We start from the raw sequence: 230,686 nt of genomic DNA, 5'->3' as shown, positions 1-230,686 counted from the left end.
GACCTATAGCGCTCAAGATCGGAACCTTTGATGTGTTTCACCAACTCGTTTGCTCGTGCAGTTTTTTCAGGCGGCATGTTCGCACCATTATAGCCGTTAAGCCTTTCATCTATTTTGAACCTGATTTTCTCAGCTTCTTTTATTAGATTTTTCATAGGTTAAAGTTATTCATTTTTTCGCAATCAAAAAACCAGCGTATGAGCCATTAGACCGGAACGGCTCGAATCGCCAATTTGCAAATACCCCTAGAATAACGAATATCTCAGAAAGATCTGCGAAATGGAGCGAAATTGCCATTCTATACAAACGGGTACGTGCCGGCGTGTTACCTTCCAAAAAAAGCCACTGCGAAGGGTAACGCTCCGTAAAGAGTAACACGGCTTTTACTACCGTAGCGAGAATTTTATCACGGTCACCATTGTTCGTGACCCTCGAGTCATCAAGCGTTATCCCGTCTTCGAGCACGTCAACTAATCCGAGGTTGAAGATTGTTTCGTCAGACGTAGGACCGATCAATATTCTCTTTGCCACCGTTCCCCTGGGGCCAACGCTGGTAAAGTCAAAGCGCTTGCGATCGTCTGCCGCAAAAGCTTCGTAGCTTTCATGTTTCATGGACACGCGCTAGTTGTTTCCGACAATCGCCCTTAGCGGAGTATCTTCTCTCTTCGACTGCTCAGCCAGCACTGCGCGTAGAGCGCCCATATCCTGGCTAACTTTTTTCTCAACAACCTTCGCATAAATCTGCGTGGTGCGGATGCTGGCATGCCCTAGCATTTTCGATACTGTCTCGATGGGTACCCCATTGGTTAGCGTTACAGTAGTGGCGAAGGTGTGCCGGGCTAAGTGAAACGTCAGGTTCTTTTTTATACCGCACAGGTCGGCAATCTCCTTTAGGTAGGAGTTTAATTTCTGGTTTGACAACGCGGCAAACACAGTGCCGGTAAAGGCCGCCCGGGGATCGCCCTGGTACTTCTGGATGATGACCTGCGCCTTTGGCAACAATGGTATGCGTAGGGGCTGATTGGTTTTCTTCCGGGCCGTCATGATCCACTGGCCACGATCCATGCCCAGGGATATATGCTCGGGTTTTAGGTTCATTAGATCGCAGTACGCAAGACCGGTGTAGCAGCTAAAGACGAAAAGATCTCGGGCCCAGTTGAGGCGCGGAACCTGGAAGTCTTTCTGTTCGATGGCAGCGAGCTCGGCACTGTCGAGGCACTGGCGCTCTTTCCGTATGAAGCGGGCCTGGAATTTGGCGAAGGGGTCTTTCTCCATCCATTCGTTGCGGATGCCGACGGCGATCATCTTGCGGAGGCGCTCGATGTGTTTCAGGACTGTATTATGCCCGCACGGAATATGATAGTCAGTAGGCCGGTGATTGAGCATGAACACCTGAAAGTCGATAATGAACGGATAGGTAAGCTCATTCAGCGGTATGTCGGCTCGCTTTAGTTTCCTCTCCAGGAATAGCTTGACGTAGCTCTGGGTGGTAACATAGTTTTTCATGGTGCCCCATTCCAGTGTATGCTTCAGGCTGTTGTTGTGGTACTCCATCAGACCTAGGAGGGTGTGGCCCAAAGGGACGATACCGCAAAAGAGGTCTTTCACAGCTTCGAGTGTGACCGGCTTCCTTTGGAGTTTCAGCTCGGTGCAGCATTGGTTGAGCTCGGCGCGAACATTGTCGAGGTAGTCATTGACGATTCGGACGTCTTCGCGTTTGCCTTTGGCTCTGCCCAGGTCGGTGTCCCACTTTTCGATGTCGATACTGCGGCGCAACGATACGTCTAGCGACTGCCCGTGGAGGGTGATGCGGACGTACAAGGGGGCGAGGTTCTGACGGGCTTTGTCTTTTTTAATGAAGAAACGGGTACGGAGAATGTTTAAGACACTCATGGTTTTGTGGGTTTGAAATGATGCGTGTTGATCATTTTTCCTAGCTCGCCCCAAACATACCGCAAGCGGAGGAGGGCGAGAATAGGGCACGGAAACCTTGAGTTTGTAAGTGCTTCTTTGAGGGTATAAAAACGAAAAACCCCTTAAATCATACGATTTAAGGGGTTCCGATGGAGTTTGATCTCCTGTTCGTCGGGGTGGCCAGATTCGAACTGACGACCTCTTGGTCCCAAACCAAGCGCGATACCGGGCTACGCTACACCCCGAAACTTTGGCATTTACCGGTGTTGTCCGCCAAAGGGATGCAAATATAACCTTTTATTATGTAAAACCAAATTCTCGCCTTTTTGCCTGCGTTCTTTGTTCGTATTAATAGTGATATATTACAAACAACTTGAAATCCGGCTGAGCCATGCCTGACATTGAAATCGATTCACTGCTAAATGACATCAACAACGTACAGCAGATAGAGATTATCCCCTCGCTGCTCGAAGTCGTTTGCCGCACGACCGGTATGGGGTTTGCTGCCGTCGCCAGAGTTACAACGGACCGCTGGATTGCGTGCAGCGTACGGGATGAGATCGACTTTGGACTCAAGCCCGGTGGCGAGCTTCGGATTGAAACGACGATCTGTAATGAGATCCGTCAATCCGGAAACGTGGTCATCATCGACCATGTAGCCAATGATGAACTGTATCGCGACCATCATACGCCTAGAATCTATGGTTTCCAAAGTTACATATCGGTACCAATCGTCCTCAAAGACGGTGAATTCTTCGGTACATTGTGTGCCATTGATCCTGCCCCCGCTCGTTTGAATAATTCGCACACCATTGCCTTGTTTACCATGTTTGCTGACTTAATCAGCTTTCATTTGGAAACCATTGAGGTATTGCATGCCAGCAAACGGACCATCAATAGACTGAATACCCAGGCAACCGATATGATGGAAGAGAATCGACAATATCAATTCGTATCGGACCACAATTTAGCCGAGCCCCTGCGGAAGCTCTGTGTATTTTCCAATATGCTTATTGACGCCACAGAAAAAGAAGGCACCCCGAAGATCCGCCATTTAGCCCAAAAAATAAACTCATCGGCTGAGCAATTCAGCATGATGATGAAGGACATGTCAAAATATACCAGCTTAAGTGACAAAGGTCTAACGCACGAAAGGATTGATTTAAGTGGCGTTATCGCCGGCGTTCGTACACAACTTACGGATTTGATTATCCATAAAAATGCAACGGTTAAAAGTGAGCGCCTACATGAAGTACGCGGCGTTCGGTTTCATATTGAGCAGCTATTTTTTAATCTCATCGTGAACGCTCTGACATTCAACCGGGCGAACGTACCGCCAGAGGTTATCATATCATCCCATCATATTTTGGGAAGCGAATTAAACGAAATGCTTGGTGTTGATCCTGCTATACGGTACTTGCAAATCGATGTTCAGGATAATGGGCGTGGAATAGAAGCACCTGAACTGGAAAAGATCTTCTATATTTTTTCAAAGGTCTCTCATACTGAGTCCGTCGATGGATATGGTATCGGTCTCGCCTATTGTCGTAAAATAGCGAAGCTTCACGGCGGGTTCATATCCGTCAGCTCACAACCCGGTGTCGGCAGCATATTCAGTGTTACGTTGCCGTTGGCATGACAGCTTGATTAAGTAGTTTCTGGCTGACAAACCTGTTAAGCTGAATTTATTCCAAGGGCCTTTCAGCCCGCCACATACCCCTTCGAACAAGTAATAATACGCTCCGTCGTGGGCGGGCACAGATACCAGTCGTGTAAGATATACCCGCATCGTTGTCCGCCAGCGAACGATGGCCGTGTTCCGGTAAACCGCGTTTCATACATTAGCGCATATTCCATAACGCTCGAAACGTGAAATATAACCTGAGTTTAGTCCTGTTAGCCTCTTTGTTGCTTTTATCGTGTTCGTCCGATGACGGTACAGAAACCGTCGCCCCCGAATATCATGCTCCCACGTTCGATCTGACCGGTGCGAAAGCGGTGGTATACTTCGGACAGGTTAACGCCATGGCTAATGGGCGAGCAAGCGAGAGCAATAACCCCGGCAATCTTTTTAAACTGGATGCTGAGGGTCAAAGGAGCCCCGTATCGTGGGGTGCATCCTTTGCGGCGATCAGACCTTTGCGCAAAGGACTTTTTGTGACCCACTACAACAACGCATCCAAAAACTATGTATATCATGTCGTAGAGCTGAACAACTCGTCGTATCAACTGGACGGGTATGGGACCGACCTGATCGGCGAAAACGACGCTGGCGATCTGATCTTCGCCGACGGCCGGGTTTTTCGCCGGGCAACCAAAACGGTCGAAACGCTGAAAACGGATTTGCAGGTTTTTATGGTAGCGTCCGTTTCCGGCAACTTTGCCACCGTGCGTGCAGGAGCTGATTTCTACGCGATGAACACTGTTACCGGCAAAAAATACCCCATTCAAAATTGCCACGGCCCCTTAATCGCAGCATTGGACACCGACCAGGTATTCGTGGACGATTGCCAGGCCGAGAACTTGTTGACGTTTACCACCGGTGAACGCAGCACACCCGGTATACATCCGTTCGGTTTTTCCGCCCGTACTGCGATCGGCTTCGCCACGCTGGACAGCAAGCTTACCGAGTACAACACGAAGGGTCAGGCAACTTTTGAGGTACCCTACCCGATCGCCTCCCGCGTCTTGTCATTCACGAATAGTGGCGATTATTTTATCGTCCACGAGCGTACCGGCATTTCTGTTATTAAACGCGGCAATCCGGAAGTTCGGCCGATCCTTAGCGAAGTAAATGTCAGCCGGTTTTCCACCGCCGATGGCATCTTATATTACGCAGCCGAGCAAAAAAACGGGCGGCCCGTCATGGGTATGTTTGAGCTGGCATCGGGCGAGGATACGGTACTGCCCGGCAACGCGCCAGCATCGGTGGCGCTATACGCGTTTGAGTAAACGCTACTTCCGCTTTCCCCATCCAAAAATCCGCATGATCATCAAGAGCGGCCCGGCTAAAAGATCGACCTGATAACCGATGTTGCCGATCATTTGCAATAGTGGATTTTTAAATGGATTATCGTTCACCAGGTAGGTCCACGTGGAGGAAGGACGCTTTATCTTCAACTCCGAAACATCGATATTATTTGCGTTACTGAGCTTGTCTTCAAGATCTGCCATCAACTGGCGGAACATCTCATCTGAGCTTTTATGAAACTCGTGTAACGGATTTTTTCCCGCCATACGCTGCCAGTGAATTCCTTCCCGTAGGGCAGCAATATCGTTCATGTAATACGACCACAGGAAGTCATGCTGAAATAGACTATACTCCTTCCAGGGACTTTCCGCTGACAAGAAAATATCCTGCCTCCTGTCAAAAAGTATCGTGCGTTGCCGTTCCGTAAAGTGAGCGTATTGATGCAGGTTCAGGCGTATCTCGTACAGCTGCCCTTCAATGATACGCTGGGCCTGGGCGATGCTCCTGGCAATCGTAGCATGGTGTATCGGGCCCTCCTGATGCAGATCCCGGAGATGCGCTGGCAGCAGGCCCTTGAGTCCGTATTTAACCATCAGATCATCTTCCATGCTGATGATAAACTGTGAAGATCCGGGGTCGCCCTGTCTCCCGGCACGCCCTTTCAGCTGTTGATCAATGCGAACGCTTTCATGCCGGTTCGTGCCAATGATGTGTAAGCCACCGGACGCCACGACAGCTTCTTTTGAATATTGATCCTTGCCTCCCAACATAATGTCTGTACCACGCCCCGCCATATTCGTGGAAATCGTGACGGCTCCCGGCATGCCGGCCTGTTCGATGATAGCCGCTTCCGACTCATTGTTCCGGGCGTTGAGAACGATGCTGGAGATGCCATTTCGCTGTATTTCCGCCTGCAGCTCTTCCGATTCCTTTACGGTTAATGTGCCGATCAGGATGGGACGACCCGTTTGATGGATCTTCTGTATTTCGTCGATGATGGCCTTTACTTTAGCAGCTTTATGCGTAAAGATCCCGTCAGGGTGGTCGACGCGCCGGCCGGGTTTGTGGGATGGAATGACGCTGACACCAAGGCCGTAGAAACTGGCAAATTCCGCAGCGGCGTGCTGCGCCGTACCGGTCATGCCAGAAACCTTGGGATAGCAATTCATAAGATGCTGCAGCGAAATAGAATTCAGGATCCTTCCCTCCGACTGCACTGCCAATCCCTCCTTCGCCTCCACAGCTGCCTGCAAACCATTCTGCCATTTTCTATCTTCTACGACCCTTCCGGTAAATTCATCGACTAATTTTATTCGCCCATCATCAATGATATAATCAACATCTTTCCGAAGCATGGTCCGGGCTTGCAGCGCGAGGTTAACGGCAATGAGCCGGTCGTGATGGTTGTCATCATAGAGATTTTGTATACCAAAAAAATCCTCGGTTCTTTCAATACCATAGTCGGTCAGGAAGACGTTCCGGGCGTATTCATCCAGCATAAAATCGCGGTAGGGCGTGAGACTTGAAACGTACCGGGCAATTTGGTGGTGATCGACTGGCTGCCCCGCGATGTTCCCGGCAAAGACCAGAGGATTACGGGCTTCGTCTATCAGGATGGCGTCGGCCTCATCGACTATAGCATAGTTAAAATCGCGCAAAATAACCTCTTCCGGCGCATACGCCATGCAGGAACGGAGGTAGTCAAACCCTACTTCCTTGGCAGTGGCATACGTGATATCACAACGGTATGCCAATCGCTTCTCTGCAGCGGGCATGTTCTCCTGTATACATCCAACCGACAATCCGAGGAATTCATACACCGGCCGCATCCAGTTTGCATCCCGTTTGGCGAGGTAGTCATTAAAGGTGAGGATATGGACTCCTTTACCGGCCAGTGCGTTCAGGCATGCCGTGAATACGGCCACAAGGGTCTTGCCCTCTCCCGTCTGCATCTCAATGACATTTCGTTGATGGAGGGCGATCGCAGCCATTACCTGTACGCGGTAGGGAGTCATGTGCAAGGTTCGCTGGAATACTTCTCTGACAATGGCATAAAGCTGCGCCATGTGCGCATCCGGGGATTCGCCCGCATATACTTTCGCACGGATGACGTCTGCCATCTGTCGCAGTGCTGCATCGGTTTTGCTCGTCATGTCTCCAGCATACTCGAAAACTTGCTGGAGTAAATTTTCGTATGGCTGAACATCCTGGGTAACTGTGGTCTGTTTTAATTTATGGAGAAAGGTTTTGATCGTCTTAGTCGCGTTCATTTTACATTCAGTTGATAGTGAACATTGTCCGTTATAGGGGTCACGCGATGAGCGCAACAACAGCTGTAGCGGCAAAGATCCTATGCAAAGAGATGAAAAATGAGAGGAGCTTACGCTACATCAGGGGATAAACAAACGGGTCCTCTTCATCTGAATTTTGATGCGGAGTATTAAATGACGCGGTTTCAATATGTGAAGAATAAAATCCGCGGGTATTAACCCGACCGGTGTTTTGCAAAGAACATAAAACGGCACCACCGCGTCCTGCGTAAAAATGCACTGGACGGTCTTTTGCATCAGTATTTCCAGGTGTTCTTTCAGTTATAGATATAACAGGCGATTGTGCTTCCTGTCGCGCTGTCCGAAAAAGAACTTCTATAGGATGGAAGACCTTGTAATCCTGATAGCCTGAGTCGATGTCCATCACACCGGCAACCATCAACAGCAGCAGAAAGCTGCTGGCAAATGGAGCTGTAGTTGGCTGAGGGTGTGTCTGCATATTCATGACAACGATTGACCTTCAATGATCTTACCAGGTTTAGTGGTGACCTGGAAATTGGGGCAAATTGACAGTCGATATCCTGCTGCCGAATAAAGTACCTGTCAAAATGGAAGAAACCCTGGCCAAATAACGACACCAGCCGGCCGTAAGATTTAATACCCGATTAACGCTATCTTTATCCTGGCACGCTCTTGGCTGCCTTGAATCGTCATGAAAAAGTCCGCGTTTGTCGTACTGGTCGTAGTCCTGGGAATTATCGGTGTTGCGGGCTTTGCTTTTTTTGCAAGGAGCGCGAAGGCGCAAAAACCAAACACCACTATGGGGTCATCGCAAAGCTCCATATTACTGGACGGCGACATCATTTTCCAAAGCTCGAAATCCGGACAAAGTTATGCTGTACAGCTGGCCACACATTCTCCCTACAGCCACGTGGGGTTGGTCTATATCATTGATGGCTCGTACTGGGTGTACGAGGCCGTTCAGCCCGTGCGGCTTACACCCCTCAGCAACTGGATCCATCACGGCGATGGCGGGCATTACATTGTCAAGCGATTAAAGAACCGCGACCGGGTACTGACGTCAGAAAAAGTCCAGGAAATGAAAGCGATCGGCAAACGCTTCAACGGCCTTGACTATGATCTTCACTTTGGGTGGTCAGACGATCGTATGTATTGCTCCGAGCTGGTTTGGAAAATATACCATGAAGCGCTCGGCATAGACGTCGGTCAGCTGCAGGCCCTGCGGGACTTCGACCTGACACACCCGGTGGTAAAAGAGATCGTCGAAAGACGCTACGGCGATAACGTACCGCTGGACGAGACGGTGATCTCGCCAGCGGCCATCTTTGCGTCGGACAAGTTAGTCACAGTACAGGAAAAGTAAAAGCCTGCGAAACCGCCAACGCAGATCGCGCTCAGCCATCGTTTTTGATACGTCTACAGGTAGGTGACCGGTGATCGTCGTCCGTGCCGAAGAGGATATTTCAACAAAAACGCGTAACTTCAAGGTGTAGTCCTCGCATCATGAAGAACACCGGCTATATAGTAATCTCCCTCTTGATTTTGTCAACCCTGTTCTGGCAATTTAAAACCCAGGAAGACAATGTGATCCCTACACAGGAAATCACGCTGTGCGCATCGCCCGCCCGGGAAACCAAGCCAAGAAGCGACGGCAAGTTTATTACTGCACTGAAGGGTTGGGGCCATGTTCATTACGAGATCTCGACAACCGAGGACAGCGTACAATACTACTTCAACCAGGGCCTCAGCTTCTACTTTGGCTACCACTTTACAGAAGCCCTCGCCTCTTTCAAAGAGGCCAGTCGCTTGGACCCAGACTGTGCGATGACCTACTGGGGACAGGCACTGTCCATGGGCCCATTCTACAACACGTATGTCTACAAAATGAAAAGCGAGGTACCGGCAATCGTCGCCGCGATGTCAAAACGAATGGCCGGCGCCTCGGAAAGGGAACGGCTCCTGATGAAAACATTGCAGAAACGGTACTCCAATGACCTCACCAATGCCGATCGGCAACAGTTGGACAGAGCCTACGCGCTCGCCCTGGCCAACCTGGAAAAGAAATACCCGGCGGACGACAATATCGCCGCCCTGTATATAGACGCTGTAATGCTCGAACATAAATGGGACTACTGGGATCCGCAAGGAAACCCCAGGCCCTGGACACCCGAGCTGGTCGCGAAATGCGAACGCGTCCTCAAACACTCACAACACCCTGCCATTCTTCATTATTATATACACCTGACGGAAGCCTCGCGGCAGCCCGGCAAAGCACTGGCGGCAGCAGAAGAGCTCAAAGATCAGATCCCAGGTATCGGCCACATGGTACACATGGCATCGCACATGTATCAACGCAATGGTCTGTACGAAAAAGGCGTGCTCATAAACGAAGAAGCGAACACTGTCAATAATACGGTGGATGCAGCCGTGCCTGAATTGGGACTCGGACGCGATCGTTCTCCGCACTTCTTCGCTGTGCAGTCATATTGCGCAATGACCGCCGGCATGCATCGCGACGGCCAGCCACTTTATCAGCGCGCCCGCGACCGGCAAGTGGCATTAAGTGACAATCTCTCAAAAGACCTCTATGCACAATTTGTATACATGATGCCCGTCATGGCCAACGTAAGGTTAGGCCAGTGGGATGAGATCTTAAAATCCGCAGACGTGGACGAGAAATGGAAATACGCCACAGTGCTCGATAACTTTGCAAAAGGACTTGCTTCGCTCAGGAAAAACAACAGGGAGGCGGCAACCCAATACTTACAAAAAATCGAAACAGCTATGCAAGACGATAACCTCGCGAAGCGGTTATTGCCTTTTAACAGTCCGTTGCAGTCGTGCCGCATTGCCAAATTTATACTGGAAGGTGAAATCCATTTTGACACAAACGCGCACGACGCGGCCATCAAATCCTTTCAATCCGCCATCGAAATAGAAGACAACATGGTCTACCGGGAACCGCAAGATTGGCTGATCCCCACCCGGCAGTTTCTGGGAGCCCGATTGCTCGCCATACAAAGGCCCCGGGAAGCCGAAAAAACTTACCGGGAAGACCTCATGCTGCATCCCGGCAACGGTTGGTCACTCCTTGGATTATATCAAAGCCTCCAGGCCCAACAACATGCAGAAGCAGCCATCTATAAAGAGAAGTACGAGAAGGCGTTTGCATCATCAGACCTCACGATTCCCGCGTCTGTATTCTAACCCCGCCACCCATCTTCTAACGTACTCATAATCAGGCAACGATAATTTACTTAACAAACATAAAACTAATTCATTACTTTCACGTTTGTTAAACAAATAGATAATCCATGCCTCCGATACCTCCTCCTGAAAAAGCACTTGCCATTTTGCGCTGGTTTTGCCGGGAAGACTACCTCGAGGAAATCGAAGGCGACCTGATCGAAGTCTATCAGAAGGAGCATGAGCAGAGTCCACGCCTGGCGAGGTGGAAAAGCTATGCACGCGTGGTTCGATATTTCAGGCCTGGGTTTATCAAGCGATGGAAACGACAACCCAACATCACTGGCATGTATAAAAACTATCTCCTGATCGGCTGGCGCAACTTGCGACGTGACGCTGGTTATGCGTGGATCAACGTAGGCGGTCTCGCCATCGGCATGGCCTTCGCACTGCTCATTGGCCTATGGATACAATACGAATTCAGCTATGATACCTTTCACAAAAAGGGCGACCGTATTGCTCTTGTTCTCAAAAATACGCTCTTCAATAACGAAAAAAATACCCAGGACGCTACACCCTTTCCGCTCGCCGAAGAGCTAAAGAATAGTTATCCGGAAGTGATTCGTGCTTCCAAAGTCAGCTGGCTCAATGAGCTGAACTATACCGTTGGCAATAAAACCCTCAGTAAATATGGCATCTATGCCGACCCTGACTTTCTAAAGATGTTTTCATTCAAACTGTTAAAAGGTGATATCAATACGGCCCTGAATGAACCAAACGCCATCATCCTGACGGAGTCTTTTGCAAAGGCCATGTTTGGTGACGACGACCCGATCGGCAAAGCCATACGCATCGACCATGAGCATACCGTACAGGTCACTGGCGTCATTGAAAATGTACCCCCTAACTCCACGATCTTTTTCGACTGCATTCAACCCTACGAATTTCAAGTTCGCAATTCACCTTTTATCGCCAACAACCGGAGCAGCTGGAGCAATAACTTCCTGATGACGATGGTTGAATTGAAAGACGGCGTATCACCCGAAGCTTTTTCCAACAAGATCAGCAAGCTCAACATGGAAAAAGATGCCAACCTGAAAAATCAATATTTATTCCTCAACCCACTCCCCAAGTGGCACCTGGAAGGTGAATATAAAAGCTGGGAGAATGTCGGCGGTCGTATCAGGTACGTCCGGTTGTTCGGCGTGATTGGTATCTTTGTATTATTGATTGCGTGCGTCAATTTTATGAACCTCACTACGGCGCGCGCGCAGAAACGCGCCAAAGAAGTCGGTATCCGCAAAACCGTTGGCTCGTATCGCCGGCAGATCATCGGACAATTCCTCAGCGAGTCCCTCCTGACAACATGCGTAGCGTTTGTTTTATCGCTCCTCCTGATCGTCATCATACTTCCCTTTATTCTTGAATTTGGGTTTGAGCATATCCATATCAGCCTGAACAATAGCAGCCTGTTCATACTCGGCGGTATCATCTGCTTGGCAACGGGGCTACTGGCTGGGAGTTACCCAGCCTTCTATCTTTCATCCTTACGGCCCGTCAATATTCTAAAAGGCCTGACACACTCCGGTGGGGGCGCGAAGACATTTCGCAGGGTGTTAGTCACCGCGCAATTTGCCATCTCCATCGCCTTAATCGTGTGCACCATCGCTGTCTTTCAGCAGGTAGACCACGCCCGGCACCGGGCGATCGGCTATAATCCACAAAACCTGGTATCCATCACGCCCACAGCAGCGCTCACTAAAAATTTCCAGGCACTAAAGCAGTCGCTGCTGCAATCTGGATATGTAGAAGCTGTAGCCACGGCGTCAAGCCCTCTGACTGCGGTTTATAATAAATGGAGTGACTTCTCCTGGGACGGCAAAGAGCCTGGCACAGACATCGCCTTTGAGGCCCTTATGACCGAATGGGATTTTGAAAAAGTTGCACAGCTTACCTTCAAGCAAGGGCGGCCATTTTCCATCGAGCACGCCACAGACTCCAATGCCGTCATCCTGAACGAAACGGCATTAAAAGTCATCGGGTATAAAGATCCTATCGGTCGCACCATGAAATCGGGCAATCGCGAGGTGATCATCGTCGGCGTAGTCGAAGATATGCTTATGCTCGACCCATTCAAAAGTGTAGCGCCGGGTGTAATTCTCTTCAGCGCGCAATCTATCAATGCCATGCTCATCCGTATGAAGGACGGTGCCGACATACAAGACGTCATGGCTGGAATCGATCCCGTTGTCAGGCAGCACAACGACGCACAGCCCTATGTCTATAGCTTTGTTGCCGATGAGTATAACAAGAAGTTCAACCTGGAAAATCAAGTAGGCAAGTTGTCGGCGATTTTCGCCGGCCTGGCAATCTTCATCAGCTGCCTGGGACTGTTGGGACTTACCTCTTTCATGGCTGAGCAGCGCGTCAAGGAGATCGGCATCCGCAAGATCCTGGGGGCCTCCATGACCAGCCTGTGGGGCTTGCTCTCGAAGGAATTGATCATGCTGATCGGACTCTCGTTTGCCCTGGTCTCCCCTGTCGTATACTACTTCGTCGATCGCTGGTTGCAGAACTACGAATATCACATCACGTTGTCGTGGTGGACCTTCGTCTGCACGGGCGTGGGGGTATTACTGCTGGCCCTCAGTACTGTCTGTTACCAGTCGATCAAAGTTGTGCTTGCCAACCCCGTCAGAAGCCTTCGATCGGAATAGCAAGCATCATGGCGGTATCTAACTTTTTGCTATCTTTACGAAGTATGGCAATCACCGCTACTACATATCGCCCTTCCTACGCCGGAATGAGGGTAGCCTGACGGCAGGTCAACGTGTCATACGTTCCTACCGTCCTGTTCTACTATCCTTTGAATTTATTTTCTGGCAAGGTCATCTCTCCTTCGGCGAGGTGATCTAAAAAATCTTTATTCCCCATGACACTACTAGACCAGTATGGCTGGCTACGCTATAGCCACACATACGCTTCTCTCGAAATACCCCAGGACCTTACCGTAGGCCGCATCGTTAGCATAAAAGGTTTCAAGTACTACACCCGTACCGAACAAGGCGAGCTGGAGTGCGACCTGTCGGGGCGCCTGCTATACCTGCCGCCCACTGACCACCCAAAAGTCGGTGATTGGGTAACGCTCATGGTATACGATACCGCCGGCTATATCATCGGTGTATTACCGCGCCACAATGTACTGTCCCGTCGCAACCCCGGCACCACGGCAGAGCGTCAACTACTGGCCGCGAACGTAGACGCAGCACTCGTCGTACAGGGCCTGGACCGCGACTTCAACATCATGCGCCTGGAGCGCTACCTTGTACAACTGGCCGCGTGTGACGTCCCCGCCCTTGTGGTATTAAACAAGGCCGACCTGGTAGAGGATACACAGCCGTATATCGACGCGGTACAAAACCTCGGACGCCAGGTACCCGTCTTGTGCTGCAGCACACATACCGGTATGGGTATGCGTGCGTTGCAAGACGAGCTCCTGCAGCCGGGCCACACATACGTATTGATCGGATCGAGCGGTGTCGGTAAAAGCTCGTTGCTGAACGCACTGTTAGCCGATACCCGACAGGCTACGGGCACTACCAGCGACGCCAATCAAAAAGGCCGGCATACGACTACCACGCGCGATCTCTTTCGATTACCCAACGACAGCCTGTTGATCGATACCCCGGGCATGCGCGAGTTTGGTGTTACGGGCAGCAGTGAAACGTCATCCGAAGACTTATTTCCCGTCATCCATACGCTCGCCGCACACTGCCGGTTTACCGATTGTCAACACCTCGACGAGCAAGGTTGCGCCGTGCTGGCCGCCCTGCACGACGGTTCGCTATCCGACGCGGTATACGACAGCTATCTGAAACTAAAAAAAGAGATGCGCCGCTTCGAGATCGATGTATCGGATAAAAAACGTATCAACAAACAGTTTGGTAAAATCGCGCGCGAAGCTAAAAACCACCGCAAAAAGTATAAATTCTAAATGCCTATAGCGGGTTATCAAAAAAGCCCCGCTTTATAGCGGGGCTGCTTCCTCCTCTAAGGTATTGCACATGTAAGAAACCACCGGATTCTACAAGGTTCCAAACGGGCTCTGTAACGTATCTTTAGCCTTGCTTGTGCAATTCTATCTAACGTAACCACTACATGAACCGCCTCCGGCACTTCTTCCTGTTATCCCTTCTCAGCTTCTCGTTTTGTGCCTTTAGCCAGTCCGTAAGGCCTACCATCATCTTCCAGGATATGCAATCGGAGGACTACCCTTCCGCCCGGGACCGTGCAAAGGGTCTCCACGAGGCCACGCTCGACCTGCTGGTGAACGCCAACAAGGTCGCGATCGTAACCCGTAGTGGCGAGATGTGGAAAGCCATCGAGAACGAGCTGGCCATGAAAGACTTTGTCGACCCCAGGTCGGCCATCGACCTGGGCAAGATGTCGGGTGCTAAATACCTGCTTGTCGGCAACCTGACACGCGTACACCACGAAGAGAAAATCCGTACATCGGGCAGCACGTCCGAACGATATTTCAGCGCTACTGCCTTTGCCACGCTCAAGATCCTCAACCTGGAAACAGGCCAGTTCGAAAAGTCTTTTCAAGCCGAGGTCAACGCCACCGCTACAGACCGCGAAGAAGCCATCCGCTCGTCACTCAAGCTGGCGTCACAAAACCTCGCCGGCCAGGTGAACAAACACTTCCCGGTGGCAGCACGCATTGACAAACAAGTATCCTCTAACCAGGTATCCATCACCAAAGGCACGGCCGACGGTTTACACGAACAAGAATTTTACGAGGTGCTGTCCGACGACGGCCATACCGTCATTGGCCAGGTCAAGATCACCTTTGCCGCTGAACACGGCGCCACCGCCCGCGTACTGCAAGGCGATGTTAAAAACATGGCCGGCAAGCTGGCGCGCGAGCCGCAAGCGGGCAACGCCTCGGTAAACGTAGCGCGCGTGGAAAGGATCGACGGCAATCATGTCGTGATCGACGCCGGCAGAGACCTGAACATCCAGAAGGGCGACGCTTACAAATGCGTACGCACAGTTGACGAAAAGATCGGCGACCACGTCAACCAGAAAGAAGAAATCCTGGGTCGGATTTATATCACCGACGTATATCCCGACTACGCAGAAGGCAAATTATACCGCGGCGTCGGGCAGCTGGAGACCGGTGTTCAAATAACCGAGTCCAATGAAGACCGCGATGCGCGAAAGCGTTTTGTCCACGTTGGCTACAAGTCGGCACTCAGTACGACTATCGAAGCGACCAAGCCAACCGGTATCGTTACCGTACGTAACGAAAACGGCGAATATACCGTTGATACAAGCCCGTTGGGCACCTTCCAGGATATCGAAAGCATAGCTGTTTATACAGTAGGTTTTGGCGTCAAGAACCTGGTGAAAGATTTGAGCACCAGCCTGCTGTTCGACATCTATCGCATGGATCACCTCAACAACTGGATCGGTCGCCTGGAAGTACTGTACGAGCTGCCGCTGGTCCCCGAAAAGCTTCACGTCACCCTGGGTCCCTCCCTGGGTTATGGCGGCCTGAAGCAAGAAATACCCGCCAGCATCATCGACGAAATCAGTAAAGGCAAGGCCGACAAAGCGAATGCCTCGTCGATCTTCTTTTCCGGTCAGGCCGGCCTGAGCTGGACCCAAAAGCGCTTTGTGCTCTCGGCAGCAGTTTCCTACGATTACATGAAATTCAAAAAGTGGAAATACGATGTTGCCGTCGAAGACGAGACTAAAAACGCCACCGCACCCGCAACGATCCTTCCGTATAGCAACGTAGACCTCAGCGGTCTATACTATAATGTCGGCCTGAGCTACCTATACCACCGGTAACACATAAATAATAAAACAAATACGAACGGGTAGGGTGTTTTTCCCCTACCCGTTTTTGTGTTAGCCAACTATCAAAAGTACCGGCAATGCCGTAATATTGCCGCTCTAACACAACCAACCCCTCTCCTTATGAGCCTGATAACCATCAGCAGCAACAAACACTATGTGATTGAAATCGCGCCCGAAAAGAACCGCGCGTACCTTAAGATCATCGGCTTCTGGCGTAACGCCGAAGCTGTGCCGAACTACATCGCCGACTGGAAAAAAGCGCTGGACGGCCTCAAAAAAGATTTCACCTTGCTGACCGATGCCTCCGAAATGAAAACCCACCCACAAGAGCTTCGCAAGCTGCACGAAGAGGCCCAAACCCTGCTACTCAAAGGCCATGTGCGAAAAGTAGCGGAGATCATGCAGAACGACGTAACCGAAATGCAGCTCGACTCCGTGGCCAAAACCACGCAATTTCCAAAAAAGAACTTCCGCGACCGCGCCACCGCCGAATTGTGGCTGGATGAGGCCTAACAACGCCTTTGCCATTCGCCGTCTTTTTCCGACCTTCGTACCCACTGTCTAACCATTGTACCTGCATGAAAACTCCCCTGCTTGGCATTCTATTGGCATGTCTGGCTTTTACTGGCTACGCCCAGGAATCCGAAAAATATCAGAAAGCAAAAACGAAGTCGCACGAGGTCGCGTGGGACGAGGAAAAATCTGAGAAATACAATGACTGGAAAGCCAAGCCGGACTACCACGAAGGTTATGTGATCGACGCCGACAGCAATAAGATTGAAGGAATTGTTATCGACAAAGCTGCGCTTTCCGTCAAGATCATTTTGCCTTCCGGCGAGACCAGAAGATACTACGCGCAGAAAAGCAAGGGCTACGGTTTTGACCTCTATAAATTTGTCTCCATGGGCGATTTCTTCGTACAGGTAGTGTACGACCTGAAAACCATCGGCGTTTATAAGCGACCGATAATAACTGGCCACGGGATAGTCAGTGCAGCCAATGCGCCGTTCACAGTGAACGGTCAAAAAGGTGATGGTTTTTTGTATTATATACGAAAAAAGAGCGAACCGGACTTTGAACCGGTGAAGAGCATAAACTTTGCCAGCAAGTTCTCGAAGTATTTCTCCGATTGCCCCTACCTGAAAGAAAACATCAAAAATAAATCACTGGGGTCTGGCGAGAACGACCTTACCGCCATTGCTGCCATCTACGATCGCGAGTGCGCACCGGCGAGCAAATAATACCCACCAATAAATACCAACGTTCCAGCCTCGGCGCCGACGCGTGACAGCCACATGCCCGTCAGCCCGAGGCCGAACAGGGGCAACGCCCACACAAACGCCATCACGAGCACTATGCCTTCAACAAATTAACGGCAATGGACATGGTCGTCTTACCGGTGCTCTGAAAGTACGCCCCCAGTATATAATTAGGCCCGGCCGCCAGGAACAACAAGAAATACAACGACAATCCGTTCGCTGCCAGCGACTCAAACACCGCGGACGGCTCTGCCGAAAAGACACGCACTAACGTCCCCGGTACTAGCCATCCTATACCACAGACCACCACGCCAATCGCCACCGAAAACAGCATCGCAAATCGCAGCACGGCCAGTACCCGCTCCGGCTGCTTAGCCCCTACGTTAAATGACATGATGGGCAACGCCGCCAGCATCGCCGCCGTCAACAACCGAAGAAAGATAAAGCTGAGGTGATTAATCAGTCCGAACGCCGCTACCGCCAGCGCACCGTAGGACACCAGGCTACGATTGATAATCAGCAACCCCGCAGAGAACGAAAGCTCCGATAACAGCGAGGGTACCCCCGCTTGAAACAACGATTTCCACGCAGGAAAGTATAGCGTAAACCGAAAGTTACCAAAGTGCAAATGCCCGCGGCCCTGACGGATATACCAAAACAGATACCCCGCTGCAAAAGTATTACCCAACGCCGTAGCGATCGACGCGCCGGCGGTACCCCACCCCAGCCAGACAATAAAGACAAAATCCAATACAACGTTCAACGCCACGGCTATTAGCGAACCGTTTCGGGCTACACGTGGTCCACTGTCATTCACCACGAAGTGCCCCCAGACAATGCGCACGAACAGGGCCGGCATACCAACAAAGCCCCACAGCATAACATCACGGGTGTTCTGCACCAACGACGTATGATCAGCCCCCACGAGGAACTGCGCCAGCGGCGTAACCAGAAACGGCGCACTGACGGCTATGACCGAACCCGCCACCAGCGCCAGCGTCGTGCCAAACCGCAATACAGTTCGTGCCTGTGCACCGTCGCCCGCACCAATGCTCCGGGCAATCAGAATGCCCCCGCCAATCGTCAACGCCAGTACAAAGGATATAAAGACGGTTAAGACCGGCCCGTAAATACCTACCGCAGCAACGCCCTCCTTGCCAACGTACTGGCCCAGCAATAACCCGTTTACGACCATCTGCACCGTAACCGACATAATACTGGTCAGCGTCGGCACATAATAGCGAAAGAAAAGTGAGGGAATGGGATCTTTCCCAAGATCTGCAGATACGGCCATGACACACATCCCCTTGTGGTTAAGAAAAAAGGGGGAATCAATGTACTACATTTTCAGACAACCAGCATTACCGTGTTCAGTAAAAGCTCGTTCTCCTTGCCGCGCAGCTTGATATGCCCCAGGGGCTTCAGCACGAACTTGTCAAAAAGATCCAGGTTTCGGGCCACGTCGTGCGATACGATCAGGTCGGTATTAAACTCCTTACACATACCTTGAATGCGTGACGTGGTATTCAACACATCGCCCGAGTAGGTAATGTCACGTTTAATGATACCCACCTCACCGGCCACGACATTGCCGCAATGAATCCCCGCCTTAAACGAAGGCACCACACCAAACCGTGCCTGGTAATGTTCGCGCTTGTCGGCAATCGCCTGGCGAATGTCAAAGAAGCACTGCACACAGTTGTTATAGGCTGCTGCCTGATGCCCCCAGGCAATCACCACTTCGTCGCCTACATATTGATAGATGGAGCCGTTGTTGTGCAGAATGGGTTGTGTGATATCGGCAAAGAACTCGCGCAGCAGCAAGTGATATTGTTTATCCCCCATCTTTTCGGCCATCGCCGTAGAGGCGTTCAGATCGAGAAACATAAAGGTACGCGTCTCCTCGCGGGGTATCTGGTATTTGCCAGATACCAGGTTCCAGAAAGCGCCGCGCCCAAACTTCTGGCTCACCTGCACCAACATCTGTGTAACGGCCACAATAAATGACCACACCAGCAACGCCTTGACCGGCGCGGGATCTTGTATGAACTCCAGCAACGCCCGACGCGACGCTGCATCATACCAGGGCCGCCCCGTACGCATCGGCACAATGGTCATGCCCATGACAACCGTCACCAGCGCGATGATCAATACAAACGACACGCTCACCGCTACAATGGTATAACCGTACGGCTTGTCCTGATATTTTACATTGATGTAAAAAGTCATCAGGCTACCACCCAACACGCCACCGATCAGACCACCACCCATATTGCGCATGGCAGCGACCCAAAACGAATACTCGGCCGATGGACCGTTCGAGATATACGACAACAGCACCAGGTGGTCGTAGACCGTCAGCACAAAGCCAAAGAATATCCACAACCCGATAATGACCAATACCTGTCGAAGCTTGAATTGCAAATCACTTTTCATATCGCATGCTTTAGGAACTACCGGAAAACAAAGCCACGCGCGGTGTTGCCACCACGTGTGGTATAGTAGACCCGACCGGGTAAAGATACGTTGGAAAGTGTATAAGCGGTCCTCTTTTTCTATTTGTTATACGCGGCTTCCAGGTCGGCCACTATCAACTTCCGCATCTTCATCATCGTCTGCATCAACTGTCCCAGCCGCTTCGGCTCGCCATTATTGATCTTATCGATCATGAACGCTGGCACGATCTGCCAGGAGAATCCGAATTTGTCCTTTAACCATCCGCACTGGCTTTCCGCGCCACCGTCGCGGGTCAGGGCATTCCAGTACTTGTCTACCTCCTCCTGATCCTTGCAAGTGACGAAGAACGAAAACGACTCGTTGAATGTAAAGTCCGGGCCGGCATCGAACATGTTGACCCGCAGACCGTCAAGGACGATCGTTCCTACCATCACGCCATGAAAGCCACTGCCTTCGTCCCATTTCTTTAACGCCTCGATCTTCGAGTTTGCAAACAGCGATGTGTACAGTTTCATGGCTTCTTCTGCCTTGCCGTTAAACCACAGGAAAGGAACAATTTTCTGATTGGTTGCTACCGTGCTCATGTTGGAATTGTTTTAAGGAGTTGTTGTATCGTTTTAAATATTCATTTCCGGACCTGTACCGCATCGCGTATGTGTACGATGCCCGGCCCGACGATACAAAGGTGTATACCCGGCGTCGATTCCCGCGTCGGAGAAAAGGACTTCGAAAGGGGGATAAAATGACAAAAACGCAACCGAGCCACCCTACCGGCACTGCCTTGCTTCATGTTGAACAGCCTTCCTGATTTTGTTATCCCTGCTGCATACGCCGCGCAATCTCGCGCACGACTTCCAGCAGATCTTTTTGAGACGTCAGACTGGTGAGTTTGTTGATCTTAATACGTAACAACATATTTCGCTCGCGCACCAGGACAAGGTAAAAATTATCTCGGTCAGTGTGCTCCCAGGCCTCGCGACCAAGATTGGCCAGTGTATTTTGCCCAGGCATATGTACATTGGAAGCCACAATCTCCGCATATGTTTTATGTGCCGCTGCAGAGTCTGGGTACACCTCGAGCATATAATATAGATTACCTCTCTTACGTGTCCTGGGGTCTTCCGAAGTCGCCGTGAAAATACACGTAAACCGTTCTACACCTCCCTCTCGTTCAGCAACCGTGCTTTCCTTCCGCTCCGCCGGCTGCCCCAAAATACGGGAGGCTTCAGCCTCCGTAATACATGCATAAGGCTCGCCCGCACCCGGCCCGCCTATAGAGGGCGTTTCACCCATATATCCGGACAACACGACCGTCCAGAAGTAAACGATCCATACCATAACCATACATCAGCCATTTAAACAGACAGCGAAGATACAGAATTTGCACGGTCATAAAATACCTGACACCCATCTGGTGTCAGTTCTTCTGCGCCAGGTCGTGTAAGGTCAGGCAATTCCGGCGCCCGTAAAATGCCGTGGTCTCATATTGCTCATACTGACGGGCATATTCCACCTTTTCCTTTTTACTCTCACTTAAGTGAGCCAACATATAAATGATCTTCGCCCGCTTATCCCGGTCTTGTTCCACCTCCAACGCCTTTTTGAAATACTTACGGGAATTCATGTAGCCAATGGCGTACACGCCATCATCCGGCGTAGCCGAGCCATCGCCATAGCTCAGCATAAACCAGGCGTGCGTCGTGAACGTGAACCAGGCATTGCCCAGCATAAAATAGTGACGGGCTCTCTGATGGGGATCTTGCGCGGCAGCGGTGTCCAGCGCATACAGTTTTTCCACAATCTCCCGTTTGGTATACGTGATCATCGTCTGGCCCGCCAGCAGCTCCTCGTTCACCGTGAACGGATCGCGGTCTAAATAGTACTGGGCATTGGCAAAGGTCGACCAGAATCCATCGGGAATCCTGCGCAGTGTAGCCAGCGCGTTTACCACATCGCCCTTGCGCAGGTATTTGGTCGCCAGCAGATCCTGGAAGTAGTGTGGATGAGCATGTGGCTTGAGCAATATTTCCTCCAATGTATTTTTATCCGCACGATTATATACATTCAGTAACGCCTCCAGATCAGCCGTCGACGCATACCGGTCCAGGTACCGGATGAGCGTGTACTCGAACGTCCCATAGGTAACACAACTATAACAAAACTTATCAACGGCATAATGGTCGAACAAGCCTGCCAGCCCCACCAGCCCCGCCCGCGCAAAAGTATACCGTAGGTACGTGTTAAGCGAAAAGAGGATCTTCTGTGACTCGAACTGACCGACCCGGTCTGCCAGCAACGTTTTGTATAATGCCCCGAGTTTCTCTTGTACGGCGCGGTCGCGCACATCCTCTTGTAAAGTAATTTGCACAGTCCGAAACGCGGTTACCTGGTACGCCACGACTGGATCCGTGGTCGGAACAAGATCCAGATGCAGGGCTGCCGCCTGGCCGTTCCCCTGCATCAAGCTAAGGTTGGCGAGCACCAGGTTCATGTACGCCGGATAGCGCTTCGCCAGATCATCCATTGCCTGAAGAGCCTTGACAAACTCATCCAGGTACTGACGGTCGCGCTGCCAATTCCCCATCACCGCCCGTTCGCCCCAATAATCGCGCGGCGATACCGTTGCGTCGACATACCGCGTCGTGCCCAGCCAATCTTCAAACTTGTTCACCTCGCGCCCGATCAGCATCGGCAGGTGGGGATGATCCGGTGCTAATGTATATACCTGCCGGATGCCTTCCAGGCTACGCCCCGGGTTAATGGCTTCCTGAAGCACGTATACATCGGCCCGGGTGCTATTTTCTTTTGCCAACGCCAATACACCCGACATGTTGCGGCGTGAGAAAAATTGTCGCGACACCATCATCTTCGCCGTGGCATGCGAAAACACGCGTGCATGGAAATAGTTGGCCGAGTCTGTATAGCTCCCCTCCAATGTCATCGCTTTGTAATGCATGGCCCACCAATCCAATATCCCCGGCGTGGCGACGTTCTTAAAATACCGGTTGTAGGTCGCATTGAACAATACACGGTCCGGCGCGTAAAAGGCAAGCTTGGTCAGTAAAAAAGCGTACTTCTTTTGCAGAAATGGATTCTGCTCACGCGCCAGCAGCGTGGACACTCGCTGCAGCGCAACATCATATACTTCCGGCTCCGGTTTCTCGTCTGCATCAAACCAGGCCGGTTCAAATGCCGCCAGATCTTCATATTGCTTCAACGCCTGATAACACGCCAGCACAGCAGGCTTTTGTTTCAGTTTCTTATAAAATGCATTCACGGCCAGCGTCGAGTCGGATGGCGCGCCGAAGACACACGCCCAGGCCGCCGCGGTGTCGGCCGGTGAAGCGCCCACGGCTGCGATCCAATCGGCTATAAGCTGGTCCTCATCGCGCGTCGAATAATATTGACCATTAAATGCCTGGGCATGCGCCGAATAAAAAAAGCTCCACCATGCCCGGTCTTGCAACAGGTCGGGATTGAAGAGCATATACCGCAGCTCTTCGTTTTCCGCCCGATAATAACATGCCTGCAGACCGGTGCCGGTCGACCAAAAAGACAGGAGGCTAGAAAGCGCGATACATAGCTTCCAGTGCCTGGGAATATTTCGTAAGGTCATAGTGGTTCAGGTGATAGAACGTTAAGGCCGCATCGGCCGAATTTTTATGTTCATGAAGCCAGGCCGCAACGGTCTCCACGTCTTTCATATCAGGACGCTCAAATCGTATCTGGTCGCCCTTGCGCAGGTAAACGCCCTGATTGGTATAACCATATGTGAAATCCTCTGACACGGTGGCGCGTCGATCGCCCTGTGGTTCCAGGTAACGGTTATAATCATCCCGCAACATTCCCGCCGACAGAATCGCCTGAAACGTACCATCCCGGTATAGCACCGCCCACTCAAAAACCGGCAATGCATAGTCCAATGCCAGTGGATAGCGATGCTCGCCCTCCAGGTAGGACATAACTTCTTTCCGGTCAAAGATTGAATTGGCCGTCTCCGGGTCTTTGACGCTACCGGCATTGTAACACATCAACATACCACGCTCCACCGGCGGAACACCTGCCTTGCCGGGATACTTATATTGATATAGTCGCACCGTAGACGACACCAACTTGCCGGCAAAGAGTTTCTTTGTCTCACGCAGAAACGCAAAGTACTGTGCCCGGGTGCCGGCCGTCCAGTCACAATCAAACTGTACCTCTCGCAACCGGTGCAGCAGGGCGTCGTACAGCGAATCCCGCCGGTGCAACTCGTCAAAACGCTTCGATCGTTGCCGATACGGATCCGGATAGTACCCGTCCTCGTCGGTTGGGCCGTCCTGATACAACGCGTACGACTGCACGTCGGATATCCCATTTAGCTGCGCCATCACTTTGCGGTGGACTTGCCGCGCCAGCACGGCCGCCCCGGCCGTATCCAGATGCGTAAAGGTCTCGTTGGTGATAAACACCACCGGCACAACGTCTACGGTATCGGGCCACAGATGGGACCAATACCCCAACGGCTCCACGGGTATGGCCGCGTGGTCTGCTTCGCTCCAATCGACATCAAAAAAACGCACATACAACCGGTCGACGTCCAGCGCCAGATAGGTAGAGTCTTCCCAGTCAAAGCGCCCCGACCTCGTATGCCAGTAATAAAAACCACGCGTGGCGCCACCGCCAGGCGCGCGCTCGTTGTCGGAACATCCCAGCAACAGGCACAGCGCCGCCGCCAGGAAACAGATTCTTACCATACAATACCTGGGAGAAAAAAGTGTATGGCTAAAGGTATAAAAAACTAAAAACCGTGCTTCTCCCCAATACAAAATTATTTTTACAAAGCTTCCCACCACCAGCGGTTTGCATGCCCACCGCTGATGCCTCACCGCGTCCGGTGAACCATCAATATTTTTAGTACTTTTACCCTGCTACCCCCTGGGGCTATCCACACGCCTCAACAATGAACATGACATACAAAACGTTTAAGCTCTTTATATTCAGTGGGCTTATCCTGTTCGGAACAATTTTGACAGCAACCTTCTGGGAATTCCTCGGGCTTAGCGGTAATGAGGTGCTGCTGGCCGTGTCTACTACCATTGCATTTGGTATAAGTATCGGCGGAATTTTTACCGGACTCAACGAACTCAAAGGTCCCAGAACCAAAAAATTCTGGGTGGGCTTTGTAGGACATCTTGTAATAATTGTTTTTTTCTTGTCGCTCGTCACCTATGCAGTCATGGCCATGTAACGAAGAGGATTCTGCGGTCTCACAACCCACATCGTCCGTATCAGAAGATTCCATCGCCTGCGACGCTGGCACTGCCATGGCATACGTATAGACGCGCGTAATAGCATTGGCCGGAGCGGAAACATAGTTCACGCAATAACCATTGGCCACGAACGCTTCTTTGCTATCCCCAGCTGATTCCTTTTCAGGCGCCGACTCCCCGGGCGTATCGGGTTCCTCGTGCGTCGCCTCCACCGCTGGCAATACGAATGCATCCATGGCTGCCCAGTCAATTCCTGCAATGCCCAATATTTTCGCAGCGCCCGCGCGCTTGACCGGCGCTATAACATCATCCTCCATCGGCGAGCCAAATTGTACGCCTACGGTAAGCATCAGGCTATACGATTCATCCGGTGGCACCTGGTCCGCTGCGATGTTGAGGGTTGCCTCGGGCGAGCCCTTCAACGCCGCGTACCACGGAGAGTATACTATCTCTGCGTCATAGCGCGAGTCATACCATGCGGGCGGTTCGTACTTCCCTTTCACGGGATTAAACGTAAAATCCGGCACGATCCCCAAACAGACTACCATGCGGAACCGCGTATGCTTATTGTTCGGAAAGAAGTTGATATCGCGCAGCAGGCGCGGAATATTGACCTGCGCAGAGCGTTTTTCACGATCGATCGCATACGTTACGGGCGTACGCACGGCCGAGTCGAATGTAGTATATTTATTGAGCGAAAAGCCTGTGAGCAAGGAAGGATACTTCGACAGCGTAATTGCGCGCCGTCCCAGGTCACTGGTGCCGTCTAATTTCTGAACAGCTTTTAAGGCTTTATTGATAAAACCACTGAAATTATAGTCGGCCATGGCCTTCATGGGATGCAGCATAAAACGCACTTCCTTGCCCATCTTCGAGCAGCCGCCGAACTCACTCATATATAGACGAGGCGTGGCAAACGCGGGCGAATGACGGATGTGATCTTTCGACGCGCCGCCTTTTCGGCGAACCACGATCTTATCGACACCCTGCATGTGATAAAAGCTGAGGTCACCGAGACTACCGGTGATTTTTAGTTCTTCTAAGAACGCCATACTTTTTTACGTTGGTTAATGAATGGTTTACTTTTTTAACGACCGCGAGAGGTGTAACGGTTTCTACGGACAATATAACGAGTTCCTCTAAAAAGAAGATATATAGTCCTGATAATTTATTCTGCAACCAGGAGAAACCTAGTTTTATGTAATGGTGGATCAAGAGTAGTGTATAAGTAATCCAAAAATGCTTTATCAGTAGGTTATCTTATACTTTGGCAGATAGGCCCCGCTCCTTCCGAACACATTTTTATACCCTTGTGAATAAATTTGTGCGCAACGTGTGCGCTAAATGTTTACAACTTCGGGCTGCGCGTTCGGATTGGGGAAACTTTAGATAACGAGTCCCCGCGCGTTCACAGGCTCTGCGGGGGACTCGTCAAGATGGTGGGTTGGATAGACTATTACCACGTTCACACGAAACGTTGCCGACTGCAATCAGCAACGATCCGGTATACCGGGCAGGCTGTGGGCTCTCAGCGTGCACCTTACTTTTCCGGGGCCAGAAAATCGACCGTTCGGTGCGATGAGGCGCGCCGGCGGTGAAAGAACGCAGTCAGTGTGCAGTATAAAGTAATATCAAGCGCCATCGGCAAGCCGCATCAACGACAGGCCTTCGCGTGTAACACCACGTCGCCACCGGGCAATAGCTCATACTGGGTGTCCGGTAATGACTGGGTGATGGCGTCCAGCACACGCGTGAGTGTTACGTTGTCGTCCTCCACAAACACTGCCGCAATGTGGCATGTGCCGATGTCGCTACCCTCTACGGTAATCGTTCGCCCGAAGCGTTTCCCCAGGATGGCAGCCGCCGTCACCAGGTCCACACGATCGAGTATTATAAAGTCGCGGTTCCAGCCAATCGCTTCGGCCGCATCGACCGACTGCCGGGCTACGTGGCCCGACGCTACGTCGACGGCCAGTTCCTGGTCACGATGCAGCAACGTTTGGAAGTTGCCCGGCTTACGGACGTCCACCAGGCCGCGGGCCACTGTTACCCTCACCTCGGCCTGGCCCGTGTAGGCCTTGACGTTAAAGGCGGTGCCCAGCACTTTTATCGTTATACCATTGGCGTGTATGATAAACGGACGCGCCGGGTCATGTACTACATCAAAATATGCCTCCCCTTTCAGCGTCACCTCGCGTACCCGCGCATCCGGCGCACTGCTATACCGCAGCTCGCTACCGTGGTTTAATGTGACGGCCGTATTGTCGGCCAGGTGAAAGAACTGACGGCCCTGATAGACGGCTTCACGCTCGACAGCCGGACGCCGGGCGACCTGCTGCACTTCCGCGTGCGACTGCTGCACCAACCAGACCACCGCCAGGACCAGTACCACCAACACCGCCGCAACAGCCATCCACGATGACGGCAGCCCCAGGTGTATAGGGCGCGCGGTAACTCCTAAGATCGTTTCCAGCGATCGGCGCTTGATATGGGCAGACCGTTGGCGGTCTTCGTCGCGAATGGCCAGCCGACGCGGATTGTTTATGTAAAACAGCTGATGCTGGTATATCTGCTCCCCCAAGGCCTTGCTCAGCTGGCCGTCCGCCAGCAGGTGCATAACCTGTTCACGCTCCCGGGCGGTTGCCGTATTATTCAGAAACCGATCTATCAGGTCGTGAATCGCAGTACTCATGCTGTTATGAATGCAAAGATGATTGCACGCGGCCGACGACGCTTTCATGAAATACTTTATACGCTCTATACTCGGCGTTCAGAATTTCAAAAAGCTCGGCATTGTCCAGGTACTGCAACTGCCGTTCTTTCGCGTCCATCGGGGGGTCGTTTTCGCCCAAACCGGTCAGATTCCGGAACGGTTTCAGCGACGGAGGGAGTTGAAGATCTTCCAGCATAAAACAGAATTTACTTTGGCGAACCAGTTGTTACGTGAATTTTCTTTCGAAATACCACACAATTACAAATTTTTATATCATCTTTTGTCTACCTAAAAGAGCGGTAAAATTTGCGTTGGTATAAGAAGAAACACCATCTTTTTTAGGGACTTCAACCCCGTACTGTGATGCTGTTTAAAAAAGGCTTTTTGTATACTATACACCTTAAAAATACCGTTAAAAGTAATACCGGAGTAAACATTCGGGTACACGAAAGTTTATACTTTGCTCCACGCCTTTTATACTGTTCTATGCCTGTATATCCTGTCGTCAACGCCTCCCCTGTCCGGTTTATCGTATGGGCTACGCTTACACTAACGTTTTTTTTATTGCTTGTCCACGAAAAGGTGTCATGCCAGGAGAAACGTACGATCTCACACCCGGGCACCCTCTCTGTGCCTTTGTCTCCGAAAGCTGTGACACAACGTGCGATCGCCGAAATCAACTGCATTCGGAATGTGATGATTATTACCCAGGAAAAGGCGGGTCTACCTTATATGCGCAACGTGTTCCGAGAACCGTGGATCGCGCAAACGTTCATGTCTGTGAACCGCGCAGATACCATCCAGGGCGGCAGCTTCCAGCTATATATCCTAGAGGATACTTTTCGCTTACGGAAAGCCTACGACGGGAACCACCTGGTGGAGATCAATGACGAAGAGCCGGAAAGGGTATATGTAACGGACCTCCGAAAACATCCGGATGACGCCCGCAGAATCATGGGCTCCCTGCACCTGTCCATCCGAAACATCATGGAGCAGGCGCTAAAAAGAAACGCTACGCTCAACACCACCGAAGAAAACGATTCTCTAAAACTGGAAGTACTATTTCCCGATCTTTATATAGAATTAGAGGCCAATCATGTCGTCATAGCGAAGGACACTGCAGGTTTTGTTTCACGTTATGTTATATATCTGGACAAACATACGTTTCTTCCTATCAAGCTCCTGCGGGACATGCCGCACCAAACTTCAGTGGAGACTATTCTCTTTCAACGCATTAATTTTATAGATACGCTCGCAATCGACGCATTAAAAACGCCGGCGGGCAGTGTTACTACAACCTTTGCCTTACCCGACAGTCTTCCGGCTGCAAAACGACAAGCCGGTATAAGCGACCTGATCGGGAAGTCAGCCTATGAATGGAGACTGGCACAAGTCGATGGAGATACAGTATGCTTCATGACATTAAAAGGTAAAAAGAGTGTGATCGTTTTTAACTCCGTCGGTTGGAAGCCCTGTATGCAAGTGCTCCCATTTCTGACGCGACTGGCCGCCACACCAGGTGTAACGGTAGTGAGTATCGAACCCTTTGTCACCAATCGGGATGCATTAAAAAAACATCGGGAGACACAGGCGATCGGTTACCCCATCGTGATGACCAATCGTACGTTGAAGAAAACATATCCTGGTGTGCAGGTGCCGACCTTCCTCCTGGTGGACGCCGGGGGCATTGTTCGCGAAGTGATTGCAGGCTACACCGGTCCGACCACCGAAGCCGCTGTGCAACAGGCGTTACAGCGGCTACATTGATTTAAAGAAACATCCGGTTTGTCGCGCCAGACTTCAGTCCGATGCGACTATTTTCCCGCCTTTTATGACTATTTTAGGTCTATTGAATGGATCATCTTTGGTGAAACATTTAATTCCTACAGCATGAAAACGCTTTTTGCGCCGTACAATAAGCACGGCCTTTCGTTAAAAAACCATATGGTAATGGCCCCTATGACCCGCAGCCGCGCCCTCGGCAATATCCCCAACGACCTTATGGCTACCTATTACGGGCAGCGGGCCGGGGTGGGTTTGATCATTACCGAAGGCACCGCGCCCGCGCCGGAAGGCCTGGGCTATCCCCGCATTCCGGGCATCTTCTCGTCCGCACAAACGGAAGCCTGGAAGAAGGTAGCCGCTGCGATTCATGCCAACGGCACCAAGGTCTTTATGCAGTTGATGCACACGGGGCGCGTCGGCCACCCGGCCAACCTGCCGGCAGAGGTTGTGTTGCGTGGTGTGTCTTCACTGAAAGCGGCCGGACAAATCTGGACCGACGCTGAAGGCATGCAAGATTACGGTGTCCCCGTACCGTTTACTACGACCGAAGTAAAGGAAGTGGTGCAGCAGCATATCTTGGCTGCTAAAAACGCCGTAACCGCCGGCTTCGACGGTGTGGAGCTGCATGGTGCCAACGGGTACCTCATGGAACAGTTCTTACACCCCGTTGTAAACGACCGCACCGATGCATATGGCGGATCCATTGAAAAACGTGCTGCTTTCGTCCTGGAGGTGGTAAAGGGAATTGCCGATGCGATTGGTAAAGAGAAGGTCGGCCTCCGGATTTCGCCATACAATACTTATAATGACCTGAGCCTATACGATGCGGCCGAGGTACAACGTACGTATGAATACCTGGCCCAGAAGCTGAACGATATCGGCATTGCCTATATTCACATCAGCACGAACGCTGCCACGACACCGCAGACACTGCAGGCGATACGCGACGCTTTCCGGCATACCATCATTCTCTGTAACGAGCTTACGGCAGAATCGGCGGAAGCAGCCTTGCACGCCGGCATAGCAGACCTCGTGGCGTTCGGACGTCCGTTGCTGGCGAACCCCGACTTCGAGAAACGCATCGCCGCCGGTGCACCGCTGAACGAAGCCGATTTCAGCACGGCCTTTACGCCGGGCGAAAAGGGCTATCTAGACTATCCCCTGCTGCAACCCATTGCCCAGGTGTCCTGAACCTTTTAATCCCGCATCACGATGGCGCTAGAATTTGAATTTGTTGTTGGCCAGGAGTTTCACTTCACGAATCTCTTTGCACAACGCTTTGGCGCCACCGTGTCGGGTGACCAGCTGAACTTCCCGGAGTCGCTCGGGCACGGGTATATCCGCGAAGTATACCTTGACCACGGTGTCGCCTTGTGTATGCACCGCCATACGCTCGTACAACCCCTCACCTTGCGACGCCTGGAGGCGCCGGAGCCCGCCGATTTCTTAAGCATTAAATTTAGCGGCCGTCGCCCGCATCCGCGCGACAGCAATGCTTATTCGGTTGAGCTTACAACGTGCAATCTCTTCTCGACGATTACCCTCCCGGCCGGCATGCTCACCGATATGGTAGTCATCAACATTCCACGACAGCATTTATTAGCGCTATTAAATATCACCGGTGGCTGTGAGCCGCAGCATGCGACGGAGGAAGCGCATCGCTGTTTGCGGCAGATCCTGGCAGAAAGCCCTTCCTTTGTCTTGCACGAAGCCATGACGCCTGAGCTTGAGCGTGTACTGGAGCAGTTGGCAGAGATCGATGAGCACACGCCACTCGCTTCCCTGCTATACCAGACGCGTACGCTGGAGATGATTTACCTGTTGTTTGCCCGCATCCTTCGCCGCCCGACGCGTACGTCGCTGCCGGTGCACCAGCAGGATGCCGAAAAGATCTACGCGGTGCGCAGTGCTTTGTTAGCCGACCTGCGTGAACCACCAAGTCTGGCGCAGCTCGCCGAAGATGCCGGCATAAGCCTTACAAAAATGAAGCAGCTCTTTCGCCAGGTATTTGGCGACAGTATTTACAATTATTACCAGACAGCCCGCATGGAAGAAGCCGCACGCCTGCTCTCGCATCTCTCCGTGTCGGAAGCCGGATACGAGGTGGGCTTCACCAACCTGAGCCACTTTACGCGTTTGTTTGAGCGGCACCATCGCCTGAAGCCCAAGCGCTACCAGGAATCGTTGCGCAGCGCGCTGCCGGTATAAGTGTGCGACGCATCACTTCCGCAGAGGTGTGGACAATAATGCCCCAAACGTCCCTGCTGCCGGCAGATTTGCTGCGCCCGCTTTTTGCTGCGATAGTAAAAAAAGATCTCACTATGGCACTGCTCGGAATCCCCTCGCTGTCTTTGCTTTCCACTCGCAACCGCCTGCTGCTGGCCGGTGCTGCCGGCGCCGTGGGCCTGATGGCCTATGCCCGTTGGCGGCAGGAGCAAAATCGTTTTTCACTCGCCGGCAAGGTCGTGCTGATCACCGGCGGCTCGCGTGGTCTGGGCCTGGTGTTGGCCCGCATGCTGGCCGCGAAGGGCGCACGCCTGGCGATCTGCGCCCGTACAGCCGAAGCGCTGAACGAAGCCCGGCAAGAATTGGAAATGCTGGGCGCCCCCGTGCTGACGCTGTCCGTGGACCTGACAGATACCCAACAAGTAGACACTATGCTCCGCCAGATCGTAGACCACTACGGACGGTTGGATGTGCTCATCAACAATGCCGGCACCATCCAGGTAGGACCGCAGGAAGCGTTGAACATCGAAGATTATGAGAAAGCCATGAAGACCAACTTCTGGGCTGCATTATATACCATGCTCGGCACCATTCCCTACTTTCAGGCGCAAGGGGGCGGACGTATTGTCAACATCACCTCGATTGGCGGCAAAGTAGCGGTACCGCATCTCCTGCCCTACACGGCCAGCAAGTTTGCGCTGGTGGGCTTATCAGAAGGTATGCACACGGAGCTGAGGAAACACAACATACAAGTAACAACCATTGTACCCGGGCTCATGCGCACCGGCAGTACGGGCCACATCACCGTCAAAGGCGACCACGCCGCCGAGTACCGGTGGTTTAAAGTCTCCGCGTCGTCGGCACTGCTTTCGGTAAAAGCCGAGACCGCGGCGGCGAACATTATCGATGCCCTGGAGTATGGAAGGCCCGAGGCGATTGTGTCCATGAGCACACGCCTGGCGACGGTGTTGAAAGCCGTGGCCCCCGGCGTGATGACCGGTCTGCTCAACATTGCCGAGCGATTCCTGCCCGACAACGTGCCGGGTGGCGAGGTAGCGAGGCAAGGGTCGGAAAGCGAATCCCTGCTTTCGCGCATCCTGGGCAAAAGAAGTGAGACGGCGGCGCTGCAGAACAATGAATAATTTTTCCAATCTTGCCGCATCGCCCCGAGAGAATCGGGACGACTGACAGATGCCGCGCCTTGAACTCCCTTTCTTAAGAGCTTTTCAGAGCTACAACTACCGGCTCTACTTTGCAGGACAGTCCGTGTCACTCATCGGCACCTGGATGCAGCGCACTGCCGTGTACTGGCTCGTCTATGAGAAAACGCAGTCGTCGTTTATGCTCGGTGCTGCGGTCTTTGCTGCGCAGTTCCCGTCTTTTTTGTTCTCCATCATTGGCGGCGTGGTCTCTGACCGTTATAACCGCTATCGTGTGATGTTGCTCACACAGGTGGCGTCGCTCGTACAGGCGGTATTGTTGACGACACTGGTATTGCTTGGGTTGGATTCCGTCTGGAATATCCTCTCGCTGAGTGTTGTGCTGGGTATTGTCAATGCCTTTGACGTCCCTGCGCGACAGGCCATGGTCTACGACATGGTGAACAATAAAGAACATCTGCCCAATGCCATTGCCCTGAATTCTTCCATGGTCAACACCGCGCGTCTGATCGGCCCCGCCATGGCGGGTATTGTATTGGAAGAGTTTGGCGCCAATATTTGCTTTTCGATCAACGCCGCCAGCTTTATTGCCGTGCTGACGTCGTTATTTTGTATGCGCCTCCCGCGGTATGTACCGAAGCCCCGCACCAACGATGCGTTGACCGACTTGCGTGAAGGATTTCAGTACCTGCGTAAGACACCCAGTATCAGCACGGTCATGCTGATGCTCGCCTGTGTCAGTTTATTGTCGCTGCCCTATATCACTTTACTACCGGTCTATGCGCAGGAAATCTTCCAGGGGCGGGCGTCTACTTTTGGATACCTGAATAGTTTTGTAGGACTCGGTGCCGTGAGCGGCGCGATTTTCCTCGCATCACTCAAAGCCGGCAGCAATCTGAAGAAAGTATTATTCTTCAATACGCTCATATTTGGCATAGGGCTTATCTGCTTTTCGCATCTGACGAATTTCCCTGTAGCGTTAGCGTTTATAGCCATTACGGGCTTTGGCATGATGTCGCAGACCACGTTAAGTAATACATTGATTCAGACAGCGGTTACCCCTGCGATGCGTGGCCGGGTGCTAAGCTATTATGCGATGGCGTTCTTTGGCATGCAGCCCATCGGCAGTTTGTTGATCGGCGCCGTGTCCCATTACGCCGGCGCGCCCAATACCGTGTTATTACAGGGAGTCGCCACGCTCCTGATTGCTTTTATCTTCTTTCCTTTTCTGCGACGTGATGTATTGCGCCGTCGTCACCGGATGAAGATGGAGCAATTGGAGGAACGGTCGATCGAGACGACCTAGTTCCTGAGCTTGCACTTCTTGCGCAGGTACTTGTCCCGGTTGTATAGTTTCTTCTGTGGATTCTTGTTCACTTCCCAGGGAATATAATATTGGAGCGACACGTTCAGTAGGAAGTAGCCATCATTCGCATCGGGATTACCACGCCGGCCGCTGGTGGTGGGCGGCGCGTATTCGGCGCGACGGTCGGACAGCGCACGGGCCAGGTCACTCTTCAGGGAAGCCGGGTCGGGATAACGACGGATACTCACATCGTCCATATAGTCTGTAAAGGTGAAACGGTATCCGCCTTCGATCAACAGGTTGTAAAAGGGATTGAGCTTAATGCGGGCGCCCAGGCCAACCGGTATGACCGGCGTCACGCGGCTGTAGCTTACGCCTTCGGTTTCTATAGGCTGAAGTACGTATCGTTTGCCCAGGTATTCGGTGGTAGGATTAAAACGCATCACGCCCACACCGGCAAACGCATGTAGATTCACGCCGGGACGATCTTCGAACCGAAAACCTTGCGGCACCAGGTTGATTATACCAATGGCCGAAAATTCGAAGTTGCTGGAAGCAAAAGACAGGTTGCGCACGCGCCGCCCATCCTCCTCATTTCCCGGCGCGTCGGCATCGTCGCCCGAGGTGCGGAACCAGGCAAACTGTCCGCGCGCACTAAAGCGCTTGGTGAAATAATATTCTGCGCCCAGGATAACACTGGGGTTAAGTTTGCCCATGTCGCCCGAGCCGGTAATTTCTCCAAAATAAGTGGATGTGCCAATGCCCAGGTTTACCATCAGGTCACGATTCCAGCGAACAGAACGAAAGTCCTGCGCCTGGCTGAGGAACGGCATGAACAGGATCAACGCAACGACGTAAACTATATTTCTTTTCATGTAAGATTTGAAGGTCCAAAAATAAATACTTTAACCAACTGGCAGGCAAGGAATACATTTAAAAAAACGGACCAGCACGTTGCCGGGTTACGCAATGCGGCGCGTGTTTAGTGCTCTCACCCACTCTTCGTGCGCACATACCGGACAATGATGCCTGCCGGGGGTCAACATCTCGGTATGTCCGCAGAAAGTGCAGGCATATACGGCCGGGTGTTGAACCTCGGAGCTTTTTTTGCAAAACTCATCGGGCAACAATGGCAGCCCGGGACGCACCTCCTCATCCGGGTAGAATAGTACGCTAAAATCTCCGTTTGTTTCCAGAATAGCGCACTTCACCTGGCCCAGGTGCTCTACTTGACGCACGCGCAGCTCAGCAAAAAATTCATCCTGTGAAAGCGACTCTTTCTTAAAATCATCAAAGGCAAATTTTCCTTCGCGTATGAGATAGATCGCTTTTCCTTCTATCAGGTTTTCAAACCATATACTTTTGGCCATCAACCAGGTCACCAGGCGATAAACGCCAATGATCGCGACAAAGACCATGATCGCATGCATCATGCCGACGTCTTCATAGAACATTGGGTCGCCCGCGGCCGATCCTAACGATATAATAATGACGACTTCAAAGATCGATAGTTGCCGCACACCGCGCTTGCCTACCAATCGCAAGGCAATGAGCAGGACGATGAACATTATGACAGAGCGGAATAACACTTCCAACAGAAATACTTCCGGCAAGTCGTTCCACAATACACGGCTCCACTCAAAAATCTCTTTCATACTAGCGATATAATAGATTTAGAATATGATGCCGCCAATATTTTTTGGCGCCGGCGGGAGGTTTTCGTCGCCCCATTGTTCTTTGACGTTGGTCTCGATGGTGCGGCAGAGGCTCGTCAGCGGTACATCTTCCAGGCGATTCTCAAAAGGGTCTTCGCTACGCTCTCCAATCAGGTCGAGGGAATGAAAGATAAACGAGATCAACACGGAGATCGGGATCATGATCATGCCCATCTCGTCCACAAATGCAAAGGGCAACATGGTAGCATGCAGCACCACAAACACGCGGGAGAAGAAGCTATAGTGTCGGGGCAAGGGTGTATTTTTGATGCGCTCGCAGCCGCCCTGCACGTTGTTAAACTCTACCAATGTCTCTTCGAGCTTTACCAGCCGATAGTCGGATAACCAGCCTTGCGAAAAGGCATACCGTAGATCCTCTGCCTGCAGCTCGAGCAGGAAATTAGGGGGGTTATTCTTCTTGCTAAAGCTGACATATTCCGACGGTTGCAGGAAGGGTTCTGCATCGTGGTATTCATTTTCTGACTGGAACAGCTCCTCCTGTCCTGTTTCGTTGTATTTAAACTTCCGGCGCAGAAACACACGTAATGCATTGACATAGGCAATGTGCCGGTGCAGGAGCTTTTCTTTGAAGGCTGTGATCTCCTCGGGGCTGGTGGCATCGGGATCGTTGAGAAAGGTTATGACCTGGCGTGTCCAGGCGCGACTGTAGTTCACCAACGTGCCCCATAAGCGCCGTGCTTCCCACCAACGGTCGTAGGCACTGTTGTTCTTAAAACCCAGGAAAATCGCCAGGGCCGTACCAAAAGCGGTGATGGCATAAAAAGGTATGGCGAGATGAATACCCTGATGGTGTATCCAGTACACTAATATAGCCAACACGAGGTAATACAATAAACCTTTCCACGTGTAAAATAAGATAAGGCTCCACTTCAGGTTTCTCCGTAAAATCATAGGGCTTTTAAGATGAGTATTGAATAAGCTTAAATTTTTGCACCCATGCCGCGATTGCGGTTGAAAAATAGCCCTGGTGTCATTGGCACTATTTTTTGACGCTCTTTTCGAGGTGTTTGTGGAATATTCCTCCCAACGGCAGGGGTATTACAAAATATGTGTTTTCTTTTCCCCATTTCCTTGTTATTCATCGGACTGATGGTTCTAAAACCAAACAATTCAGGGGGGTACGGGGTTTTAGCAGGATGTTGTCGTTGCAAACTCAAACTTCATTGCACTTTGAAACTAAAACCGGAATTAAAAATCCTAGTACTGGATGATGACGTGGAAGACGTTGAGCTAATCGCCTGGGAATTGCAAAAAGGCGGCGTGAATTTCCAATTGAAACACGTCAGCACCAGAGAGTCCTTTGTCGCCGCACTAAAGGAGTATAATGCCGACGTGATCCTATCGGATCACTACTTACCGCAATTCGATTCATCAGAAGCGTTACAATTATGTTATGCCAACAAAGTAGACATCCCCTTTATATTAGTGTCTGGAGCGGTATCTGAAAACTTTGCCAACGATACGATCAAAGAGGGAGTCGATGACTACATCCTCAAAACAAGCTTAACACGTTTGCCCGCGGCGATAAACAAAGCATTAAAACAACATGCTTTGCACCGGGCCAAGCTCAATGCGGATGCAGAACTCAAGTTTAAGAACAATCAGTTGTTGCGTACCATTGAAGAGCTTAGCAAGATCAACAAAGAGCTTGACACCTTCGTCTATAGTGTTTCGCATAATCTGCGGGCGCCGCTGATGTCTGTGTTGGGCATTATCAATCTCGTGAAGTTGGAAGACCGGCACAACAACAACGGTTCGTTGTCCACGTATCATGCGATGATTGAAGAAAGTATTCTGAAGCTGGACGAAACCCTGAAAGACATTTTAGATTATTCCCGCAACGCGCGAAAAGACATTCGCATCGAGCGTGTGGACCTGAACCGCATCATCCATGACAACCTGGAGCGCATGCGGTTTATGGCCGGTTCGGAAAACATAACCCAGACCGTTACGATTCAAGAACCAGTACCGTTTTACTCGGACCAGTATCGTTTGTCGGTAGTTTTTAATAACCTGATCTCTAACGCTATTAAGTATAGCGATTTACAGAAGAAAAACTCGTTTATCGAAATTCAGGCTACGGTTTCGAAGGCCTCGGCACACATCGAGATCAAAGACAATGGCATCGGTATCAATTCCGACTATATTGCGAAGGTGACGGAGATGTTCTTTCGTGCGACCGACGAGAACGAGGGGTCAGGCCTGGGTCTATATATTGTAAAAGAGGCCGTGGAGAAACTTCATGGCACCATGACGATCGAATCGGAACTCGGTATAGGTACACGGTTTGTACTGGATTTGCCCAATTTTATACCGGCAACTGTAGCAGATCACATAGAAGATAATGTGGTCGTTAAGGGTCAGCAGCACACTTCCTAATCTGAGACCAAAACCCCGAAAATAGTCTATTACAAACGTTTGCATAAGGTTATAAATTGACATTTTTTTGCTGTTCAATTAATAACCCAAAGCATGCAGACGTCATATCAATTTACCATCGGCCTCAACGAGGTGGGTATGGAACACCTTGACCTTGTTGGAGGAAAGAACGCCTCCCTGGGCGAAATGATCCGCAACCTGACGCCACGAGGTATTGCCGTTCCGGACGGCTTTGCCATTACGGTTACAGCATACCGGGCGTATCTCCAACACAATAACCTGGACGCGAAGATCCACGAGATCATCTCTTCAATTGACATGAGTAATCTGATCTCCCTGCGCAAGGGCGGTACACAGTTGCGTCAGTTGATCCGTAACGGCCGTTTCCCGCAGGCGATGGAAGATGAGATCAAATTACGATATGCCGCGCTGTCGCGTCAATACGACCAGGATGCTACCGATGTGGCTGTACGCTCAAGCGCAACGGCCGAAGACCTGCCCGATACATCCTTTGCCGGTCAACAGGAAACCTACCTCAACGTGCGTGGGCCGGAGGGGTTGTTAGAATCTGTCCGCAACTGCTTTGCTTCGTTGTTTACCGACCGGGCGATCTCCTACCGTGTTGACTTTAACTTTGATGCCTTTGATATCGGGCTGTCCGTCTGTGTGCAAAAGATGGTACGCGCTGACCTGGCTTCATCCGGCGTCGCCTTCTCGCTGGATACAGAGTCCGGCTTCCGCGATGTGGTGGTCATCAACGGATCGTATGGTTTGGGTGAGCTGCTGGTGCAAGGCGCCGTGTCGCCCGATGAATATATAGTCTTTAAGCCGGCCCTGGAAAAAGACTTCGAGCCAATTATTGAAAAGAAGCTGGGCCGCAAGGATCAGAAGATGGTATACGGCGATGACCCCGGTCAGCTGACCAAGGTACTAAACGTTCAGCGTGAAGCACGCGATCGTTTCTGTCTGAACGACCGGCAGGTGTTGCGCCTGGCGGAATGGGTCTGCATTATTGAAAAATATTACTCGGAGAAGCGTGGGTCGTGGTGTCCCATGGACGTGGAGTGGGCTGTCGACGGTCTTTCAAACCGGCTTTTCATCGTACAGGCACGTCCGGAGACGATCCACTCCCAACGGGAGCGCGATAATTTTATAGAATACACGATCACAAAGCCCGCTCCTGCCGAACGCATCGTGCGCGGTATTGCTGTAGGCGACAAGATCGCTTCGGGCAAGGTGGTCATTATGTATTCGCTCGACGGCCGCGATGGCTCGCGCGACGGCATTGAATTCCAGGCAGGCGACGTTCTTGTGACGGACATGACCGACCCGGACTGGGAGCCGATCATGAAGAAGGCCGCCGCCATTGTCACCAACCGGGGCAGCCGTACATGTCACGCCGCCATTGTAGCCCGCGAGCTGGGTGTGCCGGCGATTGTGGGTTGCCTGGACGCAACCTCTATTCTACGTGACGGCATGACGGTAACAGTGTCGTGCTGTGAGGGCGATGTGGGATATGTGTACCGCGGCGAGCTACCGTTTGAGAAGACCGAGACCGACCTGAAAGACCTTCCGACCGTGTCGACGCCCATCATGCTAAACGTGGCTTCACCCGAACTGGCGTTTAAGTTTTCGAACATACCCAATGCCGGCGTGGGCCTGGCGCGGGAAGAGTTCATCATTAACAACTATATACAAGTACACCCGCTGGCGCTATTACAACACCGCGAGCTGAACGACGCGCCCCTCACGGAACGCATCAAAGAGCTGACGCGCGGGTATGAAAGCGAGGAGGCATTCTTCGTGCATAAGCTGTCCTACGGTGTTGCCAAGATCGCCGCAGCGTTTCACCCGAACCGCGTGATTGTACGGTTCTCGGATTTTAAGAGCAACGAGTATGAAAACCTGCTAGGAGGCAAATACTTTGAGCCGAAGGAAGAAAACCCGATGCTTGGTTGGCGTGGGGCCTCACGCTACTATTCCGAAGAGTACCAACGCGCCTTTGGGTTAGAATGCAAAGCCATTAAGCGTGTGCGCGAGCAGATGGGCTTGCAGAACGTGGTCGTGATGATTCCGTTCTGCCGCACGGTGGGTGAACTGTTGAAAGTTTATACGGTGATGGAGAATTATGGTTTGAAACGTGGTGAGAATGGTTTGGAAGTATATCTGATGGCCGAGATTCCTTCGAACATTCTAATGGCCGATGAGTTTTCACAGCATATCGATGGATTCTCGATTGGCTCGAATGACCTGACGCAACTTACGTTAGGACTGGACCGCGATTCGGCGTTGGTGGCTGAGCTCTACGACGAACGCAACGATGCCGTGAAGCGTATGATCTCGATGCTGATCAAGACGGCGAAGAAGCACGGTGTGAAGGTTGGTATTTGTGGACAAGGGCCTTCCGACTTCCCGGACTTTGCTGAGTTCCTGGTAAAGGAGGGTATTGATAGTATCTCGGTGACGCCCGATTCGGTGTTGAAGACGATGCGGGTGTTGGGTAAGAATTCGAAGAAGGAAGTACCGGAGACGGTATAGTTTAGTTACTGATCGGTTAGCATGACAGAAGCCACTTCACGTTGAAGTGGCTTCTGTTTTTTTTTGCAGGCATAAAAAAAGCCGGCGTATCAAGCCGGCCCAATCAATTAACCCATATCAAAAGTATAGTTCCTTCTACGGCGAACTAGTGATCGATAGATGCCGCCTATTTTAGGGCACAGGATCAAAGCGTTCCAGCGCCACTCCGGTCCCAGCAAGGTGTCGAGCACCTGACCGTTTAAGGTGACAACGGCACTTTCTACTATACTTGAGCCAACGCGTTTACTCATCATGGTAATCAGTACGGTATTAGGGCAGGTAAAAAACCTCGGGCAGTGGTTTACTTACCGGCGAATGATCCGGGTTGGTCTCCATGATATCGGCCATGTAGGTCCACCAGCGACGAATAGCTTCCTGGTTGCCCAGGGCTTGTGAGTCGGCAGCACCACCGACCTTCTGCACGGCAAACAGTGTGTCGGTATCTTCATCAAAGAATATAGCGTAATCGTGTACGCCCGCTTCCTGTAACAGGGTTTTTACTTCGGGCCACAAGGCGGCGTGGCGGCGGGTATATTCCTCGCGGCAGCCGGGGTTAAGCTTCATTTTAAAAGCAATGCGCTTCATCGGTATACGGGGGTAACAGTAAACGTTCTTTAAGCTAGGCACGACAGACGAGGGGATGCATCCTGTACCATCCCGGCAACGGACTACGACAGCTGCAACAGAAAGACAGTCATGCTTTTAGGGCCATGCGCGCCCAACACCAGCGACTGCTCGATGTCGGCGGTCTTGGAAGGACCGGCGATGAACGTTCCCAGTTCATACTGTTCCGAGCCAATGCGGGCATAGGCCTCTTGCATGGTCGGCACGAGGTCTTGCACCCGCAATACCAGGGCAATATGTTGCGCAATGAACGGCAGCGCCCGATCGGGCATGCGGCTGTCAGTCAACCAGGCTGCACCATTTTCGGCAACACCGAAGTACGGCTCCAATACAACCAGGTCTACATCTTCAAAGCTGTGCGGGTCAGCCGGTGTCACCGCGGCAGGAAGGTCAAGTGCCGGTACCGCGGAAATGATACGCTGTGCCGACGTGAAGGTGCCGCGGATATACTCCATAATCTCGTGCCAGGAGAACACCCGCACCACGTTGCCACCGATGCCGGTGAGCGTTGTCTCAAAACGTGTGGTGAGTTCGTCGACGGTAGCGGTATGCGGCGTCGACGGCAGCGCCTGCGACGTGGGGGTTGACCTCATGCCAGCCTTTAATGTTTGCAGTATTTTATCTCTGCTGTCCATGTTGTTGTCGGTTTTGGCGGTACCACTCCTGGAACGATTGCCGGGGCACTGCCGGCATTTCGCGTTGTTTGTACCACGGATTTAGTCTGTTGTTCACAAGGGCCGGCATATGTTTCATAAACCATCGCCCCAGGGCACCGCTCCACCGATAGATTCGCGGACGCGCCAACACGGCGGCCATACCCATCAAGCCCAACTTCTTCACGCCTCCTACATACCCCTGGCGCGCAAGCACTTGCCGCCAGTCATAGAGTTGTTCATGGATGTTGATCTTTACCGGGCACACGTGGGTACACGACCCGCACAACGTCGAGGCAAAGGGCAAGTCGGCATGTTGTTTCATGTCGAGTGCCGGCGCCAGGATCGCGCCGATGGGTCCGGCGATGGCGTAGTGATAGCTATGCCCACCGCTGCGCCGATATACCGGGCAGGTGTTCATACACGCGCCGCAGCGAATACACTTCAGCGCATTGCGGAAGCTTTCCTCCTGCAAACGTGCACTGCGACCGTTGTCAACCAACACGATATGCATGGTCTGCCCGACACGCGGCCGACGGAAGTGACTGGAGTACGTGGTGACCGGCTGGCCGGTAGCGCTTCGCGCCAGCAGCCGTAAGAAGATGCCCAGGTCTTTGCGTTCGGGAATGATCTTTTCAATGCCCATGCACGCAATGTGTACATCGGCCAGTTGCACGCCCAGGTCGGCGTTACCTTCGTTGGTACATACCACAACTTCGCCGGTTTCTGCCACGGCAAAGTTTACCCCCGTGATGGCGACGCGGCTGGTCATGAACCGCTGCCGCAGGTGCTCGCGGGCAGCACCCGTGAGAAACTTGGGGTCTGCATTGCCGGCCGGTGTGCCCAGGTGCTTATGAAATAATTCGCCGATCTCTTCTTTCTTCCAGTGAATGCAAGGCAACACGATGTGGCTAGGCGATTCACCCGCCAGTTGCACGATGCGCTCGCCAAGGTCTGTGTCGACGACGGTTATACCCTTCTCTTGTAAGTAATCATTCAAGTGGCATTCCTCCGTCAGCATCGACTTGCTCTTGACAATGTTGGTCACGCCGGCCTGTTGGATGATGCGGTGTACAATCTGATTATGCTCTTCCGCGTTGGCAGCCCAGTGTACGGTGACACCGTTGCGTTGCGCCTGTGCTTCGAACTGCAACAGGTAGTCGCGCAGATTGTCGAGTACGCGGTTTTTAATCTGCGACGCCGCCTCGCGCAGGTCTTCCCACTCCGGCAAGGTGCGGGCAGCGCGGTCGCGTTTCTCGCGAATGAACCACAGTGTCTTGTCGTGCCAGTCCACACGCGCTTCGTCGCGGTTAAACTTTTCGGCCAGGGTGGCGTGATCCTGCCGGGGGTGTGAAGGGCTTACCATGCGTTGAGGATTTCGGCGACGTGTACAATTTTCGTGGGGCTGTTCTGACGGCGCAGAATGCCATCCAGGTGCATGAGGCACGACATATCGTTACCGGTGATGAAGGCCGCTCCGTGTGCCTGGTGATCGGCCACGCGGTCCTTGCCCATCTTTACCGACACCGCTTCCTCCGCCACGCAGAAGGTGCCTCCGAATCCGCAGCATTCATCCGCGCGGTTGAGCTGCACCAGCTCGAGTCCTTCTACCAAGCCGAGCAGTTGGCCGGTCTTGGAGAACGGAGGCGCTACCAGCTCCGACATCTGCGACAGCTTCAACCCACGTTGTCCATGACAACTTTGGTGCAGGCCGACACGGTGCGGAAAGCGGCTGGTGAGTGTCTTGACTTGTAATACGTCGGTGAGGAACTCCACCAGCTCGTAGGTACGTTGACGAATCGATGCCGTCTTTTCCTCGGCGCCGTCTACGTGTAAATGATCTTTAATATGCAGCACACAACTTCCTGACGGTGAGACGATGTAATCGCAGTCAGCAAAGCTCTCCACGAAGTTCTCGTTACAACCGGTAGCCAGGTGCTCAAAGCCTGAGTTGGCCATGGGTTGCCCGCAGCAGGTTTGCCGCGTGGGATATACTACTGTAACGCCCTGTTTTTCCAATACTTCCAGGGTTGCTATCGCTACCTGGGGATAGAACTGGTCCACGTAACAGGGCACAAATAACGCCACCTTCATAGTTTGTCTGTCGGCACGTCTGTGCGTGTCATTTTATCAACACTTAAAGTTAGCGGATTCAGTGTTAAATAAAATGATCGGCCAGGATTCTATAACACGCAGAGAAAGTGACCTTTATTTCTTACGAATAAAGATAAACAATCGCGGTGCTGCAAACTGTCATGTGCTGGCCGGTAACCCGATTATACCCTAAAATGCTTATTCGTGCCGCAATGTTTGCACGGGGTCTTTGGTGGCGGCGCGCAGGGAGTGATACGCGACGGTAAGGACTGAGACGACAAAGCAAGCCACAGCGGCGATGACCGGCACCAGGTACCCTACTTCCACATGGTACGCATAACTTTCCAGCCACTGGCTCATGACGTACCACCCGACCGGGCAACCGATGACAGCCGCCACCATCACGAGCACGCTGAACTCCTGGCCCATTAATCGGACCAGGCCCGAGGTCGATGCTCCCATGGCTTTGCGAATGCCAAGCTCTTTGGTGCGACGCTCGGCCGAGAAGGCCGACAGGCCAAACAAGCCGAGGCAGCTGATGAAGATCGATACGATTGAAAGAACGTTAAATACTTTGCCGCGCTGGGCTTCGGACTTGTAATATTCTTCCCAATCCTGACTCAGGAATTTATAACGCAACGGGTATTGCGGAAGGTATTCCTTCCACAACTTCTCCGTAGACTGCAGGGCTTCTGTCGTCTTGCCTGCTTCGGACCGGATGAGCATGCAGTTCATCCACGTGGTATCGATGCGCATGATGAGCGGCTCGACGGCACTGTGCAACGAGCCGAAGTTAAAGTTCTTGACCACGCCGATGACTTTGCCTTTTTGGTCCCACATGGTGATCTCGCGTCCGACAATATCGTTTAACCCGATCTTCGCGGCGGCGGCCTCATTCAAGACATAATTATCGCTGTCCGCCACCTGGCTGCGGTCGAATGCCCGGCCTTCGGCCATCTCCATTTTTAACGACTGGACAAAGTCGTAGTCCACGTTCATGTTGGAGAACAGTATCTTGTCTTCAGGGTTCTTACCCTCCCACTGCACCCCGTAGGTGGAGTTGCCGACATTGATCGGCGACTGGCTGGACGCCGTAACGCTTTCGATACCCGGCATGGCCAGAAGCTGATTGCGGAACGACTCAAACTTCTTCGAAAGACCTCCTTCCATCCAAACCGAATATAGGTTCTGACGATCAAAGCCGATGTCGCGATCTTCCATAAAGCTCATTTGCCGGAACACCACGATGGTGCTAATAATCAATATAATCGAGAGCGAGAACTGCACAACCACGAGTGCCTTGCGAAAGGTCGCGGCGCGGTTGCCGCTCTTGAGCTGTCCCTTCAATACCTGCGCGGGCTTGAACCCGGCGATGATCAGGGCCGGATAGCTGCCGGCGGCAAACCCGGTAAAGACGATGATGCCGGCGAAGATGATCCATACCCTGGGATCGACCGCATCAAGCTGAACATCCTTGCCCGTTAAGATATTAAACCCCGGCAGCAGCACAAACGTCAGCAAGACCGCAATCGCCGCGGAAAGCAGTACGGTAAAGAACGACTCGGCCATAAACTGCCGGAACAGCTGTCGCGGCACGGCGCCAATCACTTTGCGCAACCCCACCTCTTTGGCCCGCTTGGTCGCCTGGGCGGTAGAAAGGTTCATAAAGTTGATACAGGCGATGACCAGCACAAAGGCTGCTACGATCAGGAATATATTCACTGTCTCGATACGTCCCCCCGACTGTATGCCGTTGTCAAAATCACCATACAGGTAGGCGTCGCCATAGGGTTGTACAAATAACGAGACATTCGTTTGGGCCTCATGGGTTGCTATCTCATCGCGGAACTTAGTCGAGAAGCTCGTTATGTCGGTTCCCCTGGTCAACACCAGGTAGGTGCGCACGTTGTTGTTATCCCATTCGTCGAGCCACTCTTTGTTCACGTCGAAAAAGACCTGGAAGGGCAACAGGTATTCAAACTGCATCGAAGCGCTTTTGGGAATTTCTTCTAATACCCCTGTTACCGTATAGGTCTTTTTGGTGTCTACCTGGAAGATCTTACCCAATGCTGCCTGGGCAGAGCCAAAATAACTTTCGGCCATCTTGCGACTGATCACGACGGAGCTCTTGTCTTTCAACGCGGTATTGACGTCGCCCACCAGGAGTGGGAACGTGAACATCTGCAGAAAGTCCGGGTCTACATAGATTCCCTCATTGTAGAATGACTTTTCGCCAAATTGAAAGAGCAGGTTTTCTCCCCAGGTAACGCGTGTGGCTAACTCGATCTCGGGGTATTTGTCTTTAATGAAGGGAGCCATGGGCCCCGGGGTAGCAGACCAGGTATAGATCCTGCCGTCGGCTGCCTTCTGATTTTCCATGACGCGGTAAAGCCGGTCGGACTGCGCATGAAACTTGTCGACCTGGAGTTCGTCGAACACCCATAATAATATGAGCAAGGTACTGCAAATGCCAAAGGCAAGTCCCAGGATGTTTACACCCGAGAAAAGCTTGTTTCGGAAAATGTTTCGGAAGGTGATTAGCAGATAGTTCTTAATCATACCGGTAGCGTTTGATGCAATGTGACAATGACAGCCCCGGGCACGCCGGGTTGCACAGAGGGTACCGATGTTTTTCAAAATAGTTACAGGGGTGATCCCCCTTTTAATAGGGCTAGGCCTGGGAGACGGGCAATTCGATAAAAAAGGTCGTGCCCCGGCCGAGCTCGGTCTCAAACCAAATACGGCCCTTCATCTGCTCGATGGCCTGCTTGGCAATGGCCAGGCCCAGACCCGACCCTGACTGCTTGGTGGTGAAGTGCGGGAAGAAGATGCGGTCCGCGACTTCGGGCTCGATGCCCTTGCCGTTGTCCTGGAAGGTGATCACGATACCGGCGTCGGTTTTCTGCAGGTTAACGTGTACGCTTACCGGTTCAGAAAAGCGCGCGGCCTGAAAGGCATTCAATATTATATTAGAAAAGGTCCGCCCCAACAAGGCCTCGTCTCCTACCACAAAGACTTCCTTGAATGGCTCGCGGAAATGGATGACACCTGAGTGGCTATGTAAGTCTACGATGCGTCGCACGACGCTCATCAATTCGAAGCGGGTGTTGACCGGCTCGGGCATTTTGGCAAAGGCGCTAAACGACGAGGCGATATCATTCAACGTATCTACCTGGGTGAGCAAGCTCGACACGGCCTTGCCGGTCTTTTCGGGTGATGCAGTTCCGCCTTGCACCGAGCGCTCCAGTTGTTGCAGTGTCAGCTTCATGGGCGTGAGCGGATTCTTGATCTCGTGCGCCACCTGCTGCGCGATTTCCCGCCAGGTGCGCTCGCGTTGTGTCTGCTCCAATTCGGCCTTGCTTTCGCTGAGGTTGTAGAGCATTTGGTTATACTCCTTCACCATCATACCGATCTCATCGTCCGACCGCCATACCAGTGGCTGGTTGGTTTTGGTAAGCGACGTCTTGCGCAGCGATTGCGTGATAAACTCCAACGGGAACGTCAGCCACTTCGATACAAAGTACGCCAGCACCACCAGTGCAATGAAGATGATGGTGAAGATGTTCAGGATGGTGGCGAGAATGTTTATCTGGACTTTCTCCAGCGAGGCAGCCGAACGAAAGAAGGGAATCCCGAGAATGCCGGTGAGCTCACCGGTCACGGGCGACTTGAGTGCGGCATACGACACCGAGTACTCCAGCGAACCGATCTGCTCCTGCTCAATAAAAAGACGTTCCCCCGCTTTTACTTTCTGCCAGGCCTGGGGATTCATATAGTGCGAGACGATGTCGTTCTCGACAATCAACGGCTGACTGGTGGCCCGCAACTGCCCGTCGGGTGTATAGACATTCAGGTCGAGGTTAGCCAGTGCCGCCAGGCTGGCGACCTGGTTCTCGAAGCCAACACCGCTTTCTCCTGTGCCTTCCGCCGCATCGCTCAGGAAACCTGCCAACTGCTGCCCTACGCTGCGAGCCTTGCTGAGGTATTCTTCGTTCAGCTGGTTTTGCGACGAGCGGCTGATTAGCTGTAAGGTCACGACGCTGACAATGATCAGCGGGAGGAAGAACGAAGCATTCAGCAAAAGCTGAATGCGCGCAGAGAAATACAGCTTATCGCCTTGTATATAATTGACAACGCCCTGCACGACAATAAAGACCAGGATGAGCATGAGCCCCAGCGTCATGAGAAAGGAGAAGTCGGCAAAGCGGGCCATCCACGGCTCGTGCTGGGAGGTGACCACCGCCACGCGTCCGTTTGAATCTTCCTGAGCAATGTGATCATAGCCATCGATCTCGAGGCCGGTCTGGTGTATCTCGGGACTTCCGAGCCAGGCAATGTCAAATTGCTGATCGTAGTTGTAGTTGCCGGAGGTATACAAAATGCGATTGCCCGCCAGCACAGCATAGCTCAGGTCCTGGTTTTCATAAAACTGTTGGATACGTTTATCTACAAGCAGCTCAGGATAGACGCTCTCGGGAATGACCTTTTTCAACGACAGCTCCAATACCACATACCCCACGATGGTGCCACTGCGGTGGACGGGTACACGCACCAGGTATTGCTGGGCAGCATCGCTGGTCGGATCGCTGACGTAATACACGCCCGCGTAGTCCGTCCGGTAGGCATCCTGGTTGTATTGGGCCAGCAACTCTGAGAATGTTACCGGGGCATAATTGGACAGCGGCTCACCGGCGGGGCTAAAGAGATAGATGTCGACATCGTACTTATTAAAGTAGACCGGCATAAACACCTGTCGGATTTTCTGCCGGATTGCATCGCGACTCAGGAATGGACTACCCAGCCGTGTTTGAATGAATACGTCCTGGGCAATGTCATTGGCCGTTTCGGCGAGTAAATATTCACCAAAGTAGTCGCGCTCGATGAGGAAGTCAGCCGCAAAACGGAACTGGTGTTCGATCTTCTCCTTCTCGGCGAAGTACTGTAACGTGTAGGCGCCATTGGCCGCCAGCACAAACACGGCAATGAATAAATAGGCAAACGTGGCAAACCCGAGTCGGCGGAGGCTGGCATACAATCGCAGGCTATACACCACCGTTACATAGATTACCGTGGTGACGATCGTCGAGCGGAACTCCTGCCCCGTCAATGTATTGATGCCCGCAAAGATTGCCACGGCAACCAGAAATGATAAGATCAGCCGCAGCCGGTTACGCTCCGCGGCCAGCAACCGAATAAAAGCGTGGGCAAAATAGAAGGTACAGATACCCGACAGCAGCACAGCCGTAAACGCCAGGAGCTTCATACCATCGGGTTGTATAAGCTGCGCAATGTCGAGCGACAGCGACGAGTTGTTGTATAACGTCTGAATTACCACAAACGGAAACAGCAGCGCAAACAACACGCAAAGTGCACACACTACATTCCATAGCCATGCAAACGCTTTATACCGGAAACGCCACTGCGCCCCTTTAAACCGCACATACTGCCGAAAGACAAATACACACACCACTAAGAGCGACAGCTCGTTTAACACGAGATCACCCAGTGAAGCATTGAGGGAGTCGGAGGCAAAGACCTGAGGATTAAAAGCGTCGGAGGCAAGGATTGTCGCCGGGAAATTAAAATGCAGCATCGCTTGTCGTATGCCTAAAAATGCCAGGTATAACAACGCCACAGCCAATTCGCCATAGGGTATATATACCGCTAGCTGGTACAACAGGAGGTACAACATCAGCAGTGCCAGGGCCAATAAAATAACTGCTGCTACACGGGTGCGCTGGTATGCGGGAAGCCCGTCGGGGAAGTTGACCTTAAACGGGCAGTGGCCTTGTATACAGACTGGAATGCCCGTCGGCGCCGAAGGCTCCAGAATCGTCACGTTGCCGTTGGGAAACAGACGCGTATTCCAGGACGCGTTTAGATAATTATTGGTGATGGCATAGCGGCGATAAAGCGGCACGATGCCGATCAGGACGCTGCCATCCGGGCGATTGCGCTTTTGCGCCAGGTAGTCGCTGTTGCCGGCTTTAAGCAGTTTGATCAAAAATGTATCCGACACCGAGGCATACGTCGGCACAAAAGAATTATCTGTCCAGGCTACTACCTGGCCATTGTTATATAAGAAGAAAGAACGATAGGAGTCTTTGGGGGCCATGAGCACCGAGTCGCGTTGCCACCGCGCATCTACTTCGGCCAGCTCCAGCCCCGTATTTCCGACGACACGCTCCAGTCGTGCTGAGAGTCGCTCGGTTGTCGAGCGCGTATCGGACTGGTTCGACGTGTAGACCGATACCAACCCGGCGACAAGAAATACAACGAAGGCAATACTAAGTTTTACGATGCCGGATCTCATTCTCCTAAATTAACCACCAACGGCGTGCCAATCCATGCGCCGGGCGCTATTTTTTGGATGGATCGTAACCAATACCGCCAAAGAGGTAGAGATACAAGATACGCGAATAGCGGTAGTTCAACGGTATAAACAGCACCATAACGCCGACGAATACGCCGATGTGAAACCACTCGGACTTATCGGGAAAGAAAAGAAAGAAGATAATACTGAAGGCCACCAGGAGCCCCACTGTAAAACCATAGCCTACGTACATGGCACCCTGATAAAAACCCGGCTCGGGCTCCAGACGCACGCCGCAGTGCGGGCAGAACTCGTTCATCGCGTTAAACTTCCCTGGCTTTTCCAAAATGGACCAGGTAAAGATCTTTCCTTCGCGGCAACGCGGGCAGTTACCCTGCAGTAATGCTGTCAGTGAGCTCTTTTCCGCCATTTCGGCTTGATTTATACCACAGATATCCTAAAATGCCAACCGCCAGATACGGAATACAAAGCAAGTACAATATGCCGGTGTTAATACCCGCGGCAATGCCAGCCTGGCCATTGGAGAAGTTGTTTTCCAGCGTCGAGCGGCACATCGCGCACTGCGCAGCCACTTCGTGCAGGCTACCGGCTACGATGAGGGCGAAAAGGATGATAAGCTTTTTCATATGACCTCTTTAGTGTTGAGGATAATACGGACTAATCATTAAATAAACGATCACGCCGGTCACGGCGACATACAGCCAGATCGGAAAAGTTACCTTGGCCAGCTTCCGGTGACGGGCAAAGTTACCCGACAGGGCGCGTACATACGAAAACAGTACAAAGGGGATGACGATGACCGACAGCAGAATGTGTGAGATCAGAATAACGAAGTATACATAGCGAATGGGGCCTGTGCCACCAAACGGCGTAGAGTCGCTCGTCATGTGATACAATACGTACATCACCAGGAACAATGCCGAGCAGAGCATGCAGATTTTGATCAGGCGCTCGTGTAACACGCGTTTGCCATTCTTAATGGCCACCACCGCGGCAATCAACAATACAGCGGTGATGCCATTCATGCTCGCATAGATCGGCGGCAGGAACGACAGGTCATACCCGGGAACCTTCACACCAAACAGTACCGCTACTGCCACCGGAATGACCACGGACAACGCTATGATCAATTTCCTATATGGTTCTTTCTTCTGCTCTACTTCAATCACGTGTTCCATAAGAGATTAATATTTTTTAAAAATAATGGTTAGTTCGGTTAGCATTCTGTCGACGTCTTCGCGATCGCTCGCATTGTATTGTCCCCGGATAGTGCCTTCTTTGTCTATTAGCACCAGATTAGAGGATTCGGGCAACAGGAAAACACACTTTCGTAGCGTCCTGTTTAATGGGGCCTGGTTGGTCATCAACCTTCTGATAAACGATATATCACCAAACTCTTCTTCCACTCGCTTTAACTGCGTGTCGCTTTCTTTATTCAATTCTCCGACCGCAAGCAACACCATACTGTCTTTGCCCATTTGTACGTATTTCTTCAACACACTGTCGGGCACCTGGTAAGGGAAATTCAGCGCGCCACATTCGGCGGCCACTCCCTCTTTCGGTGCCACCTGATACAGCGGTTCCACAGCAAACTCGTTCTTTCCAAAGAACTTCAGAAACACAAAAATGCAGGTTGGCAACACCAGCGCCACAAGCAACAATATTCCTTTACCTTTCATAACAGTCTTCTCCCCTTTCGTGAAAAAACAGAAGGCTTAAGTTTCTCACCTAAGCCTTCCGTTATATACTATTCTTTCATACTAGTGGAAGAACCGTGCTACTGAAATCTGTGTGCCTTCGTAAATAAAGGCTACCAGCATCCATACGACAAATACCAGCGGAATAAGGATCGACCACATCAGGATCTTTGCCTCGTAGCGAAGGTGCATAAACTCGCCTACGATATAGGCAGCTTTCACGATCGTCATGAGGATGAAGATCCATACGCGCACGTCTTTGTACTCGTGCGGAACGGTGAAGGCTACGGTAAACTCCAGGAGTGTGATCACCAGCAGGATACCCGCCGTCATCCACAGCTTCTTAATCTTCGCGGTATCCGGAGGGATTACGGTAACATGTGTAGTTTCTTCAGAATGTGCCATGTCTATTCGGTTATATAGGACGTTGATCGATCGAAATTATACCAGGTAGAAGAAGGTAAATACAAATACCCATACCAGGTCTACAAAGTGCCAGTAAAGGCCTACTTTCTCCACCATTTCATAGTGACCACGACGGTCGTATACGCCCATCACAGTGTTGTAGTAGATGAGGAAGTTCAACACCACCCCCGAGAACACGTGTGTACCGTGGAAGCCCGTGATGAAGAAGAAGAACGCCGCAAAGTCGCGTGGACCATACTGGTTATGCGTCAGGCTGGCACCGAAGTACGTCGTACCGTCCGCTACTGCCTTACCAGTTTCTGCACCGTGGATAAAGTGCGACCACTCCCATGCCTGGCAACCCAGGAAGGTAAGGCCGCCAAGGATCGTCCACAACATCCATTTCTCAACCGCTACGCGGTCCATGCGGTGACCAGCTTCTACCGCCAGTACCATGGTGACCGAGCTCATGATGAGGATAAAGGTCATGATACCCACAAACACGAGCGGTAATTCTACACCGTGCAGGAAGGGTACTGCTTCGAATACTTTTTCAGGAATGGGCCAGTACGATGCTGAAAATTTAAAGGCCTCAACGGTGCCTGCATACGCCTGGTGCGCTGAGCGAACCATGCCGTAGGTAACGAGGAGGGCGGAAAACGTAAAAGCATCCGACAGCAGAAAGAACCACATCATGAGTTTGCCATAGCTGGCGCCCATGGGTGATACTCCACCATCCCAGGCGCTCCGTCCCGGAGCCGTTGCTACTGAGGTACTTGCCATATTCTAAGTTAAATTTTCAGGTTTAAAGTTATCTTCTGTTGGTTAAATACTGCGTTTCCCGCTCGCCTTGCTACTTATTCAGCAACAAAAAGACGAACAAATATAGCCAAAGAACGCCCAAAAAGTGCCAGTACGTAGCACACATTTCGAGCGTGTTCATATTACCCTTGTGTACGCGTCCTTGCAGGGTAGCCCGCAGAACAATGAACAAGACCACCACCCCACTGATTAAGTGCAGCCCGTGCGCGCCACTTAATACATATACAAAGGAATGAGAAACCGCTCCGCCAGTGAAATGCTCGTGGAAGTCAATCATTTGGGAGAATGCCAGAAACTGACCCACCACAAAGGCGATCCCCAGAATGGTCGTCACGCCGAGCGCAATTTTCAGCTGCTCGGCTTTGTCTTGCTTCGCTGCACGCACCGCCCAGATCATGGGCACGCTACTGGTCAGAATAATGACGGTATTTACCCAGAACATGTCGGGCAGAATGATCTCCGACCAGCCCATGTCCCCGCGCTTCACAATATACGCGCTGGTCCATGCACCAAAAAGCATCACCACGGTAGCCATGAAAAGCCACAGTCCGAACTTCTTCGGGTCCATCGACCTCGGCTCGCGGGCCTCTTCTACAATCTTGATATCTACTGCCATACGTATTCCTCCCCTCTTTCAAAGTTTATCTAACAAGTAAGCGATCTGTACGATCGGCAAATACAAAAATGAACCGAACATGATCTTCAGCGCGGCCTTGCGGTCGCCCGAGCGCATCAGCGAAAAGGTCTGTGCAAAGAATAATACGCCGCATACGGTGGCCACGATGGCCGACAGTGTGCCCGTGATGCCGAACGTTGCCGGCAGCAGGCCCATCGGGATCAGGAACATGGTATAGATCATGATCTGAATAGCGGTGTTCAGGTCTTTCTGGCCGCCGGAAGGCAGCAGCTTAAAGCCGGCCTTCTTATAGTCTTCATCCGCCACCCAGGCTATGGCCCAAAAGTGCGGGAACTGCCAAATAAATTGTATCCCGAAGATGATCAACGCTTCGTGTGAAATGGCGCCGGTGGCGGCCGTCCAACCCAGCAGTGGCGGCAGGGCGCCCGGAATAGCACCCACAAATACTGCAATCGGTCCGACGCGTTTCAGCGGCGTATAGACAAAGCTATACAGCAACATCGACAGAATCGATAGTGCTGTTGTCAAGGGGTTGGTGAATGCGATCAGCAATGAAATGCCCGCTACCAGGCAAAGGATGGAAAATACAGTAGCTTCCTGTACCGATAGCCGCTCCGTGGGAAGCGGGCGCACCAGCGTGCGGGTCATGAGCTTGTCGAGGTCTTTCTCGATAATTTGGTTGATCGTGACCGACGCACCCGACAACAGGAACCCGCCGGTGAAGACCATGGCCAGGGTAAACCAGTTGATCTGCGGCGACGCCAACACATACCCAAACGCGCAGGAGAAAGACACCAAAAAGGAAAGTCTGAACTTCAACAGTTCCCAATACGCCCGGGCTTTGGCCCCCGCGAGAGTCGCTCCTGGAAGTGAATGCGTTTGTCCGGCAATCATGATAGCGTAGCTACAGGTTTTTCTTTTCTATTGAGCTTTAATAGCAACATAAACTGGAGTCCGAACGTAAGCGACGCCAGTAATAAATGCACCGGCTGAAGATACGGCGGCACAGCAAACCAGGCCATGCTGACACCCGTTAAAATAGTGCCCAAAATTAGCACGATTAGGGTAAGCAGGAAAGCTTTTGCCCCCTCAGTTTTGCGCAATTTCAGGATTAATCCGACATGCAGCAGAAGCACTATCCACGAGAACGAACGGTGTAAAATAAAAGCATCGCCCAGGTTCTCGATCCACTGCTCGCGCACCGCATACGTGGCCACTTCATCGAGGGCTTCGCGCACTTGCGTGCCCAACAGCACCTGTACCAACAGTACCCCCATACAGGCCAGCAGCCACCAAAAGCCCGTAGACGAGTCGATCATCGTGGCGTAGCTCGCACGGTGTACCAGGTAAAACAACAGCGCTACCAGGAGCAGCGCCAGGAACATGTGTACGGTAATCGTCCACGGCGTGAGATTTGTCGACACGACAAACGAGCCAATCCAGCCCTGAAAACATACGAGCAAAAAAGATAGCAGCGACACAGTCGTAAGCCGCGGCTCCGTACGCCGAAAGCGAATGGACGAAATAAAAACCGCCAGGATCAGGAAACCAATGATCACGCCGGTCAGACGATTGAGATACTCAATCATCGTCTTGGTGGGATTAAAGTCTGCTTCTTGTAAGACAGTGGGATCTTTCAAAATCTTATCGGCCGTTTCATCCATGCCGATGAGGTGCAAATATTTCGCAAACCGCTGGTTTTTCTTGTCGCGATGGGCGGCATAAATCTCCTTGTAGTTGTCTGGCAACGACTCGACGGACGTAGGTGGTACCCACTGGCCAAAACATTTCGGCCAGTCGGGGCAACCCATGCCCGAACCGGTGCTGCGCACGACACCGCCGACCAGGATCAGCACATAGACGGCGATCAGCGTAGAAATCGTTAGCCTTCGAAAGGACCTCATGAATCGTTTTAAAAAGCTCAGGGTTCCAGGCTGCGGTAAGATGTTGCCACCTTTCCCTGCGGAGCCTGGAACCCTGCTATAAGTATCTATTAATGGTTGCCTTCCAGCTTGCCGCCCTGGATGATGATGTCATCCCCGGAAGTGCTTTCCAGCTTAATCAACTCGGTTTCGTGCGGAAGGTTGGATTCCGGCGTTTCCGAATACGGTATGGTCTGCGGAATGAAGTCATCCTTCGCGCCCGGCTTGCTGTAGTCATAAGGCCAGCGGTATACCGCCGGGATCTCACCAGGCCAGTTGCCGTGACCGGGGTTGCGCGGTGTAGTCCACTCCAGCGTGTTGGAGTTCCACGGGTTGGCGGGAGCCAACCGACCGCGCCAGATGCTGTAGAAGAAGTTGAACAGGAAGATGAACTGGGCCGCCAGCGTCAGGACAGCCGCTACAGACACCAGCATATTGAGATCGGTGAAACCACTGAAGGTTTCGAAGTTTGTCCAGGAGTAGTATCTTCTCGGGAAGCCGGCGATACCAATGTAGTGCATCGGAAAGAACACCATGTATACACCGACGAACGTGATCCAGAAGTGAATGTGGCCCAGACGCTCGTTCATCATGCGACCGAACATCTTCGGGAACCAGTGGTAAATACCCGCCAGCATACCGAAGAACGAAGCGCTACCCATTACCAGGTGGAAGTGGGCTACAACGAAGTATGTATCGTGCAGCTGAATGTCGATGGCCGAGTTACCCAGGAAGATACCGGTGATACCACCCGTCAGGAAGAACGACACCAGGCCAATCGAGAACAGCATGCCCGGCGTAAAGATGATGTTACCCTTCCACAGTGTTGTTACATAGTTGAAAATCTTAACCGCTGAAGGTACCGCGATGATCAGCGTCAACAGCATGAAGATCGAGCCCAGGAAGGGGTTCATACCCGTTACGAACATATGGTGTGCCCATACGATGAACGACAGAATGGCGATGAAGAGCATGGAACCGATCATGGCTTTGTAGCCGAAGATAGGCTTGCGCGAGTTGGTCGCGATGATCTCCGATGAGAGCCCCAGCGCGGGCAACAGTACGATATATACCTCCGGGTGACCGAGGAACCAGAACAAGTGCTGGAACAATACGGGGCTGCCGCCGTCGTGTGCGAGGGCCTCACCACCGATGTAAATGTCTGACAAGTAGAAGCTGGTACCGAAGCTACGATCGAAGATCAGCAACAACGCAGCAGCAAACAGTACGGGGAACGACAGAATACCAATGATGGCCGTGAAGAAGAAGGCCCAGATTGTTAGCGGCAACCGGGTAAACGACATACCCCGTGTACGCATGTTGATTACAGTCGAAATGTAGTTGATGCTTCCCAACAGCGAGCTCACAATGAACAACGCCATCGCCACCAGCCACAGGGTCATACCCAGGCCGGAGCCTTTAATCGCTTGCGGCAGGGCGCTCAACGGAGGATATACTGTCCAACCGCCACCCGCAGGGCCGGTCTCGAGGAACAGCGAAACAAACATGATCACGCTGGAAGCAAAGAAGAACCAGTATGACAGCATGTTCATAAAGCCCGAGGCCATATCACGTGCACCAATCTGCAACGGAATGAGGAAGTTCGAGAACGTACCGCTCAAACCGGCGGTCAGTACAAAGAACACCATGATGGTACCGTGCATCGTCACCAGCGCCAGGTAAAACTCGGGGTCGAGCTTACCTTCGGGAGTGATCCAGCCGCCCAGGACCGGCTTCAGCCAATCCAGGTTCATGTCGGGGAAACCGAGCTGCAGACGGAAGATGACCGAAAGCGTACCACCCAACAGTGCCCAGAAGATACCGGTGATGAGGAATTGCTTACCGATGATTTTGTGATCTTCGCTGAAGATATACGTAGTCCAGAAGTTACCACCGTGATGCTCGTGGTCGTGATCGTGACCATCGTCGTGGTGGTGTACGTCTTGGTGAAGGTGGATATCGGTTGTTGCCATGTCGTTGATAAATCTTGATTGGAAAACTGCTTCTTATTCTTTCACTGCCGCTACACCGGCGCCGGGGTCAGCCTGCATACCGGCTTTGATCATAGCGGCCTCCTTCAATTCCGCCGGTACCTTGTTCAGGTAATCGGGGTTTTGTTTCAGCCAGGCCTCCTGTGAAGCCTTCCAACGCTCGTAGGCCTCCTGCTCTTCTACGATCACTGACATCTTCATGGAGAAGTGTCCACGACCGCAGATCTCTGTACAGGCCAGCTCATAATTAAAATTCGGGTTGCCGAGCTCGTCGCGCATTTGCTCTGTAGTCTTGGTCGCCTTGAACTTAAATTGTGTCGGCATACCTGGCACAGCATCCATCTTCACGCGGAAGTGCGGCAGGAACACGCTGTGAATAACATCTTTCGCACGAATCTTCAGGAGAACCTCTTGCCCTACCGGCAAGTGCAGTTCCAATGATTTAAAGTCGTCGAACGAGTTCTTGTCGCTCAGATCCAGACCAAATTCGTTTACCGCGTCGATCAGCTTATAGTTCACTTTACCCAGCGACTTGTCTTTCACACCCGGGTAACGGGCAGTCCAGGCAAACTGCTGCGCGATCAGCTCAACCACTTCAGCATCTTTCGATGCAGGGCCGGTGATATCGTTCCACGTACGCAGGCCGGTGAAGATCAGCAGCGCCAGTACAATAGCCGGGATGATCGTCCAGGTAAGCTCCAGGTAATGGTTGTCCGGGAAGAACTTCGCGCGACGCGCCGGGTTGTAGCGATATTGATAAAGGAACACGAACATGATGATCGAAATGATCACGAACGCGATTACGGTGATGGCCATCGTAATCCAGAAAAGTCTATCGGTCTCCTTGCCGTGCACAGAAGCAATCGGCAATGTATACAGATGGAACCGGGTAATCGAATACCAGAAGAAAAGTGCCAGACTCCCGACGAGGAAAACAACGAAGAGTACAGCGTGTATCCCGTTGTTGGGACTTACAAGCTCCTCCTTCTTTCCCTTCGCGATGCCTACTAAAGTGCTTATCCGGAAGATCAGGAATAGAATTCCGAGGACCAGAACAACACCCAGAACAATAATCAAACTCATCATAGCGCTTTCTATAAATTAAATGTGGTGACCAAGACTTTCTTGTAACATCGGATCGTTTTTGCCGACCAGCGGCAGCTTCGTCAGACTACCCAGAACCACGAACAGGTATACTGCCGCAAAGATCAGGAAGGTGCCGATCTCCAGGAGGCCGAGGCCGCCGTCGAGCTTCATAACGCCGGGAGTCACCATGTTGAAGAAATCAAACCAGTGTCCTACGATAATGATCGGGCAAACCAGCTTCAGCATAGACAGTTGACGTTTTGAATCGCGTGTCATCAGGAGCAGGAACGGAAGAACAAAGTTCACGACAATGTTGAAGTAGAAGATCCAGCTATAAGGGCTGTTTCTCATACGCTCAATGAAATAAACAGTTTCTTCAGGAATGTTGGCGTAGTAAATCAGCAGGAACTGACCAAACCAGATGTATGTCCAGAAGATTGAGAATGCAAAGCAGAATTTCCCCAGGTCATGCAGGTGATTTGCATTCACCACTTTCAGGTAGCCGGCTGACTTCAGGCTGGCAACGATCAGGGTGATGGTCGCCAAACCCGTTACCCACCAGCTGGCGAATACGTACCAGCCGAACATGGTCGAGAACCAGTGTGTATCGATGCTCATAACCCAGTCCCAAGCCGCTACCGACGAGCTCACACCGAAAATAATCAGGAATACAGTGGATACCACACGGTTTTTATACCAGTAGGCTGTCGACGGATCGATATCTTCCTCCATCATGTTCTTTCTGATTCTGGTAAAGAAATAATACCACAGACCAAAGAAGATGACCATACGAGCAATATAAAAGAGCGGGAAAGTACCGCCGGCCAGGGGCCAGAAGAAGAACGGTGCTTTTTTGTTGATCAGCTTATCGAATTGCGGACCTGCGTGATCATACAGGTAACTATGTGTCCAATGGAAAATGTCGTGGCTGGTCAGGAACCAGAGCACGAGCGTCAGCACGCCGGCAATCGGAATCCAGGTACCCATGGCCATCGGAATACGCTTCACACCGGCCGACCAGCCAGCCATGGCAGCGTACTGAATGGCGACGAAAAACAAACCAATAATACCAAGGCCTACGAAGAAAATGTTGTTATGCCACAGTGTGGAATATAACCGCCTCAGCCAGGTAGCAGTCTCGTGGTGCGCGCCGGCAGCATGGGCATCGTGGCCGTGGCCTTCGGAAGCCGCAGCGTCATGGTCGTTGCTGGCGACCATCTTCTCGGTGTGTAAAGCTCCGTGGTGCCCCTCTTCATGGTGCCCACCTTTACCTTCTTGGGTGATTGCAGACACGAGGCCGATAGCGAAGAGCAGGATACCTGCAAAGAGCAGGTAAAAAAGCTTCCGCTTGGTCTCCGGTCTGAATACATACTGTTCGTCAGCAACTTCTACGTGATGATGAGCCATTGTTTTATCGTTATCCGTGGTCGGTTCTCTGTTTTGATTCTCTTGCTTCTACCCTACTATTTCTGCAGCGTTTTAACATACTTGGCAATCTTCCAACGCTCCTCGACACTCACTTGTGAAGCGTGTGACCACATCAGGCCTTTACCCATGGTAATGACGTGGAAGATGTGTCCCTCGCTGATGTTCTTCAACGCGTCAGACTTGTAGTTCGGAACACCGGCATATTTGTCGGCTACCTTACCGTTGCCTTCGCCTTTCGGGCCGTGACAATGGTCGCAGTACATTTCGTACAGCACTTTGCCTTCGCCTACGATCGCCGCGGTAGAGTCCAGCGGGTTTTTCTGTGTAGCGGCCGCAAACGCCAGGCTATCTTTGCCCAGACGGTACGGCAACCAGCCGTGCTTGTTACGCGGCACGGTATTGGCGGCAGGCTCACGCATGTTCATGCGATATTTACCATTCAATTTATTCGAGTTGAAGAACTCGGCGTGACCATCGGGATACTCGATTGACGTTACCCAACGTCCGGCATCCTCGTCAACGATCTGGCTATAGGGCTCATAGGCTACTGAGTGATACATGTTGGGGGCATATTCCAACCCCTGGTTATCTCCACCTGCTCCACATGAAGCCAGAAGCATGGCGGCCGACATTCCCACAAACAAGGTTTTTACAAAACGCATGGTTAGTATACTATGATTATTCAAAATTCTTTTCATTCACTTCAGAAGCACCAGCGTCGCGCAGGATGCGGGCAATCTCGTCTTTGCTCTTGCCGCTGTTCAGCGCCAGGTCGATCGCCATTACGTGCTTATCGTCCGTGCTGCGGATGTCGAACTGACGGGGCCATTTGTATGGCTTCAGGTCGCTGACGATCATAAAGGTCGCCACCATGCCGAGGGCCGACAACAGTACCGTCAACTCGAACGTAACCGGAATAAAGGGCGGCAGGGACGCAAAGTTCTTACCACCGATGATCATCGGCCAGTCATAACCCAGCATCCAGATCTGCATGGTAAGGGCCAGGGTCGTACCGGTCAAACCGAACAGGAAGGCTGCGCGCGGCAGGCGCGAACGCTTCAGGCCGAGGGCATCGTCAATGCCGTGTACCGGGAACGGTGAAAATACTTCATGTATCTTCAGTCCGCTCGTGCGTACTTTCTGGATGCCGTCCAGCAGGACAACTTCATCGTTGAATACGCCTACTAAAAAGTTCTTATCTGCATTCATTTTCTACTAGATCATTTAAGGCTTAATGCGATACTTTTTCGGAGTCTGTTTTCACAATGCTTTTCACTTCGGCCATGTTGATAACCGGGAAGAATTTCGCGAACAGCAGGAATGCTGTGAAGAATAACCCGAAGGTAAACAGGTACTCACCGATATCGTACATGGTCGGATGGAAGTATGTCCAGCTCGACGGTACGTAGTCACGGTGCAGCGAGGTTACGATGATCACGAAACGCTCGAACCACATGCCGATGTTCACCACGATCGACAGCACGAATGTAGCCACGATGCTGGTACGAATCTTTTTGATCCAGAACAGCTGCGGCGAGATTACGTTACAGGTCATCATCGACCAGTATGACCAGGCATAGGGACCTTGTACGCGGTTGTAGAAAGCATATCCTTCGTATTCAACGCCGGAGTACCAGGAGATGAACAGCTCGGTGATATACGCGATACCTACCACGGAACCGGTAACGATGATGATGATGTTCATCAGCTCAATGTGGTAGATGGTAATATAATCTTCCAGTTTAAATACAACGCGGGTAATGAGCAGCAGCGTCAATACCATCGCGAAGCCTGAGAAGATCGCTCCCGCAACGAAGTACGGCGGGAAGATTGTCGTGTGCCAGCCGGGAATAACCGACGTTGCAAAGTCCATGGATACGATCGTGTGAACCGAAAGTACGAGCGGTGTAGAAAGACCAGCCAGAATGAGGGCTACAGCTTCGTAGCGCATCCAGGTCTTGGCACCACCTTGCCAGCCGAAGCTCATGGCATTGTAAATCTGCGCCCGAACCATGCTGCCTTGTGCCACCGCACGGTCGCGGATAGTAGCGAAGTCAGGGATCAGACCGATATACCAGAATACAAGTGATACCGTGAAATATGTTGAGATCGCGAATACGTCCCACAGCAGCGGCGAGTTAAAGTTCGCCCAGAGTGAACCGAACGCGTTGGGCAGCGGCAGCGCCCAGTAGAAGCCGAGCCAGAGACGGCCCATGTGGATCAAGGGGAAAGTAGCCGCGCAAATAACGGCGAAGATCGTCATCGCCTCCGCAGCACGGTTGATGGACATTCTCCACTTCTGACGGAACAGCAAGAGGATCGCCGAGATCAGCGTACCGGCGTGACCGATACCAACCCACCACACGAAGTTGGTGATATCCCAGGCCCATCCTACTGTTTTATTCAACCCCCACACACCGATACCGTTCCAAAGTACAGTACATACACAGTAAAGACCGTAGCACAGTACCACGAGGGAAATAGCAAACGCCAACCACCATGAACGAGGCGGCTTGTTTTCTACGTGCCGGGAGATATCGTGCGAAACATCTCCTACGGTTTTCCCGCCGGTTACCAGGGGATCGCGAACTGATGAAAAAACTTGCATTTATCTAAAAAGTTTTCCGTTTTCTTTTACTCACTCCTATGTTGTCGTTACCTAACGACTACGCTTTCGCGCTGTCTTTATTCCGTACTTTCGTCAGGTACCAGATGTTCGGCTTCACGCCGATCTCTTCGATCACGCGGTAAGCGCGCGGGTTCTCGGCAACCTTGTCGATTGAGTTCGGGCGCTTGGGATCCTTCTTGATCTTGAGAAGCTTAGAGATTCTGCTTTCCGGGTTGTTGATGTCACCAAAGACAATCGCGCCAGTCGAACAGGCGGCCGCACAAGCGGTATCAACATCACCATCTTGCATAGAGCGTTTCTCTTTCTTCGCGGTAAGCTTGCCGCCCTGGATACGCTGCACGCAGAATGAGCATTTCTCCATTACACCACGTGAACGTACTGTCACGTCCGGGTTCAGGACCATCTTGCCGAGGTCAGTGTTCATGGCCGGGTTCGCTACTTCGAACTGTTTGTTGTCGTGGTATTTGAACCAGTTGAAACGACGTACTTTATACGGGCAGTTGTTTGCGCAATAGCGGGTACCGATACAACGGTTGTAGGTCATTTGGTTCAGACCTTCCGTGCTATGGGTAGTAGCCGCTACCGGACATACTGTTTCGCAAGGTGCGTTGTTACAGTGCTGGCAAAGCATCGGCTGGAACACCACTTCCGGGTTCTCAGCAGCAACTTCGACACCCGCCCAATCGTCGGCCGGAGCGTCGCTGCTATAGTAGCGGTCGATGCGCAACCAGTGCATTTCGCGGCGGTTGATCACCTCTTCGCGACCCACCAGCGACACGTTATTTTCTACGTTACAGGCAACCACGCAGGCAGCACAACCTGTACACGTGTTCAGGTCGATAGACATCGCCCAGTGGTGGTCTTTATACTCGTGGCCTTTCCACATCGACAGCTCGTCCGGCTTGGCCTTGTGATCTTCCTGGGTCCAGGTAGCAACCGATGGCTGGAACTCGCGCTCCCAATGTTTATCCTTGAACTCTTCGAGAATGGTCTCTTGTACGACTGTCTCACGGCCCATGTACGTGTTGTGCGTCTGGGTCTGTGCAATTTGATATGTTTCGGTAGTCGCCTCGAATTTCACGTCCGCGGCATTGTAGCTCAACGAGCCGTTCACCAGTGTTACGATCGGATACACGTTCGCGCCGATACCGTCGGCTACTTTACCAGCCTTCGTACGACCGTAACCCAATGGGATACCGATCGTGCCCGGCGTTTGACCCGGCTGTACCAGCAGCGGCAGTTTTACCGTCTTGCCGTTGGCCGTGATAGTATAGTATTTGGTGATGCTTTCCGAGAAGTCGATGCCGCTCGCGTCTTTCGGCGATACAGTCACATAGTGATCCCAGGTAGTCTTGGTGATCGGGTCCGGAAGCTCTTGCAGCAGCGGGTTGTTGGCTTGTGAGCCGTTGCCGATGTTGCCGCTCTCGTAAATCACAAGCTCCCACTGGCTGGTTTTGTAGTTGCTGGCGATAGCAGAAGCTGCAGCCGATACGTTGCCGCCGAAGGCAGGTGCCGTTGCCATCAATGTTGCAGGCTTTTCGAATACGCCGTCGTACAGGCATTTATCCCAGAAGCTTTGGTAATCCAGGGTCTGACCTGTGTAGAACCAGTTCTTCCAGTTATTCTTTAATACTTCGAAGTAATCAACGTCGGTTTCACCGGCCCACACCAGGAAGCTCTCTTGTGCTGCACGCGACTTGAAGATCGGCGTGATGGCAGGCTGTCCAAGGCTATAGTGGCCGGGTTTCGGCTCGGCATCGTTCCACGCTTCGAGGAAGTGGTGGTCGGGCGCCAGGTAGTTGGCAAGTGTACCGGTTTCTTCTTCCTTGTAGGCTGTCGCTACAGAAAGCGCCAGCGCCTTTATGGCGTTAGCGATCTTCTCGCCGCTCGGATGATCGTATACCGGGTTACAGTTATAGAAGATAACGACATCGATCTTGCCGCCTTCCAGTTCGTTTACAAAGTTGGCCATGGCCAGGTCGTCACCCTGACGATAGTTCACCGGCAGGGCCGTGTTGATCGTCGTGCCGTAGCTGCCCAGCATATCGTTGATCGCGTTTACGATCACCTGGATAGCCTTGTCATTTGAGCCCGCTACTACCAACGCCGCACCTTTGTTTTTCCACAGCTCTTCAGCAGCTTTTCCCAGGTTCGGTTTGTCTACCCCACCCGTTATTGCCGGACGGCCCGCTTTCGCGGCGATCAGGTTATACAGCTGAATCACGACAGCACCTTCTTCCGAAGGTTTGATCTGTACGCGGTAGTCAGCGTTCGCACCAGTGATCGACATGATCGACTCGAACTGATAGTGACGGGACATTTCGCGTTTGTCTTCCGTTACCTCACGCGTCTGGGCATATTGTTTCGTAAATTCGATGGGCGATATCCAGCTGCCAATAAAGTCAGCGGCTACACCCACGATCGTTTTTGCTTTGCTAAAATCGTATGACGGAATGATGGCAGCGCCAAAAGACTCTTCGTTTGCTTTCACAATGCCAAAGGCAGACGTCTGATCGTACTGCACTACTTGCGTAGTCGGATAAGCCGCCTTGAACTTCTCGATGGCCGCTTTCGTGCTCGGGCTCAGGATGGTGTTGCTGACGACACGGATCTGACCACCTTGGGCGGCAATGCTTTTCAGCTTTGCAATAACTTGTTTATCAAGATCTTCCCAGCTGATTTTGTCCTTGCCAATCTTGGGGCCACGCAGGCGGGCGTTGTCATACAAGGAAAGTACAGAAGCCTCTACTTGTGCGCTTGTGCCACCACGCGTTACAGACGACAGCGCGTTGCCGTCGATCTTGATCGGGCGACCCTCACGGGTTTTCACCACGATGCTGGCGTAGTCTCCACCATTAATATAGGTAGAGGCGTAATAGTTCGGGACGCTCGGGTCCAGATCTGTCGGTTTATTGATATACGGGATCGCTTTGCGGATCGGAGCCTCACACGCGGCCAACGCCACGGCAGACATGCCGAAACCCATCATCTTCAGGAAATCCCGGCGCGAGTGGCCCGGATCTTCTTCCGGCTCAGGGCCCGGAGCAAATTCGTTATGAGCGTGCTTTACAAACGCTGGATGGTTCGCTAACTGCTCAATGCCTTTCCAATATATCTTCTTAGACTCTTCCATAGATCGTTTATCGCGAATCGTTGATCGTATTTGTTCCTTATAATATTAATAGTGACACTTCGAGCACTCCAGGCCCCCGATGTCTTCCACTTTCATAGGCGTCTTCTTCGACTGACTGTGGAGCTCGACCAGGTTGTCGTAGTACGCGTTGCCTTTGGAGTTGACATCTGTCTTCCGGTGGCAATCGATACACCAGCCCATGGTCAATAAGGAATGCTGACGAACAACATCCATGGTTTCAATCGGTCCGTGGCAGGTCTGACATTCCACACCGCCTACGCTTACGTGTTGTGAGTGATTGAAGTACGCCAGATCAGGCAGGTTGTGGATACGGATCCACTCGATCGGCTTCTTCGTTTCCCAGGCCTTCACAATCTTCGCGATCTCGCCTTCGCCGGTAGTGGCTCCCGACTTGACCTGATTGTGGCAGTTCATACAGATGTTTACCGAAGGGATCGTGGCGCTCTTGCCTTTCGTCACCCCTACGTGACAATATTTACAGTCGATCTCTAACTGACCCGCGTGGATCTTGTGCGAGAAGGCGATTGGCTGCTTCGGTGCGTAACCAATTTGAACACCTACAGCAAACAGGTTGTTGATCACTGCTTTGAAACCTAAGCCCGCTACCAGGAACACCACTACGAAGATGAAGCCGCGGCTGCGTGTGATGGAACCTACCGTAATAGTAGAGGATACTACTTCTTTATCTTCTTCTGAAAGTTGCTTGTCGTCGAGGAAACGCTTGAGGGCAGAAACCAGGAAACCCAACACCACAAGCAGCAGTATCAGGATCACGATCATTCCAATCAGGATAACGTTGAGGTATTGCGCGGGAAGCGAATTTTCAGTAGGAGGAGTTTTAGGGTCTACCGGAGTGACCGGCCCAGCAACAGTGGGTTTGTCTGTCTCAGCCTTTACGTACGCCAGGATGTTCATGATGTCCTCGTCCTTGAACGACGAGAAGGCAGTCATCTGCGTCTTGTTGTATTCGTTGTACAGCTTGTTTGCGTAATCATCTCCGCTGGCGATAACCTTCGAAGAATTCTTTACAAACGACTTGATCCAGTCGATGGAGGGTGTACGATCATACACGCCGGCCAATGCTGGACCAACCAATTTTTGATGTACGCGGTGGCAAGCCTTACAGTTCGCATTAAACAACGACTCCCCTGCGCTGATCGCGGCAGGTTCAGTAGAAATACTTTGAGCGTTTGTGGAGAAGGTGAGTAATGCGAAAACGAGAACTAAGGTGAACTTGCAAGCGGAGGCAGTAAATTTTTTAATCATGTTAGGTTCAGTGTCCGTTTTCAAAACAAGCGGCACAAATCTACTATCGGAACTCATTTTTTCAAATTTATTTGAATCGTTGCACAATCAATGTCATCGAAAATCTTACTTCAAATGATGATTTTCGGCAGCTTTTGTCAACGCGTGCGAAGGTATAAACGGAATGGATAGCACGGCTCAAAAAAGTGCAATTTAGAATGATTATGAATACATAATGGCGCCTGTACGGCCCTGCAATGGTGTTCTAATCACCCGGTGGTATCTGGTCTATTATTACACTTTAACGTGCCTGGACCAGCCCTCTTCGATACCCAGGCCAAACAGCGCAAAGTCATATTTGACGGGATCTGCCGCGTCGAAGGCCCGTAGATGTGTCGTCAATTCCAGCGCCGTCTCCCAGTCGGTCTGTTTCCTGCGGATCAACTTCAGTTGCCGCGCCGTACGGTCTACGTGCAAGTCGCACGGACATACCAGTTGTGCGGGCGTGATCCGCTTCCACACACCGAAGTCCACACCACAATTATCCTGTCGAACCATCCACCGAAGGTACATCGCCAATCGTTTGCAGGTTGACTTCCGTATCGGGGCAGGTATGTGTTTGCGTGTGCGGCGGGGCGCATCTTCCAGGCTAAAGAAGATTTCTTGAAACTGGTTCAACCCCAGCTCGATAGTCTCGGCGCCGGGCACATAAAAGGCATCCTCCAACGAGGTGTGGTGTTGATAGTACCAGCGCAGTGCCTCCACAAAGTACAGCGTGTCCGTGGCGTTGAACGTGCGATGTTTAAAATCCATGAGCGGTCGCAAATCTTTTTCGCTGTGGTTCAACATGAACTTATACGGATCGTTGTCCATCATGCCCATCAACTGCCGGCACTTGTTGATGATCGTTACGCGCTGCCCCCAGGCCAGCACCGCGGCAAAGAGTCCCGCAATCTCGATGTCTTGCTTACGCCGAAAGCTATGCGGAATCGACACAGGGTCGTTCTCGATAAACCCGGGACGGTTGTACTTCTCGACCTTCTCGTTCAGGAAATCCCGTATGGTCTCCCATTTCTTACCGTGCACGTGCTTGCGCGACTTCATAGCATTCATGGCTTTGGCCACAAGATTATGCAAAAAGCGGGCATTTTGTATCTTGGTCCGCTACTAACCGTGTTATGAAACGAATTCTACGCATTGTCCTCTTTTCGCTGCTCTTCATCATCCTGGCCGTCATGGGCTACCTCGCCATCACATTCCCACCCGTAATGACGGGCATGGCCGCCAAGACTATGTGCTCGTGCGTATTCGTCACCGGCCGCACTGCCGAGAGCGTGGTACAGCAAGAGCTGCAGGTGTTTCCCGGACTGGCATCCCTGCCCCTCGACATCAACCACACCGACTCCACCGTGACGGCCTCGCTGCTGGGCCGTACGGCCAAGGCTATCTTTCGCAAGGGGTTGGGATGTACGTTGCTGGCCGAGCGTTCCGAAGCAGACGTACGTCGTCAGCCTGTCAGACTACCCGCTCCCCCACCCTTCGATCCCGACACGGTAGACTGGCCTACCGGTAACCGTATACGCCGCGACACCTTGCCGGCCCATATCGACTACGCCGCCGTCAAACAAGCCGTCGACGAAGCCTTTGTCGACATCGATCCCGCCAAACCGATCTTTACCCATGCCGTCGTCGTGATCCACAATAACGAGCTGATCGCCGAAAAATATGCCAACGGCTATGACATCAACAGCCGCTGTATGGGGTGGTCGATGACAAAAAGCATAACCAATGCGTTGGTGGGGATCCTGGTCAAAGAAGGACAGATCGGGACCGAAGACCCCGCCCCCGTGGCCGAATGGCAGCATGACGACCGGAAAAACATTACTGTCAACAACCTGTTGCAAGCCAGCAGCGGCCTGGCCTGGTCGGAGACGTATTTTAATCCTACGGCGGACTTCCACAGTATGTTTATCAAGAGCGACGACAAAGCAGCGTATGCTGCCAGCCGGCCGCTGAAACATGAACCGGGCACTGTCTTTCAATATTCCAGTGGCACAACCAATATTCTCTCGCGCATCATCCGCGACAAGACCGGTGACGGATACTACGCCTTCCCCTTCGAGAAGCTCTTCTATCCGCTCGGCATGCACACCGCGGTCATCGAGCCCGACGCCTCGGGCACATTCGTGGCATCGTCCTACTCATACGCCAGCGCACGCGACTGGGCCCGCCTGGGCATGTTATACCTCAACGATGGCGTCTGGAATAATAAACGCATACTGCCGGCAGGCTGGGTGAAATACTCTACTACTCCCAACACGACCTCACCCATGCAGGAGTACGGTGCACAGATCTGGCTAAACCGTGGCGCGGTGAACGACTCGACCAACGTGAAATATAAAGGCCTTCCCAACGAAGCGATCTTATTTGATGGCTTCGAAGAAAATACCGTGCTGATCATCCCGTCTAAAAAGCTGGTGATTGTACGACTGGGCGTGACACACAACCGAAACTTCAGCCTGCCCAAGCTGGCAACCGCTGTCATGAAAGCGGTGCAATAATCTCAGCCGGCGTCTACAGCGTAGCGTATGCCGGCCACCTGCCGGATGGCATCGAGCGTTTCCAATAAAGCGAGGCTATCCGCATGAGTCATGACCGGGCTTTCGACCAGCCCCTGCCGCAGGCATTGATTGACATGGCGCGCCTCAAACTGGTAGCCATAGCCTGTTTCACGATACACCTCCACCGGCTGCGGATCCTCTTTGCCCATCGCTATTTCGAGTGTACTGACCGCGTTGTGAAAGCGGTTCTTTAATAACAGTCGCCCTTCGGTGCCGGCAATGACAGCCTCCACCGGTGTCTCCGCCGCAAAACTACTCGACAGCGAGGCTAATGCGCCCTGCGCAAACTTCAGCGATATGATGCACTGCTCGTCCACGCCGGTAGCATGCAGCCGTGCCATGGCCTGGATGGCCACCGGCTTTCCCAGGATCGCCTGCGCCAGAAATACCGGATAAATACCAACGTCCAGCAACGAGCCGCCGCCCAACGTGGGGTCATATATCCGCGCAGCCACTGGTGGCTGCGGACGAAAACCAAAGGCCGCCTGAATCCACTGGATCTCTCCCAACACACCGCTGTTGATAATCTCCAACACCTTGCTATACTGCGGCAGGAACTTCGTCCAGAATGCCTCCATCAAAAAGACACCGTGCGCCCGCGCATAGTCGATCATGCGTTGGGCCTGCGCACGGTTTAAGGCAAAGGCCTTCTCGCAGAGCACAGCCTTCCCGTGCTGCAGGCAGAGCATGGCATGCTCGTAGTGAAAGCCGTGCGGCGTGGCAATATAGATTACATCCACTGCCGGGCTGGACGCCAGCGCTTCGTACGTAGTATGGACGTCGGTGGCACCATACGTTTGGGCAAAAGTACGCGCCCTTACATCGTCGCGTGCTGCCACGGCCGCCAGCGCGGCGTCGTCGACAAGCTTCAGGTCGTTGGCAAACTTATGGGCGATCTTGCCACAGCCAAGAATACCCCACCGGATTTTTTCCCTGGTAATTTTTTTTTCTTCCATTGGATGTTTCGTTGTAAATTAGGAATATTCACGCTATGGCGAAAAGCGGAGTACACTTTCACTTCAAACACTTTTCCGTGCGGCACGACGTGGCCGCGATGAAGGTCGGAACCGACGGCGTGCTGCTCGGTGCGTGGGCTTCCATCGATGGGGCGCACTATATACTCGACATCGGCACCGGCTCAGGTGTCATCGCACTCATGCTGGCACAACGCTCGGCCCCGGATGTCGTCATCGATGCGATCGAGCTCGAAGCGACGGAGGCCGAACTGGCCCGTGAAAACGTAGACTCCTCACCGTGGCCGACGAAGGTGAATGTCTATACATCCGCCATCCAGGACTTCCGGCCCGGTATGAAGTACGACGCGATTGTTTCCAACCCGCCATACTTCATACAAAGTCAGGAGTCGCCGGACCTGCGCCGTACGCAGTCTCGTCACACCGTCACACTCTCCTATCCGCAGCTGTTAGACGCCGTCGAGGCACTTTTGACGGAAGACGGGACATTTCACACCATATTACCCTATACTGAAGGGCTGCAGTTCATTACCCTGGCCGCCAGCCGGGGATTGCATTGTACCCGGCAGTGGAGCTTTCGCACGCGCAAGGAGAAACCCATCGAACGATGGCTGCTGGAGTTCTCGCGTAAGACATCCGGCACAACACCTGGGAGCGGCGAGATTTTGCTCTACGACCAGGGAACGGATTGGTCGGAATATTACCGTAAACTCACAAAAGAGTTCTATCTTAATGCTTAGTCAACAAGACCAGACACCTGAAAAGTAAGGTAAGGGATAAATTTATTGACTGATTTTCAAGGTGTTATAAAATATTAATTAGATGTTTAAACATCTAACTACCTATTTGCGTTATAGGGACAACACCAAAAAAACATAATACAACATGAAAAAAGTAAGCACCTTATTGGTCGCTGTAGCCTTCGCCGGCACCGCATTCGCACAAACTACCTGGAACATTGACAAGCCCCACTCAAAAGTAGGTTTTAGCGTAGCCCACTTGGTAGTATCTGAAGTCGACGGTAACTTCAAAGAATTTGACGGCAAAGTCGTAAGCAAAGCAGCCGACTTCAACGGCGCCGACGTGGAGTTCACCGCGAAAGTCGCTTCGGTCAACACCGAGGACGAAAAACGCGACGGCCACCTGATGTCAGACGATTTCTTCAACGCTGAGAAATATCCGGAGATCAAATTCAAAGGCAACCTGGTGAAGCAAGGCACCAAGTACGTATTGAAAGGCAACCTGACCATTCGCGATGTGACCAAGCCTGTAACCCTCGATGTGGTATACGGCGGCACGGCAAAAGCATTTGGTGGTGAGAAGGCCGGCTTTAAAGTAAACGGCAAAATCAACCGTCAGGACTACAACCTGAAGTGGAGCAAAACCACAGAAGCGGGTGGCCTGGTCGTTGGCGACGACGTAGAGATCACTGCCAAGATTGAATTGAACAAAGCAGCGTAAGCTGTCTGTAAAAAACTTGCAGGACGCCGGTACGTGTGAGAACTTGCCGGAAGAAGGAAAAGCTGGCGTCCTGTAACTCTTCCTTTTTTTAAGTACACTATCCCACTCGACTATGAAAATCGAAGAAGAGATCATCCAGCCCAAGTTTCGGAACTACCATCAAAAGGCCGTCATCAACCTGATCTTCACTTCCAACTGGATCGGCAACCTTCAGCAACAATTCCTGAAACCCTACGGCATCACCAGCCAGCAGTTTAACATCCTGCGTATCCTGCGTGGCCAACATCCCAAGAGTATCTCGGCATCTGCCATTAAGATGCGCATGATGGATAAAAACTCGGATGTGTCGCGGCTACTCGACCGCCTCGAAGCAAAAGAGCTGGTGGAACGCAAGATCTGTCCCTCTGACAAACGAGCGGCGGACGTGCTCATTACCGACAAAGGCCTCGGCCTGCTGGCAGACGTAGATAGGGACCAACAGGCTTTTGATCACGTCATTGCGTTGTCAGACGACGAAGCCCAACTGCTGAGCGACCTGCTCGACAAGTGTCGCGGCTAGGTTAGATCTTTGCCAACTCGGCTTTCACAAAGTCCATCAGCTCGCGGATGTATGCGCGGCTGAAATCGAACTTAATACCCGCTGCTGCATAGATCTCCGGGATGGGCCGCATATACCCCAGCTTCAACGCGCGCTGGTAACCCTCCAGTCCCTTGGCCGGATTCTTTCTGAAGTTTCTCCACACGGCAATTGCGCCCAACTGGGCCATGCCGTACTCAATGTAATAGAACGGCACCTCGTACAGGTGTAATTGCTTTTGCCACAGATAGTCTTTCGCCGTCTCTAAACCGCGCCAGTCGGTGGCGGTATCTGAAAATTCGTCTACGATTTTATTCCAGCAGCGCTTGCGTTCTTCGTGTGTATGGTTGGCGTGTTCATAGAGCCAGTGTTGAAAGCGATCAATCGTCGCCACCCAGGGCAATGTTTCAATGATGTCTTCCAGGTGCTCGCGTTTGGCGCGCTTAAGTGCATCGGCATCGGGGAAGAAAATATCCCAATGATCCATCGAGATCAGCTCCATCGACATCGACGCCAGCTCGGCCACTTCCGAAGGTGTCGACTTAAAGTCGTTCAACTCCAGGTCGCGCGTCAGGAAGTTATGAATGGCATGCCCACCTTCGTGCATGATCGTCACCATGTCGCGTAGCGTTGACGTTGCGTTCATGAAAATGAACGGCACGCCAATCTCCGCCAGCGGATAGTTATAGCCACCCGGCGCCTTCCCCTTACGCGACTCGAGGTCGAGGTGACCCATCGACCGCATAATCTCCAGGCACTGTCCCAGGAATGGATCCAACCGACGGAAGGCTTCAATAGTCTTTTCAGTCAGCTCCGTACCGTTCTCAAAGGGCTTCAGCGCATCGCGTCCTTCGGCGTCCACAGCCTTATCCCACGGCCGCAGCGCATCCACGCCCAGCGCTCGCTTGCGCTCCAACGCAAACTCGTTCAACAACTGCACGACTTCGCCCTGAATGGCTTCGTGGAAATCAAAACAATCCTTGGGAGTATAGTCAAAACGGCCCAGGGACTTAAACATATAGTCGCGGTAGTTGGAAAAGCCGGCATTGAGCGATACCTCGTGGCGTAATTTCACCAGACGGGTAAACAGTTCGTCCAGCGCCTCTTTGTCTTGCAGCCGGCGCTCACTGACCTTGCGGTAAACCTCCTCGCGTTTCTTGCGGTCGGTCGACATCAGCAGCACCGATGCCTGCGGCAGCGTGATCTCGGCGCCTTCCCACTGAATGGTCATCGCCCCGGAGATCTGGGCATATTTTTGCGTCTCCGTAGCGATTTCGGTATACAGCGGTACGTTTTCATCGCGGAAGAGCTCAATCTCCTTCTTAAGCGTCCGGATCAGGATGTCATACCCCTCCTCGTTGGCCAGTACATCCAGGAACGGCGATGCCGCCGCCTTTTTGTTCAGCTGGTCGGATACCGGGGCCATGCGCGGCTGGATTTGCTCGATAAACTCCTGATAAGCATGGCGATAGGTTTCATTTTCCGTATAACACGTCATGCGAATGTATCGCCAGGCCAGGTCTTCCGACACCACTGCCTCCAATTCGCTGCGGTCCTTAAACCACTGACGAAGATCCTCCGCGGAGTCCAGCGGCTTGGCCTGTAGCGTATCAAAATAGGGCTTTAGGGCATCCCAGGTACTAATCGTGAAGTTTTCAGGCAAAAAGCGACGGGTAGGCCGCTGGGGTATCGTTATGTCGGGCATGTGTGTTCTTGGGGTAGTATGACAAGCCAAAAATACACAGCAGACTAATGTAATGAAACAGGAAAAATCAAGGGTTCAAGGGGTCATACCCGTATCAAAGCCGTACTTACTCCATACCAAAGGCGTACTAAAGGCATGGATACAACTTAGTTGCAGGATAACTATGGCATAGATAAAGTCACCAAGGGCTGCTTTTGCTGGTCCAACGATGCTGAAACTATCCTGAAACAGTGCTTCATCTATCTTCAAACCGTGCCTTTGACCCCGGGGGTGACTACGCCACCAATACGCTTTGATACTTCTTGGGATCTTGTAATGCCTTTGCAATTCCTTTGCTCACAGAAAGCAACGCTTGCGGATCGATGTGCACAGGCAGCTTGATGCGTGACTCGAAACGCTCTTTGAGGCCGCGCAGGTAGGCGTTGCCGCCGGTGATGTTGATACCGTTTACATAAATATCAGCGGCAAGCTCAGGTGGGCAGGTTTCCAGAGTCTGGATGATGGCGTGCTCGATGGCCGCGACCGATTTCTCCAGAATATACACGACCTCGGCGTGGTCGACGCGGCGCACCACAGGGATGCCTTCCATCAGGTCTTTGCCCCGCACCATCATCGGTGCCGGCGCTTCCTTCAGGTCGTTTTGTACAGCGCCCACTTTGATCTTTACTTGCTCGGCGGTCTTCAAACCAATGGCCATATTGTAGGTGCGGCGGAAGTGATCCTGGATAGCTTCGTCAAACGTGTCGCCGGCGATCTTCACAGATTGGAACGCAGCAATACCCGACAGCGATATGATCACGATCTCGGTAATGCCACCGCCAATGTCAATCACCATCTTGCCTTCAGGCTCGCGAATGTCGAGGCCCAGGCCGAGGGCCGCTGCCAGGGGCTCGTATAACAAATAAGTATGGCGGGCATTAAACTGGCCCAGGGCGTCGCGCAGGGCGCGGCGTTCTACTTCGGTGGTTGAGTACGGTATTCCGGAGATGATATTTTCATAACCACTCAGGAACGAGGTGCCTCGGTTGGCTTGTTTGATCAGCTCGTGGATCATCCGGCTGGCCGAGTCGTAGTCGGCAATAACGCCGCCCTTGAGCGGTTTGATGGGACGAAGTTCTTCATGATTCTTCTCGAACATGCTATAAGCTTTGTCACCGACAGCCTTCACCGCGTTGTTATGCGCGTCGAAAACTATATAGGACGGCTGCGAAACCAGCAGATTGTCCTTGTCGCTTACTAATGTATTATTATTGCCTAAATCGATAGCCAGGCTTTTGTTCTTGAAGAGGTTGAAGTTCATGTTCACAAAAAAATTAGTCCGCTCGTACTTCTGATTATCCCTAAAAACACTATTGCGTGCATGGGGTATGGACAAATATCGTAACTTCCTCTACCCTACCAAATCCGAATGTTATATGAATCGATCAACCACACGCTCGAGAAGAGACTTTTTACAAAAAATGCTGAGCACCGCTGCACTGGCCGGTATCACACCGACAATCTGGAGCGAAACCCTACACGCTCACCAACTGCTGGACCCGCCCACGCCACAAGCCTATACCGCCAACAGCCGCGTCAACATTGCGGTGATCGGTATGGGCATCATGGGCTTTAGCAATGCCGAGACCAGCACCGCACTACCGGGCGTCCAACTGGTGGCCGCGTGCGACCTCTACACCGGCCGCCTGGATCGCGCCCGCGAGGTTTACGGCAAAGAGCTATTCACCACCCGCAACTACAAAGAGATACTCGACCGCAAAGACATCGATGCGGTCATCATCGCTACTTCCGACCACTGGCACGATCGCATCACCATCGAAGCCTTGAACAGAGGCAAACACGTGTACTGCGAAAAGCCCATGGTGCACAAGCTGGAGGAAGGCGCTGAGGTGATTGCCACCCAGAAAAAGACCGGCAAAGTATTGCAAGTAGGCAGCCAACGTGTCAGCTCGATCGTCACCCGCAAGGCACAAGAGCTCTTTGAAGCAAAAGCCATCGGCGACCTGGTGATGGTGGAGGCCTGGATGGACCGCCATTCCGCCAACGGCGCCTGGCAATACTCCATTCCCACCGATGCCAGCCCAACCACAGTCGACTGGGAGAGCTTTCTGGGCGACGCACCCCGCGTGCCGTTCGACCCGGTACGTTTCTTCCGCTGGCGCAACTACCGCGACTACGGCACCGGCGTAGCCGGCGACTTATTTGTACACCTGTTCTCCGCCCTGCATACCGTGACTAGCTCCGCCGGTCCCAACCGCATCTACGCTTCCGGCGGTCTACGCTACTGGAAAGATGGCCGCGATGCCCCTGATCTCATCCTGGGGGTATACGATTATCCGGAGACCGCCCAACATCCCGCCTTTAACCTACAGATGCGCGTCAACTTTGTCGATGGCAGCGAAGACGGCGAAGGCCTGCGCTTTATCGGCACAGACGGCGTTATGCACCTGGGCTGGGACAGTGTGAAAGTCGTACGGCATAAAATCTCTAAGGTACCTACCTATGGCGGCTGGGATTCATTTGAGACGTTTACCGCGGGGCAGCAGAAAGAATTCGAACAATGGTATAAGGTCAATCATCCCGCGTCGACGCCAGTCATTCAGGACTCCGACCTCGAGTTCCGGGCGCCGGAGAAATATAGCGCCAACATCGATCATCATCTGGCCTTCTATGCCGGGGTGCGTGAGGGAAAGCCTATAAAAGAAGATGCCCTGTTCAGCATGCGTGCTGCCGGGCCGGCCCTGGCCAGTAACAAAAGTGTCTTTGATAAAAAGATCATCTTATGGGACCCCGTCACCGCCAGGGAGGCTGTGACGAAGTAAACCACAGAAGCTATTAGAAGCTCTTGCGTACGGTTACGCCCCAGTTGCGCGGGTCGCCAAGGCGCGTCGCGCCAGTGTCATAGGCATAGGCAATGTATAGCTTGTCGCCGAGGTTGCGGCCCCAGAACATGATCTCAAAGGTAGATGCCGCTACGCCCACCCGGGCGTTGTACAGGCTATAATCCGCCTGACGGTTGCTATTGGCGAGGTCGAAATATTGCTCGCCCAGGTGCACAAGCTCACCGCGTACCACTGCGCGCAACGACTGCCACGCAGTAAGCGGATAGGTATACTGCGCGGCAAACATGCTGGTCGTGCGCGGGGTGTATAGCTGCTTATTGCGCTTGAAGTCGAAGGAATCAAAACCTCCTTCTTCATTACGCACGGCCAGGGTCAGGCGGTTGTATGACGCATCGGTATAACCGCTGGATGCGTCGATCTGCAGGCCACGCACGGGCGTGGCCGAGAGTTCGAGCTCTATGCCCTTACTTGTCAACTTGCCGGCATTGCGCGTCACGGCTACACCTTCGGGCAGGACCAGCGTCGAGACCTGAATGTCGTCTACGTTTGAATAGAACAACGCGAGGTTTACACGTAGCCTGTTTTCGAAGAAAATATTTTTAGCACCAATCTCCATGTTGTTGCTATACTCCGGCGCGTACTCAAACAGGCCCGGCTGAGTCGGGTCGCCCGTGAAGGCGGTCAGGCCGCCGGTGCGGAAGCCGCGGCTGTATACGGCATACACGCTGCTATTATCGTGTATATGATACGTGAGGCCCGCCTTTGGTGAAATGGCGTTGTAGGACATGCTGGCGGAAGTGTCGGGCTGAAAGACCGCCACTTCCGGGGCATCCAGCGAAGGCCGGTATTCGCCCAGTACCTGCTGCTCACGACGCTCGTGGTCATAGCGGATGCCCGCGGTAATGTCTAGAACACGGCTGATAGTATACGTGGCCTGCCCGTAGAAGGCGATGCCTTTGTTCTCACCGGTAGAGGACACGATAGATGCTGTATGGGGCTCGCCACCATAGAGGTACCCCATCTCTCCAAAGCGGGTAGCTTGTTTCACAGGGTTATCCTGGTAATAAAGATATGTGCCGGCCGTCCACGTAAGAGGCGACACCGAGGCTGCCGGCGATGAGAGCTTGAACTCCTGGGTATATACCTGCACGCGGTTCCAATCACGACCGTAGTTATTTTCAAGGGTCGCGATGTCGGCAGGCGAGAAGTCACCGTCGATGGGAGTTTTGTAATAACGGTAGTTGGCCTGATAGGTCGACACCGACTGGAAGCTGACGGCACGGCCGTGGTGCTGAGTGTTCAGCGAGCTGTTGAAGATGTTGTCTACCATCTCCGTCCGGGCGTTCTGATTCACTGTGTATGGATTTTCCAGAGCCTCTGCGGCCGAACCCCTGAGCGTGAACGGGCCATTGTTACGATGCGCGTGGTGCTTGACGTTGAGGGTAATAGACCAGTTGGGCCTGGCACGGTATGTCAGATAATAATTGCCGGTCAGGCTGTGCCGTTTGGCAAAGTCGGTATCGTCAAAGGTATTGGTATAAAAACCGTCGGCACGGTCGTACATGCCGGCTACGCCGAGGAATAGTTTATCTTTTACCAGCGGCGCGCGCACGGCCAGCGAATAACGTTGCTGGCCATAATCACCGAGACTGGCTTCGGCATAGCCGCCAAAGTCGTTTGAAGGCTGACGCGTCACGATGTTGACGACGCCGCCCAGGGCATTGCGTCCGTACAGGGTACCCTGCGGGCCGCGCAGTATTTCGATACGCTCCACATCGAATAGCGACGCCAGGTAGGTATCGAGACCGAACTGGTTTACCCCATCGATATAGGTGGCGACAGCTGGGTCGTAAGATGTGGTACCAATGCCCCGCAGGGAGGTCACGTTCCGGTTGTCGCCGGGGTTGGAAGAGTATAAGTTCGGAACAATGGCTGTGATATCCTGCGTATTCCATACGCGAAATTCTTCCAGCTTTTTGCCCGATAAGGCTGTGATACTATAAGGCACCCGCTGAAGGTCATCTTCCTGCTTCTGGGCCGTTACGACGACGTCCTCCAATATTACGGTGGCTTCCTGCAGGTCAATTACCAGTGCCTGGCTGGTGGGAGACACGGCAAATTTTTCCTCATGTGCAGCATAGCCTACTGCGGTGACAAATGCCACATAAGGGCCTGGCGCCAGCGATAAGGTGAATTCCCCCTGGGCATTGGTGACCGCGGTCAGGTTGGTGTTTAATACGCGCACATAGGCGCCTTCGATTGGTTCTTCTTGTTTTCCGAGCACTTTGCCGGTAATGCCTGTCTGTGCCTGGGCCGTCCATCCGGATACAAAGAACAGCAGGCATATAACGCCGATAACTCCGTGTTTGATCATGTCGATACGTTCAGTAAGGCGGTGAGGCCGTTCAAAATTTCCCGCAATATAGTCGGCTGGCATAATTGTTTCCTGTATAAAAGGCATAGGTAAACGTTTCACTCTATCGATCATGGCCGCCAAAGGCACCCTTCTTCTCATTTTTTTGATGGCGACCGTGCCCTGGAGCGCTCTTGCGCAGGCCAAGTCTTTAAAAAAGGACACGCCCGCACCTAAAAAAACAAGTGAGAACAACCAGCTGCTGATCGAAGAGGTGGTCGAAAAACTCGACGAAATAAACGAGAAAGCGGAAAAACTCTTCCGCATTCTCCCGGTGCCGTTCTATTCCTACACGTCCGAGGCAGGCAATATCGTTGGGCTTGCCAAGTTCAACCTCTTTCACCCCTCCGCCCACGACCGGTCCAAACCCTCGCGCCTGTCCGAACTGGTAACGATTTCCAGCAAAGGCCGCATCAATATCTTTGTTAGCAATGAGCTCCTGCTGCGGGAGAACCGATATATGATCCTGAGCTCCTTTAACTACCGACGCCAACTCGAATACCTGCAAGGCATTGGCAACGATGTTCTGAATAATAAAAAAGAACAGGTCTCGATTGACCGCGTTCGTTTTACCAGCACGCCGCTACGCCGTCTCCATAACAATCTCTATGCCGGACTGAGTATAGACATAGCGCGATATGCCATACGTGCCGACAGTGCCGGCTACTTACGCGAAGGGATCGTGACCGGTACCCACGGCGGTACCGATGTCGGCCTAGGCATCGCCGGCGCGCTCGACAGCCGCGACAACCGCTACAACGCACGACATGGAGCATATGTACTCACGACGTTGGTATTCTACCCAACATTCCTCGGAAGCACCTATGCGTTTCACCGGCTTGAGCTTGATGCACGCCGCTATTTTAATCCCTGGCGCAAACACGTTATTGCTGTACAGGCAACGACCTCTTACGTCGGCGGCAACCCACCGTTTTACAACCTCTCGCTACTGGGTGGCGAAGAGCGCATGCGCGGATACTATAAAGGCGCACTGCGCGACCGCGCGCTTGTCGACGCACAGGTAGAATATCGCATGCCGGTATGGAAAATCCTTGGTGTAGCCGGCTGGGTCGGCACGGGCCGCGTGGGTACGGGGTATGATGACCTGGCGCTCTCGGGCTTTCATCTTTCGTATGGCGGAGGCCTGCGCTTACGGGTCGATACACGCAACGACACCAACATGCGATTCGACATGGGCTTTGCATCCCACGGCATCCGCGGTTTTTACATTGCCTTTACCGAAGCGTTTTAAGGGCGCTATGCTCCCCATTCCGGGGAATCACCCACGCGCCCATCGCGTGCTGCACAATGAGGTGTGCCATTTGTCTACAGAAACAAACGGCATAGTTTTTTGAACCGGCTGCACTATAAACCTTATAATACAGCCTTCGGATACACCGGGGCAGACGCATATTTTCTCTAAATCAATGATCTATGAAAACGCACAGAACCATTCGTTTTTCCCTGTTGCTGGGACTTTCTCTGTTTACCGGCAGCTTGTTTGCACAAGGGCCCGCAAATCAACCTCCGACTAAAAAGCTCATAGAGAAGGTGCCGGGTGTCTGGAAAGTGACCCAGGTGAACGACGGGAAAAAGGAGATCACACAAACCGCAGATTCGACTGCTATTGAGTCGATCGAATTTACCCGCGAAGCGAAGTATATCATTCGCAATAGGACCCAACAGCTCGACTCGGGGCTGTATCGCCTGAACGAGCAACAAAACAGTCTCTACCTGGAAAGTACACTTGACAACAATACGCCACCAGTGGAATGGGGTATCAATGTTACCGGCAACACCCTGGTAATGACTGGCAAAGGCAGTGAAGGCGCAAAAAACTTTAAATACACGTTAACCCGCACGTCACACAAAGCGGGCAAGGAGAGAAGCACAACAAACAAACCGAAGGGGACTAAGAAGGGCTAGCATTTTTTGTTGCACAACCGGCATTTCCCCAAAATTCAATTTCGTGGAAACCTGGGGCATAAACGTAAAATACGTAACTTACAAATGCTTTTAGTGGTTGGATAGATTATTAGAAGCAACTCGACCACCTGGCTGCAACTGGGTGGTCTTTTTTTACCACCTGTTACTGCTATAACAACGCCTATGCTAGCGTCTACTGCCAGTAGATCAACAGCAATGCCAGATAGGCTATATGGCCCCGGAAACGCTCCCGTATTAACAACATGGCATCATACACGTGTTTTTTCACCGAGAAGGGCGTGATGTTGAGGCGCTCGGCAATCTCCTTGTGTGAAAGACCTTCCACCTTCGCCAGCCGGAATACTTCCTGCTGGCGTGGTGTAAGTGCATTTACGGCTCCATGCAACGTGTCTTTATATCTCTTTTCTTCATAGAGAATCTCGTCCGAGTTGATGTCGGGGGCGCCTCGGTCGAGCGTAAAAGTATATTCGCGCTGAGCTTGTGTTTCCGACGCAATGCGCTTAAGTAGTCGCAGCGCATGGTTGCGTGACCACATGGCCAGATAATGCTTCAGATTTTGTACATCCGTAAATTCTGTGCGGCGTGCCCACAAGGAAGTAAAAATCTCCTGGGCCACATCTTCGGCAAACTGTTTTGAGCCGACCTTCTTTCGGATGAAATGATAGATCACATCCCAATAGAGGTCATAGATCTGCCGGAAGGCTTCTTCATCTCCCTTCGCCATGCGGCGAAGCATCGCTTCATTGACATTGCTATGCATAGGTTCAGATCGCTTTACAAATGTTATTAACGTTATACCTCAAGATACTCTGTTTTCTGCAAATTCGTAAAAAAACTTACTTCCAGGTTTGCTTAAAGCACACTTAAAAATAATCCCTTTTTACTAAATTTTAATGCGGAATACGTAACTATTATTTAATTTTTTTTCTTAAAGAATTGTTACAAATACGCTTTCTTAAGCCAAAACACGGCCTTAACAGCCAAGTCATGTGCTGCTTAGGGCTTTCCGTGAAGGGTTTTGGGGATCTTTATGAAGATTGCAAAAAGTTTCGATATATCCAAAAACTTACCTCAGTAAATGGCCCTATTCCACCTGCTAACACACTGTTTCCACTAATATTATCCCACTACACGATCGAAACTTACGCTAACAATATACCTGAAAAATCAGGTATCGAATCCCTAAACACCGCAATTTTACTACTACTTCCAACTATTAAAATCATTATTTCTCTGCAATCGATCTATACTTCGCCGCGACGGCCTAAAAAGACTTATAACTGGTAATATCTATAGTACAGTATATTTTGCCATGGACCGGCACGCCGGCCATGACGAAGGCTTTCCACTCAACTGGCCAAGCCCCCCTCCTGTTATTACCCATGTTTCTTCACAACTCCCTTCACTCCCCTCTTTGCAGGAATCCCGTGCACCGGCATGGCGCAGAAAACGTAACTTTCCACACCGGGCACAGGATAGTGCTCCCGCAAGCACTTGCCGGATGCTGGTCGACACCAACATAAATAACATAGTATAGTATTTCCTATAGATATCAGGGCGCGCCGCCTGTATCATATATATCATAGAGTGCGCACAAACGTGCGTCGGAAAGAAGGGATCAATGCCAACAACATGGCGTGGAACTCATCTTATTGCCTGGAAGGTACTAGTAAGACCTGCGCAATAAGTGAGCCCACGCCAATATTTTATTGACGTGAGCATTTTCACCTATTGTCTCGCGCAATTGAAGTTACTAGTTTCCCAGACGAGACGCATAAGTGCGAATGCTCCGTAGATACTGCTATCGTAGTATTCGCAAATCTAATTCATTTGTGATGCTGTATACCTTATTATATCCTATTTTTCTCGAACCAAATATAGTGATTTACATTTATCGAGGTCCACTTAGACCTCGATAAATTTTAAAAAAACGAGGACTTTTAATAATCGTTTTAACCATAGTCTATATAATATACCATGAACGAAAAGGAAGAAGAGCGCATACGAGGTCTGTTTAGAGAAAATCTAAAAAAATTACGAGAAACCAAAGAGCTCTCATTACTCAACATCGCCCAAAACTCCGATCTCGATAACAGTAACTTCTCCAAGTATGAACGATCCCGAGACCCCCAGCTCATAACACTTTTTAAAATCGCCGAAGCACTCAAAATACATCCCCGAGAACTGCTCGACATCGGTATCGACTTTACCGAACCTAAGCCCGGTGCCAAAAAGTAAAAAGACGTTGTCGTCGTGATCATATATCAAATATCACACATCTGCCCCCTTTGTGTATACTATAAGTGGGCATAGATTATTCAATCAATCGGTATAATTTATGTTACTGAACAACACAAAATGAAAAAGGGTACCATACAGTGATACCCCCTTCTTATATCGCGTGAACGATCTGTAATACTATTTCACGACGACCTTTTTTGTCCCCTGAAAGTCTTCCGTCATGATCGTCACCACGTAAACACCCGGCTCCAGTATAAGGCCCAGTGTGTGCAAGTCCACATCGTCTTTGAAGTCCACCAATCCCGCATATACCCTGCGCCCTGCCACGTCAGCAATCGTCAGGTAAGCATTGCTTTCCACATCATCACCATTCGTATAGCGGATCCACACCGGCGTCACTGATACAGCCGGGTTAGGATATACCTGGAAGATGTGCATGCCACTGGCATTGTTCTCTACTTTCGATACGGCAGAATAGGCGGACGTTCCGTCAAAGTCGGTCTGCTTGAGTCTGTAATAGGATATTCCCCGCAACGGCGTATAGTCAACCGTGGCGTAGTGGAGCGCTTCCTGGCTATCGCCAGCACCCGGCACAAAGCCAATGGAATCAAACTTCAGGTCCGTGTCAGCACGCTCGATGGTGAAGAAAGCGTTGTTATGCTCGGTGGCCGTCGTCCACGTCAGGTCTACCTGCGCCGTGTTCAACACCGCCTTAAACGAGATGAGCTGAATGGGTAATACAGCATTCTGATACCCCAGCGCAAAATAAGTGGTCGCCGCAAGGGTAGTCACGCCGGAAGTAGCATATCCGCGTGGGTAAGCCGGTGAATATACACCCGAGCCACCCTCGTCCGTCCAGGGGCCGCCGGCGCTGGTGGCGCGAACGATCCGCACGTTACCGGGCGTGGCGATTGACTCATCCGCTGCACCGTTAGTATTAAAGCCTATCTCCACCGTTGGCGAGCCGATTGTACCGCCTGAGCGGTTGATCGAGAAATAACGTGCTTCCGACAACCGTTCGATGGTCACGGGGAATGTCCCTCCGGGCGGCGTATTCATCATCTCCACGCGCACCGTACCCGACGTGCCGACCGCGGTTTGCTGGATGATTACCGGCCGGTATACCGTGCCTTGTCCGACGGGAAACGTACGGCTCGCGCCCGCCGTGGTTGGAAATGCAATTGCCAACCGCCCGTCGATATACGACGTTACGCCATATCCCACTACGGGCTGTGTTGCTGTGTTGGTCAGGTTGATCTGGTTCGTACCAGTGGAGATCACGCCGCTGGCCAATGTCAGCAGGTTGTTGATCGCGAAGGTATTGCTCATGGTCAGCGTGCCACCGTTGGCGCGCGTAGCATTATAGAAGTTAGCAGACCCACTCATAGCTTGTCCGCCGGTACCGGCGAAGATCACATTGCTTGTATTATAGGTAAAAGTGCCCGTACTGTTCCAGTTCCCTGCTACTGACACAGTACCCGAGCCTGCGTCAAACGTAGCACCACTCGTGTTTCCAAAGTCACCTGAAACTGTCAGCGTACTGTTGTTAAGTCTGTATTGCGTACCGCCGTTGCTATTGTTAAAAGCGCCTCGCACCGTGACCGTACCTGTACCGGTAGTAAAGGAGCCCGTATTGCTCAACGCGCCACTGATGATGACAACGCCGGCACCGCTCGTCAGTGTACCGCTGTTGGTCAGCCCACCGCTAACCCGTAGCGCCCCAGTCGCCCCGGTAAAGGTTGCCGCGTTTATAAAGTTGCCGCGTACACCGACACTATCAGTACCTGCCGTGAAAGTCGCATTCGTGTTGTTGGTAAAGTCACCACCGATGCGCAGTCCTGCCGTACCGTTACCCGCCGTAAAGACGGCTGCCGCGCCGCTGTTAAGCAGGTGGCCGCCTACAACAATGGCTCCGTCGCCTGCGTTGAACACACTGTTATTGGTGAGGTCGCCGGTCGTGCTGACCAGCGTGATGGCACGGTTGGCCGCGTTGCTCACCGTACCGGCCGATATCGTCATATCGCCATTTAACGTCAGGTCTACGTTGGGCAGCACCTTCGTGCCAGCGCCCGTAAAGGCCAGGTTATTATACGTAGTCTGCGTGACCGGCAGGTTCATCGCTCCATTGTAGTCCACAGTACCGCCACCGGCTGCTACAAAAGTCGAGAAGTTGCCCGTGGGGAATGTCGACGACTGCAGCTGAATAGTACGAGCACCGATGCCGCTGGTGCTGACAGTACCGAGGTCGTGTCCTGTAGTATTACCCAGGTGGAGACGTCCGCGTACTTCCAATGTTGCCGGTCGCAGACCGCTACCAGTCACTGTCACGGTGTGCAGATTGTTGATGATCACAAAAGAGCCTGGCGGCGGACCAAGGTTCGTGCCCGGTGGGTCAATATCCCACACAGCGTCCGTTTCCCAGTTGCCCGTCGCAACGCTGGTATAGGTGGTCGGGTTGACGAAGGCTGTCGGCTCACCGGCAGTATAATCGCCGGCCGCATCGGTATTCGTAAAAGTAATAATACGTGTCGTGATGTTAGGATTACCCGCCGTTACACCGATGGTCCATGCACCGTCTATAAAACGCGCATCGCGGTAGTCAGCAGGCGTCCCGTTCTCATCTTCCAAAAGGTATGTGTATGTATGTGTCAGTGACGTCAGGTTGACGATCGTATGGCTCATGCTCCAGTAGTATGAGAGATACGACAACCCTGACCCCGTGGCACTCGGGGGTTTGCTGTTGACCGGCTTCAGGGTAACATTACCACCCGTAGTACCCGTTGTAAGCGTGTAAGTAGCCGGCGTATACTTGGTAGTGCCCGAGCCGATCGGAAATACAAAGGTAGCACCGCTGAGCGATCCTGCGAAGGCCTTGGTCACGCCGGCATCCGACAAACGGCCCGACGTGGCAATATATTTGGCAGACGTTGCCCCCACGATCGCTGTCAGGCTCGTGTTGGAGAGATACAGTCTGTACGACGCGATGTTTAGGATACCGTTCGACAGCGTCAGCGTACCGGTCACTTCCTGATCAGCCGTGAAGACAGCACCCGAAGCGTTCGTGAGGAAAATGCTGCCAAACTTACCGCTGCCGTTACCGGAAATCACCTGTTGAGCGTTACCGCCGAGCAAAATACGACCGGGGCCTGTGCTGGTATGCACCGACGCATTGTAAACGTTCGACATCGCCGTGATTGCGTTGGCGTTGCCGGCCAACGTACCCTGCACCAGCGACAACATGCCGTTCACGCGCAAGTTCGTGTTGGGCTGCAAGTCAACGATGCCTCCAGTGAATGTATTGCGTATGGTTAGGTTGCCGAAAGTGGTCACGTTGCCGCTGACACCGGTGAGTAACTGGTTGGCTGTAGAACCGTTCAGTGTCGTCGTCTGTGTCGCCACACCCGTCAAATAGCCACCCACAGTTGTATTGGCGTTGGTAAAGTTGCCTGCAACACTCACATCGAGCGTATTCGCATTAAAGACGTTGGTTGCCTCAATCGATAAAGAGCCCCGCAGGGTCAGCTCGTTAAAGTCTAACCGGGCTATGTTGTCGGTACCCGTGACCGTTACGTTGTATACCGGTATGGTCGAATTGATATCAATCGTTTGGGTGGAGGCATCTTTGCCTATCTCGATGGTACCGCCCGAAACAGTGTAGGAGGAAGGTTGTAAATAGAGTTCGGCAATCGTCGTACCGGCAAGGGCGCGCTCGATGGCCATCGAACCACCCGTCATGGTAAAGTTACTGCCCTGATTCAGGATTTCGAAGATACCACGTGTTGTCGTGGCCGCGCTGTTAATGCCGATGGCCACCGCCCCACCACTCTGGCTGTATTGCAATGCACCTTGTGAGCTGGCAAATGAGCGCCGTATTTGTGATTTTACATGGAGGGCGCCGCCCGCCACGGTAATAGTCGGCTGCCCGGTCGCAGCATATTCAATGGAGTTGTCGTTGTTGGTTGTACCAACGTTCACCGCACCAGCCAGCACGTCCAGCGTACCCGCCACAAGCATGTCGTGTCCATCATTACCCGTAAGCTGCATCGTGCCTCCGTTCGCCGAAAGGCGCGTTGCCGCGGGAATGGAAAAGTCTGCACCATTCGCAATGGTCACCGTCTGACCACTGGTAAGCCGGAACGTACCATATTCCAATACCAACGGCAGCAGCGTACCCGACAATGAGAAGGCAGAAGCATTCACCTCCAGCAACGTAGCCTGCGACGAGCCTTTAGAGACTGTCAGCACGTTGAAGTCCGTTGTTCCCCCCGTACCCGTAATCGTTGCGTTAGCAGAGCCGGTAAAGGTTGTATTACAGCTATAGCTACCTTTGGCCATATCGAACACACCGTTGTTCTGCAGGTTACGCGTAATGGTCAGCGTGTTGGTCACGGCCGCGCCCGAAGCAGCAACATCGAAAATTGCTCCTGTGCCGATGATGACGTTGTTATCCGTAGAGACCGTCTGTGCCGTACCATTTACAAACTGCAGATTGCCGGTGGTCACAAAAATATTACCGTTTACCGTAAGCAGACGGGCCGCGGCGGAATTCAGCCGTACCACACCAGTAGCGCTCACACCTTGCACAGTCATGTTGTTGTACATGCGCATATCCTGGTCGGGCATAATAATAAACTGTCCGGTGCCGGGCGTCAGGATCAGGTTTCGATACGATATCAAAGGCAGGTTCGTTGGTGCCAACGACGCTTTCGGAATAGTAAAGCTCGTCGAGCCGGTGGTATAATACTCCACGGTACCACCCGCCGAGCGGATGAAGTTACCGAAGTCCCCTGCAGGAAATTCCGCCGTCGCCGTGGCCGAAGAAATACGAAGCAAACCGCTGCCCGATATCTCGGCATTCTCCAGTCGGCCAAAGTTGTGGCCGGTAGATGTCCCGACGTCCAACGTACTACCCGTGTTGATCTCCAATCCCCCGGCAGCCTGATTATTATTCGTGATGGTGACAACGTGGTTGTTCGCAGCACCGTCGCCGATAAACACCTGGTCACCGGCACCGGGCACAGTCGTAGCGTCAGGGCCTGTGTGGCTTACGTTCGACCAGGGTGTCGTGCCTGCACCGGTATTATTATAGTCACCGTTGCGCTTACTATAAAAGATCTTTACCGTTCCAAAAGAAGCTGGCACACCGGCCGTGTAGTCGCCCGTGATATACCCAACATTTGTGAAGTAGATAATTTTGTTCGTCTCGTCCACCTGCGTGAGGTTGTTAATCACCGTCCAGGCCGTGTTGTTGTAGCGCGCGGGAACATAGCTTACATCGTCACCGACAGGCACCACATCTGAGTCAACATAGTAGTAGGTATGCGATGCCGACACCGTACCGGTAAATCCTTCACCCACTACTTTCCAATAATAGGTCAGGTTGTTGGTGTTTGACGCCACTACAAACTGATGTCGCGACGTTACCGGCCGGGCCGTAATGGTACCATAAGTCGTCGGTACCGACGTCAGCTGAATCGTGGCCGGTGTATAGTCCGGTCCCGAGCCGAAAGCAAAGGTAAAGGCCGATAAGTTGGAGTATGTTTTTTTAACACCACGGTCAGACTGCAGTCCTAACGTGCGAATCATCTTGACATTACTAAAACCATTGCCCGTTGTTGTAATCGCCGTCGCCGACGTAGACGTCAGTGACAACAGATAATGTGCTATATCAAAAATACTATTGCCTGTACCCGCGAGTGTCAGGACACCGGCAATGGTTAAGTCGGCTGTCGCCGATGCACCCGGTGAAGAAGTGTTGTTGAGGACAACGTTTCCAAACACACCGCTACCGTTACCGGTGATCGTTTGGGTTGACGAACCGCTCAGCGTGATACTCCCAGTACCTGTATGGGTCGCCGAGTTATTCACCGAACCATAGGCCAGAATCGTTTTACCACCGTCGTTTAATACCCCCCCCGTCAGCGACAGTGTCTGACTCACGGTAAAGCTGGTAACACTACCACTCAGAGTCAACGTACCTGCCGGCTTGGCGACCGTCATGTTGTACAGCCCCGACGTAATGGTACCACTGTTCGAGAAAGCCTGCGCCCCCGAACCATTAAAGATCGTTGTATTTGTACCGGGAGTATAGGTTGCGTTCGTGCCGATGGTAAAGCCTCCGCCCAGTGTAACGTTCAGGTTATTGGCCAGAAATACAAACGCGTTCGTACCGTTGATCGTAAGGTTATTGAGCACCACCAACGGTTGCGCCGTGGTGACAGTATTCCCCACGCTTCCGATACCGTTTAGCCGCACGGTAGTAGGCGTACCGCCCGTGCGGGAGATGTTCAGGTTCCAAAAAGGTGCCACGGACGCGATATCAAAAAATGCCGCCGAACCCGACAAAATAGCATTGAAGGTACCCCCGGTAACATTGTAGTTGGCCGCATTACACCCAATGTGAATGCCACCATTGGAGGCATCACCGGCCGTTCCGCCCACTTCGGGATTGCTGACGTTGATCACGCCACCCGACATGATAAATACCTGATCGGGAAAGGGCAACGAAAAGCGGGCATACCGCGCATCAGAACTGGATGTACCACTGGCATTGAAGGTACCACCCGACATAATAAAGGTACCGCGGTGCGTTGTCGCGGTAGTGGAAGGCCTGAATTTCTCCGTCGTAAACGTACCCCCTTCAATAATATACTGTCCTTCTTCACGAATTACTGCGCCTTGCCCACCGATCGAAGTGAAGCTACCCGCCGTAATTCGGAACTTGCCGTAAATAACCAACGCAGCGCCATTCGTATTTACAGTCGCGCCGTCCACCCACAACATCGGGCTAACGGATGTCGCCCCCACGTCATAGTTGGCGGAGCCCGAGCCCCACACCCGTGGAATATTGATGTTCGCACCTAGACGCAACGTGCCCGTGGTAAGGGTGATCAGCTGCCCGTTGGAATAAAAATTCAGGTTGGCCGTATTGGTCGACGTAACCGACAGGGTGTTGGTCGAGTTAAGACCTTTGTTAACAGTCAGTGTATAGAAATTTGTTACACCGTTACAGGCCAGCGTATTGTCGGTCGCACCGGTAAACGTCATCGTCGCAGCACCGTTTGTAGAGGCCGCATACTGCGTACCGTTGCTGAGGTTAACCGTACCGTTGTTGGTCATGCTGCCGGAGAAGTTCAACTGGTGAACAATGTTGAAGAGACCGGTATTAAAGACGGTATTGGCGCCAAACGTAGCGTTACCGCTCAGGAACACCCGAATTAGGTTCGTTGCCTGATTGCCCAGCGTAACCGTTAGCGTGCCCGCTCCGGTGGCCCGTGTCGTCAGATTTCCGTAGATGCGCAGCAAATAAGCAGCCGCGTTGGACACCGTCATGATGTTGCCTGCACCGGTTGTGTTCGTAAAGATCAGGTTGGGATAGTTGATCGATACCGGCAGCACACCGGTAAAATCGTAGTATTCTACCGTAGCACCTGCCGCATAGCTATTTTGAAAGTTGTTGGTTGTCACCGTGGGGAAATATCCCGATTTGATTTTTAATGTACCCGCGCCGGAAAGCGTTGCCACCGGTGCGCCCAGGGTGAACGTGGAAAGATCGAGCGTGCCACCGTTTTGAATATTGATGCGCAGTCCCGTTTCTACAACGTCACCGGTTAGTGTCACCGTATAGCCGTTCAGGATCGTGACCAGATCGCTGCTGGCAGGTACGGCACTTCCCACCAGCGTTACTCCGCTAGGGTCCGTCGTCCAGGTGTTGGGATCATTCCAATTACCACTACTACCACCGTTGACATACGTGTAGAAGTTCGTGGCAGAAGCAGAAGATACGGCCGAAGAAAATGCTAGAACCGCACAAAGAATCAAGAGAGGATACTTGCTCATGGTGATTTGATCGTGAGCCTCTTAGACGCGCATTTCAGGGGAGAGAATGGAAAAGGTTGTAAAGAGGGTTCCTCAATATTACGCAATAATCTATCCGGTTTTGCCGGTATCCGGTGAAAAAATGTAATCTTATCTCGCAAAGACGCAATACGTAGTTCTACCCATTTTAAATGGTTTTTTTTGACACTTTATCGTATTTATAGGTCCTTTCACGCACTATTTCCAAATATCGGTGGATTTTTCATGCTCTACTTTTCGTCGAATTCATCCTGAATTAAACTCAGTTTCCCATCTAAGGAATATTAAACTTATTTTGGGAATAAAAAATGCCCCATCGCGCGCCTGGCAGCCCTACGCACCATTCCGCGTAAGTCATACCTTTGTTTTATGGAGTCTCCTTCACCGCTACGACTTTCAGTATTATCCGCGCGTATCAGCGACACCTTGCGTGCTGCATTTCAGAACCTCTCGTTTTGGGTTGTTGCCGACGTGACAAGCCATTCCTTTAAAGCCTCTTCGAACTATCATTACTTTGAGCTGGTAGAAAAAGACCGCGAATCCAATCATTTACTCGCGAAATTTTCGGCAAAGGCCTGGGGCCCGGGTGCTCGCCAGATCGAACAGTTTGAGCAAACCACCGGGCAGCGCTTCACAAACAATATCCACGTGCTGGTAAACGTCACCGTAGAGTATCACGCTACGTACGGCCTACAGCTTCAGGTAAATGCAATCGACCCCGGCTTTACCATGGGACAAATTGAGCAGCAGCGTCTGGCCACACTCCGGCGCCTGGTGGCCGAGAACCCGAGCTTTATCCAACAAGCCGGTGATACCTATATCACCCGTAATAACCGTCTTGGCTTAAAGCCCGTACTCCAAACCCTCGCCGTGATCTCGGCCCGGAATTCTGCAGGCCTGCAAGACTTCCGCCATTCGTTGGAAGACAACGCCTTCGGATATACCTTCCGCATAGACGAGTATCTAACCGGTGTACAAGGGGAAGCCAACGCAACTTCCATACGCGACACGCTGGCCGCCATTTTTCTGTCCGGCATTGCCTACGATGCCGTCATCATTACACGCGGCGGCGGCTCGCAGACCGACTTGTTGATGTTTGATCACTACCTGGTGGGGCAGGCCATCGCCAAGTTTCCTATACCCATCATTACCGGCATTGGTCACCATCGAAATACCTCCATTGCCGATTTGATGGCGCACTCCCCTACTCGTACCCCCACCAAGGCAGCCGAGTTCATCGTCGCACACAACCGGGCGTTTGAAGAGTCGCTTTTGTCACTGCGACAGATCATTGTTATCCGCGCGCAACAACTATTCGCGGGACAGCAGCAGGCATTAACCAGCTTGCAGCGAGAAATCTCGTATAGCAGTCAGCAAGTGCTCGACGCGCACAAGGAGGCGGTGCAGGCACTCCGCAGCCAAACAGTTCACCATGCCCAACGGATAGTGTATGCCCAGCATGTAGCAGTAGCCGGATTGGCTGCGCAGGTCTCGGCTCGTTTACAGGGTGCAGTAGCACGGCACGGCCAGTCGCTGGAACACCTGGCCAGTACCGCCCGAGTCGCCGCCACGACCTATATGCGCAACCAGCAACGGCACCTGCAACACCTCACGACCTTTATGAAATTAATGTCCCCGGCCAGCACCTTGCAGCGCGGCTTTGCGTTGGTCCGGCATCAGGGCCGCCTGACTGGCGACACCAGCGCTATACAACCCGGCGATAGGCTGGAAATACTTTTGAAAGATGATATTCTGAAAACAACCGTAACCGACAAAATACCCCACGATGGAGCTAACAATGACCTATGAAGAAGCTTACCGCGAGCTGGAACAAATCGCGCAGGAGATCGAACATGAAACGGTATCAGTAGATGTACTGGCCGAAAAAGTAAAGCGTGCATCCGACCTTATTACCCTGTGCCAGAAGCGGCTCAAAGCCACCGAAAGCGAGGTTAACAAGATCATCGCACGCATGGAGAAAAATACCGAGAGCTAGGCGTCCACGCGTATAATACTATAGCCACACCCTGCCCCCGAATATCCCCATTTTTCACGGCTCCAACAGCATTACTGACGATGCCATCCGTTGTTCGGGTGGCATACTTTTTTTATAGTAATCACAAAAAACAACTGTTAAAACAAAACAAAAACCACAATGAAAAAGTCAGCAGTAATACTCGTCGTGCTATTTATGGCACTCGTGAATTTTACCTTTGCTCAATCCCCCGGTGTAGTAACCAGCGCCAAGCCCGGATGGCACAAGATCGGTGAGGTAAAGGCCAGCTTTAAAATGGAGAATGAATCGATCGTTGTCATTGGCAACGACAAGTTCAAGTCCTTGAAGCTGAAAGTAACCGACGCCCCCATCAATATCGAGAACGTACGGGTGTTCTATGAAAACGGTGCGTCGGAGGAAATTTCTGTGCGTAGCGAGCTGAAGAGCGGCGCAGAGACCCGCGTAATCGACCTCGACCACGCCGCGGAAGATATTAAAAAGGTAGAGTTTACTTATAAGACCCTGCCAAACCGTAAAGACGAAAAAGCTCACATAGAATTGTACGGTCTGAAATAATTTTCAGCAAACGTTCTCATAAAAAGCAGGTGGCACGCGTGCCACCTGCTTTTTTTTATATAAACGGTACCGCATCGGCGCTGCGCGTACTGTATAGGGAACGGGAATTTCCCCATTACCAAATCCTTGTTAGGTCCAACGGCGTGGGCAGGTTGCCGCCGTCTGGCCACGCCGTAAGGCGGTGGCTATATGGGGGAGATACGTGTATAGTTAGTCAGGACGACCTTCCGGCGGCCAATCCCTATGCTCCGCGCCGCGTGTATATAACAGAAGCACTGTATGTTAAGAGTACATCTGATGGGTTCCATACCTTGCATTATGCGTGTGTTATCACACTTATCAACGGGATCTGTATTACTATAATTGGCCGACATACTATACCTGGGGAAGGTCGGATCGATCGTGATATGTACCCATACCTACATCGCCGCGCATACCTTAATCATGGTGATAAAGGCAGCTCACCGTATAAAATTGCACTGTATCTGATGAACGGTGTTCCATTTTAAATTATATTGTGTATACTTGTAACAAATTTATAGGCAAGTGCCTATAAACAGTAGTAAAAAAACAATTATAAAGATGGCAAAGAAAAAAACTCCGGAAAACCATGGTAAGTTGATTACCAAAAAAGAATTGGCCGATATCAAAAGGCTGGTGAAGGAAGGTACTCCTTCTGTCTCGATCGCCAAGAAAGTGGGCCGTACGCTTGGTTCGCTGCGGAAAATCGCTTTTGACAACACCATTTCTCTGCGTGTGAAGAAAGCTGCCAAGAAAACGGCAAAGAAAGCTGTTAAGAAAACAGCCAAAAAAGCAAAGTAATAGTTATACGCAATAGTAATTTCCCCGGTGAGCATGGTCTATACCTGTTACCGGGGATTTTTTTTACCCTATATTTTTACTTTTTCTGTTGTTTGAGGAACTATTACCTTAATTTCACCCCTCCTATTGCTGAAACAGTCTCTGTCACGCTCCACCAATCCTAACGCAGCAGGTCTCACAGAACATTACAGAGCAACAATACTACCAGGCATAATGTAATGAGCGTGGATATAGCACACGTTACCAAAAACAAGATGACATGTTTACGCTTACGCCTCAGTTCTGCTAGGCGAAACTTTGACAATAGATCGTTGATAATTTCCATGACTCGATTTGCTGTTTATCTAAACATACAGCATCTTATTTTGTTTAAAAGCAGTATAACGTAATACTCGTTATTACATAATGTAAAAAATCGTCACGCCGCTGGCGCGGCGGACAGTGAGGCCCACGCCCCACAATACGCGATATTCTTTGCACATAATACCTGAAAAAGCAGGTATATTCAGCGATCCTTTGGCACGGTATCGGCCCCACGCGAGTGTATATAATGGGATAATTCTATAGACGCAACACAAAACCTCATCGATATTGCGGGGATACAAAAGCTGCAGGCCCCGCCCCCTACTAAGTCCGCTACTATTTGTATTGTGACTACCTCATTAAAAAAGACGAGCCCTCTGTCAACACACCCCATGAGCACATTGAACGGGGATGACGAAGGTAATTTTTTGGTTTTTAGCCGAAAGGCAAGTCAAAAAGAACTCTGAACTCCGGGAAAACCCCGAAAATACAACTCTTTATACTAATATGGCCTGCTCCGAATACCTTACGGTATATGGCCGGCGACCGTCTCACATAACCAGGCTAAGATCGAAGAGCTGTCGGTGGTCCCCCTCCCGCCAGCATTATTGGCCGGCCACTCGACAACAGTAATCGAAGGGCGTATACGCTATAATAATAACAGGTGCCTACCGGTATTGAATCGTTTATATCCTGTGAACAAGTGATTTGGGTCTATTCGGGAATGATCATGACACCCATTCCTTTATGCTGTTTGTTGGGAAGTTTCTGAACCTTTAGAAACAGACGTGCATCAGGATTGCTTTCCAGAAACTGACTATCGTGCAATGTCCAGGTATATTCTGCATCAGGCAGGTCCTGGGCGTGAAGAGTGTCACCAACGGCAATGTCTGCAATTGCCGTGCGGTCCATCTCGAATAGCATCATATTGCTTTTGATCTCGTAAGTCATACGCGGGGAGCATTTAGAGAGTCGCTAACAGATCCCCGTAAAAAATTATACCATCCTGACAGTTTATGACTTAAACCACCGCAGAAGTCTACCGAACCAACCTTTCGGAACCGGCCTCTGGTCGTTTCTCATATCCGTTACCTCCTCATTAAAAAGACGGGCCGGTTTTGTCGGTACGGACGCCTTCACACGTTGTTGGTAATACTGTGTACGACGTTCTTTTTCCTGACGTGCAAGCTCCTGTCGGTTCTCTTCCGCCTCGCGTGCTTCACGCTCCCGTTGTGCCGCCACCGGATTTTTTCGAGGGCGCTCCCCTTCACGGTTCCGCGGCTGCCTTCGGCCACTACCACGATCCTCTCGTATCGACTGGCGTCGATCTTTTTGTACTGGCGACTCCAGTTTTTCTGTACCCGCTTCCCCTTCCTGCTTTTCTGAAACTTCTTTCTTTTTTGGCTGGGGCAATTCGATCTTACCTAAGATTCGTAATCCACTCAATTCTACTTTGGGTGCTTTGATCAACGTGGGGCTCTCGTCCGCCGACACACCTGCTTCAGGCGTTGTATCCACCCCTGCTTGCTGCTCCGCCGATTCGGATATGACTACCTGATCTACAGCTTGTTCCGTCATGGATAGTGAGGCTTCCTGCACGGGCTTTTGCGCGATGATATCGGTCTGTTCCTCTGGCTTTGTCACGATACCTTCTTCTATAGCATGCTCTTCCGCTAACGTTACCGTTGACAGCGCTTTACCATAGTGTTGCAAGACCGATGTTAACTGCTCATCCGTCAACCGCGTATTAATACCTTCTTCTATCTGAATATTCTTACTGGCAAGTAACGCCGTAACTTCTGCAGGGCTTACTGAAAGCTTTCTGGCCAATTGTCCGAGCCTCATGGGCAAATCATTTTTTGCCCGCAAATATAAGCGCTGGCAATGATACTACCACCCCCCGGATCAATGCGCGAAACAGTGTCACCACGACACGTTATCATACCTATCAGCACTGTCTTGTAGAGCAGATTCCTCCAAAACGTGCAGTAGCAAGCCATTTTTGCGACGGGACCAATTATTTCCCTACTCCTTTTCAAACAACGAGAACTATGAAAAAGAATATCATCACAATTTTAATGTCTGCGATGGCTTTTATTGGCGCGGTCATATTACCACAGCAAGTTTCAGCACAGGAAGATGACAAAGTTTGGAGTGTCGGTCCGGAATTAGGCATCAACCTGGCCAAATATGGCGACGACGGCAGTGATTCCAAATTTAAGACCGGCATCCTCGGCGGTGGCTTTCTTACCTATAGCATTCGCAATACACACGCCTTTACAGGCAAGGTGCTCTTCTCACAAAAGGGTGCGCAGGATGACGATGGCGATGTCAAACAAACCTTAAATTATATCGAGGTCCCCGTCATCGTCCGCTTGTTTTTTAACCGCGACGGCGCCTTCCGCCCCAACTTATTTGCAGGTCCGTCGTTTGGTTTCCTAACCGGGGTGCGAAACAAAATAGGTGATGGCGATTATGAAAAGCTGGACGACTATGGTGATTTCTACAATACGTTTGACTTTGGCGTTACGGCCGGGCTGGGGTTCAACTATGAATGCTCACCGGGTACACGCATTCTCATCGATGCGCGTTATACCCACGGTCTAACCGACATATCAAAAGCCAGTAACACCTCTACTATTAACCAGGCCATCGGTATAACCGCCGGCATATCATTTGGAATTTAAGATCCCGCTAGAGTCTCCACCAGGAGAAGAGCGAAAGCAATAGCAAAATAATTGCCAGCAGTATTACGGCTGCACGCATACCGCTACTAGGCTCAGCAAATTCATATTGACAGATCGGACAAACTTTAGCACGGGCGTCAATGTCCATCGCACAAGAAGGGCATTCTTTCGTTTTCATTAGTCCGTTGGGCTTTGACGCCATTTCTTTTTCTCCGAGCGCTGCTTTTTTCCCTTTATCCGCTCTTGCACTGCTCCTTTCGTGGGCTTGGTCGCCTTTCGCGCTTTTTTCTTTACAAACGCCTTGGCTAACATTTTTTCGAGCTTCTCAATAGCCGTTTCCTTGTTGGTCAGCTGTGACCGACTTTCCTGTGCCACCACCATCAGCACCCCTTCGTTCGTCATCGAAGCACTCAGCTTTTGTGTGATGATGTCGCGCTCTTCGTCTGTGAGCACCTGCGACCGCGCTACATCAAACTTGAGGATCACTTTGGTGTTCACCTTGTTCACATTCTGCCCGCCGGGGCCACCGCTCCGCGCGGTGCTAAAATCGAGCTCGTGGGCGAGTAGAGCGGCTGTTAACTTTCGATGCGTTGTCATAACAATAAGGCCGGTAATATCGCAAAAATCCAGCAAAACCGCACCTTGCCGGTGTGCCGACACCAGCAACCAAAAAGATAAGCCGTTTTCCCTATCTTTGGCCCATGGAACAACAATCACTTGACTTAATCGAGGAAACAATCAGCCACCTAAACGAAGGGGCGCGGTCTGTACGGGCTTATACGGAAGAAAATACGTTGATCATCACAAAGGCCACCGGCACAGATGTCTTCTGGATCACGCAGGAAGAACCAGGTTTTCCAAAACGTCAGACGAATTCATTGGAAGACCACTTTCATGGTGTATTCGGCATCGAAGCGCGGTATTAAGAATGAAAGTACCGAGAGGCCGGCGAAACCAATCGACGCCACGATGATCGCTCGCTACGCTGTTTCGCTAACGCAGCGCGCTCTACCTCCGGTAAGGTAATGCGCTGTAGAATCACCGACAAGATTAATCCGAACAATACAAACGATACGAACAATATAAAACCAGGCTGCAGCGATGTCTCGTTAGTAGAAATGCTTGCCAGGGAATCTGTTTTCATGTTCAGGTGCGCCAGTTGACTGTCCAATATTCCTTTAAACCCGATGTAGGCCATAAAGATCGCCACCACGTTCACATCCGCCATACTCCATTTGCCAGCCTTAAAAGCAAAAAACTGTATAACCTTGTTGTCGCGCCAACGTTGATTTCCCAAAAGGTAAATTTTTGTCGCCAGCAACTTACCAATCGGAAAAACTATACTAAAAATCAGGATCAGAAGCCCTACGACTGCCGAGTCGAACTTACCAGTCTCCAACAAGATACGCACTACATCTACAATACTTTTGCTCTGGAAGAAAATGACCTGGTCGTGAAAGGATATAGGCTCACCAATCAACTGAAAGCTCATCTCTTTGATCCGTGCATCGATCTCGATCATCGGCGTCGTCAGCCCAACGCATAGTACCAACAGCGCCATCAACACAGAGACTATAAAGAAGGGCGTGTGCACCGGCTGACGGTTTCGGAGTATCAGCCACATCACCAGGAAGAGCACTAAAATACCCACGATCGCATATGTAAAGAAATACGTGCGGTCCTGCAAGCCGGCCAGACGTGCCTCTGCCGTTTTATTAAACGACACGACATCTGCCGTACCATACTTTTGCAGGATAACCTCGACGCGATGAATGTCGTTCATACTGTCGTAGGTAATGGTACCAAACTCCTCCAGCTTGCTTTGCGCCAGGTATTTCAGCTTCTCACGATTCTTGGGTTTCTTTACTTCGTTGACAATGGTCTGGGCAAACTCGGGCACACGGTCATGCAACTTAGTCTCATTCACCAATGCCCTTACTGCGAACTTTTTGATCTTACCTCCTACCGTTCGCTGCTTGCGATCAATCATGCTGTCAGCCTTATTGATCACTGCGTGCAATACTTGTGAGACTTCGTGTTTGAGGGCAGCTTCCTGTTCGGGTGTAAATTCGAAATCGTCGATCCGGTTCGTCACGACGCGCACCATGTGGTCGCGCCAGGCGTTTACGGAAAGTAGCCCGTACGTAATGTTATTGAGGACGCTGTAATCTTTTTTGATGGCCGCCCGGGTGTTGGATAATTGGTAGACCTGGAGACCACACCAACCTGCCACGACCAGCAGGATGCCTCCGATGAGGATGACGAGGGTGCGCTGAATCGTTATCATAGCAGTAGGTTATATTCTTAATGTGTGGAATACAATCCGTGTGCCGCTAACGCGCACCCCCCAAATGCCGCTAATCATGCTGGTTTCCCCGCATCGCAGGGGATTTTTTTACACACCAACGACTAAGGCTGCCGGCCAGTTGTGGACGCCTGTCCCACGGATGCATCGGCTAATACCGTTTTGTCGTAATCCGTGATTGTTACCAGCGAGAACCACTTTATATCCGTAATAGCCATCTCATCGAGAATATCCACCATGTTTTGATAGCGCGATTTGTCAGACGGTTTGATCATAACATAGAGGCTATCGACCTGCGATCGCTTTTCCAGCAGCACTTTGCGTATGTTCCGCATGCTGGTAACAGTGGGCATACCTTCTTCGCCCATATACCAATGCACCTTGTCGTGCGGCCCTAAAACGACCGACAATACCCGCTTGCCATTGATCAAGGGTACTTGCTCATCATTATCAGGTTTCGCGGGCATGGTTAAAGGCATGACATATTGTTTGCTCAATTCTGTCGTCAGCATAAAGAATGTGAGTAGCAGAAATGCCAGATCAACCATCGGTGTCATATCAACGCGTGTCGACACACGCAGACGTCGTGTCCTACCAGAGCCTTGGCTACCAGAAGCGGAAGAGTTTATTTCAGCCATACGTATATTGATTTAGTTATATATACATAATGCTCCTCCTTCCCGACAGTCACAAACCACCCGCATGATAATTTTAACACCCGTTAATCATAGTGCTTAAGGCTATCCCATATTTCCGCCAGCGGTTTTTTGAGTTTCCGGCCTACATAGACACCGACGTTGTTTTCATATGGCATACAATATTGGCACGTCGCCACGCCTACCTTCTCACACGATTCGAAATATTCGGCATGGTCTTTCAGTCTCCCCCCCAGAATGATCATAACCTCCCCCGTATGGTTTCGCGGCCCCCAGATCCAATAGTTATTGTGCGTGCCAATGGACTTGGGCAAACCATACGCACGACCGTAATAGTCAATGGCACCGCACCGCCCGTAGTTGTCAGAAATAATAGCACAGCGGGCCTGGTCTTCAGGACTCAACGACTGGTAGGCTTTCGCCACGGCGTCGGCTTTCTCTTGCCAGCCAAACATGTCTGCGTAAAACTGCGGCAACTCCGACAGTTCCTTATTTTCATTTGACGTAGGCTTGAGACCAACGGCTTCTGCATAGGCCACATAATCCGTCACAGGCAGGATGGGCAATACCGAAGGCAGCACCAACAACGTGCCTGCGATCACCACCGTGGCATAGGCATATCGTATCCAATAAAAGCTCCTTCGTACCAAACGCTGTTCACACCACACGGCCCCTGCGGCAAACAAGCAGCCATAGGCCGGTGTCATGTATTCTCCCTTGGAGGTGCCATTAATGAATAAGATCAGGAAAACCGTCATAAACATCCAGCCGAGCCATCGATAGGGCTGCAAGGGCTTATACGTAAACAGCGCCACCAGCCCGGCGGCCCACAAGGGTATATTGAAGGGATTGAGTAAAATCAACTGCTCGTGGATAAAATCCCAGCGGGTGCGGGTGCTATACTTGCCGGCATTTGCCTCGCGTATAAATTCGAGGTGCGCCAGATCGTGCTGCCAGTTCCAGAGAATATAGGGCGTAAACACCAGCAGTGCGATCGCTCCGGCGATATAAGGCCACGGCGTCGTAAGCCATCGCCGCTGTGCAATCACCAGGCTGACAAAGATTCCCGCCCCGAAGAACAATACACTGATCTTATTCAAGAGACCGATGCCCAGCAGCGCTCCGAGCAGTAGCCAATAGTAATGGTTACCCGTGCGATACAAGATCAACAAAACATACAGGGCTGCTGACCACAGCACGATGTCCAGGCCGTTCATGGAATAATATCCACCCATGGCCAAGTGGATGATCGAGACCGTTACAGCCAGACAGGCCATAAACACAGCAAACCTCCGGCCGCCCAGCTCGCACACGATCAGACCTACCAGGGCCACGGTGCCGGCATGTGCCAGCGCTGGTACCATGCGCACGGCCACCAGGCTGTCGCCCGCGACCATGCGGACCAACTTTAATACAAATAAGGAGAAGGGTGGGTGGTCTACGTAACCCCACGCGAGATTATCGCTGCAGGCCAGGTAATAAAGCTCGTCGCGGAAGAGGGCATACCCACCGGCCAGGTTTACAGCCAGGTGCAACAAAAAACAGGCGGCCGCCAGGATGACGATCAAGCGCTTTTCAGCGCGTAGAGAAGAAGCAGGAGGGATCATTGTAAAAACATTCGGTTAGACCAGACTATGTACGCCAGGCGCACAAAAGTGTTACTCCGAAATGAATTTACGTGGTTTTTACTATAAGAAGGGTGTTCGTTCCTATAAAACACGACGTTGCCGACAACGGACTATTAGCGTTTGTCCTTCTTTCGCTCGCGTTCCTCGGACGACAGCGGGTGCATCATTTGCGGTGGCTCGGGGGTTTGATCGGGTGTGCCGTCATTGGCCTGTGTCTTCTGGGGATTTTGATGCGCCGGTTTGTCTTTCGTGAGGGCAGCAGGTGTTTGCTTTGTCGATTTCTTCGTTTTTGCGTCTTTCGTTTTCATGGGCATACGGTTTTATTACATAGAGAGAGCCAAAAACTATACCGGCCTCCGAAATAAGCCCGGGGACGCCCGTGACGAAGATTTTCCACATTATCTTGAATGACAATGAAATTATCCGCCGGCCTGCTCATGTATCGACTTCAAAAAAAGGTACCGGAGTTTTTCCTGGTGCATCCTGGTGGGCCTTTTTATAAAAACAAAAACGAAGGTGTCTGGAGTTTACCGAAAGGTTTACCCGAGCCGGACGAAGACCTCTTGATTACGGCCCAACGGGAGTTTGAAGAAGAAACAGGTATCACGCCCACTCCGCCCTATACACCGCTGGGTTCCGTGACATACAAGAGCGGTAAGGTTATTCACGCCTGGGCGTTCGCTGGCGAGTGGGATCCGGCGCAAGGCGTGGTCTCCAATGAAATCCCGATCGAGTGGCCACCCCGCACTGGCAAGATCGTTTACATCCCCGAAATCGATCGTGCCGCCTGGATGAAGTTCGACGAAGCTATGAACCTGATCCATCCGCACCAGGGTGTTTTTATCGAGCGCTGGATGCGCCTCCACATGTAACCGCGCCTGTCAGAATTTTACCAATTCCGGAATTATTGTCCCGTGGTGAGAATACGCAGGAAATTGCCGATTTTTTGAACTGGCATGCTTCCTACCTATCGTGAAATACCGTATTTTAACGATAAATTATACCTCTCTGGCCTACAGATTGATTCTTGGTACGGCGAAGCAGATGGATGAGGCGAATGATCATGCAGCGAATCGTATCCCTCCGGAACCTGGTCCGGAATCAAGTCAACATCTTCATGGAGCGGATGGAAGAAAACGCACCCATGCCAAACGACTTCGAAGAAAAAGCCGGCCACGCATTCCATAGAATCTTATGTATTAGCAACATCGCCCTGTGGGGAACCTATTGCTTTTTGTTTGTCCTGTTGGACATGTTTTCTGCCCTCACCTCTATTTTAATTCTGTGCATACTTTCTATCGCGCTTTGGCTTAATCACCGCTGGCTATACCACGTGTCGCGCTATCTGGTAGCGGCCGTCTACTGTGTGGTACTGGCCACTATATATTTTTACCACCTGCACGTGGGTTGGGGACTGACCGTCGCCGGTGCCGCCTGCGTCTCGGTATTGTTTGTCCCAAGCCGGCGGGCTGTACCGGTACTCTTTATTCTTGGGGCGAATGCTTTTTACATTGTCTATTTTATTGCCGCCAACCGTGCGGTGCTGAAAACGGATGCCCTCCACGTACAATCCACCAGCATGACAATGCTGCTGCTGGTCGCCGCCGGCGGATTGGTTCTGATGGCCATGCTCCAACTGCAGAAGGTCATACAAGACTACTTCGACAAGATCAATGAGATCCACCAAACCGTTACCAATCAAAACCAGGTGCTAAGCGAGCTGAACCTAACCCTCGATCACACCATTCGTGATCGCACGCACGAGGTAAACGAACAACTGCAAGAGCTGGCTGTACAAAAGGAAGAGCTCGAATCACAAAAGGAAGAGCTCGACGCCATCGTCGATGAGTTGAATAAACGCAATCAATATCTCGACGCGGTCGTCTTCGAGCTAAAGCAACGAAACTTCGAGCTCGACCAGATCATCTACCGGCTCTCCCACAACCTGCGCGGTCCTGTTACCAGCATCGCTGGCCTGATACACTTGATGCGCATTGACAATGAGCAGCGCGTCGTACCCGACTTCCTGCAACGCATTGACCAACAGATTTTGGCCATCGACGGCGTCCTGGGCTCGCTCAACGCATTTGCCGAGGTCATGGTCTCGGACGTCCAATCCACAGAGATCGAAGTCCCCCTGCTCTTACGCGACGCCATCGAAGGACTGTCGCACCTGGAAGGATACCGTTCTATGAAGATCCAAATTCAGTCCACATTGCCGGCAGGATACAGCATCCTCTCCGATCAACCCAAACTACGAACACTATTCCGGTGCCTGGCGTCCAACGCCATTACTTTCCGGCGTACCACGGGCGAAGCCAGCTCGCTGCAAATTACGCTGACGCTTCAAGGCAAATATCTGGCAATCGATTTTTGCGACAACGGTACCGGTATTGATGATTTTGTAAAAGACAAGATCTTCGACATGTTCTACCGCGGTTCCCATCTTTCCAAAGGCGCCGGCCTCGGCCTCTACATTGCCAAAGAAGTGGTGCGACGCCTGAAGGGATCCATTACCCTCAACAGCCACGCCAACGGCACAACTGTACACATATTGCTTCCCGCATAAATTCAATCGCCACAATATAGTTGTTGCTTTGACATTTTTCATGCGCGGATTTTTCCCGGCAAACGCATGGCGTCTTCGTGTAAAAATTAGTATCTTTCTTTACCCCATACATACGGTTATCCGATAATACCATTGCGTTTCTCACGGCACATGTACGTGTCGGAAGTTTTTTCAGTAAAAAACCTGATTGTTGTTCTCATGAAGATCACACTTGACAAAAAAATCCTGGCCGGATTTATTTTCTGCTGTAGCATTTTGCTGATCGTGGGCTTTATTTCCTTTCGGAATGGCGAGCAACTGGTCACCACCAACCAATGGGTGAGCCACACACACGAAGTGCTGTATGAGCTGGAACAGATCATGCTCGCCTCGACAGAGGCAGAGACCGGAGTCCGCGGTTTTATTATCACAGGGGAAGAAGACTATCTGACGCCCTTTACAGAATCGCGGTTGCAACTGCCCATACACATAGTACAAATGATGCAGTTCACGCAAGATAATCCATTGCAACGCCAAAACATCGCCCGGCTGGAGAAGCTTTCACAAGAACATATCAGTATTCTGGAAAAGTGCATTGCGAGTAGACGTGCGGGGCAGAGTGGTGCCGAAAATTCAGTAGCGAAAGGGGAAACCCGGCGGGTTCTCAATGAAATTCGGAGAGTCGTCCGCGCAATGCGGACCATCGAGCAGAATTTATTGGAGCAACGCAAACAAGCCAGCGATCACGACACCCGTCGCTTCAATTATTTGTTGTTGGTCCTGCTGGGCACGATCGTTACCGTACTCATAATTGTCTATGGTATCATCATGCGCAACCTCCTGGCGCTGCGCCGCGCCGAAACGGAAATGGCAGAAAAGAATTGGGTTCTCACCGGCACCGGTAGCTTGACAGAAGCTATGCAGGGCAACCTGGCACTTGCACCGTTGGCAAACGCTATCATTCAGCACCTGGCAACGTTCCTGAAAGCATCGATGGGTGCTGTGTACATTGCCGACGAATCACAGACAAATTTACATCAACAGGCTGTCTATGCTGTTGGACGAGTGGCGCCCGCCACGGTGGCCTTTGGTGAGGGCATTGTTGGCCAGGTGGCCGCTTCACGGAAGGAAATAATATTGACCGACGCTCCTGCTGAACACTTTATCTTAAATACAGCGTTTGGCACTGCGGCGCCTAAAAACATCATGGGGGTACCTGTGCTATTTGAACAGCGTATTGCAGGCGTTATTGTGTTGGGTACACTTGGCCATTTTACATCCGCCCAGCAGGATTATCTGCGTCTGTCCACCAATAGCATCGGTATCGCTGTCGAGTCGTCTATGGCCCGGACAAAGACCAACGAGTTATTGGAGGAGACTCAACGGCAGTCCGAAGAGCTGGAGGCCCAGCAGGAGGAACTGAGGCAATCAAACGAGGCCCTGCACGCCAAGACAGAACTACTCGAACGTTCTGAGATCGAGCTCCGCGCGCAACAGCAGGCGCTACAACAGATCAATGTGGAAGTAGAGGAAAAGGTCAATCAATTGGGCGAACAGAAGGAAAAACTGGAACAGGCAAAAGGCGAGATCGAGCGCAAAGCACTCGAGGTAGAAGTCAGTAGCCGCTATAAATCAGAATTCCTGGCAAACATGTCGCACGAATTGCGCACACCACTCAACAGCATCCTGATCTTGTCACAGCTATTGGCAGAAAACAAACACAAGCGCCTGGCCGAAAAGGATGTCGAGTTTGCACACAACATCCACACCTCGGGCGCCAGCCTGCTCAACCTGATCAACGAAATCCTCGACCTCTCCAAGATCGAAGCCGGGAAGATGGAGCTCGATATCGAGCCCGTAGCCATTAGCGCCATTACCGAAACAATCACGGTACTCTTCACCGAAATAGCCCGTAACAAAGATGTGACCTTCCGCACAACGATTGCCCCGGTTCTACAAAAAGCAACGATTATCACAGACCGCCAGCGTGTCGAGCAAATCTTACGGAACCTGTTGTCCAACGCGTTTAAGTTCACCCCAAAAAATGGAACCGTCGCCCTCTCCATCCAGGCCGAGAACAACAATGTCGTGTTTCAGGTAGCCGATACCGGCATCGGTATACCAAAGGATAAACAAGAAATTATATTTCAGGCATTCCAACAAGTGGATGGTTCCACCAAGCGCCAATACGGTGGCACGGGATTAGGGTTATCCATCAGCCGTGAACTGGCGCACGTATTGGGGGGCAGTATTCGCGTGGAAAGTACAGAAGGAAAAGGAAGCACATTTATCGTCTGCCTGCCATTGACGTTTAACGAAACCCTGAGTGTACCCACCGGCAAAGAGGTCATTGTCAAAGCCAGGGAGCTAGCGGTATCAGAAACCTCATCCACGCCAGAGTCGTCAGACACCACTCCCAATGACGATCGCACCCAACTGACAGAAGGCGACCGTGTGGTGTTGATCATCGAAGATGACGACAAGTTCTCACAGGTGTTACTCGGCTTTATCCGCGAGCGCGGATACAAAGGCATTATTGCTACACAAGGAAACGCCGGCGTGAGCTTTGCCCGCACCTACAAGCCGATAGCCATCCTACTTGATATCGGCCTGCCCGTCATGAACGGGTACGAGGTCCTGCGCCAGATCAAGAATGACCCTGCGCTGCGGCACATTCCGGTGCAGATCATTTCGGCGTATGACAAAAAACGCGAGGGCATGCTGCTCGGGGCATTTGACTATATGCACAAGCCGGTCTCCGTCGAAGACCTACACAAGGCCTTTGAACGTATTGAAAACTTCACCAGCAAAAAACTAAAGAAACTGCTCATTGTCGAAGACAACGTACAGCAAAACAACGCCATTCGGGAGTTAATCGGCAATGGCGATGTGAAGTCCTATTCAGCTTACCGTGGCACCGACGCGTATGACATGCTGGAGCATGAAGCGTTCGACTGCATCATTGTCGACCTCGGCCTGCCGGACATGACCGGCTTCGACCTGATGGAAAAAATACGGGCAAATGACCGGCTCAACAAGATTCCCATTGTAGTATATACAGGACGAGACCTGAAAAAAGAAGATACCCAACGCCTGGGCAAGCTGGCCGACACCGTGGTGCTGAAGACCGCGAACTCGCAAGAACGACTGCTCGACGAAACGATCCTGTTCCTGCACCGCGTGGAGGCCAAGCTGCCCCCCGACAAGCAAGACATCATCCGCCGTCTGCACCGCACCGATGAAGTACTGAAAGACAAAACCATCCTGCTCGTAGACGACGACATCCGGAATATATACTCCCTGACGAATGCCCTGGAAGATGAGAGCGTACATTGCCTCACAGCAGAGAATGGGCGCGTCGCACTCGAGGTGTTACAGGCAAATCCGTCGATCGACCTGGTCCTCATGGATATCATGATGCCCGAAATGGATGGTTACGAGACCACGATTGCAATCCGAAAGGACCCCGCATTCCAAAAGCTCCCCATCATTGCGCTCACGGCCAAGGCCATGAAGGGCGACAAGGAGAGATGCCTGACAGTGGGCATGTCAGATTATATTTCGAAACCTGTGGATGTTCCACAATTGTTGTCGCTTATGCGCGTATGGCTGTATAAATAATGGAAGCGCCGATGGATGCCACCACCCTCGATGACAAGGATTACAAAGAGCTGCTGGAAGCCGTTCGTTTTGTATACGGTTACGACTTTACAGAATATGCCGAATCTACCGTAAGGCGGCGGATTACGCATTTTATGAACACCCATCGCATCGGCACACCCACCGCCCTGGGCAAGATGTTGCTAAAAGACGAACCGTTATTTGAAGAATTTGTCCAGCATTTGTCCATTACGGTAACCGAGATGTTCCGCGATCCTTCCTTCTACAAAAAGCTGCGCGAGGCGGTCATGCCGCAACTGGCTACCTACCCGGTAATCAAGGTGTGGGTCGCCGGCTGTGCGACGGGGCAGGAAGCCTATTCGTTGGCAATCTTGTTAAAAGAAGCGGGCCTGCTGGAACGCTCGATCATCTACGCCACCGATATCAATCAGCGCTCGTTGCAGACAGCAAAAAAAGGCATTTACCCTTTGGATGGCATGAAAACATACACCCAAAATTACCTCGCCGCTGGCGGGCAAGGTGAGTTCTCCCGCTATTACGCTGCACATCACTCGGCCGTATTACTGGACCGCTCCCTGCGCGACAACATTGTGTTCTCCCCACACAACCTGGCGACAGACCGGTCCTTTAATGAGTTTCAGCTTATACTATGCCGCAATGTGATCATATATTTTAATCAACGCTTGCAAGAGAAAGTATTGCGCCTGCTCTATGACAGCCTTTGTCCCTTTGGCTACCTGGGCCTGGGCGACAAAGAATCGCTTTTCTTTAGCGACAAACGCATACACTTTGATGACATGGACCGCAAGGAAAAGATTTACCGCAAGATCAAATGACTATGAACCGTACGATGACCCTGCTGCTAATCGACGACAAGGCTACTAACCTCTTTGCCCTGGAACAGCTTCTCGAAAAACAAGACCGCGTTTTTCTTCAGGCTACTACCGGCCGCGAAGGTCTAAAGCTCGCGCTCGACCACGAGGTGGACCTGATCATTCTCGACGTACAAATGCCCGAAATGGACGGCTTTGAAGTCGCTCAAATCCTGAAGTCCAACAAACGCACAAAAGATATCCCCATCATTTTTGCTTCTGCCGAAAAGAAGGAGCGACAATCCATCATTCAAGGTTTTGAAGAAGGAGCTGTCGACTACTTACCCAAGCCACTTGACCCTGAACTTACGAAAGCGAAAGTATCAGTGCTCCTAAAGATCCAGTTACAGAACCGTGAACTACAGGAAAAGAACCTGGCCCTGCAACAGGCCGACGAGCACATCAATCTCCTCAATGTCGATCTTCAGAAAAACCTCCGCCAATTAGAGGCCGCCAACAAAGAGCTCGAATCGTTTTCCTACTCCGTATCACACGATCTTCGCTCACCCATACGGGCCATACTGGGATACGCCCGCATCGTCGAAGAAGAACAAGCCGGTAAGTTAAATGACGCGGCTGGCCGTGCGTTAAAGATCATACGAGATAATGCACAAAAAATGAATCGTATGATCGACGACCTGCTCTCCTTCTCCAAGCTTGGCAGGCAGGCCCTGCAGCGCCTATACGTCGACATGGACGCATTAGTGCGAACGGTGCTCTCCGATTTGCGCCAGCGTCTGCCCTATCAACCCGAGATCGCAGTGCACGATCTGCTGCCAGCGCACGCCGACACCGCGCTGCTGGCACACGTATGGACGAACCTAATCTCAAATGCGATGAAGTATTCGTCAAAAACGGCGCACCCACAGGTGGAGATCGGCGCGCAAGCGGGCAATAACGAAGTACAATACTATGTGAAGGATAATGGCGCTGGGTTCGACATGAAGTATGCTGACAAACTCTTCCAGGTATTTCAGCGACTACACAGAGCAGCCGACTTTGAAGGCACCGGCGTCGGCCTGGCCATCGTACAACGCATCGTTGTACGTCATGGCGGCCGTATTTGGGCCGAAGCAAAAGTCAACGAAGGGGCTACCTTTTATTTTACACTGCCCGTAGCGACGCCGCACGAGAGCTACGCGGATGTGACAAAACGGACTCCGCAAAGTATCGATACCCACTAATCAGGCAGCGCGGTTGACATACTGGTCCACGACGTCCAGGAATTTATTCATGTCCAGGGGCTTTTCCAGGTAATAGTCGACACCTGCCGCCTGTGCTTGCGCTTTGCTGTCGCTGCCCGAGATCATCACAATCGGCGTATGGCGCGCTTTCTCCTGATGTCGCAGATAGTCACAAATCACAAGTCCGTCAAATATGCCCATCTGCTTATCGAGTATAAACAGATCGGGTACTTCGTACATGTCATCGACAATCGTCGCGGCGTCCGGCAGCCCCAGTACTTCGTAACCCCGGCGCTGCAACAAGCGGCACAAGAGTACCAGCAGGTCCTGATCATCGTCGGCAATCAGGATACGTTTCTTTCGATTGGGTGTGGGTGTTGTATGTTGATTGCTGTGCGTTTCCATAACTCTCTTTAGTGTGTTCCAACCAATCATGTCCAAAACCTATGCCCGTCGCCTACATTCCGTCGTTGGCCCTGGGATTGTCGTTACCCGTATTATTGTGGAAAACGTGACGCAAAAAAGCCCATCCTTTCGAACGGGCTCCAGAGTATAGAAAACAACTACGACAGCATTCAACAGCCTTTGCCCATCAACACCACCGTCCCATCCGGCTGAATGTGATAGAACTGGCGACCGGTGGGGTCGAGACTCTTGCCCATATGGTCCAGCACACGTTGCCAGGTCAGGCCTTCATTCAAAAAAGCGGCCTGCACACGACAGCGTTTTAACGCCGCGGTCTCGATGATGATCCGTACGTCAAACCGTGCGCTGATGCGGGCCACAGCATCTTCTAAGCTCACGTCATTGAACTCAAACTGCTCCTCTTTCCAAAGCGTGGCCAGGTCTGCATCCGTATTGTGAATATCAAAGTGCACCAAGGGTCGCGCGACCACTATTTGCTGGTCAGGATATATACGACCGTAGATTTTACCCTGCTCGTCGCCCACCTGCACCAGGCCTCGCGTCACAGTAACACGCACGTTCCGGTTTTGAGGATACGCATTGATGCTAAAGGCCGTACCTAATACCTGGGTTATAGTACCCAGGCTATGGATGATGAACGGCTTCGCCGCGTCGTGGTGCACGTCAAAGAATGCCTCGCCCACCAGCGTAACTTCACGCTTTCCGTTCTCGCCAAAATTATCGTCGTATACAAGTCGCGTGTTTGTATTCAGCACAACGGTAGAGCCATCGGACAGTTGTACCCGACGTGTTTCTGCTGAGGATACAATATGTTCTGCCGGGAACCAGGCCTCACGCTGCTGCCAGCCATAAAACACGCCACCTGCCATCAACATCAGTACTACGGCAGCGGCTGCCAGCCAGCGCCATGTACGTTGGTCCTGATATTCATGATCGGGTAACCGGTTTCCGACGATATATCGAAAACATCGTTCTTTCACGCGCGCCAGCTCTTCTTCAGATTGTGCCAGCAAGTCAGGATTATCGATTCCGTCCAACGCTTTGCGCACGGTCTCCTCGTCTTGCCCCGGATCAATTGTACCGTCAATCCGGATTTGGTTGGCCGCCTGCGTAACCATGCGTTCTTCTTCCAGAAGAGCTCCGAGTGACGTGACGTCTTCAAACTCTTTAAAGTCCTCATCGAGTACATCGGCCATCATCTGTTCAATCTCACCTGCCGCTTGCAGACCTGTCACGCGCTTGCGTTCTTCGCCCGTAGCGGTGCGATCAAAAAAACGTTCCAGTAACTCACGTAGTGCACGGGTTTTCATACGTATCGGTTTTAGAGGCATGAGCACGGGCCAGCGGGAGGTGCATGCGTTCTCGCTACACGAGTCCCCGCGCGTATAATTTAAAGATCATTGACGAGAAACTGAGTATAAGAAAGTTCCAACAATAAATTTTGGGGAAGTTCTCCCCAATCTCATCTATTCTCCGTGTCAAGCCGTTGCAACTGCTCCAATCCGTTTCCAGAAAATAATCGTTCCGGTAAGACCACCATAAGGCTTCAACGCAAAGTTGGGTATAACACCCGTGCGATGGTACCCCAGCTTTTCATACAAGCCCGCAGCCCCTTCATCTTCTGCCGTGTCCAGCGTCAGCAACGTCCTCCCGTGCTGCACCGCCAGATGTTCCACCTCCTGCATCAGCATCTTTGCTATGCCTTGCCCACGGTAACGCACGCGCGTCATCATCTTGGCAATTTCACCCCGATGGGGTTGATTCGGTGGGCAATCCAGGTGAAGCGTAACGGTGGCCACCAGTGCCTCGCCGTCCCAGGCACCCAGTACAATCCGTTCGCCCCGGTCGGCCGCAGCCAGCGACTTATCCCAAAATAACCCGGCTTCCTCCCGGGAAAGCGGATGCATAAAGCTCACCGACCCGCCATGGGCAACGGTTTCGACCAGTAATTCTGCTAAAGCTGACACGACCAGCGGCTGGTGCGCCAGCGGAGTAATCGTAAAGGAAGACATGGCGTATACGTTATACCGTACCAAGGTAAACCGTATTACTTCAAAATGCTCCCGCTAACATAAATTTTTGTACGCATCCGGGAAACTCTAAACGCTATTTTTACTGAAAACAATATGAGCGGCAAAGAGACAAGAGTCCGCACTTAACTGAAGATATACCAATCTTTATTGGATAGTTGAGGTTGTAACTGTTCAGCAAAAGACGGACTCTTTGCCCTCACCTTCACATCGCTCTCACACTCACTCCCACGCTGATTCTAGTAGCAGGCCGTACCCGTCAACAAAATGGTACCGTCCTCCTGTTGTGTGTAGTGGATACCACTGAGCGACAACGTCAGTGCGTCCAGTACTTCCGTTAACGTGATCTGATCATTTAGGAATGTCGCTTGGATACGGCACTTCTTCAGCACTTCGTCGCCAAATACCACGTTTACCTGAAAACGCTTGTGCAAGATCTCGGCAGCTTCCGCCATGGTAGCATCATCAAAGATCAGAAACTTATCGGTCCATGCCTTTACCTCTTCAGCTTTCACCGCCTTGGCTTCAGACTGTCCGGATACCACATCAACTGCCAGCTCTTCGTCCGGCCGCACCTGTCCATATACTTTTTTGTCACCATCACTCACTTCTACCAATCCGCGGGTTACGGTAACTTTTACTTCTTTCTGGTCAGGGTACGCTTTGACATTGAACGCTGTACCCAGCACCTTAATGGCTACACCATTCGAGTGAATGATAAACGGTTTTTTCGGATCGTGCGCAATATCAAAATACGCCTCTCCTACCAATGACACCTCGCGGGTGCCACCTTCGCTAAAGCGGCCACTGTGGCGCAGCTCACTGCCTTCGTTCAAAATAATGGTGCTATTATCTTCCAGGCGCACAAACTTACGGCCGCGGTATACTTGCTCCGGCACAGCGGTCTCTTCCGCGCCCATCCGGGCATCGCCCTGCGTGCGAGGCCATTCCACAAACCATATCGCCGCAAAGATCACGGCGGCGGCACACGCCACCATCCACCACGACGTCCATTGTGAGCTACGTTTGTACGTAGGATCCAGGATCGTCTCCAGCATGTCACGTTTGACCCTTTGTGCACGGCGTTTTTCTTTCTCGCTCAGAATTACCTCTTGAAAATCAGGCGAGTCGAGGTGTTGCATTTGTTGGTTAAAAAGCTCTTCTCCCATCGCTTCGTCAATCTCCCCCGAGGCTAGCATCTTCAGTACCTGCTCCCGCTCTTCACGGGTCACTTCATTGTCCAGGTACCGCCTTACCAGGTCTCTCACTTCCGTCTTATCTTCCATTTTCTGAACTTTTCACTGGAGGACTCCTCCATTTGATACTTAAAAGATTGATAAACAGGGCCTTTTGCACCGTCTAGAACCTCCATAATCCTACCTTTAAAGAGTAGTTTCAGACCGCCAGGTATGAGAGTTTCCCTGGAAATATTTACCCCTCCGTTTGCGCCCCCGATAGCATCCCTCAATTCGGCCCAAAAACACACTTCCACCTTAAAAATACGGCCCACTGGCGAATATTCGTGATTTTTGGGGAAACTTTAGTTTCCCCACCGATCGCGTCGATAAATGATAAAAGGATTTAATGTACGATGCCGACCCGCAACGCCCGAAGACCTGAAATTCCCTGTAGATCTTCCACGTCAAAGTGCTCAATGCCTACATCCAACAACCGTTTAGCTTGTAACTGCCCAATGAAGTGACGGTACTCCTGTTCCTCGGCGTCGTTGGAACATACAATGGTCATAAACCCCGGCTGTGTAATCCGCTCATTTGTACCCTTGCGGTGAGCCTTGTCAATACGTTTCTTGACGATCTCAAAGCGAGCGTTATAGCTGCCGTCTACATCAAAGCGCTTTTCGTCCAGGCGGAAGCGTATCGACAACGTGCTGTGGTGTGCCAGCACCAGCGTTGTCACTTCCAGCGGCGTACGGAGCAGCGGTTTTACCTGGTGATATGCAGCCTCCATTTCGCATAGCACTTGCAGTTGCCACAATCGAAGCGCTTGCAACTTGCGTACATCAAACACCTGTTTCGGCGCAATGCAGGGGCCGATGTACAGATTATGCTCGACCCCATCGGTCTTAAAGCGCTCGTAGTAATGTGGAAAAAGGGTCTGCGCTTCCTTTTGCCGGCTGTCCAATATGCCCGCCACGGTATCGTTGATCATGGCAACTGTGTTCTCATACCGTCGGCGCCAGGCGTGGAAGCTACCTTGTGTCTTGTCTGTATCACGAAAGTATTGCTGTATAAACGGCAGGACTTCGGGCGCCGACAGCTCGCGCAGGCGCGGGTGAATATTTTCTTCCAGGTAAAGCTGAACGTATTGCTCCGTATCGGCCAGCAAGGTCCCATCCAGATCGCCCAGCAACGTCCGCACGGTCTGCCCCTCGGAAGTCAGCTCCGGCGCCTTGCCGGGACGATTGCCAATAGCGTCCAGCAGCAACACCAACGTCTGCAACTGCTGCTGCAAGTCGCGTTGAATACTGCTGTTGCGCGCCTCCGACGAGCCGCGAATGTCCAGCTGCCCATACAGCGGGTATACCTCGGGAAAGATAATTTCTTGCAGTTTATATTCTTTCCCAATCATTTGCGCATCGATATACCGCTCAGCCTCCTCCTGGAATTTCCAATGCACACTGCCGTGAATCGCCGTATATTTCTCCTGGATCACAGCCTGTACCTGATTCTGAAACTGGGCCACCAATCGTTCGACCGTATCCGTTAAGTACGGCAAAATAATGTCGAGCTTGTTGGCGTTGATGCTGTTGAGCCGGCGAGGTTTGGGGCATACTAATTCCAGTATACCGAGCAACTGACCATTCTTGGCAACGGGTGCCAAAATAAAGCTGTTCATGTTTCGGTATAACAGTCGGTCGGCAATGAGCCCCTCCGTTTGAGTGCCCTGAAACACCGTCGTGTCCGATGCCGCCACATATACATTCTCCTCAGCCAACGCCTGGTACACCGCTTCTCCCAGCACCGCGCGCGCATCCTCGTCCTGGCCTTCCGGCAACAGAAAGCTTTTCATTTGCTTGCCAAACGCGCACGGCGATAACAACCCGTCTTCAGGTGTATAGAGTGTAAAACCAATTTGCAGGTCGGGTATCCGGTAGATCGACCGGAAGATCGTCGCCGTGCTGTCCTGAAAGCCGGCGTGGTAAAGCCCCAACAGATTTTCCTTGAATGTCGACACCGCGCTCTCGACAGTTGCATCGAATAAGTTGAGGAGTGAAAAACCTCGTAACAACCAGGTTTGCGGTGGAAACTTTGCTTTCCACAACGCCAGGTCATGGTAGTTGTTCAACAGCAAGTCAATATCCTCCGGGGTGATCGGCAGCGAGTTTTCAGTAGGTACGACGTCCAGGAAATCGGCATTGGCCAGGATGCGGTAATGACGCATGACGCCGTCCGCGGCAGGAATGTCGTAGAACAACGGCGGACCAAAGTCCAGCTGTGTGCCATAATATTGATTAAGTATGATGCAGCAGCTCATGACATAAAACTGGTGCTCATCGAAGTCGCGGATGTAGGTCGAAAAGGATGGCCCCGCAGCATGCAGAATCTTGCGAAAGCGTTCGGTAAGATTGAAGAACACGTTGGAATAAGGCAGTCCTACCGCTTTGATCTCGTTTTGAGTGAGGGACTCGGGAAAGAGATCGTGCAATAACTCGCGGATCAGGCCCTCGTGCCGCTTCAATTGTTCCTCTTGCGTGATCCCCTCACGCAACTCCGGCGCCTCCGCGTTCACCCGGCGCAGCAGGTCTCCAGCCGCCGCAGCCGCCTCCGGATGTTGAGTGTCCTGCGCGGTCTTCTCAAGCTCTTCAATAACGCTATGAAAAGACAATTGCAACTTAAAGGGGGTACCGTCCGCGGGAAAATCGAGCATCATATGGTAAAGATAGCAATACTCAACGTTCGCCTGGGCCCGCAGGTTGTAACACAAACGCGACGCAGACAAAAAACACAAAAAAAATCGACGACCAGACTAAACTATCCAGGCTAGCGTCTATGTTAGCATTGCGTCATCTGAAGTAAAACCTGCGCTGCATGTCCACCCCAAAGCCGAAAGCCAAAAACAAAGTATCCATCGCCCATGTTTTCAAAACCATTGTCTGGCCACGCCGCAAGGCACTGGCCATTGGCCTGGTGTTGATCATCATTAGCCGTATGGCGGGACTTGTCCTGCCCGGCGCGACGAAATACCTCATGGACGACGTCATTGCCAAGCATGACCTGGAGATGTTGAAGTGGTTGCTTATCATTGTAACAGTCTCTATCACTGTGCAGTCGGTAACGTCTTTTGTCCTGACCAACCTGCTCAGCGTCGAGGCGCAACGACTCATTTCGGTGCTGCGCGCCAACGTGCAAAAACAAATCCTGCGGCTGCCCATCAGTTTCTTTGACAACACGAAATCGGGTGTACTAGTGTCGCGGATTATGACCGACGTCGAGGGCGTCCGTAACCTGGTAGGCACCGGCCTGGTACAAATGGTGGGGGGCATTCTGACCGCCGTGGTCTCCTTCGTGCTCTTGATAAAGATCAGTGCAGAGATGACGTTCTACGTGCTGGTGCCGGTCGCGATCTTTGGCTTTATTTCACTCAAAGCCTTTTCCTTAATACGCCCCATATTCCGCGAGCGCGGCAAGCTGAATGCCGATGTAACGGGCCGCCTGACAGAAACATTAAATGGCGTGCGGGTTATCAAAGGCTTTAATGCCGAAGCACAGGAAATCAAAACCTTCGAGAAAGGTGTAGAGTCACTTTTCGAAAACGTACGCAAGACCCTTACCTCCACCAGCCTCGTCACCAGCTCGGCTACGTTTCTCCTGGGTCTGGCCAGCGTTGGCATCATGGGCCTCAGCGGCTACCGTATCATTGAAGGCTCCATGACTCCCGGCGAGTTTCTCTCCTTCACGTTATTACTGGGCTTCATGATCGCCCCCATCGTACAGATGAGCAACATCGGCAGTCAGCTGACAGAGGCCTTTGCCGGACTTGACCGCACCGAGGAGATCATGAACATGGACCCCGAAGACGACGGCACGATCCGTACAGTTCAAATCGAACACATCACAGGCGACATCTCTTTCCGCAATGTATCCTTTGCCTATGAAGAAGGTAAAACGGTATTGAAAGATATCAGCTTTCATGCCCCGGCGGGCTCCGTGACAGCACTTGTCGGCACCTCCGGCTCTGGCAAGACCACGATTGCCGGCCTGGCCGCATCGTTCCTGAACCCCGCACAGGGCCAGGTGACCATCGACGGCATCGACCTGGCTACTGTCTCACTCAACAGCTATCGCAGCAACCTGGGCGTGGTATTACAAGATGATTTTCTTTTCGAAGGCACCATTCGCGAGAACATCCGCTTTCCCCGTCCCCAGGCGACGGACGAAGCACTATTGGGTGCCGCCAAAGCAGCACACGTGCTCGAATTTACAGACCGGTTTGAAGCCGGACTCGATACGGTGATCGGCGAGCGTGGCGTAAAGCTTTCGGGCGGACAGCGTCAGCGTGTAGCCATTGCCCGGGCCATCTTAGCCAACCCGCGCATCCTCATCCTCGACGAGGCCACGTCTAACCTCGACACAGAAAGCGAGTCACTCATCCAGGAAAGTCTGAAAAGCCTCATGAAAGGTCGTACGACGTTTGTCATTGCTCACCGCCTCAGTACCATTCGCCAGGCCGACCAGATCCTGGTCGTTGAGCATGGACAAATCGTGGAGCGCGGACGTCACGATGAGCTAATCGAAAAGAGTGGACGCTACTTCGACCTGTACACCTATCAGGCGCGGATCTAACCCGCCGCGGGTGGCTCCGGGTTGGGCTGGCCGGGGGTCTTCACGTCGTATATTTTGTATTTGGCAAACAGGCGATAGATCGCCAGGATCGCCTGGTGACGCGCCTTCATAAATTCCCGGGGCTCTTGATTGTCCGTCCAGAAAGCCACGTATAGCTTGATCTTTGGGTCGTCGATCGCTGAAAAGTATACCTCCACGTTACGAATTGATTCTCCTTCGCCCGGCTGCGCCAGCGTTTCACGGAGTTGCTGTTCGATAACGGCGATGTCGAATGTATTGACAACGGAAAATTCCAGCTCCACCCGGCGCTCCTGCGTCAGCGAGTAATTGATGATCGGTTTTTGAAAGATTTCTTTATTCGGAATGATCACGTGCAGACCGGCAAGCGTACGCAACGTTGTCGACCGCAGCCGTATCTCCTGAACAGTGCCCAGGAAGCCGTTGGTCTCCACGGTATGGCCAATCTCAAAAGGTTTTTTGAAAGCGATGAACGCGCCGGAAATAAAATTCGCAGTGAGATCCTGGAAGGCAAACCCCAGCGCCAGGCCGATGATGCCGACACCCGCCAGCAGCGACGACACCGTTTTCTCCAGCTGCATCACGTCGAGCGCTGTCATAATGCCGAAAATGATGACCAACGAGTACACAATACCGGCCACCAGGCTCGCCACCGACTCGCTCTTGGACATTCGCAGTACAAGGCGGTGAGCAAATTTTCGTATGAACCGGGCAATGAAAACAAATGCCGCCAACGCCAGGATAGCCAACACAAAATTGGGAAGCATTTGCACGAAATATACCCACCAGCGGGTAAGCTTCTCCTGAATCAGCGAGAAGCCGTGTTCTAGGTTGATCTCTTTTCCTTTCATGAGCGGGTTGTGTTTTGCCAGAGACCCTGAAAAATATGATGCCCGACCCGCGCTCAGGATTGCGGTTTACGGTACTTTATGCTTAAAACAATGACGGATACGTTAAGCAACGCTGAGGCGATGTTGGTCAGGATAATGGGAAGATCACTACGCAAAACGCCATAAGCGATCCAGAGCCCGAGGCCCAGCAGCAAGGTGAACAGGTAAAAGAGCGACAGCTGTTCGGCCCGTTTCTCCCGCATAATCTTGATCAACTGGGGCAAAAGGGATACCGCCGTGCATACGCCGGCGACAAGCCCGATTATCTGTATCCATGTTTCAGAAACCATACTGACAAACGTAGTAAAAAGAGTGCCCGAAGGTATGGTTCATCCGTTGAATGGCATACCCGGGAGTGAGTACACCTATACTTTCATCGGGTGTAATACATCGATGAGAAGCATACAGAGTAAAAATGTTTGAAGAAATCCGTTGATTTTTTCCTCAAGTGCCGAGATAATTAAGTACCTTTTCGGTACCTAAAAAATTACATTCACCGCTATGGCAAAAAAAGCAAAGAAAACTCCTAAGAAAGCTGCGAAGAAAACAGCGAAGAAAGCTGTCAAGAAAGCGGCGAAGGTAGCGAAGAAAGCTGCCAAGAAGGCCGTTAAGTCAGCAAAAAAAACCGCTAAGAAAGCTGCCGCTCCGGCGAAGAAAGCCGCTAAAAAGGTAGCGAAGGCAGTAAAGAAGACGGCGAAGAAAACAACGGCAACGGCAAAAAAGGCAGCGAAGAAAGTAACAACTTCCGCCAAGAAAGCCGCCCCCAAGAAAGCCGCTCCGAAAAAAGCAGCACCGAAGAAGGCCGCTAAAAAGCCGACCTTCTTGAGCAAGGTAGCAACGAAGGCAAAGGACATCACGAAGAATGTGACGGACACCGCAGCAGCCATTGGCAGCGCGGCAGCAGCCAAAGCTGTCGAAGTAAAAGACGCGATTGTCGAAACAGCAACCAACACCGTAGAGGCAATCCAGGAAAAAGTCGCCGACGCCAAGGAAGCTGTAGAGAATAAAAGCGACGAGCAGAAAAGTCTCTTCAACAGTTAATGGCTGCTCTTCCAGCGGTACAGAGAAGCGATGGTTATGGACTATCGCTTTTTTTATTTTTATACCAACCTGGGTAGGGCTACCCGCATTACCTTTGCCCCATGAACCGTATCCTTTTCTGCCACCTGCCCGTCATTGTTCTCTTCGCTGCCGTCGCCTGTAGCCGCCCGACTCCTTCCCTCGAAGGCCTGGACGCCGCCGCCTGGAAGGCCGACCGCCACGCCTGCCAGGGTATACGAGCCGCCGGCATTGCCGCCCTCCAGGAGCAGAAAAAAGGCTTCCTGGGCCTGAGCGAAATGCAGATCGTATCCGTCTTCGGCGCCCCCGATCGCAACGAGCTCTATAAACGCAACCAGAAATTCTACTACTACGACCTCCAGCCATCAACGGACTGCCCGCACGCCACCCTCGCTCCCCTCGCCCTCGTCATCCGCTTCAACGCCATGGGCCTCGCCAAAGAAATCAGCATCGAATAAGCTCTTCACGCTGGTTCCGACCCTGGCTTCGCCCGCACGACAGAAAAAAAATCTATTTTTTTTACCAAACGCATACCCAGGTAAAACAACGGTTTACCTAAAACTACTATCTTCATCTCACTCGTTTTAACCAACTCCCGTTGTGAAAAAACCGTTGCTACTCCTCCTCGTGGCGTGGTCATACCATGCTTACGCGCAAAGCTCCATCACCGATATCGGCGCCCGCGCCCAGGGCCTCGGATATACCGCCAGTTGCTTATTCGACGCCTGGTCTACCCTCAACAACCCAGCAGGCCTAGCCAAACAACGAAAGCCCATCGCGGCATGCACCTACGACGCCTTTGCCGGCTTCAGCCCGTTCAACCGCCTCGCAGCCGTCGTCGCCGTTCCGACAAACGCAGGCACGATCGGTGCCGGCGTATACCGCTTCGGCGACAATCTCTATAATGAGCACCTCCTCACAGCTGCCTTCGCCAACACCCTTGGTATCGCGTCCCTCGGCGGCCGCATACACTACATACAATACCACGCCGACGGCCTGGGCACACGCGGATTGATCAGCCTCAGCGCCGGCGGCATCACCCAGCTAACCCCTACGTTCCTCGTAGGAGCTTACATCAACAATTTATTTCAACCTACCGTAGACAGGGAAAACAACGAACAACTTCCCACGCGCCTCACCCTCGGTACTGGTATAACCCTTTCTGAAAATGTGCTGTGGACCGCCGAAGCTACCCAAGACCTGGGACATGCCACCACCTGGAAGACCGGCCTGGAATATACCGTACAGCAAACATTCATCTTTCGTGTAGGCGTTAACCTCGCCCCCGACGCCTACTTTGCTGGCATGGGCTTCCGACGGCAACGCTTTCTGCTGGACTATGCCTTTCAACACCTGCCGGGCCTCGGCACGCGCCACCAGGCGGCTGTGGGGTATTATCTTTCTCAACCGACAACGCCGTGAGACCCATCGTTCTCATTGTATACATCACTGCCGCCACAACAACTGTCGCCCAGGAATACCCACGTCCGGAAATCACGGCGGAGCAACTGGCAGAAGACCTCGCCGGTATACCTTCTACAGATGAAGCCGCGGAAGCTATCGAAGAAAACATCGTACAATTAATATCACTCCCCACAGACCTCAATACCGCCACCGGCGACGACCTGATGGCCTATGGCATTCTTTCACCGCAGCAAATACAAGACTTGCTTACATACCGTACCCAACATGGAGACTTTCTCTCGATCTACGAGCTGCAAGCCGTCCCCGGCTTCGATCTTCCAACCCTCCATCACCTGGCACGCTATCTCCACGTTGCCCACCCTGCTGTTACGCCGGCCCTCACACCACGCGAGGCGCTGCGCCAGCAGGAAAGTTATATCCTGATGCGCTATGAGCAGGTGCTGGAAACCCGCAACGGCTTTCGCGACGACACGCCGCCCGACCAACAATTTCGGGGTGGCGCTGCGCGCCGTTCCCTACGCGTTCGTACAGTCCGTAAAGGCAACGTCCGCGCCGGTCTGTTGGCCGAGAACGACCCCGGTGAATCGCTTCACTGGCACCCTGAAAACAGGCAATACGGGCCGGATCAGCTATCGGGCTACCTCCAGCTACAACGTCGGGGTCGTTTGCAACAGCTCATGCTGGGCGATTACCAATTCCACTTCGGACAAGGCCTGTTGGCCGGCGGTGGCTTCAACCCCGGCCGTGGCGCCGAGACCGTCACCACCGTGCAACGTAACGCCGGTGGCCTGCGGCCCTACACCTCCGCGCAGGAAACAGGCTTTCTTCGTGGTCTGGCCGCCACCCTGGCCATATATCCGCACACTACGGCAACCACATTCTTTAGCCGGGCGCCACGCGACGGCAACCTGACTGACACGGCAACCACGTCCCTTCCCACCACCGGTCTACACCGCAACACACGTGAGCTTACCACACGATACGCCTTGCTGCAAACAACTGGCGGCACGTCCGTACGGTATCAGCGCGGCCGGCTCGACGCAGGCGCGTTGTATACCTATACGCATTTCAGCCTGCCCGTCACACGTGTCGCCACACCCTATAATCAATCCTATTTCACCGGTTCTCACTACCAAAACGTTAGCCTCCACCTGCGCTACATCTATACTCACCTGGCCGCTTTTGCCGAGGTAGCCAGTTCCTTCCCGGGTGGTCTGGCCCACGTAGCAGGCATGCTCGTCAGCCTCACCCCCGCCCTGGACGTAGCAATAGCCCACCGCCGCTACGCCCCTGATTATTATACGCTACAGGGGAATGCATTTGGTCAAAGCAGTCAGCCACGCAATGAAAACGGCCTCTATATCGGGTGGAAATACCGCTTCAACCGACGCGTCTCTGCCAGCGGATATATGGATTTCTTTAGGTTCCCCTCCCCCCGCTACCGCAGCTATACTCCCGCCAATGGACACGAGTGGTGTATTCGCATCACCCTTCAGCCCGTCAAAACCACCACGCTCTTTGCACAGCTTCGCGAAGAGGTAAATACCCGCAATCTCTCCGCGTTGGATACCAACCTATACAACACATTCGCCGGCACGAAACGAAATTATATACTGGCCTGCGACTATGCCGTCACCCGCACGCTACGCCTCAAAACCCGCCTGCAGGGCAGTCGTTATTCATTCACCGGTACCACCCATGGCATTGCCATGGCCCAGGATGTGCGCCTGGACTGCGGACCGCTCACCATCACCGCCCGCTACGCGCTCTTCAACACCGACGACTATGACAACCGGCAATACCTCTACGAAAACGACGTATGGCTTGCCTCCGCGGTACCGGTATACGACGGGCAAGGCGTCCGCCAGGTATTGCTGATCGAATATACCTTCACCCGATACCTGCGCGCCTGGCTGCGCTATGCACATACGCGCTACACCGATCGTGACGAGATCGGCGCCGGCCTGGACGCCACCAAAGGCCCGAATCGCAACGAGATCAAAGTCCAGCTAGCCGTGACATTCTGATGAACCTTTGGTTCCCGGCCGCGTATATTCGGGGCAATGGTACACGACAATCTTTTAAACCTCGCCAAACGCGTCCGAAGCATTGCCGACGTGGGCTTATTGTACAGCGGTCACAATCCCTACGACAAAGAACGATACGAAGAGCTCCAGGCCATTGCCCTGGAGCTGATGCACGAGATTACCAGCACACCGATACCCACACTGCGCGAAGCTTTCCCTGCTGTCCGCGACTATCCCACCGCCAAAGTCGATATCCGTGGACTGACCCTTTCTCCCAAAGGCGAAGTATTGCTCGTAAAAGAAAGCGCCGACGGCCGCTGGTCACTGCCAGGTGGCTGGGCCGATATCGGCTACACGCCAAAGGAAACAGTGGTAAAAGAATTTCGGGAAGAGACCGGCTTCGAAGTGATACCCGTCAGGTTGCTGGCCGTGTTCGACAAGAAGATGCACCCGCATCCGCCACAAGCACACTATGTCTATAAAATGGTATTTCTTTGTCAAATCACCGGCGGCGCAATACGCCAGGCATTCGACGTACAGGACGTCAATTTTTTTGCGCCAACAAACCTACCGGCTGAATTTTCAGAGGACAGAATTCTTCGGCAACAGATAGAGCTGCTGATAAAAATAGCAAAGGATGAAACAGCGCTGCCGTATTGTGATTAAGCAGGCACGGCTGGCGGAAGGCTAGCCGATCTCGATCACGACGTCGTCTGTCAGCGGGTGGCCTACGCAGGTAAGCACATAGCCTTCTGCACGCTCCGACTGCGACAACCCTTCTTCTTCGTCGAGCTTCACTTTGCCTGACAGCGCCTTACCGCGGCATGCCGTGCAGAGACCGCTCTGGCATGAGTACGGCAAGTCGATACCCTGATCGAGGGCCGATTGCAGAATGGTGTCTTGCGGAGCAACGCTTACTTTAAACTCCTGGTTATCGTAGCGAATCGTCACCTCGCGGGTTTTGCTTCCTTCGCTCCCGGGGGTCGGTACAACTTCACTTTGTTTATCGAGTACGCCTTGTACAAAGCTTTCCTTGAAGATTTTATCCTTGGCAATGGCATGGTCGTGCAGCAACGCTTCGACATTTTTCATCATGCCCTCCGGACCGCACATCAGGTACAGGGTCTTGTCGGCACCCCACGAAGGAATGCGTTCAAACAGCTTCACCAGCATTTCGCGGTTCAGCAGGCCGGAATAGCCCGTCCAGTTCATCGGAGCAGTATCCAGCACGTGAACGACCTGTAACCGGCCTTCGTAGCGCTCTTCCAACCGCTCCAGTTCAGCTCGAAAAATGATGCTATCATGGTCGCGATTGCAGTAGATCAGCGACACAATGCTCTCAGGCTCCTGGGTCAATGTGCTTTTTACAATCGACATCATGGGGGTAATGCCCGAACCGCCGGAGAACAGCACCAGGTGGCGTTTGCGTTGAGCATCAAACTCCGTCGTAAACTGACCCATAGGCTCCATGACGCGCAGCGTTTGGCCCACTCGCAGCGTATCGGGCAGCCAGTTCGACATCAGGCCCTTGTCTACCCGTTTTACCGTGACAGCCAGGTCCTGATCAACAAAGGGCGACGAGCACAACGAATACGCACGTCGTACTTCTTTGCCATTTACCGGTGCAATAAGTGTTAAAAACTGCCCTGATTTGTAAACTATGGGCTCGCCTGCAGGTTGCTCAAATACTATCGTGACCGCGTCGCGAGTTTCCTGAACAATATTTTTAATGCGAAGGTCGTAATAACGTGGCCCGGCATGGTGCTCTTCTTTTTTTACGGTCTTCGGCTCCTCTTTCTTATCCTTCTTAAAAAAACTGAATGCCATGGTCTGTCGCTTTCTGGTAAAATAAAGGTATTGGGCTATACCCGGGTTAAAACCGCGCCCGCCCGTATTAAACGGGCATATTCACGGTGCCAGCGCAAAAATAAGGAGGAAAAGCTTAATTTTGGTCTTTAATTATTGAACCGTGCAATTAAATCCGCTCACTGCCATCTCTCCTGTCGATGGACGCTATTTCGAAACTGTAAAACCCCTCACTCCCTACTTCTCCGAGTTCGGCCTTATGCGCTACCGCGTACAGGTAGAGATCGAATACCTCATTTCACTCTCCGCAACAATTGGTGAGCTGGAAGACTTCCCGGTCCACATGCTGTCGGACATCCGCAAGATCTACAAGAACTTTACGGAGTTCCACGCCATCGATATCAAGGAGATTGAAAAGACGACCAACCACGACGTGAAAGCCGTGGAATATTTTATCAAGAAGCAATTTGAGAACTTAAAGCTTCAGGACTTCCAGGAGTTTATACACTTCGGTCTTACCTCACAAGATGTCAACAACACCGCCGTCCCCCTGTTGCTCAAAGACTTCCTCGAGCGCGAATACCTGCCTGTACTGACCATGGTACAAAATCGGCTGTATGCCCTGGCCAAAGAATGGCAAGACATTCCGATGCTGGCCTTTACCCACGGCCAGCCTGCCTCCCCTACCCGCCTGGGCAAAGAGATTTTGGTATTTGCCGTGCGCCTGGAGAAACAGATCGCCCAGCTCAAAACGGTGCCCCATGCTGCCAAGTTTGGCGGTGCTACCGGTAATTTTAATGCGCATGCCGTGGCGTATCCCAGCGTAGACTGGAACAAGTTTGCAGAAGAGTTCTGCCACCACCTGGGGCTGGTACGCAGCTACCCCACCACGCAGATCGAGCACTACGACAACATGGCTGCGCTGTTTGACAACCTCAAACGCATCAACACCATCCTCATTGACTTCTGCCGCGACACCTGGCAGTATATCTCCATGGGGTATTTCAAGCAAAAGATCAAAGACGGCGAAGTGGGCTCATCGGCCATGCCACACAAAGTAAACCCCATCGACTTCGAAAACGCCGAAGGAAACCTGGGCTATGCCAGTGCCATCTTTGAATATCTCTCCGGAAAGCTTCCTATTTCGCGTCTGCAGCGCGACCTGACGGACTCCACGGTCCTTCGTAACGTCGGTGTGCCGCTGGCGCATACTTACATCGCACTCCAATCCATTCTCAAAGGACTGGGAAAGGTGCAGCTCAACCAGGCTGCCATCGACCACGACCTGAACGAAAACTGGGCGGTGATCGCAGAAGCAATCCAAACGGTGCTGCGCCGCGAAGGATATCCTAAACCTTACGAAGCACTGAAAGCATTGACCCGCAAAAACGAGAAGGTAACACAGGAGAGCATCGCCCAATTCATCGACAGTCTTGACATCAAGCCCGCCGTTAAGACCATGCTCAAGCAAATCACGCCGTTCAACTACATCGGCATCTGAAAACAGTGTGAAAGTGAGAGCGAAGATACTCGCACTGTTTTTCTTCGCTCTCACACGCACACTCGCTCTCCTATGGAGTCTGCCCTTCTTCTTTAAACAATAACTCTTTCCTATAGAAGTCGTACAGCGTTAGCCGGCGTAGATCGTAGTAGGCCACCCAGAATGATTTTAACGCCTGCAGGTAGCTGCGCTTAGCATCGTCTTTTTCGGTCAGCGCAATGTTCAGGTTGGTGATATCAATTTTACCAATGAGGTAACGATTCTGCGCCACGTTATACCGCTGTGCCGCGACGTCATCTGACTTGTGGGTAATCTCAATTTGCAACCGCAGCATCTCGAACTTCCGCACCTGTGTAATAACCGTCTGCTCAAAATCTACTTCATCTTGCGAAATGACATAGTCGCTAAGCTTCTTATTCGCCAGCGCCGTGCGCATGCGGGCCTTGTTACGTCCCCAATCCAGAATGGGTACATTGAGCGTCAGGTTGAACTGCTGCATTTGCTCAGGTCGCGTATAGATATCGTTCAGCACAATACCATTGTTGTTTAACCCGTACGTTGCGCTAAGCTTGGTCTGAAAACGTTGCCCGCGTGCCTGGGCCACATCGCGCTCGGCCTCCAGGCGCCGTCGCTCAAACGCTATAAACGCAGATCTGTTCTTGCGGGCATAGTTCAGCGCGTCTTCGACCGACACCTCAAACTGAGGGATCATCTCGGGCAATAGCAGGTCGTATGACTCGCTCTCCCGTAAGCCCATATACGAGCGAAGCTCCAGCCGCGCCGTCTCCAGGTCCAGGCTCGCCTGGGCCACATCCTGTCGCGAACGCAACAGCTGTAGCTCTACCTGCAACAGTTTATCCTGGGAGGTGGTACCGATGTTATACCGGCCTTGCTCGATCTTATAGATCGTGTCATTATTCGCCAGGTTGAACCGGGCAATCTGCACCCCTATCTGTGACTGTAGCACGTTAAAGAACATCTCCACGGCCTGGCTCGCCACGAGTTCCATCTGCTCCACGTACTCGCGTCGTGATTCTTCATAGCGCAACGGCTCGGTCTTGCGGTCCCACCGCATCTGGTTGAAGCTAAAGATCGGTTGATCGAGGCTGATGTTAAAAACGTTGCCCGTCCATTGCTCTGACAAGGCATTGAGGTGGTAGTCTTTAAAGTATCCCAGGCTGGTATTCGCCGAGAGCGTGCCCCCCGTCCAGGGCAAGGGTTGGAACAACCCCATGCTGAGGCTGTTGTTCGTCTGCTCCACGGGAATATACCGATAGGTACCGTCTTCCTGAATGATCTGCGATACCTTCTTATAGTAGTTCGGCAAGCTGCCGTCCAGCGACAGCTGCGGGTTGAAGCTTGTGCGATACACGCGGTATTGCCAGTAGCTGGTCTCGAGACGTGTGTCGGCCTGCTTGGCCACAGGCGATTGTGCCTTCGACCGGGTGATGATCTCGTCCAGGGTATAGGCATTTTGGGCGTAGCTGCCAGGAAGTACAAATCCTATCAGAAGGGCGAACAGGCAAAACGTTTGTTTATTCATAGCGCAAAGAAGCAATAGGGTCCTGGCTGGCGGCCTTCCGTGCCGGGGCGATACCAAAGACCAACCCGACGGTCGCTGCCACACCAAAAGACAGTACAATAGATGCAAAACTGATAACGGTTGGGATGTCCGCAAACTCGGAAACCAGATAAGCCAGTGAAATGCCCAGAATCACCCCCAACACTCCCCCCGCCACACTGATCATAACGGCCTCAAATAAAAACTGCTGGATAACATCACTCTTCTTGGCGCCGATGGACAGCCGCAGGCCAATCTCCTTGATGCGCTCCAATACCGACGCCAGCATAATGTTCATAATACCAATCCCCCCTACCAACAACGATATACCGGCAATGGCGCCCAACACGTAATTAAAAATATCATTCGTACGCTGTTGTTGTTTCAGCAGCAATTCCGGAATCTCCACCTCGTAGTCGACAACATCGTAATGCCGGCGCTTCAGCATCCGCGCCAGTATATCCGCTGTGGGACCTAACAGACGCGTATCCTCCACCTGCACCACCAGGCGGTCGAGCTGGTGATAGTTTTTCCGTTCCAAGCGCGTGGCTTCGTCTTCGTTGTCCGTCGCGGCAACGACCATACCGGCACTCCGAAACATGTCGCGCTGCTGCATGCTCGGCGTCACCCGGTCGCGGTTCTTAAACCGTATCAGTACGGACTGCAGCGGCGCATAGATGTCCATGTTGAAGTCACGAATCCCCAGCTTGCGCAGGCTGGCCTCCGACACCGCGCGCTCGCGTAGTACGCCCACTATCGTCAGCCACTGGTCGCCCACCTTAATGCGTTTACCAAGGGCGTTTTCGGTGGGGAAGAACCGCGCCTTGATAGAATACCCGACAACGCACACCGCAGCACCGCTGATGCGGTCGTCAGCATTAAACATCTTTCCTTCTCCCAACTCCAGGTTGTACACGTTGAAATAGGCCGGCTCCACCCCGACCAGCTTTGCCGAGCGCCGTACACCATCGCGAATCACATGGGTATCGAGAATGATCTCCGGACTTAAAATGGTAATCCCCGGCACATTTTGCTCAATGTTGCGGACGTCGCGGACGGTAAGACCAGGTGAGAACTTTCGTTTGTCTTGCTTCCCCTGCGTTTCTACTTTTTCTTCCTTTTGCTCGACGATGGGGCGTATCACGATGTTGTTGACGCCCACAAGTTTGATCTGCGCTAAGATCTCCTGCTGCGCACCATTGCCAATCGCCAGCATGGCGATCACAGCGGCTACGCCAAAGATAATCCCCAACGCCGTCAGCAGCGAGCGTACCTTGTTGGTCAGCACGGCACCAATCGCGACATATAGGTTAGCAAGGACCCTGGGCGGAATCTGGAACATACACAAGGGGTTAAGGTTATATTACTGACGATCGCTCGGCGCTTCAGACGGTACACCCGCTTGTCGACGATCCAGGGTGCCTGGATTCCGACGGCGCTTGCCTTCCATTTCCTTCAACAGCAAGATCGACTCGCCCTCCATACCGGCAGGCACCGACAGAAACACGGGCGCATTGCGCGGAAGTCCGGCGAGTACCACTGCGTCGTTGGAGTTTGTCGCACCGATCATGACCTCCTGCTTGATAGTACGCATACCGTCGCGGGTAAAGACAAACGTAATCGTATCGGCCTGACTATGCAGGCATTCCAGCGGTATATACAATACACTGTCCAATACATGGGCGACGATGCGATTGCTCGTGGTCATCGCCGGCCGCAACGCCGGGTCCGTGCCGCTGATCTCCACGCTCACTTCAAAGACCCGGGCATCGGAGTTCGGACGCTGCTCACCCACATTGGCAACACGCATCACAGTACCCTTCAGTCTTTTATCCGGATACGCATCCAACCCGATCTCTACCGACTGGCCCGCCTTCACCTTCCGTACGTCCACTTCGTTGACATACGTCTTCGACATCATCGTCGTCAGGTCGGGCAGTTTCGCCACAGACGGTTCCCACATATTGATCTGCGAGCCGGCACGAATCGGCTTGCCGTCCCATCCCTTCTCATAGATTACCATACCGTCTTCCGGAGCAATAACTTCGAAAGCTTGCATCATGGTCATCATGTCGCTGAATTCATTTTGCAACTTGCGCATCTCAGCGCCCATCTGCCGCATCTTTTCGACGCTCTGCCGGCGTTTGATTTTATAGTTCTCCTGGGCTTGTATATACGCCCGCTCGGCCTTGTCCAGGGCGATCTCATTTTGCTTAATAGTAGCCGGTGGTTCGTATTTGGATTGGTTCAGCACGATCTGCCGCTCTTCGCGATCGTACCGCAAGTTGACCAGCTCGTCGCGGGCCTGTTGCAGGGTAAGGGCTGTATCCAGTTGCTGTTGCACATATTGCGAACTGGCCTTCTCCACCTCAATCTGCTTTTCCCCATAACGTTTTTGAAACTCCGAGCGGTCCAGCGTGGCCACCCAGTCGCCCTTCTTCAGCACAGTGCCTTCTTCAATAATGTCCTGTACGGTAATGTTCCAGATATTAAAATCACGCAGCCGGGTGGGCCCCAATATTTTGACAGAGTTCTTGGCTTCCAGCTCACCGGTCGTTTCGATCTCGATGCGGAAGGTGCCTTGTTTAACATTCACGATGACATCGGCACCGCGTTGGCTCGACTTGCGGAAAAAAAAGAAACCTGCGGCCAATACGACGGCGGTAACTATACCTCCGACGATCAATAGTTTTTTGTTCATGGATCTCTAGCGACGGTTATTACAACTACGTAACAAACAATAACGGTCTTTTGCTGCAACTGGATACCTTTACTGCGACGGACGAAAGTTAATCAATTCCGTGCAGAGTCCCAGCGCGAGACGGCGGTTACGTTGGATAGTCCGTGAACCGAAGCCCGATGGAGAGAAAACGTTAAAAACGGTAGGTTATGTTACTGAATGCTTCCTTTTTTCAGTATAAATTTCCCCAAAGCTACATCTTTTGTAATCTTGCCCGCCTGGTATTCTTTTAAAACACTCCCCTTAATCGACACTTCCAGGGATGCGGGTATACCGCAATCAGGACATGGAGTGATGTTTACCTTAAAAATCAACGACTCGTCATTGCCCAACGCTTTCACTGTTCGTCCATATTCTAAAATATTCTCTTTCAGTTCCTCCTCAAAGCGTGGGTATAGCTCCGCTACTTTTTTGTTGCGGGTCGGCAGGTCCACATCTTCCAGGCCCAGGGTGGGTACGTCAAAGCTGGTATAGCTGCGCTGGGTTGTGCTCAATGTTTGCATGTAGTACACCACGCCGAAGTCCCGCAGCCGGTCGAAATATACCTGCTGTTCAACAAAGTAAGTCTTGGCCAGGTCCACACGGTACAACCGGGTAAAAATGCTTGACAGCAGCTCCAGGTCGGGCTCGACGGAACGCACCACTTCAGCATTGATCACCTTAATTTTATCCAACGCTTGCTGGCGCGTGCCTTTACCCTGTTTGTGCGACACCATATCACTCTTCGTGGCTTCCACCGACACATAGGCCACTGGCTGAGCCCCAAAGTACTGCCCCGCCAACGTGCGTGGCTGGTTGCCCTGGTTGGTTACAATAATCTTTTCTGAAGCCGGCAGCTGCGTAAAAATGTCGCCAAAATCCGCCATAAAGATCTTGGCTGCATCGATGATGCGTTGCGTATAGGCCGCCCGGGCACTGTCCAGGTCGGAGCGGCGCTGGCGCGTCTTCGCATCTTCCAGCTTCATCACCTCTTTCGAGTCGCGTGTCGTCTCTGTCAGCGCCGGCACGCTGGGGGTAGTATAGTTGCGTGACCGCACCGTCATCGCCGGCTCGGAATAAATCCCGCTGGCACCACCTCCCATCAGCACGATGGGCAGCACGTAGCTGGATGGCATGGAGAACGTAAGGCCGTAACCCGACTGATAGCTGACCGACAGCTCCAGCGGCACGTAGGTCCGTTCATCAAATTGTTGTTTGATGAGCGTAGCCAAAATATTCTGGGCCAATTCCACTTCGCGACGCAGTTGGTTTTCATCCATCGGCTTCACATCGCTTGCATGAGAAATTTTTTCCTTTTGTGCTGAGACGCTGGCGATGCCCCATACGAGCGCCAGGACTGTACAGGCCATACGGCCGTGGAAAAACCAGGAAGAACGTGTACGGTTGAGAGGTTGTGACTTCATGATAATGCTTCGGATATTCGTAGTCGTACGGTTAATATTTTGTTTGCACTGCTACCGCCGGGTTGCCCTGACCGTTGGGGCCGCCCACCGAGGTAATAATGCTGGAAAGTATCTGCTCGGTTTCCTGCTGGAAGACACCCGTATTCTGCTCCAATGCATAGAGGCGGCTTTGTACCACTTGCAGGTCGCTGGTGCGTTGCTGTTGCAGGTATTTTGAAAAGTCTACCAACAGGTTTTCAATATAGTCCTTTTGCTGCGTGGCCGAGAGCTGGAAATAGTCTTTGACGACGCGCTGATTCTCGGTTTGCACCTGGGCAATAAAATCCTGGACTTGCTGCTGCGAGGCCGTGGACGCTTCTTTCACCAGGTCGTTAATCCGGCCCGAGTTGCTCGCCAGGCTGCGGCGAATGGACGCATTCAATTCGTGCTGGTTCTCCTGCCAGCTGGCCTGCAGCGTCTGTGTGTTCCGGGTCAGCGACGCATCGATCATCTGCTGCACTTCGTTGGCCGAAAGGGCGGGTGCGGTCGCTGCGGGCGCCGGTGCAACGGCCGGGGCCGACGCCGGTGGACCAAAGCTGATGCGGAACTCGTTGCCCGAAAAACCTGCTTGCAAGCCGGTCAGCCGGCCCGCCAGCATGAGAATAAGTACGGAAGCCGCGATACCGGCCACCACGCGCAATGCTGGTGTATTCCACACAATGCGCGGCGCACTGTCACCAAACACAATGGGCGGTGCAATTACTTCTTTATCCTCCACGGTGCCCATCAGTTGACGCAAGTGCCGGTAGTTCTCCAGCTCCTGGCGGGCCTCGGGGTTCGTCCGGATATATTCATCCATGCGAGCTTTCTCTGCAGCCTCCAGCTCGTCGTAGAGGTATGCCATCCAGGCATGCTGATCGGGTTTATAGCTCATAGCCAATCGTGTCTTTTGTAATTTTTTTTCGCTCCAGGATCTTCTTCAATCCATCCAGCCCATAGTACATCCGCGATTTCACCGTGTTCTCTGAAATGTTGAGCACCTCGGCAATCTCACGGAATTTTAACCCTTCGTATTCCTTCATGATCACCACCTCGCGTTGTTCGTCGCTCAGCTCGCACAACGCTTGCTGCAGAATATCCGACAGCTCGGTGTGGCGGTACTGGCTCTCCGGGTTGGCAAACCGCTGTAATGTCGACTCCCATACGGGCGAATCTTCGGCTTCACGATTCCAGACCACATCAAACGAGAGTGACCGGTTGCCCTTATTGCGTCGTGCCTCCTCGCGGCAGTAGTTCACGGCAATCTTGTATAGCCAGGATTTAAAGCGGGCAATATCTTGCAGGCCGGCCAGGTTCTTACACATGGAGATAAACGTCTTCTGCGAAACCTCCATCGCCAGGTCGTGGTCCAGGAAGAATTTGTAGCAAAAGTTATAGATGCGTTTATACCACAGTTGCACCAGCTTGCCTTGGGCATGCTGATCTCCTTGTCGCGCCCGGACTATCAGGTCGTCAGTATGCATGGTGGCAATCGCTGGTAAAGTTTCGGCCATGTCGTCTTGTTCCGGTTTAGGTAGCAGCAGCCTTCCGCGTTCCGGCGGCAGCGGCTTGCCGCATTCCCGATGTAAAGATGGGGCTTCCCGCCAAAAAGTTTTAGTTCTCGTAAAAATTCAGCTCCCGACTTATCCTATCTTGCGGCCGCATGAAAAAAGTTATTTCCTGGCTGATCCGCTTCGTTCCCCGCAAGTATTTGCAACGGGTTGGCGGTTTTGGTCTGAAGGTGGTCGGCCTGTTCTACCGCGGTTCCGCCGTTACCTGCCCGGTTTGCAGTACCTCCTACCGCACGTTTTTGCCCTACGGCCGCATAAAGCCCCGCCCGAATGCACTGTGCCCGCAATGCCTGTCGTTGGAGCGCCACCGCCTCATCTGGCTGTACCTGCAAGAAAAAACCGCCTTTTTCACCGCCCCCCTCCGGGTGCTGCACATCGCCCCCGAGGCCTGTTTTATTCCCCGGTTCGAAAAGCTGCACGGCGACCGCTACATCACCGGCGACATCGAGTCGCCGCTGGCCAAGGTGAAAATGGATATCCATGCCATTCCTTTTCCCGAAAAAACCTTTGATGCCGTGCTCTGCAACCATGTACTGGAGCACGTGCACGACGATATCCAGGCCATGCGCGAAATTTGCCGCGTGCTGAAACCGGGCGGCTTTTCCATCATGCAGGTACCGTTGTTTGCCCCCATGGGCGACGTCACCATCGAAGACACGACAATCACCGACCCGCGCGAGCGTGAGCGACTGTTCGGCCAGGACGACCACGTTCGCAAATACGGCCGCGACTATTCCCGCCGCATCGAGCGTGCCGGCCTGCGTGCTGTCGAAGACAATTTTGTAAACACGCTCTCCCGCGAGAAACAAAAGGCCTATGGCCTGGTGCCGGGAGAAATCATCTATACAGGTTTCAAGCCCTAACGTTATGGACGCCGGAATATTACTCATCCATTGCCCCGACCGCCCCGGATTGATTTACGCCATCACCCAGGTGATCTACCGCCACCAACTTAACATCCTGGGCAACGGCGAGTTTGTCGAGCGCACCTATAACCACTTCTTTATGCGCACCGAGTTCTCGGGCGTTGTAGAAGAAACCATCTTTTTACAACAACTGCGGGAGATACTCCCGTCGGATGCGTTTATCAAACTAACGGCACGCAGCAAACGGGACATCGTCATTCTGGCTACCAAAGAGCATCACTGCCTCAGCGACCTGCTCATCCGCCATACCTTTCAAGAGCTCAACGCCAATATCCTCTGCGTAATCAGCAACCACCAAAATCTGGAGGACCTGACCCGCAAGTTCGACGTACCATTTCATTACATACCGGCCGAAGGCAAAGACCGCGCAGCACATGAAGCCGAGGTCCAGGAAGTTATACAACAGTATAATCCCGAGTTCCTGGTGCTGGCCAAGTATATGCGCATCCTCTCCCCGGCTTTCATCGGAAACTTTATCCATCGCATCATCAATATTCACCACTCGTTCTTACCCGCCTTTGTCGGCGCAAACCCGTACCAACAGGCATACGACCGGGGAGTAAAAATAATCGGCGCCACCGCCCACTTCGTAAACGACAGCCTCGACGAAGGCCCCATCATTGCCCAGAGCGTCATACCGGTAGCTCACAGCCACAGCGCATGGGAAATGACGCAAGCTGGCCGCGATGTCGAGAAGATCGTGCTGGCACGTTCGTTAAAGCTAGTATTTAACGACAGTGTGTTTGTTTATCGGAATAAGACTATCATTCTCGAATAACGCTGGCTAGGACGTCGGTGTGGCCTGCTTGTTATCGAGCCAGGTCGTGGTAATCTCGTTCAGTACTTTCACTTTGTGATTAAAATCGCCCGTAAGCTGCTCGCGGATTTTTTGCATGTTATCGAGCAGATCGTTGGTGTCGTCGGGCAGTGCCTCTTCGAGGTACTCGCGAATGCGTTTAGAGATCGTCGGCGACTTGCCATTGGTAGACACACCGATCTTGAGATTTCCTTTCGTCACAACAGATCCTAAGTAAAAATCGCATAAATCCGGTGTGTCGGCCACGTTGATCAGCAGCTTGCGCGTGCGGGCGAACCTGCGAATGGTTTCGTGTAACTGCCGGTTGTCGGTCGCCAGGATCACCAGGTCTTTATCCCACAGATCCCATAGCTTAAAATTACGCTCTTCAATTTTTACTCCAGGATGATTCTTCGCCAGGTCATGCACCGCCTGCTGCACATGGCGTGCCACGAGGGTGACCTTGGCCGCCGGGCTGTTCTTCAATACTGCCGTCAGCTTCTCGAGGCCCACATGACCACCCCCGACAATCAGCATGTCGAGCATTTCTAGCTTGAGGAATACCGGAAAAAGATTGTTGCGTTCCATCGGGAAAAACGGTTTAACGTGAAGGCCGTCAGGCCATGGATTTAGTAGCGACAACGACGTGCTCCAGCGCGCGTGCATACCGCACAACCTCGCCGACAATAATGACAGCCGGCGCACCGATGCCGGCGTCCGCCGCCTGCGTTGCAATGGACGCTACTGTGCCGACCACGCTTTGTTGCTGGGGCAAGGTACCGTTCTGTATCACTGCCACCGGCACGTTGCCTTTGCCTTGCGCTTCAAACTGCGTCATGATCTCCGTCAACCGGCCCAGTCCCATCAGGATAACCACCGTAGCCGTCGACTGCGCTGCCAGGGCAATGTCGCCCGACAGCGCCCCTGTACGGGTAGTGGCTGTAACCACCCACAGGCTTTCGCTAAAGCCCCGGGCTGTAACCGGTATATGCAAACTGGCGGGTACTGCCAGGGCGCTGCTGATACCCGGTACCACCGCCGTGGGCACGCCTTGCGATTCGGCAAAGTCGATCTCTTCTGAGCCACGACCAAAGACAAACGGGTCGCCGCCTTTCAGGCGTACTACGTGGCCGTACTGAAAGGCAAACTCAACGATCAGCTCGTTGATCTCCTCTTGCTTGTACGAATGCTCGCCCGCACGTTTACCCACCGAAAAGGCAGGCACACCGGCTGGAATGAGCTCCAGAATCTGCTGCGACACCAGCGCGTCGTACAACACCACGTCTGCCGCCTGCAGGGCCTTGATGGCCTTGAGGGTGATCAGTTCCGGATCACCCGGCCCTGCCCCTACCAGCGTCAACCGGGGGTCTTTCTGCGCGCTTCTATTTTTCATGACCATCGATCGGACACGTTATTTCTCTACTACTTCTTTATCTGCCGCTTCACGGTACACCCTTGCTTCTCCGAGGAACTTCGCAGAAGCTTCCAGGTATTCGGTGGCAAAGGCTGCCGTAGGCTCGTTTTTGTTGATGCGCAATACCACGTCTTTGAAGCTCTCCGGGAGCGAAAACGCCTGCGTATCGACAAAGTGCTTCTGGAAATCATTGATCACCTGAATCTGCGTACTGGGCTTGATATCGCGCGTCAGCAGCATTGCTTTGGCGGTATTAATATACGCACTGTAACCATGGTAAATGGCATCGGCGTAATGTTGTTGGCGGAATGCCTTCCCGGCCCACTCCAGCTTCTCGTCAGATTCGAAGAACAGGGTGGCTACCAGGTCGATCATAATCGCCGCGCACTCGCCCACCGCGGTGTGCAGAATAAAGTTATGGTCTTCTCCCCAGTCGATGTAGTCCGTGGGCACGACGCTCGTCAGGTCGCCCAGCGGCTTCAGCAACGTATAAAAGTGGTTGCGGCCCACGCGCAGGAAATAGTCATGGTAATATTCACCATCCTGGCTGTTCGCCTCGTAGTCATCGAGCAACAGGCGCAACGCGTCCGGGCCGCGCTTGCTGGGGATCTTAATGATCTTATCGGAAATGATCCCGTCGCCATTCTTCAGCTTGCCGCCACCCAACAGCACCACCAGCGCCGGCAACACTTTGCCTTGCTTGTCTTTGATCGTACTGCCGTGCAGGCCAATGCCCGCCAGGCCGTGCTGCCCACAGGAATTGGGGCAACCACTGATCTTGATTTTGATGTCGGTATTGTGAACCATCTCGGGATATTCCTCGCGAATCACTTTCTCCAACGCCAGCGAAATGTTGGTGCTGTCAGAAATGGCCAGATTACACGACTCCGTACCGGGGCACGCTGTGATGTCGGCGACGCTGTCAAAGCCAGGCTCGGCCAGCCCCACCTTGTCAAGGGCTGCATACAAGTGCTTCAACGCTTCAGGACGCACATACCGGATCAGGTACCCCTGGTTCACCGTCACGCGCATTTCAGCGCCGGCGAACTGGTCAACGATGTCGGCAAAATAGCGCGCCAGGTTAGACGACATATTGCCCAACGGCAACTTGACGTATACACCGTGGAAGCCTTCCTGCTTCTGAGTCACTACGTTGGTTTTATACCAACGTGCATATTTAACAGCGTCTGCCGGCTCCGGCGCTTCGCCCAGTTGAATCGTTGACGGAGTTTCTTCCGGCAAAATGTTCCGGTTTATAACATACGTCTTCGACTTAAGCGCGTTGGTTTCTTCTTCCGCCAGGGCCATGACTTTCTCTAAGCCAAGGTCATCGAGCAAGAATTTAAAGCGCGCTTTCATCCGGCGGTTGCGCTCGCCGTAACGGTCGAATACACGCAGAATAGCTTCTGTAAAAGGAATGATCTTGTCTTCGTGCAGGAACTCATAGGCTACCTGCGCCAAGTACGGGTTTGCACCCAAACCACCGCCGATCATGACCTTAAAACCACGCTCGCCCTGCTCGTTGATCCGGGGCAAAAAGCCCAGGTCGTGAATGAACGAGAAGGCCGTATCGTCGTCGCTCGACGAGAAGGAGATCTTGAACTTGCGTCCCATTTCCTGGCAGATCGGGTTGCGCAGGAAGTATTGGAATGTTTCGTAGGCGTAAGGCGATACGTCGAATGGCTCCTTCGGATCGATGCCCGCCAGGTCTGATGCCGTTACGTTCCGCACGGTGTTACCGCAGGCCTCGCGCGTTGTGATCTGGTCTTTTTCCAGCAGCGCCCACAGCTCGGGCGTACGGTCAAGGCTTACAAAATGTATTTGAATGTCCTGCCGGGTGGTGGCATGCAGGTTCTTGCTGGCATACTCATCCGAAATGTCTGCAATGCGCCGCATCTGCTTGGTGGAGATACGCCCCAACGGCAGCTTGATACGGATCATCTGCACCCCCGGCTGCCGCTGTCCGTAAATGCCGCGCGCCAGCCGGAGGCTGCGGAATTTGTCGCTATCGATCTTCCCGTCACGGAAAAGACGGATCTTCTTCTCCAGGTCGAGAATATCTTGTGCCACTACCGGGTTGTTCAAATCTTCTAATTCGGTGCGAAAGCTTTGCATGGCTAAGGGCTGTTTGTTCGGTTTTCTGTTAAAATAAAAAGAGCCTTTCCAGCTTGCAGGAAAGGCTCGTTATAAATGTGTTGTCTCTTTTCTTGTATTATAGACCATCACGGTTCCAAGCTCCTGCAACCCGCAAGAAACGCTTACACCAACACATCTTCATAGAAGGTGTTGCGTTTTGGGTAGCGTAAAATGGGGCTTTACTGGTCATATCTATAGCTAAGGTAGAGTTTATGGGATTAAAAACAATAACTTCGTCCAGAAAAAATCGAAATTCTTCGATACAATGTGATGACCGGTCATCGGTACATCCAGACCGGCCAGGCCCACAATTTCATGTAATTAATTGTACGTAAGAGTGTTGCAAAAATCTGTAACGATTCCGATCCGTCGTCATCACAAGCCCGTTCGCTGGAGAAAACGGCGGCAATTCATCGGGAGATATCCGTCTGTTGTCCTGGTCCTTTTAGCACTAGCTTATCACTAGCTTAACTCTAGCTAGACTCTAGCTCAAGACTAGCTCATCCCACCTGATGGCTCCCCTTTCAAGATATTTTTAAGACATCACGGCTCTATTTCCGCGTCCAACCTCCCAGCGATAAAAGTGCGTTCGTGCTGGGGATAATTGGCTGTACGTTCCTTGGCCGTAGTATTCATCCGCGCGAGCTCCTCAATCTCGTGTACGGTAAACTGGTGCTCCTCAACTTTCAATAAGTTGTCATAAGGCCCCTTCCCGGAAATCAGCTTCACAAACACCGGCGCTGTTTCAATAGCAATAAACAACAGCATGATAAACCAGTGCGCCCAGGCCATGGCACTGCTGGCTTCCGTAAGGCGATCCATCGCTTCCATGCGCGCCGCAGGGCCGTTCATACTGCTGCGTTCTAATGCCACCAGGGCCTGGCTTAACGATGAGTCCTGTTCGGCAATGCCTTTCTCTAATTGCTGGATGCGCGCCTGGTTGGCTTCCGTAACGGCGGCCAATTCCGCCTCGGCCCGGTCGGCGTCGGCTTTCTTTACTTTATAGATTGGTCCTAAGTTCTTCTTGCGGCTGCCGCCCGTACCGTCAGCTTCCTCACGCGCCAGGCGCACGCGGTCATTGCGGATAACTTCCTTGGCGACGATCTCCGCTTTCAGTACTTGTACCTGTGCGCTGAGGCTATCGCGAAAAGGTTGAAAACGTGCCGTAACCTGCACCTCTTGCTCGCGGTACTTTTGCTGCTCCATGACGATCAGCTCGGGCTCAATTTCCTTTTGAAAGATCTTTAACTCCAGGGGCTTCGCAATAACGATAGAGATCAACACGGCCAGGATGATCCGTGGCGACGCCATCAACAGCTCGCGGCGGCCGTTGCCTTCCTTCCGCATACTGCAAACGATAAAACGGTCGAGGTTAAAGATCATCAGGCCCCACAGGACCGCGAAAAAGGCCGCAATCCACGCACTATCGAAAATGGTATATAAGGCATACCCACCCGAGGCGGCAGCGAACAGCCCCGTAAAAAAGATCGTCGCGCCAATGCCGACGTACTTGCTGGTTTCCGAAGGGCATTTTTCAAGGATGCGTCGGTCGGCACCCGAGCACCACAGGAAGAAGTCTGTTATTTTTTGCATGCAGGATAAACGCAGGGTGATTCAGCGATATTGTATGGTGTCACAATCCTCAGGCCACATCCGGAATCAGGGTCTATATAACCCTGGCGGCGTTCCTGAACCGTTGCGCTGCACAAATATGAACAGTCCGGTGTTCACGTCTGCGATCTTCTCAAAAAAAATTATGGCTATGCAATAGCGCGTGCCCGCCGTTTCATCAGATCGATCACCTCCTGTTCGGAGGTGAACATACCGTGCACATTGACCACCCGTTTCGCCAGTTTTTTGTAGTCTTTATTCATGAGATACCACCACACATGCAGAAAGTGGATGCCCTCGAATACCAATGCCTTATTCTCGGCATAATCACGTAAGTTCGTTTGCAGGTGCTCGGGGTGCAGCGTCCAATGCAAGGCAGGCTTGATGTGATGGCTTATGTGGTAGCCGTCGTTCCAGCATTTTTTGTTGTACGGTGTGTTCACACAGGTAATGCTGTTCTTATAAAAATTACCCGGGTCCTCGGCGTCGATAAACGAATGCTGCGCCCAGTTACCCACCATCATGACGATGCGCGAGAGCAGCAGCGGCAGTAGAAATACCCATACCGTTGCTTGCCAGCTGATGAAACAAAGGCCTATACACGCTCCAAAAAATACAAGCTCACCGCGTATGACTCTGTTGCGCAGCGCGACCTGGCTTCGCTCGTTGAAGTACCACGCCAGGGAGGGGATAACGGTAAAGAAGAATTTAGAAAAGTAAACCAAAAAGGAGCGAAGGCTATCGCGCTGATATTGCATCGTCGAGCTCAGGTCATTCTCCATGTTATTCTCACGGTGGTGCATCGCCAGGTGGTGGGCCGCGTAGGTCTCCGGCGTTTGCCCGAAGAATGGGCTGAGCACCCACGGAAGATATTTATTCAGAAACGCATTTTGCGTGTTGAATAAAGGACGATGACTGCTGCAATGCAGCATCAGGCCGAACGGCCCTTTAAACACAAAGTTATTAAATGTAAAATATACCGTGGCGACTACCCACCATACCCAGCCCGTGATAAACGGCAGGAACAATAGAATTCCTACAGGCACCATCGTTAGGGAAATTTTTATAGTCAGGTAAATAAAGGGAAGGTCGCGCGGATCGTTGATTCGTTTTAACCAAAACCGGTCGAAGGCATTGTAAACGGGATTCGAATTAGGCACTGGATCTACGAGTGTAAGAACGGTAACTGGCTTCATGAAGTGTTTAGGTGAATAGACAAGATAGCCTTTTCCGACAAACAAAGCGAATCTCAGGCTGCATCTCCCCACGCTGGCCGTGTTTCTCCACACAAAGGTTAGCGTGGCATGACCGGCCACCGGTCGTCGTGCAACGGAAACGCCAGGATAAATTTAGCCCCCGCTACCACTGTCGTATCGGCGCGGATAGTCCCCTTAAGCTTTTCAACAGCCTTCTTCACGATATACAATCCCAGTCCGTTGCCCTTGGAGCGTTCGCTGCCGCGGAAATACATGTCAAAGATGCGATCGCCCAGGTCTTTTTGTATACCCTGCCCGTTGTCTTCTGCTTCAATGATACAGTCCGTACCCGCCTGGTAGGCGCGCAGGGTAATGTGCGGTTTATAGGGTGTGGCGAACTGGATGGAATTCTCTACCAGGTTTTCCAGAATGATCCGGATCATTGCAGGGTACGACACAAACGCTTCCGGGAGGGATACGACACACGTGGTAATGATACCGCGTTGATCGAGCTCGTCGCGGAAACCTTTGCATACCGTATGAAATAGTTCCTCCACCAATACTTCTTTATACACAAGCTCTTGTGCTCCCACGTCGCTGATGGATTGCAGCTTCACCAGCATCTTATCCAGGCTGCGGGCTGTCTCCTTTACTTTGTCAAACAGTTCGAGCGCTGTTTTGTCTTTTACGGTAATTTTCGCCACTTCGGCCAATCCCATAAACGTGGTCAGTGGCCGGCGGAAGTCGTGTGACGAGCGATAGAAAAATGTATCCAGCTCTTTGTAGGCTTCTTTTAATTGGGCGGTGCGTTTGGTCACACTCAGGTCGAGGTCGCGGTTGATCTCTACGATCATCTCGTTGGTCTCGCGCAGCTCTTCCGACTGTGCCTGAATCTCCTCGGTCTTTTCTGTCAGCTCCATGTTCAGGCGTACCAGGGCGCGGTTGGCACCACTCAGCTCTTCGGACTGGGCTTGTATCTCTTCTTTCTGTTCAAAGATCTCGCGGTTCAGCCTGCTCAGCTCTTCGTTGGCTTTGCTCTTCGTGCGGTTGTAGCGAAAGAATATCACCACCAACACAGCCATCAGTATACAGGCAAGAACGGCCAGGATCAGCACGGTATTCTGAAAACGCAGCCGGCTTTTCTGGGCCGCCAGCAAAGACTGCTGCATGTTGTTTTGCTGATTCAGCATAACAATCTCCTGCTCGTTCTTTTCCAACTGGTACAGGGCGTTGAGCTCCGCCTGGCGCGTGGCGACCGCACCGGTATAGAGACTGTCGCTGATGCGGATATAAGCCTCGTAAAACTCCATCGCCTTTTCATAGCGACCACTGCCCCGATACATCGCCGACAGGTTGCTGTATACGTCCCGCATCAGGTCTGCCGAACTGACCGTCTTCACCTGCTCGAGGGCCGCCAGGGCAAAGTGTTCGGCCTGGCCATACTCCTTTTGGGCCAGCATGATCTTGGCCATGGTGTTGTAGTGCCGGGCCAGCCCTCCATGATCTTTGTATTTATAGGCCAACGTATAGGCCTGCGTTTCGTATCGTATAGCCTCCACGTAATTTTCCTGCTGCAACAGTACCTGCGCCTTGTGGTCACAGACAGTACCTTGCAATACGGGCAAATCTACGCGGGCAAGAATGGCCAGCGCCGAGTCATAGTCGTGCAAGGCTTCCGGTAGCCGGCCTTCGCGGCGGGCAATGTAACCGCGTAATGTATAGAACTGCGCAAGGCCGGCCTGGTCGCCAATGGCACGAAAGATTTTGCGGGCGCCATTGGCCCGCATGTAGGCCTTGGGTATGTCGCGCTGCTCGGCATGCGCCCATCCCATCTGGATATAGGTACGGGCCGCCTCCTGGCGATGCTCCGCCGGTTCGTCGATCTTGAGTGACCGGTAAAAGAAGTCAAATGCATTCTGGTAATCGCCCTGTGTCTCAAAAATGCGGCCGATGTTCTTCAGCACGATGGCCTGGTAGCGCTTAAAGGGGTGATGGTTGAGTGAATCGAGCGCCACGTTAAACAGTCGCATGGCCTGCAGAAAGTCTCCTTGCCCAAAGAACACCTCGCCCTGGTGCAGGTTATAGAACATCAACAGCTCCGGGTTGTTGTGGCGTCGGGCCAATCCGCGGATTTTGCGAAAGTAATACGCCGCCGAATCAAAGGCATGCATGGCGGTGTGGGTTACGCCGATGGTCTTCCACGACTCGCCACAGGCCGTGCTGTCGCCCAGCGCCAGCCTTATCTGCAGGGCCTGACGGAAGTAGTGACGTGCTTCTTCAAACGCCGACTGCTCGTATTTCACCAGGCCACGGTTGTGGAAGAGCACGCCGTGGACCGCCGTAATGGCCCGTTCCTCCAGGCAGCCTTCGGCCTTGCGAAAATAGACTTCGCAGGAGTCGAAGTTGGCGTAAATGCGATGCAGGTTGGCAATGCGGGTATAGGTCTCCGCCAGGTACGGCGGCTGCGTCAGGTTATCGGCCGAGGCAGTCAGCGCCCGCCGGTAATAGCTCATCGAAAGCTTGTAATTGCCCGTAAAGTAATAATACGTGCCGATGTCTGTTAGGGCAAGGGTTATGCCGCGGCCGTAGGAGATGCGGCGTGCGAAGTTGTGCGCATCCTTGGCATACTCTAGGGCCGTCTCGAAGTTGTAGTCCCAGGTTTCGCCAGTCAGTTGATGGAGAATGTCGCACTTCTCGCGGCCATCGGAGGTTTGTGTAAATGCACGGACAAGGCCCTCGATGCGAGCCGTTTGCGCATAAGCTGCCGTACAGGCAAGCCATAAAAGACAACCGTATCCTACCCTGCGCACCATCTTCCGTAGATCCGTAAGCTTACCATAAGCGAAGCAACTCACATTCATTCCGTTGGCCGAAGCAAACTTTCAAGGTGCAAGCTATACAAGGGGATGAAACAACGGCGGGATAAAACGTAAAATCTGCTCAACCTTTTCAAGATAGGCGATAAAATTGTGGTTTGCTATGGGGAAAACGGAAAAGTTTCGGTCGCCAAAGCGATTTTCTTCGTAGTTTTGATTATTGCCACCCGGCGACCGCGCCCATATCAGCAGCCACAAACTTATACCTATATCATGAACAATCGTCGACTGCTACCCCTGATCATTGTGGGGGTAATTGCTTTTTTCATACTCCTGGGAATCTCTTCAAGTCTCTTCTTCTCCGTCAACGCCACCCAACGTGCCGTCGTGTTCTACAAGTTCGGCATAGGTCTTGACAAAGACAATATCGCTCAACCCGGCTTTCATATGAAGGCCCCCTGGAACGATGTCTTCGTCTACGATGTTCAGGAGACATCGCAGGATGAGAACATGGATGTACTCGACAAAAGCGGGTTGTCGATTCACGTCGATATCAGCGTGCGGTTTAAACCGATCCCGGAAAAGGTCGGATACATTTATGAGAAGTTTAATATGAACTATATCAACGTACTGGTCGTACCCGAAGTACGGTCTACCGTGCGCCAGGTTATGGGCCGGTTCACGGCCGAAGAGATCTATTCAACCAAACGCGCCGAGGTGGAAGCTACCATAAAAGAAGAGTCGGAGAAAATCCTGCATGCCAACAACGTCACGATGGTGGCCCTGCTTATCCGGTCCATCCAACTACCCGACCAGATTCGTATAGCCATTGAAAGTAAGCTGCAACAACAGCAAGAAGCGCTGGCCTATCAGTTCCGGCTGGACAAAGAGAAGAGCGAGGCTGAACGGAAGCGCATTGCCGCCGAAGGCGAGGCCCGTGCTAACAACATCGTGAACAGCAGCTTGTCCGATAAGCTATTGAAAATGAGAGGGATTGAGGCAACGTTGGAGTTGTCAAAATCCCCCAACAGCAAGATTGTGATCGTGGGATCGTCGAAGGACGGGTTACCACTGATTCTGGGCAATAATTAGAAAAAATGCTTTTTTTAAGGCATTCCTTTCGCTTGCAAAAATCTAGCCTGTATATTTAAAACCGCTGTAACAATCATTAAAAACATGTCAAAAACTGCTGAACTAATTATTGACGGAAAGTCATACACGTTGCCCCTGGTGGTAGGGTCGGAAAATGAAGTGGGCATCGACATCGCCGAGCTGCTCGAAAAGACAGGCGCGGTGACGCTTGACTTAGGTTACAAAAATACGGGAGCGACCAAAAGTGCGATCACCTTCCTGGACGGCGACAAAGGTATCCTGCGGTACCGCGGTTATTCAATCGAGGAGCTCGCGGAGAAATCGAACTTCCTGGAAGTAGCCTATCTGTTGATCTTTGGTGAGCTGCCCAGTCAACAACAATACAACACATTTTCACACGACATCAAAACACACACCCTGGTGCACGAGGATATCAAAAAGATCCTGGACGGGTTCCCGTCTACCGCGCATCCCATGGGCGTGCTGGCGTCGCTGTTCTGCTCGCAGACTGCCTTCTATCCCGAATCGCTCGATCCGAACCGCTCGACCGAAGGCGTGTACCTCAGCATCGTGCGGTCCATGGCGAAGATGCCGACCTTTGCCGCGTGGGCTTATAAGAATGCCGTGGGGCACCCGGTAAACTATCCGGACAACTCCCTCGACTATTGCTCACGCTTCCTCAAGATGATGTTCGCCCTTCCTGCCGAACAATACGAAGTAGACCCGGTAGTGGCCACAGCGTTGGACAAGCTGTTGATCCTGCACGCCGACCATGAGCAAAACTGTTCTACATCTACCGTACGGATCGTAGGTTCTTCGAAAGCCAGCATCTACTCCTCTCTGTCTGCCGGGATGAACGCCCTGTGGGGACCGTTGCACGGCGGTGCCAACCAGGAAGTGATCGTGATGCTCGAGCAAATCAAGAAAGACGGCGGCGACACCGAGAAGTGGATTAACAAAGCCAAAGACAAAAACGACCCGTTCCGCCTGATGGGCTTCGGTCACCGTGTATACAAAAACTTCGACCCGCGCGCGAAGATCATCAAGAAAGCTGCCGACGACGTACTGGCAAAACTGGGCATTAACGACCCTGTCCTGGAAATCGCTCAGAAGCTGGAAGAAGCGGCCCTGAAAGACCCATACTTCATCGAACGCAAGCTTTACCCGAACGTGGACTTCTACTCTGGCATTATCTACCGTGCTCTGGGTCTGCCGACAGACCTGTTCACCGTGATGTTTGCTATGGGTCGTCTGCCCGGTTGGATTGCTCAGTGGAAAGAAATGCGTGAGAACAAAGAGCCTATCGGCCGGCCGCGTCAGATTTACACCGGCGAAAGGCTGCGTGCGTATGTGCCCGTAGGAAATCGTGGATAACCCTTTCGCTACAGCATAATTGATTCGTTACCCGACGGGTGAGCTCTCAGCAGCCCCGACGGGTAACGAATCAACATTTTAAAGCCTGCCAGCCAGCGGGCAAGCTGCTCCGTTTAACCATCAAGCCCTGCACATCATGTCTCTGAAAGAACAATTTGAGGCCGCCGTAGGCCGCTCACAATCCCTGACCAAACGCCCCTCGAACGAAGAGCTGTTAGAGCTCTACGCCCTGTACAAACAAGCCACCGAAGGTGATGTGACGGGCGAGCGTCCCGGTGGCTTTGACTTCAAAGCCATTGCCAAGCACGATGCCTGGGCGGATCTGAAAGGCAAAGATGCCGACACGGCCATGCAAGCGTACGTACAACTGGTCGAGCGCCTCGTACAACAATACGCTTAAGCGTGAACCTATTCTATCAACCGCTCATTGCAGAAGGCGTACTGCACCTCGATGCCGATGAGTCGCGGCATTGCGTGAAAGTACTCCGTCGCCAGGCGGGCGATGCCCTGCGCATCACTGACGGCAAAGGCTTCTTTTACGATGCCATCATTACACAGGCCAACGACCGGCAATGTGTCTTTCGCATAGAACAACAGATCGCAGCAGAGGAGCCCGCAGCGTTCATCCACATCGCCGTATCCCCCACCAAGAACGCAGACCGCATCGAGTGGTTTGTCGAGAAAGCGGTGGAGATCGGCGTAAGCCGCATCACGCTCATGGAGTGTGAGCATACAGAGCGCACCTATCTCAAGAAAGACCGCCTGGAGAAAGTGGCCATCAGCGCCATGAAACAATCCCTGAAGGCAACCCTGCCCGTGATCGACGGCCTCGTACCCTTTCAGACCGTGATCACCAATGCCGACACGCAAGGCCGGTTTATCGCCTACGTCGACCAGGAAAACCCCGACCATCTCGTCGACATGCCCACCGCCCCCTCCTACCTGTTGCTGATCGGGCCCGAAGGCGACTTCTCACAGACTGAGCTGACACAAGCCCTCACGGCCGGCTTCCGGAAAGTGAGCTTGGGCAAGAGCCGCCTGCGCACCGAGACGGCGGCGTTGGTGGGGTGTCATATCCTCAATCTCCTCCGCGCCTAGCGCTCGCGTATTGCATGCGCCCGCCCGCCGGCAGGCAGGTTTGTGTAATGGTATTTTTTTAATAACATGCAGTACCTTTTCCGCTTACACTTTCTCCTATGGCGCTGAATTACATCTGGATTGCATTCTTTCTTATTTCCTTTACCGTGGCGCTTATCAAACTGGTCTTTGCCGGCGACATGACCGTGTTCCCGGCGATGTTGAATTCGACATTCGACACTTCCATGAGTGCAGTCAATCTTTCCCTCGGTATCGTCGGCGTGATGTCGCTTTGGTTGGGACTGATGAAAATCGGTGAGCGTGGCGGCATCATCCCCATCTTTGCCCGCCTGATAGGGCCCTTCTTCTCGCGCTTATTCCCGGAAGTACCACGCGATCACCCGGCTACGGGCGCCATCATTATGAACTTCAGCGCGACCATGCTCGGCCTTGACAACGCAGCCACACCGCTCGGCATAAAGGCTATGCACGAACTACAAGATCTCAATCCCGACAAAGAGACCGCATCCAACGCGCAGATCATGTTCATCGCGTTAAACATATCGGGCCTAACCATCATACCGCTGGCGATTATTGCCGATCGTGTTGCTCAAAAATCCGTGAATCCTACAGGCATTTTTATTCCTGCTTTGCTGGCGACGTTCTGTTCTACCATGACAGCCTTTATCTATCTCAGTATCCGGCAGCGCATACGTTTCGACCGTGTGGTCGCAGCATACGTGTCCGGACTTGTTATCGTTATTGGCACGGCCGTCTGGTACGCCTCCCGCCTACCACAAGAGGAACTGCTGCGTGTCTCTAATTTGGTAACGGGCATCATCATCATGTCGGTCATTACACTTTTTATGATCCTTGGTGTGCGTAAGAAGATCAACCTATTTGACACATTTATCGATGGTGCGAAAGAAGGTTTCGAAATGGCCATCAAGATCATCCCTTTCCTGGTGGCGATCATGGTCGGCGTAGGGGTGTTTCGCGCATCGGGCACGTTAACCTACTTAACAGACGGATTGAAGTACGCAGTAGCGTTTTTCGGGCTTAACACTGATTTTGTAGATGCCATGCCGGTAGCGTTTATACGTCCCCTGAGTGGCGGTGGCGCGAGAGGTGTATGGCTAGACGTTGTCAAGCAATTTGGTGTCGATTCGTTTGTTGGTAATCTTGCTTCCATTTTCCGCGGATGTATGGAAACTACATTTTATGTCATTGCACTCTACTACGGATCCGTTAATATTCGGAAAATACGCTACACCCTCGCGGTGGGCTTATTGGCCGATCTTGCAGGTGTCATAGCGGCAATTTTTATCGGTTACAAGTTCTTCCACTAGAAGATAAAGTACCGGCAATAGTTGCTTCGGAGCCTAATCGGCGTTAAACTTGTTAAGGGCCTAACCAGAATAAAAATTTATATGGAAAAGAAAGCGGATATCCAGAAGACCATCTACGACAATGCCAAGAGCCACTTCCTGGGAAACTTTCCCGACTCTCTTCCAATCGAGCAGGCATACGTCCACATCGGCATGTACCTGGGCTGGATAATCGACTCGGATCTTTACTCGGAGTATTTCGAAGATGAAGCTTCAAATCAAATCTTCCGATTCAAAAGAAGAGAAATCTCTTGTACGATCCTGAGTGAGATCTGGGATGGCTACCTCGGCTATGAGCTCTTCAGTAAGGAAGGTAACATGTTTACATACTATTACTACGGTGGCGGCCTGTATCGTGGCGACTACGACCAGATCCTGGTACGCACACTGCCCTCCATCTATCACGTAACAGACAGCTGGGAAAACTACGAGAAGATCAAGATCCGCACCGACATGCGTTTCGCTGACTGGAAAAAATTGGTAGGCGGCGCTTAATTCGCCTACTCCCTTTACCTCAATTCTTACACTTCTTATTTATAAAGCTGCTGATTATTTCAGCAGCTTTCCATTTTTATCAATGATGCTTTGCAAGGCGTCCGCCTTGAGCTGCACTTCTCCATTTTCTTGCTTGAAGATTAGCTCCTTCGGCATAAAGGACAATGTATACGAGTGGCTCCACGCCAGTCCGTCCGAGCGGTATATCTTGGCCAGCGTAGCCGGGTACTTGTTGTCCTTCGTGGCGCGCTCCGAGTAGATCAGTATGAAATAGATCTGCCCCGCAGCATCGGAATAGGTCACGGTCTTAATCTGCGGTAAACGCGAGAGCTTAAAATTCGGTTTGTCTACAGGGAAGGTCACCTTCACATCAGGCACCCGCGTCGACGTGACAGTATAAAAATATCCATCTGCGTTCAGCGAGTCTTTGTACACCAACCCGGCCGTATACTTCTCCTCCACGATCACAACCGGCTTAAACTTCGAACGTTTTACCCCCACATATAATGGAATCGAATCCACCCCGTTGATCACCCACCGCAGCGATTCCTGACGACGCGCCCGTGCTGCATTCGCCCGACGCTCCTCGCGATCAGCAAAGTCTTTTATTTCTTTTACGTAAGCCTTCAGATCCGCCGGTGTCTTATACGCCTTCGTCACAAAGTCGCCATAGTCTTCCGACTTGCGGTCAATATCTTCTGACGCCAGTTTCGTAGCAATGCTATCGAGACGACTCACCAGCTTTACTTCCTTCTGCGCGCGTTCTACTTGCAAGTGTACATTCGTTGTGTCTGCCTGCTTGCGATGCTCGATACGCACCGACCGATACTCCAGGTCCGCCGTCTTCAGGCTAAACACCTCCATTGGCAGTGGATCTGCATCAAATTTCTTGAGCTGCTCCAACAGCAGCTTATCAATCAGGGCCGTGAGGTCGCTACGAACCGACACCGTGTCGTTGGCGAGCTTCTCGTGCAGCTTGTTAATCTCCGCATCGTAGGACAATAGGTGCGCACGCATCGGCATGATCTCCTTTTCAATTAATTGTACGGTGACGTCGGCAAAGCGGCCATAGTCCCACACCTGCAGGTTATCCTGGTAGAAGTTGGCCAGCGAAGCGCCATCCTTCTTCAGATCGGCAATTTCGTTCAGCGCCATGATCTGGTTATACGATGCCTTGCCCAACGTCACCAGGCTGCTCTTATAGTGCTCGAAGGCTTTGGTGGACGAGTCGAATCGAACGGCCAGTGCTTTGAGCATGGACGTCAGCGGTTGATCGCCACGCAGGTATAGCTCGCGTTGTCCCGGATAGGCAGACTGCACCGCTCTATACAGGGTATTGCACTTTTTGTAAAGCGAGTCGGACAGCGAGAAGTAATGCCGCACCATCTTCACTTTGTCGATGCGCTCACGCAGCCCTTCGATGCGTTTCTCCAGATCAAACTGTACATCCGAAAGCTTGACGCCAAACTCACCCGTGCGCAGGTCGCGACGGTTGTACATCTGGTAATACTCGTCGTTGCGTTTAATTTCTTTTTCAGTGATCGTCTGATAGGCTTTATTGTAGAAGTAGATCGCCGAGTCCATGGAGGCTATTACCCGGGGCGTTTGCTTGAGCAAGTCGTCCTTGGCAGATTTCTCCTGGTAGATAATGCCCATGAACAAAAAAGCATTGGGGTTGTCCTGGTTTTCAACCAGGTACTTTTTCAGAAACGGTTCGGCAGCCTCGTATTGCTTAGTACTCAGCAGTCCGAAGATGTCTTTGTATTTTACTTTTTGGCCAAAGGTCTGGGTGATGGTCATCAGGAAGATGATGACCTGCAGGCAGGCGACTTTTCTCATGAGTAAGGCTCTATTGACGTAATGAAGTTAGCGAAATCGTATAGATGTTACGCGATCCACTCCAGCAACTCTTTCTTCACCTGCTCCATGCCCGTGCTGGCTTTATCCTGAATCGTTTTAAGGTATGGCAATGCGCCCACATCGGGTATTTTCAGATCCACAACATATTTCAATGCGTCGTATGGCACATAGCTGATCAGCCCCGCCGCCGGGTACACCGCCATCGATGTTCCCACAACCAAAAACGCATCCGCGCCCGACGCATGGTGAGCCGCCACTTCGATCAGCGGCACCATCTCACCGAACCATACAATATTCGGCCGCAGCTGCGAGCCCTGCTCGCACAGATCGCCCAGCTTCAGCTCCCAGCCCTCAATCGGATACACCAGGTGCTCGTCCTTCGTGCTACGCGACTCGAACAAGCTGCCGTGCAGATGTATGACCTTCGTTGACCCTGCGCGTTCGTGCAGGTCGTCCACGTTCTGGGTCACGATCGTTACATCAAAATACTCCTCGAGCTCCGCCAGCACAACGTGCCCACGGTTTGGTTGCACTTCGCGCGCCTTCTGGCGACGCTGGTTATAGAAGTCCAACACCTTGGCCGGATCGCGGTGCCACCCTTCCGGCGACGCCACATCCTCCACCCGGTGCCCTTCCCACAAACCATTTGAATCGCGAAAGGTCGGAATACCGCTCTCGGCGCTAATGCCCGCGCCCGTCAATACAACGATTTTCTTCATCCGTTAAAGGTACACAAAAGTGAGCAGCTGGCGCGGAATAAGATATACCCTAATGGGGGCATGGGACGGGGGATTTTCCCGGTACTGCGGAATCAGCGTGCGTGTGAAGTGTGAGAGCGATGAAAACCATGCTGCGCATCCAACTGCTCTACCATCGACAAAATCAATGTCAAATGCCTCCAACGCCAGCCACAAAAAAAGCCCGAAGAACACCCCGGGCTTTTCTATCGTCAAAGAACTTACTATTTCTTCTTCTTTGCAGTCTTGGTGGCCGTCTTCTTCGCAGCCTTCTTTGCCGTCTTGACAGCCTTTGTGGGTGTAGCCGTCTTCGCAGGCGTCGCCGCCTTTGTAGTTCGTCCAAACCGGCCTTTCTTCTCCGGCGCGTTCGCGGCCAGCGTTACGCATTCCTCCAGCGTCAGATCTTTCGGCTCTTTGCCTTTCGGGATTTTTACGTTCTTCTTGCCGGCTTTGATATACGGGCCGAAGCGACCGTTCAGAATTTGAATATCCGGATTCTCGTCAAACAATTTGATGGTCTTGTTCGCATCTGCCACGCGCTTGTTCTCGATCAGCTCGATCGACTTCCCGAGGTCGATGGTATAGGGATCGTAATCCTTCGGGATCGATACAAATTTCTTGTCGTGCAGCACATACGGGCCGAAGCGGCCGAGGTTCACCACCACCGGCAACTCCTCAAAGTTACCGAGCTCGCGTGGCATCTTGAAGAGCTCCATCGCATCCGCCAGTGTAACGTTCTCAATAAACTGGCCGGGACGAAGACTGGCGAACTTGGGCTTCTCGCCACCGTTGTCATCGGGGTTCTCGCCGATCTGTACATAGGCGCCGAACTTACCCAGCTTGGCATAAACATTCTTGCCCGTCTTGGGGTCAACCCCCAGTTCCCGCGCCTTGCCTACCGATGAGCGCTCCACCTTCTCGGTGAGCATCACCTTCTTGTGGAAAGGCTGGTAGAAGGTATCGATCATCTTCTTCCAGTCCAGCTTGCCGCTGGCAATCTCATCGAACTCTTGCTCGATGTCGGAGGTGAACGAAAAATCGGTCACATCCGGGAAGTGCTCTACGAGGAAGTCAGTCACGACCATCGCCGTGTTGGTGGGGAACAGTTTGTTCTTTTCCGCACCGGTAATTTCCGACTCTATTTCTTTATTGATCTTATCAGCCTTCAGTGTAAAGACGTTGTATTTACGCTCTACACCTTCGCGCATTTCTTTCACGACATAGCCGCGTTTCTGTACTGTGGTAATCGTCGGCGCATAGGTCGACGGACGACCGATGCCCAGCTCTTCCAACTTCTTCACCAGGCTCGCTTCAGTATAGCGCGGCGCATGACGGCTGAAGGTTTGTTTCGCAATCATTTCGTCCAGATTCAGGTCCTGCCCGATTGTCAGCGGCGGCAATACCTTGCTGTTCTCCTCCTCTTCGTCCTCGTCGCCGGATTCCATGTATACTTTCAGGAAGCCGTCGAACTTCACCACTTCGCCATTCGCGGCCAGGGTGCGGGGATTGGTGGATATACTGATGGTAGCCGTGGTCTTTTCCAATTCGGCGTCGGCCATCTGCGAAGCGATCGCACGCTTCCAGATCAACTCGTACAGACGCAGTCCATTGCGGTCCATGTCGGGATCCATGACCGAGAAGTCCGTCGGGCGGATCGCCTCGTGAGCTTCCTGGGCCGACGACGACTTGGTCTTGAACTGCCGCGGCTGCACGTATTCTTTACCATACGCCGACTCGATCTGGCGCATCGCACCCGAGCGGGCCTCGTCCGACAGGTTTACCGAGTCCGTACGCATATAGCTGATCTTACCAGCTTCGTACAGCTTCTGCGCCACCATCATGGTCTGAATCACCGAGAAGCCCAGCTTGCGCGAAGCTTCCTGCTGTAATGTAGATGTCGTGAAAGGCGGTGCCGGGGTGCGTTTCGAAGGCTTTGTCTGGAGGTCTTTGATGGCGTATTTCGCGCCCACACAAGATTCCAGGAACTTCAGGGCATCCTCTTCTTTCTCAAAACGCTCGGACAGCTCGGCTACCAGCGTTTTGCCTTTGTCGAGCTTGAACTCGGCCGTCACACGGTACGAGGACTTGGCTTTAAAGTCACTGATCTCGCGCTCGCGCTCCACAATGAGGCGTACGGCCACGCTTTGTACACGGCCGGCAGAAAGACCGGTCGCGATCTTTTTCCAGAGGATCGGCGACAGCTCGTAGCCTACGAGGCGGTCAAGCACGCGGCGGGCCTGCTGGGCATTGACCAGGTCAATATCGATACCCCGGGGTGATTCCAGGGCGCTCAGAATAGCTTTCTTGGTAATCTCCGTGAAGACGATCCGGCGCGTTTTGGCGTCGGTCAGGTCCAGCACCTCTTTCAAGTGCCAGGAAATGGCTTCCCCTTCACGGTCTTCGTCGCTTGCCAGGTAAACCATTTCGGCTTCCTCGGCGAGTTTTTTTAGTTTTTGGATGACATCCTTCTTGTCCGGGCTTATTTCATAAGTCGGCAAAAAGCCATTTTCCACATCGATTGCGTCGCCTCCTTTGGGCAAATCGCGCACGTGTCCCATCGAGGAAGCTACCTTAAAATCCTTTCCCAGGTAGCCTTCAATGGTTTTTGCCTTGGCAGGAGACTCTACTATTACGAGGTTTTTGGACATGTAGTTGAACGTTACAAACAGGTCAAATATCAGGAAATTTTTAAAAAATCAAATTTAGCATGTTAATATTGACGCCTGGCAACGTTATTAGCAGACCAGAAAAGATCATCTATGCCTCGCTATCTGTATTTATTACGCCATGCGCACACCGCCGAAAAACATCCGGGTCAAAACGATTTGGAGCGTACTTTGAGCTCCACGGGGGTCAAAGAGGCCCTGGTCATCGGCCGGCACCTGCACCAACAACAAGCGCCCCTGGATACTATTTTGTGTAGCACGGCCGCGCGTGCGCACGCCACCGCGGGTCTGATTGCCGACGCACTGAAAGTTGATACCGACAAGGTTGTACCCCAGGAAGAGCTGTACGAGGCGTCCACACGCACGTTTTTCCAGTTTGTGGCCGGCCTGGACGATGGCCAGCACCACATTATGTGCGTAGGACACAATCCAACAATTTCCTACCTGGCAGAGTTCCTGACCGGTTCGGAGATCGGCGACATGGTGCCCGCCGGGCTGGCCGTGATCCGCTTTAATCTCCTCTCCTGGCGCGAAATAAGCCAGGGCAACGGTTCGCTAGAAAATTATGTCACCCCTGAAATGGTGGACTCTTTCCAATAAGATTTAGATCCGGCACGCCCTCGTCGCATGAAATTCAGCCCAAGCACGTTCGATCCGAATGGACCGGGCATCCCGGGACAACTATTCGGGCTGCCTTTTACGCCCGAAAGTGCCGAGCTGGTCATTGTGCCCGTTCCCTGGGAAGTGACCGTCTCTTACCACGCGGGCACCGCCCACGGCCCCCAGGCCATTCTGAATGCTTCCGCACAGCTTGACGTGCTGGTCAAAGACATTCCCAACGCCTGGCAACTGGGCATCAGCATATTGCCCATTCCCGAAGGAATCCGCACAGAAAGCGACCGCGTGCGTCACCTGGCCGAGCAACACCTCCGCCGTCTGCAACAAGGCGAGGGGTATGAAGGTCCCGATCCCCTGCTGCCGCGTATCAACGAAGCCTGCGAAAGCCTCAACATTTATGTAAAGGCCACCGTGCTGCGCTACCTGAAAGAAGGCAAGATGGTCGGCCTGCTGGGTGGCGACCACAGCACACCACTGGGTTTTATCCGGGCACTGGCCGATTATTATCCGCACTTCGGCATTTTACAGATCGATGCACACGCCGACCTGCGCAAAGCGTACGAGGGCTTCACGTACTCCCACGCCTCCATCATGTACAACGCCATGAAGCTGTCGTCGATCAGCCGCCTCGTGCAGGTGGGTATCCGCGACCTGTGTGATGAAGAGCTGCAAATGATCCGCCGCCCCAAAAGCCGCATCGTGACATTCTTTGACGACGACCTCAAGGCACAACGGTACCGTGGCACCACGTGGGACGCACAGTGCGAGGCCATCATTCGCGAGCTGCCCGAGCATGTATACATCAGTTTTGACATCGACGGCCTCGACCCGAAGCTCTGTCCGCACACCGGCACGCCCGTCGCCGGAGGATTGGAATTTCAGGAAGCGGTATACCTCGTGCAACGACTGGTTCGCTCGGGACGAAAAATTATCGGCTTCGACCTCAACGAAGTAAGTCCCGGAAAAGATGATGACTGGGATGCCAACGTCGGTGCGAGAGTGTTGTATCAACTTTGCAATTGGACGGCCGTGTCGCGCGGGCGACTGCACGTGCGAAGCTGATTAAAAAAGAAAATCGCGATTTCGCATCGCAGAAATGGTAAATTCAAAATATCTTCTACCTTTGCCCCCCGGCAAGCCGGCACGACCAGCTCCTGCTGAATTCCCCCAGGATCGGAAGGTAGCAAGGGTAGGCGGTTGAGCGGTGCGATGTTCGGTTTGCCCTTTTTTTTGTTTCTGCCATAATCACTTCCGGCTTTACGCCTTCGCGTATACATCGTTAATAAATGAACATAACTTACTTATGAAATTCTTCATCGACACTGCCAACCTGAACGAGATCAAGGAAGCATATGACCTCGGCGTACTCGACGGCGTAACGACCAATCCTTCGCTCATGGCCAAGGAGAACATCAAGGGCGCCGACAACATCCGCGCACACTACAAAGCCATCTGTGATATCGTCGACAACAACGTTAGCGCTGAGGTAATTGCCACCGATCTGGACAACATCCTGAAAGAAGGCCGCGAGCTGGCCAAGCTGGATGACAAGATCGTCGTGAAAGTACCGATGATTAAAGACGGCGTAAAAGCCATTAAGAAATTTACCGCCGAAGGCATCCGCACCAACTGCACGCTGGTGTTTTCTGCTGGCCAGGCGCTGCTGGCGGCAAAAGCTGGCGCGAGCTACGTATCGCCGTTCATCGGCCGCCTCGACGACATTGGCCAGGACGGTATGGAGCTCATCTCCCAGATCCGCCTGATCTACGATAACTATGCCTACGACACAGAGATCCTTGCGGCCTCCGTACGTCATACCATTCACCTGTTGCAGTGTGCAGAGATCGGCGCCGACGTCGCTACCTGCCCCCTCAGCGTCATTACAAGCCTGCTGAAACACCCCCTGACCGACGCCGGTCTGGAAAAATTCCTCGCTGACCACAAGAAAGTAAACGGATAAATCCATCCGGGCACGATTTTCTTTAGCCGGTATGTCGCTTATCTTTGTAGCTGACCTGCCGGCTAAATTTTTTACTTATGTTTTCAAATGATCCCGTCGTTCACGTTCAAAACGCCAGCATTTTTCAAGATGACCGCGCGGTATTGAGTGACCTTAGCTTTGAGATTCAAAAGAGTGAATTTGTATACCTGGTGGGCCGCACCGGTTCGGGTAAATCGTCACTGCTGAAGACTCTGTACGCCGACCTGTCACTGAAACACGGCGAGATCATCACCGCCGGCTTCAACATTCGCGGTATAAAAAGCAACCAGGTCCCCCTGCTCCGCCGCAAGCTCGGCATCATCTTCCAGGACTTCCAGTTACTCAACGACCGCACCGTAGCCGAAAACCTCATGTTCGTCATGCAGGCCACCGGCTGGACCGACACCACCAAGATGAAGGCTCGCGTGAACGAAGTGCTGATACACGTAGGGTTGGGATCGATCGAAAAGAAAATGCCCCACCAGCTCTCCGGCGGCGAACAACAGCGCGTGGTAATCGCCCGTGCCCTTCTCAACGAACCCATGATCCTGCTCGCCGACGAGCCTACCGGTAACCTCGACCCCGAAGTCTCCCAGGGCATCATGAAGATTTTCCAACAGATCAACAAAAGCGGCACGGCTGTCCTCATGGCGACACACAGCTATGGCCTGATCAGGCGTTTCCCTGCACGGGTGTTGAAATGCGAAGACGGCAAAGTCATAGACTCAGCGAAGGAGCCGTTTGAACTGGCAACGGAATCTACTTATTGATTGAAATATAGGTCAGCATCAACTATATCTCAGCATCCGCCTTTTTGTCGCCTTCCGGTTTCCCTTTATCAAGCATATGCAGTTGCTGATTCAGCAAATCAATCCTTACCAATAGGTTCAGCACCAACGCATCCTTTACCTGCTCACTCGGTCGCTTCTGCATTTCTTCTTTTAAGACCATATACATTGCTTCCAGCTGCTGAAAGTCCTGCGTAAACCCATTCACTCCGTCGTTCCGCTGAAACGCATCGATCAACGCCACCTTGTTCGAGATCTCCTTCACATAATACGCCTCCACATCCGTAAATTCTTTTAAGGCAACACGCTCCGGCGGTGCATGCGGCTTCCACTCTTTCGGCAACAGCAAGTACGCCGACAATACCATAAACAGGATAGCCGCAGCGCGCCACAGCGCCACAGATTGCCACCATCCCTGCCGTGGTTCGTACAAGGCGGCTTCAATCGTTTTCCAATTGCGGGGAGAAGGTTCCTGGTCGTCGAACGCCTCCCGGTTTTGGCGGATGAAATCTTCGATCATGAGCGTGGTGGTTTAGCGGATTGGGTACTGGGGGTAGGGTGTGCGAGTATTTCTTTGAGCTTGCTTTTGGCGCGGTTCAACTGCGACTTGGAGGTGGATTCCGAGATCTGCATGATCTCCGCGATCTCCTGGTGGTCGTAGCCTTCCAGCAAATATAGCGACAGCACCGACCGGTAGCCGTCGGGCAACTGGTGGATGGCGGTTTTCACGCGTTCAACTGTCAGCGGATCGGCATACTCTTCCGCCTCCTCCTCGGCAGGTATGTCCCAACGTTCGTCGTCGGGCATTGCCTCGTGCCGGCGCTTATGCAGAGCGTTGATGGCTTTGTTCACGACAATGCGCTTTAACCACGCCCCGAAAGTAGATTCGCCCCGGTAGTGGTCCAGGCTGCGAAAGGCACTGATAAAGGCCTCTTGTAAGACGTCGGCGGCCTCGTCGCGGTCGCCGATGATGCGATAGCCCACGTTGTACATAGCCCTGGCGTAAAGCTTGTAAAGCTGGTAATGCGCCTCCCGGTCGCCCACGCGGCAGCGGGCTATCAGATCGGTATGCAGGTGTATCGTGGTGGCCTCCAAAGGAATTTTCGCGCAGTACAGAACAAAGATGCGCCAAATTCAAAAAGGTTGCACGGCACGCCGGCTGTTACTTGACGATGTTCAGAGGATTTTTGAGCCCGGAGTATTCCGTCAGCTCCACGCCCGCGCTGCCGATAAACATCTTGGCGTCAATTTTCAGGGGGATACGATTCTTGTCGTCTGAGAACCAGGCAGTAATAGAGTTTTCACCATCAAAAACCTCGTTTTTGGGCATAATGGGCTTAAACTTCAGGGCGCGTACTTTGCCGACTTTGATCTTGATATTCTCCTTGCCCTGGTAGATAATTTTCATTTTGTAGAACTCATCTTCAAAGAACCCCGTGATCACCACCGTGTCCTTTACCTTCAGCTTGGTGAAATCCTGCACCCGCAGGTATAGAAAGCCGGCAATCATGTCGCGCACCTGGGCAGGTGCCTCATAAAACTTCGGTTCTTTAAATTGGCCGGTTTTATTGTTGATGGTTTTTACCTCGATCTGGCGTTTTTCGTGATCGAAATTTGTCCACTCGTCTTTTTTGTAACGCCCTTCGCGGATGCGGCGGTAGAATTGATGGGGAATAAGTGCCGCAGTATCGATGTAGGCTCCCCAACGGTCGTCCACGTCCGCTACCCAATCTACCATGCCCACGGTCTTGCCCGTAACGTCGACTTTGAAGCAGTTGCGGTCGTTCATCTTATAATAGGTGGGGGCAATGCTCGCACTGCCCTTCCCTACTGTAAATATGCCGTAAGTCATCTTAAAGTGAATAATCTCACCTCGCATGAAGCTTTCATTTTTGACAACAGAATACTGCTCTTTGCTCTCCTGGGTAAAGGCAAAGATGACAGCTATTGCAGTGATCCAGAGACCCAACTTTTTCATAATCGCGTTATTCAAATTTACGCAAGGCGCGTGATTGACAAATAAACGTTTTATGAAATTCAAAGGATGTGCCAACGTATTACGAAAATATTACGAAAGCACCCCTTATGACAAAATAGACGTTTAAACTGCCACATTATTGTCCCGCAACGCGTCATTCAGCGACGTTTTCTTGTCGGTGCTCTCCTTGCGCTTGCCGATGATGAGCGCGCACGGCACCTGGAACTCGCCTGCCGGAAATTTTTTGGTATACGAGCCCGGAATTACCACCGAGCGCTCCGGCACATAGTTTTTATATTCTACAGGTTCGGCGCCAGTCACGTCGATGATCTTTGAGCTCGACGTCAGTACGACGTTGGCACCCAATACGGCCTCCTTGCCTACACGCACGCCTTCCACCACAATGCAACGCGAACCGATAAAGGCATTGTCTTCGATGATCACGGGAGCTGCCTGTACAGGCTCCAGCACGCCTCCGATTCCTACTCCACCGCTCAAATGTACATTCTTGCCGATCTGTGCGCAGCTCCCTACCGTTGCCCACGTGTCGACCATGGTGCATTCGTCCACGTAAGCGCCGATGTTGACATACGACGGCATCATGATCACACCCTTGGCCAGGTACGAACCGTGACGCGCAATGGCATGCGGCACAACACGTACGCCCAGGTCTTTGAAGTTGCGCTTCATGTCGATCTTGTCGTGGAATTCAAACGGGCCGGCCTCGATGGTTTTCATCTGCTGAATGGGAAAGTACAGGATCACGGCCTTCTTGATCCACTCATTGACCTGCCAGGTACCGTCTTCCATTGGCTCGGCCACGCGCAGCTTGCCTTTGTCCAACTTTTCCACTACTGACCGGATAGCCTCCTGACTCTCCAGCGACTGCAGCAGCGACCGGTCTTCCCAGGTTTTTTCAATGAGTTCTTTCAGTTCCATTTTCTTAGTTTTAAATCCACGTGCAAGAAATGAAAAAAAGGAGAATAGTCCTCGCCTCGGTCCTGAAACCGGTGGACGATACCCGCATGTTTGAGAAAATGGGTGGCAGCCTGGCGGGAATCTATGAGGTACACATCGTTGGATACCCGGGCAGCGCCAGGTTGCCGGAGCACGGCGACGTGTTTGTGTACCCGCTCCGCCCCTTCCGGCGTATCAGCCTGGGTCGTCTGCTGGCCCCCTGGCGCATCCTGGCCCGTGTCGTAGCCCTGCAACCCGCCGTGTTCGTGTTTTGCACACACGAGTTGATCTTTGTCGCCTTGCTCGCCCGGCTGCTGACGTCCTGCCGCCTGGTATACGACGTGCGCGAAAATTACTACCGCAACATTTTATATACCGCTGCCTTCCCGCGTGTACTGCGGCCACTCGTGGCCGGCTATGTACGCGTGTGGGAGCACGTCGGCGCCGGATTTATACATAATTTTCTCCTGGCAGAGAAAGGCTACGCGCTGGAGCTGTCGTTTGGCCATGGCCGGCGCACGATCATCGAGAATAAACTACGCCGACCACCGGCAGTAGCGCCGGCGCCCCGACTGACGCCGGCGCGTAATTTTCTGTTTACGGGCACCCTGTCCGAGATCACCGGGCTCTTTACCGCCCTCGACCTGCTGGAGCAGCTCCATCGCCACGACCCGGCTGTACGCGGTACGATCATCGGCTACTGTGCGCTCGTCGCCGAGCGCCAATCCCTGCGGGCACGGCTGGCGACGATGCCCTATGTCACGTTGCATGGCGGCGACCGTCTGGTACCGCATCCCGCCATCGAGTACGAAATCCTTCGGGCGGACGTCGGCATCCTTGCCTATCCACCGAATCCGGCCACCGAGCACTCCTTCCCTACCAAGCTGTACGAATATTTAGGCTACCGCCTGCCAATTCTGCTTATCGACTATGCGCCGTGGGTAACTTACGCTGCGCGGTTTGACGCCGCGGTAACCTTCCAGCCGGCATCCTTCGATGCGCCGCGAACGTTACAACAGCTGCGCGGGAAAACATTCTACAGCGCGCCACCCGAAGACGTCTTTTGGGAACATGAAGGAGAACGACTACGAACGGTAATCGATGCGTTGGTACGGCGGTGACATAAAAAAAGACCGGCGATTGCAAGCAACCACCGGCCTCGGAGACAACCTTAAACTTTAAACTATATATCGCTCACCACAACAAGTATTGAGATTTACTATTGATTATTTATCCAGCGCAAATTTGATGGGTAAGGTCATGCGTACCATGACCGGCACGTCGTTCTGACGGCCCGGATTCCAGCCCGGCAACAGCGCGATCACGCGGGCGGCTTCCTTATCACAGTCCGGGCTGAGGCCTCTGATGACCTCTACCTTGGTTACTTTTCCATCGCGGCCGATCACAAAGCTGACATATACCGTACCTTCCAGGCCCATCCGGCGTGCGCTGGCGGGGTAGTTTATCTTGCGACGAATAAAATTATACATGGCTTCCATACCTCCAGTATACGACGCGGCCACCTGCGGCGCGAGATAGGGTTGATTTATATCTACACTCGGCACAACATCCGTAACCGAAGGATCTGTGCCGGTACCTCCCTCCACTCCACCGGGGACACCGTCGGGTACAGTAGGCGTTGCCGGCGGGATGTCTACATTGGCTGTAATCGTGGCGTCATCCGGAGCGTCAGTTGTTACCACGGGAGGGGCATTCACTACAGGAGGTTCCGTAGGGGGTGTTACGTGCGGATGTGAGGGACCCGGCGGCGGCGGTGGTGGGAGAATCACCTGTACCTGTGTAAAGACAAGCGTGTCATTTACTGTCGGTGTCACCGGAATAACACTGTCTTTACCACTATCATCATCCAATAGGCTCATGACCATCGGCACGATAAATAACAATCCGCCAAAAGACACACTGAGCAAAAAGCCCGAGGTCAGGTTTCCAGTATAGGATTTACGCACGGCATAGGCACCGTAATCTACGTTCCGGTCTTCAAACACCAGGTCATCCCAGCTCTTGGGGTCGTTGGCTTTCCCTTTCGTTTCCATAAGCAAATGAATTTTGGTTTAGATTCAATTCGCCCTCAGAATGCGCCCTGTTACAGAAGGTCACGCTTCTTTTTGAAATATTTTTCACCCCCTGACAGCCAGAACCACCTTCTATCAAGATATGTCCTAAATAATTTTTTAGATAACCCTAAACTTTTATTTTTACAGATACGTTAATGAATGAGCCATGTTGAGCTATACCGAAGAAAACTACCTCAAAGCCATTTACCACCTGTCGGGCAGCGGCGCAAAAGCCGTACTGACCAGCGAGATCGCGGAAACCATGAATACCCGGGCGGCCTCGGTAACGGATATGATCAAAAAGCTTTCGGCCAAAAACATGATTTCCTACGAGAAGTACTACGGCGTCAAGATCACCCGCCAGGGAAAGGCCGAAGCACTCATGGTCGTGCGCAAGCACCGCCTGTGGGAAACCTTCCTGGTGCAGAAGCTGCACTTCTCGTGGGACGAAGTACACGACGTAGCCGAGCAACTGGAACATATCCAGTCTGCCCTGCTCATTGAAAAGCTGGATGAGTTTTTGGAGTTTCCGACGGTAGATCCACACGGCCATCCTATCCCCGACAAGACCGGCAAATTTGTCGAAGTACGGCAGATCCCGTTGTCCGATTGCAGCGGTAAAAAGAAGATCACCATCCGCGCCGTACGCAACGGATCACCCTCCTTTCTGCAGTACCTCAGCAAGAATGGTGTCTATATCGGTGCTATTATAACAATCCTGGAAAAGATCGAATTCGACGGCTCGCTGGAAATTATGATCGACGGCAAAAAGAAAGTATTCATTTCACGCGAGGCATCGCAAAACTTACTGGTAACAGAATGAGTCCATCGTCTTATTATACTATACGTCCCCTGGTCTTGCTACTGGCAGTAACGCTGCTGGCAGGCGGTTGTCGGGAAAAGCCTAAAAGCCCACACGAAAAATTACAGATCGTGACCACGACCGGCATGATCCAGGACGCTGTACAGCATGTAGCAGGCAAGCACGCCGACGTCGTTGCCTTGATGGGCCCTGGCGTCGACCCCCATCTTTACAAAGCGACACAAGGCGACGTACAAAAACTCTCCGACGCCGACATGGTGTTTTACAATGGCCTTCACCTGGAAGGCAAGATGGTGGAAGTATTGCGCAAGCTCAATCGCGTCAAGCCTGTTACCGCAGTTGCGGATGGCATACCCGAAAACCAGTTGCGCACGGTACCCGGCTTCCAGAGCAGTCACGATCCACACATCTGGTTTAATGTACACCTCTGGAAACAAGCTGTGCTGCAGGTCTCGCGGACATTGCAAGCGAAGGACACCGCCCACGCAGCATATTATAAAGCCAACGGCGAGCGCTATGCAGCCCGCCTGGACTCCCTCCACGCCGCTGTACAAACCACGCTGGCTGCCTTACCCGAAGCCCAGCGCATCCTGATTACCGCGCACGACGCCTTCGGCTACTTCGGCGATGCTTACCATGTACAGGTGCGTGGCCTGCAAGGTATATCGACCATGTCCGAGTTCGGCGTAAGAGACGTGACCGAGCTTGTCAACTTTATTGTATCGCACAAGATCAAAGCCCTGTTCGTAGAGACCTCCGTATCATCCAGGTCGATTGAAGCCGTGATGGAAGGCTGCCGGCAGAAAGGTTGGCAGGTTTCGATCGGCGGCAACTTATACTCCGACGCCATGGGCGCTGCCGGTACCCCCGAAGGTACCTATATCGGCATGATCCACGCCAACGTCCACACCATTGTTCAAGCCTTGAAATAATACGCATCATGCAACCTGAAATAACAACCACCCCGGCACTGGAAGTACACGATCTGACTGTAGCGTTTGACCGCAAGCCGGTACTGTGGAACATCGATCTGAAATTACCGGCCGGCAAACTGATCGGCATCATCGGCCCCAACGGCGCCGGCAAGTCGACGCTCATCAAAGCTACCATGGGGCTGTTGCCCCTCAGCAGCGGCTACGTGCGCCTGTATGACCAGCCGATCGACAACGTGCGCAACCGCATCAGCTACGTACCCCAACGAGAATCCGTCGACTGGGACTTCCCCGCATCCGTCATGGACGTCGTGCTCATGGGTCGCTACGGCAAGCTCGGCCTCTTCCGCCGCGTACGCCAGGCCGACCGTGATGTGGCCCTCGACTGTCTGCGCAAAGTGGGCATGGAAGCCTACGCCAACCGTCAGATCTCACAGCTTTCCGGTGGCCAGCAGCAACGCACCTTCCTGGCCCGCGCGCTGGCGCAACAAGCCGATATATACTTCATGGACGAGCCCTTCGCCGGCGTCGACGCCGCGACGGAGAAAGCCATCATCGGCCTGCTGCAAGCCATGACCGAAGCGCAGAAGACTGTCATCGTCGTACACCACGATCTGCAGTCCGTCACCCATTACTTCGACTGGGTCATCATGCTCAACACCCGCCTGGTGGCGTGTGGCCCCACCGAGACGACGTTCACACAGCAGAACCTGCAGGAAACCTATGGTGGCAAACTCACGCTGCTGAGCGACGTAGGCGACCTGATTCGCCGCGAAAACTTTCCGAATCGCGAGGGCGTTTCAAAACCGGTACTATGAACACACTGACCGACTTCTTCTCATTCTCCGATCCCAACATCCGCTTTGTCGTAATTGGCGCGATGCTGCTGACGGCGAGCTCCGCGATCGTAGGAACCTTTACATTCCTGCATAAAAAATCACTCGTCGGCGATGCCATCGCACACGCCGTACTACCGGGCATTTGCCTCGGCTTTATCCTGTCGGGTACCAAGAACCCGGCCTACCTCATCATCGGCGCGTTCATTACCGGCTGGTTATCGCTGGCGGCGGTCGAGTTCATTACCCGCCGCACGCGTATTAAAGAAGATACGGCCATCGGTCTGGTGCTCTCTGTATTCTTTGGCATTGGTATCGTCATGCTGACGGTCATACAAAAAAGTGGCAATGCTGCCCAGTCGGGACTTGACCACTTCCTGTTTGGCAAAGCGGCCGCGCTTGTGGGCGAAGACCTCATGGTGTTCGGCACCGTGGCAGTCATATTGTTATTCTGTGTGTTCCTGCTCTTCAAGGAGTTTTCGTTGCTGGCGTTTGATAAGGCCTATGCACAATCCATCGGACTTCCCGTACGCAGAATTGAATTAGTATTAACCTCGCTGATTGTACTCGCCGTCGTGATCGGCATTCAGGCAGTAGGTGTCGTGCTGATGGCCGCTATTCTCATCACGCCCGCCGCGGCAGCACGCTTCTGGACACATCGTATCAGCGTCATGGTGCTCCTGGCCAGTCTATTCGGCGCCTTCAGCGGCCTGGCGGGCGCCTATATCTCGTATATCGCGCCTGCCATGCCCACCGGCCCCTGGATCGTTATCGTCATCTCGACGATAGCCTTTATATCCTTCTTCCTGGCCCCACGCCGCGGTGTGATTAGTAGAATGATCCGCCAGCGTGCCATACGCCGCACGATCAACAACGAGAACGTGCTGAAGACACTCTACCAACTCGGAGAGGAAAGCAAGAATTTCTTTCTGCCACGAACCGAAGCGGACATCATACACAAGCGTAGTTACCCTTCACCGCTACTCACAGCCGTACTCCATCGGCTCCGGCGCCAGGGCTATGTCGAACGTATCGGAACCACCTGGCAGCTGACGGAAGAAGGCATGAGCCGCGGCCAGCGCGTGGTCAGAATTCACCGTTTGTGGGAACTATACCTCACCACACACGTCAACATCGCGCCCGACCACGTGCACGACGATGCCGACACCATCGAACACTTGCTCACACCCGAGCTTGAAACCGAATTAGAGCGCCTGCTGAACTACCCAACGGTAGATCCACACCAGGCCGAGATACCTTATAAAAAACCGGTATGAACGACTTATATATCATTCTGACAGCTTCCCTTGTAGCCTGCAGCTGCGGCCTGTTGGGTTGCTTTCTGATCCTGCGCAAAATGGCCATGGTAGGCGACGCGATCTCACACGCCGTCTTACCCGGCATCGTCATTGCCTTCCTGGTATCAGGTTCGCGTGACTCCGTCACCATGCTGGCTGGCGCAAGCCTCATCGGTATGCTGACCACCTTCCTGATCGAATTCCTCCACAAGAAGGCCCGACTCCAAACCGATGCCTCCATCGGCGTCACCTTCACCTGCCTGTTTGCCATCGGCGTAGTCCTCATTTCGCTCTTCGCCGGCAAGGTAGACCTCGACCAGGATTGCGTGCTCTATGGTGAGATTGCCTACGTACCCCTCGACATGATCCTCTCTCCCACCGGCCTCATTTTTGGTCCACGGGCGCTATATATCATGGGGGCTATATTTATCGCAATTGTTCTCTTCATCACATTCGGTTATAAAGAACTTTTGCTAACCACGTTCGATCCGGCCTTTGCCAGCGCGCTGGGTATCTCGGCTACGTTCTGGCATTACTTGCTCATGGGGGCGGTGTCGGCTACTACGGTAGCGTCATTTGAGTCCGTTGGGGCCATTCTGGTAGTGGCACTGCTCATCGGCCCTGCGGCAACAGCCTACCTCCTGACCGACAACTTCCTCGTCATGCTTATCCTGGCGTGCGTCGCGGGTGTGTTAGTATCCATCAGTGGATACTATATTGCGGTATGGCTGGATGGGTCGATCGCTGGCGCCATTGCCGGCATGACCGGACTGCTGTTTACGCTGGCCATGCTCTTCTCGCCCACGCACGGGCTGTTGTTCAAGAAGTTGCGAACGACTTCGGACGAGGTGTCGTCGGCTTAATATAAAATCCGGCTTTCGACGTACCTTTGCGCCCATGCAGCACTCCGACACCATTGTCGCGCTGGCCACAGCGCAGGGTATTTCCGCTATTGCCGTTATCCGCCTCTCCGGCCCCGATGCCATAGAATTGGTCCAGCGCGTATTCCGTGGCAAAGATCTGCGCGAGCAGCCCTCGCACACCATTCATTTCGGTACGATCGCTGACGGCGACCGCGCGATCGACGAAGTGCTCGTCTCGATCTTTCAAGGCAGCCGCTCGTTCACGAAAGAACCCAGCGTCGAGATTTCCTGCCACGGCTCCCCCGTCATTGCCAAAGAAATTATCAAGGTACTGCTAAAACAAGGCGCCCGCCTGGCCGAGCCCGGCGAGTTTACCAAACGGGCCTTCCTCCACGGCCGCTTCGATCTGGCGCAAGCCGAGGCCGTAGCCGACCTCATCCACGCGGAGACCGACAACGCCCGCCAGGCGGCCCTCAATCAAATGCGCGGCGGCTTCTCGAAAGAGATCGCCCACCTGCGTGAGGAGCTTATACACTTTGCTTCACTTATTGAACTGGAGCTTGACTTTGGGGAAGAAGATGTCGAGTTCGCCAAACGCGACGACCTGCGCCAGCTCATCATACGCATCCAGTCTTACCTGCGCGCATTGATACAGTCGTTCGACCACGGCAACGTGATTAAGAACGGCGTACCGACTGTCATTGCCGGTAAACCCAATGCCGGTAAGTCAACGCTGCTGAACGCGCTGTTGAACGAAGAAAAAGCGATTGTCTCCGAGATACCCGGCACCACCCGCGATGTTATAGAAGACGAAATGATTCTGGGGGGTATCAACTTCCGTTTCATCGACACCGCCGGCCTACGCGAGACACAGGACGTTATCGAAGCGATGGGTGTAGAGCGTACGCGCGACCGTATGAAGAAAGCATCGGTTATCCTATACCTGATCGATCTCTCGTCGACCACACTGACCCAGATCGAAGAAGAGGAGACTACACTCAAAGCACTAGGCATCCCCTATCTGAAAGTTGGTAACAAAATCGACAAAGCCGATCCGGCATTGACGGAAGCACTCCGTTCCCAGGACTTCACATTCATCTCGGCGGCTGACAAGACAAACATTCAAGGGCTAAAAGATCGCCTACTGGATCTGTTTAAGATTCGAACTGTTACCACAGGAGATGTACTGGTTACCAACCTGCGACACTATCAAAACCTGCTACAGACGAATGAAGCGCTGAACCGCGTGCTGGACAGCATGGACAACGGTATAACCGGAGATTTCTTAGCCATGGATATACGACAAGCCCTCCATTACCTCGGGGAGATCACGGGATCAATTACAACGGAAGACTTGCTCGATAATATCTTCTCCAAATTCTGTATTGGGAAGTAAACTTTCATACTAAGTAAACTGGCTATTTTGCATCAACGGATGTTTATTCTGATTTCAAAATTTCCACCGGACTCACCACAGCAGCCTTAATTGCCTGGTAGCTGACTGTGAGTAAGGCAATCCCCGTCGCGATGATTCCAGAAAGTGCAAAGAACCACCACTCGATATCGATATGATAGGCGTATTCCTGGAGCCACCAGTCTGTTGCAACCCAGGCCAGGGGGAAAGCGATACAACATGCGATTAAAACGAGCTTCATAAAATCCTGTGAGAGCATGGCAATGATGCTTAAAAGGCTTGCACCCAAGACCTTTCGTATACCGATTTCTTTCAGGCGTTGTTCTGCCGAATACGTTGCGAGCCCAAAGAGACCGAGGCACGCAATCACCACACTCGCGAGCGCAACCCATCCAAGGATCGTTTGACTACGTTCATCTTCGATGTAAAACAGTGCAAGCTGATCATCAAGAAAATGATATTCGAATGGTTCGGTTTCATCGTTTGTTACCATGATCGCTTTAAGCTTGCCGAGCGTAGCCTCGATATCGTTTGCATGAATCTTTACCGTGTAATAGTCGATAGGAAAAATCGGATTGGCATAGTACGTGATGATCAGGGGTTCAATCTTCGTCCGAAGTGATTGGAAATGGAAGTCCTTAACGATCCCTACAACACGCGGCTTGAATGCGAGGCTAGCATCATCGTAAACCGGTGTGAAGAACTGGTTTCGTGCCGTCTCTGGAATAATTATTTCATCAGAAACATCGGTGATGCCAAGTATCTTTGCTGCAGCTTCGTTGATCATCACTGATAGACTATCTGCATTGTTCTGGAAATTTCTGCCCTTCTGCAATTCAATACCGTAAGTGCTGATGAAGTCTTTGTCAGCAGCAATGGTGTATGCTATCTGAAGTTCAGCGGTGCTGCCCTCCTTCTTCAACTTTACCCTTGGAATGGATTTCCATTCACCCGGCACGCGCGATGTGGCGGACACATGTTTCACGGAACTCAATTGTGACATCTCATTCTTCACCCATTCAAAATTTGATCGCGCCTTTTGCACATTCACATCGATAACCACCATGAGATCTTTGTCGAACCCAAGCTCCGTGTTATTTAAAAAACGAACTTGCATGAACAATACGATCGTGCTGATGATCATGACCGTTGAAATGGTAAACTGAAGTATAACCAGGGCTTTGCGTAAGGAAAAGTCGCCACCGTTTTTCAACTTCAAACCTTTGAGAAGTGACACCGGATTGAATCGTGAAAGCAGCATCGCAGCATATCCTCCCGAGAGAATGCCGATACCGATGATTAGCATCATCGCAGCTGCCCAGAAACGCAGCCCTACGGATGCGAAAAGTTCAAACCGCTTATTTACAAAGTCATTGAAGGCCGGCAACAACAACGCCACGATTAGCACGGCAATGAAGAAAGCTATCGAGGTCGTGATGATCGATTCAACGAGGAACTGTTTCACCAGATTGCTGCGTACAGCACCGATTGCTTTTCGCACACCGATTTCCTTGAGTCTGCTCGATGCCCTCGCCGTTGTCAGGTTTGTGTAATTGATGCCCGCGATCAGCAAAACAAAGATCGCCGTAAAAGAAAAAACTGTTATATAAACCGGATTGCCCTGTGGTATACTATCAACATTTGAATTGCGGGCTCCGTCCGCGATTCCTTCCGATCTCAGATGAACGGCCTTCAAAGGTTGGAGGCTGTGTTTGATTACAGTACCTGGAGCCATTGTCGTATTGGCATAAACGACGCGAGTCATCTTTTTGGAAACAGAATCAGCAACGGCATCGGGACGCAAGAGCGCGTACACCGTGAAGCTTGTTGATGCCCAATCACTCTCCATTTCACGTCTGAATCCTTCATCGGACATCCAGGTTGCTTCGGATATAACACTCGTAAAATTGAAAGTTGAGTTCTGCGGATGACTTTTTAACACACCCGTGATCTTCACCGGCGCATCCATGAAGTCGTACTGGAGATTTTTATTCAACACATCCTTTTTTCCGAAAATGCGCATGGCGAGGTCTTCAGTGATAACGATAGAGTTCGGCTCCTTTAATGCGGTACGTCTGTCACCCTCTATGAGCGGGAAATCAAATAGCTGCAGAAAATATTCATCCGCTCCAGTGACCGTTTCCTGAACGTGGACAGGATTTTCCGGATCCACGAGATTGCGTCTCCCTAAGCGCTGCATCCGTGTTGTCATTTCTACTTCCGGCAATGCGTTTCTTGACTCCTGCGCAAGCATGTAGCCTGCCGCCGCAACGGTTGTTGCTTCGTTATGCTGGTTTTTTTCGTGGGTGATCACGCGATAAACTCTGTCACCCTTGCTATGCTGGGTATCGAAGTTGAGCTCGTCATAGACGTAAAGACCAATCAATAGAAAAATAACCATCCCGAAAGTCAGACCAAGCACGTTGAGTGACGAATACAGTTTACTTTTCCAAAGGTTCCTCCACCCCATGATAAAATAGCTTTTGAACATACCGTTGTTATTTAATGGTTGAGTGATTTTTGCCGACCGAATAATGCCAGGCCTGCACAATAGAATAATGTCTCTGTATAACAGCAGATTCGTGCGTGTTTTCCCAAGCGAGTCTACCCTCCTTTCGTAGATTTCAAGCAGGTCTCCTTCGATATCAGCATGATACTCCGGCTTGCAAAACCATCTCAGGAAATGCAGGATGAAACTGGGTGGCTCAATTCTGTTCATCAACGCCTTATTTGAGTTTCAATACCAGCTTCGGCAGTGATTTCCAAAGCTCATCACGCGACTCTTTCGTGTACTCCAGCGCTTTCTTGCCGTAGGCTGTGATCTCAAAATAGAGCTTAGGTCTTCCCCGTCTGCTTTCAGATGGATCACCTTGCTTCGATGTTAAAAAGCCTTTAGACTCAAGCCTTCGTAGCGTTACCTGAAGCGCGCCAATGGTCACCTCGCGGTTAAGCCGCTGTTCGATCTCATCTTTTATTGTTACCCCGTACGCGTTGCCATACAGTATCCCTACCGTCAGAAGGACCACTTCTTCAAATTCACCAAGCTGAATTTTTTTCATTTAATACTATCAAGTAGTAGTAAAGGTAACAAGGAAAGCAATTAAAATCCTACATTGTAGTAATAATTTCCGCAAATCACTTGAGTGCGGAGAGGGATTGACACCAGGGGCCAGGGTTCGAACATCTTTCATCATTCCATACACTATTCAAATCAAAGATGAATCTTTCCCGCTAGAATTCAGAACAACCTATAATTAGATCATTCACTTAACCAAGTAACAAACTCTCAAATTTCTTTAGGGATGTTTAGAGATGTTGAGCTAATTTTTCGGCAATTCCTGTTACCATTTTGTTACTCGAGTCAGTAAACACGCTGACTATCAATGAGGGGCACATTTTATATCGGGAAACAGTCGATTACATCAATCTGACAATCAATTAGTTATGTTGAGTGTTTACTTTTCCGCCCAACCTATAAACCTGGCTTTTTGAAGATGATTATCAATAACTTAGCATCCTCGCTCCCACAAATCCGTTACTTTTTGTTACTCAAAACCTAAACATCCCTAAAGCGAGTAGGGAAATTTAAAAACCATTGAAAAACCATGTAGCAATAGGGGTACGTAGCAATTGAGTTGTCTTAAAAACAGACACAATTTCACGCTAATTGCTAATTGTCATGTTTCAATTTTCTAAAAGACTTTTATCCGTTTTGGTTTTAACAATGTCTATTACAATTTCTCTAAATGCCCAGTCGATCACCCAGGCTGTAAGAGGAAAAGTTGTCGACCGGGAATCAAATGTCGATTTTAGTTTTTTTTCGAATTATTTTAGCCAGTTAGGAGAAAGTGTTCCGTTTTCTATGTTAGAAATAATTCAAATAATCGCCCTCATTCAGGGCTGCTTTCTTTTAAGCGTTCTGTTCGTTAAACAAGAAAGTTACAAGCGGGTAAATTTCTTACTACTTCTAGGGTCAATTATTGCTTTGCTTTTGAACATTGTCGGAGATGATGATTTTAACCTGTTTTTCTCTAATGCTAATTGGTATTTTTTCCAATCTCCATTAATCATTACACTGTTCTTTTTACTGATAAAGTATCACAATTCTAAACAGAGTAAATTTCAACTTAGAGATCTTCTTTATTTTATTCCGTATTTGTTTTTTGTTATTCTTCAAATCGTAGAAGACGTTAACGGATTAGGTAAGAACATATGGTTAATAATAGGAGAAGTTCTGGCAGGCGTAACGCTATTAGTTTATTTAGGCTATACCATCTATGATATCATTAAAAACAAAAAGGAAAGGTGGATGCTGTTATTTATATTGCCTTATGCTTTACTGCAGTTAATAGACGAATTTTCATTTATTATAACAAAAAGCTATGATAATTTCCCTTTTCTAGAAAGTTATGGGATTATCGGATTATCAGCAATACTTCTCTACATGATTTTATTTAAGCTTGTTGTATCACCAACATCTATACTACCAAAGGCTGATACTAAGGCTTATAAAACTTCAAGCCTTAGTAAATCCAAAGCAGATGTATATAAAATGGAGTTTTTAAGACTCATGAATAAAGAGAAGCTTTTTACTAATAGCAATATAACGGTTAACCAAGTAGCTCAAAAGATGGGTATTCCAAGACAGCACTTATCTGAAGTCTTGAATGTGTACTTAAAATCAAATTTTCAGGATTACATGAACAAGTACAGGGCTGAAGAATTTGTAGAATGTCTCAAGGATGGCAAGTTCAACAATTATTCTATTATGGGCATTGCCAACGAAGTTGGTTTCAAATCTAAATCCTCTTTCAACACTACTTTTAAAAAAATATACGGGGTTACCCCCAGTGAGTTTAAAAAGACATTGCCTTCAATAGACATGACAAATCCGCTTTCAGAAAACCTCTTAGAAATTAAAGAAGCCTCCACTTTCTGATGAATATCGGATTATTTTCTTAAAAACAATTCCCAAATATTGATATCATGGCAGTATTTATGTAAACACCCTCGCAAGTGGGGTGTCAATTTTTGTGGGGTAACAGGTGTTCGATATTGTTTACGTTTCTGCTGGGGAGTTCTTCCAGTACACGCGTGAGCTAAGCCATCGGCTCCACGCAATTCGCTTTACAGGTGGCCATCAGGGAGTATATCATCGCCATTCGTTGGGCAGACTCATGTGTGCCAGCGAACATAAAAATTCTTCTGACCGAGTGCAATCGGTCTGATTTCATTCTCGATTTTGTTGTTGTCGATTTCCAGGCGATCGTCAGGGTCAACTCCTTCCCGCACTTCAGGGAGTATGCACGCGCCTTGCCTATCGGAGACTTGGGCGTTACTTTTGGATACTCTTCTTCTATCCGCTGGAATGTCTCAACACGTTTACACCAATAGTCAAACGTCTGATAGGGAATGTCCCAATCGCAGCAAAATGCCTTCTTGCTGAGTCCTGAGTTTTCCACGCGTTGACGGACGTTTCCATTTAATCTTGTGTGTACTTCATGTGTTTGTTTCTTACCAAACAACATATAAACGATCCGCCTGTGACGATGTAGATAGCCGGGTGTTTACGTATTTATGAGGCTATTCGGAATCGATAGCCTCAAATAGTATTACCCAACCTGCAACGGTTTTTTTTTGGATTACCATGGTTTTTAAGCCTAAACTAAAAAATCCTCACAACTCTAAAAACGATAAAAAGCCACAAATTTCACAGTTGGCGTCGTTCCAAGTGCGAGAGGCGCATTTAGAACCTTTGAAACTATACAATCAATAGAATTTGATAATCTAATAATCAGCGTGTTGCAATCATTCTAATAACAAACAGGTACTGAAATCAGATTCAAAACCTACTTCATTTTAACCGCTATGGATGCAAGTCTAATTTTACCCCGGTTGACTGAAAACCCTAATTAAAATTTCTAGTAGTGTATGACAAAAACGAAGCAATTAAAACCCTTTAGGTCAAGAAAAACACGGGCCTTATTTGTGATGATGATGTTATGTCCGGTATTCCTTTTTGCACAAACAAAATACACAATTAGTGGTGTAGTTAAGGATATTGCCAACGGTGAAACAATCTTGGGGGCAACTGTCGTTTTAAAAGGCACCTCCATTGGAAACACGACCAACCAATATGGTTTTTATTCTATCACAGCGCCCGAAGGTAATTACACCTTAACCATTTCCTACATAGGATTTACAACGTTTGAAAGGGCTATCAACCTTAGCTCTAATCAAAAGCTCGACATTGAGATTCAAGAGGATGCCGCTAAATTGGATGAAGTCGTCATCACAGCTGAAGAATCAAAGGAAGTTGACCTTCAGACACCACAAATGAGTATGGCAAAACTCTCAACCAACGAGATCAAACAGATACCTGTTGTTTTGGGTGAAGTAGATTTGATCAAGTCCATTCAATTGCTGCCAGGAGTTGCCAACGCCGGCGAAGGTTCATCGGGCTTCAACGTACGCGGTGGTGCGGAAGACCAAAACCTAATCCTTCTGGATGAAGCGATTATTTACAACGCCTCGCATTTGTTTGGTTTCTTCTCGGTATTTAATGCTGATGCCATTAAGGATGTTAAACTCTATAAAGGAGGCATTCCTGCACGTTTTGGAGGGCGAGCTTCTTCGGTACTGGATATACGTCAAAAAGACGGAAATAGTAAAGAATTTGAACTCACCGGTGGTATTGGTGCTATTTCCAGTCGTTTGGCGGTGGAAGCGCCAATGTTTAAAGACAAAGGTTCGTTTCTAATGGCTGGTAGAGCTTCTTATGCAAATATATTTTTAGCCTTGGCCAACGAAAGCAGTAGGGCCGGATTTTACGATTTGAATCTGAAAACAAATTATGAAATTGACGAAAAGAACAAGCTGTATCTATCTGGCTATCTAGGCAATGATAACTTTAACCTGGCAGGGCTTTTCACTAATTCATACGGAAACCTATCAGGAAACTTGCGATGGAATCATATTTTTAGTAACAAGTTATTCTCCAATGCATCCTTAATATACAGTCGATATAATTACAACCTGGAAATTCCCATCGAAGGAATTGATTGGACCTCAGATATCGGCAATTATAATATGCGCTATGACTTAGGGTATTACGCAAGCGATAAATTAACATTTGATTTTGGCGTGTCTGGTATTTATTACAACTTTAATCCAGGCAAACTCAACCCTTTAGATGCAAATTCGGGTGTAAATCCAGAGAAACTAGACAACAAATTTGCTTTGGAAGCCGGAGTATATGCAGGTTTAGAACATAAAATTTCTGATAAGCTCACCACTCAATACGGCTTGCGTTTTAGTTACTTTAATCGATTAGGGAAGCAAACCTTAAACAACTACGCCAATAATTTACCAGTAGTTTACAACGAAGAATTAGGCATTTATGAGCGTGCCGACCCTATTTCCAATACCAATTACGGCAAGGGAAAAAGCATAGCTACATTCAATAATTTAGAACCTCGGGTTGCACTTTCATATCAGCTTAACGAGAAGTCTTCGTTTAAAGCAAGCTATAACCGAATCGCCCAATACCTGCATTTAATTTCCAACACCACATCGGCCACGCCATTAGATGTTTGGGCACCAAGCGGAAAGTTTATTGAGCCCCAAATTGCAGACCAGTATGCTGTAGGTTACTTCAGAAATTTCAGTGAAAATATGTTTTCCATTGAAGCCGAAGCCTATTACAAAACAATCGACAATAGGGTAGATTATATCAACGGCGCAGAACTTATAGCACAAAACACCATTGAAACCGAAATTTTAACCAGTGAAGCCCGTGCATATGGATTAGAATTTTTATTGCGAAAAAACGAAGGCGATTTTACAGGTTGGCTGGCATATACGTGGTCAAAATCGCAACAGCACACACCCGGCGGAGCTGCAGGCGGATTAGGCATTAACAATGGGAAATGGTATAACTCTAACTGGGACAGAACCCACGACTTTTCGCTTACTGGAAGCTACAGACTCAACGAAAAATGGCGATTTGGGGCTAATATGGTATTCCAAACAGGACGACCTGTTACCTATCCTAATGGACAGTTTATATACAACGGATTATCCATAGCGACTTATTCTGAAAGGAACGCACACCGATTGCCAGCCTACCACAGGCTAGACCTTTCTGCAACCTTAACACCTCGAAAAAATGAAAATAGAAAATGGCAAGGCGAATGGGTCTTTGGTATATACAACGCTTATAACCGAAGAAATGCAGCCTCTATTTCTTTTGGTCAAAATCAAACGACAGGTGTAACTGAAGCCACTCGTACTGCCATATTTGGCATTGTCCCTTCAGTAACATACAACTTCAAATTCTAAAACAGTGAAAAATATAAATATATACAACAAACTAGGGGTACTCCTTGTAATAACTGGATTATTAAGCTCGTGTACCGATGTCATAGATGTTAATGTCCCAAACGGCGGCACACGATTGGTGGTTGATGCGTCCATTAAATGGCAAAAAGGTACTTTGGGAGAAACACAGACCATCAATCTAAGAGAATCAACTGCTTTTTTTGATAACAATCCAGATGTCCCTGTTACGGGTGCTTTAGTAACAGTAACCAAAGAAAACGACGCGTCAATATTTGTGTTTGCCGACCAGAATAATGGTAGTTACACAGCAACAGATTTTGTTCCTGAATTAAACGCATCGTACACGTTGAAAATCCTTTACAACGGCAACTCCTATACAGCAACCGAAACCTTAATTGCAGCACCTGTTATTAATCGAGTTGAGCAAACCATTGAAGGTTCTGATGGTGACACCGAAATCCAGCTTCAAGTATTTTTTGACGACCCCGGAGATGTTGAAAATTATTATTTAGGCGAATTTACTCCGTCTAATTTACCACTGCCGTCTCTTGCAGTTATTAGCGATGAATTTACAGATGGCAACGAAAATTATATTGAGAACGATAATGAAGACTATGTGGCTGGAGTAACTGTAGGTATTAATGTGTACGGTATTTCACAACGATATTATGACTATTTAAACATATTGATTCAACAATCTGGAAGTGATGAAGGAGGGCCTTTTCCAACTATCCCTGTACCGCTAAAAGGAAACTGTACTAATGTCAGTGATTCTAACGAAGAAGTATTGGGATATTTTAGGTTAGGTGAATTCGACACTACATCATTTACGATTAATTAGCAATAGGATATGGAATCCACATTCCCAAATAGCGAGATCGATCTGCTAGTAAACCAATCCTGTGCTATCCAACATCCCAATTTTACAGAGACGTATGTACGGTTTTAGAGCTCTAGTTGCGCTTTTATTTTTGAGTTCGTTGCTAACGTATGGGCAGGCGCAGCCTCTAACGTCATCTCAAAAGACCCATAAGATTGCAGGAGATTTTTTGCTTGGTGCAATGCCAGCTTTGGCTTTGAGTTCTACGTTCATTTGGAAAGATGGTCAAAAAGGAACGTATCAATTTTCCAAAGCCCTGGCTGGCACTATTGCATTAACGTCCGGTTTAAAACTAGCCATAAACAAAGAGCGGCCGAATGGTGAAAACAACAATAGTTTTCCATCTGGTCATACTTCTGTTGCATTTGCCAGTGCTGCATTTGTGCAAAAAAGATACGGTTGGGAATTTGGCATTCCTGCCTACCTCCTGGCAGGATATGTTGGATATACAAGAATCGAAGCAAACAAGCACGATTTCGTGGATGTGCTAGTGGGGGCTGCAATAGGTGTTGGAATGAGTTATTTGTTCACCAAACGGTATGATGAGAGAAAGAAGTTAGGAATTTCTTCAGGCTTTATTGAAAACACCCCTACACTAGATTTAACCTACAAATTTTAATGCCTGCTAAGAAAGATTACTTAAAAAAGCTGTTATGGAGAAACATTCTGAATTGGTCATAATGATTCCGACATACAATGAGTAAAAGAGAATGCCTCTAAGAACAGTTGCTCAGCTTATTAAGAATACACAGTGTCCGAAATCATTTGGTCGTTCACCGAATTTACGGAGCGACCCAACCAAAAAGAAAAGCTACTGTCAAGAACAGCCATGCGACTATTCGTAGCGCAGGCTGTTGGACGGGTTGGTGAGTGCGGCTTTGAGGGTTTGGATGCTGACGGTGAGCAGGGCTAGCACCACGGCCGCTATCGCGGCTAGCGCATAGACCAGCACATTCATATCGACGTGGTAGGCGAAGGAGCTCAGCCATTGGCTCATGACATACCACGCCACGGGCCAGGCAATGAGACTCGCTATCAGCATCAGTGTGATGATCTCTTTCGATAACAGCCCCAGGATATTGGGCACGGATGCCCCCAGCACTTTACGGATGCCGATTTCCTTGATGCGTTGCAGGGTGTTGAAGGTGGCGAGGCCGAACAACCCCAAGCAGGCTATGAAGATGGCCATGCCGGAGAAGAGGGTAAAGAGCTGGCTCTGTTTCTGATCGTCATCATAGAGCCGGCGATAGCGATCGCTGAGGACCTGGTATTCGAAAGGATGCAGGGGGAGAAAAGCTTTCCATTTCTTTTCCAGGTCGGCTATGCCTTGCTGGAAGTGGGCGCCGTCGATGTTGACGGAAAGGTTCCGGTTGCTTTCGTCGCCGAGGAAGAACACCATGGGCAAAATCTCCTGGTGGAGGGATTCGAAATTGAAATCTTTGACGATGCCGATGAGCTTTCCTTTCTTATCGCCGTATTTGAAATCCTTTCCGATTCCTTCGTCTGGAGATTTCCAGCCGACTCTGCGGGCGGCGGTTTCATTGATGACAAAGGCGGGGGAGTCGTCTGAATGGTCTGAAGCGATGGCGTGTGAGAAAGAACGGCCGGCGAGGAGCGGAATGCCGTACGTGGAGAAGAACTCGTAGTCTACAGCCAACGACTTGGGCACTACACCGGTGTCGACCAGGCTGTCGCCTTTCGTGACAGACACACCTCCCCACCAGTCGAGCAGCCTGCTGGTGGGGAGGCGTGAGGAGCGGCCGATGTTGCGTATGGCGGGAGAGCGTGTGACCTCGTTGTAGAAGGCATCGTAGTTTCCATCCAACTCCGGGTAGCCGCGCAGGGTGATGATCTGGTCTTTGTCATAACCGATGTCGCGTGTGTTGAGATAGCCCAACTGTTGGGAGGTGACGGCGGTGGCGATGAGGAGGACGATGGAGATGGCGAACTGAGTGACGACAAGCGCGCGGCGTATTCCTCCTTTTCCATTTACGAAACCTTCCTGGCCTTTGAGCACGGCGGCGGGTCTGAAGGCGGCAATGATGAATGCGGGATAGGCGCCGGCGAGAATACCGACGATGCAAGCGAACACGACCATGCCCGCGAACACAGGCCAGTGACTGGTGACGCCCAGACTGATGGACTTGTTGGTGAAACTGTTCATCCAGGGCAATGCCGCGGTGACGAGGCTTACGGCCAATACGAGGGCGAACAGTGCGATGAGCACGGACTCACTGAGGTACTGGCTGATGAGCTGGCTTTTGAGCGCGCCGGCTACTTTACGCATACCTACTTCCTTGGCGCGTTTGGTGGCGCGGGCGGTGGAGAGGTTGATGAAATTGAAACAAGCGATAAGGACGATGAACAAGCCGATGACACTCATCATGTAGACATTGTTGATGTTGCCGTTCACCTCGATCTCATCGTCGAGGTGCGAGTGGAGGTGGATATCCGCCACGGACTGTACGTGGAGCCTGTTGGTTTTGGAAGCCACCCAGTCCTGCAACGCGCCCCAGTGGGCGCGGGCATAGTTGCCCAGATGCTTGTCGATAAAGGCCGGCATGGCGGCTTCAAGTTTTTGAGGATCGGCCCCGGGCTCGAGGAGGATGTACGTGTCGAAAGCATTGTCACCATAGCTCTCGAGTTGGTCGCGGCCGAGAATGGTGCTATCGTTCAGTGTGCTGAAGGCCACGAGGAAGTCGGGGTGCCAGTGTGACTGTGCCGGGAAATCTTTATAGACGCCGGCTACTTCCAGGTCATAGTTGTCGGTGGCCGCCATCTTCAGGGCCGCTATGGCTTTGAGGCGTTTGCCGACAACGTCAGTGCTGGAGAAATATTTTTGTGCGGTTTTCTCCGAAAGCATAACGGTGAAGGGACGTTCCAGGTCTTTGACAGGATTGCCACTGACGACAGGGATGTCGAATATCTTGAAAACGTCGGGCTCTACCAGGAAAACGTTTTCCTCATGGGCGGTCCGGGTGCGTTCGCCGTTTTCTTCCACGGCCATATCGAAGTCTACTAACGACAGGGTACGGGTCATGGCCTCGATCTGGCCGAAGTCGTTTTTAAGGGTGGGACCGAACGCAGGGGCAATGGCGGAGAATTGGCCATTAACGACACCCTCGTTGTCCAGGAACTCGCGGGTTACGCGGTAGGTACGGTCTATTTTGGAATGATAACGGTCGTAGCTCTTCTCGTCAGCGATGAATAAGTAGATGAGCAGTGCGGCGGCCATGGCAAGGGCGAGACCGGCGATGTTGATGAAGGCGGTGAGTTTGTTCCGGAAGATAGAGCGGAGGGCGATTTTGATGTAGTTCTTGATCATATAAAAAAATTCAAGATTCAAGGATCACTGATGGCCAGGTGATTGAAATCCTGGACCGTGGACTACCAAATTCAGGCCAAAATAAAAGGCGTTTTTTGGAGTAAAAGTGCCTTTCGTTGTCAGTGTGCTGTGCGGGATCGGTCGCGGAAGTTCGAAACCGGACTAATCGTTTGCTCCCCTAAACATCCCTAAGTGAGTAACAAATTTTAAACCATTGAAAAATCATGTAACAGTAGGGGTACGCAGCAATTGAGTTGTCTTAAAACAAACTCAATTTCACGCTAATCGTCATGTTTCTATTTCTTAAAAGACTTTTATCTGTTCTCGCTCTAACTATGTTTATTACAATTTCTCTAAAGGCCCAGTCGATCACACTGGCTTCAAGAGGAAAAATTGGCGACCGGGAATCAAATACATTGCCAAGAGCAAACGCTGTGGTAATTGAACCTGACCCAACTATTGATAATGAAAAGGCTGTTATCAGTGCTCGGACATTTACCGTGGAAAAAACCAAACAGTATGATGGCATATTTAATAATCCCGCCAGTATGGTTTCCAGCTATGCGCTAGATGATGGTCCTACGTTTCAAAAGAATCTTTTTATTAAAAACATCTCACTAAAGTCAGTTGCATTTCGACGGGCACTTATTGCACCCGTACTATTTACCGCAGCAGGATTATCCACTTTAGCCGATGACAATGATGATAATTATGAGGTTCAGGAAGAAAGAAATAAATATATACCCAATTTCCGCCATCGTGCGGATGACTATTTACAACATGCTCCTATTATGATTGTGTACGGCCTAAATTGGCTTGGTGTAAAAGGTAAAAATGATTTTGCTAATCGTACCGCCATTTTAATTAAGTCTGAGATGATGGTAGGGATTCTAACATTTTCTTTGAAACGAATAACAGCAGTACCCAGACCTGATACTAGAGAATTAACATCTTTCCCTTCGGGACACACCGCGCAGGCATTTGCAGCCGCAACTTTTATGGCCAGAGAGTATGGTCATAAAAACATATGGTATAGTATCGGAGCCTATTCAGTGGCTACCGGAGTAGGTGCAATGCGCGTTATGAATAACAGGCATTGGATTTCTGATGTCATGGTAGGAGCGGGTATTGGCATACTATCCACAAATCTGGCGTACCTTACCCACCAGTACCGTTGGGGAAATAAAAATAAAGGTAATCAAACCACTGTAATGCCTTCTTATGACGGGCAAACCGGAATGGTTAACATTATCCATCGAATTAATTAGCCACCCCAATCAACGCTATACAGATTTTTTGGAACAATATCCTAAACTTGCATCGCGACTACCCAACACTCAAATAGCTTCCTGCCTTGGCATTACGCCCGAATTCCTAAGCAAAATACGCGGTGAAAAATCATCGAAATAGAATTTACCCTTAAACTACCTTAAGGGTGTTTCTTAACCTTGTTTATTGGCTGACACGGCAGCTGCACATCATCTTTGCATTGTAAATCAAACACGAAATATGAAATGGAAGCTCATAAAGATTTTTCAAACAATTTATTCAGTTCATTAATAGTGCTGATGAGAATTTAGCACAACAACTCATCAGCCCTGTGGCAAAGTTTCATGTGCCTGGTCAACCTGAACTACTTCAAGGCCCCTAGGATATCTCATGATTATCTCTATGATGCGTAGTGGGTTTCCAGACATTCAATGGACACTTGAGGATCTGATAACAGAAGGCGACAAAGTGGCTACGCGATTCACTATGAGGGGAACGCACAACGGTGAGTTTTTAGGTGTTCCCGCCACCGGAAAAGTAATTGCAGTTCAGGCCATAAACTTTTATCTTCTTGTGAATGAACAAATAATAGAGGAATATGGACAACCAGATATGCTTGGATTACTGCGACAAATAGGTGCCATTCCTATTTGAATAAAAGAACAGCATTGCTGAGGGAAACTAATTCTTTATTTTATTAAATATTAAGTTTATTATGAAGTGGACTTTTAACGTTTTTTAATAAGTCATCTGCAATTTGCATCATCCCATCATTATTTGCACCACCCCATACGGCTCTTCCAAAAATGTAGCTTGTGGTGTATTCCTGCCAGGTGTTACAATACTTTTTTAACCCGGCATACGATTTAGCTAAATATTCTTGTAGCTGACTTTCTGAAAGATAACCCAGTTCATAGCAACAGCGTGCCAGAAATACGCTTCGTCCATAATTCCAACCACTGTCTTTTATCCTTCTTAGCTGAGCGAAATTAGTGATGCGACTTTGCTCAATAAGGTCAGGAACTACAGTATTTAACTTTCTAAACAGGCCTAAGTAATAGTCAAATTCGCCTTCCTTATTGAATAAGTTTGATTTCAAAATGTCGACATAGTTTTCCCTATCCTCAAAGGCCCTAAAAACCACATCTATATTTTCATCCTGATTTCTGGTGTGCAAACTTTGAAGAATTTCAATCGCATCCGTTTGATTATATATCTCCCAGTAGGTTTCAACTAAATGACGAACATCTTGTTTGTTTAAGCCAGTTTCATAAGAATTCAAATATGCCGATTGTTGTTCGGCATACATGGAGCCAATGAGTAAATGATCTAATAAATCTCCTTTTAATGCATTGATTTTATTTAGTCTTATACTTTTAAATGAGTTTAGAATTTTTGAAAGAAAGCCCATCTCGATCTAAGCTATTTTTAAACCAGGAAATTTGTTTTGTAAAATGGCCAGAAATTTCTCGCCCACTACCTGATATTTCGCTCTTCTTTCTAATTGCTTTTTCAGGTTCAACATATCAGTCGGGTCATTTATATAATTAATCCTGTCGTGAATTTCAAGTGATAACGGGCTACCATCCATATCAAAAGTAATGATATGTATCTTTGGTAAATACTCTTCAGAAGATTTTGAATAAGCTCCCAATTGCGACTTCAACATACCACCATATTGAAGCTGGGCTTTTTCTATTCTGAAATTATCAAACACAATCGTCTCATCCAGTTCGCCTACGGTATTTGTGCTAAAGAAATACAAATCATTTCCGCTCAACACCCAAAAACAATCGGTCTCTATCCTTATAAGTTTTACACCAACGGCTGATAAGGCTACATTTTTGATACCATCGGTTACCATCTCCTGAACTTTGTTAGCTGTAGACTGAGGCACGGATGCAGAGGTAAACGCATCAATACTTTTCCCTTTCATCCATTGCTTTAATTGTGGAAAATCGGTGGCTAACAGCTCTTGCTTGTATTGGTCGTATTTTGTGCGCTCAAGGTCTAAATCAATCTCTGATTTTGCAGCACTGTGTTTTTTATTCATGTAGACCATAAAAATAACACCTGCAATTACTGCTACTACCAGAATTAAAAATAAAAGATTCATAAACTTTTGTTTAACTATTAATTTGCTTTAAAATGTTTTTGATCTTCTGTACTTACTAAAAAAAGTCATCAAATAAATAAGCGGTATATAATAATGGCAATAGTCTCGCGTGGTGTTACTTCCAGCTGATCTTCGTCCAGAGGCTTTTCGGATGCTGCAATAGAACACCGTGCTGCGCTATCCGTTCGTCGAGGTCGTCACCTTCGCCGCTCCACATCGCGAACCCTGTCACATAGCCCTCCGATAATGACCTCCAGGAATCATAGGTGCTGTACAGCTTTTGTGCAAACTTCTGGATCTTTTGCAACGCTTCGTCGCGTGTTAGATACTCTACGTCGAAGCCAAACCGGCACAGGTTAATGGCGCGGGTGAGATCCCAGGCGGTGACATCAGGAGTTTTTGCCTTGGCAAAAACTCCGTGGCTGAGCAGGCCGGGATACCCTTCCAGGATGTGGGTAGCATAGGTCATGAGGCGCTCAGGCTCGATGTTGGTGTCGGCCATGGCCTGCAGCTCAAGACTTTTGATACCGGCGCGCCATTCGGCCTTTGGCAGCGTACTGAGCTTGGTCCAGATGATATCGAAATATGCCTTGTGGCCATTCTTGTCCAGCCAGTCGAGCGTTCCCAGTAGATCTTCGCGCGAGCTTATGCTCCAGGCATTTTCCAGGCCTTCAAGAATATCTTCGACAGGGCGATAGGTAGAGAGCGTGTTGAGGTATTGGGTATGCGCGTATGCGATGTTTGCTCCGCAGAGCACAGCCTTGAGTTCGGCAGGCGCAAGATCAGAGTCTTCTTTTATCTCGGGACTGTCGTCGAACATATTCAGCATGTCGCCGGCAGGAGCCTGACCGCCCGCCATACCCATCAGATTCTGCAGGAAGGGGTTGCCGCCCATGGCCTGATTGACCTGGTCCTGAATGTTTTGCTGCATGCCCATGGCGTTGTTCATATAGGAAAGCATCTGGTTCGGGTCGATGCCCATCGCAGCCCATTGCTTTTTCATCTCTTCCATCATCGGGTTGATCGGTTCTTCTTTCTCTTCAGCCATGGTAATGTTGTTTTTATCAAATGTGAGCGGTTCATGTTACGTGGCCTGCCTTGACTTAGTTCAGTGGGATGAGTTGATAAATATTGTGGTCTCCCTGCGTAATGGTTACGGACAATGTATTGAATGCGGTTTTGTCTGCAGAGGGGGTTGCATCCCATTTATCGCGGCCGGTAGCGAAGTCGGCGAAGTACTCGTTCCATGTTTTGTATTCTTTCTGGGCTATTGGGAGGAGGTCTCGCAGTATCTGTTTGGCTTCAGCGTCGGTGAAGTGGCTGGCGCAATAGCCGAGGCACACGACGTTTACAATGCGGGCGTAGTCCCACGATTTGGTGAAGCTGCTTTCGAGGGTGTGTCCTTTGAGGTCGCCGATCAGTTTGATGAGGTCTTCTTTACCGTTTACACTCCAGTCGTTTTCAAGCGTTCGTTTTGCGCCAGCGCCATCATCGCGTTTGAAGGGCAGGATGAAAATCTCGGTGTATGCTTTATGTAGTTCTTCGGGGCTGGTGCCATACTGTGCCACATATTCGTCGGTTTCTTTCTTGCCGCCGTAGCCTTGCACGAAGTAAATGCCGCCGAGCATAAATGACTTCAGTTCATCGTCTTTAATTGTTTCCGCGCCGCCGTTGCTGCTGCCGCCGCATCCAATAAGGAAGATAGAGATGCAGCATAGGATGGCGATTGAAAGAATGGAGCGTGTTGCGAATTTTGTGATCATGTATAGATGGTTACAGTAAAAAGACTACTATTTAAGCGGGCTGGTTTTGTTCTGACCTTTCCAGAGTGTGCTGATGCCTACGTTGAGTGTTTGCTCTGTTACGGGGTAGCTGCTGCGCAGCACATCGGTTACGTCTGCATAAAAATCTTTGCCGTCGCCATAGATGATCCTGATGGCGAGGCTACCGATCAGGCCTGTTTGTCGGGACAGGACAGTAAGCCACGGGCTGACCGAAGATTCATCGAATCTGAAAGTGGTCATACCGTCCGTGTGAACGGGCGTCACCATGGTTCGGTGGTAGGCATTCTTCGCGATGAATACTCTGTTTTCACCCACGCCTTTGAGAGTGCTTTGCAGCATATTCTTTCCTTTGAGTTCGAGCTTCACCTTATACTTCGCGCCCAGTTTTTCCGCATACTGCTTGTGCAGTTCTTCAACCTGAACAGTACCTGCTACTGTATAGGCGGTGACATTCCAATCAAGGACTCCCATAGTTTTTATGTTTATAAGTTGTTTATGAATGACTGATTAAGATTTTCGAAAGAGGTCCTGCGCATCCACGTTTTGCCGTTGCGCCTCGCTGGCGTACTGCCAATGATAGGGCTTGAAGCCGAATACCTTGGCGGCGATGTTCCACGGAAACACCACCGTACTCGTATTGTAATCGGTAATAGACGCGCTCAGGAGGCGTCTTCCCGCGGCGATCTGCTCCTCGCATTCCTGGAAGCTGTATTGCAGTTTGGTAAACTGACTTCCTGCCTTCAGTTCAGGGTAGTTCTCTGCTTGAATCATGATCTGTCGCAGGATAGAGCTACCTTCTTCAGGCCTCAGATACGGATTGCCGGCGTGTGTGGCGGCGGGTTGCCTGAGCTCGGTGATCTTCTCCAGGGTCTCACGTTCAAACACCATATATTGTTTGACGGAGGCGATGAGGTTTGGCAACAGGTCTGCACGCTGGATGAACAGGCCGTCGACAGACGAGATGGCGTTTTGGATTTGCGCGCGCTTTCTGGAGAGGCTATTGAATAAGGTGATCCCATAGACCATCAACACGACAGGCGTTCCGATCAGGGCGATGTAAAGTATGTAATGCATGCCGGCTATTTTTTTTCCAGAGAGTGTGGTTGAGTTTCAGTGTGTCGATCATCGTCAGCTGCTCGGTGAGCTCCTGGTAGATACGTTCGAGCAATGTGACTTAGGACGATCTGCTTTACTTCCTGGCGTGTCATGTCCAATGGATTTTGTTCTCTCGCAGCAGTTTTTTGTACTTCCGATGCAATTGTGAAGTAAAAGTAGGGGACAGAATGAGATCAAATGCAGGAGATTGATATCCGCGGGGGGTGGGTTGATATTCGCGGGGTGCGACGGGATATGCGCTGAGAAAAGGGAGTCATTTTGTCTCCTCCCCTTCTCACATTCTGCTACTTTCTGTTCGCGCTTCTAGGCCAGTCTTTCGATGTAGTCTATAACGATGGATTTTTTACGACCCGAGACAGGGATTTTGTGGGTGTTTGTGAGGAGGAGCTCGCCTTCTTTGTAATAGCGGCTGATGTAGTTGACGTTTACCATGTAGGATTGGTGGCAGCGAATGAAGGTGTCTTCGGGGAGAAGGGCTTCATATTCCTTCAGAACTTTGGACATGATGATCTTGCTGCTGTCCCGGAGGTGGAAGGTCGTGTATCCTTTGTCGCTTTGGCAGTAGACGATGTCTTCCATGGCGACGATCTGGATGAAGTCGAAGTTTTTGAGGACGATTCTCCGTGGCGTATCTTTTTTCTGGTAGTGGCTATCGGTGATTTCCAGTTGTTGTTTTGTAAAACGATAGGCTTCTATTTTTTTGTAGCATCTGTCTATCGTGTTGTTAAAGGCGGCAGTGTCGACCGGCTTCAGTAAATACGCGAATGCCCCGAGGTTAAGGGCATCGATGGCGTACTGGTTGTAGGCGGTGATAAAGATAATGTGGGCGTCTGTTTTTATGGTATTGAAGAGGGTGAAGCAGGTACCGTCTTTCAGCTCGATGTCGGCCAGGATGAGGTCGGGTTTCAGCTGCAGGATCTCTTTCTGTGCTGTGGCTATCTCGGCGGCATAGCCCACTACCTGCAGATAGGGTATATCCCCTGCCAGCGACAGGATGTATTCGCGGATATTTACTTCGTCTTCGAGAATATAAACTTTCATGGCGTTGGGGTTATCAGACCGCAGGCACAGGTATGGAGATGTTCACTTCAGTTCCTTTTCCACCCCATGCCGCATTGGGCTGTGTTTCAAACCAGGCTTTCCGGTGGGTCGCGTTAAACAGGATATCGAGGCGCTCCTGGGTGATGATCCGCGATAGCGATGTCTTCCCGGAAAGCGTCTTCCCGGGTTCTTCGATGCCCACACCGTTGTCGCCGATACCGATGTGTAATTGCTGCGCCTCCATGCGGAAGGAAATCTGTAGCTGGCCTTTATAGCTAATGTTCTTGAAGCCGTGTTCGATGGCGTTTTCCACGAAGGGTTGAAGGAGCATGGGCGGGATCATGATGGCTTCGGGGTCGAGGTCCTGAACATCAATGCGGTAGTCGAACATATTGGCAAAGCGCATCTGTTGCAGCTCAATGTAGTTCTTCAGGGATGTGATCTCATCCTCCAAGGAGATCATCTCATGGCGGTTCAGCTCCAGGATATTACGCATCAACTGTGAGAACGATACCAGGTAGGCGTTGGCCTCCTGTTTTTTCCCACCGCCGATAAGTCCCTGCAAGTTAGCGATCGCGTTGTAGATGAAGTGGGGGTTGAGCTGCATCTGCCTGGTTTTCTGCTCGAGTGCCATGCGTTTGTTCTCCAGCAAAAGATTTTCATTCTTCTCGGTTAGCAGGCGGCGGCGATATATGTTGTACGTAAACAACAGCCCGATGAGGAGCAGCAGGCCTGCGGCAGCAAAGATCCACCGTTGCTGGGTGATGATCTTTTCGTTCAGGGCATTGGTAGTCTGCAGAGAGGCTATGGCCTGGTCCTTCTTTTCCGTTTCGTAGCGCGTGTGGATCTGTTCTATTTTCGTAGCCTGAATGGCTTCGGTGTTGCGGGCATATATCTGCAATACGGAGTCGAGGGCAATGTGTGCATTCCGACAATCTCCCATGCTCCAGTATGTTTCATTGAGTCCGCCATAAACTCCTAAGAGGTCGGCCGTGGGAACATTTTCTTTTGCCCATCGTATTGCTTCCCTGAAATAATGAATTGCCGAGTCGGGCTCATTATTATCCAGTACCATTTTGGCCATGTTGTTGAACGCGACAATATCGAGAAGGCCCTTCCGTTTCAAATACTGAAAATATTTTCGATAGCCATCGACGGCCTCGGTGTAGTGGCCGGTGAGTACTTGCAGCTGCGATTCACCCTCGTAGGTGCGCATGAGTGTGAGGCTGTCGTTGATCAGCAATGCCAGCTTACGACAGCTGTCGAGGTGCACACGCATGGCCTTGGTGTCTGTATCTCTCACCGCGAGTATAAACAGGAGGGCGTGATAGCGCTGCCTGACGGTAATCTGGTCTTTGAACGGATGGTTTTTGTAGTAAAGGTGAGTGTACGCTGCCGCCTTTTCACCGTTCTGGTTTCTGTAGTAGAATCTGGCAAGGAGATCATACAACTTGTAGGTGAATGGGTTGTTCGTTTTTTCAGCATTCGCGATCAAGTGCAGGGTGGTAGCCATGAGCTCCGAATCGGCAATGACGGCTTCGTTCGTTGTACTGGACAGAATGGCATATTCCTTTAGTATGAAGAGCGCCGAACGCTCATCCAGCTTCATGTTCCGGTAGTAGATCAATGCACTGTCGGGCCTGCTCTCGAGTTGTTGGATATAGCCCTGAAGGTAGTTGTAGTACGGATTGGTCGCGTATTCCGCTGAGTCGAATTCTTCCAGCATCAAGCGGATCTGTTCTAAACGCTTTGGCGTGGGTAGTGTGTCTATCGCCAGGAAAGCCTGTATGTAGTCGTGTTCAGACACAACACGATCATGTACGGGCGCATTTTTCTCGTCCAGATTATGGCAGGAGAAAAGACTAATCGTCAGTAGGAATCCGATAGCCGGGGCGACGAGGTATGCTCTGGCGACGAGGTGCTTCATGCAGGAATTCGTTCAAACACGCCAATATACGATATCTGGGCTATCCGAAGTTACCAGTCCCCGTTGAATGCCGATGATCGGCGCTAGGCAAGAACATCCGGTTGTTAAAAATCCTTTCAGGTCTATTGCAAAGTGCTCTTTATCAGGAGGATTATAGGAACCAAGGGAATACTCGCCTTACAATCCCTGCTTCGCCACTAAACGCGACATTGGGCCTGAATAGAGCACGACAATAGACCATATCCACGTGGGATGCCGCCTCAAAATAGATGTCTGCAAATTGCCAACGATTTTGATTTCCGTCACGCCGTGAGGTTGGTGATGTCGATAGGTAAATTGCGCTTACGGATACCCGTAGTAGCAAAGATAGCATTACCCAACGCGGGAGCAACCGGTGGAAGCCCGGCCTCTCCCACGCCCCCCGGGGCTTCCGCATTTTCGATGATGTACACCTCAATCTTTGGTGTTTCATTTATTCTGAGAATGGGATAGTTGTTGTAGTTGTTTTGCGCGCAAACCCCCTTATTGAAAACAATCCCCGGCTTGATCGCAGCCGTGATGCCCATGATGATGTTGCCTTCTGTCTGTGCTTTTACCGTGTCGGCATTTACATAGATTCCACAGTCGATAACAGAAACTACACTGTCAAGCTTTACGCCGTTACCTGATTTTGTGGCCGTGATGCAGCATGCCACGATCGTTCCAAAAGCACGGGTGATTGCAATGCCCCGACCTGATCCTTGTGGAAGTTTCTGATGGTAGTTCGTTTTTTCGGCAAGAGTGGCAAGTACTTTTCTGAACCGTTCGTCTTCAAGAATATCAAGGCGTGCCTGCAGCGGATCCTTTCCTGCAAGGTGCGCAAGCTCATCGATGAAACATTCCTGCCCCCAGCCTATGTTTGATGCATTGACCGATCTCCACCACATAATAGGAATGACAGTTTTAACATTCGTCCAACTGACCTTATGAGCTTCGGTGAAGATATATTTGTTATTGTTCGGGCTCGACTCCTCTCCTATCCATGGATCGGCTTTATCGTCAGCAAGTCCTTTGAATACCTGTCCCAGGATCGACTCTCCGATCATATGATGATGGAAACCTTTGATCTTTCCATCCTCTACAAAACCTTGCATGTGACTGAGCAATGCAGGGCGGTAAGGACCTTGACGAATATCATCGTCACGTGTCCAGATCACTTTTACGGGGATCTTAAGTTTGTTTGAAAGAAAACACGCTTCCTTTATAAAATCCATGTAGGCTTTCCTTCCAAATGATCCACCCATTAATGCCACATGAATTTTCACTTTTTCAGTTGAGATGTTCAGATAGCGGGCGATCTCTTCCAGTGTTTCACCCGGCCCCTGAAGCGGTGCCCAGATTTCTACTGAGCCATCTTCTTTCACATGGGCTGTTGCTGTTTCCGGTTCGATAGGGACGTGCGACAAGAACGGAGTTTCATATGTCAGATCCAGCTTCGATTGTGATGTTTCGAACTTACTTTGGAAATCGTTGAACTCCTCGAAACGAATACCATCTTTCTTTGCAGCCGTGTAACACCGACTCATGTATTCTTTGTTATCGAGTGTTGTATCAAGTCCATTTTTATCCCAGGCAACTTTCAATGCGGACCTTCCTTTGCTTGCCGCCCACCAGTTGGAGGCAATCACGGCCACTGAATCCGTGGTGGTATAGATCATGGTGCGTTCGCATGGAATCGTCTTGATCACGCCGGGAATTTTTATCACTTCGGAATCATCGATGGATACAAGTTTACCGAATATCATCGGGCTATGTAATATGGCGGCGTAGACCATTCCGGGAACATCGATATCGAGTCCATACACTGCTTTCCCTGTCACGCGATCATCCAAATCGAAACGCTTGGCCGGTTTGCCTAAAATTTTGAATTCGTTTTTTTGTTTGAGCACGGGCTCTTGCGGAACACTGAGTTTTGATGCCGCCTCAACCAGTTCACCGTAGGTAAAACTCTGACCGTTATCTTTCCGAAATACTTTAGCGTTTTCCGCATAACATTGAGTTGGCGCTATGCTCCACTTCCCGGAGGCTGCTTCGATAAGCATTTCCTTTGTCGCTGCGCCCGCTTTACGAAGCGGAAGCCATAGTCTTCGGATTGAGCTGCTGTTTCCGGAAGTCTGCGCGCCGTACTTACTTTTACCATCACTCTGGATGATCGTGACGTTCTCCATATCCACCTCAAGTTCTTCGGCAATCATCGCCGGCACTGACTGAATTGTTCCTTGCCCCATGCACGGACGTGGGTTTATAATAGTAATCGTGTTGTCCGCGCCAATCAGGATAAAAGGATTTATTTCTACCGGAAGAGCCGCAGCGTTGTCGGACGAAAGGTTGAGAAGATTTGCCTTCGCATCAAGTCCGATCAATAGGCCGAGTGTTGCAAGACCTGACGTCTTAATGAAATCTCGGCGATTTGTTTTGGGGGATTCTGCCAGCATACCTGATTATTTATCTCTTGTCACTACTTCAGCCTCCATTTTTGCAGCCCGATAAATGGCCTGCCTGATGCGTTCATAGGTTCCGCACCTGCAAAGATTTCCCGCCATGGCAGTATCGATGTCCTTGTCTATTGGATTCGGCTTTTTTCTCAGCAGCGCCACGGCGGACATGATCTGTCCGGATTGACAATAACCACATTGAGGAACTTGCAATTCCAGCCAGGCTTGCTGCACGTTGTGGAGAACTTGTTCTCCTATCCCTTCTATCGTGGTGATCTGCGCTGTTGCCGGGACCGTGGAAATTTTTAACTGGCAGGAACGCACGGGGTTTCCGTTCAAGTGAATAGTGCAGGCACCGCATGAGGCGATCCCGCAACCAAACTTGGTACCTTTTAGTCCCACATAGTCTCTCAGCACCCACACCAGGGGAACATCGGAATCCGCCTCAATGCGGTGTTGCTTCTTGTTTATCGTCAGGATGTACTTGGGCATAGCGATAATTTTAAGCCAATAGATAAGCTCAAAACTAGTTAAGGCTGGGGCAGGATCTATCAAGTAACGTTATAACCTCTGACTGAAGTGTAAATCCGGTAGCGAAAATGGGTATTTACAATCTCCTAAGAGACCTACGGAAAGCTGACGGTGTGGTGGATGTGAATTTTTTGAACGCGCTGTTAAAAACCGAAAGGCTGTTAAACCCGCTCTCAAAAGCTATGGTTGCGATCTTCTGATGATCATACGCGGGGTTTTCAAACAGTGCTTTAGCATCACTGATCCGATGGCTGTTGATAAAATCCGGGAAATTAAGGCCTGCTTTTCTGTTAATCGTTTCGGAAAGCAGATTCGACGTGACCATCAGCTTGCCGGCAAGTTTGGGTAATGTCAAGCCGGGATCACGGGAGAGCTGGCCCTGAGATAACAATTGTTGCAACTGCGAATAACAAACATCGATCTGCGCTTGGGTATAGGAAGAGCTTTGGTATTTCGCTTCGCGCGTAAAAATAGAACTCTCCTTTAAAGCGAGGAAACTCAGAAAACAAATCACCAGGGTAAACAGTACGGGGGAAGCGATATAGGGAACAATCCCGAATACGAAATTTCCAAGATAACCGAACCACACAACCGTCACGCCTGACATCAGGCTGATGAACCAAAGACGCTGAATCTTGGAAAGACAACTTTGATGTTTTATTATCAGGTGCACGCAGAAAGGCAAATACACCAGCATCGACAAAAGAGAAATTGTATAGCCATTCTGGTTCATCCAGAAATAGTCGGTGAGAAACGGGCTTAGCAGCAGCGCAATAACACAAGGAACTAACTGGATAAAATCACGGCGCCAGGAAAACCGATACTCTTTGTTTACAAATGCGTTCAGATAGAGCCATAGCAGGGGCATGATGGCGAGGTTAGTGCCAAACCCAAAGTTCATCAGCACGTTAGGGATTACATGGCCGTCCGAAAAATAGTATCCGACTGATTTGAATATCCTGATCGCGAAAGCGATTAACAGCAGCGCCAGTAATACATTGGCGATCGTGCGCCCTTTGCGAACAGTGAAAAGGTAAACTCCAAAAAAAATACTTTGAAAAGCGCCAATACAGCTGGTGACCAAAAGCATTTCGAATGACATCTTCATAAGGTTCTAAATTAAGCACTTCCGCCTTACAACTGTAGGCATCATAATAGAAAAACGGCGCGTCACAGGAATGGTTTGTGCTTTTCGACAGGCGAAAAGACGCATTCGCCATTGTAGGTCATCAACATTACCAACATGACCCAACCGTATTTTTGAATTTTCCAAAAGCCGTACAGGCCAATTGGCAACAGTATGAACGGCACCAGGAATGGCAACTCAAATCTATTTCAGGATGATCCATGCCGGAACATGGCTTCATCGAAAAATATCGTTTTGTAAATATATGCCTTGTTCGGATATTGGGATACGAAGTTTCAAACTGAAACCTTATCGACTCAAATTCAACAATTTAAAACACACACTCATGAAATTCAGACTTATCATATCGCTTTTACTGCTAACCGCATGTTTTGCTGCATTGGGTCAAGAAAAGCAATCCCGTAAAGCTGAAAAGCATAATTCGGCCGTTGCAGAAAAAGGATTGATCAAAGTATCCGTCATGTACCCCTTTGCAGAAGGCAAGACTTTCAATATGGAGTATTATGAAACTAAACATATGCCTATGGTTGCGGGTTTTCTAGGATCAAATTTGATAAAATACACCATTGAAAAAGGCGTTGCTAGCGGCATTCCCAACCAACCATTGCCATATATGGCAATCGGAACATTTTATGTAAAGAGCCTTAGTGATTATCAGGCGGCAATTGGCCCTAACAGGGATGCAATAAGGGCCGACTTTCCGAATTACACCAATATTGCTCCGGTAATTTTGGTTAGTGAAGTGATACGGTAATTTCACAGATACTTCGTCCCAGTTGCAATTCAGTTGAGACTGTCTAGGGCGAACAAACGACCAATGCAAAATTCTTCGGAGCACATTTTTCAACTTGTAGGTGATATCTATCGCAACAAGTCGCGTTCAGTGTTTGCCACACTGATCCGCCTGCTCAAAGACTTTGACCTTGCCGAAGACGCCATGCATGATGCTTTTAAGGCAGCACTTGAACAATGGGGCGAAAAAGGTGTCCCTTCGAATCCGCTGGCATGGCTCGTTTCCACAGGTCGGTTTAAAGCAATCGATCGAATCCGGCGCGAATCAAAATTCGACCCGTTGCAGAAACAGCAAGTCGGGCAAATGGAGGCTGATACTATCGATCCTTCCAACGTGGTGGACAGAGCGATCGAAGATGATGTGCTTCGGCTAATCTTCACTTGCTGTCACCCCGCGCTGTCGCTCGATGCACGCACAGCCATGACCATGCGTGAGGTTTGTAACCTGACCACCGAAGCGATCGCGAATGCGTTTCTTATTACGCCGTCTACCATGGCCCAACGAATTGTTCGCGCCAAGGCCCAAATTCGTGAGGCAAAAATACCGTTTGAGGTACCGCCGGAACATGACTTGCCAGACCGGCTCGGAGCTGTGCTCCAGGTGATTTACCTGGTATTTAACGAAGGCTATTACGCCTCATCCGGCGAATCGGTAACCCGCGTTGACCTTTCAAGCGAAGCGATCCGGCTCGGGCGCCTGCTGCACATTTTGCTGCCTGATCCTGAGGTTACAGGATTGCTTGGCCTTATGCTGCTGCACGAATCTCGCCGACCGGCCCGCACTTCACCAACGGGAGATCTTATTCTTTTGGAAGACCAGGATCGATCGCGTTGGAATCGCGATATGATTGACGAGGGGTTGACGCTGGTAGAGCGGGCATTTTTATCCACACCACCAGGTCCCTATACGCTACAAGCGGCCATCGCGGCCCTACATGCCGAAGCGACGCACCCCGATGCTACGGACTGGAGACAAATTACCGGGCTATATAGCCTGTTGCTACGCATAAACCCCTCTCCTATCATTGAATTAAACCGTGCTATCGCCATGGCCATGCACAAGGGTCCTGAGGCAGGGTTGCGGCAGATCGATGCGATTCTGGAGCGCGGTGACTTAACCAGCTATCATCTGGCACACTCCGCACGGGCGGAACTGTGCCGCAAAACGGGCCGTACAGACCAGGCCAGGGTATCATGGGAACGTGCTCTGGCCCTGGCACAACAAGCCCCGGAACGGCGGTTTATCGAACGAAAGCTTAGCGAACTGGGAACGTAAGTCCCGGACGTGTAAAAAAAACTCAAATTTGTTTGTCGATTTTGTCGTCAGCCATTCGACTACCGAATGAAAACAAAATTAGATCACCATAAAACAATAATGGATCATGGCTGAAAACAAAAAGAACATCGAAAAAGACAACCAAATGAGAAAACTAGTATTATTCATGCATATATCCCTCGATGGGTTTGCAGCAGACCCAGACCACGGACTAGATTTTCTTACCTATGACAAAGAGCTGGAGCAATACGCCGATGAATTGGTTAAGACAGTAGGTTCACCTGTATATGGACGAACCACCTACCAGTTGATGGAGAGCTATTGGCCAACCGTTTTGAAAAAAGCTGATGCCAACAAGCATGCGCTGGAACATGCCCAATGGGTTGAAAACGTACCTAAAATTGTGTTTTCAAAAACCCTGACCGATGTAACCTGGAACAATACCCGACTCATAAAAGACAATATTGCCGAAGAAGTGAAAAAACTGAAACAACAGCCCGGAAAAGACCTGGCCATCTTTGGTAGTCCCGGCCTGGCGACCAGTCTGATGAACCTGGGGTTAATAGACGAGTACAAACTCACCGTACACCCCATTATACTGGGCAGCGGAATCAGTGCATTCACCAACAACACCCTGAAGAGCAAATTAAAATTAGTCGACTCAAAAACCCTGACATCAGGCGTTGTTACGCTGCACTATACAACCCACCACTAAACAAGAATCACTATGAAATACATTTGTCTCGGCTATATGAATGAAGAAGTTTGGGCCACGCTATCGGAAAGCGAACGGAACACATTTATGGACGAGTGTTTTAGCTACGATAAAGAGCTTCGGGAAAATGGTCACTTTGCCGGCGGCGAAGGCTTGCAGGAAGCCAGGAATGCCGCCACATTAAAATGGCAAAGTGGCAAGGTTTCTGTAACCGACGGCCCCTTCGTCGAATCTAAAGAACAAATCGGCGGCATCATGATCCTGGAAGCCACCGATCTGAATCACGCCATCCGCCTGCTGTCAAAGCACCCCTCGCTCCGGTTGGGGCGCGGTAGCAGTAGTTGGGAAATCCGGCCGGCCGTCGACCTGACAGCCTTTATGGAAGAAAGCAACCGGCGAAGGTCATAGCACTCAGAAGCTGTCACGGAATTAGTTTGTCCGATCCATGATGTGCGAAGCTTTGATCGAAAGCTTCGCACTTCTTATGATAGAAGATATACGATGCCCCAAAATAATATAGCTGCGTATATAAAACGGGAGCACCTTTTAACGGATAGTAATAGGTGGTATGCCGCGTCGGAAAGTAATCCGGCAAAAGTGGCTGATCGGAAGGCAGGCTAATGTTTTTAGAGATGAAACGCAACCAATAGCAACAACGTAAAATCCTTGAGCGCCAGCCGCATGACCTTGAGCGATTTGGTCAGATGATACTGGATCGCCTTCTCAGACAGATTGAGTCGTTCAGCGATCTCCCGGTTGGAAACACCCTCCAAACGGCTGAGGCGAAACACGCTTCTGGATTTCTCCGGCAGTGTCTCCACGCAGGTCTCCACTGCCTGCATCAATTCGTTGAATTCCACCTCGCGGCGTGTGGACTCTTCCTGCTGTGGAATAAACGCCTTGTAATAATCCCAGTATTTTTTTCGCACCAACTGCGACTCGATGTAATTGATCGATTTATTCCGGAGACAGGTGAAGATGAATGCGTCGACATTGCTGATGGACAAGGTGGTGCGTTTATCCCAGAGGGTGGTAAAAAGATCCTGTACGATCTCTTCCGTGACGGGCTGTGAGCGTATTTTGGAATACGCGATGTTATACGCCTTTTTCCAATAGCGGCGGACAAATTCAGAGAAGGCCTGTGCGTCATCATTTCGTATGGCGCTCAGGAGTTGCTCATCAGTATAGGTCTCGCATGCGTTCAACAGAACAGTTTTAGGTTAATACAATGTTACCATACCTGGTTTAAAAAACCAAGCTTCGATTGCACAACCGTTTGATTTTACATTTTTTTCAAAAAGAGTTTAGGAATTGCCGCGGGTTGCCTGTCTACCAGTTATGACGCAAGAAGAATTCCGTTACTTATTAAAGCGATACGAGACCGGGGTTGCCACCCCTGCCGAGCGTGAGCTGGTCGAGCAATGGTACGACACCATAGGCCGGGGTGAGCCTACGCACATGAGCTACGATGAGGAACAAGCCTTGGAAAAGCAATTTCGGGCGCACGTCGATCAATATATAGCTACTACCGCAAAAAGCGGGAAGCAGCGCTTTCTGGGCTTCTGGCAGGCTGCCGCCATCGCCGCCAGTCTTTTACTGCTGTGTGTATTTCTCGCCTATTTCTATTCACCGGGATCGATACCAGAGCAGCTAACAACCATACCCGTGCGTTCGGCCGAAGATGCTGATGAACTGGTGACCGTGGCCGCCACCGAAGTACACCGTGTGCAGCTTGCCGACGGTAGTACGGTAACGCTCCAGCCAGGCAGTACACTAAGCTATGACGCACACAACTATAACGATACCCGGCGGGAAGTCTTTCTGCAAGGCGAAGGCTTCTTTGACGTGGCGCGCGATGCGCAAAAACCCTTTTATGTATTTACAGGCGAGGTGGCTACCAGGGTACTGGGTACTTCCTTTTCAGTAAAGACCGCCGGCCCCAAGGGGGAGATTGTTGTAGCGGTCAACACCGGGCGCGTAGCGGTTGCCACAAGACACCGCGAACTGTTCGGGCTGAAAGCCTCCTATCAACAGGAAGCCGTACTGACACCCAACCAACAGGCGGTTTTTAATATTGATAAAAAAGTGCTTTCCACGGGTCTGGTCGATGCGCCGCAGGTGATCTCTCCGGAGACAACGCCCGAACAAATGGCGTTCGACGATGTGGCACTCGCGGAGATACTGGAAGATATGGAGCAGGCGTATCAGATCGATATCGTGTTCGACCCCGAGCGAATCAGCGCCTGCTTTGTCACCGCCAAATTTGACAGGGAAAACCTCTTTGAACGTCTTGACGTCATCTGCAAGGCCGCCGGAGCACATTACGTCGTGTCGGGCGCTCAGATTATCATATCCAAATAAAATGCCTTAGCCTATGCACATCGTGTAAGCCACCAGATATAAAAAAATGAAGCTGCTGATGATTGCACCATCAGCAGCTCGTTGTACCCGCCAGCATCCCAGGGATGCAGGACAGATTTGTTTTTGCCTTTTGTCAACAAAAACCTCGGTTAAGATATGAAAAAACCTATACCTATTCACGATGCACTATTTAAAATCATGCGAATCACGGTAGTACAGATCATACTCGCCGCCGTATGTTCCGTCTCCAGCTACGGCTTCGAATCGTTCAGCCAGGGTGTGTTGGACAATACGATCTCCCTGGAGGTCGAAGACATGGACATCAAAACCATTCTCAATGAAATTGAGAAGAAAGTGCCTGTCAAGTTCGCTTACCGCCGGCGATTGTTTGAAGACCGGGACCACATCTCGGTTTCGTTTCAGAACGCTCCCCTGCGCGACGTACTCAACCAGCTGGCGGGAACCAACGTGAGCTATGAGGTCGTGGGAGATCAGATCATCTTTGCCCCCACAACAGCACACATCGATATAGGCGTGCCCAAGGCGCTGACCGGTATCATTACAGACGAGACCGACGCACCCATGCCCGGTGTGAGCGTATTGGTAAAAGGTACGAATATCGGCACCACGACAAATGTAGAGGGTGAATTTGTGCTGGAAGCAACGGATACCGACGTACTGATCATCACCTTCATCGGGTATATAAAACAGGAAATCTCCGTTGGCGCGCAGACCCGTATGCGGGTACGACTGATACCCGACGTTCAATCGCTGGGAGAAGTAGTAGTCGTTGCCTTTGGCGAACAGAAAAAGCAGGATGTAATCGGTTCGGTAACCACTATCAAGCCTTCAGAACTGAAAGTACCGTCCAGTAACCTGACGACAGCCCTCGCCGGCCGCGTGGCCGGTGTTATCGCCTACCAACGTAGCGGCGAGCCCGGCCAGGACAATGCCGACTTCTTCATCCGCGGCGTTACATCGTTTGGATATAAAAAGGATCCGCTTATCCTGATTGATGGGGTGGAGCTCACCACCCAGGACCTGGCGCGGTTGCAGCCCGACGATATCGAAAGTTTTTCTATTTTGAAAGACGCCACCGCCTCAGCCCTCTACGGCACCCGTGCCGCCAATGGTGTGATCCTCGTAAAGACCAAAGAGGGTAAAACAGGCACACCCATCGTTAAGCTCCGACTGGAGAATTCGATCTCCACCCCCACACGCAATGTGGAGCTGGCCGACCCGGTAACTTATATGAGGCTGCAAAACGAGGCTGTACTCACCAGAGACCCACTGCAGCCCCTGCCCTATTCGCAAGATCAGATCGACAATACCGTACCGGGCTCAGGCTCCATGATCTATCCTGCTACGGACTGGCGTAAAGAGCTAATGAAAAACTACACCATGAATCAGCGCGCCAACCTGAACGTGAGCGGTGGTGGACCTGCAGCACGCTACTATGTGGCCGGCGCATTTACGCAGGATAACGGCATTCTAAAAGTGGACAAGCGAAACAACTTCAACAGCAACATCAAACTGCAAACCTACTCCCTGCGCTCGAATGTAAATGTAAACCTGTCCAGGAGTACAGAGCTGATTATACGGCTAAGCGGCGCCTTTGACGAATACAAGGGACCGGTATATGGGGGCGCTGATATGTATAGAAGGGTCATGCGGGCCAACCCCGTGCGGTTCCCCGCCTACTACCCAAAAGACGACGAACACATGCACGTGAAGCACATCCTGTTCGGAAACTACGATGCAGGAAACTATACGAACCCTTACGCCGACCTGGTGAGAGGCTATAAGGAGTTTTCACGGTCTAACATGATCGCCCAATTCGAGATCAAGCAAGACCTGTCATCGCTCATCAAAGGATTAACCTTCAACACCATGGCGAATACATCACGCTATACCTATTTCGATGTGAATCGCTTTTACAATCCCTTCTGGTATCAGATGCAGAATTATGACACCCGATCGGGAGAGTACAACATAGGTGTAATCAATCCCAATGGCGGCACGGAATACCTGGGTTACTTTGAAGGCCCCAAAACCGTCAACTCGGTGCTTTACCTTCAATCCACGTTGAACTACACCCACCAGTTCGGCGAGAAACATAACGTAAATGGACTGCTGGTATACATTATGCGCGAGGCCCAAAACGCCAACGCCGGCGATCTGCAGGCCTCACTGCCCTTCCGAAATCTGGGACTGTCAGGGAGAGCTACCTATTCGTATGACAACCGCTACTTCACCGAATTCAACTTTGGTTATAATGGTACCGAGCGTTTTTATAGCTCAAAACGTTTTGGATTTTTCCCTTCGGCCGGCGTGGCCTGGACTGCGTCTAACGAAAAGTTCTTCGAACCGCTCAGACGAACCATCAACAACCTGCGATTCCGCGCCACGTATGGCCTGGTGGGTAACGATGCGATCGGCAATGAAAGAGATCGCTTCCTATACCTCTCCAACGTCAATATGGACGCTGCCAACCGTGCCGCCACCTTCGGTAGAGATTTCACCTACACCCGCAACGGCATTTCCGTTTCGCGTTACTCCGACCCTACTATCACCTGGGAAACAGCCCATAAAGCGAACTACGCGGTAGAGATCGGTCTGTTTGAAAACGTGAACATCATAGCGGAATACTACACGGAGAAACGCAATAATATACTAATGACCCGTATGGGCACGCCGGCCACGATGGGCCTGGAGTCGCAGCCTCAGGCCAACGTGGGTAAGGCCGAAGCCAGTGGTGTCGACCTTTCGCTTGATATGAGCCGTAACTTCCGCAGAGATTTCTGGGTTCAGGGCCGGGTGAATTTCACCTACGCCACCAGTAAATACACGGCCTATGAAGAGCCTCTCTACGAAAATGAACCCTGGAAATCGCATGTGGGCTATCCGCTTTCTCAGCAGTGGGGACTCATTGCCGAACGTCTTTTTGTAGACGACTATGAGGCATCCAACTCACCGAAGCAAAACTTTGGTGAATACGGCGGCGGTGACATCAAGTTCAGAGATGTGAACGGTGACGGACAAATCACGAACCTCGATCAAGTACCGATCGGATTTCCCGACCGACCGGAGATCGTGTACGGCTTCGGCTTCTCTGTGGGGTATAAGCGGTTCGACTTCTCCACCTTCTTCCAGGGCCTGGGGCGTGAGACGTTCTGGATAGATGCGGGCGCTACGGCTCCCTTCATCGACTACGATCCGAATGACGTCTACGGAGAAGTGGGAAATACGCAACTGCTGAAAGCGTATGCGGATGACCACTGGTCAGAAGAGAACAGAAACCTGTACGCCCTCTGGCCCCGCCTGAGCCCTACGCTGAGCGGCAACAACACGCAGCGGAGCACCTGGTTTATGCGCAATGGTGCCTTCCTGAGGTTGAAACAGGTGGAGCTCGGGTATACAGTTTCTGACGAAAAGCTCAGCAAACTGAGATTAAAGAACCTGCGCCTATACGTTAACGCCACCAACCTTCTATGTTGGTCGCAGTTCAAGCTCTGGGATATCGAAATGGCCGGAAATGGCCTTGGTTATCCCGTACAGCGCGTAGTCAACATGGGTCTGAATGTGACATTTTAATCTACCCGGAATGAAAATCTTAAAAACATTAATCATCGCTTCTCTCCTGGTCGTTTCCACTTCCTGTAGTGACTTCCTGGACATTGTGCCGGACAACATTGCCACGATAGACAACGCCTTCGCCATGCGCGCCACGGCGGAGAAGTATCTGTTTACCTGCTACTCATATATGCCCCAGCATGCCAGTCTTTCCGCCAACCCTGGCTTTATATCGGCAGACGAATTCTGGTTCAGACAAAACTTTACCGATTTTGCCTCGCCCGGCCGGCAGATTGCCCTGGGGAATCAGAACGTGGTGGATCCTTTTCTGAACTATTGGCAAGGCGAAAGAGAAGGCAGGGACACCTTCGAAGGAATCCGGCAGTGCAATATCTTTATTGAAGGCGTCGCGACAGTACCGGATTTGACCGAAGAAGAACGCAACCGGTGGACAGCAGAAGTCAAATTTCTGAAAGCATACTATCACTTCTGGTTGTTCAGAATGTATGGACCCATTCCGCTGATCAAGGAAAATCTGCCCGTATCCGTACCCACCGAAGACGTGAAAGCAACAAGAGCAACAGTAGATGAATCTGTGGCGTACATCGTAAGCCTGCTGGACGAAGCCGCTGCATACCTGCCCGACCGGATCATTGACGAAACGTCAGAGCTTGGCCGCATCACCAAGCCCATCGCTCTATCCATCAAGGCTCTTGTACTCGTAACTGCGGCGAGCCCCTTGTTCAACGGCAATGACGATTACAGTCAGTTTACAAACAAAGATGGAACACGGCTGTTCCCTGCCCAGGATGCCACCAAGTGGACAGCCGCTGTCGATGCTTGTTCAGAAGCAATACAGCTTTGCGAAGCCATGGGCAACAGACTGTATTATTACAGCCAGAGCGTACAGCAATATTCCGTCTCTGATACGATACGTACACAAATGAATATCCGCAACGCCGTTACCGCCAAATGGAGCGCGGAGGTGATCTGGGCCAATACCACCAGCCGGGCTGAAACCATTCAGCGACAGGCTACACCCCGCGGCCTCGATCCCTCCAGAAAATCCAATACCGACGCGCGTGGCAACCTGGCTGTACCCATCAAGATGGTGGAAATGTTCTACACCGGGAACGGCGTACCAATTACCGAAGATAAGAACTGGAGCTACGACACCCGGTTCGATCTGAGAGCTGCCACGGTAGACGACCGCTTTTATGTAAAGCAAGACTATACCACGGCCCAGATGCATTTCAACCGCGAGCCGCGCTTCTATGCCTCGCTGGGATTCGATGGCGCTGTATGGTATGGACACGGCAAATACAATGACAAAGATCCCTGGATCATTCAAGCCAAGAAGACACAAGTACATAATTATGCGACACAGGATTCTTATTCGGTAACGGGCTACTGGCCCAAAAAACTGGTCAACATCGCCAGCCTGATCAACGACAGCGGCTACACGCTGGAGGTATATCCCTGGCCGGTAATGCGCCTGGCCGATCTGTACTTATTATACGCGGAAGCCTTGAACGAAGCCGGGAGGGGCGCAGAGGCTATCCCCTATCTCGACCGGATACGCGAAAGAGGCGGACTGCCCGGCGTGATCGACGCGTGGACCAACCATGCCAAAGATCCCAACAAACCCAATGACCAGGAAGGGCTACGCAAGATCATTCAACAAGAAAGAACCATCGAGCTGATGTTCGAAGGACAGCGTTTCTGGGATTTACGCCGATGGAAAACAGCCATAGTCGAGTTGAACAAACCGATAACGGGATGGGACATCGAGCAGGAAACCGCAGAGAACTATTATCGCGAGAAGCATCTCTACAAGCAGGTGTTCAGAACGCGCGATTATCTGTGGCCGATCAAAGAGAATGAGCTGCTCACCAACCGCAAAGTAGTTCAAACCTATGGGTGGTGATCATGCGCCGGATGTCGTACTCTAAAATGACCAAGCAATGAAATTTTTTAAGAACATATTGACCTACGCGTGTCTGCTGCTCGCAACAGCCTGCAGCGACGAACGATTGATCTCGCCCCTGAACGGCAACGACGGCGCCCCGGGTCCTGTAACCGTTACGAATATAGAAAGTCTTGCAGGGGGTGCTAAAATCACCTACAACCTGCCCGACAGCGAAAACCTGCTATACGTAAAGGCAATCTTTACTGTCCGCGAAGGGCTCACGCGCGAAGTGAAATCTTCCTTTTATGTCAATAACCTGACGGTCGAGGGGTTTCCAAGCTCCGACGACTACCAGGTGACGTTGTACGCCGTCAGCCGGGGCGAAAAAATGTCAGCGCCGGTAACCGTGAGCGTCAGCCCGCTTACGCCCCCTGTTCAAGAGGTCTTTCAAACCCTGACTATCAAGGAAACTTACGGTGGCCTTAGCCTCTCCTTTCAGAACAGCGGCGAAGCGGCGGTGTCCATTACCGTAATAACCCCCAGCGAGAATGGTGAAGTACGCCCCGTAGAAACCTTCTACAGCAAATCCAAAGCGGCCACTTTTTATTCACGGGGCTTCGAGCCTGAAGCACGTACATTCGGTGTCTATGTCAAAGATCGCTGGGGCAATGTCTCCGACACCATCACCCGGGAGCTGACGCCCATCTACGAAGAGCTGCTGAACAAGAAGAATTTTCAGGCGCTCAAAACACTGGGCGGCGATAACACCACGCCACACTTCACACAATGGGGTATGGAAAAGATGTGGGATGACGCGTGGAACAACCGGGATAATATATTCCAGACCGTTATTGGCAGTGGCATCCCCAGCAGCTTTACGATCAACCTGGGTGTAAAAGCCCACCTGAGTCGCTACAAATTATATCACCGGGCGGGTGAAAATATTTACTCGGGCGCCGCGGTAAAGATTTGGGAGGTCTGGGGTAGTAATGAGCCCGACAAAGATGGCGGATGGGTAAACTGGACCAAGATTACGGACTGCACTTCCTTTAAGCCTTCTGATGCTGCTTTGGGTACGTATACCAATGAAGATGTGCAGTATGGCATTATCAACGGCGAAGACTTCAACTTTCCCGACAATCTGCCCGCGTATCAGTACCTCCGGTTTAAGATCACACAAACCTGGGGGCAAACCGATTACCTCCACATATCTGAATTAACCTTCTGGGGCCAGGTCTCCCAATAATTAAACCACAACGTCATGAACCGTCATATACTCATTTTTATCCTACCGGTAATCATTGTATGGATCGCCTCGTGTGGGGAAATGGACGAGCACTATAGAGAATTCCTGAAAGGTGGCGAGAAAATATATCCCGCGAAGGCAGACTCCGCCAAGGTACATCCTGGCAGACACCGCCTGCAGCTAACCTGGCTCGTCCTGGCCGATCCGAAAGTAAAACGTGCCAAGGTATACTGGAACAACCGGAAAGACTCGATCGCAGTAGAAATCGAAAAGACCTCGTCTGTCGATACCGTAAAAGTGATGCTGAACAATCTCGATGAAACATCGTATGTATTCGAGATCATCACCTACGATGACCAGGGTCACGCCTCCATGGTGACAGAAGTCGTTGGAAGCGCCTATGGGGATGACTACGAAAAGTCGCTCCTTCTCCGGCCGATACTCGAAGCAACCACATGGGAAAATCGCGGTACCGCGCGTTTCGGCACGACCGGCCCAGAGGCCATCGGCACCCAATTTGAATACGAAGATGAATACGGCGTCCCTCAAGCCTTGTTTGTGCCTGTCGAAGAGCTCAGGGCCAGGATGCCCAGCTTCAAAGAAGGAAGCACGATGCGGCACAGAACTGTTTTTAAACCCAGTAAACTAGCCATAGACTCATTCTACACCAAGTGGCAGACGATTACGCCCGCGATACGCCCTGAAAAAATACCCTACCCTAAAGGCGTATGGAGCGTGATCGGTTTTAGCTCGGAAGAACCCTCTAACGACAGACTCGCAGCAAGGATTATCGACGGGAATAATAAAACCTGGTGGATCGCACGTTATTCCACCAACGCCACATCGTATGCACAGGGGCATTGGGTAACGATCGACATGAAGTCAGCACACGATGTAGACGGCTTCGTGATACTGCAGAAGGAAGGCGACCGGAAAATCAAAGTGCTGGAGCTGCTCAGCAGCAATGACAATGAGAACTGGGAAAGCCTGGGGAATTTCAACCTTCCCAACACACAAGGCGTGGAGTTGTATTTCGATCTGCCGGCCAGAAAGTCATTCCGGTATTTCCAATTAAAGCCCATATCCGGTCATGATGCCAACCAACAACCCGGACTGGCCGAGATCTCCACATTCCATATCGAATAATAAACTTTAGATCGTCACAAATCGCTTCGATCGTTTTATTACGCATATTGTCGGACCAAAAAGTTCGCACCAACAAAAAAAGGATAACCCGTTACCGGGTTATCCTTCTTATTGGCTGCCCAATACGCCATTACTGACAATATTGGCCACGCTCATTCGTGCTCGCGCCGCAAGAAAACTCGTATTTGCCCTGGGGATACTGAGGCACCGGGTTATCAGTTACTTCCAGTGGTGACATGGCCACGCCCTGGTACGATGGCATTGTTACCTGCTCTGTAGAGCCGTTGCCCAGGGCCACGTTCTTTGCGGCCGCGTTGTTGTGGAAGCTATAGTCTATCAGGGCATCCAGCAAGCGGTAAACACCATAGTAGTCGTAAGCGTCGTACGCAGAACGCGAGTTAGGCAATACGTGGTCGGCAATATAGGTATACCCCCCTATCACGCTTTTGCGGATCAGAATAAAATCTTTTTCCGCGTCGGGTATGTTGTTGTGCTCGAACAAATCAATGGCCAGGCGATGATCGTTGGTATCATCATCATCGTAGATTTGCGATATCAGCTTGGTGTTGGCCGGAAACTCCATGAGCTCCTGATCGGTGATCTGGAAAGAGTACCATTGCGCCATGGCAAAGATAAAGCGCCCGTTCTCGCCCCAGCCCCTATCGATAAAACCACGGTGTGCCAGTGCGAACGACGCTCCGCCACCGAAGGAATGTCCCATGAACCCAACCTGTGTCGTATCAATAATAGCGGGGTACTTGCTTACAGCCTCGCTGAAGCTTTCCCACAAGGTACTGTAACGCTCATCGATAGAAGCACCAAACGTTGGATAAGGGGCGAATACCACTGTGTAGCCTTTTTTGGCAATGAACTCGAACAGACCGATGTTATATTCGCTCTCTTCACCACCGTAAGGATGTGAATAGAAGATGGTGGGCCGCGGCCCCGTCATGTCTTGAGGATAAAAGATGTCTACCTTCTTACCTGCATACAGCGGGCTTGCAAAACTAACCTTTGCAGCCGTGTGCGTACCATCAGCACCATATCCCGACTGCGGCCGCGAGATGGGCCCGGCAAGATCGTCGTCGATATAGGGATCGGCGGTTGTCGTAGGGTCATCATTATTTTGACAGCTGGTGAGTGAGGTTAATAGCAGCAGGATGGAAAGCGTAAATATGCGCATGTTAATTCTGTTTGCCTGTTGGACAACCCCGATCCGGCAAGGTTTAATGGCTTCATAAAAAAAGCTCATCGGCCACGAGGACCGATGAGCGTATCATTTATTTCACCAGGTACTTCTCCGTCCACGCATGCGTCAAATCCTGTAATCTGATCAAATACAATCCAGCGGAAACAGGGGGAATTGAAACCGATACCTTCGAATCCACAACCCTATGTTCGCCGCTCATGATCATGCGCCCCTGATCATTAAGCAGCGTCAGCCGCACACGGTCCGCTGGCCGGTTCACAGTAATGACCACTTCATTGCTTTGTCCACTCCTGCCCGGGTTGGGATAGATATGAGCAGCCGGTTCTTCCCCCCCACCACCTGCAACTGCTGTAGGCCTGATCAGCTTCCACATGCCGCTATTCTGATTGAGGTTCTCCCATTGCTGCACATTCCCACCATTGGCTGTACTGAATCCGGCTACCTCCATCAATTTCCCGCTATGCTTCGCGATCAGCTTATAAAAGCCGTCGCCCGTGGGGACCGCTATAAACTGCTGATTGAAATAACCGAAATAACTCCATTGCTGTACATTAATCCCGTTATCCTTGCCGTTCGAATCCACATCTAGCGCTTTGCCGCTGTTTACAGCGGTGATCTTATACGCCCCATTGCCGGCATGCTCGAATAAGAATTGTTGGTTGGTCGCCGCCGTAAGGCTCCATTGATGAACGTTCACGCCGTCGCCGGTTGAACCGGTGCCACCTGCAATATCCATGTATAAATTGCTGTTGCGGTTTTGCAACAGATAAATTCCGCTCAGGGTTTGATCACCAATAGTGCTGATCCGTAGCGAGGTCACCCGGTCGTTCCAGTCTGCAAGCCAGCCCGTATCTGTCGTATAGATACTGGAGGCTCCCGTAAAATTATCACCATCATACACCGTCACCCTAAAACCCTGTGCGACCTTCAACGAAGTGGCATCATTGTCGTTGATACCTTTCGCCTGTAGCTGGGCACGTGTATAATCGCCCACGTCAAGCCCCGCCGCATAACCACCAAAGTTGATATCCTGATAAACGCTCACGGGCCCGCCAATGTATGCGATCTTCATGGAAGAAATTCTGTCATTCCAGTCAGCAAGCCATGTCGCATTGGCCGTGAAGGTCTTGTAGGCACCCGTAAAATTATCATTCTCATATACCGTTACCGAATATCCGCCGGGAACCGTCATCGATGTTATGCCATTATCCGTAACGCCCCGGGCCTGAAGCTGCGCCAGCGTATACGTTCCCTCAGACAGCTGCGAATAAAATCCACTGTAATTAATATCCTGATAAACATGCACTTTCGTCATACCCGCCAACGATTCAAACAAGTGAACGCCGCTTATCTCCGTGGATAAATCGATCGTTCCACTCGGCATGGCCGACCAAACCGGACTAATTAAATAGTTCGATTTATTGACCGCATTATTCCAAACTGAATTGCCCGTGTAGTTCAGTATCTGTAAGTAGCGGTCTCTTTGGCCGGTTGTCAGGTTACCCTTGCGAATAAGTTCCGAGAAATACTTCGCAAAGATCCCTTTGAACAACCCGCCATCGCCCTGGCCAACTTCATTCAGGAAAAACACGCCACCATTATAGTTTCTGAAATTCATCATAAACTCAGCAGCTTTAATAGCATCATCCAGGTAGGATTGTGTGCCAGTCACAATGTTCAGTTCCAGGCTGGCAGCGATAAAAAGTCCGGAGTTGTACGAAAATTGCCAGTCGGGATCAAAATTACCGGGACTGTCCCATATACCTCCGTCAGCGTTTAGCAAGTTCGCCTTCATCCAGGCATGGATATCTTTTGCCATCTGCAAATTCGCTGCATCATTCTCCAGCTTATAAAGCCTAACCGCTAAAACAATGGCCGGACTATTACCGATCGCGTTGTTACAAGGTGTCGTGCAACCTTTCCGCCACGACATCTTTCCCCCACTGTATCCTGTTTTTATTTCAGTCCATATCTGATGGACCGCATCCAGGTATTCTGGATCTCTGGTAGCGTTATACGCATTAAAACACGCCAGGCCCAACCATTCCAGATCATCGTAATAATCGTTATGATACGTGCCGGCACCATATAAATTATATTTTCGGATGCCTGCTAAAATGCTTTTCATCCGGTCGCGATAAACGGTGTTGCGCGTCCGCTGATACGCATCCGCCATGGTTTCAAGCCCATGCGCCGTTACCCAATAGCCGTAGCCATAGGGGTCGTTGTCTGACGCACTGTTGTGTTTAAAATAACTTCGGTCTGCCGACATGAAGATATTGAACAATCCGTTTTGCATGTTCTCAGCACGTGGATCGTTCGCCTGCGCAAACAGGCCAAAGCTGCCGAGAATTAAAATAAATACCGTAAGATTTTTTACTGAAACAAGTCTTTCTCCACCCCACATGCGCCAGCCGATTTGGCGGGACATCCCCACAATACTCCATACATTTCTTTTCATGGAACTAAGGTTTTGGGTTATCTTAAAATTATCATCCAATGCCGGTTTACCGGCTCGAGTAAATGTAGGGACAGATTTTTCCAGGCACGACCGGAAGCGGTCCGCCGCCAAGCTTATCCTTACCATAAACTGATATCAATCATCGGGTTTTGTGCTGACCGAGGATATTGCAGCGCAAAAGCCGGATTGAAAAATTTCACAATCGAATTGCGAATCACTTCAAACATATAGTGCACAAAACGGCCCGGTTTTACTCTTCTAACCCTAAATATTACGTATTCTACCGCTACTTACTGGCGAACATCGGGGCAAATACAGTCTCTTTAGAAAAAAACTTCACTACGCTGTGACAATTCCCCAAAACAAGCTACTAATGAACGAAAGATCATCGTACCGGTGGAATTGCAAAAGCAGAACTTTATCCGAATCATCAGCGAGAACCAAGGGATTGTCAAAAGCCTTTGCAAAGCCTATTATGCCCGTTATGAAGACCAACGGGATGCTTACCAGGACATCATCTTACAACTCTGGAAATCCTTTGACACCTTCCGCGGAGAGTCAAAAATCAGTACATGGATTTACAGTGTCAGTCTCAACACGTTGCTCACCAAAGTCAGGAACGAGAAAAACAAGATAATCACGGAGCCATTCCTACTCCCCGACCTGATTAATCCGCCGGCCATGGCGGATGATGATCGAGAGCTCCTGAGTATCGTGATTCAGTCTTTAAAAGACGTGGATAAGGCCATCGTCATCTTATATCTGGAAGGATACCCCAATAAGGAAATCTCCCTAATCCTGGACCTGACTCCTACTAACGTAAGTACCAGACTTAACAGGATAACGGCAGAACTAAAAGCAAAACTCAAAAACCATCGTCATGAATTTAAACAGTCTTAAACCCGCATGGAAACAGTTCCTACTCTTCAATTCCATGGAGCCAATCGATCGGGCAGAAATCCTATATATTATAGAACAGACTGATCAACAGTCAGTAATAAGATTACCTCGATACATGACAACTATTATATTTATCATGCTAACGGCTTGCTGTCAAGGAGGATGAGCGCTTATATAATTTGGGATATCGACCCAGAGATTTTCGCAGGTGTAGAGTTCTTAAGATGGTATGGATTCTGCTGGGCCCTGGGGATGATGCTGGGGTACCAGGTCATGCTCAAGATCTATAAACGTGAAGCACACTCGCAATCTGATCTGGATAACCTCACAATTTATATAGTACTGGGAGTCATTATCGGAGCTCGCCTCGGGCACATTCTTTTTTATGACCCCATTTACTACCTGAACAATCCCATGGAGATTCTACCCATCCGCATAAAACCCAAATTCGAGTTTATAGGCTTCGCAGGACTAGCGAGTCACGGAGGAGTTTTAGGTGCATTGTCGGCATTATATCTATATAGCAAAAAACACAAAAAAGATTTCCTGTGGACGCTGGACAGGCTAACCATAGCAGGATCATTACTGGGATGCTCTATACGATTAGGTAATTTGATGAATTCCGAAATCATCGGAATACCCGCGCAAGTACCCTGGGCATTTGTATTCATCCGTGTCGACCAGATTCCACGACACCCTGCACAGCTTTATGAAGCTTTATTTTATCTGTTAATTTTCTCAATTTTGTTTCATTTATGGAGATCGGGGAAAATCCAAAATCACAAAGGCTTCCTATTTGGACTTGGTTTGTCATTAATCTTCGCACAAAGATTCATGCTGGAATTTCTAAAAGAAAATCAGAAAGCGTTTGAAGAAAATTGGCCGCTGAATATGGGCCAAATGCTAAGTGTACCCTTAGTCATAATCGGAATTTCTATTATGGTATGGAGTTTCAAAAAATCAACTCGCCAAACCTAAGAAAAGGCCGCTCCAATCACGGAACGGCCTTTTATTTTTATCTCTACGTAAGTCCAGACACTATTTGTCCCGTAACTTATCGGATAAGACCTTCATATAGAATCCACCAACCACACTCCGGGCTTTGAAGTTGTCACGGACCCCGGTGTTCGAATCGTAAAAGTCATTGAGCGGAACACGTGAGGGGGTTTCGAGTGCATGTAAATATACAGGTTTGATAAGAGCCTCAAATTGCGCTGGCGTCGGTGCAAATGTGGCCGTCCACAAAATCCAATCGTTTTTGGTATAGGCTCTACGGCTGTCCAATGGTATCCCGAATTTATTGTTCTTAGTAAGATAATACCGGGTCTCCGTTTCATAAACTTTCTGCGGAAACAAGTTAAGCTGCAACACTTTGTCCCAAACCAGGTTATACTTTTGACTCCAGGTATTTTTGTCATCAAACGTCAGAGCATAGTGGTCGCCGGCGTCCGCCATCTCGATCCATTTCGGCACCATGCTTTCGGCAATAGCCCGATATTTTTTTGCAGTTTCTGGTTCACCAACCGCCTCGGCCAGCTGCGCATAACAGGCTATTCCCACAATGGCTTTTACAGACAGGTTAGCATTGCGGGCAAGGTGACCTGCAAAGTCGTCCGTACACAATTGCGTCTTCGGATCAAGGCCTTCCTTGACAAGGTAGTCAACCCACGTAGAAAGCGTTTTCCAGTGTTTTTTTGCATAGTCCGCGTTGCCCTGCACCTTGGTGATCGCTGCCGTAAGGATGATCATATTGCCGGACTCTTCTACCGGCATAGGCTCACCATACGTCTGCCCATTCGCCTTGGGGTACGTACCCAGGTCATGCGCAGCCCACGGATGCGGGTACTTTCCGGATTCGCTGAAATAGAAAATACCCGTGAGCATGCCTTGCATCAACTCCGGATTGTAGAGCAGGTAAAGCGGGGCGGAAGGATAGGTTACATCGACCGTATTAATAAACCCACCGCTGTTATTCTCCTTCGACAACCACAGAAGTTCATCCTGGGGGCTCTTCACGAGCGTATGCGCGGCAATGCTTTGACGATACGCCAGGACACACAAATGCGCATATTGCTCGCCACCGGCTTTCAACGCCTCGGCGGCAACAGCCTTGTCAAAGGCTGCGCATTTTTGTACGACCGTGCTGTACTCGTCAGACGCTTGGGTCAACTGACCTTCTATTGTTTCCTTACCCGAATTATTCCAGTAGGGTCTCAGGTTAGTATTGAAGTACTGGATGGAATAAATCTCGTCATATCCCAGTTCGACATAGCGCTCAACCGTTGCATCCCCGACTGTTCCAAAAGGAATTACGGTATTCAGCGACAACGACTTGCCCTTTGACTCAGTCGATGTTGCCGTGCCTTTCTTAAAGGCGCTTGCCGCTTCGGCACTCTTGCTGATAAATTGCTCGGCGCCACTGGATTTAGGAGCCGCTACATAGAAATAGCCCCAATCTATACGCATGTCATCAGCGCCTTTTTGCAACGTGGGTTGTTCCACCGTTCCGGTTTTCAAAACAGATAACTTGTCGGTGGCATACTTTTGAGCCGTAACAGCCTGCGACGGCTGGTAGACCGCGATGCTCGACGATGCTCCCAGGAATGCCTTCACGGAATGTTTTCTACCGTCGTTTGCCCTCACGCTATACGTAATGTAGGAAACCGGACGGGACAACAAGGTTAGATCGTCCAGCAAGAGCGGTGACGTGAAGGTCACCTGCAAGTCAATCTTTCCGGCTGTGAAATTATAAATGGTGCGTGTCGCCGTTACGTCCACGTTCTTTTGTTCGGCCAGCAGTGTGTTGGCAGAATTGTCTTTCACCTTATCGACCAATCCGAAATCCAGGAACCGGCCACCGGCAGTATTCACCAAATGGATCGCAATGACGTTTTGACCGGCTTTCAGGCTAGCCTTGCTGATCGGCTGATATTGAAAGCTACTCGTCCAACCATTTTTCTCATATACTTTCTCACCATTCAGAAACACCGTGATGTTATCATCGTGATTCAGTTTCAAAAACAATTCATTGATGCTGGCAGGCTTGCTGACATTGAACGATCGTCTTACCCAAATGTCATGGGACTTCCAGAGCGTTTTTGCCGTTTTATCATCATCGCCAATCGGCGCCGAACCAGACTTCCAACCATCAGCTTTGTAGTCAGCCGCCGACCAGTTTCCGGGAGGCTCTGCTTCCGTGTAGGCCACTGTATACGCAGCCTCATCCGAGGCATTCAACACCGTGCTATAGTTTGTTTCCTCCTTCCCAAGGAAACGATAAATGGCACCGTCTACGCTGATCAGTCCCAACAACGAATGTTCCGCGCCTGTCCAGTGCGTAGTGGTCGAGGCATTCAGTTGGTCTGTGTTCGACCAGATACTGAAATTGGGGTTGTGCGTAATCAGCGGATAGGCTGGTGCTTTTCGGTCCTGTGCAAGCGCGCCAATCGATGCGCTGCAAGCAAGCAGGCCCAGAACTGCCAGTTTGTTTAGTTTGAGCATTTAAAATTTGATAATTATGACGTTTCCCGCAAAGTAGCACTTCTTTGCAAAGAAGCGCAATCATCTCCGCAATCGGTCACAATTTCATTTAATGGGTTGACCAATCCGAGCAAGACACTGGGGCATCTGCCCTAAGGCCTCCTTTATCAATCGGTCTCCCGTTGGCCAGGATAAATTTTTCCACTACATGAATCTTTTTACCTGTATTTCCACCGGGTCGTACGACAACTAATTTTCCGCTGAAATAACAAAGTAAAAATCACAAAGATGACAACAGCAAACAATCAAAGACATGTAACAGTGATCGGACTAGGGTCAATGGGTGCCGCATTGACACGCGCATTTATTACAAAAGGATATCGGCCTACAGTATGGAACAGAGACAGCACAAAAGTAAAAGCGCTTACAGACGTGGGGGCTTCAGCAGCCCCCACCCTTACGGCGGCAATTGAAAGCAGTGAGGTAATAGTACTATGTGTATCGGATTACAAAGCCACCCGGGCCATATTGGAAACAGAAGACGTTGTCAAAGCACTCCACGGTCGTAAACTGATACAACTTAGCACAGGTACTCCAAAAGAAGCACGGGACCTGGATTTATGGGTGCAACAACAGGGAGCGACGTGTTTAAATGGTGATATCATGGCGTGGCCGCGACAAATGGGAACGGACGCTGCAACAATTTCTGTTTCGGGTGATGCCGATGTGTACCATCAACAGAAAAACATACTACAAGCTTTAGCGGGAAACGTAGTGTATGTGAGTAACGAGCCAGGAGCCTCTGCAGCACTTTTTCATGCTGTTTTAGCTTACCTGGCAGGCAGTTGGATAGGATTTTGTCATGGCGCGTTGGTGTGCGAAAAAGAGGGCCTGCGAGTGGATGAGCTGGGCGTACTGCTGGAGCAAATTTCACCGGTTCTCAGTGTCGAGCTAAGACACATGGGTGAAGTAATTCAGCATGGCCGTTTCGACAATCCGGAAAGCACGATTAAAACCACAGGCGATGATCTGCAATTGCTGGTGCAGCAAGCAAACGAAGCAGGAATTAATAGTGAGCTGCCAAAATTTGCAGCAGACCTGTTCAAAAGAGCAATGAAAGCAGGGTACGATCAGGAAGAACATGCCGCTGTAATCAAAGTACTCAGAAAAACCGCCTAACATAAATGGCCGGAACCCTTCTTTAGCTCCGGCCATTTTTCAAGCTGTTTCACGTTTAAAAACACAGGTCTCGGACTGGTAATTTTCATGACTGCGATTAATATACTCCTTGTTGTCGTTGCCCCACTTCTCCAGAACATCGATCACCGGCAATATACTGCTCCCTACATCTGTGAACCAATACTCAACACGCGCTGGAATTTCAGCATAAATTTTTTTAAAGATAATGCCATGATCTTCCAGCTCTTTTAAATGTAAATTGATGATGCGGGGTGCGACTTCGTGCATTTCTTTATGAATGCCGCTTGGACGCCTGATTTCCCGCCTGATACAATCAATGATCCAGGCCTTCCACTTGCCTCCGATCACCTTTATAGCCACCGCAAGGCCACAGTCAAGCAATTCAGGTATTTTTCTTTCGTACATACGCAATCTCTTTCGTTCAAAAGTAAAAAAAAGGCCCCCTTCACAAGAACTCATGGAGGGGGAAAAATTTTTCCCTGTGCAGGGCTGATCTGGATCAGATTCCTTAGGGTTGCGATAAGTAGGCTCATCGGCGGGCGGTCGTCATTATGTCGCCCTAATTATTGGCAAAAAAGTATTGTTTTTATTGGTTTAAGCTCAACCTCACCACATTCCCTTCCGGAACAATCCTGAAAACGACACTGTCATCGGGCTTCGAAAAAGTACCTTGCTTCGACCCCACCGAATACTTCATCCCCTCGAACTCACAATCCACTTGATGCTCCTTTACATCCACAAAAGGCAACTTACCATTCGCTGCCGTGGTCAAATCGAGAAACCACTTGATGGACTGATCACCCTTCATTTTCAGTTGCAATTCCTTCTCATCCATATCAATCTCGATCGATCCCTTGAACGATTTCAGCGGCCAGCGGATATGCAGCTTACCTTTCACCGCATCGGTCACCACAGGGTTTGCTCCTTCGATCGATATTTCCTTTCCATCTTTGATCGCTTTTAACCTCAAGCCCGCCAGCTTTGCCCGGTCGCTCCAGAGATACCCGTCGACAAAGGGAAGCGTGAAGAAAGAACATTCATTCGAAGCAGCTTTCTGCGTCTCATAGATAGAAGGCAGCTTCTCGTTGAACAGGTGAATATCGCGGATGCGCAGGGTGTTGCTTTCCCATAGCAGGTTCAAGCGGTAAAACCGGCTGTTGAACCACACCGTTTTCTTATCACTGCCGGGCATATCTTCCGAGATGGTCACGGCCGTAGCGGGTGTAAGCTTATAATGCTCCTTGAACCATTTGCCTGACGCCGCGAGTGTCTCGACCCTTACTTTTTTTTCATCGCGCAGCCGGGCGATCAACGGCATTTGTATTTCATAGCCCTTAGCCATGCCTTCCCAAGTAAAGGAATTTTCCTGCCCGGCCTGAGTGTAAGCAAACTCCATAGACGCGCCGTTCACAAATTCTTTGAAGAACCAGTTCACCCAGGTGGCGTCGCCACCCGCATCGCCATAGACAGGCTCCAGCGTTATTACCCCTTGCCGCGCATGCCCCAGGCCCTGATCGTATTGGCGCACAGGATCGCTGCCCAACATCCTGAATACAGGCACCGGTATTTGATTTTGCTCCGTTTGCGCGGGCATGTAGGAGTTGATCTTGCTGGGGTAGTAAGCCTGATTCCAATAGCCACCCCACAGCGTATAGCCATCCGTGCCGTACTGATCTTTGCAATTGGCCGACGCCACGATCTTATATTTCTGATAGAGATAATTCAGCGTGTGCGCGTCGATAAACCACGAAGCTACCGACTTCGGATAATAGCCGAAGATGCTTTTAAAGTCACTCATATACACATCCACCAGCTTCTCACGCTCTTCGGGTGTGTAGCCGGTAGAGAAGCCGATGTCGGCATGCCAATCCCACGGGTATCGGCCGCGCCACTTCATGCCTGCTTTCTCGACCATGGGCTGAGGGATCTCCCACCAGGCGCCGATCTCGAAATCTGTAGTATCTAAACCATTCAGCAGTTTTTGATAGCGGCCGTCCATCAGCGCATCGTATTGCAGCAGGAAAGTACCTGGTAGTTTATACTTCTTCAGGATCGCCACCTGCTTGACAACAGTCTGGTAAAGCACGTCCTCGGTGATCTTCGGATCTCGCGGCTCCAGCAACCGGATGAAATTGACAATATTCACAATCTTAGGTTGATCCTTACCTTTCGGGTCAGCTACATCATCCTTCCGCTTATCACGCCCCGCAAAAGCACAACACAAGCCGACAACCGCGACGACAACTACAACAAGACTAATCAATTCTCTCTTCTTCATATACAAGCTTAGTAAAGACGATAGACAGATCAAGAACACGACCTGTCTATCTATAGGTTATTGCATTAAACCATGGACTGTGGCCTCCCGGAATTTTCCACTGGACTGATGCTGCCATCGGCGGGTTCGGGTTTGGTGGGCGTATTTTCCATGAATCTTTGAAAAATAGAAGATTCGCTGGCGCTAACTGTCATGAACTATGCTGATCAATCAACAAATACTGTTCTCAATCGCCAACCGAGTCAAATTTTCACCTTCGTTAAAAGCCTGACTACCACCGTGCAAATTTTCATAGTTTATTTATGATACTCAATTTTGGTAACACGCCAGACAAACTCACCAGCATCTGTCTTCACCACAGCTTCATCCCCCACTTCCTTTTTCATCAGTGCATGTGCCATCGGTGAGTCTATGGAGATGTAGTCTTTGGTATCAAAAATCTCATTATACCCAACGATACGGAAGCGTTTCTGATCGCCTCTGTCATTCTCAATTTCTACCCAGGCACCAAACAGCACTTTGCCTTCCTGGAAGGGTGAATAATTCACGACTTTCAAATCATCAATACACTTGCGTAAATAGAGCAAGCGCCGGTCAATTTCGCGCAGGCGCTTTTTATTGTAGTGATAATCTGCATTTTCAGAGCGATCTCCAAGGCTCGCGGCCCAGGCTACCTTTTGCGTGGTGTCAGGCCGTTCAACGCGCCACAAATGGTCCAGCTCCGCCTTTAACTTCTCTAAACCTTCCGGGGTAATTAAGGGTGTTTTCATGGTTACTTATTCACAAAGCAAGGCTATGCATCCGGCTTTCCGGCCGTAATTTACCAACATTAATTTTAAAGATTTATTTAATTTGGGATCTTCAGATTTAAGCCTGGACTATGGATTATACGTTGATTGTTGATGACATGACTTCTAAAGATGTTCAAAGGATCCGGGACGCATCGTGTAAGATCATTTATGCTGGTCAAAATAGGGATGCGCTTAAGCCATTGCTTCTGTTCATTGAACAGATGCGGGCAGCAGCCAGCCTCGACCTGGGCGGTATGTTCGCTCCCAATCAACGATTCCCGGAATATGCCATCAAAACGCTGGAATTTCACCGCGATTCGAATGAATGCACATGCAACCTGTATACTGGCAAATACGATGGTTTTGATCCTGATGAAGAATTGAAGGCTAATAACATTGAATTTGTCTCCAGAAGTGATGACAAGTACAGCCTGATCGCACGTTGTAAAAAATGCAACGAATTATACGATGTGGATATGCGGTGGGGGCATTATATCTTTCATGACTGGAAAAGGAGACCGAAGTAAAACGTGCTCACTGGCCGACAAAAATAGTAGGATTTCATTAGCAATATCCAGGCAGTTCGTTGTGCACTATAAAAAACTTACCGATGGACACTCTGCCCGTCGACTCAATTAAATGACCGGAATTTCATTCGTTGCGTAACGAGTCGACAGGATTGGCAATGGCTGCTTTCAACGCTTGAAAACAAACTGTCGCCATGGCTATAATAAATATCATTGCTCCCGCAGTCAGAAGCACGTGACATTGAAGCTCCACGTGATAGGCAAATCCATCAAGCCAGCCCCGCATAATCAAAACCGACAGTGGCGCTGCAATTATAAAAGCAATAAGCACCAGACTCATAAACTGCTTGCTGAGCAGTCCTATAATCCCGGTAACGCTGGCCCCCAGTACCTTGCGTATTCCTATCTCCTTTGTTTTCAAATCAGACAAAGCAGTAACCAAGCCAAACAGTCCAAGACAGGCAACAACAATGGCCAAAATGGTAAAGGATGTAAAGAGTTTTTGAAACCGTTCTTCCGCTGCATGTAGTTTTCCCGTGTATTCGTCTTGAAAAACATAATCAAAAGGCTTATCAGGATTGTGCTTCTTCCAGACCTTCTCAACTTCTGCAAGGCCAGTAACCCCAGCATCGACATTTATCCTGACAAAAAAAGTACTGCCATTATCTGCCTCCAAGATAAATCCAAACGGTTTGATCTGGTCGTGAAACGATGTGAAATGAAAGTCCCTGGCAACACCGACAATATGAACCTCCCGTATCGTGCCCGATTCATCATCCCAACGCAGCATCTGCCCGATCACGGGTTCTTTGAGGCCAAGTTGACGCACAGCCGTTTCATTGATGATAATCGCAGACGAATCGGAAGGAAAAGCTGAATCGAAATTTCTCCCCTGGATCATCTTCATGCCAAGGGTAGGAATAAAATCATAATCCGCTCGCAGGAAATTCAGGGCTATGTGGTTGTCGCCATTTTTATCAGCAATTCCATTGACTGAATTGCCCAATCCAAATATTCCGCCGCTGGCGCAGGCCACGCTTTCGACATTGGCAATCTTCCTGAGGTCTTCCGCGATCACTTCGGCATTGGCAACACCAACTACATTGGGCACTGTTACTATTCTCTGCTGTTCAAAACCAAGATCTCTGTTGTGAATGAATTCTACTTGCTGACGAATGACCAGAAAACTTATGATCAAGCCACTCGATATGACAAACTGAAAAATGACAAGACCTTGCCGTAAACGAATCCCAGGTCCGGATGAAGTCAATTTGCCGCTGAATACACGCAGCGGCCGAAATGATGACAAATAAAACGCAGGATATACACCTGCCAGTATCCCAATACCGAATACGCTTGCCGGCAATATGAATCGAACGGAATTACTGTCGAACAACATGCCGGATAGATCAACGCCTAGCGTCGATGCGAGGTACGGCGATATCAACGAAACTACGATAATAGCCAACAGCGACGAAACGATTGCCACGGCGACCGATTCAAGAAGAAACTGAAAAATAAGCGACCCACGAAAAGCCCCATTCACCTTTCTGATGCCGATCTCCTTTGCGCGCTTCAGCGACTGGGCCGTAATGAGGTTCACGTAGTTTATACCAGCGATGACGATCACAAATATTCCGATGAGTAACAGGATTTGTACGTACTGCAGATCACCATTCTGTCCAAGTTCACCCTTCAATCGCGAAGTAAGATGAATATCGTTGATGGGTTGAATGTAGTACATATCAAGGTTGTCCGGATCTTGACGCCTGACAATGTCTTTTACTTTCGATTCAAAAACCACCGGGTCGCTACCGGGCTTGAGTCTGACATAGGTGTAAAAGATGTGCCTGCTCCAATCGGTATCTGCGTTGCTAAAGTTTTGAAATGGAATTAATACCTGAAAGCTAAAATGCGAATTCAATGGAACGTCTTTCAAAACGCCTGTTACCTCAAAGTCGGTTTGACTACCGATGTTGGTTCGAATAATCTTCCCGATCGGATCTTCATCACCAAAATACTTGCGAGCGATCGACTCCGTAAGCACCATCGAATGAACACCATTGAAAGGTCTTTCTTTGCTCCCTTTAACGAGCTCAAAATCAAATACCGAAAAGAACGCGCTATCGACGCGCATCAGCTCAAGTTCATAAAACTGCTTGTCAACGTACTGAAAGAGATTGCGTCTTCCACGGTTTGGAAGGAATCTTGTGATCGACTCAACTTCCGGAACATCGGTTCGCAGCTTAGCACCAAGCGCCGGCGGTGTAGTTGCGTCAGGCATCTTTAATCCTTCATTATTGGCAAAATCCTTGACAATACGATAAATGTTGTCGGATCGATGATGGAACTTATCAAAACTGAATTCAAACTCAGCGAAAAGAATGATAATGGAAAAGCAGGCGATGCCTAACGTCAGTCCGAACACGTTGACGAGCGAAAATGTCTTATACCGTAGCATATTTCGCCCAAAGAGGACAAGGTAATTCTTGATCATGACAGTTTTGGTTAAAGACGCCTGTGCCAATAGTGTGCCAGGCAAATTCCTCGAAAGGCGAACATTTATTACTGTACTGTAGGAGTTAACTGACCTATTCCGGATACTTTTGACCGGAAACGGACTAGTCATCCAGACACGATTCAAAGATGTGTTTTTCTTACTTCCGTAAAAAAAGCTTAAACGCTTCGAGTTTTGATTTTACGCCCTTGTACTTTTTGCTGTCATGCAGAAATTGTATTTCGACAAAGGGCTCCTGATCTATCTTTTTCCATGTGCCAGCTACTACATTGTCAAACAAAGCTATTGGCTTAAATATTCCATTCCCCAAAAGGGATTTATCAATATCAGGAGGAAAGGCAATGTCTCTGCCTTCAGAATAACCAACCATATATTCGTCGAACGCGGGAAGCAGCACCGAAGTTTTCTTTTTTTGATCAGGAGTATTCTCAAAGTACCAATAATCCAACCCATCGAGCGAGGCGCGCTGCAGGTCGTCACCTAGTCCGGATATTCCGAATTTTGCATCTGAAAGGCTCAGGCCACTCCACCACATAAAATCTTTTACGGTCGCCGGACTCCTTGAACTGAAATAGACCGACGCGAGTTTTACAAGCGAGTCCTTTTTAGATATTTTCTCTGCCTGCGGAACTCTCCTCTCGAAGAGAGAATAAGTAATTTTATTTTTCTTTCTGACTCCATTGCACACACGCATTTCTAATTCGGCCCGGATCAAGATCTGCGTAGCCATCAAATTTTCGACGCCGATCTTCCTTTTCGCGAGCCGATCCATTAAATCCTCTTTTGAAAGATTGTCTTCGTGTTGCAATTCAACCTCGATCGTCTTCCATATTTTTTTAAAAACCTCGTCTGTAAGACCTACCTGCCTGTCGTAATATTGTGTTGCTTTCTTTACATACGGTGCAGATAACTCCATCATCCAGCGGACATCTTTACGACTAACAAAATGCCATGTGGGTCTAAGGACGTGCGTGCGAATGATCTCGCCTGAATTGACACTCATTTCGACATCCGTGTCAGAAGCCTTTCGCATTCGCATACCCACTGCCCATTTCGCCATAGCGTAATCCTGGGATTGCATGGCACCGAAATGAGAGACAACATCTGCGCAAGATTCAAACTGCGCAGATGCTAAGCCTTGATTTAGTAACCTTCGTTCTATCAATTCTTTAACCTTCATACTACGAACCGCTTTGGCCGAAAACTTCTCGGAGGTCTTTCACGAACAATTCAGGAACCTCCATGGCTGGAAAATGACCACCCTTTTCATGAAAGATATAGTGATCTGGCTCCCCGGTAATAGACAGCAGTTTTTTAAAGAGAGATTTATCCGCTTTTTTTCCAAACACTGTCATAGCAGCAGGTACCTTCGGTGGCGTCCATTGGCTGGAATCTTGTGAGCCACTGTCACTTCCCCAGTTAAAAGCCATGCTCATGTTTTCATACAGCGCTTCTGCGCTCGAAGCGCCAGTGGTATTAAACCAATACAAAGAGACATTCGTCAAAATGTGATCTATACCCATGGCATCTTCCGGCAATTCTTTGTCCTCATCGGTCCATTCCTTATATTTTTCAACCATCCACGCCAGCTGGCCCGCCGGGCTATCCGACAAGGAATAAGCAATGGTTTGTGGTCGTGTCGATTGTATTTCAAGATACGCTGTACCGTTCCTCTTATATTCTTTCATCCGTTCCAGCCTCAACTTTTCCTCACCTGATAAAAATGAAGTATCCGATGGAAACATACCCAGCCCTGCCACGGAGTAGAAATCGGTGTTCACGTGTGTTCCGATCAGTTTATTGGCTGCTACTGCCGACATTATACTGGCTATCCCCGCGCCCATGTCACCACCCTGTACCGCAAATTTTGTGTATCCTAACTGCTCCATCAGCGAGGCAAAGGCCGCAGCAATTCGAAACATGTTCCACCCCTTCTCTTTCACCGGAGTTGAAAAACCAAACCCCGGAATGGAAGGGATAACCAAATGAAATGCGCTCAGCCCATTCTCTTTGCCCGAAGGTGGGGTAGCAAGTGGCTCAATTACGTTGACGAAATCTGCGAAGGACCCTGGCCATCCGTGAATTAACATGAGCGGAGTTGCATTGGGATCACTCGACCTTACGTGAAGGAAGTGAATGTTCTGGCCATCGATTTCAGTTATAAACTGAGGATATTTATTTAATAACGCTTCTTGTTTTTTCCAGTCGAAGCTGTGCTGCCAATACTCCACCAGCTTTTTTAAATAATCTGCTGGCACTCCTTTTTTCCATCCTTCGTTAATCATTTCACCGGGCCAGCGCGTTTTTGACAATCTTTGGTTCAGGTCGTCGATCTCATGCGCAGGAATTTGGATTTTGAATTGTTTCATCGCTTTTTGGTTTTTGTTCATGACAAAGTTGGCCTGAGACACGCCCCTAAAGCGATAACAATTGTTAAGAAATGTCATTTTCTGTTTCGAATCCTGCTTAGTGATACAGATGTGATCCCCAGAAACGACGCGATATAGTGTTGGGGCACTCGTTGCAGGATGTGAGGGCTTTGCTGCAATAACTCGTTATACCTCTCCTCCGGGCTATTTTTAATTCTTGAAAGAAATAGCTTCTGGTAATACATTAATTTCTGAAAGGTCTGATCTTCCAATTCCTGTTTGATGAGCGACGAGCTTTCTACCATGGTCACACAATCCTTTTTATGTAAGATGTGGAGTATGGACGGTTCAATCGTTTCAATCGAAAATAAGCTAGGCTCATTGTTGCGAAAACTCTCCGCGGATGAAACACCCTCCCCTTCAAAGAAAAACTGAAAAGTTATATCCTTTCCGTCCTTATTAAAAGACAGCCTGACACATCCCTTTTCTATGTAAAACATTCTTTCAGAAATCTGACCTTCCTTCAATAAAACTGTTTTGGCAGGCATTTCTTCGCGTTTAAAAAAATGCCTGAACCTCTCCCATTCAGCAGTAACTTGTTCACGGTCTTTTACCATAGCGAAAATTAATAAAATTCCACTATTTTACGCTGGCGATTTAACGCGATACAAGAGGGTTATTGGCAAACCAAAAATCAAAGAGGTTGCCCTTTTGACAAGTCTTGATGCCGAGATAAGTTAGTATGCTATGCTGAAATTTAATTTTTAAATGCCCACGATAGGTCCAGCCTGATCTCTGGATATTGTACGGTCTTGCCGTTGAACTTCTGGCTGTGAATACTCCCGTCCAGCTTGATGGCCACCGTGGGTATCGGCCGGTATACCATGCCTGCTGAGGTTTTGGTAAAGATACCATCATCGGCCAGGCCGGATTCTTTGTCGCCGCCAAAGTCTTTATTGTTGATTACTTCGGGGTGCGACATCCAGTCGAGAAACAGATAGGGCACAAACTGGCCGTGCCGGGTATCGATATTATAAGCGAGGCGTATGTAATAGGTCTTGATGTCGTATGATACGGGCACGATCACGTCGGCGGTGGTAAGCTGGTCGTCGGGTTTGTTACTGTTGGCGCCCAGGAACCGTTGACGCTGTTGCGGATTGATCCCGGCCTCGCGGACCAGTGTCAGCACATTGTCAGGGTTGCGAAGGGCATCGTGCCTGGCAATCCAGTATTCTACTTGCAGGTTGACTCTGCCGATCTGTTTTTCACCGAAGAGGCCCGTGAGAAAAAAATGATCGCCGTCCATCCAGGGCAGCACACCACCTTTAGCAGGGCCGTCGTTAAACTCCACGGTCGATGTGGTATTATTACCATTCATGCTGCTGGCGAAACCGGAGGTACCGAACACCAGCGAATGCCTGTCGGATTTCATCCGTAGGTCCCAACCCAGGGGTACTACGCCCTGCGCGGCGCCACCTTCACCATTCTCTGTGGTGAGGGAATATTGAACATTGGTCGATCCGAAATTACGATTGCCGTGGAGCATGAAGTTGGTAGTGCGTGTAATGAAGAGGTGGTCCGCATCGAAAATCTCCGGCGGCTCGATACCGGTGAAGGTGGGGATCTGATCGAGCTTTTCGTTGTACAACCCGAAGCGGCGATACATCTTGCCTACCCTCACCTGCAGCTCACGGCTGATCTTGAAATTGCCCCACGCGTTGCGCACCTCGATGGTCTCGTCAAGATAGGCCAGGTTAAAAAGCACGTCAATCTTTTCAGACAGGTAGGCGGAGGACAGTGCCCAGTAAAGTGTGTAAGCGTCTAACGAACTGCGTAAAGGGACTATATTTTGCATCTTTCTCCGAAGATGTTAATAAATTGATTTACAACTAAGTTCCAGTTCCGTATCGGCATCGTCCA

The 230,686-nt window shown here is 51.0% G+C and carries 190 protein-coding genes, 1 tRNA gene, 1 other RNA gene and 1 pseudogene (1 of these 193 cut by a window edge); 81 read left to right on the top strand and 112 right to left on the bottom strand.

Going from position 1 to position 230,686, the window contains the following annotated elements:
• The 4 genes from K7P01_RS18390 to K7P01_RS18375 form a co-directional block, all read right to left on the bottom strand.
• Positions 1-155: the 5' portion of a hypothetical protein gene (locus K7P01_RS18390; protein WP_267295728.1), read on the bottom strand. 10 nt of this gene lie to the left of the window's left edge; 155 of the gene's 165 nt are visible here — the first part of the coding sequence; the start codon lies at positions 153-155; the stop codon falls past the left edge of the window.
• Positions 156-168: 13 nt separating this feature from the next.
• On the bottom strand, positions 169-612 hold the full coding sequence (locus K7P01_RS18385; RefSeq protein WP_267295726.1) for a DUF6934 family protein: 444 nt from the start codon (positions 610-612) through the stop codon (positions 169-171).
• A 9-nt stretch (positions 613-621) separates the two neighbouring features.
• Complete coding sequence (locus tag K7P01_RS18380) at positions 622-1,893, bottom strand: site-specific integrase (protein ID WP_267295723.1); 1,272 nt, start codon at positions 1,891-1,893, stop codon at positions 622-624.
• Between the two features lie 192 nt (positions 1,894-2,085).
• Positions 2,086-2,159: transfer RNA gene (locus tag K7P01_RS18375), tRNA-Pro, on the bottom strand.
• 146 nt (positions 2,160-2,305) lie between these two features.
• On the opposite strand from K7P01_RS18375, the gene K7P01_RS18370 reads away from it, so the two are divergent.
• Together K7P01_RS18370 and K7P01_RS18365 are read left to right on the top strand one after the other, a co-directional pair.
• The gene (locus tag K7P01_RS18370; RefSeq protein ID WP_267295721.1) at positions 2,306-3,553 is read left to right on the top strand and encodes a sensor histidine kinase; all 1,248 of its coding nucleotides are present in this window, start codon (positions 2,306-2,308) and stop codon (positions 3,551-3,553) included.
• Between the two features lie 230 nt (positions 3,554-3,783).
• Positions 3,784-4,866 carry a hypothetical protein gene (locus tag K7P01_RS18365; protein ID WP_267295719.1) on the top strand — a complete coding sequence of 361 codons (1,083 nt, stop codon included), beginning with the start codon at positions 3,784-3,786 and terminating at the stop codon, positions 4,864-4,866.
• Between the two features lie 3 nt (positions 4,867-4,869).
• Here K7P01_RS18365 and K7P01_RS18360 read toward each other — a convergent pair whose 3' ends face one another.
• The gene (locus K7P01_RS18360; RefSeq protein WP_267295717.1) at positions 4,870-7,155 is read right to left on the bottom strand and encodes a preprotein translocase subunit SecA; all 2,286 of its coding nucleotides are present in this window, start codon (positions 7,153-7,155) and stop codon (positions 4,870-4,872) included.
• Between the two features lie 115 nt (positions 7,156-7,270).
• A complete protein-coding gene (locus tag K7P01_RS18355) occupies positions 7,271-7,660 on the bottom strand; it encodes a hypothetical protein (protein WP_267295715.1) in 390 nt (129 codons plus the stop codon).
• A 207-nt stretch (positions 7,661-7,867) separates the two neighbouring features.
• Here K7P01_RS18355 and K7P01_RS18350 point away from each other — a divergent pair, with 207 nt between their 5' ends.
• The 7 genes from K7P01_RS18350 (at position 7,868) to K7P01_RS18320 (ending at position 17,471) form a co-directional block, all read left to right on the top strand.
• Positions 7,868-8,539 carry a YiiX family permuted papain-like enzyme gene (locus tag K7P01_RS18350; protein WP_267295713.1) on the top strand — a complete coding sequence of 224 codons (672 nt, stop codon included), beginning with the start codon at positions 7,868-7,870 and terminating at the stop codon, positions 8,537-8,539.
• Positions 8,540-8,679: 140 nt separating this feature from the next.
• Complete coding sequence (locus K7P01_RS18345) at positions 8,680-10,383, top strand: tetratricopeptide repeat protein (protein ID WP_267295711.1); 1,704 nt, start codon at positions 8,680-8,682, stop codon at positions 10,381-10,383.
• A gap of 107 nt (positions 10,384-10,490) precedes the next feature.
• Positions 10,491-13,079: an ABC transporter permease gene (locus K7P01_RS18340; RefSeq protein WP_267295709.1), complete on the top strand. Its 2,589-nt coding sequence runs from the start codon at positions 10,491-10,493 to the stop codon at positions 13,077-13,079.
• Positions 13,080-13,294: 215 nt separating this feature from the next.
• A complete protein-coding gene (gene rsgA / locus K7P01_RS18335; protein ID WP_267295707.1) occupies positions 13,295-14,356 on the top strand; it encodes a ribosome small subunit-dependent GTPase A in 1,062 nt (353 codons plus the stop codon).
• 164 nt (positions 14,357-14,520) lie between these two features.
• Complete coding sequence (locus K7P01_RS18330) at positions 14,521-16,221, top strand: CsgG/HfaB family protein (RefSeq protein WP_267295705.1); 1,701 nt, start codon at positions 14,521-14,523, stop codon at positions 16,219-16,221.
• A 129-nt stretch (positions 16,222-16,350) separates the two neighbouring features.
• The gene (locus K7P01_RS18325) at positions 16,351-16,743 is read left to right on the top strand and encodes a hypothetical protein (RefSeq protein WP_267295703.1); all 393 of its coding nucleotides are present in this window, start codon (positions 16,351-16,353) and stop codon (positions 16,741-16,743) included.
• A 65-nt stretch (positions 16,744-16,808) separates the two neighbouring features.
• Complete coding sequence (locus K7P01_RS18320; RefSeq protein ID WP_267295701.1) at positions 16,809-17,471, top strand: hypothetical protein; 663 nt, start codon at positions 16,809-16,811, stop codon at positions 17,469-17,471.
• Positions 17,472-17,583: 112 nt separating this feature from the next.
• Here the strand turns inward: K7P01_RS18320 and K7P01_RS18315 are convergent, their stop codons facing one another.
• The 9 genes from K7P01_RS18315 to K7P01_RS18275 form a co-directional block, all read right to left on the bottom strand.
• On the bottom strand, positions 17,584-18,783 hold the full coding sequence (locus tag K7P01_RS18315) for an MATE family efflux transporter (protein WP_267295699.1): 1,200 nt from the start codon (positions 18,781-18,783) through the stop codon (positions 17,584-17,586).
• 53 nt (positions 18,784-18,836) lie between these two features.
• Positions 18,837-19,925, bottom strand: a complete 1,089-nt coding sequence (locus K7P01_RS18310; protein WP_267295697.1) for an adenylate/guanylate cyclase domain-containing protein — start codon at positions 19,923-19,925, stop codon at positions 18,837-18,839.
• Between the two features lie 119 nt (positions 19,926-20,044).
• Positions 20,045-20,530: a VOC family protein gene (locus K7P01_RS18305; protein ID WP_267295695.1), complete on the bottom strand. Its 486-nt coding sequence runs from the start codon at positions 20,528-20,530 to the stop codon at positions 20,045-20,047.
• Positions 20,531-20,759: 229 nt separating this feature from the next.
• The gene (locus K7P01_RS18300) at positions 20,760-21,284 is read right to left on the bottom strand and encodes an SPFH domain-containing protein (RefSeq protein WP_267295693.1); all 525 of its coding nucleotides are present in this window, start codon (positions 21,282-21,284) and stop codon (positions 20,760-20,762) included.
• A 79-nt stretch (positions 21,285-21,363) separates the two neighbouring features.
• Positions 21,364-23,562, bottom strand: a complete 2,199-nt coding sequence (locus K7P01_RS18295) for a hypothetical protein (RefSeq protein WP_267295691.1) — start codon at positions 23,560-23,562, stop codon at positions 21,364-21,366.
• Positions 23,510-24,682, bottom strand: a complete 1,173-nt coding sequence (locus tag K7P01_RS18290) for a hypothetical protein (protein WP_267295689.1) — start codon at positions 24,680-24,682, stop codon at positions 23,510-23,512. The genes K7P01_RS18295 and K7P01_RS18290 overlap by 53 nt, the downstream gene beginning before the upstream one ends.
• 200 nt (positions 24,683-24,882) lie before the next feature.
• Positions 24,883-26,250: a hypothetical protein gene (locus K7P01_RS18285; protein WP_267295687.1), complete on the bottom strand. Its 1,368-nt coding sequence runs from the start codon at positions 26,248-26,250 to the stop codon at positions 24,883-24,885.
• Positions 26,251-26,852: 602 nt separating this feature from the next.
• Positions 26,853-27,890, bottom strand: a complete 1,038-nt coding sequence (locus K7P01_RS18280; protein WP_267295685.1) for a FecR family protein — start codon at positions 27,888-27,890, stop codon at positions 26,853-26,855.
• A gap of 4 nt (positions 27,891-27,894) precedes the next feature.
• Positions 27,895-28,107: a hypothetical protein gene (locus K7P01_RS18275; RefSeq protein ID WP_267295683.1), complete on the bottom strand. Its 213-nt coding sequence runs from the start codon at positions 28,105-28,107 to the stop codon at positions 27,895-27,897.
• Between the two features lie 290 nt (positions 28,108-28,397).
• On the opposite strand from K7P01_RS18275, the gene K7P01_RS18270 reads away from it, so the two are divergent.
• The 5 genes from K7P01_RS18270 to K7P01_RS18250 all read left to right on the top strand — a co-directional run bounded on the left by K7P01_RS18270 (position 28,398) and on the right by K7P01_RS18250 (position 34,388).
• Positions 28,398-29,678 carry a TlpA family protein disulfide reductase gene (locus K7P01_RS18270; protein WP_267295681.1) on the top strand — a complete coding sequence of 427 codons (1,281 nt, stop codon included), beginning with the start codon at positions 28,398-28,400 and terminating at the stop codon, positions 29,676-29,678.
• Positions 29,679-29,801: 123 nt separating this feature from the next.
• The gene (locus K7P01_RS18265) at positions 29,802-30,887 is read left to right on the top strand and encodes an alkene reductase (RefSeq protein ID WP_267295679.1); all 1,086 of its coding nucleotides are present in this window, start codon (positions 29,802-29,804) and stop codon (positions 30,885-30,887) included.
• A 21-nt stretch (positions 30,888-30,908) separates the two neighbouring features.
• A complete protein-coding gene (locus tag K7P01_RS18260) occupies positions 30,909-31,904 on the top strand; it encodes an AraC family transcriptional regulator (RefSeq protein ID WP_267295677.1) in 996 nt (331 codons plus the stop codon).
• Positions 31,905-32,017: 113 nt separating this feature from the next.
• Positions 32,018-33,064, top strand: coding sequence for an SDR family NAD(P)-dependent oxidoreductase (locus K7P01_RS18255; protein ID WP_267295675.1), 1,047 nt, complete (start codon positions 32,018-32,020; stop codon positions 33,062-33,064).
• A 49-nt stretch (positions 33,065-33,113) separates the two neighbouring features.
• A complete protein-coding gene (locus K7P01_RS18250) occupies positions 33,114-34,388 on the top strand; it encodes an MFS transporter (protein WP_267295673.1) in 1,275 nt (424 codons plus the stop codon).
• On the opposite strand, the gene K7P01_RS18245 is transcribed toward K7P01_RS18250, so the two are convergent.
• The 4 genes from K7P01_RS18245 to K7P01_RS18230 form a co-directional block, all read right to left on the bottom strand.
• Positions 34,385-35,263 (bottom strand): porin family protein, encoded by an 879-nt coding sequence (locus K7P01_RS18245; protein WP_267295671.1) that lies wholly within the window; start codon positions 35,261-35,263, stop codon positions 34,385-34,387. The genes K7P01_RS18250 and K7P01_RS18245 overlap by 4 nt on opposite strands.
• Before the next feature lie 87 nt (positions 35,264-35,350).
• Entirely contained in the window at positions 35,351-36,043 is a 693-nt protein-coding gene (locus tag K7P01_RS18240; RefSeq protein WP_267295669.1) for a DUF421 domain-containing protein, read from the bottom strand.
• A gap of 18 nt (positions 36,044-36,061) precedes the next feature.
• The gene (locus tag K7P01_RS18235) at positions 36,062-37,015 is read right to left on the bottom strand and encodes a bestrophin family protein (RefSeq protein WP_267295667.1); all 954 of its coding nucleotides are present in this window, start codon (positions 37,013-37,015) and stop codon (positions 36,062-36,064) included.
• A gap of 29 nt (positions 37,016-37,044) precedes the next feature.
• Positions 37,045-37,206 (bottom strand): hypothetical protein, encoded by a 162-nt coding sequence (locus tag K7P01_RS18230; protein WP_267295665.1) that lies wholly within the window; start codon positions 37,204-37,206, stop codon positions 37,045-37,047.
• A gap of 88 nt (positions 37,207-37,294) precedes the next feature.
• Here K7P01_RS18230 and K7P01_RS18225 point away from each other — a divergent pair, with 88 nt between their 5' ends.
• Positions 37,295-38,503, top strand: a complete 1,209-nt coding sequence (locus tag K7P01_RS18225) for a sensor histidine kinase (RefSeq protein WP_267295663.1) — start codon at positions 37,295-37,297, stop codon at positions 38,501-38,503.
• Positions 38,504-38,596: 93 nt separating this feature from the next.
• The gene (gene ppsA / locus K7P01_RS18220; RefSeq protein WP_267295661.1) at positions 38,597-41,041 is read left to right on the top strand and encodes a phosphoenolpyruvate synthase; all 2,445 of its coding nucleotides are present in this window, start codon (positions 38,597-38,599) and stop codon (positions 41,039-41,041) included.
• Between the two features lie 309 nt (positions 41,042-41,350).
• Here ppsA and rhaM read toward each other — a convergent pair whose 3' ends face one another.
• The 24 genes from rhaM to K7P01_RS18100 form a co-directional block, all read right to left on the bottom strand.
• Positions 41,351-41,665 carry an L-rhamnose mutarotase gene (gene rhaM, locus K7P01_RS18215; protein ID WP_267295659.1) on the bottom strand — a complete coding sequence of 105 codons (315 nt, stop codon included), beginning with the start codon at positions 41,663-41,665 and terminating at the stop codon, positions 41,351-41,353.
• 83 nt (positions 41,666-41,748) lie between these two features.
• Positions 41,749-42,339: a LutC/YkgG family protein gene (locus K7P01_RS18210; protein WP_267295657.1), complete on the bottom strand. Its 591-nt coding sequence runs from the start codon at positions 42,337-42,339 to the stop codon at positions 41,749-41,751.
• Positions 42,323-43,723 (bottom strand): lactate utilization protein B, encoded by a 1,401-nt coding sequence (locus K7P01_RS18205; protein ID WP_267295655.1) that lies wholly within the window; start codon positions 43,721-43,723, stop codon positions 42,323-42,325. The genes K7P01_RS18210 and K7P01_RS18205 overlap by 17 nt, the downstream gene beginning before the upstream one ends.
• On the bottom strand, positions 43,717-44,451 hold the full coding sequence (locus K7P01_RS18200) for a (Fe-S)-binding protein (RefSeq protein ID WP_267295653.1): 735 nt from the start codon (positions 44,449-44,451) through the stop codon (positions 43,717-43,719). Before K7P01_RS18200 ends, K7P01_RS18205 begins: the two co-directional genes overlap by 7 nt.
• A 198-nt stretch (positions 44,452-44,649) precedes the next feature.
• Entirely contained in the window at positions 44,650-47,010 is a 2,361-nt protein-coding gene (locus tag K7P01_RS18195) for an ABC transporter permease (RefSeq protein WP_267295651.1), read from the bottom strand.
• A 112-nt stretch (positions 47,011-47,122) separates the two neighbouring features.
• Positions 47,123-50,764, bottom strand: coding sequence for a sensor histidine kinase (locus K7P01_RS18190; RefSeq protein WP_267295649.1), 3,642 nt, complete (start codon positions 50,762-50,764; stop codon positions 47,123-47,125).
• Positions 50,765-50,810: 46 nt separating this feature from the next.
• The gene (locus tag K7P01_RS18185) at positions 50,811-51,194 is read right to left on the bottom strand and encodes a DUF983 domain-containing protein (RefSeq protein WP_267295647.1); all 384 of its coding nucleotides are present in this window, start codon (positions 51,192-51,194) and stop codon (positions 50,811-50,813) included.
• Positions 51,154-51,411 carry a hypothetical protein gene (locus tag K7P01_RS18180; protein ID WP_267295645.1) on the bottom strand — a complete coding sequence of 86 codons (258 nt, stop codon included), beginning with the start codon at positions 51,409-51,411 and terminating at the stop codon, positions 51,154-51,156. Before K7P01_RS18180 ends, K7P01_RS18185 begins: the two co-directional genes overlap by 41 nt.
• Positions 51,412-51,420: 9 nt before the next feature.
• On the bottom strand, positions 51,421-51,963 hold the full coding sequence (locus tag K7P01_RS18175) for a DUF420 domain-containing protein (RefSeq protein ID WP_267295643.1): 543 nt from the start codon (positions 51,961-51,963) through the stop codon (positions 51,421-51,423).
• A 6-nt stretch (positions 51,964-51,969) separates the two neighbouring features.
• Positions 51,970-52,464, bottom strand: coding sequence for a hypothetical protein (locus K7P01_RS18170; RefSeq protein ID WP_267295641.1), 495 nt, complete (start codon positions 52,462-52,464; stop codon positions 51,970-51,972).
• A gap of 81 nt (positions 52,465-52,545) precedes the next feature.
• Positions 52,546-52,887: a cytochrome C oxidase subunit IV family protein gene (locus tag K7P01_RS18165; protein WP_267295638.1), complete on the bottom strand. Its 342-nt coding sequence runs from the start codon at positions 52,885-52,887 to the stop codon at positions 52,546-52,548.
• Between the two features lie 36 nt (positions 52,888-52,923).
• Positions 52,924-53,670 (bottom strand): cytochrome c oxidase subunit 3, encoded by a 747-nt coding sequence (locus K7P01_RS18160; protein ID WP_267295636.1) that lies wholly within the window; start codon positions 53,668-53,670, stop codon positions 52,924-52,926.
• 70 nt (positions 53,671-53,740) lie between these two features.
• Positions 53,741-54,325 carry a cytochrome c oxidase subunit 3 gene (locus K7P01_RS18155; RefSeq protein ID WP_267295634.1) on the bottom strand — a complete coding sequence of 195 codons (585 nt, stop codon included), beginning with the start codon at positions 54,323-54,325 and terminating at the stop codon, positions 53,741-53,743.
• An 18-nt stretch (positions 54,326-54,343) separates the two neighbouring features.
• Positions 54,344-55,240 (bottom strand): heme o synthase, encoded by an 897-nt coding sequence (cyoE, locus tag K7P01_RS18150; RefSeq protein WP_267295632.1) that lies wholly within the window; start codon positions 55,238-55,240, stop codon positions 54,344-54,346.
• A complete protein-coding gene (locus K7P01_RS18145) occupies positions 55,237-56,250 on the bottom strand; it encodes a COX15/CtaA family protein (protein WP_267295630.1) in 1,014 nt (337 codons plus the stop codon). The genes cyoE and K7P01_RS18145 overlap by 4 nt, the downstream gene beginning before the upstream one ends.
• Before the next feature lie 89 nt (positions 56,251-56,339).
• Complete coding sequence (locus tag K7P01_RS18140) at positions 56,340-58,241, bottom strand: cytochrome c oxidase subunit I (protein ID WP_267295629.1); 1,902 nt, start codon at positions 58,239-58,241, stop codon at positions 56,340-56,342.
• A 33-nt stretch (positions 58,242-58,274) separates the two neighbouring features.
• Positions 58,275-59,345 carry a cytochrome c oxidase subunit II gene (locus K7P01_RS18135; protein WP_267295627.1) on the bottom strand — a complete coding sequence of 357 codons (1,071 nt, stop codon included), beginning with the start codon at positions 59,343-59,345 and terminating at the stop codon, positions 58,275-58,277.
• A gap of 15 nt (positions 59,346-59,360) precedes the next feature.
• Positions 59,361-60,752: a quinol:cytochrome C oxidoreductase gene (locus tag K7P01_RS18130; protein WP_267295625.1), complete on the bottom strand. Its 1,392-nt coding sequence runs from the start codon at positions 60,750-60,752 to the stop codon at positions 59,361-59,363.
• 56 nt (positions 60,753-60,808) lie between these two features.
• Positions 60,809-61,435, bottom strand: coding sequence for a c-type cytochrome (locus K7P01_RS18125; RefSeq protein ID WP_267295623.1), 627 nt, complete (start codon positions 61,433-61,435; stop codon positions 60,809-60,811).
• A 16-nt stretch (positions 61,436-61,451) separates the two neighbouring features.
• Positions 61,452-61,982: a DUF3341 domain-containing protein gene (locus K7P01_RS18120; RefSeq protein ID WP_267295621.1), complete on the bottom strand. Its 531-nt coding sequence runs from the start codon at positions 61,980-61,982 to the stop codon at positions 61,452-61,454.
• A gap of 22 nt (positions 61,983-62,004) precedes the next feature.
• Positions 62,005-63,381: an NrfD/PsrC family molybdoenzyme membrane anchor subunit gene (nrfD, locus tag K7P01_RS18115; protein WP_267295619.1), complete on the bottom strand. Its 1,377-nt coding sequence runs from the start codon at positions 63,379-63,381 to the stop codon at positions 62,005-62,007.
• A 58-nt stretch (positions 63,382-63,439) separates the two neighbouring features.
• Positions 63,440-66,535 (bottom strand): TAT-variant-translocated molybdopterin oxidoreductase, encoded by a 3,096-nt coding sequence (locus tag K7P01_RS18110; RefSeq protein ID WP_267295617.1) that lies wholly within the window; start codon positions 66,533-66,535, stop codon positions 63,440-63,442.
• Between the two features lie 45 nt (positions 66,536-66,580).
• Entirely contained in the window at positions 66,581-67,822 is a 1,242-nt protein-coding gene (locus K7P01_RS18105; RefSeq protein WP_267295615.1) for a c-type cytochrome, read from the bottom strand.
• A 273-nt stretch (positions 67,823-68,095) separates the two neighbouring features.
• Positions 68,096-68,905 (bottom strand): TIGR02757 family protein, encoded by an 810-nt coding sequence (locus K7P01_RS18100; RefSeq protein ID WP_267295613.1) that lies wholly within the window; start codon positions 68,903-68,905, stop codon positions 68,096-68,098.
• Positions 68,906-68,979: 74 nt separating this feature from the next.
• Between K7P01_RS18100 and K7P01_RS18095 the strand changes: the two genes are divergently transcribed.
• Positions 68,980-70,362, top strand: a complete 1,383-nt coding sequence (locus tag K7P01_RS18095; RefSeq protein ID WP_267295611.1) for a serine hydrolase domain-containing protein — start codon at positions 68,980-68,982, stop codon at positions 70,360-70,362.
• Between the two features lie 2 nt (positions 70,363-70,364).
• Here the strand turns inward: K7P01_RS18095 and K7P01_RS18090 are convergent, their stop codons facing one another.
• Positions 70,365-71,378: a Gfo/Idh/MocA family protein gene (locus K7P01_RS18090; protein ID WP_267295609.1), complete on the bottom strand. Its 1,014-nt coding sequence runs from the start codon at positions 71,376-71,378 to the stop codon at positions 70,365-70,367.
• Positions 71,379-71,413: 35 nt separating this feature from the next.
• Between K7P01_RS18090 and K7P01_RS18085 the strand changes: the two genes are divergently transcribed.
• The 3 genes from K7P01_RS18085 (at position 71,414) to K7P01_RS18075 (ending at position 73,416) form a co-directional block, all read left to right on the top strand.
• A complete protein-coding gene (locus K7P01_RS18085) occupies positions 71,414-72,136 on the top strand; it encodes a tRNA1(Val) (adenine(37)-N6)-methyltransferase (RefSeq protein ID WP_267295606.1) in 723 nt (240 codons plus the stop codon).
• Positions 72,137-72,281: 145 nt separating this feature from the next.
• Positions 72,282-72,857: a YceI family protein gene (locus K7P01_RS18080; RefSeq protein ID WP_267295604.1), complete on the top strand. Its 576-nt coding sequence runs from the start codon at positions 72,282-72,284 to the stop codon at positions 72,855-72,857.
• Between the two features lie 112 nt (positions 72,858-72,969).
• The gene (locus tag K7P01_RS18075; protein ID WP_254084792.1) at positions 72,970-73,416 is read left to right on the top strand and encodes a MarR family winged helix-turn-helix transcriptional regulator; all 447 of its coding nucleotides are present in this window, start codon (positions 72,970-72,972) and stop codon (positions 73,414-73,416) included.
• A 1-nt stretch (position 73,417) separates the two neighbouring features.
• Here K7P01_RS18075 and K7P01_RS18070 read toward each other — a convergent pair whose 3' ends face one another.
• Positions 73,418-75,139, bottom strand: coding sequence for a M3 family oligoendopeptidase (locus K7P01_RS18070; RefSeq protein WP_267295601.1), 1,722 nt, complete (start codon positions 75,137-75,139; stop codon positions 73,418-73,420).
• Between the two features lie 274 nt (positions 75,140-75,413).
• Positions 75,414-76,439 (bottom strand): rod shape-determining protein, encoded by a 1,026-nt coding sequence (gene mreB, locus K7P01_RS18065; RefSeq protein WP_267295599.1) that lies wholly within the window; start codon positions 76,437-76,439, stop codon positions 75,414-75,416.
• A 115-nt stretch (positions 76,440-76,554) separates the two neighbouring features.
• On the opposite strand from mreB, the gene K7P01_RS18060 reads away from it, so the two are divergent.
• Entirely contained in the window at positions 76,555-77,961 is a 1,407-nt protein-coding gene (locus K7P01_RS18060; RefSeq protein ID WP_267295597.1) for a Gfo/Idh/MocA family protein, read from the top strand.
• Between the two features lie 13 nt (positions 77,962-77,974).
• On the opposite strand, the gene K7P01_RS18055 is transcribed toward K7P01_RS18060, so the two are convergent.
• Positions 77,975-80,356 carry a TonB-dependent receptor gene (locus K7P01_RS18055; protein ID WP_267295595.1) on the bottom strand — a complete coding sequence of 794 codons (2,382 nt, stop codon included), beginning with the start codon at positions 80,354-80,356 and terminating at the stop codon, positions 77,975-77,977.
• 112 nt (positions 80,357-80,468) lie between these two features.
• On the opposite strand from K7P01_RS18055, the gene K7P01_RS18050 reads away from it, so the two are divergent.
• Together K7P01_RS18050 and K7P01_RS18045 are read left to right on the top strand one after the other, a co-directional pair.
• Complete coding sequence (locus tag K7P01_RS18050) at positions 80,469-81,647, top strand: outer membrane protein assembly factor (protein WP_267295593.1); 1,179 nt, start codon at positions 80,469-80,471, stop codon at positions 81,645-81,647.
• 182 nt (positions 81,648-81,829) lie between these two features.
• A complete protein-coding gene (locus K7P01_RS18045; RefSeq protein WP_267295591.1) occupies positions 81,830-82,321 on the top strand; it encodes a hypothetical protein in 492 nt (163 codons plus the stop codon).
• A 193-nt stretch (positions 82,322-82,514) separates the two neighbouring features.
• Here K7P01_RS18045 and K7P01_RS18040 read toward each other — a convergent pair whose 3' ends face one another.
• Positions 82,515-83,102: an RNA polymerase sigma factor gene (locus tag K7P01_RS18040; protein ID WP_254084785.1), complete on the bottom strand. Its 588-nt coding sequence runs from the start codon at positions 83,100-83,102 to the stop codon at positions 82,515-82,517.
• A 1,217-nt stretch (positions 83,103-84,319) separates the two neighbouring features.
• Between K7P01_RS18040 and K7P01_RS18035 the strand changes: the two genes are divergently transcribed.
• Positions 84,320-84,580 carry a helix-turn-helix domain-containing protein gene (locus K7P01_RS18035; RefSeq protein ID WP_267295588.1) on the top strand — a complete coding sequence of 87 codons (261 nt, stop codon included), beginning with the start codon at positions 84,320-84,322 and terminating at the stop codon, positions 84,578-84,580.
• A gap of 180 nt (positions 84,581-84,760) precedes the next feature.
• Here the strand turns inward: K7P01_RS18035 and K7P01_RS18030 are convergent, their stop codons facing one another.
• On the bottom strand, positions 84,761-92,422 hold the full coding sequence (locus tag K7P01_RS18030) for a T9SS type A sorting domain-containing protein (protein ID WP_267295586.1): 7,662 nt from the start codon (positions 92,420-92,422) through the stop codon (positions 84,761-84,763).
• A 387-nt stretch (positions 92,423-92,809) separates the two neighbouring features.
• On the opposite strand from K7P01_RS18030, the gene xseA reads away from it, so the two are divergent.
• The 4 genes from xseA (at position 92,810) to K7P01_RS18010 (ending at position 95,834) form a co-directional block, all read left to right on the top strand.
• Positions 92,810-94,249, top strand: a complete 1,440-nt coding sequence (xseA, locus tag K7P01_RS18025) for an exodeoxyribonuclease VII large subunit (protein ID WP_267295584.1) — start codon at positions 92,810-92,812, stop codon at positions 94,247-94,249.
• Positions 94,227-94,436, top strand: coding sequence for an exodeoxyribonuclease VII small subunit (gene xseB / locus K7P01_RS18020; RefSeq protein ID WP_267295582.1), 210 nt, complete (start codon positions 94,227-94,229; stop codon positions 94,434-94,436). Before xseA ends, xseB begins: the two co-directional genes overlap by 23 nt.
• Positions 94,437-94,595: 159 nt before the next feature.
• Entirely contained in the window at positions 94,596-95,012 is a 417-nt protein-coding gene (locus K7P01_RS18015; RefSeq protein ID WP_254084780.1) for a DUF2541 family protein, read from the top strand.
• Between the two features lie 582 nt (positions 95,013-95,594).
• Positions 95,595-95,834, top strand: coding sequence for a hypothetical protein (locus tag K7P01_RS18010; protein ID WP_254084779.1), 240 nt, complete (start codon positions 95,595-95,597; stop codon positions 95,832-95,834).
• 1,017 nt (positions 95,835-96,851) lie between these two features.
• Here K7P01_RS18010 and K7P01_RS18005 read toward each other — a convergent pair.
• Together K7P01_RS18005 and K7P01_RS18000 are read right to left on the bottom strand one after the other, a co-directional pair.
• Positions 96,852-97,088 (bottom strand): hypothetical protein, encoded by a 237-nt coding sequence (locus K7P01_RS18005; protein ID WP_267295579.1) that lies wholly within the window; start codon positions 97,086-97,088, stop codon positions 96,852-96,854.
• Between the two features lie 63 nt (positions 97,089-97,151).
• Positions 97,152-97,982, bottom strand: a complete 831-nt coding sequence (locus K7P01_RS18000; RefSeq protein ID WP_267295577.1) for a hypothetical protein — start codon at positions 97,980-97,982, stop codon at positions 97,152-97,154.
• Between the two features lie 206 nt (positions 97,983-98,188).
• Between K7P01_RS18000 and K7P01_RS17995 the strand changes: the two genes are divergently transcribed.
• Complete coding sequence (locus K7P01_RS17995; RefSeq protein WP_267295575.1) at positions 98,189-98,824, top strand: porin family protein; 636 nt, start codon at positions 98,189-98,191, stop codon at positions 98,822-98,824.
• A 177-nt stretch (positions 98,825-99,001) separates the two neighbouring features.
• Here K7P01_RS17995 and arfB read toward each other — a convergent pair whose 3' ends face one another.
• Entirely contained in the window at positions 99,002-99,421 is a 420-nt protein-coding gene (gene arfB, locus K7P01_RS17990; protein ID WP_267295573.1) for an alternative ribosome rescue aminoacyl-tRNA hydrolase ArfB, read from the bottom strand.
• A gap of 104 nt (positions 99,422-99,525) precedes the next feature.
• On the opposite strand from arfB, the gene K7P01_RS17985 reads away from it, so the two are divergent.
• The gene (locus K7P01_RS17985) at positions 99,526-99,750 is read left to right on the top strand and encodes a hypothetical protein (RefSeq protein WP_254084773.1); all 225 of its coding nucleotides are present in this window, start codon (positions 99,526-99,528) and stop codon (positions 99,748-99,750) included.
• Here the strand turns inward: K7P01_RS17985 and K7P01_RS17980 are convergent.
• The 4 genes from K7P01_RS17980 to K7P01_RS17965 all read right to left on the bottom strand — a co-directional run bounded on the left by K7P01_RS17980 (position 99,747) and on the right by K7P01_RS17965 (position 103,721).
• On the bottom strand, positions 99,747-101,111 hold the full coding sequence (locus K7P01_RS17980) for a paraquat-inducible protein A (RefSeq protein ID WP_267295569.1): 1,365 nt from the start codon (positions 101,109-101,111) through the stop codon (positions 99,747-99,749). The genes K7P01_RS17985 and K7P01_RS17980 overlap by 4 nt on opposite strands.
• 122 nt (positions 101,112-101,233) lie before the next feature.
• Entirely contained in the window at positions 101,234-101,767 is a 534-nt protein-coding gene (locus K7P01_RS17975; RefSeq protein WP_267295567.1) for an ExbD/TolR family protein, read from the bottom strand.
• Between the two features lie 83 nt (positions 101,768-101,850).
• On the bottom strand, positions 101,851-103,392 hold the full coding sequence (locus K7P01_RS17970; RefSeq protein ID WP_267295565.1) for an ArnT family glycosyltransferase: 1,542 nt from the start codon (positions 103,390-103,392) through the stop codon (positions 101,851-101,853).
• Positions 103,393-103,526: 134 nt separating this feature from the next.
• A complete protein-coding gene (locus tag K7P01_RS17965; RefSeq protein ID WP_267295563.1) occupies positions 103,527-103,721 on the bottom strand; it encodes a hypothetical protein in 195 nt (64 codons plus the stop codon).
• Between the two features lie 105 nt (positions 103,722-103,826).
• On the opposite strand from K7P01_RS17965, the gene K7P01_RS17960 reads away from it, so the two are divergent.
• The 5 genes from K7P01_RS17960 (at position 103,827) to K7P01_RS17940 (ending at position 111,638) form a co-directional block, all read left to right on the top strand.
• A complete protein-coding gene (locus K7P01_RS17960) occupies positions 103,827-104,285 on the top strand; it encodes an NUDIX domain-containing protein (protein WP_267295561.1) in 459 nt (152 codons plus the stop codon).
• 191 nt (positions 104,286-104,476) lie between these two features.
• A complete protein-coding gene (locus K7P01_RS17955; RefSeq protein WP_267295559.1) occupies positions 104,477-105,982 on the top strand; it encodes a sensor histidine kinase in 1,506 nt (501 codons plus the stop codon).
• A 198-nt stretch (positions 105,983-106,180) separates the two neighbouring features.
• Positions 106,181-109,582 (top strand): response regulator, encoded by a 3,402-nt coding sequence (locus K7P01_RS17950; protein ID WP_267295557.1) that lies wholly within the window; start codon positions 106,181-106,183, stop codon positions 109,580-109,582.
• Positions 109,582-110,418, top strand: a complete 837-nt coding sequence (locus tag K7P01_RS17945; RefSeq protein WP_267295555.1) for a CheR family methyltransferase — start codon at positions 109,582-109,584, stop codon at positions 110,416-110,418. Before K7P01_RS17950 ends, K7P01_RS17945 begins: the two co-directional genes overlap by 1 nt.
• Positions 110,415-111,638 carry a sensor histidine kinase gene (locus K7P01_RS17940; protein WP_267295553.1) on the top strand — a complete coding sequence of 408 codons (1,224 nt, stop codon included), beginning with the start codon at positions 110,415-110,417 and terminating at the stop codon, positions 111,636-111,638. The genes K7P01_RS17945 and K7P01_RS17940 overlap by 4 nt, the downstream gene beginning before the upstream one ends.
• On the opposite strand, the gene K7P01_RS17935 is transcribed toward K7P01_RS17940, so the two are convergent.
• The 5 genes from K7P01_RS17935 to K7P01_RS17915 form a co-directional block, all read right to left on the bottom strand.
• On the bottom strand, positions 111,639-112,043 hold the full coding sequence (locus K7P01_RS17935) for a response regulator (RefSeq protein ID WP_267295551.1): 405 nt from the start codon (positions 112,041-112,043) through the stop codon (positions 111,639-111,641). It abuts the gene before it with no gap.
• Positions 112,044-112,213: 170 nt separating this feature from the next.
• A complete protein-coding gene (locus tag K7P01_RS17930; protein WP_267295549.1) occupies positions 112,214-113,374 on the bottom strand; it encodes a FecR family protein in 1,161 nt (386 codons plus the stop codon).
• Between the two features lie 168 nt (positions 113,375-113,542).
• Positions 113,543-114,076 carry a GNAT family N-acetyltransferase gene (locus tag K7P01_RS17925; RefSeq protein ID WP_267295547.1) on the bottom strand — a complete coding sequence of 178 codons (534 nt, stop codon included), beginning with the start codon at positions 114,074-114,076 and terminating at the stop codon, positions 113,543-113,545.
• A 257-nt stretch (positions 114,077-114,333) separates the two neighbouring features.
• Complete coding sequence (locus tag K7P01_RS17920) at positions 114,334-115,380, bottom strand: FecR family protein (protein WP_267295545.1); 1,047 nt, start codon at positions 115,378-115,380, stop codon at positions 114,334-114,336.
• Between the two features lie 295 nt (positions 115,381-115,675).
• On the bottom strand, positions 115,676-117,985 hold the full coding sequence (locus K7P01_RS17915; protein ID WP_267295543.1) for a hypothetical protein: 2,310 nt from the start codon (positions 117,983-117,985) through the stop codon (positions 115,676-115,678).
• Between the two features lie 158 nt (positions 117,986-118,143).
• On the opposite strand from K7P01_RS17915, the gene K7P01_RS17910 reads away from it, so the two are divergent.
• Positions 118,144-119,898 (top strand): ABC transporter ATP-binding protein, encoded by a 1,755-nt coding sequence (locus K7P01_RS17910; protein ID WP_267295541.1) that lies wholly within the window; start codon positions 118,144-118,146, stop codon positions 119,896-119,898.
• On the opposite strand, the gene K7P01_RS17905 is transcribed toward K7P01_RS17910, so the two are convergent.
• A complete protein-coding gene (locus K7P01_RS17905) occupies positions 119,895-120,767 on the bottom strand; it encodes a mechanosensitive ion channel family protein (RefSeq protein ID WP_267295539.1) in 873 nt (290 codons plus the stop codon). The two genes, K7P01_RS17910 and K7P01_RS17905, sit on opposite strands and share 4 nt — an antisense overlap.
• 53 nt (positions 120,768-120,820) lie before the next feature.
• A complete protein-coding gene (locus K7P01_RS17900) occupies positions 120,821-121,096 on the bottom strand; it encodes a SemiSWEET family sugar transporter (protein ID WP_267295537.1) in 276 nt (91 codons plus the stop codon).
• Between the two features lie 211 nt (positions 121,097-121,307).
• Here K7P01_RS17900 and K7P01_RS17895 point away from each other — a divergent pair, with 211 nt between their 5' ends.
• The 5 genes from K7P01_RS17895 (at position 121,308) to K7P01_RS17875 (ending at position 125,983) form a co-directional block, all read left to right on the top strand.
• Positions 121,308-121,847 carry a hypothetical protein gene (locus tag K7P01_RS17895; RefSeq protein WP_267295535.1) on the top strand — a complete coding sequence of 180 codons (540 nt, stop codon included), beginning with the start codon at positions 121,308-121,310 and terminating at the stop codon, positions 121,845-121,847.
• 101 nt (positions 121,848-121,948) lie between these two features.
• Positions 121,949-122,323 carry a hypothetical protein gene (locus K7P01_RS17890; protein ID WP_267295533.1) on the top strand — a complete coding sequence of 125 codons (375 nt, stop codon included), beginning with the start codon at positions 121,949-121,951 and terminating at the stop codon, positions 122,321-122,323.
• A gap of 142 nt (positions 122,324-122,465) precedes the next feature.
• Positions 122,466-123,287: a PorV/PorQ family protein gene (locus K7P01_RS17885; protein ID WP_267295531.1), complete on the top strand. Its 822-nt coding sequence runs from the start codon at positions 122,466-122,468 to the stop codon at positions 123,285-123,287.
• On the top strand, positions 123,284-125,317 hold the full coding sequence (locus K7P01_RS17880) for a ComEA family DNA-binding protein (RefSeq protein ID WP_267295529.1): 2,034 nt from the start codon (positions 123,284-123,286) through the stop codon (positions 125,315-125,317). Before K7P01_RS17885 ends, K7P01_RS17880 begins: the two co-directional genes overlap by 4 nt.
• Before the next feature lie 36 nt (positions 125,318-125,353).
• Positions 125,354-125,983: an NUDIX hydrolase gene (locus tag K7P01_RS17875; RefSeq protein WP_267295527.1), complete on the top strand. Its 630-nt coding sequence runs from the start codon at positions 125,354-125,356 to the stop codon at positions 125,981-125,983.
• A 21-nt stretch (positions 125,984-126,004) separates the two neighbouring features.
• Here K7P01_RS17875 and K7P01_RS17870 read toward each other — a convergent pair whose 3' ends face one another.
• A complete protein-coding gene (locus tag K7P01_RS17870) occupies positions 126,005-127,144 on the bottom strand; it encodes a ferredoxin--NADP reductase (RefSeq protein ID WP_267295525.1) in 1,140 nt (379 codons plus the stop codon).
• A 142-nt stretch (positions 127,145-127,286) separates the two neighbouring features.
• Here K7P01_RS17870 and purB point away from each other — a divergent pair, with 142 nt between their 5' ends.
• The gene (purB, locus tag K7P01_RS17865) at positions 127,287-128,624 is read left to right on the top strand and encodes an adenylosuccinate lyase (protein ID WP_267295523.1); all 1,338 of its coding nucleotides are present in this window, start codon (positions 127,287-127,289) and stop codon (positions 128,622-128,624) included.
• A 70-nt stretch (positions 128,625-128,694) separates the two neighbouring features.
• On the opposite strand, the gene K7P01_RS17860 is transcribed toward purB, so the two are convergent.
• The 6 genes from K7P01_RS17860 to K7P01_RS17835 all read right to left on the bottom strand — a co-directional run bounded on the left by K7P01_RS17860 (position 128,695) and on the right by K7P01_RS17835 (position 135,860).
• Positions 128,695-130,167: a TolC family protein gene (locus K7P01_RS17860; RefSeq protein ID WP_267295521.1), complete on the bottom strand. Its 1,473-nt coding sequence runs from the start codon at positions 130,165-130,167 to the stop codon at positions 128,695-128,697.
• Positions 130,160-131,527, bottom strand: coding sequence for an ABC transporter permease (locus K7P01_RS17855; protein WP_267295519.1), 1,368 nt, complete (start codon positions 131,525-131,527; stop codon positions 130,160-130,162). The genes K7P01_RS17860 and K7P01_RS17855 overlap by 8 nt, the downstream gene beginning before the upstream one ends.
• 21 nt (positions 131,528-131,548) lie before the next feature.
• Positions 131,549-132,886, bottom strand: a complete 1,338-nt coding sequence (locus K7P01_RS17850) for an efflux RND transporter periplasmic adaptor subunit (protein ID WP_267295517.1) — start codon at positions 132,884-132,886, stop codon at positions 131,549-131,551.
• Positions 132,887-133,077: 191 nt separating this feature from the next.
• On the bottom strand, positions 133,078-134,328 hold the full coding sequence (locus tag K7P01_RS17845; RefSeq protein ID WP_267295515.1) for a hypothetical protein: 1,251 nt from the start codon (positions 134,326-134,328) through the stop codon (positions 133,078-133,080).
• Positions 134,329-134,359: 31 nt separating this feature from the next.
• Entirely contained in the window at positions 134,360-135,241 is an 882-nt protein-coding gene (locus K7P01_RS17840) for an anti-sigma factor family protein (protein WP_267295513.1), read from the bottom strand.
• Positions 135,231-135,860: an RNA polymerase sigma factor gene (locus K7P01_RS17835; protein WP_267295511.1), complete on the bottom strand. Its 630-nt coding sequence runs from the start codon at positions 135,858-135,860 to the stop codon at positions 135,231-135,233. Before K7P01_RS17835 ends, K7P01_RS17840 begins: the two co-directional genes overlap by 11 nt.
• Before the next feature lie 149 nt (positions 135,861-136,009).
• On the opposite strand from K7P01_RS17835, the gene K7P01_RS17830 reads away from it, so the two are divergent.
• Together K7P01_RS17830 and purU are read left to right on the top strand one after the other, a co-directional pair.
• Positions 136,010-136,780 (top strand): class I SAM-dependent methyltransferase, encoded by a 771-nt coding sequence (locus K7P01_RS17830; protein WP_267295509.1) that lies wholly within the window; start codon positions 136,010-136,012, stop codon positions 136,778-136,780.
• 4 nt (positions 136,781-136,784) lie between these two features.
• Positions 136,785-137,621 carry a formyltetrahydrofolate deformylase gene (purU, locus tag K7P01_RS17825; protein WP_267295507.1) on the top strand — a complete coding sequence of 279 codons (837 nt, stop codon included), beginning with the start codon at positions 136,785-136,787 and terminating at the stop codon, positions 137,619-137,621.
• Between the two features lie 6 nt (positions 137,622-137,627).
• On the opposite strand, the gene K7P01_RS17820 is transcribed toward purU, so the two are convergent.
• From K7P01_RS17820 to K7P01_RS17795, 6 genes are all read right to left on the bottom strand, one after another.
• Entirely contained in the window at positions 137,628-138,227 is a 600-nt protein-coding gene (locus K7P01_RS17820) for a precorrin-2 dehydrogenase/sirohydrochlorin ferrochelatase family protein (protein ID WP_267295505.1), read from the bottom strand.
• 28 nt (positions 138,228-138,255) lie between these two features.
• Positions 138,256-139,032 (bottom strand): uroporphyrinogen-III C-methyltransferase, encoded by a 777-nt coding sequence (cobA, locus tag K7P01_RS17815; RefSeq protein WP_267295503.1) that lies wholly within the window; start codon positions 139,030-139,032, stop codon positions 138,256-138,258.
• A gap of 18 nt (positions 139,033-139,050) precedes the next feature.
• Positions 139,051-141,168: a nitrite reductase gene (locus tag K7P01_RS17810; RefSeq protein ID WP_267295501.1), complete on the bottom strand. Its 2,118-nt coding sequence runs from the start codon at positions 141,166-141,168 to the stop codon at positions 139,051-139,053.
• 564 nt (positions 141,169-141,732) lie between these two features.
• On the bottom strand, positions 141,733-142,782 hold the full coding sequence (locus K7P01_RS17805) for a DUF4407 domain-containing protein (RefSeq protein ID WP_267295499.1): 1,050 nt from the start codon (positions 142,780-142,782) through the stop codon (positions 141,733-141,735).
• Positions 142,783-142,949: 167 nt separating this feature from the next.
• Entirely contained in the window at positions 142,950-143,996 is a 1,047-nt protein-coding gene (locus K7P01_RS17800; protein ID WP_267295497.1) for a fatty acid desaturase family protein, read from the bottom strand.
• Positions 143,997-144,094: 98 nt separating this feature from the next.
• Positions 144,095-146,851: a tetratricopeptide repeat protein gene (locus K7P01_RS17795; protein ID WP_267295495.1), complete on the bottom strand. Its 2,757-nt coding sequence runs from the start codon at positions 146,849-146,851 to the stop codon at positions 144,095-144,097.
• Positions 146,852-147,085: 234 nt separating this feature from the next.
• On the opposite strand from K7P01_RS17795, the gene K7P01_RS17790 reads away from it, so the two are divergent.
• From K7P01_RS17790 to K7P01_RS17765, 6 genes are all read left to right on the top strand, one after another.
• Complete coding sequence (locus tag K7P01_RS17790; RefSeq protein ID WP_267295493.1) at positions 147,086-147,904, top strand: prohibitin family protein; 819 nt, start codon at positions 147,086-147,088, stop codon at positions 147,902-147,904.
• Positions 147,905-147,988: 84 nt separating this feature from the next.
• Positions 147,989-149,278, top strand: coding sequence for a citrate synthase (locus K7P01_RS17785; RefSeq protein WP_267295491.1), 1,290 nt, complete (start codon positions 147,989-147,991; stop codon positions 149,276-149,278).
• Positions 149,279-149,414: 136 nt separating this feature from the next.
• On the top strand, positions 149,415-149,678 hold the full coding sequence (locus K7P01_RS17780; RefSeq protein ID WP_267295489.1) for an acyl-CoA-binding protein: 264 nt from the start codon (positions 149,415-149,417) through the stop codon (positions 149,676-149,678).
• 2 nt (positions 149,679-149,680) lie between these two features.
• Positions 149,681-150,376: a 16S rRNA (uracil(1498)-N(3))-methyltransferase gene (locus tag K7P01_RS17775; RefSeq protein WP_267295487.1), complete on the top strand. Its 696-nt coding sequence runs from the start codon at positions 149,681-149,683 to the stop codon at positions 150,374-150,376.
• Between the two features lie 98 nt (positions 150,377-150,474).
• The gene (locus tag K7P01_RS17770; RefSeq protein ID WP_267295485.1) at positions 150,475-151,704 is read left to right on the top strand and encodes a nucleoside recognition domain-containing protein; all 1,230 of its coding nucleotides are present in this window, start codon (positions 150,475-150,477) and stop codon (positions 151,702-151,704) included.
• Positions 151,705-151,785: 81 nt separating this feature from the next.
• The gene (locus tag K7P01_RS17765; protein WP_254084729.1) at positions 151,786-152,238 is read left to right on the top strand and encodes a DUF7832 domain-containing protein; all 453 of its coding nucleotides are present in this window, start codon (positions 151,786-151,788) and stop codon (positions 152,236-152,238) included.
• A gap of 54 nt (positions 152,239-152,292) precedes the next feature.
• On the opposite strand, the gene K7P01_RS17760 is transcribed toward K7P01_RS17765, so the two are convergent.
• The 3 genes from K7P01_RS17760 to topA form a co-directional block, all read right to left on the bottom strand.
• Complete coding sequence (locus K7P01_RS17760; RefSeq protein ID WP_267295482.1) at positions 152,293-154,077, bottom strand: hypothetical protein; 1,785 nt, start codon at positions 154,075-154,077, stop codon at positions 152,293-152,295.
• 47 nt (positions 154,078-154,124) lie between these two features.
• On the bottom strand, positions 154,125-154,817 hold the full coding sequence (locus tag K7P01_RS17755; RefSeq protein ID WP_267295480.1) for an SIR2 family NAD-dependent protein deacylase: 693 nt from the start codon (positions 154,815-154,817) through the stop codon (positions 154,125-154,127).
• A gap of 242 nt (positions 154,818-155,059) precedes the next feature.
• Positions 155,060-157,483, bottom strand: a complete 2,424-nt coding sequence (topA, locus tag K7P01_RS17750) for a type I DNA topoisomerase (protein ID WP_267295478.1) — start codon at positions 157,481-157,483, stop codon at positions 155,060-155,062.
• A 111-nt stretch (positions 157,484-157,594) separates the two neighbouring features.
• Between topA and K7P01_RS17745 the strand changes: the two genes are divergently transcribed.
• The 5 genes from K7P01_RS17745 (at position 157,595) to K7P01_RS17725 (ending at position 160,870) form a co-directional block, all read left to right on the top strand.
• Positions 157,595-158,101: a SixA phosphatase family protein gene (locus tag K7P01_RS17745; RefSeq protein ID WP_267295476.1), complete on the top strand. Its 507-nt coding sequence runs from the start codon at positions 157,595-157,597 to the stop codon at positions 158,099-158,101.
• Between the two features lie 27 nt (positions 158,102-158,128).
• Entirely contained in the window at positions 158,129-159,181 is a 1,053-nt protein-coding gene (locus K7P01_RS17740; RefSeq protein WP_267295474.1) for an agmatinase family protein, read from the top strand.
• Between the two features lie 67 nt (positions 159,182-159,248).
• Positions 159,249-159,348, top strand: an RNA gene (gene ffs / locus K7P01_RS17735) — signal recognition particle sRNA small type.
• Positions 159,349-159,422: 74 nt separating this feature from the next.
• Positions 159,423-160,079: a fructose-6-phosphate aldolase gene (gene fsa, locus K7P01_RS17730; protein WP_254084723.1), complete on the top strand. Its 657-nt coding sequence runs from the start codon at positions 159,423-159,425 to the stop codon at positions 160,077-160,079.
• 77 nt (positions 160,080-160,156) lie between these two features.
• Positions 160,157-160,870 (top strand): cell division ATP-binding protein FtsE, encoded by a 714-nt coding sequence (locus K7P01_RS17725; RefSeq protein WP_267295469.1) that lies wholly within the window; start codon positions 160,157-160,159, stop codon positions 160,868-160,870.
• A gap of 22 nt (positions 160,871-160,892) precedes the next feature.
• Here K7P01_RS17725 and K7P01_RS17720 read toward each other — a convergent pair whose 3' ends face one another.
• The 4 genes from K7P01_RS17720 to K7P01_RS17705 form a co-directional block, all read right to left on the bottom strand.
• Entirely contained in the window at positions 160,893-161,408 is a 516-nt protein-coding gene (locus K7P01_RS17720; protein WP_267295467.1) for a hypothetical protein, read from the bottom strand.
• Entirely contained in the window at positions 161,405-161,983 is a 579-nt protein-coding gene (locus K7P01_RS17715; protein ID WP_267295465.1) for an RNA polymerase sigma factor, read from the bottom strand. The genes K7P01_RS17720 and K7P01_RS17715 overlap by 4 nt, the downstream gene beginning before the upstream one ends.
• Before the next feature lie 67 nt (positions 161,984-162,050).
• Positions 162,051-162,866 carry a DUF3108 domain-containing protein gene (locus tag K7P01_RS17710; protein WP_267295463.1) on the bottom strand — a complete coding sequence of 272 codons (816 nt, stop codon included), beginning with the start codon at positions 162,864-162,866 and terminating at the stop codon, positions 162,051-162,053.
• Between the two features lie 123 nt (positions 162,867-162,989).
• A complete protein-coding gene (locus K7P01_RS17705) occupies positions 162,990-163,805 on the bottom strand; it encodes a 2,3,4,5-tetrahydropyridine-2,6-dicarboxylate N-succinyltransferase (RefSeq protein WP_267295461.1) in 816 nt (271 codons plus the stop codon).
• A gap of 29 nt (positions 163,806-163,834) precedes the next feature.
• On the opposite strand from K7P01_RS17705, the gene K7P01_RS17700 reads away from it, so the two are divergent.
• Entirely contained in the window at positions 163,835-164,944 is a 1,110-nt protein-coding gene (locus K7P01_RS17700; RefSeq protein ID WP_267295459.1) for a glycosyltransferase family protein, read from the top strand.
• A 105-nt stretch (positions 164,945-165,049) separates the two neighbouring features.
• Here the strand turns inward: K7P01_RS17700 and K7P01_RS17695 are convergent, their stop codons facing one another.
• The gene (locus tag K7P01_RS17695; RefSeq protein WP_267295457.1) at positions 165,050-165,877 is read right to left on the bottom strand and encodes an energy transducer TonB; all 828 of its coding nucleotides are present in this window, start codon (positions 165,875-165,877) and stop codon (positions 165,050-165,052) included.
• Between the two features lie 187 nt (positions 165,878-166,064).
• Here K7P01_RS17695 and K7P01_RS17690 point away from each other — a divergent pair, with 187 nt between their 5' ends.
• Genes K7P01_RS17690 through mnmE form a run of 6 tightly spaced genes read left to right on the top strand, consistent with a single transcriptional unit; the run spans position 166,065 to position 172,046 of the window.
• A complete protein-coding gene (locus K7P01_RS17690; RefSeq protein ID WP_267295455.1) occupies positions 166,065-166,721 on the top strand; it encodes a metal-dependent transcriptional regulator in 657 nt (218 codons plus the stop codon).
• Entirely contained in the window at positions 166,718-167,653 is a 936-nt protein-coding gene (locus K7P01_RS17685) for a metal ABC transporter solute-binding protein, Zn/Mn family (protein ID WP_267295453.1), read from the top strand. The genes K7P01_RS17690 and K7P01_RS17685 overlap by 4 nt, the downstream gene beginning before the upstream one ends.
• 8 nt (positions 167,654-167,661) lie before the next feature.
• Positions 167,662-168,471, top strand: coding sequence for a metal ABC transporter ATP-binding protein (locus tag K7P01_RS17680; RefSeq protein ID WP_267295451.1), 810 nt, complete (start codon positions 167,662-167,664; stop codon positions 168,469-168,471).
• Positions 168,468-169,766: a metal ABC transporter permease gene (locus tag K7P01_RS17675; protein ID WP_267295449.1), complete on the top strand. Its 1,299-nt coding sequence runs from the start codon at positions 168,468-168,470 to the stop codon at positions 169,764-169,766. Before K7P01_RS17680 ends, K7P01_RS17675 begins: the two co-directional genes overlap by 4 nt.
• Positions 169,763-170,650, top strand: a complete 888-nt coding sequence (locus K7P01_RS17670; protein ID WP_267295447.1) for a metal ABC transporter permease — start codon at positions 169,763-169,765, stop codon at positions 170,648-170,650. Before K7P01_RS17675 ends, K7P01_RS17670 begins: the two co-directional genes overlap by 4 nt.
• Before the next feature lie 34 nt (positions 170,651-170,684).
• A complete protein-coding gene (gene mnmE, locus K7P01_RS17665; protein WP_267295445.1) occupies positions 170,685-172,046 on the top strand; it encodes a tRNA uridine-5-carboxymethylaminomethyl(34) synthesis GTPase MnmE in 1,362 nt (453 codons plus the stop codon).
• A gap of 43 nt (positions 172,047-172,089) precedes the next feature.
• Here the strand turns inward: mnmE and K7P01_RS17660 are convergent, their stop codons facing one another.
• Together K7P01_RS17660 and K7P01_RS17655 are read right to left on the bottom strand one after the other, a co-directional pair.
• Positions 172,090-174,783, bottom strand: a complete 2,694-nt coding sequence (locus K7P01_RS17660) for an ABC transporter permease (protein WP_267295443.1) — start codon at positions 174,781-174,783, stop codon at positions 172,090-172,092.
• A 7-nt stretch (positions 174,784-174,790) separates the two neighbouring features.
• The gene (locus K7P01_RS17655; RefSeq protein WP_267295441.1) at positions 174,791-175,123 is read right to left on the bottom strand and encodes a PadR family transcriptional regulator; all 333 of its coding nucleotides are present in this window, start codon (positions 175,121-175,123) and stop codon (positions 174,791-174,793) included.
• Between the two features lie 620 nt (positions 175,124-175,743).
• Here K7P01_RS17655 and K7P01_RS17650 point away from each other — a divergent pair.
• Positions 175,744-177,003, top strand: coding sequence for a helix-turn-helix domain-containing protein (locus K7P01_RS17650; RefSeq protein WP_267295439.1), 1,260 nt, complete (start codon positions 175,744-175,746; stop codon positions 177,001-177,003).
• Between the two features lie 236 nt (positions 177,004-177,239).
• Here K7P01_RS17650 and K7P01_RS32165 read toward each other — a convergent pair whose 3' ends face one another.
• Both K7P01_RS32165 and tnpA read right to left on the bottom strand, forming a co-directional pair.
• Positions 177,240-177,356 carry an IS66 family transposase gene (locus K7P01_RS32165; RefSeq protein WP_397311119.1) on the bottom strand — a complete coding sequence of 39 codons (117 nt, stop codon included), beginning with the start codon at positions 177,354-177,356 and terminating at the stop codon, positions 177,240-177,242.
• Positions 177,357-177,364: 8 nt separating this feature from the next.
• Positions 177,365-177,592 (bottom strand): annotated as a pseudogene (gene tnpA / locus K7P01_RS32160) (IS66 family insertion sequence element accessory protein TnpA); the annotation flags it as partial.
• A 403-nt stretch (positions 177,593-177,995) separates the two neighbouring features.
• Here tnpA and K7P01_RS17645 point away from each other — a divergent pair.
• The 3 genes from K7P01_RS17645 (at position 177,996) to K7P01_RS17635 (ending at position 181,903) form a co-directional block, all read left to right on the top strand.
• Positions 177,996-180,404: a TonB-dependent receptor gene (locus K7P01_RS17645; RefSeq protein WP_267295437.1), complete on the top strand. Its 2,409-nt coding sequence runs from the start codon at positions 177,996-177,998 to the stop codon at positions 180,402-180,404.
• A 4-nt stretch (positions 180,405-180,408) separates the two neighbouring features.
• Positions 180,409-181,245 carry a DUF4249 domain-containing protein gene (locus K7P01_RS17640; protein WP_267295435.1) on the top strand — a complete coding sequence of 279 codons (837 nt, stop codon included), beginning with the start codon at positions 180,409-180,411 and terminating at the stop codon, positions 181,243-181,245.
• 61 nt (positions 181,246-181,306) lie between these two features.
• Positions 181,307-181,903: a phosphatase PAP2 family protein gene (locus K7P01_RS17635; RefSeq protein WP_267295433.1), complete on the top strand. Its 597-nt coding sequence runs from the start codon at positions 181,307-181,309 to the stop codon at positions 181,901-181,903.
• Positions 181,904-182,119: 216 nt separating this feature from the next.
• Here K7P01_RS17635 and K7P01_RS17630 read toward each other — a convergent pair whose 3' ends face one another.
• Positions 182,120-184,609, bottom strand: coding sequence for an ABC transporter permease (locus K7P01_RS17630; RefSeq protein ID WP_267295431.1), 2,490 nt, complete (start codon positions 184,607-184,609; stop codon positions 182,120-182,122).
• Positions 184,610-184,899: 290 nt separating this feature from the next.
• Here K7P01_RS17630 and K7P01_RS17625 point away from each other — a divergent pair, with 290 nt between their 5' ends.
• Complete coding sequence (locus K7P01_RS17625; protein ID WP_267295429.1) at positions 184,900-185,877, top strand: phosphatase PAP2 family protein; 978 nt, start codon at positions 184,900-184,902, stop codon at positions 185,875-185,877.
• A gap of 391 nt (positions 185,878-186,268) precedes the next feature.
• Entirely contained in the window at positions 186,269-186,532 is a 264-nt protein-coding gene (locus K7P01_RS17620; protein WP_267295427.1) for an ester cyclase, read from the top strand.
• Between the two features lie 43 nt (positions 186,533-186,575).
• Here the strand turns inward: K7P01_RS17620 and K7P01_RS17615 are convergent, their stop codons facing one another.
• The 11 genes from K7P01_RS17615 to K7P01_RS17565 form a co-directional block, all read right to left on the bottom strand.
• Positions 186,576-187,289 carry a DUF1266 domain-containing protein gene (locus tag K7P01_RS17615; RefSeq protein ID WP_267295425.1) on the bottom strand — a complete coding sequence of 238 codons (714 nt, stop codon included), beginning with the start codon at positions 187,287-187,289 and terminating at the stop codon, positions 186,576-186,578.
• 6 nt (positions 187,290-187,295) lie between these two features.
• Positions 187,296-187,994 carry a hypothetical protein gene (locus tag K7P01_RS17610; RefSeq protein ID WP_267295423.1) on the bottom strand — a complete coding sequence of 233 codons (699 nt, stop codon included), beginning with the start codon at positions 187,992-187,994 and terminating at the stop codon, positions 187,296-187,298.
• Positions 187,995-188,109: 115 nt separating this feature from the next.
• Positions 188,110-189,042, bottom strand: a complete 933-nt coding sequence (locus K7P01_RS17605) for a DUF1266 domain-containing protein (protein ID WP_267295421.1) — start codon at positions 189,040-189,042, stop codon at positions 188,110-188,112.
• Positions 189,043-189,097: 55 nt separating this feature from the next.
• Positions 189,098-189,757 (bottom strand): DUF1266 domain-containing protein, encoded by a 660-nt coding sequence (locus tag K7P01_RS17600; RefSeq protein WP_267295419.1) that lies wholly within the window; start codon positions 189,755-189,757, stop codon positions 189,098-189,100.
• A gap of 27 nt (positions 189,758-189,784) precedes the next feature.
• Positions 189,785-190,249, bottom strand: a complete 465-nt coding sequence (locus K7P01_RS17595; RefSeq protein ID WP_267295417.1) for a hypothetical protein — start codon at positions 190,247-190,249, stop codon at positions 189,785-189,787.
• Between the two features lie 36 nt (positions 190,250-190,285).
• Positions 190,286-190,852, bottom strand: coding sequence for a LemA family protein (locus K7P01_RS17590; protein WP_267295415.1), 567 nt, complete (start codon positions 190,850-190,852; stop codon positions 190,286-190,288).
• Positions 190,853-191,197: 345 nt separating this feature from the next.
• Positions 191,198-191,935, bottom strand: a complete 738-nt coding sequence (locus tag K7P01_RS17585) for a LytR/AlgR family response regulator transcription factor (protein ID WP_267295414.1) — start codon at positions 191,933-191,935, stop codon at positions 191,198-191,200.
• Between the two features lie 13 nt (positions 191,936-191,948).
• Positions 191,949-193,862, bottom strand: a complete 1,914-nt coding sequence (locus tag K7P01_RS17580) for a histidine kinase (protein WP_267295412.1) — start codon at positions 193,860-193,862, stop codon at positions 191,949-191,951.
• Positions 193,863-194,164: 302 nt separating this feature from the next.
• A complete protein-coding gene (locus K7P01_RS17575) occupies positions 194,165-196,336 on the bottom strand; it encodes a xanthine dehydrogenase family protein molybdopterin-binding subunit (RefSeq protein WP_267295410.1) in 2,172 nt (723 codons plus the stop codon).
• 6 nt (positions 196,337-196,342) lie between these two features.
• Positions 196,343-196,828 carry a (2Fe-2S)-binding protein gene (locus tag K7P01_RS17570; RefSeq protein ID WP_267295408.1) on the bottom strand — a complete coding sequence of 162 codons (486 nt, stop codon included), beginning with the start codon at positions 196,826-196,828 and terminating at the stop codon, positions 196,343-196,345.
• A gap of 115 nt (positions 196,829-196,943) precedes the next feature.
• Positions 196,944-197,975, bottom strand: a complete 1,032-nt coding sequence (locus K7P01_RS17565; protein WP_267295406.1) for a helix-turn-helix domain-containing protein — start codon at positions 197,973-197,975, stop codon at positions 196,944-196,946.
• 364 nt (positions 197,976-198,339) lie between these two features.
• Here K7P01_RS17565 and K7P01_RS17560 point away from each other — a divergent pair, with 364 nt between their 5' ends.
• The 4 genes from K7P01_RS17560 (at position 198,340) to K7P01_RS17545 (ending at position 201,205) form a co-directional block, all read left to right on the top strand.
• Positions 198,340-198,768 carry an EthD family reductase gene (locus tag K7P01_RS17560; RefSeq protein WP_267295405.1) on the top strand — a complete coding sequence of 143 codons (429 nt, stop codon included), beginning with the start codon at positions 198,340-198,342 and terminating at the stop codon, positions 198,766-198,768.
• A 63-nt stretch (positions 198,769-198,831) separates the two neighbouring features.
• Positions 198,832-200,082: an RNA polymerase sigma factor gene (locus tag K7P01_RS17555; RefSeq protein WP_267295403.1), complete on the top strand. Its 1,251-nt coding sequence runs from the start codon at positions 198,832-198,834 to the stop codon at positions 200,080-200,082.
• A 106-nt stretch (positions 200,083-200,188) separates the two neighbouring features.
• Positions 200,189-200,797: a dihydrofolate reductase family protein gene (locus K7P01_RS17550; RefSeq protein WP_267295401.1), complete on the top strand. Its 609-nt coding sequence runs from the start codon at positions 200,189-200,191 to the stop codon at positions 200,795-200,797.
• 12 nt (positions 200,798-200,809) lie between these two features.
• Positions 200,810-201,205 (top strand): YciI family protein, encoded by a 396-nt coding sequence (locus tag K7P01_RS17545; RefSeq protein WP_267295399.1) that lies wholly within the window; start codon positions 200,810-200,812, stop codon positions 201,203-201,205.
• A 218-nt stretch (positions 201,206-201,423) separates the two neighbouring features.
• On the opposite strand, the gene K7P01_RS17540 is transcribed toward K7P01_RS17545, so the two are convergent.
• Positions 201,424-202,002 carry an RNA polymerase sigma-70 factor gene (locus tag K7P01_RS17540; RefSeq protein ID WP_267295397.1) on the bottom strand — a complete coding sequence of 193 codons (579 nt, stop codon included), beginning with the start codon at positions 202,000-202,002 and terminating at the stop codon, positions 201,424-201,426.
• A 133-nt stretch (positions 202,003-202,135) separates the two neighbouring features.
• Between K7P01_RS17540 and K7P01_RS17535 the strand changes: the two genes are divergently transcribed.
• From K7P01_RS17535 to K7P01_RS17515, 5 genes are all read left to right on the top strand, one after another.
• Entirely contained in the window at positions 202,136-203,158 is a 1,023-nt protein-coding gene (locus K7P01_RS17535; protein ID WP_267295395.1) for a FecR family protein, read from the top strand.
• Positions 203,159-203,314: 156 nt separating this feature from the next.
• Positions 203,315-206,752, top strand: coding sequence for a TonB-dependent receptor (locus K7P01_RS17530; RefSeq protein ID WP_267295393.1), 3,438 nt, complete (start codon positions 203,315-203,317; stop codon positions 206,750-206,752).
• 10 nt (positions 206,753-206,762) lie between these two features.
• The gene (locus K7P01_RS17525; RefSeq protein ID WP_267295392.1) at positions 206,763-208,658 is read left to right on the top strand and encodes a RagB/SusD family nutrient uptake outer membrane protein; all 1,896 of its coding nucleotides are present in this window, start codon (positions 206,763-206,765) and stop codon (positions 208,656-208,658) included.
• A 37-nt stretch (positions 208,659-208,695) separates the two neighbouring features.
• Complete coding sequence (locus K7P01_RS17520) at positions 208,696-209,886, top strand: DUF5000 domain-containing lipoprotein (RefSeq protein WP_267295390.1); 1,191 nt, start codon at positions 208,696-208,698, stop codon at positions 209,884-209,886.
• A gap of 15 nt (positions 209,887-209,901) precedes the next feature.
• Positions 209,902-211,032, top strand: coding sequence for a DUF4998 domain-containing protein (locus K7P01_RS17515; protein WP_267295388.1), 1,131 nt, complete (start codon positions 209,902-209,904; stop codon positions 211,030-211,032).
• Between the two features lie 130 nt (positions 211,033-211,162).
• Here the strand turns inward: K7P01_RS17515 and K7P01_RS17510 are convergent, their stop codons facing one another.
• The gene (locus tag K7P01_RS17510) at positions 211,163-212,215 is read right to left on the bottom strand and encodes an alpha/beta hydrolase (RefSeq protein ID WP_267295386.1); all 1,053 of its coding nucleotides are present in this window, start codon (positions 212,213-212,215) and stop codon (positions 211,163-211,165) included.
• 97 nt (positions 212,216-212,312) lie between these two features.
• A complete protein-coding gene (locus K7P01_RS17505) occupies positions 212,313-214,703 on the bottom strand; it encodes an RICIN domain-containing protein (RefSeq protein WP_267295384.1) in 2,391 nt (796 codons plus the stop codon).
• Positions 214,704-215,099: 396 nt separating this feature from the next.
• Here K7P01_RS17505 and K7P01_RS17500 point away from each other — a divergent pair, with 396 nt between their 5' ends.
• Together K7P01_RS17500 and lgt are read left to right on the top strand one after the other, a co-directional pair.
• Positions 215,100-215,603 (top strand): RNA polymerase sigma factor, encoded by a 504-nt coding sequence (locus tag K7P01_RS17500; protein ID WP_267295382.1) that lies wholly within the window; start codon positions 215,100-215,102, stop codon positions 215,601-215,603.
• A 273-nt stretch (positions 215,604-215,876) separates the two neighbouring features.
• Complete coding sequence (gene lgt / locus K7P01_RS17495) at positions 215,877-216,581, top strand: prolipoprotein diacylglyceryl transferase (RefSeq protein ID WP_397311116.1); 705 nt, start codon at positions 215,877-215,879, stop codon at positions 216,579-216,581.
• 60 nt (positions 216,582-216,641) lie between these two features.
• Here the strand turns inward: lgt and K7P01_RS17490 are convergent, their stop codons facing one another.
• Positions 216,642-219,104, bottom strand: coding sequence for a glutaminase family protein (locus K7P01_RS17490; RefSeq protein ID WP_267295379.1), 2,463 nt, complete (start codon positions 219,102-219,104; stop codon positions 216,642-216,644).
• Positions 219,105-219,371: 267 nt separating this feature from the next.
• Between K7P01_RS17490 and K7P01_RS17485 the strand changes: the two genes are divergently transcribed.
• Positions 219,372-220,262, top strand: coding sequence for an NAD(P)-dependent oxidoreductase (locus tag K7P01_RS17485; protein WP_267295377.1), 891 nt, complete (start codon positions 219,372-219,374; stop codon positions 220,260-220,262).
• A 39-nt stretch (positions 220,263-220,301) separates the two neighbouring features.
• On the opposite strand, the gene K7P01_RS17480 is transcribed toward K7P01_RS17485, so the two are convergent.
• From K7P01_RS17480 to greB, 3 genes are all read right to left on the bottom strand, one after another.
• The gene (locus K7P01_RS17480) at positions 220,302-220,688 is read right to left on the bottom strand and encodes a winged helix-turn-helix transcriptional regulator (RefSeq protein ID WP_267295376.1); all 387 of its coding nucleotides are present in this window, start codon (positions 220,686-220,688) and stop codon (positions 220,302-220,304) included.
• A 181-nt stretch (positions 220,689-220,869) separates the two neighbouring features.
• The gene (locus K7P01_RS17475) at positions 220,870-222,561 is read right to left on the bottom strand and encodes a hypothetical protein (RefSeq protein ID WP_267295374.1); all 1,692 of its coding nucleotides are present in this window, start codon (positions 222,559-222,561) and stop codon (positions 220,870-220,872) included.
• Positions 222,562-222,857: 296 nt separating this feature from the next.
• A complete protein-coding gene (gene greB, locus K7P01_RS17470) occupies positions 222,858-223,331 on the bottom strand; it encodes a transcription elongation factor GreB (protein WP_267295372.1) in 474 nt (157 codons plus the stop codon).
• Positions 223,332-223,441: 110 nt separating this feature from the next.
• Between greB and K7P01_RS17465 the strand changes: the two genes are divergently transcribed.
• Positions 223,442-223,879: a hypothetical protein gene (locus K7P01_RS17465; RefSeq protein ID WP_267295370.1), complete on the top strand. Its 438-nt coding sequence runs from the start codon at positions 223,442-223,444 to the stop codon at positions 223,877-223,879.
• Between the two features lie 124 nt (positions 223,880-224,003).
• Here K7P01_RS17465 and K7P01_RS17460 read toward each other — a convergent pair whose 3' ends face one another.
• The 5 genes from K7P01_RS17460 to K7P01_RS17440 all read right to left on the bottom strand — a co-directional run bounded on the left by K7P01_RS17460 (position 224,004) and on the right by K7P01_RS17440 (position 230,621).
• Entirely contained in the window at positions 224,004-226,376 is a 2,373-nt protein-coding gene (locus K7P01_RS17460) for an ABC transporter permease (protein ID WP_267295369.1), read from the bottom strand.
• 160 nt (positions 226,377-226,536) lie between these two features.
• On the bottom strand, positions 226,537-227,577 hold the full coding sequence (locus tag K7P01_RS17455; protein WP_267295367.1) for a winged helix DNA-binding domain-containing protein: 1,041 nt from the start codon (positions 227,575-227,577) through the stop codon (positions 226,537-226,539).
• A 1-nt stretch (position 227,578) separates the two neighbouring features.
• Positions 227,579-228,766 (bottom strand): epoxide hydrolase family protein, encoded by a 1,188-nt coding sequence (locus K7P01_RS17450; RefSeq protein ID WP_267295365.1) that lies wholly within the window; start codon positions 228,764-228,766, stop codon positions 227,579-227,581.
• Positions 228,767-228,840: 74 nt separating this feature from the next.
• Positions 228,841-229,383, bottom strand: a complete 543-nt coding sequence (locus K7P01_RS17445) for a Crp/Fnr family transcriptional regulator (RefSeq protein ID WP_267295363.1) — start codon at positions 229,381-229,383, stop codon at positions 228,841-228,843.
• Between the two features lie 140 nt (positions 229,384-229,523).
• Entirely contained in the window at positions 229,524-230,621 is a 1,098-nt protein-coding gene (locus K7P01_RS17440; protein ID WP_267295362.1) for a hypothetical protein, read from the bottom strand.
• Positions 230,622-230,686: the final 65 nt, after the last annotated feature.

Origin of the sequence: Parachryseolinea silvisoli (assembly GCF_021190955.1) — a bacterium.
In the GTDB taxonomy this organism is placed as follows: Bacteria; Bacteroidota; Bacteroidia; order Cytophagales; family Cyclobacteriaceae; genus Ohtaekwangia; species Ohtaekwangia silvisoli.
This window is presented reverse-complemented; position numbering and strand designations above follow the sequence as displayed.

Coding starts and splice junctions, on each gene's coding strand:
- K7P01_RS17975 (WP_267295567.1), bottom strand. CDS start 101,767: ATGGCTGAAATAAACTCTTCCGCTTCTGGTAGCCAAGGCTCTGGTAGG.
- K7P01_RS17475 (WP_267295374.1), bottom strand. CDS start 222,561: ATGAAGAAGAGAGAATTGATTAGTCTTGTTGTAGTTGTCGTCGCGGTT.
- K7P01_RS17570 (WP_267295408.1), bottom strand. CDS start 196,828: ATGCCCAAGTACATCCTGACGATAAACAAGAAGCAACACCGCATTGAG.
- K7P01_RS18265 (WP_267295679.1), top strand. CDS start 29,802: ATGAAAACGCTTTTTGCGCCGTACAATAAGCACGGCCTTTCGTTAAAA.
- topA (WP_267295478.1), bottom strand. CDS start 157,483: ATGTCCAAAAACCTCGTAATAGTAGAGTCTCCTGCCAAGGCAAAAACC.
- K7P01_RS17440 (WP_267295362.1), bottom strand. CDS start 230,621: ATGCAAAATATAGTCCCTTTACGCAGTTCGTTAGACGCTTACACACTT.
- K7P01_RS18040 (WP_254084785.1), bottom strand. CDS start 83,102: ATGCATAGCAATGTCAATGAAGCGATGCTTCGCCGCATGGCGAAGGGA.
- K7P01_RS17595 (WP_267295417.1), bottom strand. CDS start 190,249: ATGGGAGTCCTTGATTGGAATGTCACCGCCTATACAGTAGCAGGTACT.
- K7P01_RS17705 (WP_267295461.1), bottom strand. CDS start 163,805: ATGGAACTGAAAGAACTCATTGAAAAAACCTGGGAAGACCGGTCGCTG.
- K7P01_RS17870 (WP_267295525.1), bottom strand. CDS start 127,144: ATGGCATTCAGTTTTTTTAAGAAGGATAAGAAAGAGGAGCCGAAGACC.
- K7P01_RS18100 (WP_267295613.1), bottom strand. CDS start 68,905: ATGAAGTCGCGCAAGCACGTGCACGGTAAGAAATGGGAGACCATACGG.
- K7P01_RS18060 (WP_267295597.1), top strand. CDS start 76,555: ATGAATCGATCAACCACACGCTCGAGAAGAGACTTTTTACAAAAAATG.
- K7P01_RS17560 (WP_267295405.1), top strand. CDS start 198,340: ATGAAATTCAGACTTATCATATCGCTTTTACTGCTAACCGCATGTTTT.
- K7P01_RS18165 (WP_267295638.1), bottom strand. CDS start 52,887: ATGGCACATTCTGAAGAAACTACACATGTTACCGTAATCCCTCCGGAT.
- K7P01_RS18010 (WP_254084779.1), top strand. CDS start 95,595: ATGGCAAAGAAAAAAACTCCGGAAAACCATGGTAAGTTGATTACCAAA.
- K7P01_RS18270 (WP_267295681.1), top strand. CDS start 28,398: ATGCCTGTATATCCTGTCGTCAACGCCTCCCCTGTCCGGTTTATCGTA.
- K7P01_RS17550 (WP_267295401.1), top strand. CDS start 200,189: ATGGCTGAAAACAAAAAGAACATCGAAAAAGACAACCAAATGAGAAAA.
- K7P01_RS17890 (WP_267295533.1), top strand. CDS start 121,949: ATGAACCGTATCCTTTTCTGCCACCTGCCCGTCATTGTTCTCTTCGCT.
- K7P01_RS18290 (WP_267295689.1), bottom strand. CDS start 24,682: ATGGTAAGAATCTGTTTCCTGGCGGCGGCGCTGTGCCTGTTGCTGGGA.
- K7P01_RS18005 (WP_267295579.1), bottom strand. CDS start 97,088: ATGACTTACGAGATCAAAAGCAATATGATGCTATTCGAGATGGACCGC.
- K7P01_RS18000 (WP_267295577.1), bottom strand. CDS start 97,982: ATGAGGCTCGGACAATTGGCCAGAAAGCTTTCAGTAAGCCCTGCAGAA.
- mnmE (WP_267295445.1), top strand. CDS start 170,685: ATGCAGCACTCCGACACCATTGTCGCGCTGGCCACAGCGCAGGGTATT.
- K7P01_RS18125 (WP_267295623.1), bottom strand. CDS start 61,435: ATGCGTTTTGTAAAAACCTTGTTTGTGGGAATGTCGGCCGCCATGCTT.
- K7P01_RS17580 (WP_267295412.1), bottom strand. CDS start 193,862: ATGAAGCACCTCGTCGCCAGAGCATACCTCGTCGCCCCGGCTATCGGA.
- K7P01_RS18035 (WP_267295588.1), top strand. CDS start 84,320: ATGAACGAAAAGGAAGAAGAGCGCATACGAGGTCTGTTTAGAGAAAAT.
- cyoE (WP_267295632.1), bottom strand. CDS start 55,240: ATGATTGCCGGACAAACGCATTCACTTCCAGGAGCGACTCTCGCGGGG.
- K7P01_RS17645 (WP_267295437.1), top strand. CDS start 177,996: ATGACAAAAACGAAGCAATTAAAACCCTTTAGGTCAAGAAAAACACGG.
- K7P01_RS17985 (WP_254084773.1), top strand. CDS start 99,526: ATGGAACAACAATCACTTGACTTAATCGAGGAAACAATCAGCCACCTA.
- K7P01_RS17805 (WP_267295499.1), bottom strand. CDS start 142,782: ATGCAAAAAATAACAGACTTCTTCCTGTGGTGCTCGGGTGCCGACCGA.
- K7P01_RS18320 (WP_267295701.1), top strand. CDS start 16,809: ATGAAAACTCCCCTGCTTGGCATTCTATTGGCATGTCTGGCTTTTACT.
- K7P01_RS18090 (WP_267295609.1), bottom strand. CDS start 71,378: ATGGAAGAAAAAAAAATTACCAGGGAAAAAATCCGGTGGGGTATTCTT.
- K7P01_RS18385 (WP_267295726.1), bottom strand. CDS start 612: ATGAAACATGAAAGCTACGAAGCTTTTGCGGCAGACGATCGCAAGCGC.
- K7P01_RS17525 (WP_267295392.1), top strand. CDS start 206,763: ATGAAAATCTTAAAAACATTAATCATCGCTTCTCTCCTGGTCGTTTCC.
- K7P01_RS18260 (WP_267295677.1), top strand. CDS start 30,909: ATGGCGCTAGAATTTGAATTTGTTGTTGGCCAGGAGTTTCACTTCACG.
- K7P01_RS17925 (WP_267295547.1), bottom strand. CDS start 114,076: ATGTCTTCCTTTACGATTACTCCGCTGGCGCACCAGCCGCTGGTCGTG.
- K7P01_RS17605 (WP_267295421.1), bottom strand. CDS start 189,042: ATGGCTGAAGAGAAAGAAGAACCGATCAACCCGATGATGGAAGAGATG.
- K7P01_RS17900 (WP_267295537.1), bottom strand. CDS start 121,096: ATGGTTTCTGAAACATGGATACAGATAATCGGGCTTGTCGCCGGCGTA.
- K7P01_RS17855 (WP_267295519.1), bottom strand. CDS start 131,527: ATGTTCCAGATTCCGCCCAGGGTCCTTGCTAACCTATATGTCGCGATT.
- K7P01_RS17695 (WP_267295457.1), bottom strand. CDS start 165,877: ATGGAAACGAAAGGGAAAGCCAACGACCCCAAGAGCTGGGATGACCTG.
- K7P01_RS17630 (WP_267295431.1), bottom strand. CDS start 184,609: ATGATCAAGAACTACATCAAAATCGCCCTCCGCTCTATCTTCCGGAAC.
- K7P01_RS17465 (WP_267295370.1), top strand. CDS start 223,442: ATGGATTATACGTTGATTGTTGATGACATGACTTCTAAAGATGTTCAA.
- fsa (WP_254084723.1), top strand. CDS start 159,423: ATGAAATTCTTCATCGACACTGCCAACCTGAACGAGATCAAGGAAGCA.
- K7P01_RS17965 (WP_267295563.1), bottom strand. CDS start 103,721: ATGAAAACGAAAGACGCAAAAACGAAGAAATCGACAAAGCAAACACCT.
- K7P01_RS17575 (WP_267295410.1), bottom strand. CDS start 196,336: ATGCTGGCAGAATCCCCCAAAACAAATCGCCGAGATTTCATTAAGACG.
- K7P01_RS17625 (WP_267295429.1), top strand. CDS start 184,900: ATGTTTCTATTTCTTAAAAGACTTTTATCTGTTCTCGCTCTAACTATG.
- K7P01_RS17555 (WP_267295403.1), top strand. CDS start 198,832: ATGCAAAATTCTTCGGAGCACATTTTTCAACTTGTAGGTGATATCTAT.
- K7P01_RS17745 (WP_267295476.1), top strand. CDS start 157,595: ATGCCTCGCTATCTGTATTTATTACGCCATGCGCACACCGCCGAAAAA.
- K7P01_RS18170 (WP_267295641.1), bottom strand. CDS start 52,464: ATGAAAGGTAAAGGAATATTGTTGCTTGTGGCGCTGGTGTTGCCAACC.
- K7P01_RS18140 (WP_267295629.1), bottom strand. CDS start 58,241: ATGGCAACAACCGATATCCACCTTCACCAAGACGTACACCACCACGAC.
- K7P01_RS17655 (WP_267295441.1), bottom strand. CDS start 175,123: ATGAAAAAAATTCAGCTTGGTGAATTTGAAGAAGTGGTCCTTCTGACG.
- K7P01_RS17615 (WP_267295425.1), bottom strand. CDS start 187,289: ATGGGCTTTCTTTCAAAAATTCTAAACTCATTTAAAAGTATAAGACTA.
- K7P01_RS17680 (WP_267295451.1), top strand. CDS start 167,662: ATGCAACCTGAAATAACAACCACCCCGGCACTGGAAGTACACGATCTG.
- K7P01_RS18175 (WP_267295643.1), bottom strand. CDS start 51,963: ATGGAACACGTGATTGAAGTAGAGCAGAAGAAAGAACCATATAGGAAA.
- xseA (WP_267295584.1), top strand. CDS start 92,810: ATGGAGTCTCCTTCACCGCTACGACTTTCAGTATTATCCGCGCGTATC.
- K7P01_RS18235 (WP_267295667.1), bottom strand. CDS start 37,015: ATGATTTTACGGAGAAACCTGAAGTGGAGCCTTATCTTATTTTACACG.
- K7P01_RS17820 (WP_267295505.1), bottom strand. CDS start 138,227: ATGGAACGCAACAATCTTTTTCCGGTATTCCTCAAGCTAGAAATGCTC.
- K7P01_RS18285 (WP_267295687.1), bottom strand. CDS start 26,250: ATGGCGTTCTTAGAAGAACTAAAAATCACCGGTAGTCTCGGTGACCTC.
- K7P01_RS17620 (WP_267295427.1), top strand. CDS start 186,269: ATGATTATCTCTATGATGCGTAGTGGGTTTCCAGACATTCAATGGACA.
- K7P01_RS18315 (WP_267295699.1), bottom strand. CDS start 18,783: ATGGCCGTATCTGCAGATCTTGGGAAAGATCCCATTCCCTCACTTTTC.
- K7P01_RS18325 (WP_267295703.1), top strand. CDS start 16,351: ATGAGCCTGATAACCATCAGCAGCAACAAACACTATGTGATTGAAATC.
- K7P01_RS18300 (WP_267295693.1), bottom strand. CDS start 21,284: ATGGTATGGATCGTTTACTTCTGGACGGTCGTGTTGTCCGGATATATG.
- K7P01_RS18340 (WP_267295709.1), top strand. CDS start 10,491: ATGCCTCCGATACCTCCTCCTGAAAAAGCACTTGCCATTTTGCGCTGG.
- K7P01_RS18070 (WP_267295601.1), bottom strand. CDS start 75,139: ATGCCCGACATAACGATACCCCAGCGGCCTACCCGTCGCTTTTTGCCT.
- K7P01_RS18130 (WP_267295625.1), bottom strand. CDS start 60,752: ATGGCTCATCATCACGTAGAAGTTGCTGACGAACAGTATGTATTCAGA.
- ppsA (WP_267295661.1), top strand. CDS start 38,597: ATGCAGACGTCATATCAATTTACCATCGGCCTCAACGAGGTGGGTATG.
- K7P01_RS17445 (WP_267295363.1), bottom strand. CDS start 229,383: ATGGTAAAAGACCGTGAACAAGTTACTGCTGAATGGGAGAGGTTCAGG.
- K7P01_RS18110 (WP_267295617.1), bottom strand. CDS start 66,535: ATGGAAGAGTCTAAGAAGATATATTGGAAAGGCATTGAGCAGTTAGCG.
- K7P01_RS17760 (WP_267295482.1), bottom strand. CDS start 154,077: ATGAGAAAAGTCGCCTGCCTGCAGGTCATCATCTTCCTGATGACCATC.
- K7P01_RS17480 (WP_267295376.1), bottom strand. CDS start 220,688: ATGTACGAAAGAAAAATACCTGAATTGCTTGACTGTGGCCTTGCGGTG.
- K7P01_RS17850 (WP_267295517.1), bottom strand. CDS start 132,886: ATGAACAAAAAACTATTGATCGTCGGAGGTATAGTTACCGCCGTCGTA.
- K7P01_RS18160 (WP_267295636.1), bottom strand. CDS start 53,670: ATGGCAAGTACCTCAGTAGCAACGGCTCCGGGACGGAGCGCCTGGGAT.
- purU (WP_267295507.1), top strand. CDS start 136,785: ATGGACGCCGGAATATTACTCATCCATTGCCCCGACCGCCCCGGATTG.
- K7P01_RS17690 (WP_267295455.1), top strand. CDS start 166,065: ATGTTGAGCTATACCGAAGAAAACTACCTCAAAGCCATTTACCACCTG.
- K7P01_RS17505 (WP_267295384.1), bottom strand. CDS start 214,703: ATGAAAAGAAATGTATGGAGTATTGTGGGGATGTCCCGCCAAATCGGC.
- K7P01_RS18280 (WP_267295685.1), bottom strand. CDS start 27,890: ATGAGTACTGCGATTCACGACCTGATAGATCGGTTTCTGAATAATACG.
- K7P01_RS17530 (WP_267295393.1), top strand. CDS start 203,315: ATGAAAAAACCTATACCTATTCACGATGCACTATTTAAAATCATGCGA.
- K7P01_RS17585 (WP_267295414.1), bottom strand. CDS start 191,935: ATGAAAGTTTATATTCTCGAAGACGAAGTAAATATCCGCGAATACATC.
- xseB (WP_267295582.1), top strand. CDS start 94,227: ATGGAGCTAACAATGACCTATGAAGAAGCTTACCGCGAGCTGGAACAA.
- K7P01_RS17770 (WP_267295485.1), top strand. CDS start 150,475: ATGGCGCTGAATTACATCTGGATTGCATTCTTTCTTATTTCCTTTACC.
- K7P01_RS17845 (WP_267295515.1), bottom strand. CDS start 134,328: ATGAAGTCACAACCTCTCAACCGTACACGTTCTTCCTGGTTTTTCCAC.
- K7P01_RS17650 (WP_267295439.1), top strand. CDS start 175,744: ATGTTTCAATTTTCTAAAAGACTTTTATCCGTTTTGGTTTTAACAATG.
- K7P01_RS17710 (WP_267295463.1), bottom strand. CDS start 162,866: ATGAAAAAGTTGGGTCTCTGGATCACTGCAATAGCTGTCATCTTTGCC.
- K7P01_RS18310 (WP_267295697.1), bottom strand. CDS start 19,925: ATGAAAAGTGATTTGCAATTCAAGCTTCGACAGGTATTGGTCATTATC.
- K7P01_RS17945 (WP_267295555.1), top strand. CDS start 109,582: ATGGAAGCGCCGATGGATGCCACCACCCTCGATGACAAGGATTACAAA.
- K7P01_RS18095 (WP_267295611.1), top strand. CDS start 68,980: ATGAAACGAATTCTACGCATTGTCCTCTTTTCGCTGCTCTTCATCATC.
- K7P01_RS17740 (WP_267295474.1), top strand. CDS start 158,129: ATGAAATTCAGCCCAAGCACGTTCGATCCGAATGGACCGGGCATCCCG.
- K7P01_RS17860 (WP_267295521.1), bottom strand. CDS start 130,167: ATGAATAAACAAACGTTTTGCCTGTTCGCCCTTCTGATAGGATTTGTA.
- K7P01_RS18135 (WP_267295627.1), bottom strand. CDS start 59,345: ATGATGAGTTTGATTATTGTTCTGGGTGTTGTTCTGGTCCTCGGAATT.
- K7P01_RS18245 (WP_267295671.1), bottom strand. CDS start 35,263: ATGAAAAGAAATATAGTTTACGTCGTTGCGTTGATCCTGTTCATGCCG.
- K7P01_RS17485 (WP_267295377.1), top strand. CDS start 219,372: ATGACAACAGCAAACAATCAAAGACATGTAACAGTGATCGGACTAGGG.
- K7P01_RS17510 (WP_267295386.1), bottom strand. CDS start 212,215: ATGCGCATATTTACGCTTTCCATCCTGCTGCTATTAACCTCACTCACC.
- K7P01_RS17545 (WP_267295399.1), top strand. CDS start 200,810: ATGAAATACATTTGTCTCGGCTATATGAATGAAGAAGTTTGGGCCACG.
- K7P01_RS18350 (WP_267295713.1), top strand. CDS start 7,868: ATGAAAAAGTCCGCGTTTGTCGTACTGGTCGTAGTCCTGGGAATTATC.
- cobA (WP_267295503.1), bottom strand. CDS start 139,032: ATGAAAAATAGAAGCGCGCAGAAAGACCCCCGGTTGACGCTGGTAGGG.
- K7P01_RS18305 (WP_267295695.1), bottom strand. CDS start 20,530: ATGAGCACGGTAGCAACCAATCAGAAAATTGTTCCTTTCCTGTGGTTT.
- K7P01_RS18045 (WP_267295591.1), top strand. CDS start 81,830: ATGAAAACGCACAGAACCATTCGTTTTTCCCTGTTGCTGGGACTTTCT.
- K7P01_RS17720 (WP_267295467.1), bottom strand. CDS start 161,408: ATGATCGAAGATTTCATCCGCCAAAACCGGGAGGCGTTCGACGACCAG.
- K7P01_RS17955 (WP_267295559.1), top strand. CDS start 104,477: ATGCAGCGAATCGTATCCCTCCGGAACCTGGTCCGGAATCAAGTCAAC.
- K7P01_RS17535 (WP_267295395.1), top strand. CDS start 202,136: ATGACGCAAGAAGAATTCCGTTACTTATTAAAGCGATACGAGACCGGG.
- K7P01_RS18205 (WP_267295655.1), bottom strand. CDS start 43,723: ATGGTAAGCCCTTCACACCCCCGGCAGGATCACGCCACCCTGGCCGAA.
- K7P01_RS17450 (WP_267295365.1), bottom strand. CDS start 228,766: ATGAAACAATTCAAAATCCAAATTCCTGCGCATGAGATCGACGACCTG.
- K7P01_RS17970 (WP_267295565.1), bottom strand. CDS start 103,392: ATGATCCCTCCTGCTTCTTCTCTACGCGCTGAAAAGCGCTTGATCGTC.
- K7P01_RS17790 (WP_267295493.1), top strand. CDS start 147,086: ATGAACAATCGTCGACTGCTACCCCTGATCATTGTGGGGGTAATTGCT.
- K7P01_RS18105 (WP_267295615.1), bottom strand. CDS start 67,822: ATGATTAAAAAATTTACTGCCTCCGCTTGCAAGTTCACCTTAGTTCTC.
- K7P01_RS18345 (WP_267295711.1), top strand. CDS start 8,680: ATGAAGAACACCGGCTATATAGTAATCTCCCTCTTGATTTTGTCAACC.
- K7P01_RS17460 (WP_267295369.1), bottom strand. CDS start 226,376: ATGATCAAGAATTACCTTGTCCTCTTTGGGCGAAATATGCTACGGTAT.
- K7P01_RS17980 (WP_267295569.1), bottom strand. CDS start 101,111: ATGATAACGATTCAGCGCACCCTCGTCATCCTCATCGGAGGCATCCTG.
- K7P01_RS18120 (WP_267295621.1), bottom strand. CDS start 61,982: ATGAATGCAGATAAGAACTTTTTAGTAGGCGTATTCAACGATGAAGTT.
- K7P01_RS17610 (WP_267295423.1), bottom strand. CDS start 187,994: ATGAATCTTTTATTTTTAATTCTGGTAGTAGCAGTAATTGCAGGTGTT.
- K7P01_RS18185 (WP_267295647.1), bottom strand. CDS start 51,194: ATGGCGGAAAAGAGCTCACTGACAGCATTACTGCAGGGTAACTGCCCG.
- K7P01_RS17835 (WP_267295511.1), bottom strand. CDS start 135,860: ATGGCCGAAACTTTACCAGCGATTGCCACCATGCATACTGACGACCTG.
- K7P01_RS17700 (WP_267295459.1), top strand. CDS start 163,835: ATGAAAAAAAGGAGAATAGTCCTCGCCTCGGTCCTGAAACCGGTGGAC.
- K7P01_RS17455 (WP_267295367.1), bottom strand. CDS start 227,577: ATGAAGGTTAAAGAATTGATAGAACGAAGGTTACTAAATCAAGGCTTA.
- K7P01_RS18355 (WP_267295715.1), bottom strand. CDS start 7,660: ATGAATATGCAGACACACCCTCAGCCAACTACAGCTCCATTTGCCAGC.
- K7P01_RS17755 (WP_267295480.1), bottom strand. CDS start 154,817: ATGAAGAAAATCGTTGTATTGACGGGCGCGGGCATTAGCGCCGAGAGC.
- K7P01_RS18360 (WP_267295717.1), bottom strand. CDS start 7,155: ATGAACGCGACTAAGACGATCAAAACCTTTCTCCATAAATTAAAACAG.
- K7P01_RS17685 (WP_267295453.1), top strand. CDS start 166,718: ATGAGTCCATCGTCTTATTATACTATACGTCCCCTGGTCTTGCTACTG.
- K7P01_RS17960 (WP_267295561.1), top strand. CDS start 103,827: ATGAAATTATCCGCCGGCCTGCTCATGTATCGACTTCAAAAAAAGGTA.
- K7P01_RS18370 (WP_267295721.1), top strand. CDS start 2,306: ATGCCTGACATTGAAATCGATTCACTGCTAAATGACATCAACAACGTA.
- K7P01_RS17660 (WP_267295443.1), bottom strand. CDS start 174,783: ATGAACAGAATTGAGCCACCCAGTTTCATCCTGCATTTCCTGAGATGG.
- K7P01_RS18275 (WP_267295683.1), bottom strand. CDS start 28,107: ATGCTGGAAGATCTTCAACTCCCTCCGTCGCTGAAACCGTTCCGGAAT.
- K7P01_RS18145 (WP_267295630.1), bottom strand. CDS start 56,250: ATGAGGTCCTTTCGAAGGCTAACGATTTCTACGCTGATCGCCGTCTAT.
- K7P01_RS17675 (WP_267295449.1), top strand. CDS start 168,468: ATGAACACACTGACCGACTTCTTCTCATTCTCCGATCCCAACATCCGC.
- K7P01_RS18210 (WP_267295657.1), bottom strand. CDS start 42,339: ATGGACAGCAGAGATAAAATACTGCAAACATTAAAGGCTGGCATGAGG.
- K7P01_RS17785 (WP_267295491.1), top strand. CDS start 147,989: ATGTCAAAAACTGCTGAACTAATTATTGACGGAAAGTCATACACGTTG.
- rsgA (WP_267295707.1), top strand. CDS start 13,295: ATGACACTACTAGACCAGTATGGCTGGCTACGCTATAGCCACACATAC.
- K7P01_RS18085 (WP_267295606.1), top strand. CDS start 71,414: ATGGCGAAAAGCGGAGTACACTTTCACTTCAAACACTTTTCCGTGCGG.
- K7P01_RS17910 (WP_267295541.1), top strand. CDS start 118,144: ATGTCCACCCCAAAGCCGAAAGCCAAAAACAAAGTATCCATCGCCCAT.
- K7P01_RS17490 (WP_267295379.1), bottom strand. CDS start 219,104: ATGCTCAAACTAAACAAACTGGCAGTTCTGGGCCTGCTTGCTTGCAGC.
- arfB (WP_267295573.1), bottom strand. CDS start 99,421: ATGACAACGCATCGAAAGTTAACAGCCGCTCTACTCGCCCACGAGCTC.
- K7P01_RS18155 (WP_267295634.1), bottom strand. CDS start 54,325: ATGGCAGTAGATATCAAGATTGTAGAAGAGGCCCGCGAGCCGAGGTCG.
- K7P01_RS17515 (WP_267295388.1), top strand. CDS start 209,902: ATGAACCGTCATATACTCATTTTTATCCTACCGGTAATCATTGTATGG.
- K7P01_RS17895 (WP_267295535.1), top strand. CDS start 121,308: ATGGCAAAAAAAGCAAAGAAAACTCCTAAGAAAGCTGCGAAGAAAACA.
- K7P01_RS18200 (WP_267295653.1), bottom strand. CDS start 44,451: ATGAAGGTGGCGTTATTTGTGCCCTGTTACGTGGACCAGTTCTATCCC.
- K7P01_RS18380 (WP_267295723.1), bottom strand. CDS start 1,893: ATGAGTGTCTTAAACATTCTCCGTACCCGTTTCTTCATTAAAAAAGAC.
- K7P01_RS17725 (WP_267295469.1), top strand. CDS start 160,157: ATGTTTTCAAATGATCCCGTCGTTCACGTTCAAAACGCCAGCATTTTT.
- K7P01_RS18250 (WP_267295673.1), top strand. CDS start 33,114: ATGCCGCGCCTTGAACTCCCTTTCTTAAGAGCTTTTCAGAGCTACAAC.
- K7P01_RS18055 (WP_267295595.1), bottom strand. CDS start 80,356: ATGATCAAACACGGAGTTATCGGCGTTATATGCCTGCTGTTCTTTGTA.
- K7P01_RS17520 (WP_267295390.1), top strand. CDS start 208,696: ATGAAATTTTTTAAGAACATATTGACCTACGCGTGTCTGCTGCTCGCA.
- K7P01_RS17830 (WP_267295509.1), top strand. CDS start 136,010: ATGAAAAAAGTTATTTCCTGGCTGATCCGCTTCGTTCCCCGCAAGTAT.
- K7P01_RS17875 (WP_267295527.1), top strand. CDS start 125,354: ATGGTACACGACAATCTTTTAAACCTCGCCAAACGCGTCCGAAGCATT.
- K7P01_RS17995 (WP_267295575.1), top strand. CDS start 98,189: ATGAAAAAGAATATCATCACAATTTTAATGTCTGCGATGGCTTTTATT.
- K7P01_RS18230 (WP_267295665.1), bottom strand. CDS start 37,206: ATGAATAACAAGGAAATGGGGAAAAGAAAACACATATTTTGTAATACC.
- K7P01_RS17670 (WP_267295447.1), top strand. CDS start 169,763: ATGAACGACTTATATATCATTCTGACAGCTTCCCTTGTAGCCTGCAGC.
- mreB (WP_267295599.1), bottom strand. CDS start 76,439: ATGAACTTCAACCTCTTCAAGAACAAAAGCCTGGCTATCGATTTAGGC.
- K7P01_RS17780 (WP_267295489.1), top strand. CDS start 149,415: ATGTCTCTGAAAGAACAATTTGAGGCCGCCGTAGGCCGCTCACAATCC.
- greB (WP_267295372.1), bottom strand. CDS start 223,331: ATGAAAACACCCTTAATTACCCCGGAAGGTTTAGAGAAGTTAAAGGCG.
- K7P01_RS17600 (WP_267295419.1), bottom strand. CDS start 189,757: ATGATCACAAAATTCGCAACACGCTCCATTCTTTCAATCGCCATCCTA.
- K7P01_RS18195 (WP_267295651.1), bottom strand. CDS start 47,010: ATGATTAAGAACTATCTGCTAATCACCTTCCGAAACATTTTCCGAAAC.
- K7P01_RS18180 (WP_267295645.1), bottom strand. CDS start 51,411: ATGAAAAAGCTTATCATCCTTTTCGCCCTCATCGTAGCCGGTAGCCTG.
- K7P01_RS17565 (WP_267295406.1), bottom strand. CDS start 197,975: ATGAAGATGTCATTCGAAATGCTTTTGGTCACCAGCTGTATTGGCGCT.
- K7P01_RS17840 (WP_267295513.1), bottom strand. CDS start 135,241: ATGAGCTATAAACCCGATCAGCATGCCTGGATGGCATACCTCTACGAC.
- K7P01_RS18030 (WP_267295586.1), bottom strand. CDS start 92,422: ATGAGCAAGTATCCTCTCTTGATTCTTTGTGCGGTTCTAGCATTTTCT.
- K7P01_RS17940 (WP_267295553.1), top strand. CDS start 110,415: ATGACTATGAACCGTACGATGACCCTGCTGCTAATCGACGACAAGGCT.
- K7P01_RS17800 (WP_267295497.1), bottom strand. CDS start 143,996: ATGAAGCCAGTTACCGTTCTTACACTCGTAGATCCAGTGCCTAATTCG.
- K7P01_RS18050 (WP_267295593.1), top strand. CDS start 80,469: ATGGCCGCCAAAGGCACCCTTCTTCTCATTTTTTTGATGGCGACCGTG.
- K7P01_RS18255 (WP_267295675.1), top strand. CDS start 32,018: ATGGCACTGCTCGGAATCCCCTCGCTGTCTTTGCTTTCCACTCGCAAC.
- K7P01_RS18240 (WP_267295669.1), bottom strand. CDS start 36,043: ATGAAAGAGATTTTTGAGTGGAGCCGTGTATTGTGGAACGACTTGCCG.
- K7P01_RS18080 (WP_267295604.1), top strand. CDS start 72,282: ATGAAAAAAGTAAGCACCTTATTGGTCGCTGTAGCCTTCGCCGGCACC.
- rhaM (WP_267295659.1), bottom strand. CDS start 41,665: ATGAAGCGCATTGCTTTTAAAATGAAGCTTAACCCCGGCTGCCGCGAG.
- K7P01_RS17765 (WP_254084729.1), top strand. CDS start 151,786: ATGGAAAAGAAAGCGGATATCCAGAAGACCATCTACGACAATGCCAAG.
- K7P01_RS17935 (WP_267295551.1), bottom strand. CDS start 112,043: ATGGAAACGCACAGCAATCAACATACAACACCCACACCCAATCGAAAG.
- nrfD (WP_267295619.1), bottom strand. CDS start 63,381: ATGCAAGTTTTTTCATCAGTTCGCGATCCCCTGGTAACCGGCGGGAAA.
- K7P01_RS18190 (WP_267295649.1), bottom strand. CDS start 50,764: ATGAGATCCGGCATCGTAAAACTTAGTATTGCCTTCGTTGTATTTCTT.
- K7P01_RS18295 (WP_267295691.1), bottom strand. CDS start 23,562: ATGACCTTACGAAATATTCCCAGGCACTGGAAGCTATGTATCGCGCTT.
- K7P01_RS17950 (WP_267295557.1), top strand. CDS start 106,181: ATGAAGATCACACTTGACAAAAAAATCCTGGCCGGATTTATTTTCTGC.
- K7P01_RS17915 (WP_267295543.1), bottom strand. CDS start 117,985: ATGATGCTCGATTTTCCCGCGGACGGTACCCCCTTTAAGTTGCAATTG.
- lgt (WP_397311116.1), top strand. CDS start 215,877: ATGCTCAAGATCTATAAACGTGAAGCACACTCGCAATCTGATCTGGAT.
- K7P01_RS17590 (WP_267295415.1), bottom strand. CDS start 190,852: ATGCATTACATACTTTACATCGCCCTGATCGGAACGCCTGTCGTGTTG.
- K7P01_RS17810 (WP_267295501.1), bottom strand. CDS start 141,168: ATGCAAAGCTTTCGCACCGAATTAGAAGATTTGAACAACCCGGTAGTG.
- K7P01_RS17930 (WP_267295549.1), bottom strand. CDS start 113,374: ATGAAAACCCGTGCACTACGTGAGTTACTGGAACGTTTTTTTGATCGC.
- K7P01_RS18075 (WP_254084792.1), top strand. CDS start 72,970: ATGAAAATCGAAGAAGAGATCATCCAGCCCAAGTTTCGGAACTACCAT.
- K7P01_RS18015 (WP_254084780.1), top strand. CDS start 94,596: ATGAAAAAGTCAGCAGTAATACTCGTCGTGCTATTTATGGCACTCGTG.
- K7P01_RS17905 (WP_267295539.1), bottom strand. CDS start 120,767: ATGAAAGGAAAAGAGATCAACCTAGAACACGGCTTCTCGCTGATTCAG.
- K7P01_RS17920 (WP_267295545.1), bottom strand. CDS start 115,380: ATGGAAGATAAGACGGAAGTGAGAGACCTGGTAAGGCGGTACCTGGAC.
- K7P01_RS18330 (WP_267295705.1), top strand. CDS start 14,521: ATGAACCGCCTCCGGCACTTCTTCCTGTTATCCCTTCTCAGCTTCTCG.